197 protein-coding genes and 5 pseudogenes (1 of these 202 running past the window's edge) are annotated in these 226,769 nt (G+C 66.6%); 95 read left to right on the top strand and 107 right to left on the bottom strand.

What is annotated here, in order from left to right:
• The 3 genes from ABIC51_RS01015 to ABIC51_RS01005 all read left to right on the top strand — a co-directional run.
• Positions 1-1,178 carry the 3' portion of a dicarboxylate/amino acid:cation symporter gene (locus ABIC51_RS01015; protein ID WP_027790070.1) on the top strand. Its footprint begins 127 nt before the window's first position, so the window shows 1,178 of its 1,305 coding nt (coding positions 128-1,305); the start codon falls outside the window, past its left edge; it ends in the stop codon at positions 1,176-1,178.
• Between the two features lie 540 nt (positions 1,179-1,718).
• Complete coding sequence (locus ABIC51_RS01010) at positions 1,719-3,653, top strand: SMP-30/gluconolactonase/LRE family protein (protein WP_175898577.1); 1,935 nt, start codon at positions 1,719-1,721, stop codon at positions 3,651-3,653.
• 341 nt (positions 3,654-3,994) lie between these two features.
• Positions 3,995-4,834 carry a peptidylprolyl isomerase gene (locus ABIC51_RS01005; protein WP_060057830.1) on the top strand — a complete coding sequence of 280 codons (840 nt, stop codon included), beginning with the start codon at positions 3,995-3,997 and terminating at the stop codon, positions 4,832-4,834.
• A gap of 25 nt (positions 4,835-4,859) precedes the next feature.
• On the opposite strand, the gene ABIC51_RS01000 is transcribed toward ABIC51_RS01005, so the two are convergent.
• Positions 4,860-5,297 carry a GNAT family N-acetyltransferase gene (locus tag ABIC51_RS01000; RefSeq protein ID WP_124533682.1) on the bottom strand — a complete coding sequence of 146 codons (438 nt, stop codon included), beginning with the start codon at positions 5,295-5,297 and terminating at the stop codon, positions 4,860-4,862.
• Positions 5,298-5,427: 130 nt separating this feature from the next.
• Positions 5,428-6,333 carry a LysR substrate-binding domain-containing protein gene (locus ABIC51_RS00995; protein WP_034195988.1) on the bottom strand — a complete coding sequence of 302 codons (906 nt, stop codon included), beginning with the start codon at positions 6,331-6,333 and terminating at the stop codon, positions 5,428-5,430.
• A gap of 162 nt (positions 6,334-6,495) precedes the next feature.
• Here ABIC51_RS00995 and ABIC51_RS00990 point away from each other — a divergent pair, with 162 nt between their 5' ends.
• The 3 genes from ABIC51_RS00990 (at position 6,496) to ABIC51_RS00980 (ending at position 9,413) form a co-directional block, all read left to right on the top strand.
• Positions 6,496-6,996 (top strand): lipocalin-like domain-containing protein, encoded by a 501-nt coding sequence (locus ABIC51_RS00990; protein WP_027790066.1) that lies wholly within the window; start codon positions 6,496-6,498, stop codon positions 6,994-6,996.
• Positions 6,997-7,291: 295 nt separating this feature from the next.
• On the top strand, positions 7,292-8,584 hold the full coding sequence (locus ABIC51_RS00985; protein WP_175898580.1) for an MASE1 domain-containing protein: 1,293 nt from the start codon (positions 7,292-7,294) through the stop codon (positions 8,582-8,584).
• Positions 8,585-8,597: 13 nt separating this feature from the next.
• Entirely contained in the window at positions 8,598-9,413 is an 816-nt protein-coding gene (locus tag ABIC51_RS00980) for an alpha/beta hydrolase (RefSeq protein ID WP_027790064.1), read from the top strand.
• 7 nt (positions 9,414-9,420) lie between these two features.
• Here the strand turns inward: ABIC51_RS00980 and ABIC51_RS00975 are convergent, their stop codons facing one another.
• Positions 9,421-10,443 (bottom strand): MerR family transcriptional regulator, encoded by a 1,023-nt coding sequence (locus ABIC51_RS00975; protein WP_175898583.1) that lies wholly within the window; start codon positions 10,441-10,443, stop codon positions 9,421-9,423.
• Positions 10,444-10,653: 210 nt separating this feature from the next.
• Here ABIC51_RS00975 and ABIC51_RS00970 point away from each other — a divergent pair, with 210 nt between their 5' ends.
• Positions 10,654-11,346 (top strand): hypothetical protein, encoded by a 693-nt coding sequence (locus tag ABIC51_RS00970; protein WP_124673137.1) that lies wholly within the window; start codon positions 10,654-10,656, stop codon positions 11,344-11,346.
• A 34-nt stretch (positions 11,347-11,380) separates the two neighbouring features.
• Here the strand turns inward: ABIC51_RS00970 and ABIC51_RS00965 are convergent, their stop codons facing one another.
• From ABIC51_RS00965 to ABIC51_RS00955, 3 genes are all read right to left on the bottom strand, one after another.
• Entirely contained in the window at positions 11,381-12,466 is a 1,086-nt protein-coding gene (locus ABIC51_RS00965) for an ATP-binding protein (protein WP_027790061.1), read from the bottom strand.
• Positions 12,467-12,468: 2 nt separating this feature from the next.
• Positions 12,469-13,200, bottom strand: coding sequence for a response regulator (locus tag ABIC51_RS00960; protein WP_027790060.1), 732 nt, complete (start codon positions 13,198-13,200; stop codon positions 12,469-12,471).
• Positions 13,201-13,366: 166 nt separating this feature from the next.
• Entirely contained in the window at positions 13,367-13,522 is a 156-nt protein-coding gene (locus ABIC51_RS00955) for a DUF3309 family protein (RefSeq protein ID WP_021158044.1), read from the bottom strand.
• 200 nt (positions 13,523-13,722) lie between these two features.
• On the opposite strand from ABIC51_RS00955, the gene ABIC51_RS00950 reads away from it, so the two are divergent.
• The 6 genes from ABIC51_RS00950 to ABIC51_RS00925 all read left to right on the top strand — a co-directional run bounded on the left by ABIC51_RS00950 (position 13,723) and on the right by ABIC51_RS00925 (position 19,282).
• Positions 13,723-14,397, top strand: coding sequence for a histidine phosphatase family protein (locus tag ABIC51_RS00950; RefSeq protein ID WP_146254215.1), 675 nt, complete (start codon positions 13,723-13,725; stop codon positions 14,395-14,397).
• Between the two features lie 19 nt (positions 14,398-14,416).
• A complete protein-coding gene (locus ABIC51_RS00945) occupies positions 14,417-15,448 on the top strand; it encodes a phosphotransferase (protein WP_027790058.1) in 1,032 nt (343 codons plus the stop codon).
• A 43-nt stretch (positions 15,449-15,491) separates the two neighbouring features.
• Positions 15,492-16,256 carry an SDR family oxidoreductase gene (locus ABIC51_RS00940; protein ID WP_175898585.1) on the top strand — a complete coding sequence of 255 codons (765 nt, stop codon included), beginning with the start codon at positions 15,492-15,494 and terminating at the stop codon, positions 16,254-16,256.
• A gap of 7 nt (positions 16,257-16,263) precedes the next feature.
• Positions 16,264-17,022 carry an SDR family NAD(P)-dependent oxidoreductase gene (locus tag ABIC51_RS00935; RefSeq protein ID WP_175898587.1) on the top strand — a complete coding sequence of 253 codons (759 nt, stop codon included), beginning with the start codon at positions 16,264-16,266 and terminating at the stop codon, positions 17,020-17,022.
• A 33-nt stretch (positions 17,023-17,055) separates the two neighbouring features.
• Positions 17,056-18,300, top strand: a complete 1,245-nt coding sequence (locus ABIC51_RS00930; RefSeq protein ID WP_059695132.1) for an acyl-CoA dehydrogenase family protein — start codon at positions 17,056-17,058, stop codon at positions 18,298-18,300.
• A gap of 76 nt (positions 18,301-18,376) precedes the next feature.
• Complete coding sequence (locus ABIC51_RS00925; RefSeq protein ID WP_027790054.1) at positions 18,377-19,282, top strand: LysR family transcriptional regulator; 906 nt, start codon at positions 18,377-18,379, stop codon at positions 19,280-19,282.
• Between the two features lie 17 nt (positions 19,283-19,299).
• Here the strand turns inward: ABIC51_RS00925 and ABIC51_RS00920 are convergent, their stop codons facing one another.
• The 4 genes from ABIC51_RS00920 to ABIC51_RS00905 form a co-directional block, all read right to left on the bottom strand.
• Positions 19,300-22,338 carry an FAD-binding and (Fe-S)-binding domain-containing protein gene (locus ABIC51_RS00920; protein ID WP_226128262.1) on the bottom strand — a complete coding sequence of 1,013 codons (3,039 nt, stop codon included), beginning with the start codon at positions 22,336-22,338 and terminating at the stop codon, positions 19,300-19,302.
• 51 nt (positions 22,339-22,389) lie between these two features.
• Positions 22,390-23,151 carry a 2-keto-4-pentenoate hydratase gene (locus tag ABIC51_RS00915; RefSeq protein WP_175898590.1) on the bottom strand — a complete coding sequence of 254 codons (762 nt, stop codon included), beginning with the start codon at positions 23,149-23,151 and terminating at the stop codon, positions 22,390-22,392.
• Between the two features lie 52 nt (positions 23,152-23,203).
• Positions 23,204-24,478 (bottom strand): MFS transporter, encoded by a 1,275-nt coding sequence (locus tag ABIC51_RS00910; protein ID WP_027790051.1) that lies wholly within the window; start codon positions 24,476-24,478, stop codon positions 23,204-23,206.
• A gap of 194 nt (positions 24,479-24,672) precedes the next feature.
• A complete protein-coding gene (locus tag ABIC51_RS00905) occupies positions 24,673-25,893 on the bottom strand; it encodes a pyridoxal-phosphate-dependent aminotransferase family protein (protein ID WP_060083029.1) in 1,221 nt (406 codons plus the stop codon).
• Between the two features lie 183 nt (positions 25,894-26,076).
• Between ABIC51_RS00905 and ABIC51_RS00900 the strand changes: the two genes are divergently transcribed.
• On the top strand, positions 26,077-26,781 hold the full coding sequence (locus ABIC51_RS00900; protein WP_091924806.1) for a GntR family transcriptional regulator: 705 nt from the start codon (positions 26,077-26,079) through the stop codon (positions 26,779-26,781).
• 50 nt (positions 26,782-26,831) lie between these two features.
• On the opposite strand, the gene ABIC51_RS00895 is transcribed toward ABIC51_RS00900, so the two are convergent.
• The 5 genes from ABIC51_RS00895 to ABIC51_RS00875 all read right to left on the bottom strand — a co-directional run bounded on the left by ABIC51_RS00895 (position 26,832) and on the right by ABIC51_RS00875 (position 33,174).
• Complete coding sequence (locus ABIC51_RS00895; protein ID WP_175898592.1) at positions 26,832-27,854, bottom strand: AraC family transcriptional regulator; 1,023 nt, start codon at positions 27,852-27,854, stop codon at positions 26,832-26,834.
• Between the two features lie 100 nt (positions 27,855-27,954).
• Positions 27,955-29,151, bottom strand: coding sequence for a porin (locus tag ABIC51_RS00890; protein ID WP_175898594.1), 1,197 nt, complete (start codon positions 29,149-29,151; stop codon positions 27,955-27,957).
• A 137-nt stretch (positions 29,152-29,288) separates the two neighbouring features.
• Positions 29,289-30,473 (bottom strand): MFS transporter, encoded by a 1,185-nt coding sequence (locus ABIC51_RS00885; protein ID WP_175898595.1) that lies wholly within the window; start codon positions 30,471-30,473, stop codon positions 29,289-29,291.
• Entirely contained in the window at positions 30,470-31,882 is a 1,413-nt protein-coding gene (locus ABIC51_RS00880; RefSeq protein WP_175898597.1) for a D-arabinono-1,4-lactone oxidase, read from the bottom strand. Before ABIC51_RS00880 ends, ABIC51_RS00885 begins: the two co-directional genes overlap by 4 nt.
• A 65-nt stretch (positions 31,883-31,947) precedes the next feature.
• On the bottom strand, positions 31,948-33,174 hold the full coding sequence (locus tag ABIC51_RS00875; RefSeq protein WP_354006309.1) for an amino acid deaminase/aldolase: 1,227 nt from the start codon (positions 33,172-33,174) through the stop codon (positions 31,948-31,950).
• Positions 33,175-33,604: 430 nt separating this feature from the next.
• Here ABIC51_RS00875 and plcR point away from each other — a divergent pair, with 430 nt between their 5' ends.
• Both plcR and ABIC51_RS00865 read left to right on the top strand, forming a co-directional pair.
• A complete protein-coding gene (gene plcR, locus ABIC51_RS00870; protein WP_175898602.1) occupies positions 33,605-34,324 on the top strand; it encodes a phospholipase C accessory protein PlcR in 720 nt (239 codons plus the stop codon).
• A 66-nt stretch (positions 34,325-34,390) separates the two neighbouring features.
• Complete coding sequence (locus ABIC51_RS00865; protein ID WP_354006308.1) at positions 34,391-35,767, top strand: pectin acetylesterase-family hydrolase; 1,377 nt, start codon at positions 34,391-34,393, stop codon at positions 35,765-35,767.
• Positions 35,768-35,830: 63 nt separating this feature from the next.
• Here the strand turns inward: ABIC51_RS00865 and ABIC51_RS00860 are convergent, their stop codons facing one another.
• The 4 genes from ABIC51_RS00860 to ABIC51_RS00845 all read right to left on the bottom strand — a co-directional run bounded on the left by ABIC51_RS00860 (position 35,831) and on the right by ABIC51_RS00845 (position 41,107).
• The gene (locus tag ABIC51_RS00860; RefSeq protein WP_226159856.1) at positions 35,831-36,958 is read right to left on the bottom strand and encodes a J domain-containing protein; all 1,128 of its coding nucleotides are present in this window, start codon (positions 36,956-36,958) and stop codon (positions 35,831-35,833) included.
• A 108-nt stretch (positions 36,959-37,066) separates the two neighbouring features.
• The gene (locus tag ABIC51_RS00855; RefSeq protein WP_354006307.1) at positions 37,067-37,390 is read right to left on the bottom strand and encodes a DUF4148 domain-containing protein; all 324 of its coding nucleotides are present in this window, start codon (positions 37,388-37,390) and stop codon (positions 37,067-37,069) included.
• 155 nt (positions 37,391-37,545) lie between these two features.
• A complete protein-coding gene (locus ABIC51_RS00850; protein WP_226159855.1) occupies positions 37,546-39,942 on the bottom strand; it encodes a DNA polymerase II in 2,397 nt (798 codons plus the stop codon).
• 184 nt (positions 39,943-40,126) lie between these two features.
• On the bottom strand, positions 40,127-41,107 hold the full coding sequence (locus tag ABIC51_RS00845; RefSeq protein WP_124546431.1) for a LysR family transcriptional regulator: 981 nt from the start codon (positions 41,105-41,107) through the stop codon (positions 40,127-40,129).
• Positions 41,108-41,210: 103 nt separating this feature from the next.
• On the opposite strand from ABIC51_RS00845, the gene ABIC51_RS00840 reads away from it, so the two are divergent.
• The 4 genes from ABIC51_RS00840 (at position 41,211) to ABIC51_RS00825 (ending at position 43,950) form a co-directional block, all read left to right on the top strand.
• Entirely contained in the window at positions 41,211-41,585 is a 375-nt protein-coding gene (locus tag ABIC51_RS00840) for a nuclear transport factor 2 family protein (RefSeq protein ID WP_027790038.1), read from the top strand.
• Positions 41,586-41,843: 258 nt separating this feature from the next.
• Positions 41,844-42,341 (top strand): hypothetical protein, encoded by a 498-nt coding sequence (locus ABIC51_RS00835; RefSeq protein ID WP_146254201.1) that lies wholly within the window; start codon positions 41,844-41,846, stop codon positions 42,339-42,341.
• Between the two features lie 317 nt (positions 42,342-42,658).
• The gene (locus ABIC51_RS00830; RefSeq protein ID WP_175852075.1) at positions 42,659-43,033 is read left to right on the top strand and encodes a hypothetical protein; all 375 of its coding nucleotides are present in this window, start codon (positions 42,659-42,661) and stop codon (positions 43,031-43,033) included.
• The gene (locus ABIC51_RS00825) at positions 43,030-43,950 is read left to right on the top strand and encodes a hypothetical protein (RefSeq protein WP_027790036.1); all 921 of its coding nucleotides are present in this window, start codon (positions 43,030-43,032) and stop codon (positions 43,948-43,950) included. The genes ABIC51_RS00830 and ABIC51_RS00825 overlap by 4 nt, the downstream gene beginning before the upstream one ends.
• A 91-nt stretch (positions 43,951-44,041) precedes the next feature.
• Here ABIC51_RS00825 and ABIC51_RS00820 read toward each other — a convergent pair whose 3' ends face one another.
• A complete protein-coding gene (locus tag ABIC51_RS00820) occupies positions 44,042-45,610 on the bottom strand; it encodes an EAL domain-containing protein (RefSeq protein WP_060349475.1) in 1,569 nt (522 codons plus the stop codon).
• Between ABIC51_RS00820 and ABIC51_RS00815 the strand changes: the two genes are divergently transcribed.
• Together ABIC51_RS00815 and ABIC51_RS00810 are read left to right on the top strand one after the other, a co-directional pair.
• Positions 45,513-45,788: a hypothetical protein gene (locus tag ABIC51_RS00815; protein WP_162269108.1), complete on the top strand. Its 276-nt coding sequence runs from the start codon at positions 45,513-45,515 to the stop codon at positions 45,786-45,788. The two genes, ABIC51_RS00820 and ABIC51_RS00815, sit on opposite strands and share 98 nt — an antisense overlap.
• Before the next feature lie 126 nt (positions 45,789-45,914).
• Positions 45,915-46,373: a hypothetical protein gene (locus ABIC51_RS00810; protein WP_226254199.1), complete on the top strand. Its 459-nt coding sequence runs from the start codon at positions 45,915-45,917 to the stop codon at positions 46,371-46,373.
• Positions 46,374-46,407: 34 nt separating this feature from the next.
• On the opposite strand, the gene ABIC51_RS00805 is transcribed toward ABIC51_RS00810, so the two are convergent.
• On the bottom strand, positions 46,408-46,713 hold the full coding sequence (locus ABIC51_RS00805; protein WP_146254199.1) for a hypothetical protein: 306 nt from the start codon (positions 46,711-46,713) through the stop codon (positions 46,408-46,410).
• Between the two features lie 74 nt (positions 46,714-46,787).
• Complete coding sequence (locus ABIC51_RS00800; RefSeq protein WP_354006306.1) at positions 46,788-47,834, bottom strand: AraC family transcriptional regulator; 1,047 nt, start codon at positions 47,832-47,834, stop codon at positions 46,788-46,790.
• Positions 47,835-47,928: 94 nt separating this feature from the next.
• Here ABIC51_RS00800 and ABIC51_RS00795 point away from each other — a divergent pair, with 94 nt between their 5' ends.
• The 3 genes from ABIC51_RS00795 to ABIC51_RS00785 all read left to right on the top strand — a co-directional run bounded on the left by ABIC51_RS00795 (position 47,929) and on the right by ABIC51_RS00785 (position 49,736).
• Entirely contained in the window at positions 47,929-48,867 is a 939-nt protein-coding gene (locus ABIC51_RS00795; RefSeq protein WP_354006305.1) for a sterol desaturase family protein, read from the top strand.
• A 250-nt stretch (positions 48,868-49,117) separates the two neighbouring features.
• On the top strand, positions 49,118-49,414 hold the full coding sequence (locus ABIC51_RS00790; RefSeq protein WP_226128255.1) for a transcriptional regulator: 297 nt from the start codon (positions 49,118-49,120) through the stop codon (positions 49,412-49,414).
• Positions 49,415-49,493: 79 nt separating this feature from the next.
• Positions 49,494-49,736 carry an energy transducer TonB family protein gene (locus tag ABIC51_RS00785; protein WP_059695169.1) on the top strand — a complete coding sequence of 81 codons (243 nt, stop codon included), beginning with the start codon at positions 49,494-49,496 and terminating at the stop codon, positions 49,734-49,736.
• A 17-nt stretch (positions 49,737-49,753) separates the two neighbouring features.
• On the opposite strand, the gene ABIC51_RS00780 is transcribed toward ABIC51_RS00785, so the two are convergent.
• From ABIC51_RS00780 to ABIC51_RS00770, 3 genes are all read right to left on the bottom strand, one after another.
• The gene (locus ABIC51_RS00780) at positions 49,754-51,373 is read right to left on the bottom strand and encodes a histidine-type phosphatase (RefSeq protein ID WP_354006304.1); all 1,620 of its coding nucleotides are present in this window, start codon (positions 51,371-51,373) and stop codon (positions 49,754-49,756) included.
• Positions 51,374-51,552: 179 nt separating this feature from the next.
• Complete coding sequence (locus ABIC51_RS00775) at positions 51,553-51,987, bottom strand: HAD family hydrolase (RefSeq protein WP_021158004.1); 435 nt, start codon at positions 51,985-51,987, stop codon at positions 51,553-51,555.
• Between the two features lie 325 nt (positions 51,988-52,312).
• The gene (locus ABIC51_RS00770) at positions 52,313-53,671 is read right to left on the bottom strand and encodes an NAD(P)/FAD-dependent oxidoreductase (protein WP_354006303.1); all 1,359 of its coding nucleotides are present in this window, start codon (positions 53,669-53,671) and stop codon (positions 52,313-52,315) included.
• 100 nt (positions 53,672-53,771) lie between these two features.
• On the opposite strand from ABIC51_RS00770, the gene ABIC51_RS00765 reads away from it, so the two are divergent.
• The gene (locus ABIC51_RS00765; RefSeq protein ID WP_021158002.1) at positions 53,772-54,725 is read left to right on the top strand and encodes a LysR family transcriptional regulator; all 954 of its coding nucleotides are present in this window, start codon (positions 53,772-53,774) and stop codon (positions 54,723-54,725) included.
• A gap of 26 nt (positions 54,726-54,751) precedes the next feature.
• Here ABIC51_RS00765 and ABIC51_RS00760 read toward each other — a convergent pair whose 3' ends face one another.
• Positions 54,752-54,952: a hypothetical protein gene (locus ABIC51_RS00760; RefSeq protein WP_226181484.1), complete on the bottom strand. Its 201-nt coding sequence runs from the start codon at positions 54,950-54,952 to the stop codon at positions 54,752-54,754.
• Positions 54,953-55,146: 194 nt separating this feature from the next.
• On the opposite strand from ABIC51_RS00760, the gene ABIC51_RS00755 reads away from it, so the two are divergent.
• On the top strand, positions 55,147-56,055 hold the full coding sequence (locus ABIC51_RS00755; protein ID WP_354006302.1) for an AraC family transcriptional regulator: 909 nt from the start codon (positions 55,147-55,149) through the stop codon (positions 56,053-56,055).
• Between the two features lie 202 nt (positions 56,056-56,257).
• On the opposite strand, the gene ABIC51_RS00750 is transcribed toward ABIC51_RS00755, so the two are convergent.
• The 3 genes from ABIC51_RS00750 to ABIC51_RS00740 form a co-directional block, all read right to left on the bottom strand.
• Positions 56,258-56,770 carry a hypothetical protein gene (locus ABIC51_RS00750; protein WP_138143405.1) on the bottom strand — a complete coding sequence of 171 codons (513 nt, stop codon included), beginning with the start codon at positions 56,768-56,770 and terminating at the stop codon, positions 56,258-56,260.
• Positions 56,771-56,880: 110 nt separating this feature from the next.
• The gene (locus ABIC51_RS00745) at positions 56,881-57,642 is read right to left on the bottom strand and encodes a hypothetical protein (protein ID WP_175852081.1); all 762 of its coding nucleotides are present in this window, start codon (positions 57,640-57,642) and stop codon (positions 56,881-56,883) included.
• Positions 57,643-57,657: 15 nt separating this feature from the next.
• A complete protein-coding gene (locus tag ABIC51_RS00740; RefSeq protein ID WP_226113274.1) occupies positions 57,658-58,116 on the bottom strand; it encodes a PAAR domain-containing protein in 459 nt (152 codons plus the stop codon).
• Between the two features lie 876 nt (positions 58,117-58,992).
• On the opposite strand from ABIC51_RS00740, the gene ABIC51_RS00735 reads away from it, so the two are divergent.
• Entirely contained in the window at positions 58,993-59,880 is an 888-nt protein-coding gene (locus ABIC51_RS00735) for an NmrA family NAD(P)-binding protein (RefSeq protein WP_175860571.1), read from the top strand.
• 34 nt (positions 59,881-59,914) lie between these two features.
• Here the strand turns inward: ABIC51_RS00735 and ABIC51_RS00730 are convergent, their stop codons facing one another.
• Both ABIC51_RS00730 and ABIC51_RS00725 read right to left on the bottom strand, forming a co-directional pair.
• Positions 59,915-61,117 (bottom strand): benzoate/H(+) symporter BenE family transporter, encoded by a 1,203-nt coding sequence (locus ABIC51_RS00730; protein WP_060083049.1) that lies wholly within the window; start codon positions 61,115-61,117, stop codon positions 59,915-59,917.
• A 239-nt stretch (positions 61,118-61,356) separates the two neighbouring features.
• Positions 61,357-62,382: a fatty acid desaturase gene (locus ABIC51_RS00725; protein ID WP_226228539.1), complete on the bottom strand. Its 1,026-nt coding sequence runs from the start codon at positions 62,380-62,382 to the stop codon at positions 61,357-61,359.
• 298 nt (positions 62,383-62,680) lie between these two features.
• On the opposite strand from ABIC51_RS00725, the gene ABIC51_RS00720 reads away from it, so the two are divergent.
• The gene (locus tag ABIC51_RS00720; protein ID WP_124546448.1) at positions 62,681-63,505 is read left to right on the top strand and encodes a phosphate/phosphite/phosphonate ABC transporter substrate-binding protein; all 825 of its coding nucleotides are present in this window, start codon (positions 62,681-62,683) and stop codon (positions 63,503-63,505) included.
• A 64-nt stretch (positions 63,506-63,569) separates the two neighbouring features.
• Here ABIC51_RS00720 and dbpA read toward each other — a convergent pair whose 3' ends face one another.
• The 5 genes from dbpA to ABIC51_RS00695 all read right to left on the bottom strand — a co-directional run bounded on the left by dbpA (position 63,570) and on the right by ABIC51_RS00695 (position 68,628).
• Positions 63,570-64,967, bottom strand: a complete 1,398-nt coding sequence (dbpA, locus tag ABIC51_RS00715; RefSeq protein WP_354006301.1) for an ATP-dependent RNA helicase DbpA — start codon at positions 64,965-64,967, stop codon at positions 63,570-63,572.
• On the bottom strand, positions 64,964-65,161 hold the full coding sequence (locus tag ABIC51_RS00710; protein WP_027790018.1) for a hypothetical protein: 198 nt from the start codon (positions 65,159-65,161) through the stop codon (positions 64,964-64,966). Before ABIC51_RS00710 ends, dbpA begins: the two co-directional genes overlap by 4 nt.
• Before the next feature lie 441 nt (positions 65,162-65,602).
• Positions 65,603-67,264: a malate dehydrogenase (quinone) gene (mqo, locus tag ABIC51_RS00705; RefSeq protein ID WP_172535130.1), complete on the bottom strand. Its 1,662-nt coding sequence runs from the start codon at positions 67,262-67,264 to the stop codon at positions 65,603-65,605.
• A 522-nt stretch (positions 67,265-67,786) separates the two neighbouring features.
• Positions 67,787-68,074: a hypothetical protein gene (locus tag ABIC51_RS00700; protein WP_027790013.1), complete on the bottom strand. Its 288-nt coding sequence runs from the start codon at positions 68,072-68,074 to the stop codon at positions 67,787-67,789.
• A 65-nt stretch (positions 68,075-68,139) separates the two neighbouring features.
• On the bottom strand, positions 68,140-68,628 hold the full coding sequence (locus ABIC51_RS00695; RefSeq protein WP_027790012.1) for an Lrp/AsnC family transcriptional regulator: 489 nt from the start codon (positions 68,626-68,628) through the stop codon (positions 68,140-68,142).
• A gap of 115 nt (positions 68,629-68,743) precedes the next feature.
• On the opposite strand from ABIC51_RS00695, the gene ABIC51_RS00690 reads away from it, so the two are divergent.
• Both ABIC51_RS00690 and ABIC51_RS00685 read left to right on the top strand, forming a co-directional pair.
• Positions 68,744-69,781 carry a histone deacetylase family protein gene (locus tag ABIC51_RS00690; RefSeq protein ID WP_059489445.1) on the top strand — a complete coding sequence of 346 codons (1,038 nt, stop codon included), beginning with the start codon at positions 68,744-68,746 and terminating at the stop codon, positions 69,779-69,781.
• A gap of 69 nt (positions 69,782-69,850) precedes the next feature.
• Positions 69,851-70,993: a branched-chain amino acid ABC transporter substrate-binding protein gene (locus ABIC51_RS00685; protein ID WP_060086045.1), complete on the top strand. Its 1,143-nt coding sequence runs from the start codon at positions 69,851-69,853 to the stop codon at positions 70,991-70,993.
• 80 nt (positions 70,994-71,073) lie between these two features.
• Here the strand turns inward: ABIC51_RS00685 and ABIC51_RS00680 are convergent, their stop codons facing one another.
• A complete protein-coding gene (locus ABIC51_RS00680; protein WP_146254647.1) occupies positions 71,074-71,943 on the bottom strand; it encodes a mechanosensitive ion channel family protein in 870 nt (289 codons plus the stop codon).
• A gap of 340 nt (positions 71,944-72,283) precedes the next feature.
• Here ABIC51_RS00680 and ABIC51_RS00675 point away from each other — a divergent pair, with 340 nt between their 5' ends.
• From ABIC51_RS00675 to ABIC51_RS00665, 3 genes are all read left to right on the top strand, one after another.
• A complete protein-coding gene (locus tag ABIC51_RS00675) occupies positions 72,284-73,648 on the top strand; it encodes a M23 family metallopeptidase (protein ID WP_175898610.1) in 1,365 nt (454 codons plus the stop codon).
• Between the two features lie 205 nt (positions 73,649-73,853).
• Complete coding sequence (locus tag ABIC51_RS00670; RefSeq protein WP_319000658.1) at positions 73,854-74,270, top strand: type II toxin-antitoxin system RelE/ParE family toxin; 417 nt, start codon at positions 73,854-73,856, stop codon at positions 74,268-74,270.
• Positions 74,263-74,595: a helix-turn-helix domain-containing protein gene (locus ABIC51_RS00665; RefSeq protein WP_027790006.1), complete on the top strand. Its 333-nt coding sequence runs from the start codon at positions 74,263-74,265 to the stop codon at positions 74,593-74,595. The genes ABIC51_RS00670 and ABIC51_RS00665 overlap by 8 nt, the downstream gene beginning before the upstream one ends.
• 186 nt (positions 74,596-74,781) lie before the next feature.
• On the opposite strand, the gene ABIC51_RS00660 is transcribed toward ABIC51_RS00665, so the two are convergent.
• The 3 genes from ABIC51_RS00660 to ABIC51_RS00650 form a co-directional block, all read right to left on the bottom strand.
• The gene (locus ABIC51_RS00660; protein WP_175898613.1) at positions 74,782-75,627 is read right to left on the bottom strand and encodes an AraC family transcriptional regulator; all 846 of its coding nucleotides are present in this window, start codon (positions 75,625-75,627) and stop codon (positions 74,782-74,784) included.
• Positions 75,628-75,780: 153 nt separating this feature from the next.
• Positions 75,781-76,602, bottom strand: coding sequence for a fucose-binding lectin II (locus ABIC51_RS00655; protein ID WP_124533756.1), 822 nt, complete (start codon positions 76,600-76,602; stop codon positions 75,781-75,783).
• Positions 76,603-76,726: 124 nt separating this feature from the next.
• On the bottom strand, positions 76,727-77,116 hold the full coding sequence (locus tag ABIC51_RS00650) for a fucose-binding lectin II (RefSeq protein ID WP_027790003.1): 390 nt from the start codon (positions 77,114-77,116) through the stop codon (positions 76,727-76,729).
• Positions 77,117-78,061: 945 nt separating this feature from the next.
• On the opposite strand from ABIC51_RS00650, the gene leuA reads away from it, so the two are divergent.
• The gene (gene leuA, locus ABIC51_RS00645; RefSeq protein ID WP_034196100.1) at positions 78,062-79,771 is read left to right on the top strand and encodes a 2-isopropylmalate synthase; all 1,710 of its coding nucleotides are present in this window, start codon (positions 78,062-78,064) and stop codon (positions 79,769-79,771) included.
• On the opposite strand, the gene ABIC51_RS00640 is transcribed toward leuA, so the two are convergent.
• Positions 79,689-80,756, bottom strand: coding sequence for a LysR family transcriptional regulator (locus tag ABIC51_RS00640; RefSeq protein ID WP_226128241.1), 1,068 nt, complete (start codon positions 80,754-80,756; stop codon positions 79,689-79,691). The genes leuA and ABIC51_RS00640 overlap by 83 nt on opposite strands.
• A 102-nt stretch (positions 80,757-80,858) precedes the next feature.
• The gene (locus ABIC51_RS00635; protein WP_060206101.1) at positions 80,859-81,632 is read right to left on the bottom strand and encodes an AraC family transcriptional regulator; all 774 of its coding nucleotides are present in this window, start codon (positions 81,630-81,632) and stop codon (positions 80,859-80,861) included.
• A 98-nt stretch (positions 81,633-81,730) separates the two neighbouring features.
• Between ABIC51_RS00635 and ABIC51_RS00630 the strand changes: the two genes are divergently transcribed.
• The 4 genes from ABIC51_RS00630 (at position 81,731) to ABIC51_RS00615 (ending at position 86,680) form a co-directional block, all read left to right on the top strand.
• Positions 81,731-83,251 (top strand): efflux transporter outer membrane subunit, encoded by a 1,521-nt coding sequence (locus tag ABIC51_RS00630; protein WP_354006300.1) that lies wholly within the window; start codon positions 81,731-81,733, stop codon positions 83,249-83,251.
• Positions 83,252-83,298: 47 nt separating this feature from the next.
• Positions 83,299-84,417 (top strand): HlyD family secretion protein, encoded by a 1,119-nt coding sequence (locus ABIC51_RS00625; RefSeq protein WP_175756675.1) that lies wholly within the window; start codon positions 83,299-83,301, stop codon positions 84,415-84,417.
• Complete coding sequence (locus tag ABIC51_RS00620) at positions 84,414-86,015, top strand: DHA2 family efflux MFS transporter permease subunit (RefSeq protein ID WP_175898616.1); 1,602 nt, start codon at positions 84,414-84,416, stop codon at positions 86,013-86,015. Before ABIC51_RS00625 ends, ABIC51_RS00620 begins: the two co-directional genes overlap by 4 nt.
• 260 nt (positions 86,016-86,275) lie before the next feature.
• Positions 86,276-86,680 (top strand): hypothetical protein, encoded by a 405-nt coding sequence (locus ABIC51_RS00615; RefSeq protein WP_021160608.1) that lies wholly within the window; start codon positions 86,276-86,278, stop codon positions 86,678-86,680.
• A gap of 80 nt (positions 86,681-86,760) precedes the next feature.
• Here the strand turns inward: ABIC51_RS00615 and ABIC51_RS00610 are convergent, their stop codons facing one another.
• The 5 genes from ABIC51_RS00610 to ABIC51_RS00590 all read right to left on the bottom strand — a co-directional run bounded on the left by ABIC51_RS00610 (position 86,761) and on the right by ABIC51_RS00590 (position 91,343).
• Positions 86,761-87,081, bottom strand: a complete 321-nt coding sequence (locus tag ABIC51_RS00610; protein WP_027789997.1) for a helix-turn-helix domain-containing protein — start codon at positions 87,079-87,081, stop codon at positions 86,761-86,763.
• Positions 87,078-87,359, bottom strand: coding sequence for a SymE family type I addiction module toxin (locus tag ABIC51_RS00605; protein ID WP_226128238.1), 282 nt, complete (start codon positions 87,357-87,359; stop codon positions 87,078-87,080). Before ABIC51_RS00605 ends, ABIC51_RS00610 begins: the two co-directional genes overlap by 4 nt.
• Positions 87,360-87,934: 575 nt before the next feature.
• Positions 87,935-88,744, bottom strand: coding sequence for a TlpA family protein disulfide reductase (locus ABIC51_RS00600; protein ID WP_124919113.1), 810 nt, complete (start codon positions 88,742-88,744; stop codon positions 87,935-87,937).
• Between the two features lie 745 nt (positions 88,745-89,489).
• Positions 89,490-90,077, bottom strand: a complete 588-nt coding sequence (locus ABIC51_RS00595) for a DUF4410 domain-containing protein (RefSeq protein ID WP_060358836.1) — start codon at positions 90,075-90,077, stop codon at positions 89,490-89,492.
• Between the two features lie 258 nt (positions 90,078-90,335).
• Positions 90,336-91,343, bottom strand: a complete 1,008-nt coding sequence (locus ABIC51_RS00590) for a hypothetical protein (RefSeq protein WP_175898619.1) — start codon at positions 91,341-91,343, stop codon at positions 90,336-90,338.
• Between the two features lie 193 nt (positions 91,344-91,536).
• On the opposite strand from ABIC51_RS00590, the gene ABIC51_RS00585 reads away from it, so the two are divergent.
• Entirely contained in the window at positions 91,537-92,262 is a 726-nt protein-coding gene (locus tag ABIC51_RS00585) for a class I SAM-dependent methyltransferase (protein ID WP_175860591.1), read from the top strand.
• A 42-nt stretch (positions 92,263-92,304) separates the two neighbouring features.
• Here the strand turns inward: ABIC51_RS00585 and ABIC51_RS00580 are convergent, their stop codons facing one another.
• The 5 genes from ABIC51_RS00580 to ABIC51_RS00560 all read right to left on the bottom strand — a co-directional run bounded on the left by ABIC51_RS00580 (position 92,305) and on the right by ABIC51_RS00560 (position 96,210).
• Positions 92,305-93,648 (bottom strand): type II toxin-antitoxin system HipA family toxin, encoded by a 1,344-nt coding sequence (locus tag ABIC51_RS00580; protein ID WP_124546306.1) that lies wholly within the window; start codon positions 93,646-93,648, stop codon positions 92,305-92,307.
• A 2-nt stretch (positions 93,649-93,650) separates the two neighbouring features.
• Positions 93,651-93,914, bottom strand: coding sequence for a helix-turn-helix domain-containing protein (locus tag ABIC51_RS00575; RefSeq protein ID WP_042975682.1), 264 nt, complete (start codon positions 93,912-93,914; stop codon positions 93,651-93,653).
• 305 nt (positions 93,915-94,219) lie between these two features.
• Positions 94,220-94,696 carry a GNAT family N-acetyltransferase gene (locus ABIC51_RS00570; protein ID WP_119336488.1) on the bottom strand — a complete coding sequence of 159 codons (477 nt, stop codon included), beginning with the start codon at positions 94,694-94,696 and terminating at the stop codon, positions 94,220-94,222.
• Between the two features lie 154 nt (positions 94,697-94,850).
• Positions 94,851-95,846 (bottom strand): zinc-dependent alcohol dehydrogenase family protein, encoded by a 996-nt coding sequence (locus ABIC51_RS00565; protein WP_060373311.1) that lies wholly within the window; start codon positions 95,844-95,846, stop codon positions 94,851-94,853.
• A gap of 61 nt (positions 95,847-95,907) precedes the next feature.
• Positions 95,908-96,210, bottom strand: a complete 303-nt coding sequence (locus ABIC51_RS00560) for an ArsR/SmtB family transcription factor (RefSeq protein ID WP_048021417.1) — start codon at positions 96,208-96,210, stop codon at positions 95,908-95,910.
• A gap of 60 nt (positions 96,211-96,270) precedes the next feature.
• On the opposite strand from ABIC51_RS00560, the gene ABIC51_RS00555 reads away from it, so the two are divergent.
• A complete protein-coding gene (locus ABIC51_RS00555; protein ID WP_226128236.1) occupies positions 96,271-98,073 on the top strand; it encodes an ABC transporter ATP-binding protein in 1,803 nt (600 codons plus the stop codon).
• 34 nt (positions 98,074-98,107) lie between these two features.
• Here ABIC51_RS00555 and ABIC51_RS00550 read toward each other — a convergent pair whose 3' ends face one another.
• The gene (locus ABIC51_RS00550; protein WP_146254635.1) at positions 98,108-99,145 is read right to left on the bottom strand and encodes an aldo/keto reductase; all 1,038 of its coding nucleotides are present in this window, start codon (positions 99,143-99,145) and stop codon (positions 98,108-98,110) included.
• A 132-nt stretch (positions 99,146-99,277) separates the two neighbouring features.
• Here ABIC51_RS00550 and ABIC51_RS00545 point away from each other — a divergent pair, with 132 nt between their 5' ends.
• The 8 genes and pseudogenes from ABIC51_RS00545 (at position 99,278) to ABIC51_RS00510 (ending at position 109,600) form a co-directional block, all read left to right on the top strand.
• Positions 99,278-100,165, top strand: a complete 888-nt coding sequence (locus tag ABIC51_RS00545; protein ID WP_027789986.1) for a LysR family transcriptional regulator — start codon at positions 99,278-99,280, stop codon at positions 100,163-100,165.
• A 174-nt stretch (positions 100,166-100,339) separates the two neighbouring features.
• Complete coding sequence (locus ABIC51_RS00540; protein ID WP_021160594.1) at positions 100,340-100,639, top strand: ArsR/SmtB family transcription factor; 300 nt, start codon at positions 100,340-100,342, stop codon at positions 100,637-100,639.
• Positions 100,640-100,664: 25 nt separating this feature from the next.
• Positions 100,665-102,017, top strand: coding sequence for a pyridoxal phosphate-dependent decarboxylase family protein (locus tag ABIC51_RS00535; RefSeq protein ID WP_027789985.1), 1,353 nt, complete (start codon positions 100,665-100,667; stop codon positions 102,015-102,017).
• Positions 102,018-102,257: 240 nt separating this feature from the next.
• A complete protein-coding gene (locus ABIC51_RS00530) occupies positions 102,258-102,725 on the top strand; it encodes a cupin domain-containing protein (protein WP_027789984.1) in 468 nt (155 codons plus the stop codon).
• Between the two features lie 328 nt (positions 102,726-103,053).
• A complete protein-coding gene (locus ABIC51_RS00525; RefSeq protein ID WP_226128234.1) occupies positions 103,054-105,522 on the top strand; it encodes a GH92 family glycosyl hydrolase in 2,469 nt (822 codons plus the stop codon).
• 67 nt (positions 105,523-105,589) lie between these two features.
• Positions 105,590-108,235, top strand: coding sequence for a GH92 family glycosyl hydrolase (locus tag ABIC51_RS00520; protein WP_175898623.1), 2,646 nt, complete (start codon positions 105,590-105,592; stop codon positions 108,233-108,235).
• 55 nt (positions 108,236-108,290) lie between these two features.
• Positions 108,291-108,764 (top strand): annotated as a pseudogene (locus ABIC51_RS00515) (MFS transporter); the annotation flags it as partial.
• Positions 108,765-108,778: 14 nt separating this feature from the next.
• Entirely contained in the window at positions 108,779-109,600 is an 822-nt protein-coding gene (locus tag ABIC51_RS00510) for an SDR family NAD(P)-dependent oxidoreductase (RefSeq protein WP_021160587.1), read from the top strand.
• A 144-nt stretch (positions 109,601-109,744) separates the two neighbouring features.
• Here the strand turns inward: ABIC51_RS00510 and surE are convergent, their stop codons facing one another.
• From surE to ABIC51_RS00495, 3 genes are all read right to left on the bottom strand, one after another.
• Entirely contained in the window at positions 109,745-110,524 is a 780-nt protein-coding gene (gene surE, locus ABIC51_RS00505) for a 5'/3'-nucleotidase SurE (RefSeq protein WP_146254631.1), read from the bottom strand.
• Positions 110,525-110,842: 318 nt separating this feature from the next.
• Positions 110,843-111,151, bottom strand: coding sequence for an AzlD family protein (locus ABIC51_RS00500; RefSeq protein ID WP_027789978.1), 309 nt, complete (start codon positions 111,149-111,151; stop codon positions 110,843-110,845).
• The gene (locus tag ABIC51_RS00495; protein ID WP_027789977.1) at positions 111,144-111,878 is read right to left on the bottom strand and encodes an AzlC family ABC transporter permease; all 735 of its coding nucleotides are present in this window, start codon (positions 111,876-111,878) and stop codon (positions 111,144-111,146) included. Before ABIC51_RS00495 ends, ABIC51_RS00500 begins: the two co-directional genes overlap by 8 nt.
• A gap of 126 nt (positions 111,879-112,004) precedes the next feature.
• On the opposite strand from ABIC51_RS00495, the gene ABIC51_RS00490 reads away from it, so the two are divergent.
• The 3 genes from ABIC51_RS00490 to ABIC51_RS00480 all read left to right on the top strand — a co-directional run bounded on the left by ABIC51_RS00490 (position 112,005) and on the right by ABIC51_RS00480 (position 114,122).
• On the top strand, positions 112,005-112,463 hold the full coding sequence (locus tag ABIC51_RS00490) for an Lrp/AsnC family transcriptional regulator (RefSeq protein WP_006749370.1): 459 nt from the start codon (positions 112,005-112,007) through the stop codon (positions 112,461-112,463).
• Between the two features lie 220 nt (positions 112,464-112,683).
• Positions 112,684-113,253, top strand: a complete 570-nt coding sequence (locus ABIC51_RS00485) for a hypothetical protein (RefSeq protein WP_027789976.1) — start codon at positions 112,684-112,686, stop codon at positions 113,251-113,253.
• Positions 113,254-113,432: 179 nt separating this feature from the next.
• On the top strand, positions 113,433-114,122 hold the full coding sequence (locus tag ABIC51_RS00480; protein ID WP_027789975.1) for a YebB family permuted papain-like enzyme: 690 nt from the start codon (positions 113,433-113,435) through the stop codon (positions 114,120-114,122).
• 79 nt (positions 114,123-114,201) lie between these two features.
• Here the strand turns inward: ABIC51_RS00480 and ABIC51_RS00475 are convergent, their stop codons facing one another.
• From ABIC51_RS00475 to ABIC51_RS00465, 3 genes are all read right to left on the bottom strand, one after another.
• Complete coding sequence (locus ABIC51_RS00475; protein WP_146254629.1) at positions 114,202-114,489, bottom strand: helix-turn-helix domain-containing protein; 288 nt, start codon at positions 114,487-114,489, stop codon at positions 114,202-114,204.
• Positions 114,476-114,817, bottom strand: coding sequence for a type II toxin-antitoxin system RelE/ParE family toxin (locus tag ABIC51_RS00470; protein WP_175898627.1), 342 nt, complete (start codon positions 114,815-114,817; stop codon positions 114,476-114,478). The genes ABIC51_RS00475 and ABIC51_RS00470 overlap by 14 nt, the downstream gene beginning before the upstream one ends.
• 215 nt (positions 114,818-115,032) lie before the next feature.
• A complete protein-coding gene (locus ABIC51_RS00465; protein ID WP_027789972.1) occupies positions 115,033-115,665 on the bottom strand; it encodes a LysE family translocator in 633 nt (210 codons plus the stop codon).
• A 294-nt stretch (positions 115,666-115,959) separates the two neighbouring features.
• On the opposite strand from ABIC51_RS00465, the gene ABIC51_RS00460 reads away from it, so the two are divergent.
• The 6 genes from ABIC51_RS00460 to ABIC51_RS00430 all read left to right on the top strand — a co-directional run bounded on the left by ABIC51_RS00460 (position 115,960) and on the right by ABIC51_RS00430 (position 132,797).
• Positions 115,960-117,732, top strand: coding sequence for a ShlB/FhaC/HecB family hemolysin secretion/activation protein (locus tag ABIC51_RS00460; RefSeq protein WP_226128232.1), 1,773 nt, complete (start codon positions 115,960-115,962; stop codon positions 117,730-117,732).
• Between the two features lie 63 nt (positions 117,733-117,795).
• Positions 117,796-120,879 (top strand): two-partner secretion domain-containing protein, encoded by a 3,084-nt coding sequence (locus tag ABIC51_RS00455; RefSeq protein WP_334070346.1) that lies wholly within the window; start codon positions 117,796-117,798, stop codon positions 120,877-120,879.
• Between the two features lie 236 nt (positions 120,880-121,115).
• Complete coding sequence (locus tag ABIC51_RS00450) at positions 121,116-124,523, top strand: two-partner secretion domain-containing protein (protein ID WP_146254627.1); 3,408 nt, start codon at positions 121,116-121,118, stop codon at positions 124,521-124,523.
• 593 nt (positions 124,524-125,116) lie between these two features.
• Positions 125,117-128,221, top strand: a complete 3,105-nt coding sequence (locus tag ABIC51_RS00445) for an ATP-binding protein (RefSeq protein WP_175898631.1) — start codon at positions 125,117-125,119, stop codon at positions 128,219-128,221.
• 616 nt (positions 128,222-128,837) lie between these two features.
• Positions 128,838-129,506, top strand: coding sequence for a response regulator (locus ABIC51_RS00435; RefSeq protein WP_146254624.1), 669 nt, complete (start codon positions 128,838-128,840; stop codon positions 129,504-129,506).
• A gap of 177 nt (positions 129,507-129,683) precedes the next feature.
• Positions 129,684-132,797 (top strand): ATP-binding protein, encoded by a 3,114-nt coding sequence (locus ABIC51_RS00430; RefSeq protein ID WP_146254623.1) that lies wholly within the window; start codon positions 129,684-129,686, stop codon positions 132,795-132,797.
• A 341-nt stretch (positions 132,798-133,138) separates the two neighbouring features.
• Here the strand turns inward: ABIC51_RS00430 and ABIC51_RS00425 are convergent, their stop codons facing one another.
• From ABIC51_RS00425 to ABIC51_RS00405, 5 genes are all read right to left on the bottom strand, one after another.
• Positions 133,139-133,681 (bottom strand): fimbrial protein, encoded by a 543-nt coding sequence (locus ABIC51_RS00425; protein WP_146254622.1) that lies wholly within the window; start codon positions 133,679-133,681, stop codon positions 133,139-133,141.
• 228 nt (positions 133,682-133,909) lie between these two features.
• Complete coding sequence (locus ABIC51_RS00420; protein ID WP_146254621.1) at positions 133,910-134,959, bottom strand: fimbrial protein; 1,050 nt, start codon at positions 134,957-134,959, stop codon at positions 133,910-133,912.
• A gap of 26 nt (positions 134,960-134,985) precedes the next feature.
• Positions 134,986-137,694, bottom strand: a complete 2,709-nt coding sequence (locus ABIC51_RS00415; RefSeq protein WP_146254620.1) for a fimbria/pilus outer membrane usher protein — start codon at positions 137,692-137,694, stop codon at positions 134,986-134,988.
• Between the two features lie 112 nt (positions 137,695-137,806).
• Entirely contained in the window at positions 137,807-138,571 is a 765-nt protein-coding gene (locus ABIC51_RS00410) for a fimbrial biogenesis chaperone (protein WP_146254619.1), read from the bottom strand.
• 103 nt (positions 138,572-138,674) lie between these two features.
• Positions 138,675-139,217, bottom strand: a complete 543-nt coding sequence (locus tag ABIC51_RS00405) for a fimbrial protein (protein ID WP_146254618.1) — start codon at positions 139,215-139,217, stop codon at positions 138,675-138,677.
• Between the two features lie 451 nt (positions 139,218-139,668).
• On the opposite strand from ABIC51_RS00405, the gene ABIC51_RS00400 reads away from it, so the two are divergent.
• Positions 139,669-139,791, top strand: a complete 123-nt coding sequence (locus ABIC51_RS00400) for a hypothetical protein (RefSeq protein ID WP_264165482.1) — start codon at positions 139,669-139,671, stop codon at positions 139,789-139,791.
• 164 nt (positions 139,792-139,955) lie between these two features.
• Here ABIC51_RS00400 and ABIC51_RS00395 read toward each other — a convergent pair whose 3' ends face one another.
• From ABIC51_RS00395 to ABIC51_RS00325, 15 genes and pseudogenes are all read right to left on the bottom strand, one after another.
• On the bottom strand, positions 139,956-141,077 hold the full coding sequence (locus ABIC51_RS00395; RefSeq protein WP_146254617.1) for a fimbrial protein: 1,122 nt from the start codon (positions 141,075-141,077) through the stop codon (positions 139,956-139,958).
• A gap of 95 nt (positions 141,078-141,172) precedes the next feature.
• Positions 141,173-143,818: a fimbria/pilus outer membrane usher protein gene (locus ABIC51_RS00390; protein WP_175898635.1), complete on the bottom strand. Its 2,646-nt coding sequence runs from the start codon at positions 143,816-143,818 to the stop codon at positions 141,173-141,175.
• A gap of 80 nt (positions 143,819-143,898) precedes the next feature.
• The gene (locus ABIC51_RS00385; RefSeq protein WP_146254615.1) at positions 143,899-144,639 is read right to left on the bottom strand and encodes a fimbrial biogenesis chaperone; all 741 of its coding nucleotides are present in this window, start codon (positions 144,637-144,639) and stop codon (positions 143,899-143,901) included.
• Between the two features lie 114 nt (positions 144,640-144,753).
• Complete coding sequence (locus tag ABIC51_RS00380; RefSeq protein WP_146254614.1) at positions 144,754-145,338, bottom strand: fimbrial protein; 585 nt, start codon at positions 145,336-145,338, stop codon at positions 144,754-144,756.
• 280 nt (positions 145,339-145,618) lie between these two features.
• Positions 145,619-145,850, bottom strand: a pseudogene (locus tag ABIC51_RS00375) (1-aminocyclopropane-1-carboxylate deaminase); the annotation flags it as partial.
• Between the two features lie 172 nt (positions 145,851-146,022).
• Complete coding sequence (locus ABIC51_RS00370) at positions 146,023-147,066, bottom strand: acyltransferase family protein (RefSeq protein WP_175898638.1); 1,044 nt, start codon at positions 147,064-147,066, stop codon at positions 146,023-146,025.
• Positions 147,063-148,205, bottom strand: a complete 1,143-nt coding sequence (locus ABIC51_RS00365; protein WP_146254612.1) for a hypothetical protein — start codon at positions 148,203-148,205, stop codon at positions 147,063-147,065. The genes ABIC51_RS00370 and ABIC51_RS00365 overlap by 4 nt, the downstream gene beginning before the upstream one ends.
• Positions 148,195-149,478, bottom strand: a complete 1,284-nt coding sequence (locus ABIC51_RS00360; protein ID WP_175898640.1) for a polysaccharide biosynthesis protein — start codon at positions 149,476-149,478, stop codon at positions 148,195-148,197. Before ABIC51_RS00360 ends, ABIC51_RS00365 begins: the two co-directional genes overlap by 11 nt.
• A 17-nt stretch (positions 149,479-149,495) precedes the next feature.
• The gene (locus ABIC51_RS00355; protein WP_175898642.1) at positions 149,496-150,650 is read right to left on the bottom strand and encodes a polysaccharide pyruvyl transferase family protein; all 1,155 of its coding nucleotides are present in this window, start codon (positions 150,648-150,650) and stop codon (positions 149,496-149,498) included.
• Positions 150,647-151,903, bottom strand: a complete 1,257-nt coding sequence (locus ABIC51_RS00350) for a glycosyltransferase family 4 protein (RefSeq protein ID WP_146254609.1) — start codon at positions 151,901-151,903, stop codon at positions 150,647-150,649. The genes ABIC51_RS00355 and ABIC51_RS00350 overlap by 4 nt, the downstream gene beginning before the upstream one ends.
• Positions 151,900-154,197 carry a polysaccharide biosynthesis tyrosine autokinase gene (locus ABIC51_RS00345; protein ID WP_175860634.1) on the bottom strand — a complete coding sequence of 766 codons (2,298 nt, stop codon included), beginning with the start codon at positions 154,195-154,197 and terminating at the stop codon, positions 151,900-151,902. The genes ABIC51_RS00350 and ABIC51_RS00345 overlap by 4 nt, the downstream gene beginning before the upstream one ends.
• 4 nt (positions 154,198-154,201) lie before the next feature.
• Entirely contained in the window at positions 154,202-154,732 is a 531-nt protein-coding gene (locus ABIC51_RS00340; protein ID WP_146254607.1) for a low molecular weight protein-tyrosine-phosphatase, read from the bottom strand.
• Positions 154,729-155,904 carry a polysaccharide biosynthesis/export family protein gene (locus tag ABIC51_RS00335; RefSeq protein WP_080982098.1) on the bottom strand — a complete coding sequence of 392 codons (1,176 nt, stop codon included), beginning with the start codon at positions 155,902-155,904 and terminating at the stop codon, positions 154,729-154,731. Before ABIC51_RS00335 ends, ABIC51_RS00340 begins: the two co-directional genes overlap by 4 nt.
• 46 nt (positions 155,905-155,950) lie before the next feature.
• Positions 155,951-157,366, bottom strand: coding sequence for an undecaprenyl-phosphate glucose phosphotransferase (locus ABIC51_RS00330; protein WP_175898652.1), 1,416 nt, complete (start codon positions 157,364-157,366; stop codon positions 155,951-155,953).
• A gap of 870 nt (positions 157,367-158,236) precedes the next feature.
• Positions 158,237-158,569 carry a DUF2322 family protein gene (locus ABIC51_RS00325; RefSeq protein WP_027789941.1) on the bottom strand — a complete coding sequence of 111 codons (333 nt, stop codon included), beginning with the start codon at positions 158,567-158,569 and terminating at the stop codon, positions 158,237-158,239.
• A 473-nt stretch (positions 158,570-159,042) separates the two neighbouring features.
• Between ABIC51_RS00325 and ABIC51_RS00320 the strand changes: the two genes are divergently transcribed.
• The gene (locus ABIC51_RS00320) at positions 159,043-159,615 is read left to right on the top strand and encodes a YbhB/YbcL family Raf kinase inhibitor-like protein (RefSeq protein WP_124608165.1); all 573 of its coding nucleotides are present in this window, start codon (positions 159,043-159,045) and stop codon (positions 159,613-159,615) included.
• A gap of 184 nt (positions 159,616-159,799) precedes the next feature.
• Here the strand turns inward: ABIC51_RS00320 and ABIC51_RS00315 are convergent, their stop codons facing one another.
• Both ABIC51_RS00315 and ABIC51_RS00310 read right to left on the bottom strand, forming a co-directional pair.
• Positions 159,800-160,696 carry an oxidoreductase gene (locus ABIC51_RS00315; protein WP_175898708.1) on the bottom strand — a complete coding sequence of 299 codons (897 nt, stop codon included), beginning with the start codon at positions 160,694-160,696 and terminating at the stop codon, positions 159,800-159,802.
• 14 nt (positions 160,697-160,710) lie between these two features.
• Entirely contained in the window at positions 160,711-161,913 is a 1,203-nt protein-coding gene (locus ABIC51_RS00310; RefSeq protein WP_060086118.1) for an MFS transporter, read from the bottom strand.
• A gap of 138 nt (positions 161,914-162,051) precedes the next feature.
• On the opposite strand from ABIC51_RS00310, the gene gcvA reads away from it, so the two are divergent.
• Positions 162,052-162,984: a transcriptional regulator GcvA gene (gcvA, locus tag ABIC51_RS00305; protein WP_111938536.1), complete on the top strand. Its 933-nt coding sequence runs from the start codon at positions 162,052-162,054 to the stop codon at positions 162,982-162,984.
• A gap of 145 nt (positions 162,985-163,129) precedes the next feature.
• On the opposite strand, the gene ABIC51_RS00300 is transcribed toward gcvA, so the two are convergent.
• Positions 163,130-163,831 (bottom strand): flavin reductase family protein, encoded by a 702-nt coding sequence (locus ABIC51_RS00300; RefSeq protein ID WP_146254606.1) that lies wholly within the window; start codon positions 163,829-163,831, stop codon positions 163,130-163,132.
• 227 nt (positions 163,832-164,058) lie between these two features.
• Between ABIC51_RS00300 and ABIC51_RS00295 the strand changes: the two genes are divergently transcribed.
• Both ABIC51_RS00295 and ABIC51_RS00290 read left to right on the top strand, forming a co-directional pair.
• The gene (locus ABIC51_RS00295; protein ID WP_006485487.1) at positions 164,059-164,385 is read left to right on the top strand and encodes a thioredoxin family protein; all 327 of its coding nucleotides are present in this window, start codon (positions 164,059-164,061) and stop codon (positions 164,383-164,385) included.
• A 10-nt stretch (positions 164,386-164,395) separates the two neighbouring features.
• Entirely contained in the window at positions 164,396-164,815 is a 420-nt protein-coding gene (locus ABIC51_RS00290) for a secondary thiamine-phosphate synthase enzyme YjbQ (protein ID WP_059696117.1), read from the top strand.
• A 65-nt stretch (positions 164,816-164,880) separates the two neighbouring features.
• Here the strand turns inward: ABIC51_RS00290 and atsR are convergent, their stop codons facing one another.
• The 3 genes from atsR to ABIC51_RS00275 are packed head-to-tail and all read right to left on the bottom strand — an operon-like array spanning position 164,881 to position 168,123.
• On the bottom strand, positions 164,881-166,701 hold the full coding sequence (gene atsR / locus ABIC51_RS00285; protein ID WP_175898654.1) for a hybrid sensor histidine kinase/response regulator AtsR: 1,821 nt from the start codon (positions 166,699-166,701) through the stop codon (positions 164,881-164,883).
• Entirely contained in the window at positions 166,698-167,201 is a 504-nt protein-coding gene (locus tag ABIC51_RS00280) for a putative pterin-binding protein (RefSeq protein WP_175898656.1), read from the bottom strand. The genes atsR and ABIC51_RS00280 overlap by 4 nt, the downstream gene beginning before the upstream one ends.
• A gap of 49 nt (positions 167,202-167,250) precedes the next feature.
• The gene (locus ABIC51_RS00275; protein ID WP_027789932.1) at positions 167,251-168,123 is read right to left on the bottom strand and encodes a response regulator; all 873 of its coding nucleotides are present in this window, start codon (positions 168,121-168,123) and stop codon (positions 167,251-167,253) included.
• Between the two features lie 358 nt (positions 168,124-168,481).
• Here ABIC51_RS00275 and ABIC51_RS00270 point away from each other — a divergent pair, with 358 nt between their 5' ends.
• The 7 genes and pseudogenes from ABIC51_RS00270 to ABIC51_RS00240 all read left to right on the top strand — a co-directional run bounded on the left by ABIC51_RS00270 (position 168,482) and on the right by ABIC51_RS00240 (position 179,008).
• Complete coding sequence (locus tag ABIC51_RS00270; RefSeq protein ID WP_027789931.1) at positions 168,482-169,069, top strand: tetratricopeptide repeat protein; 588 nt, start codon at positions 168,482-168,484, stop codon at positions 169,067-169,069.
• Between the two features lie 120 nt (positions 169,070-169,189).
• Positions 169,190-170,017, top strand: coding sequence for a hypothetical protein (locus ABIC51_RS00265; protein ID WP_027789930.1), 828 nt, complete (start codon positions 169,190-169,192; stop codon positions 170,015-170,017).
• A gap of 116 nt (positions 170,018-170,133) precedes the next feature.
• Positions 170,134-171,150, top strand: coding sequence for a hypothetical protein (locus tag ABIC51_RS00260; RefSeq protein WP_226128228.1), 1,017 nt, complete (start codon positions 170,134-170,136; stop codon positions 171,148-171,150).
• Between the two features lie 397 nt (positions 171,151-171,547).
• Positions 171,548-174,617 (top strand): annotated as a pseudogene (locus tag ABIC51_RS00255) (ATP-binding protein).
• Between the two features lie 119 nt (positions 174,618-174,736).
• The gene (locus ABIC51_RS00250; RefSeq protein WP_027789928.1) at positions 174,737-174,925 is read left to right on the top strand and encodes a hypothetical protein; all 189 of its coding nucleotides are present in this window, start codon (positions 174,737-174,739) and stop codon (positions 174,923-174,925) included.
• A 338-nt stretch (positions 174,926-175,263) separates the two neighbouring features.
• Positions 175,264-175,923: a response regulator gene (locus tag ABIC51_RS00245; RefSeq protein WP_027789927.1), complete on the top strand. Its 660-nt coding sequence runs from the start codon at positions 175,264-175,266 to the stop codon at positions 175,921-175,923.
• Between the two features lie 80 nt (positions 175,924-176,003).
• Positions 176,004-179,008 (top strand): annotated as a pseudogene (locus ABIC51_RS00240) (ATP-binding protein).
• 320 nt (positions 179,009-179,328) lie between these two features.
• Here the strand turns inward: ABIC51_RS00240 and ABIC51_RS00235 are convergent.
• Complete coding sequence (locus tag ABIC51_RS00235; RefSeq protein WP_175898660.1) at positions 179,329-180,345, bottom strand: 1-aminocyclopropane-1-carboxylate deaminase; 1,017 nt, start codon at positions 180,343-180,345, stop codon at positions 179,329-179,331.
• 191 nt (positions 180,346-180,536) lie between these two features.
• Here ABIC51_RS00235 and ABIC51_RS00230 point away from each other — a divergent pair, with 191 nt between their 5' ends.
• Both ABIC51_RS00230 and ABIC51_RS00225 read left to right on the top strand, forming a co-directional pair.
• Complete coding sequence (locus ABIC51_RS00230) at positions 180,537-181,037, top strand: Lrp/AsnC family transcriptional regulator (protein WP_027789925.1); 501 nt, start codon at positions 180,537-180,539, stop codon at positions 181,035-181,037.
• 126 nt (positions 181,038-181,163) lie between these two features.
• Positions 181,164-181,277, top strand: a pseudogene (locus ABIC51_RS00225) (RES family NAD+ phosphorylase); the annotation flags it as partial.
• A 59-nt stretch (positions 181,278-181,336) separates the two neighbouring features.
• On the opposite strand, the gene mdeB reads toward ABIC51_RS00225, so the two are convergent.
• The gene (gene mdeB / locus ABIC51_RS00220) at positions 181,337-184,063 is read right to left on the bottom strand and encodes an alpha-ketoglutarate dehydrogenase (protein WP_175898662.1); all 2,727 of its coding nucleotides are present in this window, start codon (positions 184,061-184,063) and stop codon (positions 181,337-181,339) included.
• Positions 184,064-184,226: 163 nt separating this feature from the next.
• On the opposite strand from mdeB, the gene ABIC51_RS00215 reads away from it, so the two are divergent.
• From ABIC51_RS00215 to ABIC51_RS00190, 6 genes are all read left to right on the top strand, one after another.
• Complete coding sequence (locus ABIC51_RS00215) at positions 184,227-184,754, top strand: Lrp/AsnC family transcriptional regulator (protein ID WP_027789923.1); 528 nt, start codon at positions 184,227-184,229, stop codon at positions 184,752-184,754.
• Between the two features lie 250 nt (positions 184,755-185,004).
• Positions 185,005-186,726, top strand: a complete 1,722-nt coding sequence (poxB, locus tag ABIC51_RS00210) for a ubiquinone-dependent pyruvate dehydrogenase (RefSeq protein ID WP_060373292.1) — start codon at positions 185,005-185,007, stop codon at positions 186,724-186,726.
• A 243-nt stretch (positions 186,727-186,969) separates the two neighbouring features.
• Positions 186,970-187,560 carry a class I SAM-dependent methyltransferase gene (locus ABIC51_RS00205; protein WP_059687240.1) on the top strand — a complete coding sequence of 197 codons (591 nt, stop codon included), beginning with the start codon at positions 186,970-186,972 and terminating at the stop codon, positions 187,558-187,560.
• Between the two features lie 154 nt (positions 187,561-187,714).
• On the top strand, positions 187,715-189,154 hold the full coding sequence (locus tag ABIC51_RS00200; protein WP_059498231.1) for an alkaline phosphatase: 1,440 nt from the start codon (positions 187,715-187,717) through the stop codon (positions 189,152-189,154).
• Positions 189,155-189,186: 32 nt separating this feature from the next.
• A complete protein-coding gene (locus ABIC51_RS00195; RefSeq protein ID WP_175898664.1) occupies positions 189,187-190,578 on the top strand; it encodes an alkaline phosphatase in 1,392 nt (463 codons plus the stop codon).
• A gap of 33 nt (positions 190,579-190,611) precedes the next feature.
• Positions 190,612-191,349: a hypothetical protein gene (locus ABIC51_RS00190; protein ID WP_175860657.1), complete on the top strand. Its 738-nt coding sequence runs from the start codon at positions 190,612-190,614 to the stop codon at positions 191,347-191,349.
• A 180-nt stretch (positions 191,350-191,529) separates the two neighbouring features.
• On the opposite strand, the gene ABIC51_RS00185 is transcribed toward ABIC51_RS00190, so the two are convergent.
• The 3 genes from ABIC51_RS00185 to ABIC51_RS00175 form a co-directional block, all read right to left on the bottom strand.
• The gene (locus ABIC51_RS00185; protein WP_060194295.1) at positions 191,530-192,669 is read right to left on the bottom strand and encodes an acyltransferase family protein; all 1,140 of its coding nucleotides are present in this window, start codon (positions 192,667-192,669) and stop codon (positions 191,530-191,532) included.
• Positions 192,666-193,475 (bottom strand): OXA-1043 family class D beta-lactamase, encoded by an 810-nt coding sequence (gene blaOXA / locus ABIC51_RS00180; protein ID WP_226128226.1) that lies wholly within the window; start codon positions 193,473-193,475, stop codon positions 192,666-192,668. The genes ABIC51_RS00185 and blaOXA overlap by 4 nt, the downstream gene beginning before the upstream one ends.
• Before the next feature lie 325 nt (positions 193,476-193,800).
• On the bottom strand, positions 193,801-194,952 hold the full coding sequence (locus ABIC51_RS00175) for a porin (RefSeq protein WP_060086093.1): 1,152 nt from the start codon (positions 194,950-194,952) through the stop codon (positions 193,801-193,803).
• Positions 194,953-195,527: 575 nt separating this feature from the next.
• Between ABIC51_RS00175 and ABIC51_RS00170 the strand changes: the two genes are divergently transcribed.
• From ABIC51_RS00170 to ABIC51_RS00160, 3 genes are all read left to right on the top strand, one after another.
• Positions 195,528-196,565 carry an ABC transporter substrate-binding protein gene (locus tag ABIC51_RS00170; protein ID WP_124673610.1) on the top strand — a complete coding sequence of 346 codons (1,038 nt, stop codon included), beginning with the start codon at positions 195,528-195,530 and terminating at the stop codon, positions 196,563-196,565.
• A gap of 70 nt (positions 196,566-196,635) precedes the next feature.
• Entirely contained in the window at positions 196,636-197,601 is a 966-nt protein-coding gene (locus ABIC51_RS00165) for an ABC transporter permease (protein ID WP_027789911.1), read from the top strand.
• A gap of 14 nt (positions 197,602-197,615) precedes the next feature.
• Positions 197,616-198,437, top strand: a complete 822-nt coding sequence (locus ABIC51_RS00160; protein WP_124533822.1) for a quaternary amine ABC transporter ATP-binding protein — start codon at positions 197,616-197,618, stop codon at positions 198,435-198,437.
• A 14-nt stretch (positions 198,438-198,451) separates the two neighbouring features.
• On the opposite strand, the gene ABIC51_RS00155 is transcribed toward ABIC51_RS00160, so the two are convergent.
• Positions 198,452-199,483: an NAD(P)H-quinone oxidoreductase gene (locus tag ABIC51_RS00155; RefSeq protein WP_081076067.1), complete on the bottom strand. Its 1,032-nt coding sequence runs from the start codon at positions 199,481-199,483 to the stop codon at positions 198,452-198,454.
• Positions 199,484-199,604: 121 nt separating this feature from the next.
• Between ABIC51_RS00155 and ABIC51_RS00150 the strand changes: the two genes are divergently transcribed.
• Positions 199,605-200,498 (top strand): LysR family transcriptional regulator, encoded by an 894-nt coding sequence (locus ABIC51_RS00150; RefSeq protein ID WP_134256616.1) that lies wholly within the window; start codon positions 199,605-199,607, stop codon positions 200,496-200,498.
• A 155-nt stretch (positions 200,499-200,653) separates the two neighbouring features.
• Positions 200,654-200,953: a barstar family protein gene (locus ABIC51_RS00145; protein WP_027789908.1), complete on the top strand. Its 300-nt coding sequence runs from the start codon at positions 200,654-200,656 to the stop codon at positions 200,951-200,953.
• An 86-nt stretch (positions 200,954-201,039) separates the two neighbouring features.
• On the opposite strand, the gene ABIC51_RS00140 is transcribed toward ABIC51_RS00145, so the two are convergent.
• From ABIC51_RS00140 to ABIC51_RS00120, 5 genes are all read right to left on the bottom strand, one after another.
• Positions 201,040-202,707, bottom strand: coding sequence for a GMC family oxidoreductase (locus tag ABIC51_RS00140; protein WP_146254597.1), 1,668 nt, complete (start codon positions 202,705-202,707; stop codon positions 201,040-201,042).
• Positions 202,708-202,722: 15 nt separating this feature from the next.
• Positions 202,723-203,940 (bottom strand): mandelate racemase/muconate lactonizing enzyme family protein, encoded by a 1,218-nt coding sequence (locus tag ABIC51_RS00135; protein WP_060174207.1) that lies wholly within the window; start codon positions 203,938-203,940, stop codon positions 202,723-202,725.
• Positions 203,937-205,283, bottom strand: a complete 1,347-nt coding sequence (locus ABIC51_RS00130) for an MFS transporter (protein ID WP_175898674.1) — start codon at positions 205,281-205,283, stop codon at positions 203,937-203,939. Before ABIC51_RS00130 ends, ABIC51_RS00135 begins: the two co-directional genes overlap by 4 nt.
• A 130-nt stretch (positions 205,284-205,413) precedes the next feature.
• Positions 205,414-206,838 (bottom strand): aldehyde dehydrogenase, encoded by a 1,425-nt coding sequence (aldA, locus tag ABIC51_RS00125; RefSeq protein WP_175898676.1) that lies wholly within the window; start codon positions 206,836-206,838, stop codon positions 205,414-205,416.
• Between the two features lie 330 nt (positions 206,839-207,168).
• On the bottom strand, positions 207,169-208,107 hold the full coding sequence (locus tag ABIC51_RS00120; RefSeq protein ID WP_011356424.1) for a LysR substrate-binding domain-containing protein: 939 nt from the start codon (positions 208,105-208,107) through the stop codon (positions 207,169-207,171).
• A gap of 239 nt (positions 208,108-208,346) precedes the next feature.
• Here ABIC51_RS00120 and ABIC51_RS00115 point away from each other — a divergent pair, with 239 nt between their 5' ends.
• Positions 208,347-209,222, top strand: coding sequence for a LysR substrate-binding domain-containing protein (locus ABIC51_RS00115; RefSeq protein WP_146254594.1), 876 nt, complete (start codon positions 208,347-208,349; stop codon positions 209,220-209,222).
• 166 nt (positions 209,223-209,388) lie between these two features.
• On the opposite strand, the gene ABIC51_RS00110 is transcribed toward ABIC51_RS00115, so the two are convergent.
• The 3 genes from ABIC51_RS00110 to ABIC51_RS00100 all read right to left on the bottom strand — a co-directional run bounded on the left by ABIC51_RS00110 (position 209,389) and on the right by ABIC51_RS00100 (position 211,305).
• Positions 209,389-209,742 carry a hypothetical protein gene (locus tag ABIC51_RS00110; protein ID WP_091925223.1) on the bottom strand — a complete coding sequence of 118 codons (354 nt, stop codon included), beginning with the start codon at positions 209,740-209,742 and terminating at the stop codon, positions 209,389-209,391.
• Complete coding sequence (locus ABIC51_RS00105) at positions 209,739-210,464, bottom strand: hypothetical protein (protein ID WP_060086102.1); 726 nt, start codon at positions 210,462-210,464, stop codon at positions 209,739-209,741. Before ABIC51_RS00105 ends, ABIC51_RS00110 begins: the two co-directional genes overlap by 4 nt.
• Positions 210,465-210,570: 106 nt before the next feature.
• The gene (locus ABIC51_RS00100) at positions 210,571-211,305 is read right to left on the bottom strand and encodes a hypothetical protein (protein WP_354006299.1); all 735 of its coding nucleotides are present in this window, start codon (positions 211,303-211,305) and stop codon (positions 210,571-210,573) included.
• 210 nt (positions 211,306-211,515) lie between these two features.
• Between ABIC51_RS00100 and ABIC51_RS00095 the strand changes: the two genes are divergently transcribed.
• Both ABIC51_RS00095 and ABIC51_RS00090 read left to right on the top strand, forming a co-directional pair.
• On the top strand, positions 211,516-211,773 hold the full coding sequence (locus ABIC51_RS00095) for a type II toxin-antitoxin system ParD family antitoxin (protein WP_048021519.1): 258 nt from the start codon (positions 211,516-211,518) through the stop codon (positions 211,771-211,773).
• Positions 211,770-212,069 (top strand): type II toxin-antitoxin system RelE/ParE family toxin, encoded by a 300-nt coding sequence (locus tag ABIC51_RS00090; RefSeq protein ID WP_175898710.1) that lies wholly within the window; start codon positions 211,770-211,772, stop codon positions 212,067-212,069. The genes ABIC51_RS00095 and ABIC51_RS00090 overlap by 4 nt, the downstream gene beginning before the upstream one ends.
• A 157-nt stretch (positions 212,070-212,226) precedes the next feature.
• On the opposite strand, the gene ABIC51_RS00085 is transcribed toward ABIC51_RS00090, so the two are convergent.
• The 4 genes from ABIC51_RS00085 to fae all read right to left on the bottom strand — a co-directional run bounded on the left by ABIC51_RS00085 (position 212,227) and on the right by fae (position 216,782).
• Positions 212,227-213,600, bottom strand: coding sequence for an MFS transporter (locus ABIC51_RS00085; protein ID WP_059696061.1), 1,374 nt, complete (start codon positions 213,598-213,600; stop codon positions 212,227-212,229).
• 119 nt (positions 213,601-213,719) lie between these two features.
• Positions 213,720-215,171 carry an NAD-dependent succinate-semialdehyde dehydrogenase gene (locus ABIC51_RS00080; protein WP_175898682.1) on the bottom strand — a complete coding sequence of 484 codons (1,452 nt, stop codon included), beginning with the start codon at positions 215,169-215,171 and terminating at the stop codon, positions 213,720-213,722.
• 22 nt (positions 215,172-215,193) lie between these two features.
• Entirely contained in the window at positions 215,194-216,216 is a 1,023-nt protein-coding gene (locus ABIC51_RS00075) for an aldo/keto reductase (protein WP_175898685.1), read from the bottom strand.
• 41 nt (positions 216,217-216,257) lie between these two features.
• Positions 216,258-216,782, bottom strand: a complete 525-nt coding sequence (gene fae, locus ABIC51_RS00070) for a formaldehyde-activating enzyme (RefSeq protein WP_146254590.1) — start codon at positions 216,780-216,782, stop codon at positions 216,258-216,260.
• Positions 216,783-217,108: 326 nt separating this feature from the next.
• On the opposite strand from fae, the gene ABIC51_RS00065 reads away from it, so the two are divergent.
• The 3 genes from ABIC51_RS00065 (at position 217,109) to ABIC51_RS00055 (ending at position 219,319) form a co-directional block, all read left to right on the top strand.
• A complete protein-coding gene (locus ABIC51_RS00065; RefSeq protein ID WP_027789893.1) occupies positions 217,109-218,026 on the top strand; it encodes a LysR family transcriptional regulator in 918 nt (305 codons plus the stop codon).
• Positions 218,027-218,252: 226 nt separating this feature from the next.
• Positions 218,253-218,603, top strand: a complete 351-nt coding sequence (locus ABIC51_RS00060; protein ID WP_060373271.1) for a hypothetical protein — start codon at positions 218,253-218,255, stop codon at positions 218,601-218,603.
• 155 nt (positions 218,604-218,758) lie between these two features.
• Positions 218,759-219,319 carry a hypothetical protein gene (locus ABIC51_RS00055; RefSeq protein ID WP_175898687.1) on the top strand — a complete coding sequence of 187 codons (561 nt, stop codon included), beginning with the start codon at positions 218,759-218,761 and terminating at the stop codon, positions 219,317-219,319.
• On the opposite strand, the gene ABIC51_RS00050 is transcribed toward ABIC51_RS00055, so the two are convergent.
• Positions 219,320-220,195, bottom strand: coding sequence for a LysR family transcriptional regulator (locus tag ABIC51_RS00050; protein ID WP_021160509.1), 876 nt, complete (start codon positions 220,193-220,195; stop codon positions 219,320-219,322).
• 161 nt (positions 220,196-220,356) lie between these two features.
• Here ABIC51_RS00050 and ABIC51_RS00045 point away from each other — a divergent pair, with 161 nt between their 5' ends.
• Entirely contained in the window at positions 220,357-221,688 is a 1,332-nt protein-coding gene (locus ABIC51_RS00045) for a DUF3422 family protein (RefSeq protein WP_027789890.1), read from the top strand.
• Positions 221,689-221,722: 34 nt separating this feature from the next.
• On the top strand, positions 221,723-221,926 hold the full coding sequence (locus ABIC51_RS00040; protein WP_027789889.1) for a hypothetical protein: 204 nt from the start codon (positions 221,723-221,725) through the stop codon (positions 221,924-221,926).
• A 39-nt stretch (positions 221,927-221,965) separates the two neighbouring features.
• On the opposite strand, the gene ABIC51_RS00035 is transcribed toward ABIC51_RS00040, so the two are convergent.
• Together ABIC51_RS00035 and cynR are read right to left on the bottom strand one after the other, a co-directional pair.
• Positions 221,966-222,421: a DUF3304 domain-containing protein gene (locus tag ABIC51_RS00035; protein ID WP_027789888.1), complete on the bottom strand. Its 456-nt coding sequence runs from the start codon at positions 222,419-222,421 to the stop codon at positions 221,966-221,968.
• A gap of 84 nt (positions 222,422-222,505) precedes the next feature.
• Positions 222,506-223,402: a transcriptional regulator CynR gene (cynR, locus tag ABIC51_RS00030; RefSeq protein WP_175898688.1), complete on the bottom strand. Its 897-nt coding sequence runs from the start codon at positions 223,400-223,402 to the stop codon at positions 222,506-222,508.
• 113 nt (positions 223,403-223,515) lie between these two features.
• Here cynR and ABIC51_RS00025 point away from each other — a divergent pair, with 113 nt between their 5' ends.
• The 3 genes from ABIC51_RS00025 (at position 223,516) to ABIC51_RS00015 (ending at position 225,251) form a co-directional block, all read left to right on the top strand.
• Positions 223,516-224,175, top strand: coding sequence for a carbonic anhydrase (locus tag ABIC51_RS00025; RefSeq protein ID WP_175898690.1), 660 nt, complete (start codon positions 223,516-223,518; stop codon positions 224,173-224,175).
• A gap of 30 nt (positions 224,176-224,205) precedes the next feature.
• Positions 224,206-224,676 carry a cyanase gene (cynS, locus tag ABIC51_RS00020; RefSeq protein WP_014900458.1) on the top strand — a complete coding sequence of 157 codons (471 nt, stop codon included), beginning with the start codon at positions 224,206-224,208 and terminating at the stop codon, positions 224,674-224,676.
• A 107-nt stretch (positions 224,677-224,783) separates the two neighbouring features.
• Positions 224,784-225,251: a nucleoside deaminase gene (locus ABIC51_RS00015; protein WP_124819131.1), complete on the top strand. Its 468-nt coding sequence runs from the start codon at positions 224,784-224,786 to the stop codon at positions 225,249-225,251.
• Between the two features lie 174 nt (positions 225,252-225,425).
• Here ABIC51_RS00015 and ABIC51_RS00010 read toward each other — a convergent pair whose 3' ends face one another.
• On the bottom strand, positions 225,426-225,791 hold the full coding sequence (locus tag ABIC51_RS00010) for a hypothetical protein (protein WP_162269115.1): 366 nt from the start codon (positions 225,789-225,791) through the stop codon (positions 225,426-225,428).
• Here ABIC51_RS00010 and ABIC51_RS00005 point away from each other — a divergent pair.
• Positions 225,763-226,769 (top strand): ABC transporter ATP-binding protein (locus ABIC51_RS00005; protein WP_244117135.1); only part of this gene is annotated, 1,007 nt, incomplete at its 3' end. The genes ABIC51_RS00010 and ABIC51_RS00005 overlap by 29 nt on opposite strands.

Below are 226,769 nucleotides of genomic sequence, written 5' to 3'. Positions count from 1 at the left end.
CGTTGCTGTCCGACGTGTTCCTGCGCCTGATCAAGATGATCATCGCGCCGCTGGTATTTGCGACGCTGACCGTCGGCATCGCGCAGATGGGCGACGGCAGCGCGGTAGGCCGCGTCGGCGTCAAGGCGTTCGGCTGGTTCTTCATCGCTTCGTTTACGTCGTTGCTGCTCGGCCTGCTGACCGCAACGATCCTGCAACCGGGCAGCCACCTGAGCCTGCCGCTGCCGGCATCCGATGCAGCCCTCAACCTGAAGACGGGCGCCTTCACGCTGAAGGATTTCGTGGTCCACCTGGTGCCGAAGTCGATCGCGGAAGCGATGGCGAACAACGAAATCCTGCAGATCGTCATCTTCTCGATCTTCTTCGGCACCGCGCTGTCGGCGCTCGGCGAATCGGGCAAGCGCCTGACCGGCGTGATCGACGATCTCGCGCAGGTGATGCTGAAGGTCACGGGCGCCGTGATGTGGTTCGCGCCGGTCGCGGTGTTCGCGGCGCTGGCGTCGACGATCACCACCCAGGGGCTCGGCATCCTGCTCACGTTCGCGAAGTTCATGGCGAGCTTCTACCTGGCACTGGCGCTGCTGTGGGGCGTGCTGACGCTCGCCGGCGTGACGTTCCTCGGCAAGCGCGCGTTCACGCTGATCCGGCTGATCCGCGAGCCGTTCCTGCTGTCGTTCGCGACGGCGAGTTCCGAGGCCGCCTATCCGAAGCTGCTGGATGCGCTCGACCGCTTCGGCGTGAACCGCAAGATCTCGAGCTTCGTGCTGCCGATCGGCTATTCGTTCAACCTCGACGGCTCGATGATGTACTGCACGTTCGCGGTGCTGTTCATCGCGCAGGTGTACGGCATCCATCTGCCGCTGGGCACGCAGATCACGATGCTGCTGATGCTGATGGTCACGTCGAAGGGGATGGCGGGCGTGCCGCGCGCGTCGCTGGTCGTGATCGCGGCGACGCTCAACCAGTTCAACATGCCCGAAGCCGGGTTGCTGCTGATCATGGGCGTCGACATGTTCCTCGACATGGGGCGCTCGGCCACCAACGCCGTCGGCAACTCGATCGCGGCTGCCGTGGTCGCGAAGTGGGAGGGGCAGCTCGACGCCCCGCGCGACGACAACGATCCGGACAACGGACGCGTCATGAAGGTGAAGGTGCCGGAGACTTCGGCATCGGCTTGATGCATGGCAGTGCGGCAGTGCAGCAGTGCGGCGTTAGTGGCGCGTTGCCTGCCCCGCGGTAACGGATGATCGCCGGCCTGGATTCGCAATGGATTCAGGCCGGCGATTTGTCGGGTGCAATGAATCCGCATTGAATGCCGTGGCTTTTCCCGATTCTCCGAAACAGGCACTCGCCGTTTCAATCGATCGTCGCTGAACCGGCGGCGATATTCCCTCAGGTACGAGCCTGAATTTCCCGATCCCCGATTCGATGCGCAAGTGACCATTCACTGTCGCGCAGTCACGCGTGCCGCCGGCGCGCAGGGGCGCCACGGGCGATGCCGTCGAAGCCGTTCCCGCGAAAAGCGCAATGACGCGCGCGATCCGCAATTTTTTTCGATTTATATAACGCTATTCTCGCGCTGCGCATGATCGAACGCATGCCGTACGTAATACCGACTGCGCCGGATGCTTCAGCGGAAGAATTGACGTATTGCGGCTTTCAAGCCATCCGGCCGGCCCTTCATATGAGTGTTCGCACCATTCAGGAGCGCATCCGTCATGGTCGCCAGACAACGGTTTCAGGCCGCGCTGCTCGCCGCGGCGATCGCCGCGATTACCCCGCCCGTTCACGCACGCAACACCACCGACTGGCTGGCGAACACGTACGGCACGCTTGCGGCCCACGTCGGCAACGTCGCGCGTGCGATGTGGGTCGCGCCTGAAGGCGTGATCTATACGGCGTCGATGTGGGACGAGGACGAAGGCGGTGTCGCGATTTACCAGAACGGCAAGAGCGTCGGCTCGATCGGCACGCACTCGGAGTTCCAGGGCAGCGCGATCACGGGCAACGCGACCTCGCTGTTCGTCGCGCTGCAGCCCGGCAAGACGTACGGCAGCGGCGCGGTGGGGCGCTACAACCGTTCGACGAAGTATCGCGACCGCGTGATCCAGGTTAGCGCGGCCACCAACCAGCCGCGCATCGACGTCGTCACCGGGCTCGCGACGGCCGGCTCGCTGCTTTATGCGAGCGACTTCTACGGCAATCGCGTGCGCGTGTTCACCACCGACGGCGTGTGGCAGCGGGATATCGGCGTATCGGAGCCGGGCGCGCTCGCGCTGGACGCAGCGGGCAACGTGTGGGTGGCGCAGAAGCGCGCAGGCTCGATCGTCGGCTTCAGCCCGGCCGGTGCGCTGCTGAACACGATCCGGATGCCGTCCGGGTCGCAGCCGTCGGCGCTGTATTTCGATGCGGCGGCCGGGCAGCTGCTGGTGGGCGACGAAGGCCCGGACCAGAACATCAAGCGCTATACGGTGTCGGGCCGGCCCACACTGGCCGGCACCTTCGGCGTGCGCGGCGGCTATCTCGACACGACGACGGGCATCAAGGGGCAGGTCGGTGCGCAGCGCTTCACGCGCATCGTCGGGATCGGCAAGGACACCGGCGGCAATCTCTACGTGCTCAACAATCCATGGGGCGGCAGCTGGGATCTCGGCCGCAACGGCGCGACCGACATTCATGCTTACAGCAGCACCGGCAGCCTGCGGTGGACGCTGCAGTCGCTGAACTTCGAAGGCATCGCCGCGCCGGACCCGGTCACGGACGGTGCGCTGTTCTACGGCGGCACGCACGTGTACGGCGGCAGCGCGGGCGGCAGGTTCATCGCGAACACGGTCGATCCGTTCACGTACCCGGCCGATCCGCGCATCGACATGAACGACACGCAGCGCGACGAGCATTTCGGTCTGCTCACGTCGGTGGGCGCGAACCGGATTCTCGTCGCGGCCGGCCAGAACCCGCCGGTCTTCTACTTCTTCCACTTCAACGCGGCGAACGGCTATGTCGCGATTCCGGACGGCTCGATCCCGGGCCCCGCATTCAACACGACGCGGCGCGTGACGGGCGGCTTCAGCGTCGACAGCAAGGGCGGCGTGTGGGCCGGTCTCGACAAGACCGGCGCGATTACCCACTACCCGCTGACCGGCTTCGACGCGAGCGGCAAGCCGTCGTGGGGGCCGGGTGTCGCGACCCGCGTGCCCGACAGCATCCAGCCGCTCACGCGCATCGTCTATCTCGCGGACAGCGACACGATGGTGCTCGCGCAAGGCGCGATCGGGACCAACGACTGGACGTCGATCGGCACGCGCATCGAGGTGTATCACGGCTGGAGCGCGGGCAATACGACGAAGCCGGACCCGGTGATCACGCTGCCGCACAGCGGCGCGAAATCGATCGACGCGGTGGGCAACCATCTGTTCGTCGGCTACTGGTTCAGCAGCAGCGGGCCGCTGTGGCCGAACGTCGACGCGTTCAACCTGACGACCGGCAATCTCGACACAACGCTGGTCAACGCGAGCCCCGCGACCGTGGATACCAGCAGCGCGATCGATGCGATGTACAGCATTCGCGCATACCGCCGCTCGAACGGCGAGTACGTGGTGATGAAGAACAACGTGAAAGGCAACAGCATCACCGTGTACCGGTGGACGCCTTGATGAACGCGCGGCCGCCTCGACCGGCGGCCGGGCTCGCGAACGCCTCATCGTATTCGTCGCGATTTCGCCGGATTTCCACCGCGTATCCACGCAATTTCCACATCACGCGTTCGTAATGAGCGGCGTGCGCAACGCGCGCCTCACCGCCCGCCGGGCGGCCGTTCCAAACCTCACGACGCGGAAAAGCGGTTCCGGGCACAATGACAGCGGCACCGGCAGGCACTGCGCGTGCCCACGACGATGAACCGGATCGACTGACGGGTTGCGCCGGCGCATTGCAGCGCCGGTGAACTCGCGCGGCATGCCCCATGCCGCGTTTTTTATGCCGAAGTGACGAAACAATGAAGATGAAAACGACACCGAACCGCCTGTTTCTGATCGCCGCACTGGCCGGCGCGATGAGCGGCCCAGTCCACGCAGAGACGCCGGCGGCCGCCGCGACCGTTGCGACGGTCAACGGTACGCCGATCACGCAGGCCGACGTCGACACGTTGCTGCGCGCGTCCGGGCAACCCGACTCGCCGCAGGTCCGCCAGGCGATCAAGAATCAGCTGATTACGCGCGTGCTGGTCCAGCAGGCCGCCGAGAAGGCGAACTACGCCGACAAGCCCGAGGTCAAGGCGGCGGTGCAGCAGGCGAAGGCGAATGCCGAAGTGCAGCTTTACCTGCGCGACAACGTGAAGCCCGAGCCGGTGACCGACGAGCAGGTCAAGGCGCGCTACGACGAGCTCGTGGCGTCGCTCGGCAAGAACGAGTACAAGCCGCGCCTGATCGTCGTCCAGGATCCGGTGACGGCCGCGACGGTGCTGAGCGAGCTGAAGGCGGGCAAGTCGTTCGACGGGCTGGCGCGCCAGTACAGCATCGCGCCGAGCCGCGACAGCGGCGGCGAGTTGCCGTGGGTGAGCTTCCACACGCCGGCGGCGGAAGGCAAGACGTCCGGCTTGCCGCTGCCGGTCGCGCAGGCGCTCGAGAAACTGACGGTCGGCGCCGCGACGAAGGATTCGATCCCGGTCGACGGCGTGCGGGCGATCGTGAAGCTGGATGCGAAGCGGCCGACGCAGGTGCCGGGTTTCGCGACCGCGAAGCCGGCGCTGCAGCAGCAACTGCAGGCGGCCGCCGTGGAGAAGGCGAGCGCGCAGATGATCGGCAACCTGCTGAAGGACGCGAAGATCACGCAGTAACGCGGCGACGTCGAAACGCCGGGCGTCACGCGCGCCAGATCATGCTCGCGCTCGTGTCGGTTTCCGACGCGACGCGAAAGCCGAGCCGTTCGTAGAGCCGCCGCGCCGGGTTGCCGTGCAGCACGCTGAGCGATACCGGCACGTGCGCGCGCGCCGCGTCGGCCAGCAATGCGTTCAGCACGGCTTCGCCGATGCCCCGGCCCTGGTGATCGGGGAGGATCTGGATCTGGTGAACGTGCCACTCGTCGGCGGCGCGTGTCACCTTCAGCAAGCCGATTGCGTCGTCGGCGTCGCAGACGATCATCGCATCGTCGAAGTTCGCGCGAATGCGCCGGTCGTGCGCTTCGTCGTCGGTTGGCGCGCCGACGCGCTGCAGGTGCACGGTCATCGTGAGCCGACGCAGGGTCAGCAGGAACGGCAGGTCGGCGGCGCATGCCGGGCGCAGGCGGATTGCGTGTGTCATCGTGCGGACTCGTACGTTCGTTCGGGACGGGAGCGCCGACGGAAAGGTCGAACCCCGCAGCGCATCATCCGCGATGGCGGGAAGCCGGTCAAAGGGCGCAACGCCGAGCCCGGCGCGCATGCGTGGCCGATCATCCTGCGCGCCGGCCCGAGTGCGGGTGCACATCGGCGAGATTGGCGATCAGCGTGTCGATCACGACGCGCTTCAGACTCACGAGCGCCGAAGGCGCATCGCCTCCGCCCGCATGAAGGCACACGTCGACGGACGGCAGCGGCGGCAGGCCGTCGCGCTCGCCGAGCTGCCGTAGCGCCGGCGGCACACCCGCCATCGTTCTCGATGTAATGCCCAGGCCGCCGGCGACGCCGGCCCACAGGCTTTGCAGGCTGCCGGTCGTGTAGGCGAGCCGCCACGGGATGCCGGCCTTGTCGAGGGCGTCGGTACCCGCCTTGCGGAACAGGCACGGCGGCTTGTACAGCGCAAGATCGAGCGGCGCGCCGGCACGCGGACGCACGTCGATGCCTTGCGGCCCGATCCACGCCATCGGCAGCGTGACCAGGTGTTCGGCGTCGGCGCGATGCCCGCGCCCCATCGCGAGCACGATGTCGAGTTCGCCGCCATCGAGCCGGTCGAGCAACGCGCCGTTGCCGTCGACGACGATGTCGACGCGCACGCCCGGATGCGTGCGCTTGAACCGGCCGAGCGCGACGGGCAGCCACGCTTCGGCGAAATCGCCGGGCAGCCCGAATCGCACGGCCCCGTCGATCGCCGCGCCGCGGATCGCGCCGACCGCCTCGTCGTTCAGTTCGAGGATGCGGCGCGCATAGGACAGCATCAGCTCGCCGGCTTCGGTCGGCACGAGGCCGCGCCCCTGGCGGCGAAACAGCGGCTGGCCGATCTGCGTTTCGAGCTTGCGCATCTGCTGGCTGACCGCCGACTGCGAGCGGCCGATCCGGTCGGCGGCGCGGTTGAGGCTGCCGAGCCGATCCGCGGCAATCAGCGTGCGCAGCGCATCCATGTCGAGATTCGGAAGCGTCATGATTCGGTTTTTCTTATAAGTCGATTTCGAATTATCGTATTTATTGCATATTCCCGTCGCTACCATCGAGTGAACCGGTCGTTTCGGTTCACGGGGATGCGCGCGATACGCGGCTGCGGATGTCCGTGAGGTTGCTTCCCTTCTTTCCGACAAGGACATTGAATGAAAATCGGCTCGATATTCCGCCAAGGCTTTCCCGGCATGCTGCTGGCCGCGTCGATGATTCCCGGTGACGCATCGGCCGCGCCGTCGCTCGCGGGGACGTGGACGCTGGTCGCGGCGGACGTACAACATCCGGACGGCACGATCGGCCGCGACTACGGTGCCGATCCGACGGGCCTGCTGCTGATCGACGCGCACGGGAACTACTCGCTGCAGATCTTCAAGTCGGAACGCCCGCGCTTCGCGTCGAACGACAAGGCGACCGGCACGCCGGAGGAATTCCGTGACGCCGTGCTCGGCTCGAGTACCCACTACGGCACGCTGAGCGTCGATCCCGCGAACCACACGCTGGCGTTTCACATCAGCAATGCGTCGTACCCGAACTGGGCCGGGCAAACGCAGACGCGAACCTATCAATTGAAGGACGGCGAGCTGAGCTACCGCGTTCCGCCGCGTGCCAACGGCGACATTCCGATCTCGGTGTGGCGGCGAAAGGATTGAACCGGGAGGCCGTTCGATCCGTGACGCATGCGGCCGTGAGGCCGTGATCGCGGCCGTTCCGTCACGCGCCGGTTAGCCGGCGCCACACGCCGTTTCCGTTGGCCCGCGCAAGCCGCAGCCACCGGCCCGGCGAGCCGGATCAGAGGCCGCGGCTTCCCGTGCCTCCCCCACCGGTATTCCTCCGTCAGCCCTGTCCGCATATCATGCGCACATCGCGCACCTGCCGGCCGCAGGCGCCGCCGCTTCCGACGCGGCGGTGCGTCTGCCTGCACGGCGCAGCACACAGGGATTCTCGATGGACACCAAACGATCGCGGCCGGGCCTCGTCGCCGCGCTGCTCTGGGCGGCGCTGTATCTCTCGACCGGCTATATCTCGCACGAGTTCAACGGCCCCGTCCGGTTGACGGGCTACATCTGGCTGCCGGCCGGCGTGACGGTCGGCGCGTTCATGCTGCGGCCGATGCGCGAATGGCTGACGCTGGCCGGCGCGTTCCTGGCCGGGCAGCTCGTGCTGACCGGCATCGAACACGGCATTCTGGTCAACGCGGTGCTGTTCACGGTCGACGAGGTCGGCGCCGCCGCGCTCGCGGTGTGGCTCGTCCAGCGCGTGCGGTTCTCGCTCGAAGGGCTGTATTTCCTGCGCTCGGTGATCCTCGCCGGCCTGATCGCGGGCGTGATCGGCGCGATCGGCGGCGCGGCGTGGTACACGGCGGTCAAGGGCGCGCCGTTCCTCGACGTGTGGTCGGTGTGGGCCGCGTCCGATTTCGTCGGCGTGCTGCTGGTCACGCCGGTGCTCGCGTCGTGGTCGCGCTTTCGCGCGCACCGCTCGGGCGACCACGAGCGCTTCGACCTGGTACTCGGCATCGTCGCGTTCGCGCTGCTCGTGATCGGCGCACTCGTGATCTTCGACGGCGACACGTCGAAGAAATTCGGCACGGGCGCCGGCTTTGCGCTGACGTATATCCCGCTGTTCCTGACCGTCGCCGTGACGCTGCTGCTCGGCGGCCGCGCGGGCTCGTCGTCGGTGCTGGTGCTCGCGCTGATCGTGATCGAGCAGACCGCGCAGGGCGACGGCCCGTTCGCGTCGTTCCATGAGCACTACGGCAGTTCGCTGCTCGAGGCGCAGCTTTACCTGGCGGTCGCGTCGCTGCTGGTGCTGACGGTGAGCACGCTGAAGACGACGCGCGAGCGCGTGCACGAGCATGCGGCGGTCCTGCAGAACAACATGGAGCTCGCGCTCGCGAGCGCCGGCCAGATCGCGTATGTGCTCGATCCGGAATCGGGGCGGATCGAGTGGAGCGGCGACGTCGAGCGCGTGTTCGGTGTCGGCGTCGACGCGGCGCAGATCGCGAGCGTGTCGCTCGTGCTCGAACGTGTGCAGCCGGGCGACCGCGATGCGTTGAGCGACTACTGGAACGCGGAGATCGCCGGCGAGGATCGTGCGTCGCTGTCGCTGCGTATCGTGCAGCGCGACGGCGGCACGCAGACGATCACCGATCACGGCGCACCGTTGCTCGACTCGAATGTCGACGTGACGGTGGTGGCCGGCGTCTGGCAGCTCGAGCGCGTGTGGCCGGCGGACGAATGAGCGGGGACGCGTCATGACGGGGCGCACGGGCGTCCTGCTGATCCACGGGCTCGGCGGCACGCAATACGATCTCGGTTCGCTGCACAAGGCGGTGCGGCGCGCGGGCGGCGATACGCACATGATCACGCTGCCGGGGCACGGCACGCGCCCCGAGGATCTGGTCGGCGTGCGCGCGGAGGCATGGCTCGACGCGGTGACCGAGCAGTATCGCGCGCTGGAGAACGAGTACGACACCGTGCATGTCGCGGGCATGTGCATGGGCGCGCTGGTCGCGCTGCTGCTGTGCCATCGCGTGCAGCATGCGCGCGGCCGGCTCGCGCTGCTGGCCACGCCGATGTTCATCGACGGCTGGTCGACGCCGTGGTACCGGGCGTTGCGGCATGTGCTGTATCGCGTGCCGGGTGTCGCGGAGCGGATGCGCGTCGAGGAAGGCGATCCGTTCGGCATCAAGAACGCGACGATCCGCGCGATCGTGAAGAAGAAGTTCGAGCGCGAGGACAGTTTCCACTATGCGTGGGTGCCGCTCGCGTGCGTGCGCCAGGTCGACCGGATGCGCGACTGGGCGCTCGAGGCGGCAGCCGGCACGCCGTGCGCGACGCTCGTGCTGCATGCGCGCGAGGACGAGCTGACGAGCCTGCGCTCGGCCGATTTCCTGCTCGCGAAAATGCCCGACGCGCGCGGGATCGTGCTGGAGAACAGCTACCACATGATCTGCGCGGACAACGATCGCGACGACGTCGCGCGCCACGTGCTCGAATTCTTCGGGTTCGATCCGGTGCATGCGGTCAGCCCGGCGATGGCGCGCAGGATGGGGCGGATGGCGCCGTGACGAACGCTTACGCCGCTTCCGGGGGATGCGCGATCCGCGCCCGGATCTCGGGCGACGCAAGACACGTGGCAACCGCTTCGTAGCCGGGTGAGCCCGGGTAAGGCGCCACACGCGAAGGCGGACTGTGATTGGCCGGGCACAGGATGATCGCTTCATGCGGGCCGACCGCCGACAGGTCGAGGATCGCCGACGAACGCGTCAGCAGGAACAGCGGCCGCATCCCGGCGGCGGCCTGTTCGCGCAGACGGGCAATCAGTGCCTGTTGCGTGGGGCGATCGAGATCCTGTTCGATCATGTCGACGACCCGTGTGCGCGGGCCTTCGGCTTCGAGGGCGACGAGCAGCGCGGTCAGCGCCGCCGACGGCGTCGCGCCTCGGGCGGCGAGCGCTGCCGATGCACGGTCGACGCGCGACTTCAATGCAGGATCGGTGCGCAGCATGTCGCGTGCCGCCGCACCGTCGTTCTCTAGCCGGTCGAGGCCGACGAACGCGGCGCCGGGCAGCGCGTCGGCGAGCCGGAGCGCCAGCCGCGTCTTGCCGCTGCCGAGCGGGCCGATGATGTAGTTCAGCGGCCGGATGTCGCGACACTCGAACCACTCGCCGCCCCACGGCCACGGCAGGCTGAATGCCACGCCGGCGCGGCTGTCGTCGACGAGCCGGGTCAGTTCGCCGTCGGCCGGCATCCGGCCGCGCGCGAGGCCGGCGCGGATTGCGTGTACCCGATCGACCTTGCGCACGAGATCCTGAATGCCGTGGTCCAGCGCCGCTTCGTGAGCGGCCAGTGCGTCGTCCAGGCTGCGCGCGTCGCCGTCGAGCACGCTCGCCACCTGCGCGAGACTGAGGCCGAGCGCGCGCAGCGCGGCGATGTCGGCCGCGCGGGCGAGATCGTCCGGGCCGTATGCACGGTACCCGGCCGGCGTGCGTTCCGGCGTGACGAGGCCGTGCCGCTCGTACAGCCGCAACGCCTTGATCGAGACGCCGAGCCGCGCGGCGGCGGCCGACGCGTTCAAACGGGGCGTGGACGTGCTCATCCGTCACCTCTCCTTGCTGTCGATTCGTTGCGCCCAGCATAAAGGCGATCCCAAGGGCCGGGTCAAGCGAGCGGGCATGTGCGATACACACAATGTGTCGGCGCGGCGGCGGCTCCTTTCTCGCCGCGCCGCGCATCTGGGAGAATGCGGCTGCGGCCGTGCCGATTCACGGCCGGCGCCGACACGGCGCAGGATCCGACAGGTGGGAAATTGACCGACAACGAAGAACTTTCGCTCCACCAGGAGCGCCGCTTCTGGCAGCTTGCGCCGGTGAAATGGTGGATTCGCGGGCATGGCCGCGACGGCTATTCGTTCCGGCTGCTGCTGTGGCCGCCGGTGATCGTGTTCGTGCTCGAATTCCTCTGCATGATCTTCGATGCGCTATACACCAGCATCGGCATCAGCGCGGTCGCGACGCTGTTCCTCGGCTTCGCCGGATACCATGGCGCGCAGCGCGAATGGCTGGTGCCGTCCGCGACCACACGCGCGCTCGTGAAGGCACGCATGAAGAAGGCGGCCGAGCGGTTCTCGTCGCTCGGCGTGGGCGCGACCGTGCTCGCGATCTTCGTCGCCGCGACGTCGCTGTCGCTCGTGATGTCGGGTCAGCCGGTGCTGGACAGCGTATCGAAGGACGCCGTGTCGATCTTCATCGCGCTGGTGTTCCTGCCGGTGTACGTGTCCGGCGCGGTGCGCAAGCTGGCGATCGCTCGGATCGAGGAACTGGAGGCGCTGCGCAACGCGACCGTCGGCACCCGCCTGAAATTCGACCGGGCCGGCGCGGTGCGCGCGGTCGTCGTGCAGGGCGCGGCCGGGAAAGGGACGGTGTCCGTGCTGGAGTACACGGTGCTCGGGTTCAACCCGCCGCTCGAACAGGTCGGGCGCGAACCGCACGTGGCGCGGTAAAGGCGGGCGCCAGGTCGGCCGTAAAGGCGATGCCTCAGGCCGGAAAGCGCTCGTGTTCCGGCGCCGGCGTGAGGTTGTCGGGCCACTGCACTTCGAACAGCGTGCCGCCCGTGCGGCTCGGCATGCAGACAGCTTCGCCATGATGCGCATGGGCGATCGCCGCGACGACGGCGAGCCCGAGGCCGCTGCCGCCCGGCTGCGTGTCGTCGGCGCGCCGGAAGGCCTTGAACACGTGCGGCGCGAAATCGGCCGGGATGCCGGGGCCGTCGTCCCCGACGCGCAACCGGCACATCCCTTGTTCGATGCGCGTCTGGATGCGGATCGCGCCGGGCACCGCATGGCGGCGCGCGTTTTCCAGCAGCGCCAGCAGCGCCTGGCGGATGCGCACCGGGTCGCAACGCATGCGCCGCGTGTCGAGATCGAGCACCGGATGCTGGCCGGCGGCCCGCAGCGCCGGCTCGAACATGTCGACCACCGCACGCGCATCCGCCGCGAGATCGGTGTCGCGGATCTCGATGCTCAGGTGGCCGCTGTCCGCGAGGCTGACCACGCGCAGATCCTCGATCAGCCGCGTCAGCCCTTCGACCTGCCCGAGCAGGCTGCGGAACTGCGCTTCGTCGGGGGTGAACACGCCTTCGGCGAGCCCCTGCAGGCGCCCGCGCAGCACCGTGACGGGCGTGCGCAGCTCGTGCGCGATCGCCGCGTTCCAGAGCGCCTGCTCGTTGGTCACGCGCTGCAGTTCGCTGGCGAGCGCGTTGAAGTTGTCGGCGAGCAGCGCGGCTTCGTGCAGCGAACGGTCGCCCGCGACGGCGCGTGCGTCGAGATCGCCGCGCGCGACGCGGCGAATGCTTTCGGTGACCGAATTGAGCGGCACGAGGATGCGTCGCGCGAGATTGACCGCGACCGCGACCGACAGCGCGAGGCCGACCGCCGTGGTCGCGATCAGCCAGGCCCATTCCGGCCCGGTCGGCAGCAGGTTCTTCGTGTTGAAATGCGCGGACCAGTAATTGAACGCGATGTAGTAGAAGACGGTGGCGGTGAGCACTATCAGCACGGTCACGCCGAACACCATGCCTGCCATGGTCAGCGCGATCTGCCGGCTCAGGCCGTCGAGCTTCATGCTCAGCTCCAGAGCTTGTAGCCGACGCCGCGCACGCTGACCGGCACGCCCTGCACGCCGAGGTCGTCCAGCTTCTTGCGCAGCTTGCTGACGTGGCTGTCCACCGTGCGTTCCAGCGCGTCGCCTTCCGGCAGGCAGGTGGCCATCAGCTCGGCGCGGCTGAACACGCGCCGCGGCGCGCGCGCGAGTTGCGCGAGCAGCTTGAATTCGGTGAGCGTCAGGACGAGCGTGTGCCGTTCGCTGCCCACTTCGAGCGTGGCTTCGTGGTGTTCGAGATCGATCTCGAACGGCGCGACCCGCAGCACGCGCTGTTCTTCCTGGCGCGCGCCGGCCATCGAGCGGCGCAGCACCGCCTGCGCGCGCGCCACGACTTCGGCGGGATTGAACGGCTTCACCACGTAGTCGTCGGCGCCGATGCGCAGGCCGGTGAGCTTGTCGATGTCCTGGTCGAGCGCGGTCAGCATGATGACGGGCGTGTCGCCGCGATGACGGATTTCGGCGAGCACCTTCCAGCCGTCGACGTGCGGCATCTGCACATCGAGCAGCACGAGGTCGGGCTTGAGCTGCAGGTGCAGTTCCAGTGCGCGGCGGCCGTCGGCGGCGTGCACGGTGCGCAGGCCGCCGCGCGCGAGATAGGCGGTCAGGATCTCGGCGATCTCGGGTTCGTCCTCGGCGATGAGGACGAGCGCCTGGGCGTTCTGGCCGGCGCCGGGCGATGAAGAAAATTCGGGCATGGCCACTCGTTCAGATCCATCAGGGGGTTCCGTCAGGTCGCCATACTACCGCACGGCCGGCGCAATCGAACGGAGGCGGGGGGACAGCGCGGCGCGACGCGATTCGCGCCTGGCCGACGGATGTCCCGCCCTTGCCTGCGTTTGTAAAGAAGCTACGGCGTCGGACTCAGATGTGACCCAGCAGCACGAGTATCACGACGATGACGACGATCAACCCGACCGAGCCCGACGGCCAGTAGCCCCAGCTTCGGCTGTGCGGCCACGCCGGAAATGCCCCGATGAGCAGCAGAATCAGAATGATGATGAGGATCGTACCGAGCATCGCACCCCTCCTGACGTCGTGAATGGACGGTGCCTCCCGCCGCAATTCGCGTGCCGCGGCGGGGGCGGGCGAAAGCCGGCGCAAGCGCACGGTTGGAATGCCTGAAATTCACCCGATGAATACCGGCCGATTCAGAAAATAAAGTTTGAAAATGCATCCCCGCCCCCTATGCTGAATCCTTCTGATCTGGCGGGCATGCGATGGCTGAACTTTTTCTGGTACGGCACGGGCAGGCTTCCTTCGGCACGGACGACTACGACCGGCTTTCCGCGGCGGGCGAGCAGCAGGGCGTCTGGCTCGGCGAATACTTTGCACAGCAAGGCCTGGCGTTCGACCGCGTGATCTGCGGCACGATGAACCGCCACGCGCAGACGGTCGACGCGATCCTGCGCGGGATGGGCCGCGAGGGCGCGGCGATCGACCGCCATCCCGGCCTGAACGAATACGACTTCCACGGTCTGTTCGCCGCCGCCGCGCACGACTACCCGGACATCGCCCGCCTCGCGGCCGGCTCGATGAAGGCGCATTTCCGCGCGCTGCGGCAGGTGCTGCAGCTCTGGTCGGAAGACAAGCTCGGAGATTCGGCCCCCGAGACCTGGGCGCACTTCCAGCAGCGCGTGGCCGATGCCCGCGCGGCCATCCGCCACGGCGGCGGCCAGCGCGTGCTGACGGTGAGCTCCGGCGGCCCGATCGCGGTCACCGTGCAGCAGGTGCTGGCCGCCCCGCCGTCGAGCGCGATCGCGCTGAACCTGCAGATCCGCAACAGCAGCCTTTCGCAGTTTTTCTTCAACGCCGATGCATTCCACCTCGCGTCGTTCAACGGCATCCCGCATCTGGAGGATCCCGAACGACACGCGCTGCGAACCTACGGCTGACCCACGAACGATCGCGACGATGACGAACCCTACCCAGCAACTCGACGTAGCCCGCCTCACGCGCTATCTGGAAGCGCACGTGCCGGGTTTCGAAGGCCCGGTCGACACGGAGAAGTTTGCCGGCGGCCAGTCGAATCCGACTTTCCTGCTGCATGCGAAGAGCGGCCGCTACGTGCTGCGCCGCCAGCCGCCGGGCGAACTGCTGAAATCCGCGCACGCGGTCGACCGCGAATTCCGCGTGCTGAGCGCGCTGTCGGGCACCGCGGTGCCGGTCGCGCATCCGTATCACCTCTGCGAAGACCGCGACGTGATCGGCAGCCTGTTCTACGTGATGAGCTTCGAGGACGGCCGGATCTTCTGGGATCCCGCACTGCCGGAGCTGCCGAAGGCCGATCGCGCGGTGTGCTACGACGCCTTGCTGCAGACGATGGCCGCGTTGCACGACGTCGATGTCGACGCGGTGGGCCTCGCCGACTACGGCCGCCCCGGCAACTACTTCGAGCGCCAGATCGGCGTCTGGACGAAGCAGTACCGCGCGGCGGAAACGGAGCGCCTCGACGCGATGGAGACGCTGATCGACTGGCTGCCGAAGGCGTGCCCGGCCGACACGGGCCGGCCGACGCTGGTGCATGGCGATTTCCGGATCGACAACCTGATGTTCGCACGCGACAGCTATCGCGTGCAGGCCGTGCTCGACTGGGAACTGTCGACGCTCGGCAACCCGCTCGCCGATCTCGCGTACTTCTGCATGTGCCTGCGACTGCCGTCGGGCGGGCAGGTGCGCGGGCTCGCGGGCCAGGATCGCGCGGAACTCGGCATTCCCGACGAAGCGGCGATCGTTGCGCGTTATTGCGAGCTGCGCGGCATCGAGCCGATCCGCGACTGGCATTTCTACCTCGCATTCAGTTTCTTCCGGCTCGCGGCGATCGCGCAGGGCGTGAAGGCGCGCGCGCTGCAGGGCAACGCATCGAGCGAGCAGGCGCTGCGCGTTGGCGCGATGGCCGGGCGTCTCGCCGAGATGGCCGTCGGCGTGATCGACGCGCATCGCTGACCGCGCCGGGCACGACACCACATCAATGGAGGAGCACAGCAACATGGCAACGAATCTGTTCGACCTGACGGGCAAGATCGCACTGGTGACGGGCGCGAGCCGCGGCATCGGCGAGGAAATCGCGAAACTGCTCGCGGAGCAGGGCGCGCACGTGATCGTGTCGAGCCGCAAGCTCGACGACTGCCAGGCCGTGGCCGACGCGATCATCGCGGCGGGCGGCCGCGCCGAGGCGCTGGCCTGCCACGTCGGGCGCCTGGAAGACATCGCCGCGACGTTCGAGCATATCCGCGGCAAGCACGGGCGGCTCGACATCCTCGTGAACAACGCGGCCGCGAACCCGTATTTCGGGCACATCCTCGATACCGATCTCGCCGCTTACGACAAGACGGTCGACGTGAACATCCGCGGCTACTTCTTCATGTCGGTCGAGGCCGGCAAGCTGATGAAGGAACACGGCGGCGGCGCGATCGTCAACACGGCGTCGGTGAATGCGCTGCAGCCGGGCGACCGGCAGGGCATCTACTCGATCACGAAGGCGGCCGTCGTCAACATGACGAAGGCGTTCGCGAAGGAATGCGGGCCGTTCGGCATCCGCGTGAACGCGCTGCTGCCGGGGCTCACGAAGACGAAGTTCGCGGGCGCGCTGTTCGCCGACAAGGACATCTACGAGACGTGGAAGGCAAAGATCCCGCTGCGCCGCCACGCGGAACCGCGCGAAATGGCCGGCACCGTGCTGTACCTCGTGTCGGACGCGGCGAGCTACACGAACGGCGAATGCATCGTCGTCGACGGCGGCCTGACGATCTGAGCGCGCGATGAAGATCGACAGCTACGCCGGCCAGGCCGTGATGATCACCGGCGCCGCGAGCGGCTTCGGCGCGTTGCTCACGAGCGAGCTCGCCGCGATGGGCGCGCGGCTGGCGCTCGGCGACCTGAACGGCGAGGCGCTCGAACGCGTGGCCGCGCCGCTGCGCGCGGCCGGCGCCGACGTGATCGCGCGGCGCTGCGACGTGCGTGCCGAAGCGGACGTCGCAGCGCTGGTGCATGCGGCGGCCGAGCGTTTCGGCCGGCTCGACGTGGGCATCAACAATGCGGGCATCGCACCGCCGATGAAGGCGCTGATCGACACCGACGAAGCCGATCTCGACCTGAGCTTCGCGGTGAACGCGAAGGGCGTGTTCTTCGGGATGAAGCACCAGATCCGCCAGATGCTCGCGCAGCGCGAAGGCGTGATCCTGAACGTCGCGTCGATGGCCGGGCTCGGCGGCGCGCCGAAGCTGGCCGCCTACGCGGCGTCGAAGCATGCGGTGGTCGGGCTCACGAAGACGGCGGCCATCGAATACGCGCGCCACGGCATTCGCGTGAATGCGGTGTGCCCGTTCTACAGCACGACGCCGATGGTCACCGACAGCGATATCGGCGACCGCCAGGATTTTCTCGCGCAGGGCTCGCCGATGAAGCGGCTCGGCCGGCCCGAGGAAATCGTCGCGACGATGCTGACGCTGTGCGCGAAGGAAAACACTTATCTGACCGGGCAGGCCGTCGCCGTCGACGGCGGTGTCTCGGCCTTCTGACGGAACCGAACGAACGGAATCGAGGAGTCGATCATGGACTTTGGCTACACCCCGAAAGTGGAAGAACTGCGCAGCCGCGTGCGCGCATTCATGGATGCACACATCGTGCCGCGCATCCGCCAGTGGAACGAGGAAGTGCACGCGGGCCAGTATCCCGTGTCGTTCATGGAGGAACTGAAGGAGCGCGCGAAGGCGGAAGGGCTGTGGAACCTGTTCCTGCCGCACCTGAAGGACGACGAGCCCGGCACGGGCCTGACGAACCTCGAATACGCACCGCTCGCCGAGATCATGGGGCGCGTGGGCTGGGCGTCGGAAGTGTTCAACTGCAACGCGCCGGACACCGGCAACATGGAGCTGCTGCACATGTTCGCGACGCCCGGGCAGCGCGAGCAGTGGCTGAAGCCGCTGCTGCGCGGCGAGATCCGTTCGGCGTTCGCGATGACGGAGCCCGATGTCGCATCGTCGGATGCGACGAACATCACGACGCGTATCGAGCGCGTGGGCGACGAGTACGTGATCAACGGCCGCAAGTGGTTCATCACCAACGCCGCGCATCCGAACTGCAAGATCTTCATCGTGATGGGCAAGACCGATCCCGAGGCCGAGTCGCACCGGCAGCAGAGCATGATTCTCGTGCCGCGCGACACGCCGGGCGTGACGGTCGTGCGCAACATCACGGTGGTCAATCACTACGCGCCGGAAGGGCACTGCGAGATCACGTTCGACAACGTGCGCGTGCCGGCGAGCAACCTGCTCGGCGAGGAAGGCAGCGGCTTCGCGCTCGCGCAGGCCCGCCTCGGGCCGGGCCGCATCCACCACTGCATGCGGTCGATCGGCGCGGCCGAGCTCGCGCTGGAGCTGATGGTCGACCGCGCGCAGTCGCGCGTCGCGTTCGGCAAGCCGCTGAACCGGCACGGCACGGTCGGCGAATGGATCGCGCGCTCGCGCATCGAGATCGAGCAGGCGCGCCTGCTCGTGCTGAAGGCCGCGTGGATGATCGACAAGGTCGGCGCGAAGGCCGCGCGCAAGGAAATCGCGATGATCAAGGCGCTGGTGCCGACCGTGTACGCGAACGTCTGCGACCGCGCGATGCAGGTGTTCGGCGCGGCGGGGTTGAGCCCCGATACGCCGCTCGCCGATCTCTGGACCTGGGGCCGCGCGCTGCGCTTCGCCGACGGCCCGGACGAGGTGCACCTGCAGGCGATCGCGCGGATGGAAATCAAGGACGGCGTGCCGGGTTCGACGGCGCCGTACCTGACGCCGCCGCTGCGCGCCTGAGCGTCGCGCCGGGATGCGCAGGGCCGTGGACGAGCGGGTGGCGCACGCCGTAAGATGCCGGCAAGGAGATCCGGCGATGCGCCTTTCGAAGATTGACCTGAACCTGTTCGTCGTATTCGACGCGATCTACACCAAGCGCAACCTGACGCGCGCGGCCGAGGTGCTGAATCTCACGCAGCCGGCCGTCAGCAACGCGCTGGCGCGGCTGCGCAAGACCCTGAACGATCCGCTGTTCGTCAGCACGCCGGCCGGGATGATGCCGACGCCGCTGGCCGAGAACATCGTCGGCCGTGTGCGCGAGGCGATGCAGCTGCTCGATTCGAGCGCGCACGAAGGCGACGTGTTCGATCCGGCGTCGTCGACGCGCGTGTTCCGGATGAGCATGAGCGACCTGACCGAAGCGCTGCTGCTGCCCGCGCTCGGCGAACTGCTGCAGAAGCATGCGCCCGGCATGCACGTGCGCAGCTACACGATGGATCGCCGCGAAGTCGCGACCGCGCTCGCGAACGGCTCCGTCGACATCGCGATCGACGCGCCGCTGATCGGCGATCCGCACCTTCATCAGGCGCTGCTCGTGCGCGACCGCTATGCGTGCATGATCCGCGACGATCACCCGTTCAAGGGCGACACGCTCACCATGGACGACTACCTGTCGATGGGGCACATCCACGTGTCGAGCCGCCGCAAGGGCAGCGGGCACGTCGACGCGGAGCTGACGCGCCTCGGGTTGCGCCGCACCATCCAGATGCGCGTGCAGCACTACATGGTCGCGCCGCTGATCGCGATGCGCGGCGACCTGGCGCTGACGGCGCCGCTGCGGCTGCTGCAGCGGTATCCGGCGCGGATTCTCGAACTGCCGTTCGAGATGCCGGCGCTCGAATACTTCTGCTACTGGCATCGCAGCGCGGATCAGGATCAGGGCAGCCGGTGGCTGCGCGAGCAACTGGTGACGCTGATGGGCGGGATCGGCGAGCCGCGGTGAGGCGCACGCGGCGGCGGTCAGCTTCGCAATGCCCGCGCCAGCACTTTCGCCACATGCATCGCCTGCGCTTGCGCGCCGTCCTGAATCTGATGCCGGCAACTCGTGCCGTCCGCGACGACGATCGCGCCTTCGGCCCGCGCACGCACGGCCGGCAGCAGCGACAGCTCGGCCATGGCCTGCGACGCGGCGTAATGCTCGGCTTCATAGCCGAAGCTGCCGGCCATCCCGCAGCACGACGATTCGACCGGCGTTACCTTGAGCCCCGGAATCCAGCGCAGCACCGTCTGCACCGGCGTGAACGCGCCGAACGCCTTCTGATGGCAGTGGCCGTGCACGAGCGCTTCGTTCGCATCGATCGCGTGCAGCGGCAGCGACAACCGGCCGGCCTCGTGTTCGCGGACGAGAAACTCTTCGAACAGGAACGCGTGGCTCGCGAGCCGTGTGGCTTCGTCGCCATAACCGTAGGCAAGAAACTCGTCGCGCATCGACAGCAGGCACGAAGGCTCCAGCCCGACGATCGCGACACCGCGTTCGAGGTACGGCCGCAGCGCATCGAGCGTGCGCCTGGCCTCGGATTTCGCTTCGTCGACGAGCCCGGCCGCGAGGAACGTGCGGCCGCAGCACAGTGGCCGCGCGCCTGCGCGCACGTTGAAATGCACGGTGTAGCCGGCCGCTTCGAGCACGGCCTGCGCGGCGCGCGCGTTGTCCGGTTCCTGGTAGTTGCTGAACGTATCGACGAACAGCAGCACTTCGCGGGTGGCCGAGCCGGTTTGCGAGGGCGTTGATGTCCCCGTATCCGCACCCACATCCGCCAGAAACGGCCGCGCGAACCCGGGCAGCGCACGCTGCGGCGCGAGGCCGATCCATCGCTTGATCGACGACGCGACGACCGGCACGCCATTGACGAACGCGATCGCGCCGCGCATGCGCGCGGCCCACGGCGCATAACGCGGCAGATATGCGACGAGCCGTTCACGCAGCGTCGTGCCGTGCTTGCGGTTCCACGCGTGCCGCGCCTCGATCTTGAAGCGCGCCATGTCGACGCCCGTCGGACAGTCGCGTTTGCAGCCCTTGCACGACACGCACAGGTCGAGCGCGGCCTTCACGTCGTCGCCGGCGAGGCCGTCGGCGCCGAGCTGGCCCGTCACCGCGAGCCGCAGCGTGTTCGCACGGCCGCGCGTCACGTGCTGTTCGTCGCGCGTCACGCGGTAGCTCGGGCACATCGTGCCCGCGTCGAACTTGCGGCAGTGGCCGTTGTTGTTGCACATCTCGACGGCCGCCGCGAGCCCGTGCGTGATGTCGGTGCCCGAGCCGGGGGCGGTTTCTTCGCCGGTCAGCGGATTGCGCGTGACGTTCCATGCCGACCAGTCGAGCGCGGGCCGCAGCGGCAGCGCCGCATAGCCGGGCGCGAAACGGAAATGCTCGCGCGCATCCATCTTCGGCGGATTGACGATCTTGTCCGGGTTGAAACGGTTGTCGGGATCGAACAGCGTCTTGATCTCCGCGAACGCCGCATTCAGGCGCGGGCCGTACTGCCACGCGACCCATTCGCCGCGGCACAGCCCGTCGCCGTGTTCGCCCGAATACGCGCCCTTGTACTCGCGCACGAGTGCCGCCGCTTCTTCGGCGATCTCGCGCATGCGCGTCGCGCCGTCGCGCCGCATGTCGAGGATCGGCCGCACGTGCAGCGTGCCGACGCTCGCGTGCGCGTACCACGTGCCTTCGGTCTCGTGCCTGTGGAACACGTCGGTCAGGCGGCGCGTGTATTCGGCGAGGTGTTCGAGCGGCACCGCGCAATCCTCGATGAACGACACCGGCTTGCCGTCGCCCTTCATGCTCATCATGATGTTCAGCCCCGCCTTGCGCACCTCCCACAGCGCCTTCTGCGCGCCGGCATCGGTCATCTTCACGACGCTGCCGGGCAGGCCGAGATCGGCCATCAGTTCGGCGAGCCGGTCGAGCTGCGCGTGTTGCGCGTCGCGCGATTCGCCGGCGAACTCGACGAGCAGGATCGCCTGCGGCCGGCCGACCAGCGCCCGTTCGATCACGGGCCGGAACGCCGGGTTCTCCATCGACAGGTCGATCATCGTGCGATCGACCAGCTCGACGGCCACCGGCTTCAGCTTCACGATGTGCTGCGCGGTGTCCATCGCCTGGTAGAAGGTCGGGAAGTTCACAACACCGAGCGTCTTGTGCGCGGGCAGCGGCGCGAGCTTCAGCGTGATCTGCCGGCTGTAGGCGAGCGTGCCTTCCGAGCCGACGAGCAGGTGCGCGAGATTCGCGTGGCCGTCGTCTGTGTAAGCGCGCGGGTTCTGGCAGTCGAACAGGTCGAGGTTGTAGCCGGCCACGCGGCGCAGCACCTTCGGCACGCGCTCGACGATCTCGTCGCGCTCGCGCTTCGCGATGCGTTCGACGCCGTGCAGCAGCTCGAGCGTGCGGCGATCGGTGACGGGCTGCGCGAGCGAACCGAACCGGCATTCGCTGCCGTCGGCGAGGATCGCGTCGATCGCGAGCACGTTGTGCACCATGTTTCCGTACTCGATCGAGCGCGACCCGCACGAGTTGTTGCCGGCCATCCCGCCGATCGTGCATTGCGCGGCCGTCGACACGTCGACCGGAAACCACAGCCCGTGCGGTTTCAGCCACGCGTTCAGGTGGTCGAGCACGATGCCGGGCTCGACGGTGACGGTGCGTGCCTGCGCATCGAATGCGACGATCCGGTTCAGCCATTTGCTGTTGTCGACGACGAGCGCCTCGCCGACCGTCTGCCCGCACTGGCTGGTGCCGGCGCCGCGCGCGAGCACGGGAATCTTGCGGTCGCGTGCGATGTCGAGCGCGATCCGCAGGTCGTCCTGGTCGCGCGGCACGACCACGCCGAGCGGCATGATCTGGTAGATCGACGCGTCGGTCGCATAACGACCGCGGCTCGCGCGATCGGCGTGGACGTCGCCGCGCATTTCGCGCCGCAGCCGCTCGAACAGCGGCGACAGCGCGGCGCCTTGCGACGGCACGAGATGGACGGGGCGAACCAGCGAAGGCGAGACGGCGGATGTCATGGCGGCGGTCGGTATCGGGTGGGAACGGATCGGGCGAGGATCGGGTGAGGCTCAGGCGAGCGTGACGCTGACGGGCGGCAGCCCCGCGATGCGGCCGACGGCCGTGCCCGCGGCCCGCGGAAAATGCATGCCCGTGTACGAGCCGGTCGTGACGACGGTGCCGGCCGGCAGCGCGATGCCGCGCCGTGACGCGTGATTCACGAGCCACGGCAGCAGGCGGCGCGGGTCGCCGGCCGGGTTGGTGCCAGGTGCGGTGCCGGCGATGTCGTGCCCGTCGAACGTGAACGCCGGGGCCGGCGCGGCGAACGGGAAATCGGCGCGATAGCCGGTCATCTCGCCCAGCACGAGCGCACCGTGGTTCTGCAGGTCGGCGAGCTGGGCGGCAGGCGTGACGTCCGGCCATTCGCGGAAGCGGCTCGCGACGATCTCGATCGCAGCGCCCATCTGCGCGATACCGTCGAACACTTCATCGTCGGCATAGGCGGGCGCATGCGGCGCGAAGTCGCGGCCGAAGCGGAACGCGATCTCCAGTTCGAGGCCGAGCGGCCGGAACGCGCCGCGCGGCAGCGTGACGCCGCTCGCATGGCGGCAGTCGTCCGGCAGCGGCGCGCCCTGGATCGGCCCGTCGGGCTGTTTCGCGCCGACCTTCCACGCGCCGATCGCGGCACGGCGCTCGGCGAGCAGTTGCGCCTGCACCGCATAGGCGGCGTCGGCATCGGCGGGGACGAGGGCCGAAGGCAGCGCGGCGAACGCGATGCCGTGTTGCCAGCCGGCGGCGAGCCGGACGGCGAGGTCGTGGGTAGCCTGGGTCATCGTTGCAGTCGGGGAAAAGGCGGGTGCCGCGGGCGGCAGCGCCCCGTTGGCATCAGGCCGGCGAGCGATTGGCGGCCGGTTGTTCGGCGGGTGCGTCGGCGAAGCGGCTTTCCGGCTGCATGCGGAACGCGAGCAGCACGCCCACGCCCATCAGCACCATGCTGCCGATGAACGGCAGCTCCCAGCTGCCGAAGCGGTCGATCACGAAGCCGGAGATCACGGGCGACAGGATCGCCGCGAGCGCGGAGCCGGAATTCATCATCCCGCTCGCGGTGCCCGAGTATTCCGGCGCGATGTCCATCGGCACGGCCCACATCGGGCCGATCGTCATTTCGGCGAAGAAGAAGCCGGCCGCGAGGCACGCCATCGACACGTACAGGTGATGCGTGAACAGCAGCGGCAACAGCGACAGCAGCGTGAGCAGCATGCAGATCGACACCATCCAGCTGCGTGCGCGCTTGAGGCTGCCGGTACGCGCGAGGATGCGGTCGGTGACGATCCCGCCGAGCGTGTCGCCGATCACGCCCGCGAAGAACACCGCCGACGCGAACACCGCCGATTTCTTCAGGTCGAGGTCGTAGCTGTGCAGGAAATACTGCGGAATCCAGCTCAGGAACAGCCACAGCGTCCAGCCGTAGCAGAAGTACACGATCGTGACGGGCATCATCCGGCGGAACAACGGGCCCCAGGGCACGGCGGCGGGTTTCGGCTTCGGTTGCGGCAGCGCGTCGAGCTCGGCCTGCGTGATGCGCGGGTGGTCCTTCGGGTGTTCGGTATAGACGAGCGCCCACACCGCGACCCACACGATGCTGATCACGCCGCAGATGTAGAACGATTCGCGCCACCCGTACACGGCCATCACCGCGACGACGGCGGCCGGCGCGACCGCGTTGCCGACGCGCGAGAACGCATGCGTGATGCCCTGCGCGAAGCCGCGTTTCTCGCGCGGCACCCAGCGCGACATCGCCGACGTGGCCGCCGGGAACGTCGCGCCTTCGCCGAGCCCGAGCAGCAGGCGCGCGGCGAGCAGCGACGCGAGGCCGCCGGCCATCCCGGTGAGCAGCGTCGCGACGGCCCACAGCAGCCCGCAGGCGAGCAGCGTGCGGCGCGCGCCGAAGCGGTCGCTGACCCAGCCGCCGATGATCTGGAATACGAGATACGGATACGCGAACGCGGAGAACACGAGGCCGATCTCCGTCCTGTTCAGCCCGAATTCCTTGCCGAACCCGGCAGCGGCCGTGCTCACGTTCACGCGATCGAGGTACGTGATGAAGTACATCACGCACAGCATCACCAGCACGATGCCGGTCGCTCGGAACAGCTTCATGTTTCGTCTCCTGGATGTTGTCTGGCTTGCTGCCCGTGCCGGCGTCGAGGCCGGCATCGAGATGGGTCGTGCCGATGAAGCGGGGCGGGCGCCGGCAGCGGCCGTTGCGTGTCGCGACGACCGCGCGGCCGCCCGTGAAGCGGAAAGGGCGCGTCAGGCGGCGTGCGGGAAACGTGCGCGCCGCCCGCCGGCGCTCAGGCCGCCGCGCGCAGCGCGGGGGCGTGCGTGTTCGATGCGAGGGTGTCCATCGCCGCGACGACGCCGCTCGCGGCAACCGGCACGCCGGCGAGCTTCAGCCCCATCTCGCAGCCGGCGAGCGTGGCCATCAGCGTGAGGTCGTTGCAGTCGCCGAGATGGCCGATGCGGAACATCTTGCCGCGCATCTTGCCGAGCGCCTGCCCGAGCGACATGTCGAAGCGTTCGTAGATCAGCTTGCGCACGGCGTCCGCGTCGACGCCGTCGGGCATCATCACGCCGGTCAGCACGGGGCTGTAGACGGCCGGGTCCGCGCACTGGATCTCGAGGCCCCACGCGCGCACCGCGCGGCGCGTGGCTTCCGCGAGCCGCTGGTGGCGCGCGAACACGGCGTCGAGCCCTTCGCCGAGGATCATGTCGAGCGCTTCGGCGAGCCCGTACAGCAGGTTGGTGTTCGGCGTGTACGGCCAGTAGCCGTTCCTGTTCGCCTCGATGATCTCGTGCCAGCCCCAGAACGCGCGCGGCAGCGTCGCGTGCCCGCTCGCCGCGAGCGCCTTCGGCGACACCGCGTTGAAGCTGATGCCGGGCGGCAGCATCAGCCCTTTCTGCGAACCCGACACCGTCACGTCGACGCCCCATTCGTCATGGCGGTAGTCGGCGGACGCGAGCCCCGAGATCGTGTCGACCATCAGCAGCGCCGGGTGGCCGGCCGCGTCGATCGCGCGGCGCACGGCCGCGATGTCGGAGGTGACGCCGGTGGAGGTTTCGTTGTGCACCACGCACACCGCCTTGATGGCGTGCGTGGTATCGGCGCGCAGGCGCGCCTCGATCATGTCGGGCTGCACGCCGCGGCGCCAGCCTTCGATGCCCGGCAGCCCGAGGAATTCGGGCTTCAGGCCGAGCGCGTCGGCCATCTTCTTCCACAGCGTCGCGAAGTGGCCGGTCTCGTACATCAGCACGGTGTCGCCGGCGCTCAGCGTGTTGGTCAGCGCGGCTTCCCATGCGCCGGTACCCGACGCCGGATAGATGATCACCGGCTGCGTGGTCTTGAAGATCTTCCTGATGCCGGCGAGCACCTTGAGGCCGAGCGCGCCGAATTCGGGGCCACGGTGGTCGATGGTCGGATAGCTCATCGCCCGCAGGATGCGGTCGGGCACCGGGCTCGGCCCCGGAATCTGCAGGAAATGGCGGCCGGACGGATGAAAGTCGAGTTGCAGCATGGTTGTTCTGTCTCCTTGGTTGCATTTTGAATTTTGCATGCAAAATACTTTAGCAGAGCGACCACGGCAAACCCAAGGACTGATTTCGCCGAAAATGCCGGTGTTTACCCGGCGTTGGCGGGGAGATATTCGGGTCGGGCGAGTTGAAGTAGAATCGCGTGAAGCAAGAAGGAAGGATTTTGCATGCAAGATTTGAATGATCTTGAGCAGGCCGGCGGTGCGCCGGCACTGCCGAAACTGGAGCGGCAGCGGCTGCACGACACGGTCGTCGAGCACCTGCGCAAATTCATCGTCGAAGGCGTGCTCGCGCCGGGCATGCGGCTGAACGAGCGCGAGCTGTGCGAGACGCTCGGCATCTCGCGCACGCCGCTGCGCGAGGCGTTCAAGGTGCTGGCGGCCGAGGGGCTGCTGGTGCTGTCGCCGAATCGCGGCGCGAGCGTGTACCGGATGAGCGAATCGGAGATCCGCGAGACGTTCGAGCTGATGTCGGGGCTGGAGGCGTTTTCAGGCGAGCTGGCCTGCGAGCGCATCACGCAAGCGGAGCTCGCGGAGATCAAGGCGCTGCATTACTCGATGCTCGCGTGCCGGCTGCAGAACGACCTGCCCGGCTACTACAGCCGCAACCAGGAAATCCACGACCGCATCAACGAGGCCGCGCGCAACTCGGCGCTGCGCGCCACGTACCAGTCGATCAATCGCCGGATCATGTCGATGCGGTTCCGCTCGAACCAGCACGTCGAGAAATGGGATCGCGCGGTGCACGATCACGAGGAGATGATCAAGGCGCTGGAGGCGCGCGACGGCAAGGCGCTGGCGGTGATCCTGCGGCGGCATCTGCTGGAGAAGCGCGACGCGGTGTTGTTGCAGCAGGGGGCTGTGGACGCGTAGTCGTACGTCGCACGCGAACGGTCATCGCGTCGTGCGGGCAGGCCGCGCCGCTACATCGCCGCCCGCTGCCCCTCTCTCGGCCCGTGCCCCGTCCACCGCTTGAACGCGCGCCGGAAGTTGTGCGCGTCGCTGAACCCGACTTCGTGTGCAACATCCTCGATCGACAGCCGCGGATTGCTCAGCAGCGTGAACGCGCGTTTGCGGCGGATCGTGTCGATCACCGTCTGGTACGACACGCCCTGGTCGGCGAGCCGCCGTCGCAGCGTGCGCTCGCTCATGCACAGCTGCGCGGCGATCTCGGCGAGCGACGGCGCATGCCGCAGGTCGCGCCGCATGATCCGTTCGATCGATTCGAGAAATTCGGTGCCTTCGGGTTCGGGCGGCAGCGCGTCCTGCAGGAATTCGAGCACCTGGCGATGCGCGAGCGGATCGTGGGTCGCGATCGGGCGGTTGCCGAGCGCGGCGTCGCACGAAAACAGGTTCTGCTCCTGTTCGAACCGCACCGGGCACGGGAACACGCGGGCGTATTGCTCCGCATAGGCCGGCGGCGGGTAGCTGAGATCGACGACCTTCGGCTGGAACGCGGGGCCGACGAGCGAGCGCCCGATCTTCACGAAGCTGCCGAACGCCTCCTCGACGAGGAACGCCTCGATGTCGGGCTCGAGGAAGACGTTGGTCGCGCGGACCGACAGCGTGCGCGCATCCGACATCACGTCGAAGCGCATCAGCGGCCCCGTGTGGCGCTGCAGCCCGATACCGGTCACGATCGCGTCCTTCAGCGTCGGGCTCGTCAGCATCGCATAGCCGACCAGCCCGATCGACGCGATCGTCTCGCTCGTGCCGAGTTCGAGGCCGAGCGCCCGCCCCGGCGCCATCTCGAGCGCGCGGCGGATCATCGTGCTCGCCTGGCGCAATGAAATCCGGCACGACGGATTCGACAGGTCGGCGACGTCGAAGCCGAGCCCGAGGCACAGCCGCGTGGGGTCGATGCCCAGTTCCTTGCTTGTCTCCGCGAGGCACCGCAACAGATGGACCGGCAGATTCGCCGTCGTATAACGGTCGGTATCGTCCATGGATGCTCCGTATTTTTTTCCATGGATTGTACTCGTCCCGCCCGGCCGGAGACCCGGTGCCGCCCCGGCCGCGATCGCCCACATCCCGCGCGGCCCCGCTTCAGAAGTAGTGACGCAGGCCGACCGTCGCGCCGAGCTGCGTGGTGCTGGTGCTCGGCGCCTGTCCGTTCACGCCGACCAGCTGCGCGCCGACCAGCCCGCCGCGGTAGATCGCGTAGTCGACTTCCGCATAGAGCATGCTGCGCTTCGACAGGCTGTAGCCGGCGATCACCTGGAACTGGCGCGCACGGCCGTCGAAATCCGCCGTATAACCGGACTGCTGCGTCCACCACGCGTTGACGGCCGCCGTGAACGCCGACGTGAAGCGGTAGGTCAGCCCCGCGAGCGCCATCTTGCGGCGGCGGAACCCGCCGGGCACGGTCGGGTCGACGACCTGCGCGGGCGAGATGATCCCGAGCCCCGCCAGATCGGTCGGGCTGAACGGGCCGTTCTCGAACGACGTGAAGTCGTTGTCGCGTGCGTTCTCGATGTAGCCGGCGTTGACGGTCGCGTTGCCGATCGTCACCGAGCCGCCGCCCGTGTAGATGTCGAATTTCCCGTGCGTGACGTCGTCCCAGCTGCGCATGAACGATGCGCCGACCGTGAACGGCCCCTTGTCCGGCGCATACGCGGCGGCCGCGCCGAGCTGGCCGCCGCGCACGCCGCCGCCCGCGTGGCCGCCCGGCGCGTATTGCGCGAGCAGGTAGAAGCTGCCGAGCTGCGCGCCGTACTGGATCATGTTGCTGGTGCGCGCGCCCGCGAGCATCGTCTGCTCCGGCTTGAACAGGTTGAAGTACGGGTCCTGCGGGCCGGCCCACAGGTTCGAGCCGAAGGTCAGCGACGCCATCTCGAACGGCACGTTGTACTGGCGCCCGAGCGAGAGCTGGCCAAGCGTAGTGGACGTCAGCCCCACGTACGCGACCTGGAAGAAATTCGGCGAGCCGGCCGGCACGATGGCGCCGCTGTTGGGGCCGAAGTGGCTTTCGACGTTGAACTGCGCGGACAACCCGCCGCCCAGATCCTCGTTGCCCTTGAGCCCCCAGTAGCTTTCCGTCAGGCCGCCCCCGTCGGCCATCGAGATCTTGCGGGCCGTCGACACCGGCGTGCCGTCGGCGCCGTACGACACGCCGTGCGTTTCGTAGCGGATGCCCGCATCGATCACGCCGTACAGCGTCACGTTGCCTTGCGCGTGCGCACCGGTACCGGCCAGGACCATCATCGCGCAGCACGCGGCGCGAACGCTATCGTGACGATTCATTCTTCTGGACTCCGCATCGAACTGGGGACGGACGGCTCGTGCCGTCGGGAACGACTGTAGAAAGCCAAATTTGCGCGGGCCAAGGCCGCGGCGGCCATTCTCGTGGTGCGTCGCGGCCACGGCATGGCGCACTGCGGTCAGGGCGCCGCGCCGGCCACGGCAGCGGGTGCCGCGCGCCGCAGCGCCAGCCGCACGAACGGGGCGGCGGCCAGCACGGCCACGCACAGCACGTGGGCGACGCGCGTGCCGCCGAAGCGGCCGAGCAGCGCGCCCGACAGCGCGGTGCCGATGCCGGCCGCGAAGAACGTGATGACGAGCGTGCGCGCGACCAGCGAGCCGTCCGGGTCGACGTCGGACAGCATGCCGGTGAGGAACGGCACGATCACGAAGAACGCACTGTTCAGCACGAACTGGCTCAGGAAGTACGCGCTGCCGCCGCGCGCGCCGAAGAACCATTCGATCGACGCGATCATCGCGAGCTGCGCGGCCCAGATCAGCGCGAGGCGGTGCCGGTGGCTGGCCGGATGCGACGGAATCGACGCGCCGACGAAGCCGAGCAGGGACGACACCGACAGCAGCACGCCGATCGTCGTGGGCGACAGCCCGGCACGCTCGCCGACGAAACCGGCGATCGCCCATTGCGACGCCTGCACGCCATAGACGAGCGCCGTCACGACCCAGATCGCGATCACCGGCCGCCACGGCAGCGTGCCGGCGCGCAAGCGGGCCTGCGCGGGCGCGCTCGCGAACGCGTCGATGCCGCGGATCGCGGGCGCCAGCACGGCGACGACGGCGGCCAGCAGCGCGAACACCCAGCGTCCGAGCCACGCGGCCGGCAGCGCGGAGATCAGCACGAGGATGCCGCCGTTGACGACGCCCGCGAGCAGGTTGATTTGCCCCCACAGGCGGTCGGTCGATGCGCGCTGCGACACGCCGGACGCGACGACGACGAACAGCATCCCCTCGAACAGCCCCGTCATCCCGCGTGCGAGCGCCGCCGACACGATGCCGGGCGCGACCGCGCCGAGGGCCTGGCCGGCGATCGCGCCGATCAGGCCGGCCAGCGTGAACGGCCGAGCGGCGCGCGCGATCCGGTGCGACAGCAGCGCGCAACTGATCGCGATGCCGAGGATCTCGGCGCTGACGAGCGCGGTCGCGGTGCCCTCGTCGAGCCGGAAGCGCGTCATCACCGCCGCGACGAGGAACGGCGACAGGATCAGGCCGTTGGTGGCGGCCGCGAACGCGAGCGCAAGGCGGACGACGGCGCCGGTCGACGGATCGGGACGCGACGGCGCGGCCGCGTGCAGCGTGGCTGTGCTCATGAGGCCTCCTGGCTGGATCGCGGCCGGTCTTGCGCGGCGCCGGCCGTTTCGTGCATCGGGTGTGCCCCCCGGCGGGCCGGCGTGGCGCGAGCGGTGGCGCTTGCGTTTGCGCCTGCGCTTTGCGGCAGGCCGAACAGCGTGCGCAGGTACGGCGTCAGGAAGCGGCCGTGCGGGTCCATCCGCTCGCGCAGCGCGAGGAAATCGTCCCAGTGCGGGTAGCACGCCGCCAGCTCGGCGGCCTTCATCGTGTGCACCTTGCCCCAGTGCGGCCGCCCGCCGTGATTGCGGCAGATGGCCTGCACGCCCGAGAAATACGCGTCGAACGGCATCCCGCGATACTGGTGCGCCGAGATGCGTACGCTGTCGCGCCCGTAGTCGGGGCTCAGCCAGATGTCGTCGCCGCGCACCCAGCGGTATTCGAGCGGGAACATCAACGGAAAGCTGCGGCGCGCGATGAATGCGCGGATTTCGCGCAGCGCGTCGGCGCCGCGGTCGGCCGGCACCGACCACTCCATTTCGTTGAAGCGCACGCGGCGCACCGTCGACAGCATCGCGTAGCTCGCATCCACGTGCCGGCCGGCCGACACGGTCGATGCGCACAGCCGGCTCAGCGCCGGGCACAGCGCCGGCACGCGCCGGCCGAGCCCGCACAGCGCGCCGAACACCGTGTTCTCGAGGAACGACTCGGACGCGCGGCTCGCCCAGTGCACTGCGTCGGCCGGCTCGTCGGTCATGTCCCACGCCTTGGTCAGCACGGTGTCGGTGTGCGGGAACCAGTAGAACTCGAACGAGCGATGCCTGGCGATCAGCGCGTCCGCCTGAGCGAGGCAATCGTCGAGCCGCATGCCGCCGCGCTCGAGGCGCAGCTTGAACGCGGGCACGAGGCGCAGGCCGATCTCGGTCAGCACGCCGAGCGCGCCGAGCCCGATTCGGCCGCCGGCGAACAGCTCGGGATGCGTGTCGGCGCTCGCGCGAATCTCGCTGCCGTCCGCGCACATGATGGTCAGGCTGTCGATCTGCGTCGCCAGGTTGCCGAGCGTGATGCCGGTGCCGTGCGTGCCGGTGCTGGTCGCGCCGGCGATCGACTGCACGTTGATGTCGCCGAGGTTCTCCATCGCGAGGCCGTGCGCGGCGAGCGCCGGGCCCAGCGCCCACAGCCGCGTGCCGGCATGCACGCGCGCGACGCGCCGGTCGCGGTCGACGTCGATCACGCCCTGCATCGCGTCGAGCGACAGGATCACGTCGTCGGTCTGCACGAGCGGCGAGAACGAGTGCCCGGCGCCGGCCGCGCGCACGGTGGCGCCGGCTGCCGCCGCGTCGCGCAGCACCGCCGCGAGCGCGGCGTGCGACGCGGGCGTCGACACGGTTGCATCAGGACTGCAGACATATCCCGACCAGTTACGCCACATGGCATTGTCTCCGTGGTTGTCGATCGAATGAGGTGAACGGTTTGAACGACGGGCCGCGCGGCCCGCTAGAAAAAGCTCTTGCCTTCGCCGCGATAGGTGGGCGCCTCGCCGACCACGCGGCCGCCGCGGATCAGCAGCAGCGTGTTGAAGCGTTCGCACAGTTCGCCGGCCTTCGCGTGGCGGAACAGGATCGGGTCGCCGATCGCCGGTGCGACGCCGCGCGGCACGCGCACGGGCGTCTGCACCTCGCCCGCGCCTTCGTTGTCGATCAGCGTGCAGCCGGCCGGCAGCCACGGGCGGGGCAGCCGGCTCTTGCCGGCCGGGCCCGATGCGATATAGCCGCCGCCCGAGCAGGTCACGATGCCCGGCTGCGGAATCCGCACGACCGGCAGCGCGAAGCCGGCGGCGGGTTGCGCATGAAACGCCGCATAGTGATCGAACAGCGCCGGCGCGTAGAGACCGGAGCCGGCGGCGAGCTCGGTGACCGATGCGTCGCCCAGCGTGCTTTCGAAGCTGCCGGTGCCGCCGCCGTTCACGAAGCGCAACGTGTGGCCCGCCGCCGCGAGCGCCTGCACGGCCGCGTGGCGGCGCGCGTTGATCTCGCGCGCCGAGCGGCGCTTCAGGTGGCGCACCAGCGCGTTGCGCGCGCCGCTGCCCGGCTCCGTGTCGGCCACGCCGGCGATCTGCCCTTCGTAACCCATCAGCCCGTCGAGCCGCACGTGCTGCCGCTCGCCGATGCGGTTCGCGAGGGCGAGTGCGGCGGCCACGTCGCGCACCGGCGAGCGGTACATGCCGAAATACAGGCCCGGATACGCGGACGACATGTCGAGATCGATCGCGAGCGGGATCGTCACGCTTTCCGCGCGTGCGAGGCGGTCGATCGCGTCGACCTGGGCGGCATCGTCGACCATCAGCGTGATCGAGCGGCCCCGCCCGAGCTGCGCGGCCACCGCGCGAAGGTCGTCGGCTTCGACCGTCGGATAGGCGACGACGATGTCGTCGAACCCGCCGTCCGCAAGCCACGCGGCTTCCGCGGCCGAATAGCACAGCTGCCCCTGCATGAACGGGCCGGCGGCGAGCACCGCGCCGATCAGTTCGCGCGAGCGTACCGATTTCGTCGCGAGTCGGATCGGCAGGCCGCGCGCGCGGCGCTTCAGGTCGGCGAGGTTCGCGTCGAAGCAGTCGAGATCGACGAATGCGGCGGGAAGGCGGCGGCCCGCGAGCGCGTCGCGGTAGGTCGGATAGTCGTGGACGGCGGCGGGTGCGCGATGCGGAAGGTCTGCACGGCTCATGGAACGGGCTCGGCTGGGTGGGGTGTGTGCCGCGCCGACCGTTCGGCGCGTGTCGGAAACCAGCATAGGGCCGGCCAAAATGACGACCAAGCGCTCAGCGGGTCGTTCGACGGGTCTTATCCGGCCATCCGTATCGGCCACGCGCAAGCGTGAGCGTCGCGCCCCGTGAAGGTGGATCGTTGCTTGCTTGGTGTCGCGGCGCACATCGCGTGTGCCGGCGCGAACCACCGCCGGGCGGGCACGACGCTCGACATCACGCGCGTGCCGATGCGACAACGAAATGCGTTTCAAACGTCTTGCCGGCCATCGCCGCTGTGCGCGGGTTTAGTGCCCGCGTTCTAGTGCCGCTTTTGACTGCATGCCGGATTCGACCTAGAACCTACTCGCGGATGCACCGGCGAAGAACGGCATGACGTGACGAGGAGGCGACGTGAAGAAGAACAGGGCACTCTGGCGGCGCACGGGCGCGATCGCGGCGATCGGCGTGGCCGCCGTCGCGATCTGGCGATACGAAGCGGCGACACCGGCGCAAGCCGCGTCATCCGGCACGCCGGTCGCGACGGCGGGCACACGGTCCGGCGCGGCCGATACGTTCGGTACCGGCGTCGGCGCCGCGACACCGGGCCCCGAGGAGCGACGGCTCGACGTCGACGCGCTGCGCCGCAGCCTTGCCGGGCGCCCCGATGCGGACGCGGAAGTGAAGCGCGTCGTCGCATTCGCGCGCTTCCGCGACGAGGTCGCCGCTTACGGCGATCGCCGCAACAGCCTGCCGCCAACCGAGCGCGACGCGCTCGCGCGCCGGATTCTCGACGAACTTCCCGACCACGTCGCGCGCAACGAGATCGTGCCCGTGCAGGCCGAAGCGCTGAGCGCGGCGCTGCTGACCGACACCGAAGCCGACCCGGCGACGCGCGGCGCGGCGATCCGGTCGATGCGCGCGCAATGGGACACCTATGCGCAGCGGACGGTCGGCCCGTCGCCGGCGCAGGACCCACGCTATCTCTCGTACGAACAGCAGAGCCGCGACGTCGTCCGGCAGGTTCAGGCGAGCATTCCCGATCCCGACCAGCAGCAAGCCGTCATCGCGCAACGCCTGCAGGCGCTGCGCGTCCAGCTGTTCGACGGCGCTTCACCGTCCGGCGTGCACTGAGCGCCGAATCCGCGCGGCCGGGGCGGCGCCCGGCGGCCGCGTCATGTCCATCGACAAGGAGGGGAGATGTCCACAGCACGATGCCTGCTGCGCGCGGCCGTTGCCGCGCTGCTCGGTTGCGCGGCACTGAACGGTCACGCGGCCGATACGACGATGCCGGATCCGTCGGTTCCTTATTATTCGTGGTACGAAGTGACGTTGCCGGAGAGCACCGGTGCATCGTGCGGCAACGGCACGCCGATGCGTTTCTACATCAATCGAGCACAGTCGGACAACCTGCTGTACATGATGGAGCCGGGCGGCGCGTGCTGGGACTACGGCACCTGCACGCAGACGTCGACCGGTGCCGAGGCCGGCCTCGGCGGCTTCAACCCGGACGGCATCCCGCACAACTACATGAACGGCACCGCGAACGAGAGCCTGCTGTCGTCGTTCCTGTCGCCGCTGCTGACGCGCATGGATCTCGCGCACATTCTCGTCGGCGAGCCGAAGGTCGAAACGCAGCAATGGACACAGGTTTTCGTGCCCTATTGCACCGGAGATATCCACATGGGCAGCGCGGTGCGCAACTACACGTCGCCGTCCGGCGACTGGCGCCTGCAGCACTACAGCGGGCTGAAGAACATCCAGGCCGTCGCGCAGTGGCTGATGTCGCACGGCTTCGGCAAGCCGAACCGGCTGCTCGTGTACGGGATGAGCGCGGGCGGCTACGGCACGCTCGCGAACTACGCGACGCTGCGCAACACGCTGCAGCCGCAGGCGCACAGTTCGCTGCTCGACGACGCCGGCACGGTGTTCAACACGCCGTTCGATGCGGACGCGGCCACGCATCCGTCGGTCGGCCTGTACGACCGCGTGCGCACCGAGTGGGGGATGACGGGCCCCGACGGGATGATCACCGTGAACAGCCGCCTGACCAGCCGGTTCGACCCCGGCAACATGGGGAGCGCGTACGCGGCGCTGTCGGCGACCTTTCCGCATGATCGCTTCGGTTTTTCCAGCTACCAGCGCGACAAGATCATCGCCGCGTATCACTATCGCGCGTTCGTGCCGGCCGTGATCGCGGCGCCGGACGACGCGACGAAGGACGCGCTGTCGCTCGCGATGTTCGGGAAGGAGCTGGACGGGCTGAAGCAGACGCTGAACCCGCTGCCGAACTTCGGCTATTTCATGCCGTGGGCGCGCAACGACTTCATCGCCAACCATCAGGTGACGGCGGTCAGCTTCACCGGGTCGGGGATCCACGAGAACGGCACCGACGCGGATATCGGCACCTTCGTCGACAACCTGCTGAACCAGCAGGACCCGGCCGAGACGCCGGTGATGAAGGCGTTCCGCACGCAGCAGTGGTCGGATTTCACGTTCTCGACGTTTCTCGCGTGGATCGACAGCGTGTTCAACCTGACCGGCGAAGCGGGGCCGATCTCGGGGCACCGGGCGTGAACGGGTGACGGAGGCGCGGCGCGTTGTTCTGCGCCGCGCCGACGTTGCGCCGGGCGTGCGCGTTCAGTACGAATCGTCGTCGAAGCGGGACGATGCCGGCCGGCGCTTCATCTCCTTCAGCCATTCCCTGACGTTGTCCGGGTCGTCGAATTCGCGCACCACGATGGTCAGGTCCTGGTTGCTGCGCTGCATGCCGGCAATGTCGCGCGTCAGTATCCGCATGACCGTATCGGGCGCGATCTTGACGGACGATGCGATGCCGTAGGTTCGGCGGAAGTGGGTTTCGACGTGCCGGATCTCCTGGTCCAGCTCGCGCACCTGTTCCTCCAGGATGCCGTTGTAGCGCATCAGCCGGTCTTCGCCGAGGCCGTCGATCGCGCGCCGGTCGATCTGCTCGATCTCGAGCTGCAGTTCCAGCAGTTGCAGCAGGTTGCCTTTCGCATACGCGTGGTTGACCCGCTGCATCAGCACGGTCTTGCGTTCCTGTTCCTTCGGATCGGTTTCGCGATCGGGATGCAGCACGCTCGCGAGCTTGCGATAGACGTCGCGGATCGACTTGCTCGATTCGGCCTGCTCGGCTTCGCGTCTCGCTTGCGCCGCCGATTGCCGGGGCGCTTTCTTGCGTTTCGCGCGCTGCGCCTCGCGGGCCTCGTGCTCGGCCATGTCGCGCCTGAACTGTTCGTCCAGCTCGGCTTGCATGCGCTCGGCGAGTTCGTCGGGCGACAGCGTGTCGAGATCGTCTTCCTGCGTGGGGGCGGGCGCCGGTTCCGGTGCCTGCTTCGGCCGTGCGCGATCGGCTGCCGTGCGGTCGTCGTCGCCGGATGCGCGGTGCCGGTTGTAGATGATCTTCAACTGCGCGTCGTCGCTGACGTCGAGCAGGTCGCGCGCCATGTTCGCGATCACGTCGGACAGCGTGCGCTGCTCGGCCTTGCTCAAGCCCTTTTGCAGGAACGCGTCGTCGAGCCGGTTGAGCAGGCTGATCCGCAACGCCGTCGCCGCCTGCTCGAGCGGCAGCAGCCCGTCGACGAATTTCTTCTGGAAGGCCGGTGTCACGGCGTCCCATGCGCCGAGGCGTTCGCGCCGTGTCTCGATCTGCTGGACGAGCGTATTGAACGTCTTCTGGGCTTTCGACAGGCTGGCTGTCTCGTGGCCGGGCGCGATGACGACCGCGGCACCGCGTCGTGCGGTCATGATGAATGTCCTCCGGCCGCGGCAGGACGCGCAGCAGGCCGGTATTCTAGCCGGATGTGCGGCCGGCGGCGCGCAACGGCCTGCTTCGCCGGCGCTTCCGGCCGCGCGTTACGGCCGCGGCGCGGCGACCGCCGGTGCGCCCGCATCCGTGCCCGGCATGCCGCCCGGCCCATAGGCGGCAGCGGCGTTGTTGCGTGCCGCGAGACGCTTGGCGGTCAGGCGCTCCTGCGCGGCGACGATGTCGCCCGGATAGTTGTCCCCGTTGCTGGCGACCGGATCGTAGCCGACGGCTTCGAGGTCGAACAGTTCCTGGCGTACCTGCGCACGCGTGAGCGTCGGGTGCGACGACTGCGCGTACGACACGGCCGGCGCGGCGAGCAGGGCCGTCGCGGCAGCGGTGGCGACGACGACGGTGGCGATGATCGATTTCATGATTTCCTCAGACGGTTGCGTGGCGGTTCAGCGAACCGACGAAGCAAGTTTAGGAATCCATGCCGGCCGGATAAATGCCGATTCCGGGTGAACTGTGTTTCCGGAATGCGCCACAGTGGGCGACGGGCGTGCCATGCCGCCGTGCCGCCACGTCGTCAATCGCCGAACAACTGCCCCTGCCCGGAGATCACGCGTTCGAAATCGTCGCGCAGGAACGGCAGGATCGCGTCGGCGACGGGCTGCAACTGGCGGCTCAGGTAGAACGCGTAGTCGATCGGCGAGCGCATCGTCTCGAGCGGCTCGGGGCCGGCCGTCGTCATCACGTAGCTGATCCAGCCGCCGCGCTGATATTGCAACGGCCGGCCCTGCGCGTGGTTGAACTCGTCGGCGATCCGCGCCGCGCGCACGTGCGGCGGCACGTTGCGCTCGTATTCGCGCAGCGGCCGGCGCACGCGCTTGCGGTAGACGAGCTGGTCGTCGAATTCGCCGGCCAGCGTGCGCTGCACGTAGTCGCGAATGAAGTCCTGGTAGGGCTCGCGGCTGAACACGCGTCGATACAGCTCGCGCTGGAACTGCTGCGCGAGCGGCGTCCAGTCGGTGCGCACCGTTTCGAGCCCCTTGAACACGAGATCCTCGCCGCCGTCGGCCGCCGCGGCGAGGCCCGCGTAACGCTTCTTGCTGCCTTCTTCCGCACCGCGCACGGTCGGCATCAGGAAGCGGCGATAGTGCCGCTCGTACTGCAGCTCCAACGCGCTCTCGAGCCCGAAGTGGTCGCGCAGGTGCGCGTGCCACCAGCGGTTCACGTGTTCGACGAGCGCGCGGCCCTTGGCGCCGGCTTCGTCGTCGTCGTGCGCGCGGCCGAGCCACACGAACGTCGAATCGGTATCGCCATAGATCACTTCGTAGCCCTGCGCTTCGATCAGCTCGCGCGTGCGGTGCATGATCTCGTGCCCGCGCATCGTGATCGACGACGCGAGGCGCGGGTCGAAGAAGCGGCAGCCCGTCGAGCCGAGCACGCCGTAGAACGAATTCATGATGATCTTCAGCGCCTGCGACAGCGGCGCGTTGCGCTGCCGCTTCGCATCGTCGCGGCCTTCCCACACGCGGCGCACGATATCGGGCAGGCAGTGTGCGGTACGCGAGAAGCGCGCGCCGAGAAAGCCGGGCACCGATGCGTCGTCGCCGGGATTCGCGAGCCCTTCGATCAGCCCGACCGGATCGATCAGGAACGTGCGGATGATCGACGGATAGAGGCTCTTGTAGTCGAACACGAGCACCGAGTCGTACAGCCCGGGGCGCGAATCCATCACGAAGCCGCCGGGGCTGTTTTGCCCCGTCACGTCGCCGAGGTTCGGCGCGACGTAGCCGAGCCGGTGCATGCGGGGCAGGTACAGGTGCGTGAAGGCCGCGACCGACCCGCCGGTGCGATCGGCCGCGAGGCCCGTCACGCTTGCGCGCTCGAGCGCGAAGGACAGCAGGTCCGCCTTGTCGAAGATGCGCGTGACGAGTTCGCAGTCCTTCAGGTTGTAGCGCGCGAGCGCCGGCTTGTCGTGATCGAAGCGGCGCTGGATCTCGTCCATTCGCTGGTACGGATTGTCGATCGACTTGCCTTCGCCGAGCAGTGCCTGCGACACGTATTCGAGGCTGAACGACGGGAACGTCCACGTCGCGGATTTCAGCATGTCGATGCCGTCGAGGATCAGCCGGCCGGCCGCGCCCGCGAAGAAGTGGTCCGGCTGCTGGCCGTGCGCGCGCCAGTCGAGCACGCTGCCGCCGCGCCCGAGCTTCAGCGGGATGCCGTATTGCTCCGAATGCGCATGCAGGATGCGCAGGTCGAACTGCACGAGGTTCCAGCCGATCACGGCATCGGGATCGTGTGTTTCGAACCAGTCGTTGAGCCGCGTGAGTATCGCGGCGCGACTGTCGCAATAGTCGAGGTCGAAGTCCCGCGTGCCCGCGTCGCTGCCTGCTTCGCTGCTTGCATCGCCGTTCGGCGGGCCGAGCATGTAGACCTGCCGCTGCCCGCAGCCTTCGAGCGCGATCGAATACAGTTCGCCGTGGACGCTGGTTTCGATGTCGAGCGACACGCAGCGCAGGGCCGGGCGGTAGCCGGTCGCGGCTTTCAGCTCGGTGCCGGTCAGCGTGCCGTCGCGGCCGGGCCGGCCGCGAAACTGCACGCATGCCGTGATGAAGCGTTCCATCGCGTAGCGGTCGGGCGGTTGCACGTCGGCTTCGTAGACGTCGATGCCGGCTGCGGCGAGGCGTTTTTGCAGCCCGGACAGATGGCGATAGCGCTTGCAATAGAGGCCGACGACAGGGCGCTGCCGGAAATCGCGCAGCGCGAGCGGGCGCAACTCGGCGTCGTGCTCGCCCGCCAGCGCGCGTTCGGCGAGCGCCTGCTGTTCGGCGGGGATGAACGCGACGGCTTCCTGCGGGCGCAGGCGCACGCGGCGCGGACCGTGTTCGGTTGCCAGCCAGAACTCGATCTCGATGCCGGATGCGGTGTCCCGCCAGTGGCGGGTGAGGATGAAACCCTGCTCGAACGCCGTCAAAACGCTTGCTCGTCGTGAATGCCCAGGCGGCGGATTTTAGCGCTTGAATGGCGGCCGTGCCGACGGGGGCGCGCGTGGCAACAGGTGGCAGGAAGCCGGCGGGCGATGCGCGATCTTCCGCGTGCCGGCTGGCGTTCGGTTTTTCGAGGCGATTGGCGTCCGGCGCGCGACGGAAAGAAGGCGACTACTCGCGCCGCAGCGTTTCGAGCACGGCGGATGGCGGTCGCCGGCACGCGCCGTAGCCATTGGACTGCAGCCTGGGCATCATGCCGACGACGAAGTCGATGAACGTTCTCACCTTGGCCGGAACGTGGTTCCGGCTGGGGTAGTAGACATACAGCGGGAACGTCTCGTCGCACCAGTCGGTCAGCACCGGCTCCAGTGTGCCGGCACGCAGGTGCGTGTCGATTCCGAGGTCGATCACCTGGGCGATCCCGAAGCCTGCAACGCAGGCGCCGATCTTGGTGCCCGCATCCGTGACGGTCAGGCTGCCGGTTACGGCCACTTTCACTTTTTCGCCGTCACGCCAGAACTCCCAGTCGAAGGGGCGGCCGGTAGCCGGGTCGATGGCCAGGATGCATTCGTGGCCGTCGTCGACCAGATCCTGCGGCGACCTCGGCCGGCCGCGCCGCTCCAGGTAGGACGGCGCGGCCACCGTCAGCACCCGCGGGCTGTACAGCCTTCGACAGACCAAGGTGGAAACGGATGGGGGGCCGAAGCGGATGGCGAGATCGAAGCCGTCGCTGACGAGGTCCGAGAGGTCGTTCCGGGTCTCCAGCTTCAGGTGCAGAGCGGGGTGTTCCTTCATGAACCGGGCCAGCTCCGGCGCGAGCACAAGGCGGGCGAACGCGGCATCGCACGCCACACGGAGCGTGCCGCTGGCGACCGAGGCCTGGCCGGAAGTGCCGGCGGTCGCCTCCTCGATCCCCTGCAGTAATGGCAGCACCTTCGACAACAGTTCGTGGCCCGCGTCCGTCACTTCGACGTGCCGGCTGGTGCGATGCACGAGCTTCGCGCGCAGGCGATCCTCCAGCCGCTGGATCGCGCGACTGACCGCGGGCTGAGTCTTGCCGAGGCGGGAGGCCGCTCGACCGAAGCTCCCGGATTCGGCCAGGGCCGCAAGGACAAGCAAGCCGCTTACCAGTCCTCCGTCGAGGTCTTCCATGATCCATGTGTTCCTGTAATGGCAGCGATAACCGGGTCGCCGTAGCCGAGGGCGGGGGCGATCGCTCACTATACGAGCGGTTCACTATCGAGGAAAGCCAGCCATGACCCAGACCCAGGCCGTAGTCGCGTTGATCGACGACTACTTCAATTTGGCTTATGAGCCGAAGAGCCGCGACTTCGACAAGGTTTTTCACCCGAGCTGCATGATTCAGTGGCTCGACGAAGGCCGGTTTCGCACGCTGGCGTCGCACGAGTATGCGGCGCTCATCAACGGGAGGCCGAGTCCGCGATCGACCGGCGCGCCCAGGGACGAGGCGATCCTCTCGATGGCGCATGTGTCGGACGGCCTTTCAACGGCGACGGTGCGGGTGCGGATCGGCAACCGGTTGTTCAACGATCACTTCGTCATGCACAAGGTGGATGGCAGCTGGTTGATCGCAACCAAGGCGTCCGCCGTGGTGCGTACGTTCGACTGAAGCGCCGCGCGGCAGATGCGCGTCGGGTTCCCGGGGTTTTTTGCGCCGACGAAATGCGGTGTCGCGGGATCGACGGGGGGAATCCGTAATGGGAACCTGCTCGAACGCTGTCGAGACGCCCGCTCGTCGTGGATGCCCGGGCGGCCGATTTCAGCGCTTGGGCGGGGCTGTGCCGGGACGGGGTGCGCGATACCGTTCCGGCATCCGGGCCGATGATCGTAAGATTCGGGCTCGATTGAACCCGTCAAGGATCATTGAATGAAACTCGCGATTGATCGCGTCGCACGTGTTGCCGGCTGCGTCGTCGTTGCGGCCTGCCTGTGTGGAAGCGGGCGTGCGATAGGCGCTTCCCCGCAAGTGAAGGCATTGCCGGCGACCACGGAAGCCAACTGGATACAGGCGGTCAGGCAGCATCGGACAAAAGATGGCGCAACGGTTGCCGAAGTGCTGGCCTATGCGGAAAAAATGCGGCCGCGCATCTTCAAGGCCGGACGATTCGAAGTGGGTTACAACGGCGCGACCGGCGTTGCCAGCTCGGTTTCGATCGGCTACTGGATCGGAACGAAGCGCGCGCCGGACGATGCGTTCGTCGATCTCGGATATTCGATGTCGCCTGATGGCCGCGTGATGCCTGTCTCGCCGGACGCGCACACGGCCACGGCATTGGAGAACGGACGGAAGGCGTTTCTGCGCGCCGTCGACGACGCCTATCGGGACACATGCCTGTCCGATCCCGATCATCCGCCGGCATGCTGACGAATCCGGCCCGATTGACGTCACGGAATCATCATTCGTAGAATCGCCGGTCAAGAACAACATCATTCTGAGAGAGGCGCCATGAATGCGCACCGCATGATGGAAGCAATTGCGGAACGGCCGGCTCGGCAAGCATTGCTTGTCGCGTTCCATTCCCGGCTTGGCAATCGTGCTCCGATTCCCCACCGCAGGGCCGGGCAGCCCTGCATCGGTCGCGATGACGTGCCGACACATCGCGCAAGCTGCGTGGGAGCGCATGACGCATGCCGACCTGACTTCGCCTGCCTCGTTTCCAGTCGCCGCTGGTGAAAGCCTCCATGCCGCAGTCGACCGGCCTGTCGCTCGACCTGAGCGAAGGCAATCGACCGCAGAACCGCACGCATCCACTGATCCCGCTTGCATTCGACTCGCTGTCGCTCGTCCTCGGGCTGCCGGGGCGGGCCCTTCTGCGCGACACGCTCGAGGGTCTTGACCGGACAGCCGGTTCGGCGGAAACGGTCGCAACCGGTGTGTCGCCCCGATTGGTGCCGTGGGTCGTTGCCCGGAAGCACCGCACGAAACGCATACGCGCATTCTCCCGGCGGATGCCCGGCCGTCCTGTTGCTGCGGGGATGGCGCGGCTGTTCTGTTTGCCTGGAAGTGCGGCGCCGCACGCATTGCCGATGAACCCATTTACCCCGGACTCCCTATGAACGCCTCCTCCCGGCAAATTTCTTTACCCGGTATCGCCGCGCTCATCGCGGCGGTCATTACCACGGCGCAATTTCTGATCGGCCTCTACGTGTGGTCGACGAAGTCTTCGCCGTCCGTGAATATGCTGGCCGTGCAACTGTCCACTTTCATCGGGAGCCTGGTGTTTCGAAGCGGCCTGGTGTTCCTGATCGTCCGCTGGCACGGAGAGTATCGGGACCAGCTTGCATTCCGTCGCCCCGCGTTGCCGCTGACGGCCTTTGCGTTGTGCCTGCTGGTCTGGCAGGCCGCGCAGGTACTGGTATTCCAGGCGCTCGTGGGCATGTTGCGCGGCGGTTCCCTCAGCCTGACGCACATCGTGACGCTCATCGCGCCGGTGAACGCCGTCCTCTATGCGCTCGTCGCCTGGCTTGCGTGGTGGTTCGTCACCCACCTGTTTCGCAACGACGCGTTGCCCGGGGCGCCGCGCGGCAATGCGCGGCGGCGCATTGCGGGTCTCGCGGCCTGGTTGTTTGCCAGCGTATTGCTGCTCTTCATGACGCAGGCCGTGATGATCCTGCTCGACTATTTCGACGACGATCTCAAGCTAGTGATGCTGAACTACGTCGGGGGGATCGTCGTTCCCGCCGCGATCGTCTTCGCAGGCGCGATGCTCGGCCTGCCTCGCGATCTCGGTCGACTGCACGTCCGGCGTCTGCTGGGGGCGTCGCTTGCGTCGATGGCATCGGTCCTGCTGCTGGCTTATGCGGTGCTGCGCCTCGTGGGCGACGTGCTCGGAATAGCCAGCCTGATGTCCGGCATCATGCCGGTCGTCGTTCTCGCCGCAACCGGCGCGGCCTACTGGGTGTGGTTCCGCGTGTTCTATGCCGCTGCGCGTCGCGAGACCGCTGGACCGTCGCAAGGCATGCCGTCGGCGTGAAACCCGCAAGCGGATATGGCGTGATCCGCGTGCACGACGAGACGACCCGCGGCGATTCGGCAGCGTGCGCATCGGCGCACGCACCGGCGCCCTACACCCACGCGACATCCTGCTTCAAGTGCTCTGCCCGTTGCGGCCGCTGATACAGATACCCCTGCGCATACTGAATCCCGACCGTCTGCAGCGCGCGATGCTGCGCTTCCGTTTCCACGCCCTCCGCGATGATCTTCAGGTCGTAGTGATGCGCGACGGACGCGATTCCCTCGATCAATCCCGCGCTGCCGCCGTTCAGTTGCGAGACGAACTGGCGATCGATCTTCACGTAGTCGAACGGAAAACGCGACAGCATGTCGAGATTGCTGTGATGCGTGCCGAAATCGTCGATCGCGAATTTCGCGCCTTTCGCTCTCAGCGCATGGAAGATCGCGGTGGTCCGCGCGTTCTTCTCGAGCAGGATGCGCTCGGTGACTTCGAGCACCAGCGTAAAGCCGGGCGGCAGTGCGCGAATCGCATTCTCGACGATGGACACGAACCGCGTGCGCTCGAGATCCTTCGGCGCGATGTTGACGGCGATGCGCAGCGGCATTGACGGCGTCAGCGCGGAGAGTTCCGACACGGCGGTCCGCAGCACGAATTCGGTCACTTTCGGCAGCACCGCGCTCGATTCGACCTGCGGGATGAACACCGCCGGGCTGATGGCCCCCCACTTCGGATGCTGCCAGCGCAGCAGCGCCTCGACGCCGACGGTCCTGCGCGTCCCGACCTCGACGATCGGCTGGTACACGACATGGAGTTCGTCGCGCCTGAGCGCGTTGCGCACGGCCTTCAGCAGCAGCCGGCGCGGCGCCATCGCCAGCAGGTAGGCCGCCATCACGAGGCCATCCGCCAGCAGCACGATCGTGATGCCGATCAGCCGATAGTGGTGCCGAACCTGCGACGCGTAGTGAGGGGATGCCGCAACCGACACCGTGAACGGCCAGCGGGGCGACACGATCGTGCTGCCGCCTGCGGGTTCCGCGGCCGATTCCGGCGCAAACTTTCCGTGCTGATCGAGATGGCCCGAACCCGCGATCGACAGCGTCGCGGTTTCCGTCCCGTAGCGGGCACCGTGCGCGAGTGCGTCGGCCACGTAGTCGCCTTCGACCAGGTAGAGCACGCCCGCGCCGGGCGCGGTGGCGTAAAACACGGGCAGCACCGGGATGCCCTGCTGGAACGGCGTCTGGCGCAGCAGCGTGACGAGCGTCGAACCCGGTTCCGGCTCGTGCGTGTACGCGCCCAGCGGCAAGTCGATTGCTCCCAGCGCCGACGAGCACATGACACGGCCGTCGTACACCAGCGCGACGGCGCGCAGGTAGCGCAGGCGCGTGCCTATCTCGGCGAGCGTCCGGAATACCGTCGCGCATGGCCGCCCGACGAGTGCGGTGAGTTCATCCACATGCCGCAGGCGCGCGCCGTCCAGAATGCGGTCGACCGATGCCACGATGTCGTTCGCCACGACGCGTTCATGTTCGATGACGGTATCGCGCGCATAGCGGTCGGCAAGCGCGATCGCGAATGCCGGCATGAGTACGCAAACGATAACGGCGACGAACAAGACGACCCGCGGCCAGGCGCCGCTGCGCTGGAAAACTGGTTTCGAGCCTGGCGTGAACGCCGACATTCCCGCGGTCGCCTTTGGTGTTGTGTGTTGGGAGAGGCAAGTCGAACCGGTCGATACATCGACGGCACGCCTGCGTCATGCGCGCCGCCATCTCGATGCGATCGATTCTACGGTCGCGACGGACATCCGTGACAGCCTCGTCGCAATTGGCCGTTCATTCCGAGGCTTGCCTCCATGAACATGCGCATCCGGCGCATATGAATTGGTGGAACGCACCGAAAAAATCCCCGGCCGCATGGTCTTGCGGCCGGGACGAAAAAACACCGTCTCTTGGCACGAGGATGGTGCGCGGCAAGTATAAGATGTGACGAGAGATTACGAAATATTGTTATTCAACAATTGGTGTAATTTTGTCATTGTGTCTCGACAGGAAACATTCTTTCGGGATGCTGTCTTTGCCGACCTGCCCGCGGCCCCACGTTCGGTCGCCGCGCGATACGGTCGCACGTCTCGCCGGAGCTTCGGGATGGAAGAAAATACCGTGCCCACGGTCATCGTGATCGATGGTGCAGCCGCAGCCGACGGCGGTTCGCTGTGGATCCGGATCGACGTAAACGGGCAGGCCCGCAATTACGTGCTCGATCGCGCGCTCGCTTCGCGCGGCACGCCGCGCTACAACACCATCAGCGGCGCACAGGGTCCGCTTTCGAAAGGCGAACGAAAGGAAGCGCTTGCGCTGCTGCGCAGCATTGCCGACCCCGCGATGTGGGCCGGCATGGTCGGTACGTTCACGCAGGTGCTGCAGGCGTCCGAAGATGAGTGAACGATGCGGTGCCCGCGCGTCGCGCGGGCCGCGTTCAGAAATCGTCGCGCATCTTGCGTAGCAGGTCACCGCCCGACTGATGCGTGTCCACGGCGGTGAGGACGTCGGTCAGGAACCACGGCAGGTTCAGTTGCGTATTGGAATCGCCGACGCACACGCGGATCGGCGGCGCCTTCGACGGTGAGTGCGCGTCGGGCGTGGCGCTGCGGGACGGCACGCAGTTGTTCGCGTGCGCTTGAACGGGAACCGGGCCGGCGCTGCCGGATGTTGCACCGGCGGCTGCCGGCAAGCTGACGGCGGCAAGCAGGGTCAGGACAGCGACAGCGGCAACGCGTTTCATGGGATTCTCCGGCGATGCTCGTTCGACCGCGCGGGCGGACGCGAGTTCGTCGGCGGCACGGTTGCGCACCGCGCTCAGCCGCGCGCGACGCTCGCCGCCCGCGCAGGTTGCCGGCTGCGCCACTGCTGCGGCGATTCGCCGGTCCAGCGCCGAAAGGCGCGCGTAAATGCGCTGTGTTCCGAATACCCGAGCAGCCACGCGACTTCCGCGAGGGTCAGCCGTGGATCGTTCAGGTGGTCGATCGCGAGCCGCCGCCGCGTGTCCTCGCGCAGTGTCCGGAAGTTGAGCCCGAGTTCGGCAAGCCGCCGATGCAGCGTGCGCGACGACACATGCAGGTCCGACGCGATCTGTTCGATGCTCGCTTCGCCTTGCGTCAGCAGGCGCGCGACGGCTTCGCGCACCGACTGTTCGAGATCGTCCGTCTGTCGCAGCTCGGCCAGTAGCGCGCTTGCCTGGCGTTCCATCATCCGCAGCAGTGCGTCGTCCGGTTGGCGCAGCGGCTGTGTGAGCAGGTGCAGCGGGAACGCGAGGCGGTTCACCGGCTGGCCGAACCGCACCGGGCAGCCGAAATAATCGACGTAGGGCCGATCGTCGCCGGGCGACGGGTGCACGAAGCAGACTTCGTCGGGCCCGTCACGCGTGCCGGTGATGTTGCGTGCGAACTGGACGATGGCCGTGAGCGCGACTTCGTCGACGAGCGGGCCGAGCGGCTCGGGCGCATCGTGCCATTCGATCGCGACCGACGCCGCCTCGACGCGCACTTCCATGCGCGCGACGTTCGCGATCAGGTGCTCGTATTGCTGCCAGCGCGCGAGTGCGGCGCCGGCGTCGCGGCACGCATGCAGCGCGTAGCCGAGCGCGCCGAGATGGGCCGGCGTGATCCGCTGGCCGACGTGCAGGCCGAGCAGCGGATCGTCGAGCACGTGCACCGCGCATTCGAGCAGGCGCCGCCAGTGCGCGCTCGCGTACAGCGTGAGCCCGCGGTCGTCCTCGGGCGGCCGCACCTCGCCCAGCACGCGCGCGGCATCCTTGCCCTGCTCGGACAGATAGTCGAACAGCAGCCGCACGTAGGTGCTCGAGTAGTAGACGCGCTGCGTCGAAAGCGGGGAGGCGGCGGGCATGGCGGAAAGTGTCAAGTAATCGTCGGCAAGTGTCAACGCGCAGCGACCCGCGCGCGACCATACTGCCGGCCAGTTCCTGACCGAGGCTGCGAACATGCCGACCGAGTTGATGACGTGGCTCCATGCGTTCCTGGGTAACGACGTGGACTGGAAGCAGGTGTTGCTGATCGGCATGACGCCGGTCTTCCTGATCGCGTTCGCGATCGAATACGCGGTGATGACCGGGCGCGGGCGCCGTGAACCGTTTCGCTGGAAGGAGATCGTCGCGAACCTGTCGCTCGGCGCCGGCTATCAGGTGGCCGAGACCGTGATGGGGCTCCTGTTCACCGGTGCGATCTTCGCGTGGGTCTACCGGCACCGGCTGTTCGACGTGCCGGTGAACGTCCTCACGATCGTGCCGATCTTCGTCGTCGTGGAATGCTGCTACTACTGGTTTCATCGCACGTCGCACCGCGTGCGCTGGTTCTGGGCCGCGCATGTGCCGCATCACAGCGGTGAAGTGATGAACTTCACGACGGCGATGCGGCAGTCGTTGCTGAACGCGTTCGTCGGCGTGTTCCTGTTCTACCTGCCGCCAGTCTGGCTCGGCATCCCGCCCGCGGTCGTGCTGTTCCTGCTCGCGGTCGATCTCGTGTACCAGTACTTCGTGCATACCGAAGCGATCGGGCGGCTGCCGCGCTGGTTCGAGTACGTGTTCGACACGCCGTCGAACCATCGCGCGCATCACGGCCGCAATCCGCGCTTTATCGACAGGAACTACGGCGGCGTGCTGATCGTCTTCGATCGCCTGTTCGGCACCTATGTCGAGGAAACGGAGCCGGTCGACTACGGGATCACGCAGCAGATTCGTTCGTACAACTTCATGGTGCTGAACCTGCACGAATTCGTCGACATGTGGCGTGACGTATTCGCGCCGGGGCCGATCCTGCAGCGGCTGAAGCATCTGTGGATGCCGCCCGAATGGGAGCGGCCGGGGCATCGGCCGATCCATACGTGGAGCGTCGAGCGCAAGGGTGACGACGGACGGGAATGAGATTCGGGCTGGCGGGGCGATCCAAACGTTAAGAATAGTTTGGATCGCCGGTTGGATGCTTGCGATGTGCATGGCCCTCCTTTATTGTGCCGCCACGACGGCCCCGACACAGGGGCGTCGAGCCAGATCGCAAGGAGCATTCGTCATTACCGCATCGACTCGTCGCACACACGTGCGTGCATTTCTCGTGGCCTCGTTCGCCTATCTCAATCTTGCACATCCTGCGTCAGCGGTCTACACGGAGGCGTGGATGAGCGACGGCGACGTGAAGGAATACGCGCGGCAGGTCAAGCATCCGGCCGTGGCGGCGAGCAGTGCGACAGCCGCAAAGCCGGTTCGGCAGCCCGTTCGCTCGCGCGCGACCGGCCCGGTCGCCGCGCATGCCGACGCGAAGCCTGCCGCCAAGTCGCAGCCGGCTGCGGCCAAGGTGCGGAGGCCTCAGGAGGCGGGGCGTACCGACCCGAAACGGAAAACCGCCGCGAATCCGCAGCGCGTACGGGCGGTACGCACGGGTACGGTCGTGCGGCCTGAAGTGTCGAAGCATTGACGCTGCGCCGCGCGCCGCACTGCCGCGCGCTCGGTGATAATCGCAGCATTCGACGGTTACGGAGAACATCGTGTCGCTCATGGATCGCTTGTTGTCACGTGGCGTGCCGAACACCTCGTCGCGAAGGCAGGTGACCGTGCGCGTGTGGCTCGACGAACAGGGACGCGTGCGCGATCTGAAGGTCCGGCGCAGCTGCGGCGATTCCGCGCTCGACGAGAAAGCGCTCCACGCGATTGCCGTGATGCGCTTCCCCGCCGGTCACCTCGGCTCCGGCGGGAAATCCGCCAAGCGCTGGCACGATCTCAACTATCCGGTGGACTGACGGCGCGCCGCTGTCCGTCACGGATACCCGTAACACCGCTTCAACCCCGCGTAGTCATAGAAGTGACTGCCCGGCGCGAGCTTCGCGCCATCGCACGCAGCCTGGAAATCCGTTTCACGCTCGTTGTACAGCATCTTCACGATGAGCCGCGATCCGTTGCGATAGACATCCCACTGCATGTTCGCGGCCATCGGCGACACCTGATCGCCGCGCCACGGGTTGTTCGCGTACGTGTACGTCTGCGCTTGCGGCGTCGGCACGAATACGTTCTTCAGGTGCATGATCGACGCGAACGGAATCATGATCTCCGCATGCGTGAAGCGCAGCTTCGCGGCGCGGGTCAGGTCGCCGCGCGCGATCGCATCGACTTCATCGAAGAAATCGTCCTGCAGCACCTTCGCCATCCGGTACGTGACGGGGTTCGCTTCCTGGATGCCGGGCCCCTTCTGGTAGTAGTCCTCGGCATCCTGCAGATACGCGAGATACTGCGCCTGCTCCGCGCCGATGTACTTTTCCATCGTGACGCCGCCCGTTTCTGCCGCCATCGCGGGCGCGACCTGCAACAGGTTGTACAGCACGTTCACCGCATCGACAGCCGTCGCGATCTTCGTCTTGCCGTCGCCCTTCAGCGTGTTGGTGAACTTGCCGTCCGCCGACGTGAACGCATAGGTGCCCGTGTTCGCGAACGTGTAGCCGCTGGTGCCGAGCTTCGCGATGAATGCCTGCGACACGAGCGCGGACAGCACCGTTTGCGCGACCTCGGCCGCCTGCGGCGCGGCCTTGATCGCGTTGAGCTTCGCGGCCACCGTCGCATCGTTCGCATAAGCCTGGTAGGCCTGGCTCGCCTGGTAGGTCGCGTAGTACGGATTGCCCGTATCGGTCACGAGGTCGGTGGCCGGCTTCAGCGAGTGGAAGTACAGCAGGAAACGGTTGGTGCCGGCCGGCTGCACGACCGGCGCGCTCGCGGGATAACCGGACGGCGCGGCCGGCAGCGTGATCGCCGGGGCCAGTGCCGGTTGCGCGGCCACGAGCGACGAGGAGAAAAAGGTCGAACTGTCGACCGCGCGATCCTGGCCCGAGTTGACGACGACGATCTGCCGGTTCCCGGCCGCGAACAGCGTGGGCAGCCGCTGCGCGAGGCGCGCGGCGAGTTGCTGGTGTTCACGGATGCCGGTTTGCGTGAGGTTGCCGTACCCGGGCGTGGAGATGCCCGCCACGCCATAGCCGAGCAGCGCATTGGCTTTCATCATCGCGTACGTATCGGCCTTGAGCTGTGCGCCGAGCGCGGTCAGGGCGCCGTCGGCTTCGGCTTTGACCAGCATCGCGTAGATCGCGCCGTCGTACTTGAAACCCGACAGCCCGCGCGAGCCGTGGCGCGCGACGAGTTCAGTGTAGACGGGCGCGTAGCCGGCGGGCGGTGCTTCGTACGTCGCGGCGTCCTGCTGCGGACGGTATGGCGTCTTCGTCTGGTAATAGGTCGCGGGTGCCGGCGTGGGCTGGGGTTGCGGTTGCGGTGCGGGCGTCGAGCCGCTGTTGTCGGCCGAGGCCGCGGGCGGCGTCGAATCGTCCCCGCCGCAAGCGGCGAGCAGCAGGCAGGTAAGGGCGAGGGCGGCGGCGGTGCGGGTCGGGCGTGTCATCGTGGTGTGCAACGGGCGGGACGATGCGGTTTCGCGTCGTCCCGTTTCCGGGAGGGATGGGTCAAGCCCGGAAGTGTTGCAAGCGACTTTGACAGCAGAATGTCAGGATTCGGTCGGGCAATCGTCGGATGGCCGCCGAATCGAGGGTGGCCGGCCGTCGCCAGCCGGTGTGCGGGCGGTCAGTGCAGGCCGGCCGATGCGATCGAGCGTACGGTGTCGGTGATGTTCACGCAGCGCGACAGGCCGAAATGCTCGGCTTCCCGGCGCTCCGGTTCGCTGCTCGCGATCCCCACCGCGCGTTCGGGCGGTACGCCGAGTGCCTGCAGTGCGACGTCGAAAGGATGCTGGTTTGATCCGGAGTCCTGCTGATTGGCATCCGTGACGACGACCGAGAAGCGGTCGAGGTTCGCGCGGCCGAACTGGCCTTCGAACATGTCGCTGAGCCGTGCGGCCGGCAGCGTCGTGACGAGACCGAGTCGATATCCTTCTTCCGATGCCCGGTCGAGCCACTGGATGATCGCGTCGCGTTGATGGCGCGATTCATGCGAATCCGGTGTTGCTTCGATTTGCGCGAATGCAGCGTCGAGACGGGTGACGATGGCTTCGATAACCACGGTGATTCCTCTTCAGAAACGTGATGATCCGTTCGCCGACGGGAATGCCACACACCTTAGCGTCCATCCTGAAAACGCGACCAATTAATATTTTTATCCAACCTATACGATTCGACTAATGAATCGGGGTGTGAGCCAGAACCGGCGCGGGATGCGTGTCGCGCGACATTTTTCGAGCGACATGCCTCGCATCGACGGTTTTCGATGTGATGCACCAAAGTCGCGCACGTTGTGGATGCAACCGTTATATGCATATAGAAAAACGGCATATCGAGCGATGGCCGCCCGATATGCCGTTGTGCGATGCTCGCGTGCGAGTCGTCGATCAGTGCAGCTTGATCGACGGCTGGTTGCGGCTTTGCAGCCAGTGGCTCAGCGACTGGAACAGCGCACGCTTCACGCCGACCACGCTGAACAGGTGCTTGCGATACAGGAACTTGTACAGGCCGATCGCGGCGAGCCCGTCGACGATCAGCGAGCGCGAACGCACGCCGAGGTCGGCCTGGTACACGGCGCCCGCATGCCCGAGCGACACGACGGTGCCTGCATCACGGAACGTGAAGCCGGCCACCGGCTTGCCGGCGACGCGGCGCGCGAACGCGTTGACCAGATACACGGCCTGCTGGTACGCAACCTGCGCGCGCGGCGGCAGGAAGCCGCTCGCACCGGCCGTCGGGCACGCGGCGCAGTCGCCGAACGCATACACGTGCGGATCGTCGGGCGTCTGCAGCGTATCGGTCACGATCACCTGGTTCGCACGATTGAGCGCGATGTCGCCGATTTCGCGCAGCATCACGGGGCCCGCCACGCCGGCCGCCCAGATCGTGATGTCGCTCGCGAGCCGTTCGCCCGTCGCGGTCGTCACGGCATCCGCGCCGACTTCCGCCACGCGGGTATCGGTCAGCACGTCCACGTTCAGCGCGCGAAGCTGCGCATGCATCTTGCCGGACAGCCGCGCGTCGAGTGCCGGCAGGATGCGCGGGCCGCCTTCGATCAACCGGATGTGCACGTCGCGTGCGGATACCAGCGCCTTGAAGCGGTACGTCGTCAGCTGCTGGATCGCATGCCGCAATGCCGCGGCCAGCTCGACGCCCGTCGCACCCGCGCCGATCACGTTGATGCAGATCGGCGCCGCCCGCCGCGCGGGTTGCTGCTCGGCCAGGTGATTCGCCTTCGTGCAGGCCGCGAGGAACTTCCGGCGGAAATCCTCGGCCTGGTCGAGGTTTTCGAGCGGCAACGCATGGCGCGCGGCACCCGGCACGTTGAAGAAGTTCGTCACGCTGCCGACGGCGAGCACGAGGTCGTCATAGTCGAGCTCGCGCTGCGGCAGGATTTCCGTGCCGTCCGCGTCCTGTACGGCCGCGATCGTTGCGGTGCGTGCCGCGCGGTCGACCCGCTGCAGCGCGCCCTGCACGAAACGGAAACCGTGGCGCTTTGCTTGCGCCGCGTACTCGATCGTGTGCGATGCCGGGTCGCGATGGCCCGAAGCGGCTTCGTGCAGCAGCGGCTTCCAGAAGTGCGTCGGGTAGCGGTCGACGAGCACGACTTCGGCTTGGCCGCGGCGTCCGACCGTATCGCCGAGACGCGTGGCGAGGTGCAGGCCGCCGGCGCCGCCGCCGACGATCACGATGCGCGGCAGGCGCGGTGCGCGGTCCGTTGCAAGGTTGGGCGTGGTGTTGTCCATGTGGGGCTCCCGCTGAATGACGATTCGGATGACATTGCTCAAGAACCGACGATATAGTTTCGAACCCACTCGAACAATTTAATGTTTATAAGCGACTCATATGTATTCACTTATAGGAAAGACCGCGACGTTCCGGCAGCTGAAGGCGCTGGACATGATTGCGCGGCTCGGCAGCGTGTCGCGGGCGGCCGAGGAGCTGAACCTGACGCAGCCGGCCGTGTCGCTGCAGGTTCGCCTGCTCGAGGAGGCGGTGGGCGCCGCCTTGCTGCAGCGGGTGGGGCGCGGGGTACAGCTGACCGCGGCCGGCGAGATCGTGTCGCGCTATGCGCGCGAGATCCTGCATCTGTGGAGCGAGGCCGGCGACGAAGTGGCCGCGCTGACCGGCGATCTCGGCGGCACGCTGCGGATCGGTGCGATCACGACGGCCGAGTACCTGATTCCGCCGCTGCTCGTGAAATTCACCGCGACGCGTCCGCATGTGAAGACTTATTTCAAGGTTGGAAATCGCGACGACATCATCCGCATGCTCGCCACGCATGAAATCGATCTCGCGGTGATGGGCAGCGCGCCGAAGGAATTGCGTACGCATGCGGTGGAGTTCGCGAAGCATCCGATGGTGTTCGTCGCGGCGCCTGGCCATCCGCTGATGCAGCGCAAGCGCATCTCGCTGAAGGATCTCGAATCCGCGCACCTGCTCGTGCGCGAACGCGGCGCGGGCACGCGCTCGACCGTCGAGAACCTCTTCAAGACGGCCGGCCACCGCTTCCATGTGGGCTCCGAACTGTCGAGCAACGAGGCGATCAAGCAGATGGCCGAAGCCGGGCTCGGTGTCGCGTTCCTGTCGTTGCACGCGTGTGCACTCGAATTGCGCACCGGGCTGCTCGGGCAACTGCCGTTCCCTGGCAACCCGATCGAACGCGAATGGTATGTGGTCACGCTCGCCGACCGGCGCATTTCGCAGGTCACGGGGCTGTTCCGCGATTTCCTGATCAAGCAGGGCGCGCCGGTGATCGACGGCGCGACGGTGGCACCGCACGAGCGGCGGCGCAAGTAGGTGGACGATGCCGGCCGTGCGGCCGGTCAGACGAGCCCGAAGTCGTCGTTGCTGTCGGGGATCGACGCGAGCAGCCGTTCGAGCCGGTACCAGCCCACGATGCGCAGGCACCGGGCGGCTATCGTGGTGCGGTCGTTGCGGGAGCGGGAGCGGGGGCCGGACGAGGGACGGGTGGCGGCGGGCGACGGCGCGGTGAGCGCGGCGCGTTGCGCAAGGCAGTGAGGCATGACGGTCTCCGTAGGTGTCGGATGGGGCCATCGTAAGCGGCACGGCGGCCGCCGGCGCACACGCAAGGATGGCCACGAGCAGAAACGGATGATCTTTTTCTGCTCAGCCGGGGTGAGCCGCCGACAGGCCCGGCAGGCGGGCCGAAAACGCGTCACAATGCGCGTTCGACATCCCCATCAACCGGAGGAAGGCCATGAGCGATGCGATTCTCGCGGCGCCGACGGACAACGGCGTCCCGGTCAGCCTGCGCTCCAGCCGCGGGCTCGGCTGGCAGGGCTTTGGCGCGTCGCTGCTGGAAATCCGCGCGGGCACCTACCGGATTCCGGCGGCCGAGCATCACCGGATCGGCGTGCATATAGGCGGGCCCGTTCGCGCGGATTGCGTGTGCGACGGCGAACGCGTATCGCGCATTCAGGCGCATGGCGACGTCGACGTGATTCCGGCGGGCTTGCCCGGCCAGTGGACCGACAGCGCCGACTGCCGGATCCTGCACATCATGCTCAGCGACACGTTCGTGCGGCGCACCGTCGAGCAGCTCGAACTGAAGCCGTCGCAGGGGCAGATCCGCCGCCGGCTGCAGGTGCGCGACCCGCGCCTTCAGCACATCGCGTGGGCGATGGCGGCCGAACTCGAAGCGGAGGACGCGTCGGATCCGCTCTATGCGGAAAGCCTGTGCACGGCGCTCGTCGCGCGGCTGGTCGACGGCCAGCCGGCGCTTCGCGAGCGCCGCCGCACGCTCGCGCCGAAGGCGGCCGCGCGCGTGATCGACTATGTCGAAGCGAATCTCGAGCGGCGCATGACGCTTGCCGAACTCGCGGCGCTCGTGTCGATCAGCGTCCCGCATTTCAAGGTGCTGTTCCGCGAAACGCTCGGGATGCCCGTGCATCAGTACGTCGTGCGGCGCCGGGTCGAGCGGGCGAAGACGTTGCTGCTCGAAGGCCGGCTGAGTATCAGCCAGATCGCGCTCGAAGCCGGGTTTGCGCACCAGAGCCACATGGCGAACTGGATGAATCGCGTGGTGGGTGCGACGCCGACGGAGATTGCGCGATCGGGGGAGCGGGGTGGGTTGAGGCTGGCGTATGAGGGCGAGGGGAAGGGCTGACGCATAGCTACAAGTCCGGTGACTGTGTCGGTTTCGGTAGCTGTTTCGACACGACCACTGTGATTGCAGGCAATCGGTTGGGAATCCGGGCATGAATGTACACAGATGCGGCGGTGTGTCTGGGGCAGTAATGGGGTTGGTGAAAGGTAGCGCGAGTGGATGCCACCCCTAACCTAAACAGCGGTGATGGCGGTTTTATGGCCTAGTGATATAGAAACAAGAGTGGATTCCCAAGGCATGCTTTTACTTCATTGACTGGCACGCACTGTGGACCTACTCCTTCAGAATATTTACTTGTCAATCGTGCGAAGCAGGATGCGTTGGCGATGGCTTGCTTGTAGATTTTTGAGTTCTTGGTGGTCGATAAATTCAATTCCTCAGTCAGCCCAAATCCTCTTTGAAAATCGTAATTAATAGTTCTCTGTACATCGATGGCGAATAGATATTTATCCCAACATTTCTTGTATTCTGATGTTGCGTAAGGGGAGTCGCTGTGAAGTGATAATTTGTGGCGAAGATTGATATCTCCGACTATAAAAAAATACTCGGGCCTCGGGAGCCATGCTATTGCGTCACCGTAGCCGTGGAGGTAAGCCTTTTGAAGATCTCCATTTATGAATGCCTCTCGACCTCTCTCTTCGGCTTCCCTTGCATTTTTAATGCTCTCATTTTTGTTTATATTTTCTCGATATCCTTCGACTGTTCTTCTGAACATGGTCCACTCGGTTGCGGGGCTGCTGTTCAAATCAGGTGATGCGAATGACCAATCGGAGAACCCGATGATCGCAACGAGAAAGCAAGCGGTGTAAAGGGAGCAGCTACGCACTATCTTGTTCTCCGAGGTTGACCTTTGACAATGAGGGTGCCTACGCTGTTTCCGTCTGGACCGCGGTGGCGAACAAGCGTTTCGTGAATCTCGGACCACTTCTTCAGGTGCACAACGGTAACGCATCCTTCCGATACGTTTCCCACGTGAACATATCTGCTGTTGTTGCCATGGGCGATAGGAAACCAGACTTGATGATGGGATAGATTTGGATATTCGCGTTTATACTGCTCGGTATATTCTTTTTTGTGAGGGAAGTCGGGTAGCAAAATTGTATAGGTTCCGGGTGGGATAGGATGAAATTCGCCGCCCCAGCTTGTGTTCATTGTCGCTTCAAACCTGATTTCGCCGAGTGTCCCGCTGGCTAATTGCTGTGGCAACATTCTCTTTCGAGTGATTGATTCCCAACTCTCATCATAAGCGCCATAGGTCATGACGAGTTCGACAGATTTTTGTGTGGGCGCTGTCTTGCCAAGGTATTGGCTGGCGTTCGAATCTGACAGAAAGGCGATTGTTCCCCGAGATTCCCCTTCCATTACCTTGAAGTAAGTGCGGCCATTTTTGCTGCCAATAAGCGTGACTTTGCAATACTTGAAAAGTGATTTCCACTCTGAACGTGGAAGATCGTCTCTCCCGACAAGTAACCAGCCACTGTCGATGTCGACTTTATTGACGTAACGTATCACGTCAGTTTGAACTACTTGGAAGCTATGCGGTGTAGTATTGGTCGCGGCGTTGGCCGACCATGCGAGATTTGTCATCGATCAGTCCTGGATTTAACGTGTAAGCAGCCAATCCATATCTGGTTCGATGGTTAGGCTCTGTGTTTCTACGCAAATTACGCGCTCAGTACGTCCATGCATGTCGGTGGTTCCGCGATATACCGTGCCGTCTGCTGCCGTGATTTTGTAAGGCATCCCTGGAATCGAATGCCCGTCCAGATCACGCAAGATGAATTGCTCGTCGTAACCACAGCCGTTCGCGAATGCGGTGTGAGCGGAGACCATGTTCGCTGGGGCCGTCCGTGCTATAAGCACCGCTCCGCAGGTCGTTCTATGCCCTTCGACGGCCATGGGCCGATCGTCACTTATCGACGTTTCGAGGCCTTCTGCGATTTTGAAAATATGGGGCGGGCATTTTGGGCAGGTCACAAGATCGCCTTGGCGAGCAATTGGAATGTCGTTCCATGTGTGAAATTGATTTCCGGATATGACAACCCCTCCGTGAGAAGTCATATCCCCCACGACACACTGCGCTCGACCTATCAGACTGGCTCTCATTGACCGCTCCATATTATTGCGGATTTAAAATATTGATTCGATTGGGATGGCGTGCTTCATTGTTGAAAGCAAGTTAATTGGCTATATAGCCATCTTCTAACAAAAGGAGGTTTGGAATAAGAAGAAGTGAACCCGATGCGAGCAAGAAAGTACATGAGATGCATCCTTAAAAATATAGAGATGAATCTGATTTTTATTGAGATTGCTCGGAATCCCGTAATGGGAATCTGGTCTGTACGTCTCGTCCATGGGCGAGCAGGGCGATCAGTGGGGACTCCCCGCGCGGGGAGTGATCTGGCCTTGTTGAGCAACTGCGATTTGTGCGGTTGGTTGTTAGCCGCAGGTTAGAACGTGAGCAACTGTCAAATTTATTCGCGCTCAATAACTCGCAAAAGTTCGGTGCGTCGTTTCGACATGGTGCCCAACGCCTGAGTCGGAAGTGGTGTTTCGGCAGCGCCAACGAAATCGCGATCATCTGAGACTCAGTTCTTTAGACATGAGTCTCGGGTGATCAGCGTGGCACATTCTCGTCGTCGAGCTTATCCCACTCAGCATCAGCCGCTTCACCAAGGCGGCCAACTGTCAAGGCGATCAGACGCAAGTAAATACCGTCTCCGGGTGGCTCTTGTATTCCCGTTGCTTCGCTTCCGTCCCCTTGATTACAAAGACCGTGAGGTGTCGAACGCGTGCTACTGGGGTTTATCCGGTTCCGCGAAAAACCGTCAAACATTGAATCGTTCGTCCATTTCTGTCCGATTCATCCGTTTGTGTCCGACACCCTGGCTCTCCGACTCGACAATCACCCCACCTTCATCCCCCCAGGAGCGAACCGTGTTCGTGATCTTCGGAGCATCAGGCAACGTCGGCCAGTCGACCGTGACGACCTTGCGCAACGCCGGCCATCCCGTGCGCGCGGTGTTGCGCGACGTACGCCATCGTGAACGCTTCGCGCAGCTTGGCTGCGATGTCGTGATCGCCGAGCTGACGGACGTGAACGCGGTCGCATCCGCGATCGACGGCGCACAGGCCGTACAGATACTGTGCCCGGTACCCGTCGCCGACCCCGATCCGGCCGCGACGATGGCGCGGACGATCGACGTCGCCACCGCCGCACTCGCCGCAAACCCGCCGCCTGCGCTACTCGCCCTGTCGGATTACGGCGCGGAGCGCGAAGGCAACACGGGCATCACGCGTCTATTCCATTACCTCGAGGAGCGGCTGAGAACGATCCCGACGCAATTGACGCTGCTACGTTCGGCCGAGCATCTGCAGAACTGGGCGCGCGTGCTGCCGGTCGCGCTCGGCACCGGCGTGCTGCCGAGCTTCCACCATCCGGTCGGCAAGGTGTTCCCGACGGTCTGGGCGCCCGATGTGGGCGTCGTCGCGGCGCGGTTGCTGCTCGATGCGCCCGAGGGCGGCAACGGGCCGCGCATCGTCAGCGTCGAAGGGCCGCAGCGGGTGAGCGTGGCGGCGATCGCCGATACGCTCGGCGCGGCGGCGGGCCGGTCCATCGTCGCGCGTGAACTGCCGCGCGACACCTGGGCCGCGACGCTGCTGCGGGCGGGCCTCAGCGAACGCCATGCACAGTTGATCGTCGATCTCTACGACGTGCACAACGCCGGACAGATCGACGTCGAGGCGGGCGTGTCGGAGCGGCTTTACGGCACGACGGCGCCGGCCGATGCACTCGCGCAGCTGTTGCGCCAGCACGCGCGCTGATCGACGCGGCGGCGAGCGTTGCGCGTGTTGCGCATCACGCCTGTCGCCGCACCTTGTTCAGTACCGCATACGAAAGCGACCCGATCACGATCCCCCAGAACGCGGAACCGAGCCCGAGCCACGTCATGCCCGACGCGGTCGCGAGGAACGTGATCACCGACGCCTCGCGGTGATTCTCGTCCTCGAAGATCCCGTGCACGTTCGCGCCGATCGCGCCGATCAGCGCGAGCCCCGCGAGGATCGCGACGAACGCCTTCGGCAGCGCGAAGAACACCGTGACGATCGTGCCCGCGAAGAGCCCGCCGACCAGGTAGAACGCACCGTTCGCGAGCCCGGCGACGTAGCGCCGGCCCGCATCCTCGTGCGCGTCCTTGCCGGTGCAGAGCGCGGCCGTGATCGCCGCGACGACGATCGTGATCCCGCCGAAGCACGCGACCACGAGCGACATCACGCTGGTCGCCGTGATGATCGGGCGCGCGGGCGTGTGATAGCCGGACACGCGCAGGATCGTCATGCCCGGCAGGAACTGGCCGGTGAGGCTGACGACGACGAGCGGCAGCGCGAGGCTGAGCGTCGTGCCGAGCGTCCATTCGGGCGCGATGAAGATCGGGTGCGCGATGCTCGGCGACACGTTGCCGAGATGCGTCATCCCGAGCGCCGTCGCGAGCGCGGCGCCCGTCAGCAGCACGAGCACGATGCTGTAGCGCGGCAGCAGGCGCTTGAAGATCACGTAGGCCGCGATCATCCCGAACGCGAGCGCGGGCTGCTCCGATGCGGCGGCGAACGCGTGCGTGCCGAACGGCAGCAGGATGCCGGCCATCATCCCGCATGCGATGCCGCGCGGAATGTGACGCACGAGCCGGTCGAAATAGCCGGTCACGCCGATCAGCAGGATGATCAGCGCGGCCGTGATGTAGGCGCCGACGGCCTGGTTGAGCGTCAGTTGCGGAAACAGGCCGACGAGCAGCGCGGTGCCGGGTGCCGACCACGCGGTGACGACCGGCACCTTCAGCTTCCAGCTCGCGAACAGGCCCGAGATGCCCGCGCCGATCGAGATCGCCCAGACCCACGACGACACCATTTCATTGGACACGTGCGCGGCCTGCGACGCCTGGAAGAAGATCGCGAGCGGGCCCGCGTAGGAAATCAGGACCGCGAGAAAGCCCGCGGTGATCGCGGAAACGGACCAGTCGTTGCCGATCGCGCGGATTGCGCCGGGCGGGGTGTTCGATTGCATCGTCGTGGGGGCGTGCGGCGCGTGGCCGGGGGCAGAGCCGGGGCGAATGATTGTTGGAAGCCCCGGACGAGCCGCCATTCTGGACATTGGCGGCGCAATTGGCAATGCGCGGGCACGAGCGGTATCGTCGGCATTTCGTAAGAAAAATGCGGCGCGGCGGACGAATCGGCGGCCGTACGGCCTGACGCCCGCGTCGCTGAATCGGGCTGCTTCACGAAGAAGTGCGGCTCCGCCGCACGTCACGTACTGACCTGCAGCACCTTGTCGACCACCGCCACCTTTACCCCGCTCCCCGTCGACAGCGACGCCGTGCCTTGGTCGAACGGATGCACGGGCGTATCGGTCGGCGTCCACGCATGGCGCGCGAGCAACGCGCGATACCCGCCGCGGATCACGAAGCCGCCGCATTTCTTCGCATACGCGTCGCGCCGCATCCGGTACGCGCGCGGCAGGTCGTACCACGGCAGCTTCGGCAGGTCGTGATGAACGAGGTGGTAGTTGTTGTTCAGGTACAGCAGCCGCATCGCGAAGCCGGCCTCGTTGATCGTGATGCGCGCCTTCGGGTGCCGCGCGGCGCGGTGCTCGTACAGCGAGCGGATCATCGCGAGCGACAGCGCGGGCCACGTGACGGCCAGCAGGTAGTACCACCACGGCACGCCGATCTCGCGTTGCAGCCATGCGAGCAGCACGACCACGCAGGCTACGTGCATGATCCACATCGGCAGATGGCGGAAGTCGCCGCGCCGGAACCTGGAGACCGCATCGGCGACCGTCGCGGCGATGGCGAGCGGCGGCCCCACGACGATTCGTCCGATGAAAGTCTTGCGCGCGACCGTCAGCGCGCGACGCCAGCGCGGCAGCCGCGCCCAGCGTTCGCGCGTTACGTAGTTCGTTTCGGGATCGACGCCCGGCACGGTCAGGTCTTCGTCGCGGTGATGGTCGAGGTGCGTGTCGCGATACAGCGTGTACGGATACCAGACCGTCAGCGGCGGATAGCCGAGCAGCTTGTTCATGAACGCGGAACGTGTCGGATGGCCGTGCAGCAGTTCGTGCTGCAGCGACATGTGCCATGCGCCGAGCAGGATCAGCGGCGGCGTCGCGGCCGCGAGCGACAGGTGCCCGTCGCGCACGAGCAGCAGCACGGCCAGCCAGCCGCCGTAGATGACGGCGACCAGCAGCCAGGTCGGCCACTCGGTGCGGGCGGTGAAGCGGGCGCCGAGCGCGGCAATCGCGCGCGCGTGATCGACGTCGAAGTATTCGGCCATGGCGTTGAGGCGGATGGATCGGGCAGTGCGGGGAACGAGCGATGGAACCGGTGCGCTCGGCCCGGTGCGCAGGTGTCTCGCGGATCACGGTCGGCCTGTCCGGTATCGCGACGATGGCGATGCTCGGGCAGGCATCACGACGGTACCGGGATCGCCCGGCACGGCCAACCAATCGATTCGCATTTGCTTATCGCCGCGCGGCCGATAAGCTTCAGGCGCGCGGCATGACGGTCGTGCCCCCGTTCCGGCGTGATGAACCGGGTTTCGCTGTGCCGCCGTCGCTGCGTAGAATGCCCGCATGAGCCAATGGATCGCCGCCCTGCCGATGTACAACGTGACGCCGCGCCATGCCGTGCTGTGGCGCGCGCTGCTGCGCGACGCGCTCGCCGCGTTCGCGCGCGCGGGCGGGCCCGCCGATGTCGCGCTGCCCGACGAACCGTTCGGCGACCTGCACGCGCTGTGGCGGCGCGGTGATCTGCTGCTGTCGCAGACTTGCGGCTTTCCGTACCGGATGCTGGGCTTGCGCGACGACGTGCGATTGATCGCGACACCGCGTTTCGATGCGGACGGCTGCGACGGCGCGCGATACCGCAGCATGCTGGTCGTGTCGGCACGCGCCCATGCGGGCGGCGCGACGACGCTCGCCGCCTGCCGGGGACTGCGGGCCGCGTTCAACGGCGACGACTCTCACAGCGGGATGAACGCGCTCCGGCATGCGGTTGCGCCGCATGCGCTCGACGGACGCTTCTTCGGCTCGGTTACCGCGCTCGGCTCGCACCTGAACGTGCTGCGTGCGCTGGCTGCGGAAGAGGTAGATTGCGCGGCGATCGACTGCGTAACGTTCGCGTATGTGCGCGACGCGCTGCCCGGGTTGCTGAAGGACATCCGGGTCATCGGCATGAGCGCTGCCGCGCCGGGATTGCCGTTCATCGCATCGCGGGCGCTGGAAGATACGCGGGTCGCCGCATTGCAGGATGCGCTCGACGTCGCGGTCGCGGCCGATGCGGAACGCGCGCGCGTGCTGCGGCTGAAGGGATTCGAGCGGCTTTCGCCGGAAGACTACGACACGATTGCCGTGTTTGCTCGGGACGCCGCCGCGCACGGGTATCCGGAACTGGCATGATGCGCGGCGGTGCGGTGCACCGCAGGGCGGCGCGCAACGGCGGAACCGTCCGCGCCGCTTCCCGTCACTCCTCGTCCATCAACCGGACCTTGACCCGCTTGCCCTTGATCTTCCCCGCATTGAGCTTGCGGAGCGCGTCGCGCGCGACGCCGCGCTCGATTGCGACATAGGTCGAGAACTCGGTCACGTTGATCTTGCCGATCTGCTTGCCGTCGAACCCGGCGTCGCCGGTCAGCGCGCCGAGCACGTCGCCCGGGCGGATCTTGTCCTTGCGTCCGCCGAGGATCTGCAGCGTTTCCATCGGCGGCGTCAGCACGCCGTCGTCGGCCGGCTTCAGTTCCGCGAGCGGATGCCATTCGACGTCACGCTTCTGCGCCTGCTCGATCGCACCGACGCGGCCCATCTCGTCCATGCTCGCGAGGCTCAGCGCCCAACCGTCCTGATCCGCGCGGCCCGTCCGGCCGATACGGTGCACGTGCACTTCGGGATCGGGCGTCACGTCGACGTTGATCACGGCTTCGAGCTGCGCGATGTCGAGCCCGCGCGCCGCGACGTCGGTCGCCACCAGCACCGAGCAGCTGCGGTTCGCGAACTGGATCAGCACCTGGTCGCGCTCGCGCTGGTCGAGCTCGCCGTGCAGCGCGAGCGCGTGGAAGCCCTGCGCGTGCAGCACGTCGAGCAGGTCGCGGCACTGCTGCTTCGTGTTGCAGAACGCGATCGTGCTCACCGGCCGGTAATGGTTCAGCAACTGGCCGACCGCATGCAGACGCTCGTTCTCCGTCACTTCATAGAAACGCTGGCGGATCTTGCTGTTGTCGTGACGCTCCTCGAGCTTCACTTCCTTCGGATTGCGCAGGAACTGCTGGCTCAGCTTGACGATGCCGTCCGGATAGGTCGCGGAGAACAGCAGCGTCTGGCGCGTGGTCGGGCACATCCGCGCGACCTTCGCGATGTCGTCGAAGAAGCCCATGTCGAGCATCCGGTCGGCTTCGTCGAGCACCAGCGTGTTCAGCGCGTCGAGCTTCAGGTTGCCGCGATCGAGGTGATCCACGATGCGGCCCGGCGTGCCGACGACGATGTGCGCGCCGTGCTCGAGGCTCTGCGCCTGCGGGCGCATCGGCGTGCCGCCGCAGAGCGTCAGCACCTTCACGTTCTCCTCGGCGCGCGCGAGGCGGCGCACTTCCTGCGCGACCTGGTCGGCGAGTTCGCGCGTCGGGCACAGGATCATCGCCTGCACGTCGAAGCGGCGCGCGTCGAGGCGGGCCAGCAGCGCGAGCGAGAACGCGGCGGTCTTGCCGCTGCCCGTCTTCGCCTGCGCGATCAGGTCCTGGCCGGCCAGCGCGACCGGCAGGCTCGCGGCCTGGATCGGCGTCATGTCGACATAACCGAGCTGGGCGAGGTTGGCGAGCGTGGCCGGCGTCAGCGGCAGCGCGCTGAAGGGCGTGGCGGTCGGCTGGGTCATTGGAGGTCTCCGAGGTAAGGCTTGCCTTCCATCTGTTCGTAGACGACGTTGCCTTCATCGTCCTCGAAGCGCTCGAGGTAGTTGCGGGCGCCGCACAGCGGGCAGCGGAACAGCAGCCCCTGGCCTTCGTCCTTGATGACGACGTCGGACTGTTCCCACTGCGTGCCGCAGCTCTGGTTTCGGCAGGTAAACACGGATTTTTCTCCAGCTGAATTCGGTTGATGGCGCGCCCGGCGGGCGCGGCAACGAGGTGCGGCGCTCGCGCGGCTCGGGCGCGGGCCGCACCGGCGGTCGCGTGGACCGCGTCGATGCGGATGGTGGATCGGTGGCGACGGCGTCGCGCGTGCCCGCATTCTAGCGGATGCGGGCGGGCGGCTGGGGGCGGCCGCTCGCGCGTGGCCCGTAGCGGGCGAGCGGCCGGGGCGACCGGCTGCGGTTCGGCCGTTAGCGGGCGGCCGGCAGCGGACGGCCGGTGGCGGATGGCCGGCAGCGGACGATCGGCAGCGGCGCGGCGGGCGGCATGGCAGCCGGCGAAGCCTCCGCAGGACGAAGCACGCCACGGCATCCGCATCCGCCATGCAAAACGGCCACCCCGGAGGGTGGCCGTGCGGTGCGGCGAATCGGGGCCGGACGCGTTACAGCGCCATGTCGGCCGACGCCTTCGCGGGGCGTGCCGGGGCCGTGCCCGTCGCCTGCGACGGCGTCGCCATGTCGATCTTCGGCGGCGGCGCCAGTTGCAGCACGTCGCTCGTGTAGGTCCATTCCTCGACGACCTTCGCCGGGCTGTCGTTCAGCTTCGTGCCGTAGCTCGGCACGATCTGGCGGATCTTCTGCTGCCACTCGGGCGTCGCGACCTTGTCCTTGAACACCTTCTTCATCAGGTTCAGCATGATCGGCGCGGCCGTCGACGCGCCCGGCGACGCGCCGAGCAGGCCCGCGATGCTGCCGTCCTGCGAGCTGACGATCTCGGTGCCGAGCTTCAGCACGCCACCCTTCACCGGGTCGCGCTTGATGATCTGCACGCGCTGGCCGGCCTGCCACAGGCGCCAGTCTTCCTTCTTCGCGTTCGGGAAGTATTCCTTCAGCGCGTTGAAGCGGTCGTCGTCCGACAGCATCAGCTGGCCGGCGAGGTACTGGACCAGCGGGAATTCGTCGACGCCCACGCGCATCATCGGCGCGACGTTGTGCGTGTTGGTGCTCTTGAGCAGGTCGAAGTACGAACCGTTCTTCAGGAACTTGGTCGAGAACGTCGCGAACGGCCCGAACAGGATGATCTTCTTGCCGTCGATGATCCGCGTGTCGAGGTGCGGCACCGACATCGGCGGCGAGCCGACCGACGCCTTGCCGTACGCCTTCGCGAGATGCTGCTTCACGACCTCGGGGTTGTCGGTCACGAGGAACGAGCCGCCGACCGGGAACGCGCCGTAGTCCTTCGCCTCGGGGATGCCCGACGCCTGCAGCAGGTGCAGCGCACCGCCGCCCGCGCCGATGAACACGAACTTCGCGTCGACCGACTGCGCCGGTTCATCCGAGTGCAGCTTGACCCACGTCACGTGCCACGTGCCGTCGGCATTGCGCGTGATCTCGCGCACTTCGCTCGACAGCGACAGCGTGAAGTTCGGCTGCGTCTTCAGGTAGCCGACGAACTGGCGCGTGATCTCGCCGAAGTTCACGTCGGTGCCGATCGGCGTCCACGTCGCCGCGACCTTCTGGTTGCGGTCGCGGCCTTCCATCATCAGCGGCACCCACTGCTTGATCTGGTCGTAGTCCTCCGAATACTGCATGCCGCGGAACAGCGGGCTGGCCTGCAGCGCCTCGTAGCGCTTCTTCAGGAAGCGCACGTTGTCGTCGCCCCACACGAAGCTCATGTGCGGCGTCGAGTTGATGAACGAGTGCGGGTTCTTCAGCACGCCCTGCTTGACCTGCCACGCCCAGAACTGGCGCGAGATCTGGAACGACTCGTTGATCTCGATGGCCTTCGAGATGTCGACCTTGCCGTCCGCCTTCTCCGGCGTGTAGTTGAGTTCGGCGAGCGCCGAGTGGCCGGTGCCGGCGTTGTTCCAGCCGTTCGAGCTTTCCAGCGCAACGCCGTCGAGGCGCTCGACCATCGTCATCGACCAGTCAGGCTGGAGCTCGTGCAGCCAGACGCCGAGCGTCGAGCTCATGATGCCGCCGCCCACCAGCAGGACGTCGACCTTCTTCGTATCGGCGGCGTGCGCGGACGACGCGGCGACGCACAGCGCGAGCGCCGACAGTATTACCCGTAACGTTTTGATCACAGCAGATCCCTTTTTCAACTTGGATGCATCGGTTTGCCAAGCCGCCCGGCGCGCGTGTCGACCGCGGTGAAACGCGGATCCGGAGATCCGGATCGCGAATCCGGAATTCCGGATCGACGCCGCGCCGCGTTGCATTTGCGCACGCGAAACCGTCGGGAAGGACACCTTCGGATCGGCTTTTCGCGGGCAGGCAAGCGCCTGCGTCACAGTGGCGCACGACGCGCCCGGGCCCTTGCGGCAAGCCTTGGCGGAAGGCGCTTCAGGCTGCGTGGAAAGAGGCCGCGCGCGACGCGTTTTGCGGGGGGCGGGGTGGCAAGGGGCGCGTAATGTAACCGAACTCGTTTGCTGTGTCACAAACGAAAAATACCGTTGTTTTCGTGGGGTTTTTTGCGTGTCCGGGTTTCCGGAATGACGGTCGGCGGAACCGGGAAACGTGTGGATAACTGCGCGGGATCGCGAGGGGTTTTCGGGAGCGTCTTGCTCGTGTCTCGTCGTGTCGCGGCAGCGTGCCGCGACACGATCGCGCGACGTCACGTCACTTTACTTGGCGGCACCGTTCCGGCAGAACTGGTCGTACGCTTGCGCCGAATTCGCGAAGCCCTTCTGCTTCGCGAGTTCCCACGGGCGCTCGCATCGTTGGGTCGTTTCGCACCACGAATAACCGGCTGAACCGATGCAGCCATGCGCGTCGCGATCGCTGCCGACCATCGGCGGGGCGGGCGGCGCCGACGATTGGGCCGGCGTCGTGGATGGTGCGGCACAGGCGCTCAATGCGAACGCGCAGGCCAGCGTGGCGGCCAGCGACAGGGAAGGGACGAAACGCTTCATGGGTGGTGCTCCATGGGATGAGTATTCGGAGAATCGGCTGACGGCCCCTGCGTTCGCCGCGTCGTTCAGGCGCCCGGTACCGGCACGCGCGACGAGAACTTCACTTCGCGCAACGCGAGGCTCGACTGGATCGACGAGACCCCGGCCTGCTTGCGCAGCACGCGCTCGACGAATTCGGCGTACGCATCGAGATCGGCCGCGACGACCTGCAGGATGTAGTCGGCCGCGCCGGTGATCTTGTGGCACGACGTCACTTCGTCGTGCCGTCGCATCACCTCCTCGAAGTGATCGGAATCCTCGTCGGAATGCATGTTGAACGTCACCTGCACGAACGCGAACACGTTCATGCCGAGCGCGCGCCGGTCGAGATTCGCCTGGTAGCCGGTGATGACGCCTTCGTCCTCGAGCCGCTTGCGGCGGCGCCAGCAGGGCGTGACGCTCAGCGACAGCTTCTCGCCGAGCGTCGCGTTCGACAGCGCGCCGTCGTCCTGCAGCAGGCGCAGCATGGCGCGGTCCACGCCATCCAGTTCGACCGAAGCGCGAATTTTGCTCATTTTCGGGATTCCGTAGGCGGTTTTCGCAAAATTGTACGAAAGGCGCGCGTCGAAAGCAAAGTTATTGCCGCCTGCGGTCAATAAACTGTTGCCACCCTCACCGCAACAGTCAACCATGCTCACGGTCTACAGCAGCGATCACCAATTGCATCGCGGCGTCGAACTGAAGGACGGCGCGATCACCGATTCGTTCGAAAACCCCCTTCGCGCCGAGACGGTGCTCGCGCAGGTGCGTGCCGCAGGACTTGGCGACGTCATCGCGCCGAAACCGTTCGACCGCGCGCACTACGCGGCCGCGCACAGCGCGCGCTACGTCGATTTCCTCGCCGGCGCGTGGGACGAGTGGGCCGCGACGGGCCGCACCTGCCAGGCGCTGCCGCTCGTGTGGCCGGTGCGCGCGATGCCGGCCGCCGCGACGCCGCCCGCGTTCATCGACGGCAAGCTCGGCTTCTACGCGATGGACGCCGGCGCGCCGATCAACGCCGGCACGTGGGACGCCGTGAGCGCGAGCGCGAACTCGGCGCTCACCGGCGCCGACCTGCTGTCGAGCGGCGCGGCGCGCGCGGCGTTCGCGCTGTGCCGCCCGCCCGGCCATCACGCGGGCCGCGAGTACATGGGCGGCTATTGCTACCTGAACAACGCGGCGATCGCCGCGCAGCACTGCATCGCGCAGGGCGCCGCGCGCGTCGCGGTGCTCGACGTCGATTTCCACCACGGCAACGGCACGCAGGACATCTTCTACGACCGTGCGGACGTGCTGTTCGCATCGATCCACGGCGAGGCGCCGGTGTCGTACCCATACTTCTCCGGCTACGCGGAGGAGCGCGGCATCGGCGCGGGCGAAGGCTTCAACCTGAACCTGCCGCTGCCGAAGGGCACGCTGTGGGATACCTATTCGGCGGCGCTCGACCAGGCGGCAACCGCGATCGCCGCGCATGCGCCCGACGCGCTCGTCGTCTCGCTCGGCGTCGATACCTTCGAGCACGACCCGATCAGCCATTTCCGGCTGCGCTCGCCCGACTACCTGCGCATCGGCGCGGCGCTCGCGCGCCTGAACCTGCCGACGCTGTTCGTGATGGAAGGCGGCTACATGGTCGACGAGATCGGCATCAACGCGGTGAACGTACTGCTGGGATTCGAAGGGCGCGCGTGAGCGCATGCGCGGCCTTCGACGAACGACGAATCCGAACACGAACGAAGTGCGACAAAGGAGGAGACAGGCATGAACCGGCATCACAAGACGGCACTCGCCACCGCGGCCGCATTGACGTGCGCGCTGGCCGCATGGCCCGCGCACGCGGACGAGATCGTGCGCATCGGCCACGTCGCGCCGCTGACCGGCGCGATCGCGCATCTCGGCAAGGACAGCGAGAACGGCGCGCGCCTCGCGGTCGAGGAAATCAATGCGAAGGGGCTGACGATCGGCGGCAAGAAGGTCACGCTGCAGCTCGACGCGCAGGACGACGCGGGCGATCCGCGTACCGCGACGCAGGTCGCGCAGCGGCTCGTCGACGACAAGGTGATCGGGGTCGTCGGCCATCACAACTCGGGCACGTCGATTCCGGCGTCGCGCGTCTATCGCGACGGCGGCGTCGTGCAGATCTCGCAGGCCGCGACCAACCCGACCTACACGCAGCAGGGCTTCAAGACGACCTATCGCGTCGTCGCGACCGACGCGCAGCAGGGGCCCGCGCTCGCGATGTATGCGGCGAAGAACATGGGCATCAGGACGGTGGCCGTGGTCGACGATTCGACCGCGTACGGGCAGGGCCTCGCGACCGAGTTCGAGAAAGCCGCGAAGGCGGCCGGCATGAAGGTCGTGTCGCGCGACGCGACCAACGACAAGGCGATCGACTTCCGCGCGATCCTCACGAAGATCAAGGGCGCGAACCCGGACGCGATCATGTACGGCGGCATGGACGCGACGGGCGGCCCGCTCGCGAAGCAGGCGCGCCAGCTCGGCATGCGGGCGAAGATCCTCGCCGGCGACGGCGTGTGCTCGACCGACCTGCCGAAGCTCGCGGGCCCGGCCTCCGACAACGTCGTGTGCTCCGAAGCCGGCATCGCGCTCGAGAAGATGCCGGGCGGCGCGGCGTTCGCGAAGCGCTACGAAGCGCGTTACCACCAGCCGATGCAGGTGTATGCGCCGTTCTCGTACGACGCCGTCCACATCATCGTCGACGCGATGAAACGCGCGAACTCGACCGATCCGGCGAAGGTGCTGGCCGCGATGCCGGCCACCGACTATCGCGGCGTGATCGGCGAAACGAGCTTCACGCCGCAGGGCGACCTGAAGCACGGCGCGATCTCGGTGTTCACGTACAAGAGCGGCAAGAAGGCGCTGCTCGATATCGTGAAGATGTGACGCGGCGGTGATGTTGCGTTGGTGTTGCGTCTGATGTCGCGGGGGCCGCGAAGCGGGACAGGCTTCGCGGCCTTCGCCGTTTACAGCGCGCGCACTCGCGCGCTGTCGGCGCGGCGCTCCGCGTCGTGCACGATGTGCAGCTCGCGTGCGCGGATCGGCAGCACGCAATCCGCATCGGCAAGCGCCTTGCGCACCTGGCGCGCGAGGCGCCAGCGCATCGCCCAGAACTTGTCGGTGTGCGTCCACACGCGCATGTTCGCGACCGCCGTGCTGTCGTCGAAGCGCATCACCATCACGTCCGGTTCCGGCTCGCGGAGCACGTCGGGATCGGCGAGCGCCAGCTTGCGCAGCGCATCGAGCGCACGGTCGATGTCGTCGTGTACCGATACTTCCACTTCGAGATCGAGGCGGCGTGTCGGGTTGCGCGTGTAGTTGCGAATCGAGCTGCCCCACAGCGCGCTGTTCGGCACGTACTCGCAGATGCCGTCCGGTTTCGTCAGCCGCGTCATGAAGAGCCCGACCTCGTCGACGGTGCCCGCGACGCCCGTGCCGCCGTCGATATAGTCGCCGACCTTGAACGGCCGCAGCAGCAGAAGCATGATGCCGGCCGCGATGTTCTGCATCGTGCCTTGCAGCGCGAGCCCGATCGCGAGGCCTGCGGCGCCGAGCACCGCGACGATGCTCGCGGTTTCGATGCCGAGCTGCGACAGCGCGCCGACGATCGCGACGATGCGGATGCCCCACACGGCCACGTCGCAGAGGATCGGCCGCAGCGTGTCGTCGACGCGCTCCTTGTTCGAGAGCAGGCGGTTCAGCCAGTTGCCGATGCGTTTCGACAGCCACCAGCCGACGACGAGCAGCGCCAGGCCGGCACATAGCTTGATGGAGAGGGTGGACAGTGCGTTCCACAGGAACGTCCAGCGTTCCGGGTGTAGTTGGTCGAGAAACATGAAGGGATTCCGGGTTGAGGAAGCCGTGCGCGATGCGACGCGAATGTGCCGTGGTCGGGCACGCTCGCGCTCACGCGCCGGCAGCGTTCGACTGTACCTGCGGCACGATGGTTCGCTCGCATGGGTGGGGTCAAATGCCGCACAGCCGTGCCGCCGGTGCATGACATCGCGATTTCGATCTAGTACGAAGCGACTTTTCCAGTAACTGAGACTTGTCCTATTCAGATGCTTCGATCGCGCCGATACACTCGTCTTCACGTTGCCGGGTCGCGACGATCTTTCCTCCGCGATACCCGGTTCTTTCCCGATTTTTCATTGACAGACAGCGAGTGACGACGTCATGCGGTTAGACCTGCGTTTCCGTCTCGCACGCGAACAAGGTCTATCCGCGCTCCGCGGCGCTTGCGGTTTCCCGATGCGCCGCGCGCTGCTGCGCGGTGTCGTTGCGGCCGCCTGTGTGGCGGGTTCACCGGGTGCGTCGGCGCATGTGTCCCACGACACCGCGCCGTTTTCGCCCGTGACGGCCGACCTTGTCGACGTGCCTTTTTTCGATGCCGCGCGAACAACGTGGGGCGGCTTGCATGCATCGTCGGCAGCGCCGCTCGACGTTGCCTACGCGTTGCCTGCGTCGACCGTGCCGAGCGTGCATGAACGCGATGGCGCCGTTGCGCGCTTCGGTGCATGTGTGGCCTACCGCGTGCTGTGCGATGCGGCGCGCGGTGCGGTCGAACGCGCGTACGCGTCGAGGTTCGATTACGGTCTTGCATCGGCGTTGCCCGCGATGGGTGAACAGGCCGCGTATGAACGGCGTCCCGTCGATCTCGCCGCCGCTGAACCGTTCGTGCTCGAAGAGGCCGAGCGCGGCGCGCGTGGCGGCGCGATCGTCGGCAGCCTGCGGGCGTCGCTGGCGCGCGCCGATCTGCCGGCCGGCGTTGCCGAGCAGGTCATCCGCATGCTCGCCGGGCGCATCGACCTGAAACAGCACGGCGCACTCGGCGACACCTTCCGCGTCGCATACGAACCCGACGACAGCGCGATGCAGCCGGGCGGCACGCGCGTGACGGCGCTCGAGCTCCGCTTTCGCGGCCAGTACGTCGCGGGCGTGTGGTTTGCGCCCGCTGACGGCGCGTCGGGTGGCTATTACGACTTCGACGGCGTGCCGCTCGCCGGTTCGCGGTTTGCGATGCCGGTCAACGCAACGCGGATCAGCTCGCATTTCGGGGCGCGCGTGCATCCGGTGACCGGCGCGCGTCATGTGCATTCCGGCGTCGATCTCGCGGCACCGGCCGGGCGCGCGGTTCATGCGTCGGAACGTGGGGTCGTGACGTTCATCGGCACCGAGCCGAGCGGCTATGGCAAGTACGTGGTGATTCGCCATGAAGGCGGCTATGCGTCGTACTACGCGCACCTGTCGGCGTTCGAGCCGACGCTGCGAACCGGCATGCGGGTCGCGCGCGGCCAGCGTGTCGGCGCGGTCGGCAGCACGGGGACGGCCACGGGGCCGCATCTGCATTTCGAGGTGCGCAGGCATGACCGTCTCGTCGACCCGGTCGCGCTGGTACAGGCGGGCGACGCGGCGAAGCTGAAGGGCGAGCGGCGCGTGGCGTTCAACCAGGTGGCGCTCGATGCGCGCACGCAGCTCGCGTCTGCCGACTGGCTGCGGTCGGTCGCGATGTCGACGCTTTCCCCGTCGCACGATGGCTGACCCCGCGGACTTGCAATGTGGGAATTAGATCGTTTGGTTAACTGACGAATCGCAAAGACGTCGCCTTAGAGTCTGAAGGAAGCGTGTAGAAGACGAATTGACAAACGGAAGCCGGATACCCGGTTCACCTGGCCTGACGAGAGGTACCTGATCGGGGCGCGTGGCCGGCAGCGGGCATGTCGCTTTGTCGCAGGAGTCGCAATACATGCGGATGGTCACGTGCCCGGAGCGCGCCGACCGGAAGGACTCGACAGGTATGATGGGAGTTAGCATATTTGCTAATATCGCGATGAAGAAGTGGACGATCCTGTACTACGACGAACGGGTAAAGCGTGAGGTGTTCGCTTTGCCCAAGGGTATTCTGGCTGGCTACCTCCGACTGATCGAGGCGATGGAAGAACACGGTGCGGATCTGCGGATGCCGTATTCGCGCGCGATGGAGGAAGGATTGTTTGAATTGCGCCCGCGAGGCCGTGAAGGCATCGGGCGTGTGTTCTATTGCATCCGGGTGGGATATGAACTCGTCGTCCTGCATTCCTTCGTCAAGAAGACGCAGGAAACACCCAACGACGAGTTGCAAATCGCCCGCAGGCGAATGAAGGAGGTACGTAACAATGGCTAAGGCTCGCCCCGCACATACAAGCGAGGAGCGGTATGCACCGGTCCGACACACTGCCGAAGACACCGCACGTCTGCTCACCGATCCGGCCATCAAGGCGGAATACGATGCACTGGAAGAGGAGTTCACCGCGCTTCGTGCGTTGCTCGACGCGCGCAAGGATGCGGGCCTGACTCAGGCTCAGGTCGCCGAACGAATGGGCACCACGACGTCGGCCGTATCGAGGCTCGAAGCTTCGTTTTCGAGCGAGAAGCACTCGCCGTCGTTTGCGACGCTGCGCAAGTACGCCGCAGCGTGCGGCAAGAAGCTCGTCATTTCGTTCGCATGAACACGCTGGCGTCAGGCGCTGATTTCGCAAACGAACTTCGTCGGGAGACCGCATACGCGGCCACGATCCTGACTGTGAATCCCGCACCTCGAGAAACTGCAGCCCGTCTGGTTCATCGTGTGGGCACTTCGTAGTCGAACACATTGGCTGCAGAATCAGCGTGGTTCGATTGTTTGTCACGTTCGTTCACGTTAACGCCACAGGTTCGACCGGCAACCAGATTTCCAGCACGCCGGCGCCCGTCACCGGATCGTAGTCGCCGCTGTAGCGCTCGAACTCGGGTGCGTCCACCGCCTTGAATCCCGACGTCGGCAGCCAGCCGTTCCAGATGCTGTAGAAGGTCTGGTGCAACGTCGAGACATGCCCGGCGTGTTCGAACACCGCGTACCGCTGTGGCGCCAGTTCGACCCAGCGAAACGGCGCGGGCAGCCGGTCGCGGCTCGTGACTTCCACGCCCGCGATGTATTCGAAGCTGCCGTCCGCATCGGGGTTGCAGCACACGCCGTACGTCACGTCGCCGACCTGGCCGGGAAGGGTACCGATGTATGGGATGAACGCTTGCCAGAGCGCCGGAATCCCTTCGTTGGTGTCAAACGTATAGCGGTCGCTCATGCCCGCGATCACCCGCTTGCCGGCGGTTTCGAAGCGCGACGGCCTCACGTCGATGATCTTCAGTTCTTTCATGCGCAGCGGCTCCACAAGAGACAATCCGTCGAGGGTGCGCCGTGCCCGCACGTCCTCGGGCGTGACGCCGAAGAGATCGCGGAAGGCGCGCGTGAACGCCTCATGGGAGCCATAGCCGGCATCGAGCGCCACGTGCAGGATGTCCGGCGCGCCTTGCGCGAGTGCGCGTGCCGCGCGCGTGAGCCGCCGCGACCGCACGTAGCGCATCACCGGCCAGCCGGTGTTCATCGAGAACAGGCGCGAGAAGCCGAAGCGCGACATGTCGCAACTGGCGGAGATCCTGTCGAGCGTCAGTTCCGTGTCTAGCGTGGTTTCGATAAACCAGAGTGCTTGTCCTACCGGATTCATGGCGTGCCAATGAGTGTGTCGGGCGGACTATATGGTATCGGCGCCGGGGGCATTTGATCGTTCTTGCGGCGCGGGCAGGGCGTGCGCCGGCTGACGCACTGGAGCGGATCGCCACGCCGTGCGGCGTGGCGACGGCGGGCAGGGCGGTGCGACTCAGCCCAGCGGCCAGTTCAGGAACACGATGCCGTCGTTGTAGTCGTCGTCGGCGCCGTCTTCCGAGCCGACGATCCCGAAATACGACTTCTTGAAGATATCGACCTGCCGCGAGCCGAGCCGCGACGGCTTGCCGTTCGCCATCACGATTACGCGCACGCGTCCCTTGCCGGAATCGAGCACCTTGGTGCCGAGGTTCTGGTCCTGCGCGCCGGCACCCTTGAACGTGGCGGCCGGTTTCGGGTTGTCGTCGACGTAGATGTCGATCGTCTGGTCGTTCGCGGCGTTGGTGAGCGCGGTGACGCCGAACTTGATGTTCGGCGGCAGGTTGAACGTGCCGTCGCGCTCGCCGCCGCCGATGCCGCCGGCACCGCTGCCGCTGTCCGCACCGGTTTCGTTGCCGCCGCCGGCGGGCGACGACGATGACGCCGCCGTTTCCCCGATCGCGGACAGGCTCGCGTACGAGTCGATATGCATCGCGCTGCCGCGCACGCTTTTCCACTGGCCCTTCACGAACGTGACGCCGGTGCCGACGTCGATCGTCGCGACGAGCGTGAACGGCATGCGCCCGGTGCTTTCGGGCACCTTCGACGAATAGGTGAAGCAGCCGTCCGCGACGACGCCCTTGTCGGTCGCGATCGCGAAATAGATGCCGGGGAAGTTGTTGCCGGTCGCGTACGGCGTCGGCACGTTGAGGATGACCTGCAGTTTCCCGTTTCGAATCTCTGCCTTGGCGATGTCGATGTACAGGCCCGGGATGTCGACGTAGGTCTCCGAGGTCGCCACGGGTGCACTGATGATCGAAGCCGAAAGGAGGGGCATGGATGTCTCCGTTGGTAGGACGGGTTTCTGTGGAGTGCGGCGCGAGGCGCCGCTGAATGCGGTGCCCAACCGCCGGCCGGCCCGGAGGCGGCCGGCGGTGGTCGGTCGTCGGCCGTGCGTCAGGTCAGCCGATCGGCCACTGGAGCACGACGATGCCGTCGTTGTAGTCGCTGTCGTGGCCGTCTTCCGACACGACGATCCCGAAGTTGACCGTGTACGGCGAGCCGTCCGATTTCTTGCCGTTGATCGGCGCGAGGCGCGCGTCGGTGGCTGACGGCTTGCCGTTCACCGACACTTCGAAGCGGATCTTGCCGTTGCCGGAATTCAGCGTCGCTTCACGCGGGCCGTCGCGCGTCGTCAGCTTGTGATACGCGGCGGGTTCCTTGCTGTCGCCGATGAACAGCTTGATGTGCTGCTGCTCGGCGGCATTCGCGAAGAAAATCGCGCGGAAATCGGTATTCGGCGGAATCGAAAACTCGCCGGCGCGATTGGAAGACGTTTGAGAATCGGCCATGCTCTCCTCCTGAGGAATGATGGGTAAGGCTTGGAGCCGTGTCGCGCAAACGTTTGCCGTTTGAAATGCGACGCATCGAGCATGCCGAAAAATAAATCAGAAAATATTCGCCGGGGAATGGCTATTGTTCAGTAAATCGAAAACCGAGGTTAATCGATTTAATGAAACGTGTTTAATTGGTGCTATTTGTAAATATTCGGGAAACTATATCGGCGCCCATATCGCTTTTCTGAACGATGCGCGATAACGCCGGCGGGGAGGCAGGGGAGGCGACAGCAATCGGGCTTGGGCGCGGACGTTCGGCGTTCGCATATGGCAGCGTTCGTTTCAACATCAGCATCTCGGTCATGGCCGCGCCCACCGGCCACCACCGAACGCCCGCGCCGAAACCCGATCGCGATGGAAATGGGGTGCGGCAACCGGCGAAGTGGATTGACCCACTCACTCCGAACGTGAACAGGGCTCCACCGGCGCCGCACCCATGAAGCATATCGACGGGGCTGCGCGACGCCTATCGGACAGGACTGATTCTGAGCGATCAAATTCGGCGTCATTTGCGCCCGGCCCGTTGACAGCCCCCGTCACCCTGTGATTTGATTCCGGCCATGCAAGCCGCCCAGCCCCTCTTCTCGCTACGACTACTAGCCCGTTTCTCCGGGCTGGGTCTGCGGCTGCGCGCTTTCCATCTGCTTCTTTCCTGAAGCGCCAGATTTCCCCCGCATCACCGACCTGGCCCCGGTTGTCGACCGGCGCCTGAGTTCGTCTTTCTTCCGAATCGTTCCGCTCCGTCCCGGTCGCTCAACCGCCAAGGCTGTCGTTCGCCGTACCGCTTTGCCGTTGTGCCGCTTTCCACCGTTTTCACCGCTGTGCGCGCAGCCTGCCACCACGACTGATGGCCATCGCGCCGCGGTTTCCCGACCAACCGACCGAGGACCGAACATCATGATGCTGAAGAACCCCGCGACGAAGTACCGACCGTTCACGCCCGTCAACCTGCCGAACCGCATGTGGCCGACGCGCACGATCACGCAAGCGCCGATCTGGATGAGCACCGACCTGCGCGACGGCAACCAGTCGCTGTTCGAGCCGATGGACGCGGCGCGCAAGATGCGGATGTTCAAGATGCTGGTCGCGATCGGCTTCAAGGAGATCGAGGTCGCGTTTCCGTCGGCGTCGGAGACCGACTTCAACTTCGTGCGCGAACTGATCGAAGGCGGCCACATTCCCGACGACGTGACGATCGAGGTGCTCACGCAGGCCCGCGACGACCTGATCGAGCGTACCTTCGACTCGCTGCGCGGCGCGAAGCGCGCGATTGTTCACCTGTACAACGCGACCGCGCCGGAATTCCGCAAGATCGTGTTCGGCCTCGACCGCGACGGCGTGAAGGCACTCGCGGTGAACGCGGCGCGCACGATCAAGCGCTTCGCCGACGCCGCGACCGACACGCATTTCACGCTGCAATACAGCCCGGAAACCTTCACGGCGACCGAGCTGGATTTCGCGAAGGAAGTCTGCGACGCCGTGTTCGACGTCTGGCAGCCGACGCCGGAGCACAAGGCGATCGTGAACCTGCCCGCCACGGTCGAAGTCGGCACGCCGAACTTCTATGCGGACCAGATCGAATGGATGCACCGCAACCTCGCGCGCCGCGATGCGCTGATCGTGTCCGTGCATCCGCACAACGACCGCGGCACTGCGGTCGCGGCGGCCGAGCTCGCGGTGATGGCCGGCGCGGACCGGATCGAGGGCTGCCTGTTCGGCAACGGCGAGCGAACCGGTAACGTCGATCTCGTCACGCTCGCGCTGAACCTCTACTCGCAGGGCGTCGATCCGGGCCTCGATTTCTCGCAGATCAACGAAGTCGCACGCACGTCCGAGGAATGCACGCAGTTGCCGATCCATCCGCGCCATCCGTATGTCGGCGATCTCGTGTTCACCGCGTTCTCCGGCTCGCATCAGGACGCGATCAAGAAGGGCTTCGCGGTACAGAAACCCGACGCCGTATGGGAAATGCCGTACCTGCCGATCGATCCGAGCGATGTCGGCCGCACGTACGACTCGATCATTCGCGTGAACAGCCAGTCGGGCAAGGGCGGTATCGCGTACCTGCTCGAGCAGAGCTATGGCGTCGCGCTGCCGCGCCGCCTGCAGGTCGACTTCAGCGCGGCCGTGCAGCGCCTGACCGACGACAGCGGGCTCGAGGTGACGAGCGCGCAGATCTGGTCGCTGTTTCAGCAGGAATACGTGGAAGGCGATGCGCCGCTGCGTTATGTCGGCCATGAGCTGAGCGAACGCGACGGCCGCGAGACGATCGTGCTGACCGCCGACGTGCACGGCGAGCGCCGCGTGCTGCGCGGTGAAGGCAACGGCCCGCTCGACGCGCTGATGCATGCGCTGCGTACGCCGCTGCGCATCCAGCACTACGAGGAGCGCGCGCTGTCGCAAGGCGCCGATGCGAAGGCGATCGCGATCGCGGAGCTGGCCGGGTCGGGCGTGCGCGGCAGCGCGTTCGGCGTCGGCATCGACGCGAACCTGACGACCGCGTCGATCCGCGCGGTGATCAGCGGTGTCAACCGCGCGTATGCGCGTGCGGACGAAGCGGTGCAGGCGACGTTTTTTGGCGCGCATTCCGCGGTGAAGGCTGTCGCGTAAGCGGCGTCGTGGCGGCTGCGCCGGCGGTGTCCGGCGCGGTCGCGTCGCCGCCGCCTTGGTGGCCGTCCCGGTGGCCGCTGCGCGGCCCGGCAAGCGCATCGCGCAGTTCCACCTTCATGAAATCCACCCACGCGCGCGTCTTCGCGTCGATGTGCCGGCGTGACGGATACACCAGAAACACGCCCACGTCGTCCGCCCGGTAATCGGGCAGCACGCGCACCAGCGCGCCTGAACGCAGATCGTCCGCCGCGACGAATTCCGGCAGCAGGCCGATTCCCGCCCCTTCCCGCACCGCGATCGCGAGCGATGCCGCGACGTCGGCCGTCATCGCCGGCTCGAACGCGACCGTTTCCGCATCCGCACCGCGCGTCAGTGCCCATTCACCCGCCGGGTAGGCCGGTGCGACCAGCTGCAGGCAGCGATGCCGCACGAGCGCGCGCGGCGTATCCGGCATGCCGTGATGCGCGACATACGCGGGTGCCGCGCACAGCACGCTGCTGATTCGCCCGACATCGATCGCGACCTGATCGGAGTTCGGCAGGTTCGGCATTGCGATGATGGCGACGTCGTAGCTGCCGCGGATCAGGTCGGGCACGTGCGGTGCGAGCGTCAAATCGACGCTGACTTCCGGATAACGCGCCTGGAAGCGCGCGACCAGCGGAATCACGAAACGGTTCGCGATGCTGGCGCTGCAGTGCGCGCGCAGTCGTCCGTACGGATGCAGCCGCGCGCCGCGCGCTTCGCGTTCGCTCGCGTCCACTGCGAGCGTGATGTCGCGTGCGCGGGCCAGATAGCGTTCACCGGCTTCGGTCAGGCACATCGAGCGCGTCGTGCGGTTCAGCAGCCGGATGCCGAGATGCGTTTCGAGCGACGCGATCGCGCGGCTGACATACGCGGTCGTGAGGTTGAGCCGCTTGCCGGTTTCGGTGAAGGTTCCCGCGTCGGCGAGCGTGACGAAAACCTGCATGCGTTGAATCAGATCCATCGGCGGAGCGCGAGTGTCGTGCGATGCCGCCACTGTAGCGGGCCACACGTTGCGCCGCGCACGCGCGGCAGCGCTCGATCGTCGCGAAACGGACAGCGCCGCTTATCGCCGCCGGAAGTATTCGCTCGGCGGCACGCCGAGCGCCTTGCGGAACATTGCCGCGAACGCGCTCGGGCTGTCGTAGCCGTGCTCGAGCGCGAGTTCGAGGATCGGCGTGCCGGCCGCGAGGCGCGGCAGGCTCAGCAGCAATCGCGCGTGGCGGCACCATGCGCCGTGCGTCATGCCCGTCTCGCGCTTGAACGTGCGTGCGAGCGTGCGCTCGTTCATGTGGGCATCGCGCGCCCACGACTGCAGCGTGACGGCCGCCGACGGGTCGTTGATCAGCTGCGTGCACAGCGCGGCGAGTGCCGGATGGCGCGGCATCGGCACATGCAGCGACAGCAGCGGCGCGATTTCGATTTCGTCGAGGATCAGCGCGAGCACGCGTCCCGCGCGATGCGAAAGGTCGTAGTCGGCCGGCAGTTCGCACGCGGTCACGATCAGTTCGCGCAGCAACGTGCCGACCTCGATCACGCGGCACTCGCCCGGCAGGCTCGGCCGCACTTCGCGCGCGACGAACACCGAGCGCATCTGCACGTCGCCGGCCATCCGGATCTCGTGCTGCGTGCCGGCCGGCACCCACACCGCGCGCCCGGTCGGCACGACCCAGCTGCCGGCATCCGCATGCACGAGCATCACGCCGGAAATCGCGTGAATCAGCTGGCCGTGCCGGTGCGAATGCGGCGGATACAGGACGCCGGACGCCGCGTCGGACACGGCGACCGCGATCTGCTTGTGCTTGTCCTTGCGCTCGAGCGCGCTGAAAAATGGGTCCACTTGTCCTTTTCTCGACGACGAATGCGCTTTGCGCGCGAGATCGACTGAATGTGCCGAAATTACCATAGGCCCATCGTTTGTTCGACTGCTACCGCACGATGCGCGCCTCCTTCCTTGCTTCGCTTTCCTTCGATTTACCCGTTGCCGCCTCGTCTTGCGCGCCGCGCATCGCCGCCACGCTGCTGAGCGCGGCGATGCTGGGCGCATGCTCCGTCGGCGAGCCGTATCGCCCGCCGTCGATCGATGCGGCACATCGCGCGCCGTTCGATGCCGCGGCGGATGCGCCCGTCGCGCCGGGCGGCGCGTTGCCCGATCGCTGGTGGCAACTGTTCGACGATCCGGCGCTGGACGCACTCGTGCGCGAAGCGCTCGCGCAAAACCGCGATTTCGCGGTGGCCGCGGCGCGCGTCGAGCGGGCGCGCGCCGTGCTCGACGAAGCGGGCGCCGCGCGATTGCCCGATACGACGGCCGGCTTCGGCGTCGACTACGGCAAGCATGCGCCCGACCAGATCGTCGCGAGCGCGAAGGGCACCGATGCACGTACGCGCCGGGGATTCGCGCCGTCGTTCGCGTTGTCGTGGGAAGTCGATCTGTGGGGGCGTGTCGGCCATCTCGTCGATGCCGCGCGCGCCGATTCGGAGGCCGTGCAGGCGGCATCGGATGCGATGCGCGTCACGGTGGCCGCCGAGACGACAGCCGCCTACGCGCAGGCGTGCGCGTACGGCGAGCGGATCGACGTGGCCGAGCGTTCGGTCGCGATCGCCGACCGCCTCGCCGCGCTGACCGCACGGCAGCGCACGCACGGTCTCGTGTCCGATCTGGAAGTCGCGCGGTCGCGCGCGTTCGCCGACGATACGCGTGCCGAACTGCCGGCGCTGACTGGCGCGCGCCGCGCCGCGTTGTATGAGCTGGCGGTGCTGACCGGGCACGCGCCCGGCGCGATTCCCGATGCGGCCGCGCGCTGCCATGCGACGCCGGCACTGGCGCGGACGTTTCCGGTCGGCGATGGCGCCGCGCTGCTCCGGCGCCGGCCCGACCTGCGCGAAAGCGAGCGCCGGCTCGCCGCGTCGAACGCGCGGATCGGTGCCGCCACGGCCGAGCTGTATCCGTCGATCGTGCTCGGCGGGTCGGTGAACTGGCTGTCGACGACCGGCGATCCGTCGTCGCTCGGCGACAAGTACGCGATCGCGTGGGGCGTCGGGCCGCTGATTACCTGGCGCTTTCCGAATCTCGCGGCGAGCCGCGCGCAGCTCGCACAGGCACGCGCGGACGATGCCGCCGCTCGCGCGTCGTTCGACGCGCAGGTGCTGCGCGCGCTGAAGGAAACCGAACAGGCGCTCGCGCGATACGGTGCCGAGTGGCGCCACAAGGCCGCGCTCGAAACCGCGCGCGCCGAGCACGCGCGCGCTTTCCGGCTCGCGGAACTGAACTACGACGCGGGCGCGCTGGATTTTCTCGGCGTGCTCGACGCGCAGCGCAGCCTCGTCGCGGTCGATGCGGCGCTGGCCGCGTCGACGCAGCAGGTCGCGCTCGATCAGGTTGCCGTCTTCAAGGCACTGGGGGGCGGCTGGCAGCGTCAGGGCCAGCGCAAGCCCGTTATTGACGTGAACGGGCCCTGACAGGCCGTTCGTGAATCCGCACGCACTCGACCATTCCGATTCCGATCATGAGCACCACAGCCGTACCCGAGAAATCCGCCCGTTTCGCGCGGCGCCACTGGATCGCCGCCGGCGCCTTCATCACCGTCATCGTGCTGGCCGGGTTCGGCTGGCGCTGGTGGACGGTCGGCCGCTTCATCGAGCATACCGACGATGCCTACGTGCGCGCCGACATCGTGACCGTCAGCCCGCGGGTGGCCGGTTATGTCGCACGCGTGGCCGTCGACGACAACCAGCCCGTGAAGCGCGGCGACGTGCTCGTCACGCTCGACGATCGCGACTATCGCGCGAAGCTCGACGACGCGCAGGCGGCCGTTGCCGCCGCCGATGCGACGTTGCAGGCCGAGGAAGCCGCGGCCGCGACGCTCGACGCGCAGGTCGGCCAGCAGCGCAGCGTGATCGAGCAGGCGCAGGCCGACGCGGCCGCCGCGCGTGCCGAGGCGACCCGACGCGACGCGGATGCGGCGCGCTACAAGCAGTTGCTCGCCGAATCGGCCGCCAGCGGGCAGCGTTGGGAGCAGGCGCACGCCGATGCGCTGAAGGCGCGCGCGGAACTGGCGCGCGCCGGCGCGGCCGTGCGCGCGCAGGACGACCAGCAGACGGTGTTGCGCCGGCGCCGTGCGCAAAGCGCGGCCGCGATCGAGCAGGCGCGTGCGCGGCTCGCGGCGTCCCGCGCGAAGCTCGCGCTGGCGCAACTCGATCTCGAGCACACGGTGATCCGCGCGACCCGCGACGGCACGATCGGCCAGCGGGCGGTGCGCGCGGGTCAGTACGTCGAGGTCGGGATGCCGTTGCTCGCGGTCGTGCCGCTGCGCGACGTGTACGTCGTCGCGAACTTCAAGGAGACGCAGCTCGGCGCGATGCGCGACGGGCAGCCGGTCGAGATCGACGTCGATACCTACTCGGGCCGCACGCTGCACGGCCGCGTGCTCGGGCTCGCCCCGGGCTCGGGCGCCGAATTCGCGCTGCTGCCGCCCGACAATGCGACCGGCAACTTCACGAAGATCGTGCAGCGCGTACCCGTGAAGATCCGCCTCGATGCGCCGCCGCCGGGCCTCGTGCTGAGGCCTGGCATGTCGGTGATCGCGCGCGTCGATACGCGCGGCGCACCGGGAGCCGGATCGTGACGGCCGCGGCATCGCGGGCCGCGCAGGCCGCACAGGCCGCGCACGACGAAACCGTCTCGCTGCGCGCGTGGGTCGCGGTGCTCGGCGGCGTGTTCGGCTGCTTCATGGCGGGGATGAACGTGCACGTGACGAACGCGTCGCTGCCCGACATCCGCGGGTCGCTGGGCGCGAGCTTCGAGGAAGGCTCGTGGATCTCGACCGCGTACCTCGTTGCCGAGATCGTCGTGATTCCGCTCACCGGCTGGCTCGTGCAGGTGTTCTCCGCGCGCCGCGTGCTGCTCGTCGGCGCAACGGGGTTCCTCGCGTTCTCGATCGCGTGCTCGGTCGCGCCGACCATTTCGACGATGATCGTCGCGCGCGCGCTGCAGGGCGCGTTCGGCGGCGTGCTGATTCCGCTGTCGTTCCAGCTGATCGTCACCGAGCTGCCACCGTCGAAGCATCCGCTCGGGATGGCGCTGTTCGCGGTCGCGAACAATGTCGCGCAGGCGGCCGGGCCGTCGCTCGGCGGCTGGCTCACCGACATGTATTCGTGGCGCTGGATCTTCTATCTGCAGATTCCGCCCGCGATCGCGCTGATCGCGGCGATCGCGTGGGCGATCCGCCCGGTGCCCGTGCAGTTGTCGAAGCTGCGCCAGGCCGACTGGTTCGGGATCGCGACGATGGCGATCGGCTTGAGCGCGCTGCAGATCGTGCTGGAGGAGGGCGGGCGCAAGGACTGGTTCGCGTCCGACCTGATCGTCGAGCTGTCGATCGTCGCGGTGGCCGGGCTCGTCGCGTTCGTCGCGATCGAGCTGCGGCGCGAGGCGCCGTTCATCAACCTGCGGCTGCTCGGCCGCTACAACTTCGGGATCGCGAGCCTGATGCAGTTCCTGTTCGGCGCGGTGGTGTTCGGCGTCGTGTTCCTCGTGCCGAACTACTTCGCCGAGCTGCACGGCTACAGCGCGCGCGACATCGGCCTCGCGATGATCCCGTACGGGCTCGTGCAGTTCGTGATGTCGTTCCTGACGCCGCCGCTGATGCGCCGCACGAGCCCGCGCGCGACGATCGTGCTCGGCTTCGCGCTCGTCGCGGCCGGCTGCCTGATGAACATCCACCTGACCGCCGACGCCGCGTCGAACGTGATCGTGCCGTCGCTCGTCGTGCGCGGGATCGGGCAGTCGCTCGTCGTGATCGCGCTGTCGGTGATGGCCGTCGACGGGATCGAGAAGGCGCAGCTCGGTTCGGCGTCCGGCGTGTTCAACATGGTGCGCAATGTCGGCGGTGCGATCGGCATCGCGGTGGCGAGCCAGATCGTCGTCGAGCGGCAGAAGCTGCATGCGATGCGGATCGGCGAGGCCGTGACGCCGTTCTCGGAAGCGTTTCAGGAACGCATGGCGATGCTGGTGCGGCTGCTGTCGCGCGTGCATGTGCCGCGTGCCGATGCGTTGCCGGGTTCGGCGACCGGCGGCGTGCACGAGCTGGCGCTCGCGCTCGTGAACCAGCGCGTGATGCGTGAGGCGCTGTTGATGGCGTACAGCGATACGTTCCTGATCGCGGGTGTTGCGATGGCGGGATGTACGGCGGCGGCGTTCCTGTTGAAGGGGAAAAGGACAGCGTGATGGGGACGGACGCCCGATATCGAAGCCTGACATACCTGACAGGCGAAGAATTCCTGCAATGGGCGTATCGTTCACCCGGCGCAGGCGGGACGACCGGCCTGCGGCCGATATCGTGAGCCAGGCCGGCGCATGTCGCCGGCCTGTCGTTCGTGGTGGCCACGGACGCCAGGGTCGCGCAGATCCGCGCTTCAGGCCCCTCCTCTCCGTGGTCCTTGTCCATTCAACCGGCCCTTTGTCGGGCCCATCGCGAGGAAAGCGTCATGACGAAACCCGATTCCCTGAAAGGCGACATCAAGGAGCAAGCCCAGGAAGCCGATCGCCACAACCTGGCGCGCCCCGCCGTGAACGGCGCATTGTGGGCGCGCGGACTGACGACGCAGCGGGTGGCCGACCTGTTCAGGACGCAGCGGGGCCTGCCGGGGCACTGGATGCAGGTTCAGAACGAGGTCAACGCCGGGAACCGCTATTTCTATGGTGTCCAGAACGGCCACCAGACGACCGACGAAGGCAAGGAACTGATCCGCTGGATCGCCGATGCGGTGATCAGCGCCGCGCAGCGCGCGGAGTTCGATTTTCCGCTGCAGCAGCTTCAATTTACGGCCGACACGGGCTGGCTGAAGCTGCAGCGCGTGTCGGGTCGTGTGATGGTGTTGTCGCGCCCCTGACCGTCAGGTCCGGCGCATCGTCGGAACGCGTAGCGGCCGGGGCGCGGCCGCTACGCCCCCTTCGTTCCTTTTGCCGACTGTCAGACTGAAACCGTGATGCCTGCCGAATGCGGTGGGCCCGCAGGCCGCACCACGATTTCCACCTGCTGGCCCAGCGACGCCAGCGTCTGCATCAGCAGTTCCAGCGAGACGTTCCGGAGTCTTTCGCGTTGCTCGGGCGTGACGACCGGCCGGGCCATCTCCGCGAGCGCCGCAGCCTCGTCTTCGCTCAGGCCGCGCGAGACGGTCAGTGCGTTGATCTTCAGGACGAGCGCGGATTTGGCCGACAGTGCGCCCGCGTCATCGAGGCCGAAGTCGGCCGGCAAGGTGCCGGCACGTTGTCGCGAGTCGTTGCGATTCATTGCGCGCCTCCCGTGATCACCGAGAACGTCGGCCGCGGCTGGCCTGTCGAGCGATCGGCATCCTGGCCGATATCGTCGCCGGGCGCTTCTTCGATCGGCGTGACCACCAGCCGCTTGTGCATCACCTCGATCCGCAGGCGCTGCCCGGGTTCGAAACCCGCTGCGTCGATCCAGCGGCCGGACAGCTTCATCCACAGATGGAGGGCCGGCGGTGCCGTGTCGGCGAGCCTCAGATGTGGAACGATGCGGCGAGTCTGAAAAGACGTGCGAGCGGACATGGAACAATCGTGAAAGCGAACCGGTGCGTTATGATTCCCGTCAGCCATGACTGACTCCTGTACTGAGTGGGTTGTGGTCAGCGGCCCGCGCGTGGTAGTGCACGCGCGGGCCGCGCTCGTTTACGCAGTGGATTTCGATCGGCATCCCGTCACATGGTTGGCATGGCGAAATGAAATGGCATTCCAGGCGGAAACGTGCAATCACTCTAGCCGAGATCGGCCGGCATCAGGTGTCGGTCCGGAGCGTCTTCGTCTGCACTGACGGACGCCCCGATGTCTTGCAGGCTTGCTGCGAAACGATTCCCCGGCGATTGCGCCGGCGGGCCGCGTCGTCACTTTATTGACGATATGTCAGAAAGCGTGTCGGTCGAATGCTCCGATTCGCCGCCACACGTCGCACGAGGATGTCATGGGCGTCGTGCAGGGCCGCCCGAACTTGCGCGGGAACGCCGCCGTGCTTTCCGCAACGGCGGCCGCGCATCATGCGTGCAGCGCGTCCATCTGCCGGCGCGCGCTCGCCGCGGTCGGGGCGCGGATGTGACGCAGCGATGCCGCGGCCTTTCGGCCGACGCGCGTTACTGGCCGAAGCGGTCCGCCACGGCGTCCTTCAGCCGCGCGGCGGTGATCTCGCCCATGTGCGATTCGACGAGATTGCCTTTCGCATCGAAGAAGAGCGTCGTCGGCAGCCCGCGCGAACCGTAGGCCTGCATCGCGTGCAGAGTGCGATCGAGCAGCACGTGATCGAACCGCAGCCCTTTCTGTTCGAGGAACGCGCGCACCGCTTGCGCATCTTCGCCCTGGTTGACCATCAGCACCGTCATCCCCGGATGATCCTGCTGCGCTTGCGCGAGGATCGGCATTTCGCGCTGGCACGGCGGGCACCACGTGGCCCACAGGTTCACGACGACCGGCTTGCCCGCGAAGCGTTGCGCAGGCACCGGCGTGGCGTCGAGCGCTTCGAGCCGCAACGCGGCAAGCGGCGGCGCGCCGTGCTGCAACGTTGCGAGCGTGCCCTGCGCGATGCCCCACGCGGCGAGGCCCGCGAGCATGCCGGCCATCACCGGGCGACGCAGCGCGGGCAGGCGGCGCAGGCGCCAGCCCGCGAACACGATTCCGGCCGCGAGGCCGATGCGCCAGTCGAAGCCGCCGTCGCCGAGCGCGACGATCGAGCGCGGCGCGGCGGCGTACTCGTGCCACCACTGCGCGACGTAGCCGATGCGCGCGGCGATCAGCCCGAGCAGCAAGGTATCGAGGATCAGGCTCGATGCGGTCTTGTGCTGGCCGTCCGGCGGGCGGCGCTGGATGAAACGGGCGACGAGCCACGCGAGCAGCGCGGCGACGGCCACCGCGACGACGCGGATCGAGAAGGGACCGATGCTTAACATGAGCAGGAAAGGGGCGACTTGATCGAGCGGGGGCAGGAGGACGATGATCGGCCGATGAAGGCGATGCGGTCAACGGTCGTGATGCGATTCGACATGGCCCGATGCGTGCGGGTTCCCGGCGTGGCGTGCGCATATTCGGGATGCCGTCATTGTTCGGTCGGTGCGCGGTCGTTCAGGCTGGTCTGATGATCGGTTGCGAATCGCTCGTCGACAATGCGGTCGCCGGTCCGGCGTGGTGTCCGTCGGTGTCTCGAAAGGGATCTCTGCTTGACGGTCGGTTCCCCCGAGCGGCTGCATTCCCGTCGTTTCACATGCAATCGTGAATGCGTTGTGGCGGTGGATGGGCTCGGCCGCGATCCGATTCATGCCGGCCGATTCGATGGAACGGGATCGTCGCCGGATACGGGCACCGGGCAGTCACTCGCGCGCGGCGTGGCGCCAGGTTGGTGGCAGGCACAGGGTTCCGATGAAGCAACACATATGAACCGTCGTTGCTGATCGGCCGACTGATGGCTGAGCATTTGTGCAAGCGAGGCTTGCGACCGAATTTAGGAATTCGGCGATGCTGTCATGCCGCGCGCGGGCGCGCGGTGAGCGGCGGGGTATGCCCGGTGACTGGCGAGCAGGCTGCAAGGCCCCGGTCGGCGACGATCGTTGCGTGCGACATCCGCATCGTCGCCGGCGGATGAGCGCGACCGCTGCCGCCCGGCCGGCCGCGTATTCGCGGCCGGCCGGGCGTCGGGCATTACTGCGTCTTCGTCTGCGTGGCGTTCGCCTGTTGCGCGCCGGCCGCCGGTTCGAGCGTCGTCAGCGTCTGCTCGGTGAACTTCTCGTACAACCAGTTCATGCGCGTATCGTCCATGCCGCCGGCGATGCCGCCGAGCGCGTACGAAGCCGATACCTTGAAGCGGTCGATCTGATGATTGTCGGCGTCGAGCAGCGTCACGGTGCCGTCGACGTGATCGTTGCCCGCCATGAAGCCGAACATGACGGCCGAGAAGCTCGAGCGCACGCGAATGCCGTTGACTTCGACGTTCAGGTGCATTGCATCGGTCGAATCCGCTTTTGCCAGCAGCTTGCGTGCGTCCAGTGCGCTTTCGATTTTTTCCTGCAGCTTCTTCGCGTCGAACTTCAGGTTGTCTTTCAACGCTTCCTGCGCGGTATTGTCGAGCGTGACCTTCACGACCACGGGTTTTGTGCCGAATTTCATCGTCGATGCGGTCACGGCGGCCCCCGCCGGATCGCTGGCGTCGCGTGTCACGCTGCTGGCGCAGCCCGACAGGAAGCCGATCGTCACCAATGCCAGAGCGGCATGACGGAATACAGATTTCATGATTTGGTCTTTTTAGTTCGGGTTATTTGAGATGGCTCTATGGCCGGGCGGGAATCTAGCACAGGGCGATCCGGTTCAAATGGTCGAATAGATCGAACAATCCATTTGATCCGGATTCGTCGCGGCCTTCGGCGCCGATGCAGACTTGCGCCGCTCACGTGACGGCCGATGACGGCGCGCGGCTCGCCGGAGCGACCGGTTCCACGCGCAAGCGGGAGGCTGGCTTCCGCCGTGGCAGCACCGGCTATGTGCCTGTCGTCACGGGTTGTTACCCGGCGCCGCCCCGCCGAGCCGATATGCCGTGAAGAACTCGTACCACGGCGACCCTTCCGCGACCGGCACGTCGAGCGCCGCGGTCCGCCGCTTCAACGCGCCGAACACGTCGTTGATACGCGCGGCCTGCCCTGCATCGTTGAACGGATGGGGCCGTGCCCGGCCGGCCGCGAACGCGCCATATGCAATCGCGAGCAGGCGTGCGCTGTCGTCGGTCGACGCGATCGATCCGTTGATCGCTTCGGCGAGGCGCGGCCGGTCTTCGGCGCGTGATCCGGACAGGCACAGGAACACGATCGCCGACAGTTCGTGCAGATCCTTCACACGCAGCAGCGCCGGCAGCCGCGCGACGATGCGCTCGACCGGTTCGTCGCGCAGTGCGTCGCCGAAGTCGAGCACGGCGGTCATCGGGTTCGTGTCCGCTGTCAGGCGATCGAGCGCCGACGGTGCGGCCGACGTGCTGGCGCCGTCCGGCATCGCTGCCGGCGCAGACCGCAACGCATCGGCCACCTGCTGCGTCCATTCCGGAAAGATCATCCGCACGTTGCCGAACTGCTCGCCGCCTTCCGCCGCCGGATTCCATCGATACACGATCGTGCCGCCGCGAATGAACGGCGAATACAGGTGTTCGGGCGTTTGCGGCAGCGGCCACCGGTTGATCGGCAGCCAGGCGAGCGTCAGCCAGTCGTAGCGGCCGGTGGCGGGCACGGCAGGGCTCGAGCTCGCGACGACCTGCCACGTGCCGCGATTCGCGTATCGACGCCGCGCGTCGGGCACCGGGACGGTCCTGCCTTTCGCGGTGTCGAAGTACGTCGTGCCGGTCACGTTCGATCCGCTGTCCGCGGCCGGCGTGATGGTGGAGATGACCCACGACATGCCGTCCGCCGAACGGTAGTCGGACGGCTTCAGCGTCGCGACGTCGTGCACCATGCGCGTTTCTGCCGCGACGGGGCTCGGGGGGAGATTGGCGGGCGCGGCCAGGATGCTCGGCATGGGATGTCCTCGGAATCGGGTGCGTATCGCCGGGCGGGGGCGACGCGCGGCGGCGCGGATTGTTTTATGTCACTGTAGAACGTCGCCGCCGGAAACGGAAACCGGCCGCGCGGCACAGCCTGGTCGCGCGTTCCGCCGCATCGGCTTACCATGCGCATCCTGAGCCAACGACGCACACCGGGCGGGAGCGCGCATGACCGACACGAAAGCCATCACCGAACACTGGACACAGGTCGCCGACCAATGGATCGGCTGGGCCGGCAAGCCCGGGCACGATGCGTTCTGGAAATACCGCGCGGGGCTCGCGTCCTATATCGGCCGCGACACCGGCCGCGCACTGGAGATCGGCTGCGGCGAAGGCCGCGTGAGCCGCGAACTGAAGGCGCTCGGCTACGACGTGACCGCGACCGACGTGGTGCCCGCGATGCTCGACGCCGCCCGTCATGCGGATTCCGCGCATCGCTACGAGCTGGCCGACGCGGCGTCGCTGCCGTTCGACGCGGCCAGCTTTGATCTCGTGATGGCGTACAACGTGCTGATGGATCTCGACGACATGCAGCGCGCGCTGAACGAGGCGCGCCGCGTGCTGAAGCCGGGCGGGCTGCTGTTCATCTCGCTCGTGCATCCGTTCCGCGATCGCGGCGGCTTCGCGGGGCCGCAACCCGATGCGCCGTTCGTGCTGAAGGGCAGCTATTTCGGGCGCGAGCACTTCGACGGCGTGGAAACGCGCGACGGGCTGTCGATGCATTTCGCGGGCTGGTCGCTGCCGCTGCAGGCGTATATGGACGCACTGGAAGCGGCCGGGTTCGCGATCGTGTCGCTGCGCGAGCCGCCGCCCGACCACGCCGATACGGATCAACTGAAGCAGTGGGCGCGCGTGCCGCTGTTTCTGTGGATCAAGGCGCGGCCGGTGGGGTGAGCGCGACCCGGACGTGTGTCGGTGGACTGAACTGGGCGGGTGTCAGTTGTCCCTGCCGTGATTGGCCAGCAATTCCGAGCGACCAATGACCTCTCTCGTGTTGTCGGCCTTGTCGGCATCCGAGAAACCGGCGGCCTCGATGATTGGCGTGAGCGCTTTGAGTGCGACCTGCGGTTTGGTGCTGCGAAGCGATCCCATCCCTTCGTTCCATGCATGCAGCATCTGTTTGGCGATCCACCGCCACCGCGTCTCGTTTTTTGCTGCTTCGACGATATCTTTCCCTGTCGATACGGCGGAGTCGCACAGCGCTTCGACCATTTCGCGGTATTGCCTTGGCGGGATGCCGAGGCGCGTGTTGAAAAAGCGCTCCAGCGTTTTCCCCGGAGCCCACGTTTTTCGACCTTCGATGCTCAGCCCTGGCGGGTTGTTTGCAAAGCGCGGATAAGCCTCCGTGGTGACGATGTCATAGGCGGGTGTGTAGATGACGTCGTCGATGTTCGAGTAGATGAGTGCGATGTTCTTCGCGTGACAGTCCGCGTTGCGCACGACGTAGTTGGTGATGAGTTGCCAGCCGAGTTGCTCGGCCTCTCGTCGCCAATTGGCGGGGCCGATGTAGGGCTTCGTTGCGTTGAGGACCTGTTCGGTCGACGGGCGGTACTTCTCATGCGGAGGCAGGCCAAGCAGGCTGCAAGCGTCTTCGAGGCCAAGGGCTGGTTTGCCTTGTTCGTCGATGTCGAACCGGTCGACGACGAGCACACGGCCGTCGTCCGACATCGTGGTCTTCGCTACTCGTGCGACCCCGAGTCTTGCCAGCACCTGCATCGAGTAATGCTCGTTGAAACCGAGATAGGGCGTTTGCTCGTCGGATCCCTTGACGATGTGCCGGCTCGTGCGTAGCGTTTGCTTGCCTACGGGTGCCTGGCCTGACCGGAGTTCAGGCGCAAGGAATTTGGGTACGGCGCCTGAAATGGCGGCGCGAGCGTAATACCGCACGAGTTCCGCAAAGCGGGCGGTCGTGATGTCTTCGTGCAGCAGGCTCTTCAGGTCGAGCGGGTCGAGCTCGCCGCCAGGGGTGCCGCCTTCGGGTGTGACTGTTACCCGGCCGATACCGGAGCCGCCGATGATGGCCAGGAGCGAGAGGTCGGTTCCGTCGAGATAAGGGCCGAACTCTTCGCGAATCACTTGAAAGAGAAACCCTTCGGGCAGGTTCTGCCGGAAGAAGGGATGCAGATCGCGAGGCCAGACCCAGGCATCTTCGCGAACGGGCATGGTCAGGCTGGCAAAGTCGGCGTCGAGGGCGTCTGCGGTGTAGCGCAACGCATAGTCGTCCGCTTGGCGGTAGAGGTGAGCAACGAGTTTGCCTTTGACATACACGTGGAGGCGCATGGTCACGTATCTCCCATCGTGCGCTGTTCGGCCAGCACGTCATCGAGCGTGCGCCCGTGTCCGCGCTTCACGACGCGCAGGTCGTAGCCGGCGGCCTCAAGGAGGCGGACGAGCGCAGATACGCTCATGTCGCCTCGTGCAAGTGTCTCCATGCGTGCGAGCGTCGTGCGTGCGACACCGGCGTGCTCAGCCAGCTCACTCTGAGAAAGTCCCGCCGCGTGGCGGGCATCCCTCAGCATTTCTCCCACATCGGCCAATGTTGTCATTTGTAGCCCCAAGGCATCAGAAAGCGCCAAACCGGCTTTAATTGTAGCCCTCCTGCTACAAAATGGCATACAAGGATTGTAGCCTCAGGGATACAAAAATGGATGTAACCGGAGATTTTGTGTCTCGAGGGCTACCAAGCTGCCGAGGTAACCGCGACTGTGATCGATCGTGGCATTCAATCGGGCGGGCTTATCCAGGGGCTGACGCTGGTTGGTGTTCCTGCATTCAGCGCGTTGAAGAAAGGGGCGCACATGCCGTCGTCTTCGCGGGGCAAGGTGGCAGATGAGCGCCCGGCCGCGCGTACTCAGCGCAACAACTCCTTCCGGTAGAGCACGGCTCCCGGCTTTTCCGCGACGGTGTCGTAGAGCCGCATCGCCGTGTGGTTCGATTCGTGTGTTTGCCAGGACACGCGTTCGGCGCGATGCGCACGCGCGGTGTCGTACACGGCTTCGATGAGCGCGCGGCCGACGCCCTTGCCGCGCTCGCTGTCGAGCGTGAACAGATCCTGCAGGTAGCAGACCGGCCCGGCGTGCGTCGTGCTGCGGTGATACAGGAAATGCACGAGCCCGACGAGCTTGCCGTCGCGCTCCGCGACGAAAGCATGGACGGGCTCGTAGCCGTCGAAGAAGCGCGACCACGTGAGCTGCGTGATGCGCATCGGCAGGGCCGTATCGTCGAAGCGGCCGTAGAAGCGGTTATAGCCGTCCCATAGCGGCAGCCACTGGTCGTAGTCGTTTTCAGCGACCGCGCGTACGGTCAGTCCTGTTTCGTTGGCGTTCATGTTGGCGGACCTTTCGATGAGAAGGGCGCGCGCGTCCGATCCGGCCGGCGCGTCGCAGGTCTCTACGATAGGACGTTCGCGGCACCATCGGTAGGCCCATGACGACTACATTTCATGGTGCCACGGCCAACGGTCGAGCATCCACGCAACAGGCTCATGAAGACGAAGAAACACGGTCGAGATGAGTCGACGGCTCGACCGCGATCGCGATCTTTCCTCGAACACCGTGGCGGGGACTTTCCAGCCGGGCATGGGCGAGCGGAATATCGGCAAGGGAATAGACGGCGCCGACGTGTGGCCGCAACTGTCCGCGCGCAACCAACGCGCTCAACTCATCCAGCTTGCCGCGGTTTTGCCTCGTGAAAACGAAGTGATAGCTCGCGTTCTTGCCCCAGGCCTGAATGACGTTTTGCGGCTGTGCGATGTCCACGATCGTGACGACGCGGCCAAGCTGTGCGAGCGCGTCGGGGCTGCGCGACAAGGTGTTGCCGCCGATGGTGTCGAACACGACGTCGACTCCGCGGCCGCCCGTGGTCCGCATGACGGCGTCGACGTAATCGTCCTTTTCGTAGTCGATGACCTCATCGGCCCCCAGACTTCGGGCGAATTCGACGTTGGCTGCGCGCACGGTCGTGAACACCCTCGCGCCGATGGCTTTGGCGAGCTGGATCGCCACATGGCCGACGCCTCCCGCGCCACCGTGTACCAGAATGCTTTCCCCCACGCGCAGCGCCGCACGCACGACCAGTGCTTCCCATGCCGTCCCGCCGACCAGGGTCAGGCTTGCCGCTTCGAGATGGCTCAGTGACGGCGGCTTCTTCCCGACGATGTTTTCCGCGGCAACGTGGTACTCGGCATAACTGCCCGGCCCGTCGAAGATTTGCGGGGTGTACCAGACTTCGTCTCCCGGAGAGAAGGCCGTCACACCCGGCCCGACTGCTTCGACCACGCCGGAGACGTCATGCCCGGTAATGGCCGGCAGCGGCACCAGGTCGGGATAGTCGCCACGCCGGACCTGATAGTCCAGCGGGTTGATGGACGTCGCATGGACGCGGACCAGAACTTGTCCCGCGTGCGGCACGGGCTTGGGTACGTCACGCAGTTCGAACGATTCCGGGCCGCCAAATGATTTGAGCATGAGCGCTTTCATTGGAACTCCTTGTTTCGATAAAAAGGGATATCGGGAATTATCGATATGATGCGGCAAAAAATTACAGCTCTTTGCCAATGGCCTTGGCAAGCGCACTGATGGCTGCTTCGTTGCGCTTGTAGTAGGTCCACTGGCCGATGCGCCTGACCTCGACCAGGCCGGCGCGTTGCAGCGTGGCAAGATAATCGGACACCGTCGACTGCGACAGCCCGACACCCTCCTGAATGCTGCTGACGCAAACGCCCACCGTGAGCACGTCCCCTTCGTCCTGCGGAGGGAAGTTTTTCACGGGATCCTTCAAGCCTTGCAGGATCTCGAGACGAGTCCGGTTCGAGAGGGCCTTGAAAATGTCGAGCAATTCCATGGCGCGGAGTATATCGAGATTTACCGATATGTCAATGTGAGGGGCATCCGCCGTTTGGTAGTGTCCAGGGCTAACCGGTCTTCGAAGGCCCCGCGTTGCTGCCGTCGTGCCGCCCGAACGCCGCCGTGTCTTTGCTTTCGGTCTGTTAGACTTTTCGGCCGTCTGTCGCCATCCGGGTCGCCCCCGGTTTTTCGCGTCATGAACGAACACCACGCGCCGAATCCGATTGTCGAGGTGCTGCGAGCCTACTGGAAGGCCGATCGCTGGATGCTGCTGACGGTCGCGGCGGTCGTCGTGCTGTCGAGTGCGAGCGCCGTCGCCGCGCCCTATCTGTTCTCGCGCCTGATCGACGCGCTGTCGCATCGCGGCGTGCTCCATGCGCTGATCCCGGGCTTTGTGCTCTATGCGGTGTTGCTGGGCCTGTCCAGCGCGCTGCAACGCGTGGTGCAGTACCTGTCCTTCACGAGTTCCAAGAATCTCGGATTCATCACCGGCACGCGCTTCTTCGAACGCATCCTGAAGAAGACCACGGCCTTCTTCGTCGAACACAATCCGGCCGAAATCCAGAGTGCGAACGAACGCGGCAGCCGCGCACTGTCGGTGCTCGTGCAACTCGCGCTGATGGATCTGATCCCCGGCACGCTTCAGATCGTGCTGACGCTCGCCACGCTCGGCGCGCTGATCAATTTCGAGGTCGTGGCCATCACGGCCGCCTACGGCGCGGTCGCAGTGACGATCGCGATCGTTGCCGCGCGGCGCTCGCGCGCGTTTCTCGACCGCGCCATCGAGGCCGGGCAGGAGAATGCGCGTTTCGTCGGCGGCGCGATCAATGCGATGGAGACGCTTCGGCATTTCGGCAGCCATCGGTGGATGAGCGAACGTTTCTCCGAGAAAGCGCGCGTCGAGCGCGACAGCTGGCGCGCATACGTGCTGCAGCACGTCGGCTATCTCGCGCTGCTGGGTCTCTGCCTCGCGGTCCAGTTCTCGGTGACGTTCTGGTTGCTGCTGCCGCGCCATGAAGCCGGTGCGCTGTCGATCGGCGACATCGTGCTGTTCAACACGTTGCTGTTGCAACTGAACCTGCCGTTCGAAATGCTCGCGCGCTCGATCGACGAGAGTGCGCGCTCCCGCGCGGCCCTCGTGCCGTTCGCGGAGCTCTGGACGGCACCCGAGGAGCGGCAGGTGTCGCACGCATCGGCGTTCGTGCCGCGCGAAGGGCGCGTGGTGTTCGATCATGTCGGCTACGCGTACGGCAATGGGCGCGGCGTGACCGATGTCGATTTCGTCGCCGAGCGCGGGGCCGTCACGTTCATCGTCGGCGAAACGGGGGCGGGGAAATCGACGATCTTCAAGCTGGCGCTGAAGTCGATCGAACCGACCGGCGGGCGCATTCTCGTCGACGGCGTCGATCTCGCGGACATCGACCGCGCCGACTGGTACGGTGCGGTCGCCGTCGTGCCGCAGGACGTAGTGCTGCTGAACGAAAGCCTGGAGGACAACATTCTGCTCGGCCGGCCGCACGATGCTCGGCGTTTGCGGGAAGCCGCTGCGAGGGCCGCGATCCTGACGTTCATCGACGGCCTGTCGGACGGCTTCCGCACGACGGTGGGCGAGCGCGGGCTGAAGCTGTCCGGCGGCGAGCGCCAGCGCATCGCGATCGCCCGGGCGCTGTACGGCAACCCGACCGTACTGTTTCTCGACGAGGCGAGTTCCGCGCTGGATGAAGCGACGGAGCGCGACATCATGGAACACGTACGACTGCTCGCGCGCGATGTCACGGTGATCGCGATCACCCACCGGCGCTCGGTCATCGGCGCGGCCGACAAGGTCGTGCGGCTCGGCCGGGCAGGCGTGCCGGCCTGACACAGGCACGCAACCGCGTCGCCGCTACCGTCCCTTACCCGCGCATCGGCGGGTTCAACCGCGCGAACGCCGCCTGCCGGCGATACGGGAAGTACGGATAAGGCGCTTCGACGGCACTCGCCGCATCGAGCTTCGCGACCTGCGCATCGGTCAGCGCCCAGCCTGCCGCGCCGAGGTTCTGGCGCAACTGTTCCTCGTTGCGCGCGCCGATGATCACCGACGACACGGTCGGCCGTTGCAGCAGCCAGTTCAGCGCGATCTGCGGCACCGTCTTGCCGGTTTCCTCCGCGATCGCGTCGAGCACATCGACCACGTCGTACAGTCGCGCTTCGTCGACCGGCGGCCCGTAGCTCGCCGTTTCATGCAGGCGGCTGCCTTCGGGCAGCGGCGCGTTGCGCTGGATCTTGCCGGTGAGCCGGCCCCAGCCGAGCGGGCTCCACACGAGTGCGCCGAGGCCCTGGTCGGCGCCGAGCGGCATCAGGTCCCACTCGTAGTCGCGGCCGACGAGCGAGTAGTAGACCTGGTTCGCGACGTAACGCGACCAGCCGTGCCGATCCGCCACCGCCAGCGACTTCATGATCTGCCACCCCGCGAAGTTCGACACGCCGATGTAGCGCAGCTTGCCCGCGCGCACGAGATCGTCGAGCGTCGACATCACTTCCTCGACCGGCGTGCCCGCGTCGAACGCATGAAGTTGCAGCAGGTCGATGTAGTCGGTGTCGAGGCGGCGCAGCGCGTGGTCGACCGCACGGACCAGTCGCGCGCGCGACGTGCCCGCGTCGTTCGGGCCGTCGCCGGTCGGCAGGCCCGTCTTCGTCGAGATCAGCACGCGGTCGCGACGCCCCTTGATCGCGGCGCCGAGCACGCGCTCGGATTCACCGTCCGAATACACGTCGGCCGTGTCGAACAGGTTCACCCCGGCTTCGAGGCAGATGTCGATCAGGCGGCGCGCTTCGTCGACGCCCGTGTTGCCCCATGCGCTGAACAGCGGGCCGGTGCCGCCGAATGTGCCGGCGCCGAAGCTCAGGACGGGAACCTTGAGGCCGGAGCGGCCGAGGGTGCGGTATTCCATGGCGGGTTTCCTGTGGATGATCGAAGCGCTGGGGCGGACGGCGGTGACATCGAGCGTTGCCGCACTGTATCGCTTGCGGACATTTCGGATAATCGGGCAGGCTTCGAAAATATCCTTCGGAAGGAGCGAACAATGCTGCTCGACAATCTCGCGCTGTTCCTGCGCATCGTGGAGAAGGGCGGGCTGGCTGCGGCGGGCCGCGAGGTCGGGCTGTCGCCGGCCACGGTGTCCGAGCGACTGACGGCGCTCGAGCGTCACTACGGCGCGGCGCTGCTCACGCGCACGACGCGCGCGATCAGCCTGACCGACGAGGGCCGCACGCTCGTCGACGGCGCGCGGCGCCTGCTGGCCGAAGCCGACGAACTCGAAAGCCGCGTGCGGCTGGGCGTGCAGACGCTGTCGGGGCCCGTGCGGCTGAGCGCACCGGCCGATCTCGGGCGCGAGCGTGTGGTGCCCGTTGTCGATGCGTTCCTGGCCGAGCATCCAGGTGTGACGGTCGACCTGCATCTCGGCGACGGTTACGTCGATCTCGTCGGGCAGGGGCTCGATTTCGCGATTCGCCGCGGCACGCTCGCGGACAGTTCGCTGCGCAGCCGCTCGCTCGGCCGCGCGCGGCGCGTGGTCTGTGCGTCGCCTGCGTATCTCGCCGCGCACGGCACGCCAACGCATCCGGACGATCTCGTTTCTCACGACTGCCTCGTGATGCGTTTCGGGCCGGACTTGTATGCCGAATGGCCGTTCAGCATCGACGGCGAACCGAAGCGCGTGATGGTACGCGGCCGGCGTGTGGCCAACGACGGCGCGCTCGTGCGGGCGTGGTGCATCGCGGGGCATGGCGTCGCGCTGAAGTCGCTGGTCGACGTCGAGCAGGATCTGGCGTCCGGCGCGCTCGTCGAGATCCTGCGCGACTTCTCGCCGGGCGACGTCGACTTGCAGATCGTGTATCCGGGCCGTGCCGCGCAGCCGACGCGCGTGCGTGCGCTGATCGACCGGCTGGCGCAGGCACTGACGGCGGCGTGACGCAGATTACACGGGCTGTCGCGAAACGTTGAGGCAGCGATCCCGCTGCTTTTGCGTCGCGTGTCGATGCAACGCCCGTGCACACCACATCGCCAGCAGCAATCGTCCTTCAAACCAATTGCCCACATTTTGTCATTTAGCTAATATTCGAAACGTCAAACGAAACCGCATCCCATGGACGACGTTACCCGCATCAGCGCCCTGGCCAACGAAAGCCGTCTGGCCGTGATGCGCTGGCTCAAGCAGCCGCGCAAGCATTTCCCGCCGCAGCCGCACGGCGACTTCGACGAGCTCGGCGTGTGCTGCACGTACATCACCGAGAAGCTCGGCATCGCGCCGGCCACGACCACGCGCCACATGCGCATCCTCGCGGATGCCGGGCTCGTGCGGGCGACCCGCGTCGGCAAGTTCACGTACTACAAGCGGATCGACGGCGCGCTGCAGCAGCTCGGCCAAGATCTTTCGCAACTCTGATTCCATTTCCCCCGAGGCAACCGACATGGACGAACTTGCACTGCTGGCCGACGCCGACCGGCGCGCGCACGCGTATCTGGCCGCAACCGGCGAGCGACGCGCGTTTCCCGACGCGGCCGCGCTGGCCGGCCTCGCCGCCTTCGACGAGCCGCTGCCCGACGCGGGCCGCCCGGCCGACGACGTGCTGCGCCTGCTCGACGAGCACGGCACCCCCGCGACGGTCGCGTCGAACGGCCCGAACTACTTCGGCTTCGTGATCGGCGCGGCGCTTCCAGCTGCTGCCGCGGCAGAGCGACTGATGCTCGCGTGGGACCAGTGCGCGTCGTCGTACGCGAATTCGCCGGTCGCGGCGACGATCGAACGCCAGGCCGCGCGCTGGGTCGTCGATGCGCTCGCGTTGCCCGAAGGCAGCGCGGTCGGGTTCGGTACGAGCGCGACAGCCTGCACGCTCGTCGCGCTGGTGGCCGCGCGGCGCGCGCTGCTCGCGCGCAAGGGCTGGGATATCGACGAGGACGGGCTGATCGGCGCGCCCGAAGTGAAGGTCGTGATTTCCGCGCTCGCGCACATCACGGTGAAGAAGGCGCTGCGCGTGCTCGGCTTCGGGATGAAGCGCATCGTCGTCGCGCCGGTCGATGCGCACGGCCGCATCGACCCCGCCCAGTTGCCGCCGCTCGACGACATGACGATCCTCTGCGTGCAGGCCGGCGAAGTGAACACCGGCGAATTCGATCCGTTCGCGGCGCTGATTCCGCCCGCGAAGGCGGCCGGCGCATGGGTGCACGTGGACGGCGCGTTCGGCCTGTGGGCACGCGCATCGTCGAAGCGCGCGCTGACGGACGGCATCGACGGCGCGGACAGCTGGACGACCGACGGCCACAAGTGGCTCAACACGCCGTACGACGGCGCGATGGTGATCTGCCGCGACGCGGCGGCGCTCGCCACCGCGATGAACAGCGATGCCGTCTACCTGAGCGGCGCGCAGGATGCGCAGAAGAACCTGAACCTCGAATTCTCGCGGCGCGCGCGCGGCATTCCCGTGTGGGCTGCGTTGCGTGCGCTCGGCCGCGCCGGCGTGGCGACGATGGTCGAGCGGCATTGCGCGCAGGCGGCGCGGGTTGCGGACGGCCTGCGTGCGGCCGGCTACGAGGTGCTGAACCGCGTCGTGCTGAACCAGGTGCTCGTGCGCGCCGGCACCGATGACGAAACCGCGGCGATCCTCGAAGCCGCACAGGCATCGGGCGACGTGTGGTTCGGCGCGACCGTGTGGCAGGGGCGGCCGGCGTTCCGGATCAGCGTGTCGTCGTGGCGCACGGAAGATGCGCACATCGATCGGCTCGTCGCGTTGCTGACGGCGTTGCGCGGCGTGCACGTGCGCTGAGCGTCGCGCGGCGTCCGCGCCCGTCACGTCGGCGGGCGCAAGCTTCGTGCATTCGATGACGTGCAGCGCGGCACGCACCATTCGCATCGACGCGCTCGCGCGACGAACGGGGGCGTGTGAGCCGCGTGCGACGGCGGTGCGGATGCCACGGCTGCCAGCGTGAAAATGTCGGACAATAGCCGCTGCGCGCGCCGCGCCGGCGCAGCGTTCAACCGATGCATTCACGCTTGCGAGATCCCCATGTCGACTCCCTTTCCCCGGGAACTGCTGAAGGCCGCCGATATCGCGAAGATGGAACCGACGCGCGCGGTGCACTCGCTGAATCCCAATGCCGTCCGGCTCAAACGACAACTCAGCGACCTGACCGGCCTGACGCAATTCGGTATCCACCTGCTCACGCTGATGCCCGGTCACGAATCGGCCGAGTATCACCGTCACCTGTACGAAGAAGAATTCGTCTACGTGCTGTCCGGCACGGGCTCGGTCACGATCGGCGAACGCGTCAGTGAAATCGGGCCCGGTGATTTCATCGGCTTTCCGCGCGGCGGTGAAGCGCATACGGTGCAGAACACCGGCGATGCACCGCTGGAGCTGCTCGTCGGCGGGCAGCGGCTCGAACACGATGTCTGCGAATACCCGCGTATCGGCAAGCGGCTTTATATCGCCGGCGAGCTTGAAGACTACGTCGAGCTGCCGAAACAGCCCTGATTGCCGATCGCATTCGCAATGTCGAATTCCGTATAAAAAACCGAATTAATTACCTCTTGTTTAGATAAACAAAATAAAAATTCGTAAAAATACGGGGTAGAGAAACCACGTTTATTTGGGCACGCTTGTGCGCATTGTCCATTCCCGGGTGCCGGCATTTCGACCTGCCGGCGTGTCTTTTTCGGGCATCCGGGTACGGAAATAAATACACGCGTCCGGCAGTTTCGACCGATTGACCGCGTACGCGACAAGTCACGAAAAGATTCCTGATTTAAAGCTCAGTAGTTCGAATCAGCGGCTTGATTCAAGAACGAAACGGAGACAGGCGATGTCGAGGAACTGGGGGTTGAGAGCGGCGCTGCTGGCGCTCTGTGTTGGCTTGGCTTCGTGCGGGGGCGATGGCGATTCGCCGTCGGCAGCCGCTTCGAATCTGTCGGCCGCGGCACAGTCGCAAGGCAACGAAGACGGCAACGGCGGCAACAGCGGCAACGGCAATGGAAACGACAACGACAACGCAGCATCGAAGAAGAACGCCGACATTCGCGTCGTTCAGTACGTCAATCCGCTGATCGGCACCGACTACGCGACCGACCAGCCGGCCGACCCGGTCGGCTCGGGTCTGGGCGGCGGCACGTTCCCGGGGCCGACGGTCCCGTTCGGGATGATGCAGTGGAGCCCGATGACGCCCACCGCCCAGTACGACAGCCGCAAAGGCGACGGCTCCGGCTTCTCCGGCGGCTACTGGTACGGCGACACGTCGATCAACGCATTCAGCATCCTGCACCTGAGCGGCACCGGCTGCTGGGCGAACGGCGGCTACTTGAACGTGATGCCGCAGCTCGCGCCCGGCGACGCCGGCACCCCCGCCAGCTTCAGCCACGCGAACGAGACCGCGCAGGCCGGCTATTACGGCGTCACGCTCGGCAACGGCATCAAGGCGGAACTGACGACGACGCTGCGCACCGGCTTCGCGCGCTTCACGTATCCGGCACTCGCGCAGGGCCAGCAGGCGACGATCGCGATCGATCCGACCGTGCTGAACAACCGCGCGCAAGGCTCGACGGGCGACACGATCAGCCAGGCCGGCGACCGCGCGTTGTCGGGCACGATCGCGGGCGGCGGATTCTGCTGGGCCGGGCATGCGGTACCCGTCTACTACTACGCGGAATTCAGCCAGCCGTTCGCGGTGAAGCCGGCGCTGTCGAACGACAGCCCCGTGGCGTTGACGTTCAATGTCGACCGCAAGCACCCGGACGTGATGATGAAGCTCGGCATTTCGTTCGTCAGCGAAGCGAATGCGAAGGCGAACCTGCTCGCCGAGAATCCGGGCACCGATGCGCAGGGCAACCGGAACTGGCGTTTCGACAAGGTACGCCGCGCGGCGAGCGCCGCGTGGAACGCGCGCCTGAACGCGATTCAGGTCACGGGCGGCAGCGACGCGGACAAGACGAAGTTCTACACCGCGCTGTATCACGCGTCGCTGCACCCGAACGTGTTCAACGACGTGAACGGCCAGTATCCGGACTTCTACGCGTCGAACGGCGTATCGGCCGCGCCGACGCGTCAGGTCGAGAAAGGCCGCACGATGTACGCGAACTTCTCCGGCTGGGACATCGACCGCTCGTTCATGCAGCTTCAGGCATTGCTCGATCCGGTGCGGACCAGCGACATCGTGCAGTCGCTCGTGCTCGATGCAAAAGCGTGCGGCGCGTTCCCGCGCTGGGCGTACTTCAATACCGAGACGGCCGTGATGCCCGGCGATGCGGGCTCGATCATCGTCGCGAACGCGCATGCGTTCGGCGCGACGAACTTCGACACGCAGGCCGCGCTGTCGATCATGAAGCGCAGCACGACGCCGGGCGCCGCATGCGCCGGCACGCCGGTGATGGGCAGCCGCGCGGATTACGACCGGCTCGGCTACGTGCCGTCGTCGGGCCCGGGCGACAACCAGACGGCGTCGAACACGCTCGAATATGCGGTGCGCGACTTCGCGGTGTCGCGCTTCGCGACGGCGCTCGGCGATACGGCGACGGCCGGCACGCTGCTGAAGTCGAGCGGCAACTGGCAGAACCTGTTCGACAGGAACGCGATCCAGCCGAAGACGTCGGCGGGCGCCTGGGTCACCGACGGCACCGGCTTCATGGAAGGCAACTCGGAGCAGTACACGTGGTACGTGCCGCACGATCTCGGCGGCGTGGTCGCGCAGGCCGGCGGCGCCGCACCGGTCGTCAAGCGGCTCGACACGTTCTTCTCGCACCTGAACATCGGCACCGTGCAGCCGTACTTCTACGTCGGCAACGAAGTGACGATGGCCGTGCCGTGGGTCTATGCATGGGCGGGCGCGCCGTCGCATACGCAGCGCGTGCTGCACGCGTCGCTCGCGAACGCGTTCGGCACCGGTGCGGCCGGGCTGCCCGGCAACGACGATCTCGGCGCGATCTCGGGCTGGTACGTGTGGGCCGCGCTCGGTCTCTACCCGGTCGTGCCGGGCGTGAGCGGCGTCGCGCTGGCGAGCCCGCAGTTCGAGAAGATCGTCGTGCGCGTCGGGCAGCAGGACGGCAGCTACCGCCTGCTGCACATCGTCGCGCCGGGCGCGGGTTCGGGCGATGCCGCGTCGTTCTACGTGAAGTCGCTGAAGCTGAACGGCGCACCTTACCCGACCGCGTGGCTGCCGTTCGAGCACATCGCGAAGGGCGGAAAGCTGTCGTATTCGATGACGGCCGACGCGAGCGCGGCGACGTGGGGCACCGACGCATCCGCGATGCCGTCGTTCCCGCAGGCGGCCGGCGCGCCGTAACGGTCGAGAAGATCAACGAGCGGTTCTTGCCGACAGGATCGACGCAGAGAGAGGGAGGGACGAACGGATGAAGCTACGTCATGTGGTGGGTATCGGGTGCCTTGCCGTGTTGTCGGGGTGCGGGGGCGATCAGACTTCGACGGATGCGAGCGTGCTCGCGCAGATGTCGAACGCGCAGGGCAACCGGAACGACCAGGGCGATCAGAACGACCAGGGCGAGAACGGCGGCGCGGGCAAGCGATCGCTGCTGCGCAGCGTCGATCCGATGATCGGCACCGCGAACCTCGACATCAACGCGGACTGGAGCAGCGGCGTGCGCGGCCACGGCCACGTGTACCCGGGCGCGACCGTGCCGTTCGGCATGGTGCAGCTCGGGCCGGACACGACCGGCGGCGCGCACACGCTGCCGTGGAACTGGGATCGCACGTCCGGCTATCAGTACGACGATCCGCTCATCACCGGCTTCACGCACACGCACCTGTCGGGCACCGGCATCGGTTCGGGTGGCGAAGTGCGGTTCCTGCCGACGCTGGCGCCGGTCGACACCGCGACGCTGGCCAAGGTGGCCGCCGATGCGTCGATCACCTACAACGCGTCGTTCAGCCACGACGACGAAACCGCGAGCCCCGGCTACTACCGCGTGAAGATGGCGCCGGTCGGCAGCGGCAGCACGCCGTGGAACGTGAAGGGCGCGAAGATTCTCGCGGAGATGACGGCCACCGCGCACGCGGGCGTGCATCGCTACACGTATTTCCCGAGCGCGGCTGCGCAGAAGCGCAGCATGATCGTCAGCATCGACAACCCGATCGGCGGCTCGACCGCGAGCGGCAAGATCCGGGTCGTCGATGCGCAGACGATCGCCGGCTGGGAGATCACGAACAACTGGGCGAACAACAAGCCGACGTATTTCGTCGCGCGTTTCTCGAAGCCGTTCGATACGAAACACGTCGCGTTCAGCGCCGACGGCTTCAAGGCCTACCTGTCGTTCGCCGACGGTAACGACAGCGGCGCGGTTACGGTGAAGGTCGGCATCTCGCCGTCGAGCATCGCGGATGCACAGGCCAATCTCGCCGCGGAAGTCGGCGCGAAGTCGTTCGACCAGGTGCGCGGCGCGGCCGAACGCGTGTGGGCCGACGCACTCGGACGGATCAGGATCAAGGGCGGCAGCGCCGACCAGCGGACGATGTTCTATACGTCGCTGTATCGCACGATGCTCGCGCCGACCGTCTACAACAACGCGGACGGCAGCTACGTCGGCACCGATTCGACCAACGACGGCACGACGTCGCCGCCGACGACGAGCAAGCACGCGAATCCGGGCTTCGACTATTCGTCGACGTTCTCGCTGTGGGACACCTTCCGTGCCGAGTCGCCGTTGATGACGCTGGTGCAGCCCGAGCGCGTCGACGGCTGGGTCAAGTCGCTGCTCACGCAGTTCAGGCAGAACGGCAAGGGCGAGCTGCCGGTGTGGCCGCTCGCGCAAACGGAAACCTTCACGATGGCCGGCCACCCGTCGATCCCGCTGATCGCCGACGCGTACCTGAAGCACCTGACGAGCGCGGGCATCGACGACATCTGGACCGCGTTGACCACCACGCAGGGCGCGAGCGCGCACGGCTTCGACCAGTACCGCCAGCGCGGCTACGTGGTCGCGGGCGACAACGCATCGGTGTCGACGACGCAGGACTATGCGTTCGACGACTGGGCGACGGCCGCGGTCGGCAAGGCGGCGGGCAAGAGCACGGCCGACTACCGGCCCTACCTGCAGCGCAGCCGGAATTACCGGAACGTGTTCAACCCGACGCTGAACAACGGCTGGAAGTTCTCGCAGCCGAAGGATGCGCAGGGCAACTGGGTGGCGGGCTTCGACCCGACGGCGGCGGAGAAGACGGACTTCTCCGAATCGAATGCGTGGATCGATACGTGGAACATCTTCCACGACTTCCCGGGGCTCGTTGCGTTGCTCGGCGGGAAAAGCCAGTTCATCGCGCAGCTCGATCGCACGTTCGATCCGGCGAACCCGCTGACCTTCCTCGGCAACCAGGGCTTTCCGGACCTGACCGGCCGCAGCGGCCAGTTCTTCGCCGGGAACGAGCCGGCGAACCATCTGCCGTACCTGTACGACGTCGCGGGCATGCCGTCGAAGACACAGGACCGCGTGCGCACGGTGATGGACGACATGTATTCGCTGACGTTGACGGCCGGCGATCGCGCGCTGCTGAGCGGCGACAGCCTGAAGGCCGCGCTGGCCGACCCGCGCCGCGTGCGCGATTCGGCCATTCCCGGCAACGACGACTGCGGGCAGCTGTCCGCGTGGTACGTGCTGTCCGCGCTCGGCACCTATTCGCTGAATCCGGTGGGCGGCGTGTTCTACCTTGGCACGCCGCTGTTCGCGGAAGCGACGCTCGACATCCCGGTTGCATCGGGCGGCGGAGACGGCGGTGCGCTGAAGTTCGGCAAGTCGCGGCGCTTCACCGTGACGGCGCACACGGCCGGCGGCGGCGCGCCGTCGTCGGTCAATCGCTATGTGCAGTCGGTGAGCCTGAACGGCGTGCCGCTGCATCGGCCGTACATCACGTACGACGAGATGAAGGCCGGCGGCACGCTCGATTTCGTGATGGGGGCGACGCCGAACGATGGTTGGGTCAGCCAGTGGAACGGTCAGGATCCGAACAGCGCGCTCGCACCTTCGCTGACGTTGGCAGGGAAGTAGCGGCAGGCAACAGCAAGCGGCCCGCATCGACGCGGGCCGATTGGCTTCATCCGGCGGCGCCGGTTTCGAGCGGATCGGCATCCTTGCGGCCGTCTTATCCGGCCGTGTGGGGCAGTTGCCGGATCGTCACCGGGCCGCTGAGCGACTGCTGGGGCAGCAAGGGGCTGATCGTCGCCGGGATGCGGGTGCGGGCGGCAAGGCGTGCGCCGGCCGCGCTGACGGGGCGGTTGCGCTGGCGGCTCGTGGCGAGCGTGTTGCCCGGTCTCGGCACGGCGATGGTCTGTCCGGGCCTGATTGCCGCCGTGTCCGATGCGGCCGATGCGTCCGATGCGTCCAGTCCCGGCTGGCGGGCGCGCTCGCTCGCCGAGCGTGTATCGGTTCTGATGCGATCTCGGCTGTGCGATCCGCGCGTTGCCGGCCGGCTGGATGGCCGGCCGATTCGGCTTCGCCGGAGCGACCCTCGTGGTGGCCGCGGTGACTTTCGCGTCTGGGAGACGTCGTCGCGCTTATGATGCGGGAACGCCACTGACAGGGTTCCCCGACATGGACGCGCCGCTTCCGCCGATTTCTGCCCCGATTCCCGAAACGGAACCTGAAACCGAAACCGTCGCCGAGCCGCGCGCGTCGCGGTTGCATCGGCCGGTCGCGCTCGTCACCGGATCGACGTCGGGAATCGGCGCGGCGATCGCGCGCCGCCTGGCGGCGGACGGTTATGCGGTGATCCTGCATTCGCGCAGTTCGGCGGACGTGGGGCGCGCAATGGCGCGCGAACTCGGCGCGGCCTACGTGCAGGCCGATCTCGCCGACGATGCCGAACGCGTGCGGCTGATTCGCGACGCACTGGCCGTGCACGGGCGGCTCGACGTCCTCGTCAACAATGCGGGCGTCAGCCGCGTGATTCCGCATGACGACCTTGCCGCGGCGACGCCCGACGTGTGGCGCGAGATGCACGAGATCAACGTGATCGCGCCATTCCGGCTCGTCGCCGAAGCGGAGGCCGCGCTGCGTGAGGCGGCGTCGCACGGGCGGGCCGGGTGCGTCGTGAACGTCAGTTCGCATGCGGGCGTGCGGCCGAAGGGCGCGTCGATTCCCTACGCGGCCGCGAAGGCCGCGCTCAATCACACGACGCGGCTGCTCGCGCGCACGCTCGCGCCGGCGATTCGCGTCAACGCGGTCGCGCCGGGGCTCGTCGATACGCCGCTCACGGCCGACTGGACGGACGCGCAGCAGCTCTGGCGCGAGCGCGCGCCGATGCGGCGGGCGGCGGCGCCGGATGACATCGCGCAGACGGTCGCGATGCTCGTCGCGTCCGATTACGTGACGGGCGAGATCGTGATGCTCGACGGGGGGATGAACCTGACGTGATGCGGTGATGCGGCGATGCGGCGATGCGGTGATGCGGTGATGCGGTGATGCGGTGATGTCGTGATGCAATGTCGCGGCCGGACAGCCGCGCGCAAGAATCATGCACGCGATTGCCGCGACCGCTTTCCTGCCCGCGTACGCGGATCAGCCGAGGCGCGACCGCAGTTGCGTGAGCGCCTGGTCGTGCGTGCGCTCGAACTTCAGCGGCGTGACGGCGACATACCCTTCGCCGAGTGCGACCGTTTCCGAATCCGGGTCGTCCTCGCGCGGCGCGCGGGCCAGCTTCAGCCAGTGATAGTCGATCTCGCGCGGATCGCGGCCCGACACGATCTCGACGCCCTGCAGCGTACCGGCCCCCTGGTTCGTCACCTTCAGGCCGCGCACGTCGTCGGCCGGCCGTGCCGGGAAATTCACGTTGAGGCACGCGTCGCTGTCCCAGCCGGCGGCGACGAGCCGGCGAATGACGTCCGGCGCATGCGCGAGCGCGGTGTTCCATGGCACCGCGTTGCGATCGGTGAAGGCCTGGCTCAGCGCGATGGCCGGTACGCCGACCAGCATGCTCGTCATCGCGGCACCGACCGTGCCGGAAAACACCGTTTCGGTGCCGAGATTCGCACCGCGGTTCACGCCGGACAGCACGACGTCGGGCCGCGCGTCCTTCATCAGGTGGCTGACCGCGATCGCGACGCAATCGCCGGGCGTGCCGCGCACCGCGAAGCGGCGTTCGCCCTTGCGATGCACGCGCAGCGGTTCGTGCAGGCTCAGCGAATGCGACGTGCCGCTCTGGTCCTCCGCCGGCGCGACGATCCACACTTCGCGCGCCAGTTGCATGGCGACCTGTTCGAGTACTTCAAGGCCGGGGGCGTCGAATCCGTCGTCGTTGGTCAGCAGGACACGGTCGAAAAGCGGGCGGGTTTCTTGCATCGGGACGATCCTCACGGAGATGGGCGATGAGAGGGAAGGGCGGCGTGGCGCAAGCCACAAGGCTAGCATCCCGGCGCGAGAATCGTCGTGTTGCGTCGTCGGCGCGGACATGAAAACGGGCGCATTGTGCGCCCGTTCGTCGGTTGAGATGCCACGTAAGCGGCGATCGGCCCTTCCGGCGGCTAGCCCCGCGAATGATTATTTCCAAAACAGGAGAATGTGCGTTGCCGGCCGGAGCGCGAGATCGGTCGTCGCTCGTCCCCTTGGGGGACGGCTGGCAACGCACGTTCACAAGCCCGCTATCAGCGGGAACAGGCCCTATCCGATCAGATGCCGCAGCAGCCCCGCCGACGCGACGCCGACGATGACGGTCGGCAGGATCGACAGGCGCGTCGCCGCGAGCAGCGTGATCGCGAGCGCGAGCAGGTCGGCCGGCCGCGTCGACACGAAGGCTGGCGCGATCACCGAGATCAGCACGCAGCCGGGCACGTTCTCCATCACCGATGCCATCCGCGGGCTGAGCGTGCGGTTGCGCAGCAGCACGTAGCCGAGGATGCGCGACAGGTAGGTCGTCGACGCCATCAGCACGATCGTCGCGACGGTGCTGAAATCCGGAAGCTCAGGCATCGCGCGGCTCCCACAGCAACGCGGCGACGAGCCCCGCGCATGCGCCGGCCGCGACGTACCATGCGCCGGGCACAGCCAGGTGCGTGGCCGCCGCGACGACGAGGCTCACGAACCACGGACGGCTCGCGCGCATTCCCTTCCACATCCCGCGCAGCAGCACCAGGAATACGGCCGTGAACGCCATGTCGAAGCCGTACTGCTCGACGTTGCCGATCGTCGGGCCGACCGCCGCGCCGAGCGTGGTCATCGAGATCCACGTCAGGTAGAGCCCGATACAGATGCCCGCGTAATAGGGCACGCTGATGTGCGTGGCCGAGCGCGAGCGCGCGTCGGCGAGCGACATCGCCCAGCTCTCGTCGCACATGAAGAACAGCGCGACGAACGCGCGGCGGCGCGGCAGGCGCCGGATGTACGGCTCAAACGCCGCGCCCATCAGGATGTGGCGCGAATTCACGAGGAACGACATCGCGACGATCAGCGCGATATGCGGCGGCGAGGTCCACAGATGGATCGCCGCGAATTCGGAACCGCCGCCGAAATTCAGGCCCGTCATCATCGGCACCTCGAACAGGCTGAGCCCTTTCTGCGCGGCCTGCGCGCCGAGGACCAGCGCGAACGGCACGAAACCCAGCATGACGGGCAGCGCCGCGCGCAAACCGCGGCCCATCTCGGCGACATAGGCGGGCTTGTCGCGAAGCCCGGACGACGTTGAAACGCTACTGCTCATTACTCCTCCTTCGGGGGGAGGGATTGTCTGCTTTTTTGACTCGAATCGGGTTGCGTTGTGGCCATAACTTTCAGAGAATTTGGCATTGAACGCGTGATTTGCGAATTTTTTGGAATCGGATGCCAAATGAAACTGGATGCCATCGACCGGCGGATCCTGAGCGCGCTGCAGCGCGACGGCCGCATGCAGAACGTGGAGCTCGCGCACGAGGTCGGGCTGTCGCCGTCGCCGTGCCTGCGGCGCGTGCGGCTTCTCGAGGAAGCGGGCGTGATCGAGAAATACGTGGCCGTGCTGAATCCCGCGAAGGTCGGCAAGGGGCTGACGATCTTCACGCGCGTGTGGCTGAAGGGGCAGGACGCGGAATCCGTGAACCGTTTCGCCGATGCCGTCCAGCAGATGCCGGAAGTCGTCGAATGCCACCTGATGGCGGGCGACTGCGATTTCCTGCTGCGCGTCGTCGCGGCCGACATCGACGACTATCGGCGCTTCCAGATGGAAACCCTCACGCGCATTCCCGGCGTGCTGAGCGTGAAGACCGACATTCCGATGCAGAAGGTCAAGCTGACGTCGGCGCTGCCGACCTAGCGCCGAACGGGTGCGAGGCGATGACTCGACGAACGGTCAGGTCTCGGTGACAATCGCCGGGTAATCTGGCGAGTCACGCCGCTTCGAACGTATCGCACGCACCGCCGTGCGATGTTCGATGCGCAAGCAACTAACGGTCAATGTCGATGCGATCGGGCAGGCGGTGCTGCGCGCCGGGTCATGCGCCGGCGCGGATGCGTTTCTTCTTGTCGGGCCATTCATGCAGCCATTCAACAATCCGTGGAATTCGCTGGAAATCGTCAAGCTCGTGCTCGGCGTGCTGACGCCGTTGTCGGTGGCCTGCCTCGGCTGGCTCGTCGCGCGTCGGCTGAAGCGGCTCGAACTCGTACAGTGGACCAACCAGCGGCTGATCGAGAAGCGCCTCGCGCTGTACGACGCGGTCGCGCCACAGCTCAATGCGCTGCTGTGCTTCTATACGTGGATCGGCTACTGGAAGGACATCTCGCCGGACGACGTGATCCGCGCGAAGCGCGAGCTCGACCGCACGTTTCATATCTACCGCTACCTGTTCGACGAGGATGTGTACGACGCGTATCACACGTATATCCACGCGCTGTTCGACATGCACACGGGCCCGGGCCGCGACGCGCGAATCCGCTCGCTGATCCAGTCGCCGGACGGCGACCGGAGCGTACACGGGGCGTATGAATGGAAGCCGGCGTGGTCCGAGCGTTTCGCGACCGCGAATGTCGTGCCGAAGGACGACGTGCTGCGGCATTACACGCAGTTGATGGAACGGCTGCGCGTGGCACTGGGCGCGACGCGCTGACGGCTCGGCCTCGCACCTCACGCTTCGCGCCTTACGCTTCGCGCCTTACGCCGCGCACCTCACGCCGGTATCGAAATCCGCCACCCGGCGGCACGGATTCACGCCCTCGCACAAGAAGCGGATGCGGAGCGCGGTAGCTGCTGACATCCTCGCGCCATGTTCACTCTCGCGAGGTCCATATGATTGTCGACACCGGCTGCCAGCCGCTCATGATCCGCTCGCCCGGTGCGGGCCGGCGGCGTCTTTTCTCCACCGGTTCTCCCGAACCTCATGACATGCCGTTGCCGGTCGAGCCGGAGATCGGCGACATCGTGTTCATCCGCGTGACGGTGCGGCCGTTTCTCGAGGTCGCTAGCGCGACACGGTCGTGGACGAATCACGTCGGGATCGTCGTCGGCCGGCGCGGTGGCGAGCCGCTCGTCGCCGAGAGCACGTTTCCGCTGTCGCGCGTCACGACGATGTCGCGGTTTCTTGCGCGTTCCCATCGCGGCGCATGCGTGATCGCGCGGCTGAAGCAGCCGTTCGATGCCGCGCAGCGGCGCCGGCTCGTCGACGCGGCGATGCGCCGGGTCGGCGTGGTCTACGACACGGGTTTCAATCTCGCGTCGCGCCGGCAGTTCTGTTCGCGTTTTGTTCGGGAGGTTGTGCGTGACGCGACGCGGATCACGCTCGGCGATGTCGAAACCTTCGACACGCTGCTGCGCCGGAATCCCGATCATCCGCTCGGTTTCTGGAAGGTCTGGTACTTCGGGCGGATTCCGTGGCAGCGCCGCACGGTGACGCCGGCGAGCTTGATGGACAGCCGGGAACTGCGCGTGGTAGTGGATACGCGCGATCGTACCGACGATGCTTGCGCGGGCGGGGATTAGGCGGGATGCAAGGCACTTGGGCGATCAGTCGCGCGAGGAACCGACGGCCGATTCATGCACGTCCGTGCGTTGGTGCGACTCAGGCGAAAGAGATCACGAGTTTCTTGCCGCATGCGGCCGCATACTTGCGCAGCGTATCAATCGACGGCGAGTGCTGGCCTGTCGCGAGTGCACGTTCGAGCCGCGTGACGGCAGGCGCCTTCGTGCCCATGCGCTCTGCCACATCGGCTTGCGAAAGACCGGCGGCTCGCCGGGCGGCCAGCATTGCGTCGAGCAGCGCGAATTCCTCGCGGTTCAGCCGGTCGTACTCGGCGCGTACCGTCGGATCGGCCAACGCGCGCTCGCGCAGTGCCTTATAGGTTGCCATCTCGAATCTCCTTCAATCGGCGGCGCGCGGTCTCCAGGTCCTTCTGCGGCGTTTTCTGCGTCTTCTTCACGTAGCAGTGAAGCATGACGATCCGCCGGTTGACGACCGCGCAGTAAAACACACGTGCGATACCTTCCAGGCCCTTCAACCGCATTTCGTACAACCCGTCGCCCATCGGCCTGGTGTGAGGTTCGCCCAGATTCGGGCCGTACTGCTCCATGCGGTCAGCGAGTGCGAAGAATCTGGCGATCAGCGTTTTCGGCAACGCAAATACGCCAGCCTCGACTTGCTCGCTGAAGAAATGGATTTCATCCGCGACGGTTCGCATGGTAACAAATTTGTTATTTCCTTGCAGGAAGGAGCGCCGTCGTGTCTGTCATGAGGGCGGCTCGTCGAATGCACGGAAGCACCGGAGAAACGTCTGGACGTTTCTCCGGTGCTTCGTTGCTGATGTGCGAGCCAGATTGTTTGCCGGTGGCCTGATTTCGACTAGTTATCCGAATGGATATCAGGCCTGCCCGTGCGCTTCTGCAGGAAGCGAGATCAGTTCCGCCCCGCCACCGCGAGCCTTGCCGCGAGCCCCACGAACACCGTACCGAGCAGGTATTGCGGCAGCTTCGACGCGCGGCGGCGCGCGCCGATCCGCCGGCTCAGCCGGCTCGCGGAGAGAATCACCGCGCCGTTCACGACGAGCCCGATCAGGTTGAGCACCGTCGCGAGCACGAGAATCTGCACGGCGATCGAGCCATGCTCGGGCCGCACGAACTGCGGGAACAGCGCGAGCACGAACAGCGCCATCTTCGGATTCAGCAGGTTCGTCGTCAGGCCCTGACGGAAGATCGTAGTGGTCGAGTGGCGACGCTGCGACGCGACAGGCGACAGCGAGGTTGCGTCGGAACGGAACGTCTTCCACGCGAGATAGAGCAGATACGCGGCGCCGGCGAAACGCACGATGTCGTACGCGATCGGCACCGCGAGAAAGAGCTGCGACAGCCCGAGCGCGGCGGCGAGTGCATGACAGTAAGTGCCGGCCTGAATGCCGGCGAGCGTCGCAAAGCCAGCACGCCGGCCCTGGCTCACGCTGCGGGACGCGATCAGCAGCATGTCGGGCCCCGGCGTGGCGGTCAGCGCGAGACACGCGCCGGAGAACAGCGCGAGCGTGGAGAGGTCGATCATGGGAATCCCTTTTGCGTGAGCGGCGTAAAAAGGAATGCCAGTTTAGGAGTGCCGCTGCAGGCGGTCAACCGTGCTCGCGCCATGATTTGGCCGACGGCCGACAGGCTTCCATCCTTTCGATAAAACGGAAGCCGTCTTGACCATTCGCTCGCTTCGTGCGACTGCATCAGCAATTAACAATTTAGTCACGAATTTTCGTACGTGATCTAAATACATGCGAAATGTCTGTCTGTAGCATTCGGCCCTTGAGTCAGTGCTGGCAAGTGCCTTGCCGGCAAGGTCCGAACCTGTTCCATGTGGGTAGATCATATGCAAGTCGTCGACCACCGTCGGGTCGATATCGGTAACGTCGAAGCGACACGATCGCTCGATGGCGGTTCGTATGCGGTGCCGCGCGACGCAAGCGTGACGCGGCGGGCCCGCCACGCATTGTGCGCGGCGCTGATCTGCGGCGGTGCCGCGGGCCTGTTCGAACCGGCGCTTGCGCAAGTGCCGGACGCGGGGCGAGCGATGCGCGACATCGAGACGCCGCGTCCGGATCTGCCGCCGGAATCCGCGCCAGAGCTTACGGTTCCGCCGTCGGAAGAGGCCGCCGAGAGCGCGCCGGAGTCGGGGCCGCTCGTGTTCGTTCGCGCATTCGCGCTCGACGGCAATACCGTGTTCGGCAGCGACAAACTGCTGCCGCTCGTCGCCGATCTGGCCGGCGGCACGTTGAGTTTCGCCGACCTGCAACGCGCCGCCGGGCGTATCACAGCCTTCTATCGCCGCCATGGCTACGTGCTTGCACGCGCCTACCTGCCTCGCCAGGACATCGATGACGGCGTCGTGCGTATCGAAATCACCGAAGGGCGCTACGGCGCCATCACGATCCAGAACCATTCGCGCGTGCTCGGTGCCGCGCTGCGTCAGCCGCTCTCCGCGCTGCATCCGGGCGACGTCGTACGCGGGCCCGATCTCGAGCGCAGCCTGTTGCTGCTCGACGACCTGGCCGGCGTCGGTGCGCGCGGCACGTTGCGTCCGGGCGAAATGCCGGGCACCACCGATCTCGTCGTCGACGCCGACAAAGGGCCGCTCGCGTCCGGATCGCTCGAATTCGACAACTTCGGCGACGTGGCGCTCGGGCGCTACCGTCTCGGCGGCAGTATCGACGTCAATTCACCGCTGCGGCTCGGCGATCGCCTGAGCCTGCGCGGGCTCGTCAGCAACGAACTGCAGCGCTACTACCGTGCCGCCTACCAGGTACCGGTCGGGCCCGCGTCGACGCGGGTCGGCGTCGCGTATTCGTCGCTGCGCTACCGGCTCGGCGGCGCGTTTTCCGATCTCGATTCCCAGGGCCGTGCGAGCGTGCAAACCGCGTACGTCACGCAGCCGCTCGTGCGCGCGCGCACCCTGAGCGTCACCGCGCAGATCCAGTACGAAAACAAGAACCTGCGCGACGACTACGGCATCTTCGACATCCGGCGCGACAAGAACGTCGGCCTGTGGACCTTCGGCGTCAGCGGCAACAGTCAGGACGGCTGGCTGGGTGGCGGCCGAAACGGGTTCTCGGTGATGTTCGGCATCGGACGGTTGCGCAGCAACGATCCGTTCGAGGCGGATGCGCTGAAGAAGTCGATCGGCAGCTTTGCGAAGCTGAATGTGAGCGCGCTGCGCGTGCAGGCGCTGGGGCGTCGGTTCGAGTTGTACACGCAATTCAGCGCGCAGCTCGCGTCGCGCAATCTCGACGAATCGGAGAAATTCAGTCTCGGCGGCCCGTATGGCGTGCGCGCGTATGCGCTCGGCGCTGGCAGTGGCGACCAGGGCTGGCAGGCCAGCGCCGAGTTGCGTTATCTCGTCGCGCCCGGATGGCAGGTCAGCACGTTCGTCGACGCCGGGCGCGTGCAGGCCGACAAGCACCCATGGACACGAGAGCGAAACATGCAGCACATGCAGGCCGGCGGTGTCGGCGCGAGCTGGTACGGCGCGAAGCGCCAGGTGATGTTGACGGCCGCGTGGCCGCTCGGTGCGGCGTTCGGTTCGCCGACCCGCGCGCCGAGCGTATGGGTTCAGGCCGCTCAGTATTTCTGAGCACGCGTGATCGGTCCGTCTGGCAAGGCGGGTTTCCAATTATAAATTGAAGAGGATACCAAAATGAACAAGGCCTATTCATTGGTATGGAACGAAGCGCAGGGCAGCTGGTGCGCGGTCGGGGAAACGGCGCGCCGTCGCGGCAAGTCGGGCGGCGGCAAGCGCCTGCTCGCGGCGGGCGTGTCGCTGCTGGGGCTGGCGGCGGCGTCGGGCGCATACGCGCTGCCGACGGGCGGCGTGATTGCGGAGGGCCAAGCGGACATCGCGACGTCGGCGGACAACAAGACGATGTCGATCCACCAACACACGGACAAACTGATCACGAACTGGCAGGACTTCAGCGTGGGCGGCGGCGAGCGGGTGTCGTTCAAGCAGCCGACGAACCAGTCGATCGCGCTGAACCGCGTGATCGGTGCAAACGGCAGCCAGATTCACGGTCAGCTGGACGCGAACGGGCGCGTGTTCCTGGTGAACCCGAACGGAGTGATGTTCGGCGCGGGTGCGCAGGTGAACGTGGGTGGCCTGGTGGCGTCGACACAGAACCTGACGGATGCGGATTTCATGGCGGGCCGCTACCGGTTCGCGGGCACGTCGGGCCAGTCGGTGGAGAACGCGGGGACGATCGCGGCGACGGAAGGCGGCAGCGTGGCGTTGCTGGGTGCACGCGTATCGAACACGGGCGTGATCCGTGCACAGATGGGTCGCGTGGCGCTGGGCGCGGGCAATGCGTTCAACGTGAACTTCGACGGCAACGGGCTGCTGAACCTGCAGGTCGAAGGCGGAGCGGTGGACGCGCAGGCGAACAACGGCGGGCTGCTGAAGGCGGACGGCGGGGAAGTGCTGATGACGGCGCGCGCGGCCGGCGACCTGCTGGGTTCGGTGGTGAAGAACACCGGCACGATCGAGGCGAAGGGGCTGAGCAGCCGCGGCGGGAAGATCACGCTGGACGGTGGCCAGGTGCATGTCGCGGGCAAGCTGGACGCGAGCGCGCAGGACGCATCGACGACGGGCGGCACGGTGACGACGCGCGGCGAGCGGGTGGTGGTGTCGCGCGACGTGCAGGTGGATACGCGTGCGGCGTCAGGCAAGGCGGGCCTGTGGACGATCGAGGCGGCTAACGCTGGGGTCGGCGCCGACGCGATCGACGGTCAAACGCTGTCGCGCAATCTGGGCACGACGAACGTGGCGCTGACCAACACGTCGGTCGACCTGACGGTGGGCGACGCGGTGAGCTGGACGAGCGACAACGCGCTGGCGCTGACGTCGAAAAAGGGCAACGTCGAGCTGAAGCAGGCGTTGACGGCGAGCGGCGCGAACGCGGGCGTGACGGTGAACGCGGCAAAACAAATCCGGCTCGGCAACAAGCTGACGCTGACAGGCGAAAACGCGAGCCTGGCGCTGAACTCGGGCAGCGGGCATACGCTGACGAACGACGATGCGGTGGTCACGCTGTCGGGTCGCAATGCGTCGTTCTCGGCGAACGGCGAAGCGTATCGGGTGATCCACGATCTCGCGGGGCTGCGCGGTGTCGACGGCAACATGAACGGTCGTTACGTGCTGGGCAATGCGATCGACGGCAACGGCGCGCAATTCCGCAGCCTCGGCGGTGACGGCGCATTCGGCGGCGTGTTCGACGGGTTGGGCAACACAATTTCCCGCTTGACGATCAATGGCAACGGTCAGTATGTCGGCCTGTTCGGGGTGAATCGCGGCCGTATCGCGAATCTCGCGCTCGACTCGTTCGCCGTCAACGAAGCCGCGACTGGAACGCCCGCGTCGGTCGGTGCGCTCGCCGGAGCCAATCACGGCGGGACGATCTCGAACGTTCGCGTGACGAAGACGACGGTTTCGTCGAACGGGAAGATCAGCAGCCTCGTCGGCGGCCTCGTCGGCGACAACATCGCCGGTGTCATCGACGGCGCTCGATTCCAGGGCCGCATCACAGCCAACGACGTGGCTGATTCAATCGGCGGCATTGCCGGCAGGCATGCATTCGGGGCGCGGATCACGAATAGCCAGGCCGATGCCGAGATCACGAGCATGCGGTCGTCGAACTACATGCGTGCCGTCGGCGGTCTCGTCGGCAGGAGTATTCAAGCGACGGTGTCGAATTCGAAGAGTACCGGCAGGATCTCGGTGGGTGACCGCGTGTACGCGGGCGGCCTCGTCGGTCAGTCGGTGGACAGCATGATCGACAACGCAACCACGACGGTCGACGTGTCGGCCGGGAAGTCGAGCTTCGTCGGCGGCGCGGTCGGCCGCAGCGATGGCAGCACGATTCGTGGTTCGTCGGCGCACGGCATCGTCAGCGCGATGGACGGCAGCACGGTCGGCGGATTCATCGGCCTCAACAAAGGCGGCCAGATCCAGGACTCGAAAGCGTTCGGCGCGGTGTACGCGAAAGGCGCCGCGGCCGTAGGCGGCTTCGCGGGGGAGAACGTCGACGGCGGCGTGTTCGACAACGTGGAGGCGAACGGAAACGTGACCGACATTGCGAGCGGCGTCGTGGGAGGTCTGGTCGGCAGGAACGCGGGCGTCATCCGGCGAGGCACGGCGGCAGGCGATGTCGGCGCGGGGCAGGGAGGCAGCGTGGGCGGACTCGTCGCCGTGAACGACGGGGCCATCGAGCAGTCCGCGGCGAGCGGAGCCGTGCGTGCGGGCTCGGCGAGCCGGGTCGGTGGGCTCGTCGGCCTGAACCGCGGAACGGTTTCGGGGTCGAGTGCGACCGGATCGGTCACGGCGGCCCGCGACAGCTACGCCGGAGGTCTGGTCGGCGAAAACATCGGCCAACAAGCCAGCATCCGGGCCTCGAAGGCATCGGGCAACGTGACGGCCGTCGGCGGCCTGTTCGTCGGCGGGTTCGCTGGGGCGAACGGTAATGGCGCGCTGATTGCCGATTCGGAATCGTCGGGGATGGTCGCTGGCGCGGGTTCGTTCGCCGGTGGGTTCGTGGGCACGAATTATGGCGCGATCCGTTCGTCGCATACGAGTTCGAAGTTTGATGACTCGGAGGTGGGCATGCCCTTGGTGAGAGGCGGATTCGTTGCATTCAACACGGGGCGCATCGAATCGAGCAATACGAGCGGCGCGGCCGCACGTGAACCGTTCGCCAGCGTCAACGTGGGCTGGATCGACGACAAGCGGTAATTCATCTCGGTGAAGAGCAGGGCGCGAATGCCCCGGGGTGGCAACCAGGATCGGACGGTTGTCGCCCCGAACACGGCATGCCGGTTCCGCGGCAGGTTAGAGCCGGCGAGCATGGTGCCGATGGTGCCGTAATCCGCGAAACGAGCAACGAACATATTCGTTCCACGCTCGATAAGCGGTTTGTATAGGTATACGAAATGATTCGCGTATGCCAGTCAATCATGAGGAAATGAAAAATGAACAAGGCCTATTCATTGGTATGGAATGAGGTGCAGGGCGGTTGGTGCGCGGTCGGGGAAACCGCACGCCGTCGCGGCAAGTCGGGCGGCGGCAAGCGCCTGCTGGCGGCGGGCGTGTCGCTGCTGGGGTTGGTGGCGTCGGGCGCATACGCGCTGCCGACGGGTGGCGATATCAAGTCGGGTAGCGCGAACATCGATACATCGGCGGACGGCAAGACGATGTCGATCCACCAGCACACGGACAAGCTGATCACGAACTGGCAGGACTTCAGCGTGGGCGGCGGCGAGCGGGTGTCGTTCAAGCAGCCGACGAACCAGTCGATCGCGCTGAACCGGGTGATCGGTGCGAACGGCAGCCAGATTCACGGCCAGCTGGACGCGAACGGGCGCGTGTTCCTGGTGAACCCGAACGGGGTGATGTTCGGCGCGGGCGCGCAGGTGAACGTTGGCGGTCTGGTGGCGTCGACGCAGAACCTGTCGGACGCGGATTTCCTGGCGGGTCGCTACCGGTTCGCGGGGACGTCGGGCCAGTCGGTGGAGAACGCCGGGACGATCGCGGCGTCGGACGGCGGCAGCGTGGCGCTGCTGGGCGCACGCGTATCGAACACGGGCGTGATTCGCGCGCAGATGGGCCGCGTGGCGCTGGGCGCGGGCAATGCGTTCAACGTGAACTTCGACGGCAACGGCCTGCTGAACCTGCAGGTTGAAAGCGGGGCGGTGGACGCTCAGGCGAACAACGGCGGGCTGCTGAAGGCGGACGGCGGGGAAGTGCTGATGACGGCGCGCGCGGCAGGCGATCTGCTGGGCTCGGTGGTGAAGAACAGCGGCACGATCGAGGCGAAGGGGCTGAGCAGCCGCGCCGGGAAGATCACGCTCGACGGCGGTCAGGTTTACGTCGGCGGGAAACTGGACGCGAGCGCGCAGGATGCGTCGACGGCAGGCGGCACGGTGACGACGCGCGGCGAGCGGGTGGTGGTGTCGCGCGACGTGCAGGTGGATACGCGTGCGGCGTCGGGCAAGGCGGGCCTGTGGACGATCGAGGCGGCTAACGCTGGGGTCGGCGCCGACGCGATCGACGGTCAGACGCTGTCGCGCAACCTGGGCACGACGAACGTGGCGCTGACCAACACGTCGGGCGACCTGACGGTGGGCGACGCGGTGAGCTGGACGAGCGACAACGCGCTGGCGCTGACGTCGAAAAAGGGCAACGTCGAGCTGAAGCAGGCGTTGACGGCGAGCGGCGCGAACGCGGGCGTGACGGTAAACGCGGCAAAACAAATCCGGCTCGGCAACAAGCTGACGCTGACGGGCGAAAACGCGAGCCTGGCGCTGAACTCGGGCAGCGGCCACACGCTGACGAACGACGATGCGGTGGTCACGCTGTCGGGCCGCAATGCATCGTTCTCGGCGAACGGCGAAGCGTATCGGGTGATTCACGATCTGGCGGGGCTGCGCGACGTCGAAGGCAACATGAACGGCCGCTACGTGCTGGGCAATGCGGTCGACGGCAAGGGCGCGCAATTCCGCAGCCTCGGCGGCAGCAGCGCGAGCTTCGGCGGCGTGTTCGACGGTCTGGGCAATACCGTGCGCAACCTGTCGGTTACGAATCCCGGCGTGGCGGCCGTCGGGTTGTTCGCGGCCAATACCGGCCGTATCGCCAACCTCACGCTTGAGAAAATCACGGCGCGGGCATTTGGTTCGGCCGACAGCGCGCCCGTCAGTGTTGGCGTATTGGCCGGCTACAACATGGGCGAGATCTCGAACGTGAAGGCGAAGGACATCCTGGTCAGCGGCAGAGGCCGTACGATCGTCGGTGGTCTGGTCGGCAGCAACTGGAGCGGGCAGATCGATCGCGCATCCGTTTCCGGCCGTGTCGAAGGCGACAAGGATGCGATGTCCGTCGGCGGTCTGGTCGGAGAAAACCTCACTGTCCTGTGGCCGAATCGCGGCGACGCGATCATCAGCAACAGCCGCGCCGACGTACAGGTCAGCAGCCAGTCGGCCGGCAACACGGGCGGTCTGGTCGGTCTCAACCGCGGCGTCATCACGGCGTCGACGGCAGCAGGCAGCGTTACCGCCATGGCCCGCGGCGCGCGTGTCGGCGGTCTCGTCGGTTTCCACGAACGCGGGAGCATCGAGGCATCTTTGTCGTCCGCGAGCGTGCTGGCCGGCCATGACGCGACGGCGGGCGGCCTCGTCGGCTACAACACCGCATCGATCGACGCCTCCGACGCGACGGGCAGCGTGACCGTGGGCGACAACGCCAAGGCGGGCGGCCTCGTCGGGGAAAATCTCGGCAAGATCGCCGCGTCGACGGCGAGCGGCAACGTCGTTGCCGGCAAGTCGGCCATCGTCGGCGGGCTCGTCGGCGTCAACCGTGCGACGATCCTGGCGTCGATGGCGAACGGCAGCGTTCAGGCCGGCAACGCCGCGGTAGCGGGCGGGCTCGTGGGATATAACGCGGGCACCGTCAGCGCATCCACCGCGAACGGCGACGTGTCGACGGGTGCCGACAGCGAACTGGGTGGCCTCGTTGGCCGCAACGGGTTCCTCGGCAAGGTGCTCGCATCGAATGCGTATGGCAACGTGGACGGGCACGACAACGTGAAGGCCGGCGGGCTCGTCGGCTTGAACGACGGCGAGATTGAAGGTTCGTCGGCCGATGGGACGGTCAAGGTCGGTGCGCGGAGCGTGGCGGGTGGCCTGGTCGGCATCAACACTGAAAGTGTGAAGTCGTCCGATTCACGCGGGTCGGTTGTCGCCGGCGCATCGAGCACCGTGGGCGGCCTCGTGGGCGAAAACCGCGGCACCGTGATCGCTTCCTCGGCGGCCGGCAGCGTATCGGCCGGCGCGAACGGAAACGCAGGCGGGCTCGTCGGTACGAACGCGGGCAAGGTGGCAGGTTCCAGCGCGAGCGGGGCCGTCAACATTGCCGGTACGGGTAGTGCCGGCGGTCTGGTCGGGCGCAACGAAGGCAGCGTGTCGTCGTCAAGCGCGTCGGGCGACGTTGTCGCGGGAGACGATAGTTACGTCGGCGGGCTGGTCGGGCAGAACGTCATGAGCGCATCGATCGATGCATCCGACGCGTTCGGTTCGGCGAAGGGTGGCGATGGCAGCAAGGTCGGCGGTCTCGTCGGCGAAAACGACGGCAGGATCGCGTCGTCGTCGTCGTCGGGTGCGGTGTCCGGCGGGCACAACGCATGGCTGGGCGGCGTGGCAGGTGCAAACTTCGGCACCGTCGAGCGTTCGAGCTCGAGCAGTCGTGTTGCCTACACGGCCGGCTACGACCAGCTCTACGGCGGGCTGGTCGGCCTCAACTTCGGCTGGATGCGCGGCAATGGCGTGAGCGGAAGCGCGGCGGCGGTGCCGCTCGCGGGGCTCAATTTCGGCGAAATCGGGAACTGATCGGTCCCGTTCCGGGAGGCGGCGTTCGTTGCCGTGACGCTCGCCTCCCGGGCACATCGCGCTGTCGCGGCTTCGATCCGACGTCCGTTCGGCGCAGGTGCCGGGCGGGTTGGCCGGTCGGCGATGGTGGTATGCATGCCATAGCCGACCGGTCGTCGTCGAAACGATGCCTTTCAAAGGTTCTTCACGTCGCTTCGTGAAGAACCTTTTCTTTTTGGCGGCGAGCCTGGCACGCCCGCAGAATCGTCGGAACAGTCGGTATTCGCGTCGGCAGTACGCGTCATGGCGGCAGCGCGATCGGAGTTATCTCTAAAAAACTTCGACACATTGCGTTGCCCGAGAGGTTGATCCGCCGAACACGCATTCAACGCAATGCGGAACAAGCGACTCATATTTGCGGCATCAAGTTTCGGTCAAGTCCGAAATTATTTCGACATTCTGTGTGACGTGTACGAAATGGTTCATTCGATGAGGACGCCCGCGCGGGCCTTTGGCATGATCGGAAATCCCTCTTTTTTCAGGTGTATTCCGAGACGATCACGGGTGCCGGAACGATGTCGTTCCGGTTGCGTTCGCGATCGTCGCCGCGCGCCATGTCGCAGAGCCCGCTTCAATCCCTTCGTCGCTACCAGAGCATTTCGGTGTTCGGCGGCGGAATCGTCGTCACCGTCCTTGTCCTGATCGCTTGCGGTCTCGGGATGGCGTCGATCGTCTCGGGTTACGTCGAGGGGGCGCGGCGCAACTACCTGAACGGCCTGGAGCAGACGCTCAACGAAATCCACGTGAGCGAAACCTCGTTCCGCAACGGCGTCGCGAACGCGCAACTGATCTGGCAGGAGGCCAGCGACGCGCCGGCGGCCGTCGTCGACGAATTCTTCGCCAACGACCAACGCATCGCGACCCGGCCGTATCCGTCGCTCATCGTCGGTGTGCCGGCGCAAACCGGCAACCGGGCCGAAGTCGCGCGCTATCTGTCGCTGTCGGTGCTGCTGTCGCGCATCTGCGCGGCCAGTTCGATCAATCGCGGGCGTACGCTGGAGGGCTACCACTACAGCACGCGTACGGGATTGCTCGCGCTGATTCCCCATCGGGACCGCGACGATCCGGCACTGGTTTCACTGGAAAGCCGTACGCGCGTGCTGGACGCGTTGCGCGTCGATTTCGAGCGCCCGTATCCTGGCATCGCCGATACGCGTCCGCATGTGCGCTGGCTGGCGCCGTTCATCGATCACGTGTCGGGGCAGTCGCGTATCCGGATTGCGGCCGAGGCGCGCGACAACGGTAAACCGTTTGCGGTGCTCGTCACCGAATATCCACCCGATTACCTGCTGTCCTGGCTTGCCGACTATCGCCCGGAAGGCGCGTTCTACATCACGACGGCCGATGGCCGGCTCGTCACGATGGATCCGTCGGCGCACGATGCCGATCGCGTGGAAAGCCTGCTGAAGCTGAACCCGTGGCGGGACGGTGCGTCGTCGTCGGGCGCACCCGTGTTTCGCGACGGCTTCCTGTTGTTTCACGGCAAGCTCGAATCGACGGGCTGGACGCTTGCGTATGCGCTGTCGTGGACCGACATCGCGGCCGGCGTCGCGCATTCTGCCGGTATGCTCGGTGCCGCGACATTGCTCGCGCTCATGGTCATGTGGGGGCTGCTGCTGCGCTTTCATCGGCGAGAGTTCGTGCCGCTTTACACGCGTTCGCAGCGCGTGTTCGACAGCGAAGCGCTGTGCCGCAGCGTGATCGAGATGGCGCCGATCGGGCTCGGGCTGATCGCGCGCGACGACGGGCGTTTCATGCTCGCGAGCCCTGCGCTCACGGACATGGTCGGGAGGATCGGCGGCGACTATCACGCGCTGTCGAGCCAGGTGGCCGACGCATGGCAGGCGCGCGGCGACGCAGGCGGCGTGCTGCACGACGACCTCCTGGTGGGGGGCGTGGAAGCCGCGCATCTGCACCTCGAATTCATTGCGTGCGGCGCACGCTATCAGGGAACGGACGTGCTGATCGCCGCGGTCGCCGACATGACCGCCAAGCGGCAGCTTGTGCAGCAACTGGAAGAGGCCGTGCGCGCGGCCGATTCGGCCAACGCCGCGAAATCGTCGTTCCTCGCGGCGATGAGCCACGAGATCCGTACGCCGCTGAACGTGATTCTCGGCAACCTTGAACTGCTCGAGCGCTCGGCGCTCGACGCGACCCAGCATGATCGCGTGCACACGTTGCGCACGTCGGCGACGAGCCTGCTCGCGCTTGTCAGCGACATTCTCGATTTCTCGAAGATCGAGGCCGGTGCGATGTCGGTGGAATCGATCGAGTTCGACGTGATCGCGACGATCGAGCGCGAGTTGAACGCGTTCGCGACGATCGCGAAGGCGAAGGGGGTGCAGCTATTCTGCGAGATCCATGCGAGCAGTACGCAACAGATGCGCGGCGATCCGACCCGGTTCGCGCAAGTGCTCCGCAACCTGCTGAGCAACGCGCTCAAGTTTACCGATGTCGGCCGCGTGACCGTGCGCGTCGCGGTCGTTGCAGAAAGGCACGACAGGCCGGAACTGTCGGTCGAGGTCGAGGACACCGGCATTGGCATCGCCGCTGAACATCGACGCAAGCTGTTCAACGCATTTTCGCAGGTCGATACGTCGATCACGCGGCGTTACGGGGGCACGGGGCTCGGGCTTGTGCTGTGCGACCGGCTCGTCGCGGCGATGGGCGGCCGCATCGAAGTGGCGAGCCAACCGGGCGTCGGCAGCCGTTTCACGGTGCTTCTGCCGCTCGGCCTGGACGTCGTCGCACTCGACCGGCCGCGCACGGCTCACGCACACGGGCTGACGCTGATCGCCGCACATCTCGGGTGGCGCGATTTTGCGTTGCCGCATCTGCGCGCATGGGGATTCGACGTCAGTGTGTACGACAGCCCGTCGAGTCTGCCGGCCGGCATTGCACGACGGGGCACGGTCGTGCTGTTCGGCGATTCCGACACGTGGTCGCACGCAGATCTGGCCAGCCTGAGCGATTGCGCATCGCTGATACTCGCGATACCCGACGGCCCGCTCGAACCGTATCGCGCGGGCGACACGGTACGCGTATCGAGTTATTCGCTCGGTGGCTTGCGCGCTGCGCTGGCGCTCGGCGGCCCGATGCGAGACGAAAGCGGGATTGATGCCGTATCGGGCGATGCCCCGCGGCGTGACGATTCGCATGCTCGCGATTCGGCGATGGCCGAATCGTCGCGCGACGTGGTCGCGTCAGGCAGTCGCGCATTGCGCGTGCTTGTCGCGGACGACGAAACCATCAACGGCTCGATTTTCAGCGAGCAACTGTACGCGCTCGGCTGCACGCCAGCCGAGGTCGGATCGGGGCGTGCGGCGCTCGAATCGCTGGCCGGCGGCGAATGGGACGTGCTGTTGATCGGCGACGATCTGCCCGACATGCGCGCGCACCAACTGGCGGAAGCGGCGCGCGGCGTCGATCCCGCGTGCGACGTACTGGTCGTGACGTCGCATTTGACGCCCGAAGGCATGCACCGATGCGCGGCAGCCGGTGTGCGGCGCGTATTGACAAAACCCGTGACGCTCGGTCACCTGCGCGGCGCGCTTGCGCATGCGGGGCAGCGGCGTGCCGCGACTTCGGCGAAGGAACCGTGCGTGGCCGCTTGCTCATTGGGCTCAACCAATCATGAAACAGCTTTGTATGACAAGTAACCAACAGCAGCGTACGCGTCAACGCATATCCAAAATAACAAGGGCAGGGTGCCGGCGCACGTTCATGTCGCGCGGCAGATTTCAAATCAATACTGGAGGGGAACGTCGTGCGTCACATAGGGAAGGTATTCGCACTGTTGCTCGATTTTGCCGCGCTCTCTGAGAAGTCCCGTCGGGAATTCCTGACGATGATGAACGAGTTTCTGCTCATGTCACCGGTTCAGCGGCGCCGTACGCTGAACGAGTGGAAAAATCGGGTGGACGGCAACTCGCGTGACCTGCCCGGCGATTCGAGCCACCGATAGCGCCGCGTCGCGGCCCGCCCGTGCTGCGTGAGAGCGTAGCCGGCATCCCGTAACGGCGCCGAGCCGTCTTGAGCTTCGGCAATCTGCGCGGCGCGTCCGTGCGGACAGGTCGTGCGTATCACGAGCGCCGGCACCTGTCGTCCGCCGCGTGGCCCACGCAAATTGCAGGGCGAAGCGGGATTTATCCTAAAATTGAGTCACTATTTGTCCGGTGCGCCTAATATGGCCAGCCATCGACACGATGGCGCGAGCATGCTCCCCGTCGCGGCGGGGACCGGAAGCGTGACTGAAAGCCTCGGGGAAACAGGAACATGGACGAATTCTTTGTGCGCGTGATGGTGGCCGACGATCATCCGGCATCCGCACTCGGCATGTCGCAGTCGCTGCAAGGCAACAGCACGATCAAGCTCGTGGGCACCGTTTCGAACTCGACGGACCTGGTCGCAGCGCTCGACGCGCAGCAAAGCGATGTGCTCGTGCTCGACTATGTGATGCCGGGCGGCAAGTACGGCGACGGGCTCGTGCTGCTGTCGTTCCTGCAGCGCCGCTATCCGGCGCTCCATATCGTGACGATCACGATGATCGACAATCCGAGCGTGCTGCGCGCGATCCACAAGCAGGGCGTGAGTTGCATCCTCAGCAAGTCGGACGCGATTTCGCACCTGATCGGCGCCGTGCATGCCGCGTACGTCGGTGCGAACTACATGTCGCCGTACATCAAGCAGCTCTTGCAGGACATCGAATCCGAGCCCGTCGCCCGCGCACTGACGACACGCGAGATCGAGGTTGTCCGATTGTTCGGCGCGGGCTACACGGTGGGCGAGATCGCCGCGCAGCTCCATCGCAGCAAGCAAACCATCAGTTCGCAGAAATCGAGCGCGATGAAGAAACTCGGGATCGTTCGCGACGCGGATCTGATCCGTTACAACGATGAGCAAAAGCTCGCCGGCGCGTCCGACGACGATACCGCGTCGACATGACGCGCGAGGGCCGGCTGCCGCTCCGGCCGGCTTCGGGGCAGACGCCGCCGAGTGACGCATTGCGTGCGGGCGGAGGCACGCCACGCGACCCGACTACCCTGTTTTCCAGGGAGCCGATGCGCCCGCATCGGCGAATGATGCGGTACGCCCGACCACGAGCAACGAGATCGACACGACATGCCCGCAAAGCTGAAAAGACTTTTCTCGCACGGCGCGGTGGCTGTTCGCAAGCCATTCGAGCCGGGGCGCGTCCGGCGGCAGCAGCAGTTTCTGCTGTACGGCAGCGGCGCGGCGATCTCGGCGTTCATTCTGGTGTGCGCGACGCTCGTTTTGCTGCTCGACGTGCAGGAGTCGCTCGAGCGTTTCCGCGTCGAGTTCACGGGGCGCAGGGCCGAACTCGTTGCCGAGGTGGAGATCATGCGTGCGCTGCGGAATCGCTATGTCGAGGACATGGAGCTGCAGTGGGCCGGCGTCGCTGAAAATTCGCCGGGCCTGCCCGGGTTGCTCGCCGGCAAGCACGGCAAGCAGACGTTCGTCGGGCGCAAAGGGCGAATTGCGATCGCCGCATTCGCCGACATCCCGCCGGCCGCATCGGCGAACAGTCAATTGCCTTACCTCGCCCGCTATCTCGAGGGGGTAGAGGTGACGGGCGTCCTGCCCCCGCCGCAACCGGCCGATCCGGGCGGTTCCGCTTATCTGATCGATCCGAACGGAGATTTCATCGTGGCGGCAGGGCATCCGCTCGTGAAGCGGGCGCTTGCACTGCCAGCCGGTTTCGATGTGAGGGCACTGGCCGAGCAACTGCTGCCGACGACAAACGATACGGCCGCATCGACAGCGGATGCGGCCGTATCGACCGCGCCCGCCGTTCGTCGAAACGCGATTGCGCTGGACCGGCGATTCGATCCGGTGCTCGGACGCTCCGTGCTGCGGATGGTGCAATGGGTGCGCGGCGCGAACGGCAAGCCGGTCGTCTGGTTCGTCATCAACAGCCTGCCGCTGATAGAGGGGATACTGCGCTCACCGGGCGCCGGCAGGGAATACGCGCTCATCGATTCCAGCGGAAATCTCCTGCTCGGCGGGCAACCCGACGGTGCGATGGTGGCCACTGCGCTCGAGCATGCGCGCCACGAGGCCGGCGAGCGAGCGGCCGCACATCGCGTCGGCATGAACTTCGTCGTCAGCGACCGGGTACCGAGATCGGACGAGGTGGTGATGGCGACCATCTCATGGCGTGCGGTTCTGAGCGACATAGCCTTGCGCGCGAGCTTGACGGTTGCGCCCGCGCTTTTCGCGATCGCGCTGCTGTGGATCGCAATCGTGATGTTCGACAGGCGCGCGCTGCGTCCTGCGAATCGGCGGGCGATTCGCCTGATCGAAAGCGAGGCGCTCAACCGGACGCTGATCCGCACGGCGCCGGCCGGGCTCGTGCTGCTGTCGTTCGTCGACGGCGAAGCGATCGTGCGCAACGACGCGCTGATCGCGTACGAGCGGGACGTGTCGGGCGAGCCGCTCGGCAAGCGGCTGTGGCGCGCGTACCGGGACGGCGCGCCCGCCGGCAACACGCGTGCGCGTGTGACGCGGGAGCTGGCCGTCGAGCGCGCGGGACACGGCACCGTCTATCTCGACGCGCACATCGTGCGCACCAAGTACCGCGGCATCGACGTGCTGCTGTGCACGCTGCTCGACATCACCGCCCGCAAGCAGGCGGAGGAGAAGCTGCACGAGGCGCGCGAAGCCGCCGAGTTCGCGAACAAGGCGAAATCGACGTTCCTCGCGACGATGAGCCACGAGATCCGCACGCCGCTGAACGCGATCATCGGTAACCTGGAGCTGATGGAGCGCGCCCAGATGGCGGCGCCGCTGCGGCGCCGGCTGGGGACGATCATGTCGTCGTCCGATACGCTGCTGCGCGTGATCAACGACGTGCTCGATCTGTCGAAGGCCGAGTCAAACCAGATGGTGCTCGAAAGCATTCCGTTCGACCTGCGCCGCGTTGTGAACGATGTGGCCGCGATCTTCCGTCCGCTCGCGGATGCGAAAAACCTTGCGCTGACGTGCCGTATTGCCCCGGATCTCGCCGATGGTTACGTGGGAGATTCGACACGACTGCGGCAACTGGTCTCGAACCTCGTCAGCAATGCGATCAAGTTTACTAAGCGCGGCGGTGTGACGATCGACGTGCGGCTTGCAGCGGTGGGCCCGACCGGCCGTGGCGTCGAAATCGCGGTCAGCGATACGGGCATCGGCATTCCCGAAGACAGCCTGCCGACCCTGTTCGACGTCTATATCCAGGCCGACGCGTCGATCTACCGGCGTTTCGGCGGCACGGGGCTCGGGCTGCCCCTGTGCCGACGCATCGCGGCGCTGATGCACGGCGGGTTGAGTGTCGACAGCAGTCTTGGCGAAGGCACGACGTTCGTGGCCGAGTTGCCGCTGCCCGAAGCGCCGTCCGGCTGGCGAGACGATGCGCCGGAATCCGGGACGTTTGCGGAAACTGCGCGCGGGTACGAAGCGGAGGCGGAATCCGAAGCGGGAGAAGAGACCGACGCGCGCGCGGAGGCCGACGGTAACGAACCGCTGCAAGTGCTCGTCGCCGAGGATCATCCGGCAAGCCGGGCGTTGCTGCGCGACCAGCTCGACGCGTTGGGCTACGACGCGACGATCGTTTCCAACGGCATCGAGGCGATGCGCGCCTTCTTCGAGCGTCCGTACGACGTCGTGCTGACCGATCTCGGCATGCCGGAACTCGACGGCTTCGCGCTCGCGAACTTCCTGCGCGAGCAGGGCGCGCGCGTGCCCGTGATCGCGATGACGGCACACGCGACCGACGAGGATCGCCGGCGCTGCGCGCAGGCCGGCGCGGTGGAGGTCGTGCTCAAGCCGCTGTCGATCGAGACGCTCGACGCGGCGTTGCGGCAGCATGCGGGACGCAACGCCGCGTCGCCCGCACCGACGTCCGGGCGACCGCCTGTCGCGCCCGCGATGACCGACGAGGTGCGGCGCACGCTGCGCGATGCGACGCTGCATTCGCTCGCGGCGATCGACGACGCACTTGTGACCGGCGACGCCGATACGCTTCGCATCGAACTGCATTCGATGCGCGGTGGTTTCGCGCTGGCGGGCGACATCGATGCGCGCGATGCATGCGCGCGCGCCGAACACGCGATGCGGGATGGCGGACCGGCAGCATTGAAACGCGTGTGGGATTCGACCGAGGAGGCTGTCCGGTTGGCACTCGGGCGGCTGTGGGCGAAGGACGAGCCTGGCTCGCGCGTAGCGGGAAAATAGGCCGAAGTATTGATCGCCGGTTCTGGACTGACGGCCGTCGTGCTGCGCATCGCAAAATGAACATCCCGATACCCACCGTGCCGACGCAGATGCGTTTCTGCCTGTTCAAGCACGGCCCAATCCTCACGATAGCCGCGCGGAATGAATGCGTGGCAGTGGTCGGCGTGAAAGCTTGTCGTCCTGATCGATCATTGGGACATAGTGGAAACACACATCATTTCGCCCTGATAGAAAGGGCAATCGCACGCATTGTTCCGGCGTGGTCGACTTCGAGCGCGCGGGCTACGACGAGCCCGCGCGTCGGCGATACCCGGCGCGCGGGCGCGCGCCGGGAACATCGATTACTGATACATGATCGAGTACATCACCGACGTGTTCACCGTACCCTGACCTGCGGGACCACCCGTCGCGACGTACTGCGCGTAGTACGGAAGATCCGCGGCACCGTTCGTCAGTGCGACGATCTTCGAGTTTTCGTCGGCCTTGCCGACCCCGATGTTGGTCGTGTCGCCGTTGAGCAGACCGATTTCGACGTTCTTTGCCGTCCCCGCTGCGTTGATCAGTTGACCGGTCGTCGAGTTGACCGTGGTACCCGGCTCGAAGTGCGTGTAAACATTACCCGTCGCCGGCGAGCAGTTCTTCAGGCCGATCTTGAACGGCGTGCGGCCGGCCGTCATCCCGCCCGATACGAGCGCCGACGTCGACACCTTCGGCAGCGCGACGGTGAAGTCCTTGTTGCCGGTGCCGTTGCCGTCGATCGTGCAGGTCTGCGAGCCGATCTTGCCGTTGATGGTGATCGTGCCGTCCGCGGCGTGCGACACGGCCGGCAGTGCTGCCGCGGCAGCGATGGTGAGAGCGGCGATGCTGGAGAATGCGAGTTTCATGTCAATTCCTCTAGTACTAGGAGATGTAAAAACGGACTCCGCCGTCGAGCCGTCCGCATGCCGTGACCGGCCGTACGGGCGACACCCGACTTCGTCCGTCAATGATCTTCCGATGCAATCCTGCAGGACTGCGAAGCAGAAGTCTGTTCCGGCCATCGTTCGAGCGATGACCGCCGTTGCACACCGGTCGTTCGCGATTGCCTTGCGACCGGTGCGCTACCGAATCATTTACTGATAGCTCATCGTGAACGTCGCGACACCCTTGACCGTTCCGCCGGACACCTGGCCGGTCGCGATGTATTGCGCGGACAGCGGAATGCTGGTCGTTGTCGCGGACGGCCCGACAAGCCATTGGTTGGTATTGCCAATGGCGATGGAATCCGGACCGTAACTGACGGGCTGCCCGTTTCTCAGGATGCGAAGCTTCACGCCTTTCGCCGACGAATCGGGCGTGAGGGTCAACTGATTGCCGGTATTGCTCTGATCGGTCAAATCGGTCAGTGTCACGTAAACATTCGACCCGGATTTACAGTTCAAACCGATATTGAATTCCTTATCCCCCGCTGTCACGCCAACGGCATTGAGTTTGCTTGCCGCGACGGGCTGCAATGGCACATTGATCGACGGCGTGGTGACCGTGCAGGTGTTCGGCATGATGATCAGTTTTCCGTTGTTGTTGATCCAGTAAAACTGATATTGGGCTTTGGATTGTGGATTTCCCCGGCTTACTATGCCTACGGTCCACCAGCCGGCGGTATAAACCGGGAGCTGTGTTTTATATATATCGTCATTGAGCTTGATTAATTCGACTTTAACGCGAAATCGTCCGTCAATCGGTTTGGTAGCCGGATTCGCGGGGGCCCAGTCCTGAGTGGCGCCGCCGTACACCATCATGACCTCTCCAGTATCGAGGTTGGTAAAGCGCAATCCTAGCGAGTGCGTAGTGGAGGAGTACTTGGTGTAAACCACGCCAGGGATATTGGATTGGTACCCGCCACTACTGAAATAGGTTTGATAGCCTCCGGGCGGAGTTGTGTTGGCTCCGCAGACGTAATCCATTACCGGTTCCACTGTCGTGGTCGCCAGAACGGCACCGTTCGGTGTGTCATGGGAGACAAGCACATTGCCGAAGCTGAAAGTTCGCTGGTAATCGTTCCAGTTTCCGTTGCCGTAACGGCAAAGATTGGTTTGCGCCAGGCTGGGATTCGAATGAATCCAGCTTGCAAAGAAAATCATGGAAATAAAAAGATATTTGAATCTCATGTTTTCATGTTCCATTTATCGTGATTTCGATTGAATTCGACTCAGTGAGAAGCGGCACTCAGGTGCGAGTCATCGCTCGAGCGGACCGTCGCGGCGCCGGTTTGATCTGAATCGGTGAAATGCTCGCGCGCCTCCGTTGCGACGGCGTCTTGCGGGCGCGTATTCCCCGGCACGGTGCGCGCGCATATCGCGTCGACACGCGCGTACACTTCGGCCTTGTCGTGTTTGGTCGGCAAGCGGTAGCTGAGCGAGCAGACTTCGGTTGCTCGATTGCCCCATTTCGCCGTCAGCACGCCGGTTTCGCCGAGGCCGCGGGCGAACAACATGCCGCCTTGTCCGGACAATCCGACGGTCTTGCCCTCAGCATCGACCACCGTGCTCCCGAACGGCACCGGTGCGCCGTCCGGCTGGCGCATCGTCAGCAGCACGGGGCGACCGGTAACTGTCTCGAACTTGAGCTTGACCACCGAATTCGCCCGCGGTGCGATCTGCTGACTGGTCGACAGCATTTCGACATCGGTCGGAATACCCTTCGGGTCGAGCTCGACGGTGTTCATCTTGTACGGTGTCAGGTACGGGAGCACCGCATAGCCACGCCCGTCGATCCGGACATCTGTGCCGTTCGTGATGCGCGCGCCGATGGCATCCTTCGCCTCGATGATCGCGGCCGTTTCGCCAAGGTCGTTGGCGAGCGTGATGCCGCCCGCATGGCCGACGACCGCACCCGACACGCCGACGGACACGCTCGAATAGCCGCTGCCGCCGCTCGCGCTGCCGGAGAGCGTCGCGAACGGGCTGCGATACTGCGCGTTGCCGCCGCCGGACGTCGCGCCTTTGCCGGCGTTGACGTTCATGCCATACGAGAACGCGTTGGATTTCCCGACGGTGCCGGTCAGCGACATCTGCCCGGTTGCGCCTCCGCGGCTGTCGTGCGCGACGCTCGTGGTCAGCGTCGGCGCGTACGATCGCCGGCCGAGCGGAACCGTCACGTTGGCGTACACCTGGTTGTTCAGGCGGCCCGAGTAGCCGTCGCGCTGTCGCGAAACGGACAGGTTGTAGCTCAGGTTGACGCCGCCGATCCGCAAGCTGTTGTTGTAGCCGAGCTGGAACTGCGTCGTCGTGCCCTGGCGGTTCCAGTAGCTGGACGTCGAGCCCACCGCGAACAGGCTGCCGCGTCCTTCGCCGAGTGTCTGGTTCAGCGTCAACTGAATCTGGTTGCGCTGCCGGTATGCGTTGTTCGGATCTGCTCCGGCCGCGGCCTGCTCACGGGCGTACATCGCGTCGCGCAGCTCCCAGTAGCCGCGAGAAGAATAGCGATAGGCGGCGACCGCGATGTTCGTGCCGGTTGCCTCGACGGATTTGCTGTAGCTCACGCGCACACTCTGGCCGTTCGTCGCCGACACGCCCGGGATGCGTGCACTGGCGTGCGTGACGTCGACGGCGAGCGCGCCGACCGGCGTGTTGAAGGCCGCGCCGACCAGTCCGGCCAGATAGTTTTCCGCGACGATCGCGCCGACGTAACCCGTCAGCAGGTTGCTGATGCCGCGCTGATACGTGCCCTGCGCGAAATTCGGATGACGATCGAGTTGCGGCTCGCGCAACTGGCCGAGCGCGACGCCGAAACGCGAGACGCCGGGGCGCAGCGATTGCACGACCGCCGAATACGGCACCGTGAAGCTGCGCTTTTTGCCGTCGGCCTCGGTGACGGTGACGAGCAGGTTGCCGCCGTAGCCCGTGGCGTACAGATCGTTGATTTCGAACGGCCCCGGCGCGACGTTCGTTTCGTACAGCACGGCGCCGTTCTGCGTCACCGAGACGTGTGCGTTGCTCGTTGCGACGCCGCGAATCACGGGCGCATAGCCGCGCATCGAGTCAGGCAGCATCCGGTCGTCGGTCTCGAGCGCAACGCCGCGCATGCCCACGCTGTTGAACAGCGTGCCGTCGGTGTACGTCTCGCCGATCTTCAGTTGGCTGCGCCAGGCCGGCAGGTCGCGCTGCACATAGGTATTGAGGCTTTGATAGCGGCTGTCGCCCTGCGATTGCGCGGTATAGGTTCCGTTGTGCCGGAAATGCCAGTTCCCGATGTTGACGCCCGCATTCAGCCCCGCGTAGGCCTGCGTGCTTGAGTAACCCGACGACGCGTTGCGGTACGCGTTCGCGTTGTACTTGAGCGTCGCGCTCGGTACACCGTCGTCCCACAGTTCCGGACTGACGTAGCCGCGCGGATTGCGCAGCAGCGCCGCTTGCGGAAGGCTCACGTTGAGGCGCAGTTCCGACATGTCGAATTCATACGCCGCGTCGGCGACCAGCTTGCCGACGTCGGTGCACTCGCCCGCTTGCACGCGTGCCAACTCTGCGCGCCCGGTGTCGGTCAGTGCCTGGTCGTCGAGGCCGAGCCGCGCCACGAGCGTGCGATCGAAGCACGGCTTCGCGTCGGGTGCTCCCGCTTCCGTGCTGAAGCGTACCGTCGAGCGGCCGCTCCATGTGCCGTTGACGTAGAGATCGACCAGATAGTCGCCCGCCGGGACCGGGTTGCCTTTCGCGAAACGGTCGAGATCGAGCCGCTGCCCGCGCGGCTTCATCATCAGCGTGTCGTTGAACTGAACCTGCGCGACATCGAAACGGTCTGCCGGTGCGGCCATCGCGTCGACAGTCCAGCTGCCGAGCGTCGCCATGACGAGCAGATAGCCCGGCTTGAGCGCGAAACGCGCCGGCGCCTCCAGTGTTCGATTGTGATGATCTGTTCGCATGAATTCGATGTATTAATGCCGCATCTGCATGATGCGAACGACGGATTGCCTGCGCCGATGCGATTGCCGCATCGGTCAGTTACTGGGTTGATTCAGGGACGGCCGGGAGACGTCAGTGCGTCTTCTTCGGCGCGTACTTGCCTTCGATGCCCGCGCCGTAGTCGTTGAGGAACGTGTAGTCGACCTCGATTGGCCCCGCAGGTAGCGACGGCACGTTGCCGACGTCGAATTGCTCGGTAGCACCGGGCTCGACCATGCCGCCCTTGTCGTTGGTCCACGTTGCGCCGCCGGACTTGACGGTCAGCTTGGTGAACGTCACGTGGTAGGGCGTCGGATTCTTCGCTTGCAGCGCGTAGCGACCGTCGGCTTTCGGCGCGAAGTTCCAGGTCACCTTCTCCGCGGACTCGTCGGCCACGCCTTGCAGTGCGGCGGGACGGAAGAACAGCTTGATGCGCGAACGGAATGCGAGCTGCAGCAAATTGGGGGCGTCGGGATCGTCGGTCGCCTGCGGCGGGACGTCGAGCACGTTGAGCCAGTACAGCGTTTCCTTGTCCTGCGCGAGCGGCGCCTTCATGTAGATCAGCCGCAGGCTCTGGCCTTTCTTCGGATCGAGGCGGAACAACGGTGGCGTCAGCGTGAACGGCACCTTCGAATCGTCGGGCAGCGCGTTCGCGTTGCCGTCATCCACCCAGGCCTGCACGAGTGACGGCCTGTCGCCGTCGTTGGTCAGCTTGACCGTGACTTCGCGCTCCTTTTCCGGATAGACCACGCGTGTTCCGCCGATTACCACGCTCGCGTCCGCCGCGCCGATACCGGACAGCGACGCGACCAGCGCCGCGGCGCCCACGCTCGAGCGCCAGTTCATTGGCATTCCCATCGCCGATTTCTCCTTTTAGATAAACAGATCAGATACCGTTGGTCGGACGCGGCCCGCGCACCGCGCTGCTTCGCGAGCCCGGGCCGCCAGTCGCGAGACCGGATTACTGATACGAGACCGAGTACATGACCGACGTGCCGACCGTGCCGGCCGTGGAGGCGCCACCGGTTGCGACGTATTGCGCGTAGTAGTCGAGCGTTGCCGCGCCACCCGCGATATCCACGGTCTGCGAGTTCTGCTGCGCCTGGGCCGCCCCGAGCTTGATGTTCGAACCGTCCTTGTTCAGCAGGCCGACCTCGACGTTCTTCGCGTCACCCGTGGCATTGAACAGCTGGCCCGTCTGTGCGTTGACCGTCGTGCCCGGTTCGAAGTACACGGAAGCCCTGCCGGAGTTCGGCGAGCAGTTGGACAGCGCGATGCGGAACGGCTTGCGACCGGCCGTCGAGCCCGGCGTGGACAGCGACGACGTCGACACGTTGGGCAGCGTGACGGTGAAATCCTTGCCGCCGCCGTCGCCCGAGATGTTGCAAGTCTGGGCGGTGATTTCGCCGGTGATCGTGATCGTGCCGTCCGCCGCGTGGGCCGACGACGCAACGGCGATGAGACCCGCTGTCGCCATCAGGATGGAAAGTGCTTTTTTGGACATGTGATTACCTGTGATTAATGGTCTTGCGTCGAGAGACGACGCACCGACGTTTCCGTTGCACTGCTGTCGTCGTTGCCGTTGCTGACGCACGTCGATAGCAGCGGCAGGAAACAGGTGACATTGTTTCCGAGTAAGGCGCTCGAAAGAATTGGATAAGTCCTAATGACGGTCGAAAAAATGTCGTTCACGTACGAAATTTTCGTTAAACAACGTCAGCGAAAAATTGATTCATGAGGTTCGGTGGGTATCGATGACGTAGCCGGGGCGGTCGTAGAAGGAAGTTCATCGGGCGGCCCGCCACTCATGAGTCGGAAAATCGGGAGTGCAGAGTAGTTTGGTAGTTCGTCAGACCAAGGATCGAGGATGCGCTGTCCCCGGGGGACTTCCTGCGTGCGGGGGGGGGGGGGGCGACGGCATGGCGATGTGTGCGTTCGCTAGCGCCGAGCACGAGATGCAGGACGGCGGTCAGGAAGCATTGAAACGCGTGTGGGATTCGACCGAGGATACCGTCCGGCTGGCGCTTGAACGGCTGTCGATGGATGACAGGCAGGGTTCGGACGAGCCGGGAAAATAGTCTGGGGTATTTGCCGTTGGCTGGTGACCGACGGTAATCGTGCCGAGCATGGCTGCTTCGACATTCCTGCGGCCACCGCGCAAACAGAGCGGCGGCTGCCCGATCGTGATCGGTTCATGCGCCGCCGCTTCGCGGTCGGTGCGTGCTGCGCCGTCCGCTCATCGCTACTGATACGAAAACGTAATCGTGCTGAGTGCACTCACGGAGCCTGGCTTGATCGTTTCCGCGACCTTGACGTATCTGGCCTCGAACGGCACCGAAATTTTAGTGTTGGCCGCAGACGACTTGCCGACCATCCATTGATTCGTATTTCCCTTGCCGGACGAATCCGGTCCGAAGCTCAACGGGGTGCTTTCACCCTTTTTGAGTATTTGAATCCCTACGCCCGCTGCCGTCGAATTGCGATCGAGGCTCAGGGCGCTGCCTGTATTCGCGGGATTCGTCGCATCGGTCAATGTCGCGTGAACACTGACGTTCGCGTCGCAGTTCAGGCCGACCGAGAACGGCGCCGATCGGGCAGATGCCACGTCACCCGTCGCCTTGAGGCTTGCCGCAACCAGGGTTGGCAACGTGACCGAATTGGTTGCGCCGGATATGACCTTGCATGCCCTTGCCGTCACCTGCGTGCTCGTCGGGTACAACGGTGCCGATCGGCCACTTCCCGGAAGAAACGCTCCTCGATACTTCAGCCTGTAGTTGAAAAGCGTTACCGACTTGGATGTGTAGGTTCCCGTCGCGAGCGGACCGGCCGAGACGAGTGTCACCTGTGCTGTAATCGAGCCTTTTTCCTTTGCAGAACTGAGTGGTATGGAGAGTTCACCATCTACAAGTGGTGCCATGGGGGGGGCGCCGGCGGAGTAATCCTGTACTTCAACTACAAAGCCGATCCCGGGTATGCCGGTTTCGAAAACGGTAGCGACCTTTCCATTGCTCGTTTTGTACGTCACATTCGGAATAGCCTTTGCGACCGGCGTAATGACATATTCGTCATATTGACAATTCCACGTGTTACCGGCGACAGATGCAACCCAGTCGCCCGCGCTGGTCGAATTCGGAAATTGGCGACCCAAAGGAATTTCGTCCTGGGTCACACTGACAGTCGCGGGGAGCCTGGCGCCAAGCCCCAAGCCATAGCTATTCAATTCACATGCAGAAAACGCGAATTCAGAAAATGCGATCGTGCACAGCGCCAGGCATTGGATCGTTCTTCGTATCGCGGAACGATTCGACGCGCGCAGCGTGCCCCCACGCAGGTTCGCATTTCTCGCCGTATTCATCCATTTCATAAATCTGTCCCGTTAAATCGCAAACGATCCAGAAACTTTCGCAGGCTTTGCCGCCGGCGACGTTCGACCGTTTTCGTAGTGAATATTGCGTAACGTCACCGACGCGCCGACACAACACGATTCGACACGGCCGGCGCGTAGTTGGTGACCTCGCTCGCCACGCACGGCAGTTCAAGACTCTGAAGCGACTGGTAGGTCGCGGCGCGCTTGCGCACCGGCAGCGAGTACGACAGCGCGCACACCGACTTGCCGCGATCCGCTTCCCACTGCACCTTCAGTTCACCTTGATCCACGAGCCCGCGCGCGAGCAGCTTGCCGCCCTGGCCGACCGTGCCGACGTCCTTGCCGTCCGCATCGGTCACGGTCGCGCCGAACGGTACCGGCGAACCGTCGGCCTGCCGCGCGCGGATGACCGCGGAGCGTCCGTATGCCGTCTTGAACGTCAGCATCGGCACCGCACCCGCCAGCGGCGCGATGCGCTGGCTCGTTTCCTTCAGTTCGACATCGGTCGACAGCCCCTTCGGATCGATACCGATGTCGTTCATCGCAAACGGCGTCAGGTATGGCACGACCGCATAGCCGCGCCGGTCGATTCGCACGCCCGACGTGTTGGTCACGCGTGCACCCTCGGCATTCGGCGCCTCGATGATCGCGAAGGTTTCCGATAGCGGCTGCGACAGCGTGACGCCGCCGCGATGAGCGACGATCGCGCCGCGCGCGCCGGCGGAGAACTGCTGATAGTCGGCGCCTGCGCTGACGCTGCCGCTCAATTCGGCGATCGGGCCGCGGTACTGGATGCTCGCGCCGCCGTTGGTCTGCGACGTGCCCGACGAATTGCCGTGGTTCACGTTCAGGCCGTACGACACGTTGTTGTCGACGCCGAGCGCGCCCGACAGACTCGTTTGCGCCTGCGTCGAGCCGCGCGTGTCGCGGCTGAGGCTGGTCGCGAGCGTCATCGGCCGCGTCTTGCCGAGCGGAATCGACAGGTTGGCGTAGTACATCGTGCTCGACTTGCCCCATGCGTCGCGCTGGCGTGTTGCCGACACGCTGTACGCGACGTCGCGGAACGTGTTGCTGTAGCCGACCGTGAAGTTGACGTCCGACCCGCTGCGGTTCCAGTAGGTCGACGCCGATGCGGTGGCGTTCAGGCTGCCGCCGCGGGCGCCGAGCGACTGGCTCACCGTCAGCGACGCGCGGTTGCGCTGCCGCGACACGCTCGCCGCCCCGGCGCCGAGCTGCGCCTGGTCGCGCGCCTGCATCGCGTCGTTCAATGCGAAGAAGCCGTTCGTCGAATAGCGATACGCGGCGATCGCGACGTTCGTGCCGGTCGCGGCGACGGCCTTTGCGTAGCTGATCCGGAAGCTTTGCCCCGAATAGCGGCGCTCCCCCGGAATCGACGTCGTCGCATGCGTGACGTCCACGCCGACCGCGCCCAACGACGTGTTCAGCACCGCGCCGGCCATCGCGGACAGGTAGCCTTGCGCGAACGTCACGCCGCCGTAGCCCGTCAGCAGGTTCGTGACGCCGCGCTGCCAGGTCGCCTGCGCGAAGTACGGCGTGGTGTTCGGCAGGTTGCGCACGACGCCCGTCGTGAAGCTGTAGCGATTCTGGCCCGGGCGCAGCGACAGCGGCACCGCCGCGTACGGCACGGTAAACGAATGCACGGAGCCGTCGGCTTCCGTCACGTTGACCTTCAGGTCGCCGCCGTACCCCGTCGGATACAGGTCGTCGATCACGAACGCACCCGGCGCGACGGTCGTCTCGTACAGCGTCGCGCCGTTCTGCGTGACCGTGACCTTCGCGTGGGTGTTTGCGACGCCGCGCACGACCGGCGCATAGCCGCGCTGCGACTCAGGCAGCATGCGGTCGTCGGTATACAGGCGCACGCCGCGGAACGACGTCGAGTCGAACAGATCGCCGGACGTGTACGCGTCGCCGACGATCAGCTGCGACGACCACGCGGTCAGGTCACGCTGCAGGTAAGTCGCGACGTTCTCGTACTTCCTGCGGCCGCGATCGTCCCAGTTGAACGAGCCGTTATGACGGAAGTGCCAGCGTCCAACGTTGACGCCGCCGTTGACGCCGACGTAGCCCTGCGTGCTTTCTCCCTGGCCGTCGGTACGCGCGTGATATACGCTCGCGTTGTAGTCGAGCATGCCGACCGGGATACCCTCACTCCACTGGTCGGGGCTCACGTAGCCGCGTGCCTGCCGACGCATCGAGATCTGCGGGATGCTCAGATCGAGCCGCTGCTCGTTGAAGTCGTAGCTGACCGACGCTTCCTGAATGGCCTGACCGATACGCAGGCATGCGCCGTCCTCGTCGAGCGTCGCGCGCACGTCCTGCGGCAGCTTCGAAAAATCGACGCCGATCAGTTCGAGCTGCGCCTTGTCGAAGCATGGCTGCGCATCGACCGTGTTCGGCGCGCTCTTGAATTGCAATTCGATGCGGCCGATCCAGTCGCCGTCGACATAGACGTCGGGTTTGTACATGCCGGCCCGCACGACGTTGCGGCGCTCGTAGCGCGACACGTCGATCGCGCCGCTGCCGTTGTTCAGGAAACCACCCTCGAACTCGACCTGCGCGAACTCCGTCCGTGCGATCTGCAACTCCCCGGAATCGGTTTGCGCCGCGTATGCGTGCGTCTGCCAACCCGCGATGATCGTGAGAAGCAGCGCGCAGACCGGCTTAAGCTTCGGTTCTGTCTCCGCCTGCATGCGTGGTTGCCGCTTCTCTATCATTTAATCCTTCCCGTCAGTGTTTATTCGAGTGCTCGCCTCGGATCGAGTGGTGTGGCTGAATCGGCGGCGCGCGCGTTACCTCATCGGGACACAGCGGCCTCGTTGGATCGGTTGCCGCCCCAGTCGTCGAAGCTGCTGTACACGACCGTGCCGCCGGTTGCGTCCGCGTTCGTCGAACCCTTGACCGGGAACGAAGCGGTTTCGCCCGGACGCACGTAGCCCACGCCGGCGTCCAGCGTCTTGCCGTTCGTATGCAGTGCGATGCCGCCAAGGTTGACGACGTATGGCGTCGGATTGGTTGCCTTCAGAACCAACCGGTTACCGGGATCGGCCGCGATCTTCCATGTGAGCTGACGTGGTGCGTCGGCCGCATTTCCCGGCAACCCGTCCGGCCGGTACATCAGCTTCACGCGTGTGCGAAACGCGATCATCAGGCGATTTCTGTCGTCGTCGGCCGACGCTTTCGGCGGCACGTCGAGCACGTTCAACCAGAACAGAGACTCCTTGTTGGCCGGCAGCGCTTCGCCCGAGTGAATGATCCGGATGGTTTGACCTTTGCCGGCCTCGAGCCGGAAGATCGTCGGCGTCATCACGAACGGCACGTCGATCTTGTCCGGTGCGGCACGCTCGTCACCCGTGTCGATCCACGCCTGAACGAGGGCCGGCGCCTTGCCGTCATTGGAGAGCTGAACCGTGACTTCCTTGTCGGCACCCGGAAACACGACACGTGTGCCGGAAAGCGTCACGCTTGCCTGCGCGCTCATGCATGACAGGGCGGCCATCAGTAGGGCCAGCATGCGATAGGGGGCCGCAAGTTTCATCGTCTTCCTCCTTATATTATGTAGTCCGAATAAATGCCGGAGGAAATCGGGGGATTTGCTCCGACGAGCCAGCCTCATCTGGAGGCCGGCTCTTTCACTCAATCAACCGAGCGCTCAGGGGTAGATCAGCGAGTAGGTGACGAACGAATTAGCCGAACCGCCCGTTGCTTCGCCGGTTGCGACGTATTGAGCCGAATACTGCAGCGTCGCGGTGCCGGCCGTCGTGTCGATATCGACGATCTGCGAGTTCTGCGCCGAGCTTTCGGCACCGACCTTGATCGGCTGATACTTGTCGTTCAGGATGCCGATTTCGACGTTTTTCGCCGCATCCGCGCCAGTCAGCGTCAGACGACCGGTCGCGAGGTTCACGTTCGGGCCAGGTTCGAACGCCACCGACACCTTGTTCACCGGCGCCGGAATCGTCGTACCGCCTTCTTCCTTGTCCGTCGTGCAACCGGTCAGCGTGAGCTTGAACGGTGTACGGCCCGCGGTCGCGCCTTCGGCTGCGAGCTGGTTGGTCGATGCCTTCGGCAGCGTGACCGACAGATCGTTGACACCTTCGTTGATCTTGCAGGTCGACGCGACCACGGAGCCCGTGAAGTTGATCGTGCCGTCCGATGCATGAGCTGCCGAAGCTGCGGCCAGACCGGCCACGGCAACGAACAGGGAAAGCGCGGTGGTGCTTTTCGCAATTTTCATTGATTGAGTTCCAAACGGTGGATTAAGAAAGTGATGAAAACGCACATGAGATCCGTCTGGGAGGAGGGGCATGACGTGAATCCCAACGTGTGCATTTCGATACGTATTTTCCTTATGTACGGAATAGTGAGAAATGGGACGATAACTAAAATAGCTGCCCATTTTGCTAGTACAAGTACTAAAAAAAGAAAGTTGGGTGAGGATTGTTAGGTAACCTTCACGAATGGTTAAATTTCGCGGGTGTGCCGGGTCGGAGGCGCGGAGGATGTGACGAGGACGGGTTTTGGCGAATGCCGATCCAGAAGGCGTCCGGCGCGAGTCGCACGTCGGCGCCCATCATCTGTGAGATCTGGATGTTGCCGACGCGGTCGTACACGGCGTCGCAGTAGCCCACCCGGTTTTTCCCGCGCGAGTACGCGCTTCGTCCCCAGATGCGCGATGATCGCCGCGACCTGCTGCGTCTGGTTCGACCGACTGTCGCCGGTCGACACGAGCGCATCCGTGCGCTGCGAATCGCGCTGATGCGTCGAACATCGACGGGCTCAACGTGTATCCGGGTGTGCCGCGCACGCGGGCCGATACGCCGGGGCGAATATCGATCGATAGTTCGAGTCTCGGCTCGATCCGTCGCCGCGGTAGCGGGCGTGGCCGGCCGGCCACGGCCTTATCGAATCCTGCCGGCGATCACGTCGCCGATTCGGTCGGGCCGCGTGCGCGCGGGAATCTCCGGTTCAGCGCCTTCAACGTCGGTCGTTCGATCCATACGTGGCACACGTAACCGCAGATGCAGGCTACACCGAGGATCGTGCAAGCGGCGCCAAGGCCCGCTGCCGTGCGCGGATCGGCGCGCAGTCCGGCAAGCTTGACGGCCATGCCGATCACGTAGGGATGGATCAGATAGATCGAATAGCTGGCGGCGCCGAGCGCGGCCATGATTCGGTTCCGGTTGGACCAACCCCGCCTGTCCAGCGCGACCAGCGTGACGATCAGCACGAACGCGGGGCCGCCCCACAGCACGACCCGCGCAAACCCTTCCGGTGTACCGTAGCGCATCTGCAGCACCGGGATCGCCGCGATGGCGGCAACGGCGACGGCAGCCCATACGGGCGCGGCGATGCGCTTCACGATGCCGGTTTGCAGCACGCCGTGCGCCACGACACCAAGACCGAATTCCAGCACGAACGGCTGACCGAGATGGCCGACGACGGTCGCGCCGCGTGGGTCGAAAACGGCCACGCATGCGCACAGCAACGCGAGCGTCAGCGCGGCAAATGCGGTCGCATGACGCGCGCGCACGCAGCCGAGCGCGGCCGCGACAACGAGATAGAACAGCATCTCGTACTCGAGCGTCCAGCCGTTGAGATTCAGCGGCCCCCAATGACCGTTTTCCTTTATGTACGGGATGAACAACAGCGACTTGACGAGATAGTCGGGCGCCGCCGTCGTCGTGTTCAGCCAGTGAGGACGCAGCAGTGCGATCGCATGGATGCCGAGCGTCGTCACCCAGTAGAGCGGCACGATCCGGATCAGGCGCTTGACGAGGAAATCGCGTCCCTCGTACGGTGCGACGCACGACATGATGAATCCGCTGATCACGAAGAAGACGTCGACACCGGCTTGCCCGGACGGCAGCACGTTCAAGTGATAGGCGACCACCGCGAGCGCGGCGAGCGCCCGCGCGGACTGGATGTTCAGGTAGATGGGCTGGCGCTGTGAGTTCGCGCTCACATGTACCCCCGGATTGCGTGCCGCGAAGGCGAGATTGCGGACGGAGGCGCGTGCGCTTCGACACCGCTTGCGGCGCCGGTATCGGCGCTCGGCATGGACGCCGATCGACCCGGCCTGCGTACCTTGCGCGCGAAACCGGCGAACTGCATCGCACACAGCAGCGACACGCTCGACAAATGGCGTGTGTAACTGCCGAGATCGGGCTCGAACAGCATCGACACGGCGACATGGCCGACGACGAGCGACGCGAGCACGTCGCGGGCTAGCTGGCCGTCGCCGGGCGTGCGCCGCCACACGGCGGCCAGCGCGATCCAGACAAACCCCTGCATGGCGATTTCCTTCGGCCCGGGTGAGAACAGCACCGGCAGATTCAGCCGCAGCGTCGCATACAGGTAATCGACGCAGAACGCGAAAAACGAAGTCGGGGCGACCGGGTTGTGGAAGCTGGTGCGCGCGCCATACGGCGAACCGTATGCGAGGTAGTCCGCGGCCATGTCGCGCGGATGCAGCAGCAGGAAATACGCATCGTTCGGCAGCAGCACGAGCACGAGCGGCGCGGCGAGCATCAGCAGCGTCCTGCGGCGCCATGAGCCTCGCCGGAACAGCAGCACGGCGAATGCGGCCCCGAGGATCAGCACGAAATAGCTGCGCACGATTGCCGCGTAGGCGCTGTACAGCACGACGGCCGCCGCGATCGCGGCGAGCGCCGGGCGGCGTTGCGCGACCCTGGCCAGCACGATCGCGATCAGCACGACGAGCGTGTCCTTGCTCGCGACGAACAGGTTGAAGAACACGCAGGGCACGAGCAGCACGAGGCTCGTCGCGAGCGAACCGACGCGGCGCCCCTGCGCGATCATCAGGCAGATGAACAGCGCGCCGACCGTGGCGGTGAACGCGTGGGTGCCGCCGACGCCCAGCATCGCGTAGAACTTCGCGACGGCATCGAATGAGGTCCCGTCGTAGTTGCCCGATCCGCCGATCTGGCTCTGGATCTTCTCCGCGTCGCGGAACACGTATTCAGGGAGGAACGTGCCGGCCTTCGCATAGACGATCCAGTAAAGCAACACGGCCAGCGCCGCGATCGCGCGGGTCAATCCGCGACTGAGGGTTGGCCCTGCGCCAATCAGCTTATGCAGCATCGGATACGCTCCTCCGGATCGCGCCGGCCGCGTGGATTCGCACGCTGCGCAGGACGATCGGCGCCAGCGCGGCGACGATCGCGATGCTGGCCGTCAGATGCGCGAGCGCCGCACCGGTCGTGCCGAAACGCGCGATCAGGTACCACGCGGCCGGCACGCAAACCAGCGCGATGCCTGCCATCGACAGCGTGACGGCGACGCCGGTCCGCAACGCGATCGCGGCCGCCCACAGCACGTCGGCAGCCGCGCGCAGCACGAACGACGCGAGCAGTACCGCCAGCAACACGACCTCGTGCGCACCGACCCGTTCGTTCGCGAGCCGGAACAGGTCGTCGTGCACGGCAAGGATCGCGACGGAAAGCAATGTCGCCAGCCCCGCGCTGGCCGCCACCGCACGGCGCAGCCGACGACGGAAGTCGGCGGGGTCGTCCGTGAGCACACGCACGAAATCTGGCGCGGCCGTGGCGACGACCGTCGCCAAGGCAATCGCCTGCACGGCGTTGGCGACCGACCACGCGAAAACATAGCGGCCGAGCGCATCGGCACTTGCGTGGCCATTGGCGATGAAGCGCTCGACGTACTGCAGGATCGACAGCAGCCCGCCTGCCGCGTAGAACGGCAGGCCGCGCAGCCAGACCTCGATCATGTCGCGGGCCGCGGGCATGCGTGCGATTCGCCCCGCGTGGCCGGCCCGGCGCGCAAGCACGCCGATGCGATGCCACGATACGGCCACGACGCACGCATTGCACGCGAACCACAGCGCGAATACGGCTTCGATCGAGCGTATCGCACCGACGAGCAGGCCGGCGCACGCGATGGCGGCCCATCCGCCGGTGCGGACGAACTGCAGCAACGAGCCCGCGCGCGGGCGGTGCAGTGAAAACATCCATGTATTCGTTTCGAATGCCGCGTGCTCGGCGAGCGCAACGAGCAGGACGCCCCCCAGCACGCGCGTCGACACGCCGAATTCGCCGGCTGAAAAACCGGCGAGCGATGCGATCGCGAGCGACGTGCAGATCAGCAGATACAGCCCGGCGAACGCGGTGCCCAGTCTGCGTGCCTCGCCGATCGCGGGCAGCGGGTCGCTCGCGCTCAGCCGGCGGTTGAGTTCCGTGCTGAAGCCGAGCCCGAGCAGTTTCGACGCGACGACGGATGCGGCGACCGCGAGCCCGTAGACGGCGAACGCATCGAAGCCGAGCGCGCGCGCGATGATGATCGTCAGGCCGAACTTGAGGCCGAGTGCGGCGAATCTGAGGGTGAGTCGAATGAGCATTGGCAGCCTTCAGGTCGTCACGCGTATCGAGCCGCGCGCAACGCGTCGACCACGTGTTCGCGCGCTGTGCGAATCCGGTCGAGCCCTGTGCGGGCCGAATGCCAGAACGCGGTTGCCGAGCCGGTGGCGAGAATCTTGTCGGCGACGGCGTCCGGGTCGAACGCCGCGCCGTTGACGACCCAGTCGTCGAGATGCAGATCCGCATACGCGCCGAAGCCCTTGCGCTCGTAGCTGACGTGGAACGCCGGCACGCCTTGCAGCACGGATTCCAGCGCGCCGTGCAGGCGCACCGAGACGACCCAGTCGGGCGCATCGTGCGCGAGCAGCGCTTTGAGCGGCACGAGCGCGTCCTGGATGCCCATGTCGCGGTAGTACGCGGCGTCGTCGTTGCCGCGGCAGGCGCTCTGCACCGCGAACGAGATGCGGCAGTGCGGGCGGACACGCTCGATCAGCCGTGCAATCGACGTGGCGTAACGCGCGCACTGCGAGCGGCTCCATGCCGGCGGGCGCCGCAACACGAATGCGACGTGACGCACGCCGTCGCCGGAGCGGGCGGCCCGCTGCAGGATCGTGTCGCTGCGGCGCTCGAAATCCAGCACGGCGAGATCGGGCGCGTGGCGCGTGTTCGCATTGGCGGCAAGGAACGCGGACGAGCGGTCGTCCCGCACGAATACCGTGTCGAACGATGCGAGCAGGCGGCGCAGGTGCGTGCCCACGGGCCACGTCGGCCGCACGGGGCCGATGCTTTGCGGCAGGTACACGACCGGTTTGCCCGAGGCCTTCGCCGCGCGCATCTGCAGCAGATGGCCAGCTTCCAGCTTCAGTGCCTCGAGGCAATTGAGCGCGCGCAGATAGCCGCCGCCGACGCCGACGATCAAATCGACGCGATCGAGCAGGCCTTGCAAGTCGTGCAGCCTCCTGTTCGCGTGGACCGGCAGCACGAAGCGGGCCGCGCCCGTCACCCGCCTCGTGCCGTGGTCGGCAAGCACGGGTGCCGCGGCGACGTCGTCGTAGGCGGGAAACGAAGCCGGATCGGCCGCGACGATCGAGATCCGGATTGCATCCCCGAATGCCTCGCGCAGCAACCCGACGGACAGATCGACCAGCAGGCCGTCCCCGGAATTACGCGCGCTGTACGCATGCAACAGTGCTATGTGGGTGGTCGGGGTCATTTCGGTTCCTGGTGAGCGACGTTGCGGTAGAGCGCGAGCGTGCGCTGGACCATCGCGGCGGCGGAATAGTGTTCGAGTGCGTGCGCGCAATTCGCGCGCATGCCGCGCCGCAACGCCGTGTCGTCAGCGAGCGTGACGACGGCGTGCATGAAGTCGGTCGTGTCGTCGTCGTTCGGTACCACGAGGCCGATGTCGTGCGAGCGGATCAGTTCGGCGGCACCGGCCACGTTCGATGCGACGGTCGGCACGCGCGCGGCCAGTGCCTCGAGGCAGACGTACGGAAAGCCTTCGTAGCGGCTCGGCAGCGCAAAGAGGTCGAACGCGGAGAAGTAGCGATTCGCGCCTTCCACCGCGCCGACGACGCGCAGGTTCGGCGGCACGTCGTCGGCATCGGGGCCGGCTGCCGCATCGAAATCGCCGGGGCCGATCACGACGAACTGCACCGCGTTGCCGCACCGTCGATGGACGCCGCGCGCGATGCGCACGAGCCGGTCGACGCCCTTCTGGTGCTCGAGGCGGCCGACGAAACCGACCACCACTGCATCGTTCGGCAGGCCGAGCGCGCGCCTCGCGTCGTCGCGCGGCATCAGCCGCGGCGGCGTCACGCCGTTGACGATCGTGTCGATGCGGTGGTCCGGAATACCGAGCGTGTCGTGCAGATGCGCCGCCTCGTCGCGCGAGACCGCGACGATCCGGCTCGAGCGCAGGCAGCCGAGCACGCGCTCGATCGTGCCGTAGAAGCGGCGGCGCCAGCCGCGCAGCGACGGGTTCAGCGTATACACCGCGTGCGGCGTATATACCTGCCGCCAGGGGCCGATGCACAGGCGCGCGATCGCGCCGGCCTTCGAACTGTGGCTGTGCACGATGTCGGGGCCGATGCGCAGCAGATGCCGGTAGAGTCGGGCGACGGCGATCGCGTCGCGCCAGCCGACCGCGCGCCGCATCGGCACCGCGTGAACGGATCGGCAATGTGCGAGTACGCTCGCGTCGAGAATCGATGCGTCGAAACGCGGGCCTTGCGGAATGATCAGATGCAGTTCGATGCCGTCGTGCGCGCTCAGGCCGCGGATCAGGTCGGCGAGATGAACGGCGACGCCGCCGCCCGCTGCTTCGACGACCAGCGCGATGCGAAGGCGCGGATGCGGGCCGTGGGCCGTGCGCGCGGCGGGGCCGGGCGGCATGGTGAGAGCGGGCGCTCGGGATGCGTCCGTGGCGGGGCGCGCGTTGCGCCCGAGATCGATCGTGTCGCTCATCGCGAGCCTCCTTGGCGAAGCCGTGCCGCCAGCGTGCGCAGTGCGCGGCGTGCCGGCGATGCATGGGTGTCGCGACGCGGCGCGTCGCCGTATCGCGTATAGCGGTAGGCGCCGTAGCGGCCGCCGTAACGGCCTGCGCGCGGGATAACGCCGTTGAGCAGCACGCCGGCTGTTGCGATGCCGTTGTGCGCGAGCTGTCGCGCGGCTTCGCCCAGTTCGGCGAGACGCGTTGCGCCGGCGCGGGCGACCAGCAGCACGGCGCCGGCATGCCGGCCGAGCACGACTGCATCCGCGACCGCGAGAATCGGTGCGGAATCGATGACCACCGCGTCGTAGCGCGCCGACCAATCGCCGAGCAGCGCGGCGATCCGCTCGTCGGCGAGCAACGCATCGGGGTTCGGCTGCAATGCGCCGGTCGCGACGAAATCGAGGTTCGGCACCACGTTCGCGTGAATCGCGTCGTGCGGCGCGAGGTCGCCCGACACGATCTCGGCGAAGCCGCGCTCGCGCGCGACGCCGAAATAGTCGTGCAGATACCCCTTGCGCAGATCGCCGTCGACGAGCAGTACGCGTGCCCCGTTCGCGGCGAGCAGGGCCGCGAAATTCGCGGACACGAACGACTTGCCCGCGCCCGGTGCCGGGCCGCTCAGCAGCAGCACGTTGTTGCGTGCGCCCTGCATCGCGTAGCGCAGCGCGGTGCGCAGGCTGCGCAGGCTTTCGATCGCCGCGTCGTGCGGATCGCGCACGCTCAGCAGATGCGGGCCCGGCGCGTGGGCGGCCATCCGGCGTGCGACATGCCGCTGCTCCGTCGAATCGGGAATCGTCGCGTAGACGTTGATGCCGAGGTGGCGCTCGATTTCATCGGCGCTGTCGACGCCGCCGAACAGGAAATCGCGCGCGAATGCGAGCCCGACGCCCAGCACGAGACCGAACAGCGCGGCCGCGCCGATCACGATGGTCCGCTTCGGGCGGACGGGCTCGTCGGGCACGGTCGGCGCGTCGACGAGCCGCACGCTGCCGGTCCGGCCCGCTTTCACCAGTTCGAGCTGCTGAGCGTTGCCGAGCAGCGCGGTATACAGATCCGTGTCGACCTTGACGTCGAGCATCAGTCGCAACGCGTTCTGCTGGAGATCGGGCAGGCGCTTCACGTGCTGCTCGACGTCCTGCTGCTGGCGTCGCAGCGTGCCGATCTGCGCGTCGATCGCGATCATGTCGGGATGCCCGGGGGCGAAACGCGTGGCCATCTCGTCGCGCTTCTGCTGCAGTTCCAGCAGGCGCGTTTTTGCATCGGCAGTCTGCTGCAGCACCAGCTTCGCTTCCTCGGTCAGGTCGACTGCGCCGTGCGCGTTGCGCATGTCCGTATAGCGCTGCTCGGCTTGCTGAAGCTGCTTCTTGAGGATCGGCAGTTGAGTGTTGAGGAACGCCAGCGACTGCGCGGCATCGGCGGACCGGCGCTCGATGTGTTGTCGGACGTAGTGGCTCGCGATGGCCTGCAGCGTGGCCTGAACGCGCTGCGGATCGGGGCCGCGCAGCGTCGCGACGATCACGCCCGACTGCTTGACCTTCTCCTGAACGTCGAGCGTGCGGCGCAGCGTGTCGATGGTCTCCGCGCGCGACTGGCGCACGACCGTGAAACGCGTGCCGGGTTGCGCGTCGACGCGCGCGAGCTCGACGACGAGCGGGCCGTTTGCCGTCCGGAACGTTTCCGTCCGGCCGTGCTGCCCGACGACCGGCGCGGACAGGCCGGGCCCCGAGAGCCGGTAGCGTCCGCCGTCGAGCACCGTCAGTTCGAAACGGTCGCCTTCGAGCGGTTTCGGCACGTCGAAGCGGGGGAGATCGGCGTGCTCATTGCCCCACGCATAACCGCCGATGCCCAGCACGCCGGGGCGCGCGACGTCCGGGTTGAAACGCGAGATGAAATCGCCGACGACCGGAAAGCGCTTCGGCCGCACGTCGATATAGCTGCGCAGATCGTCGACGGCGCGCGTGACGACGAGCCGCGACGCGAGGATCTGCGCTTCGGCCGCGGCCGTCGACTTGACGTCGAACAGCGACGACACGTCGCCGAGCAGGCTCTTCGCGGCGGATGCGTCGCCGCTGTCCTCGATCTGCAGCAGGATGTCGGCCTGGTATTGCGGATGAGTGAGGAATGCATACAGCGTGCCGGCGCCGACGCATGCAGCGGTGACGCACGCGATCAGCCAGCGATGGGAGACGAACGTGTCGATCACGCCGGCCAGCGTGATCTCGTCGGCATGCTCGGGCATGCGCGGAGGGGGAGAGGTTGGCATCATCGGTTCAGTCCGGAAATCGGGAGGAAGCGGCAGGCGGCGGGGAGGCGGCGTCCGCCGAGGCGATGGGCTGCGTGGCCGACGCGAGGCGCGCGCACCAGTCGTCGACGCCGTGCTCGATGAGCTGAAGGCTCTGCTCGAACAACGGGCGCGTGCCGCAATACGGGTCGGGCACGTCGAAGCCCGGACGTGCGTGGCCCGGTGCCGGGCAGAATTCGCCGAGCGTGAACACGCGGCCCAGCAGCGACGGATGGCGGCGCTCGAGCGCGCGCTTCTGGTCGCGCTCCATCGTCACGATCAGGTCGGCTTGCGCGCAGAGCGGCGGCGTGAGCAGGCGCGCGCGATGTGCGGCGATGTCGAGGCCGCGTTCGCGCATCAGCGCAACGGCGAAAGGCTCGGCCGGATGCCCGACGAGCGCGCCGAGGCCGGCCGACTGCACGTCGACACCCGGCAGGCGCGCGCGGAACAGCGCCTGCGCCATCGGGCTGCGGCAGATGTTGCCGACGCACACGACGAGCAAGGTGGCGAGCGCGCTCATTTGATGGCGAGCGCCGCGGCCATGGCGCTGGAGTTGACACCGGGCAGCAGCAGGCTCAGCACGCGGCTGAAGCGCACGAGGCTGTTGCCGTCGACATAGACGATGTCTTTCGGCTGCAGCTCGAACTCGTTCGCGAGGACCATCGACACCGGCGAGCGCGCGTCGAGGTGGAACACCTGCGGGCTGTCGGTCTGCGAGCCGCGGATCACGAACAGTTGCGCGGCGTCGGCCGTGTTCGGATTCACGCTGCCGGCCTGCGACAGCGCGTCGGACAACGTGAGCCCGCCGTCGCGCAGCGGTAGCGCGAGCGACGGTTTGTTGACCTCGCCCATTACGTAGACGCCGTAGTCGCTGCGGCTCGGCACATGCAGCAGATCGCCGGCGGCGAGCACGATGTCGGCCGGATTGCGGCCCTGGCGCAGCAACTGCGTCAGGTCGAGCGGATGCGACACGCCATCGCGCACGAGTGTCATCCGGCTCTGGTCGGCGGCCGGATTCAGGCCGCCTGCGCGACCGAGCGCTTCGTAGAGTGTCATCGGCACGTCGTTGACGGGCTGGTTGCCCGGCGCGCGCACTTCGCCGTCGATGTAGACCTGCTTCGAACGGAACGACGCGACGCGCAGCGTGACTTGCGGATTGCGGTAGGCGCGCGTGAGCGCATCGGTGACACGCGTTCGCGCGGCGTCGGCGGTGAGGCCCGCGACGCGAACCCGGCCGGCGAACGGGAACGTCAGGTCGCCGTTCTGATCGACGACGAAGCCGGTGACGGGATCGGCGGCGTGCGGCGCGTTCGGCGTCGCCGCGCCTTGCGCGGCCGCCAGCTCGGGGTGATCCCATACGGTGATCTGCAGCACGTCGCCCGGGCCGATCCGGTACGCGCCTGGCGATGTCGTCAGCAGGTCGACTTGCGCGGCCAGTTGCTGCGCCGCCTGCGCCTTCAGTTGGCGAATCAGGTCGGGGCCGATTTTCCGGATCTCGTAATGCGGCGCTTCACCGCCGGGCCGGGCATCCGTCGCGGATGGCGGGAGCGGCTCGACCATCCGCATGCCGGGGGCGAGCGCGCAGGCGGACAGCGCGACGCTGAGCGTCGCGATCGACAGTATCGGCAACAGGCGGGCGCCGCGCGGGCGCGCGGCTCCGGTCCGCGCGCGTGCGGCGGATTCCATAGGCATGGCTTTCTCCAGGAATGGGCGCCGCGCGGCGGCACCCTATGCGTGATCAGTACGCGTTGTGATGTGTCCAGCCGCACGCGATCGTCGCGACGACAATCCGCATATCGAGTGCGAACGACCAGTTGCGCAGGTAATGAAGATCGGCTTCGACGCGGCGCTGCATCTTCTCGACGCGATCCGTTTCGCCGCGCAGGCCGTTGATCTGCGCCCAGCCGGTAATGCCGGGCTTGACGCGGTAGCGATGGATGTAGCCGTCGACGATCGTCTGGTACAGGTCGTCGTGTTCGAGCGCATGCGGACGCGGGCCGACGACGGACATCTCGCCGCGCAGCACGTTGATGAACTGCGGCATCTCGTCGAGGCTCGTGCGGCGCAGGAATGCACCGATGCGGGTCACGCGCGGATCGTTGGGCGTCGCTTGCCGCACGCCGCCGTCCGCGTCTGCATGAATCCGCATCGTGCGGAACTTGTAGATCGAGAACGCCTTGCCGTCCGCGCCCTTGCGTTGCTGACGGAACAGCACGGGGCCAGGCGAAGACAACCGGACGGCTGCCGCGATCGCGAGCAGCAGCGGTGCCGTACCGACCAGCACTGCCGCCGCGAACAGCCGATCGAAGATCGCTTTCTGAACCAGCGCGCGAGGCGACAGCGGAGACGCGACGAGGTTGATCGCCGGCGCGCCGACCAGGTCGACCATTTCGCCGTCGAACATCGCAAGCTGGCTGACGTCGGGCACGAGGCGGACGTTCACGAGGTCGTGCCGGAATGCATCGAGCACGCGAACGACGGCACCGGTTTCGGTGATCGGCAGTGCGATCCAGACTTCCGGGATCGCCTGCGCCCGCACGTGCGCGGCGAATGCATCCAGCGTCTGAAAAACATCGATGCCGATTGCGCTGCCTTGCGCCGAACAATCCGGATCGAGCACGGCTGCCGGGCGATAGCTCGCCGACGGCGATTGCGCGATCCGTTCGAGCACTGCGGCGCAATGCGCGCCGCCGCCGACGATCGCGACTTGCCTGACGCGTTCGCCCTGGTGGACGATCCGTTCGAGCGTCGCGCATGCGATGAGCCGAAACGCGACGAGTGCGATGCCGCTTACCGCCGCCCAGAACAGGAACCCGTTCAGCGGCACGGGCAACGCGCCGTGCATCGCGAACATGACGATCGCCGACCCCGCGAGTGCGATTAGCCATGCCGTAAAGGTCAGGATGGCGACGCGATATTTCGCGCGACAGTGCGGTGTGCGCGCCATGCCGAACGCCGGGAACAAGACCGTCGCGAACGCCGCAGTGCTGGCGACGATCGCCACGCAGTTGGACGGATCGACATCGTCGCCGGGGAAAAAACGGGCCGCCGCAGCAGCACCGACCGCAATCAGCGTGACGTCGACGATGCGTGCGAGCAGCCCATCGACTGCCTGCGGCGCTGCGGGGCGCCGCTCTTCGAGTGCCGTATGCATATATCCTTCACTACCGTATTTGTCTGATGGAGCGTGCGTCACCCTTCGCACGACACAATGCGTCGCGGCAGGGGAGTGCCGAGCGGTGTCAGTGCTTCCGTTTCACGGGAAGGGGAGATGCGGGGAGGGAGCGCCGCCTGCCTTATCGGGTGGTCGCGTGCAGCGCATTGAGGCATTCGTGAACGAGGCCTGATCAATGCGACGCGTCTGAATCAACTCGACCGGAATCAATTTTCGTCAACCGGGGAAGGGATTTAAATGGGACGCGTATTAAATGACCTTGTACGCAACTGGTACACGTACGAATTCGATGAGACCGGGTTTTTGAGATGCGTGTGCCGCGAACGAACAGGCCTCGGTTGATCCAGTCGTCGGAGCAGGGCGCGGAGAAGCGCGCCGGCATGGGCAAGGGGCGGGACGGTAGCCGGCGATGCCGGGGCGGCATGCGGTTTCGGGTAGGGCGATTTGCGATGCGTCGCAAAAATTCGGCGCCGGCGCTTAATGGACGAAGGGATTCGCTGGCGACGGCGTGGGCGACCGGTGCGAGGTCGTATTGAAATCAGGACAACGAAGCGAAAAAATGATGACTTGCGTGCGACGCCGTCATTGATCGCATGAATGCGGTTGCTTGCGTGACGGCATGGGCAGGGGCATGCGCTTCATCAGGTCGGGCCGGCACGAAGGCTGGCGACCGCGCGTGCTCGACGAAAGCGATGCGTCTTGGCTGACGCTTTCCTGCGCTCGATCAGGCATGACCGGGTTGTTGCGGTCTTGCGGGCGGGACGATGATGCGCCATGCATTGGCGCCCATCGAAGAGAAGCATGAGCGTGCCATGCACTCATGGTCGGCATCGTTGTCCCGCCTGTCGTTTAACCCTTCGCGGCGACGTCGATGCGCAGCGCTTCGCCGCCGGCGACGATCGCGAGCAGGCGATCGACGTTCGGGTGCGCGCCGGGGCGGTTGCGTGCGTCGGCGGTGTGTTCCGCGAACACCGCGAGGCCGTGCTCGGCTGCGTTTGCGTCGAGCACACCGAAGGCCTGCTTCAGGTAGTTGTACACCGCGAGCGAACCTTGCTTGCCGGGCTGATTCTCGATGCTGGCGACCACGTCGCCGTTCGCGCCGGCGAGATCGATGCGCGCGATACCGTCGATGGCCGGCAGTTGCGCGAGGTTGTCCTTGAATACAGGGGTCGGTTGAATCACTGAAAACGCTCCGTCGGTTTGATCGTGGAAAGGTGGCGGCCCGTATGTTATCTGATTCGCCGGGATGCATTCTTCGACGCAACCGGGCGATTCGCACGGAGTCGGATCATCCGGCCGTAGACGCGCACGGCGGCCGATTGCGGGCACGCACGAATGCTCCGCGAGACGCAGTCGGCCGGTTTGCGATGCCTGCTTCTCGTGCCGCCGCCACTTCAGCGTGACGGTCGCGATCGCAATCTCAAGACATGCCCGTCGTCAATTGTTGCTATCAAGACAACATGGTGAACGCGTGGGCGACGCTACCGACGTTGGGAATCCAAATCTACAATTTGCGTCAACGCCGGTTGTACAACGCTTGTTTCTTGTTTCAACCCGGCGTATCTGCCGCAAGGAAGCCGGCAACCCGCGCGCTTCGTTCGGCTGGATCGTTTTTGCCTGCCGCGGAAACGCCCTCCTTTTCAACGGAGCACGCCATGACATTCAATTTCCTTTCGCGATCGACCCTCTGCTCCGCGATGCTCTTGTCGATCGTGCCGACAATCGCCGTCGCGGGAACGTTCTCCGTCAAAGTCGATGACCTGAACCATGGCCGGTTCGGGAACGAACAGGTCTACGGCGGATTTGGCTGCCATGGCGAAAACGTCTCGCCGCGCATTTCGTGGTCGTATCTTCCTCGCGGAACGAAGAGCATCGTCGTGACCATTCATGACCCCGACGCCCCGACGGGCGGGCTGGGCTGGACGCATTGGGGCGTCGTCAATATTCCGGCGTCGGAAGCGTCGATCGAAAAGGGCGCGTCCGGCAATCCGAAGCGGATGCCTGCAGGCGCCATCGAAACGCTGACCGATTTCGGGACGGCGAAATACGGCGGGCCCTGCCCGCCTCAGGGAGAGTCGCACCGATACGTCGTCACGGCGTCGGCGCTCTCGGTTCCAGGTATCGACGTGAACGCCACGTCGAGCCCGGCCCTCGTTGCATATCAGATGCACGGAAAAGTGATTGCACGGGCTCGCTACGTTGCGATGTATCACCGAGCGGCGGAGTGAGCGTCGTGGCGGGAGGTCATCGCAGCGCATCCCGCCGTCGGCATTTCGGTTCGTGCCGTTGACGAAGCGCCCTTCGCTGCTGACGAGAAACAGTGCGGCGCGAGCCAGTGACCTGCGGCCGAATGTCATGGCCGGTCAGGTGGGGAGTCTCGCGTCGATCGGATGCGCTTGGGTTTCCTTGCGACTAGCCTGGACCATCGCTGGCGGCAGCGAGAAGCGGCACGACCAGATCGCTGATCGGCGTCGGAATGCCGTGCGCTCGTCCGTATCGCTGCACGACGCCGTTCCGGCAGTCCCATTCGAGCGGATGGTTGCCCTGCCGGTCGGCCAGGATGGACGTACCCAAGTCGGGCGGATAGCCATGCAGTCCATCGACGATTTCCTGCGGCACTTCATCGCCCAGCTTCGCGCCCTCCGCCCGCGCGACCTCGAGACATTCCCGCAGGTAGGCGAGCGACAGTTCGGTGATGTCGCTTCGCGCGTACATGCCGGCGCGGCGACCGGTCAGCACCATGAGTCCCGCCACTGCGTTCTGCAAGAGCTTGCGCCAGGCGAGCGAGATGAAATCCTCCGCCACCTCCGGCGCGCAGCGCGTGCCGTGCAACGCGGCGACCACCACGTTGCTCGCCGGCGTATCGGGCAGGGTGAGCCGAGGCTTGCCCCGCAGCCACACCGATGCGCCCGACTCGCGCTGCGCCGGAAACCAGACGACCGACGGCACGACCGTGGCGCCGGCCGCATACGGTGCGAATGCGGCTTTTTGCTCGACGCCGTTTTGCAGCACGCAGACGACGGTATTCGCATCGCATAGCGCGGAGACCCAGGGTGCCGCACTCGCTATCTGCGTCGACTTGACCGCAACGAACACGAGATCGAACTTTTCCTCGACCGCGTGCGGATCGGTCAGTACGGGCCCGGGCACGACGATCTCGCCGCCGTCGAAGCGCAGCTTCAACTGTTCGTGCGCCGAGCGGCCGCAGATCACCGGCGTGCGGCCGGCTTCATGAAGGGCCGCGGCGACGGTCGTTCCGATTGCGCCCGGACCGACGAGGGCGACGGTCGGGTAGTCAGCGTTCGTCATGGTGTTCATCCTGTTCAGTCATCCGCCAGATGCGGGCGCAGTGCGAGGGCGAGCGGAAAAATCGCGAGGGCGGTCAGCGCGGTCGCATACGTGGCGCCATGCACACCGATCCTGTCGCCCAGGAAACCGTAGAGAACAGGCGATATCGCGCCGGATGCGATCGTCCCTGTGTAGAAAATCGCGAATGCGCGCTCGGTGCGCTCGGGTGCGGACATCTCCGGAACGGTTCCGTACAGCACCGACGAAGTGCCGTTGAGCATCATACCCAGAATCGGCAGCAGCACCATGGCAAGTGCCAAAGGGAGATACATCACCGCGACGATGCACACGGCTGTACCACCCTCCGTGAGCAGCACCGTCCTGACCATACCCAGACGCGCGCCCAGCCAGCCACACATGAATTTGCCGGCCGCACCGCCTGTGAAAACGAGTGCAAGCGCCGTTCCCAGCAGTTGCGGCGAGACACCTTTTGCCTTGAGCAGGAAAGGCAGAAATGTCAGCAGTCCCATGCGTACCGCCGTATCGAGCACGCCGATGGAAAACAGCGTGGGGAATCCGCTTCCCCCGGTGCCGCTGCGTTGAGCGGACGCTTGTTCTTTGACCGCCGTCTTGCCGGCGCCACGCGGCACGGCGGGAAACCAGAGCGCGATGACGGCGGCCACGACGCAGCCCAATCCGGCGACGATCCATAGCGCGTGACGCCACGGCATCATGGTCACGAGCAGCGAAATGGCGGCCGGCAGTGCGGATTTCCCCAGATCGCCGGCAAAGTTGTAGATGCTCAGCGGGCCTCTCGCGTCGCGTCCATAGAGGCGGGAGACGGCGCCCGATGCGATCGGATGCTGCGTGCTGGATCCGCCGCCCGAAATCGCCAGCGCCACGCCCAGACCGAGCAGGCCACCCGACAGGCCCGCGAGCGCATAACCGAGCGCGGCGAGCAGTGTGCCGAATGCGAGGGTCGTGCCGCTGCCCAGGTGTTGCGCGAGGCGCCCCGCGGACAACTGCAGCGTCGCCATCGTGCCGGCATAGATGCCGCGCAGGATGGCCAGGGCCGCAAAGTCGAGCCCGAATTCCGACTGCCACACGGGTAGCAGCGCGTAGATCATGTCCGTATAGCCATCGTGCATTGCGTGCGCAATGCAGGACAGCCACAGCACGCGCCGTCGGGGTGGCGCAGTCTCCCGCGTCGCGGGAGGGGAAAAAACCGGCAGGCGCATCGTCATTTGCTCCGTGCGAGCGGTCGGTGGAAGCCGCTCGTGGCATCGTTTTCACGCTCGATGTGTCAATTTTATGGGTGACGCAGCGGCCATTTCAATTGAACTAAAATCGCGTCAACGGAGAGAAAAAGTCACGTCATGAACGACAACCAGGACACGGCGAAGCATCGGGGCGAGTTGCCTCCGCTCAATGCGCTGCGCGCTTTCGATGCGGTCGCGCGGCACGGCAGCTTCGCGGGGGCGGCGGTGGAACTGCATGTCACCCACTGGGCCGTAGGCAAGCAGATCCGGCTGCTGGAGGACTGGTTCGGCCTGCCGTTGTTCGACCGTCGTCCGCGCGGTGTCGTGCTGACCGACGAAGGGGCCGCGTTGCTGAACGACGTCAGTCACGTGTTCGAGCGCCTCGGTACCGCGGTGGGGCGGCTGCGCCACGACACGTTCAAGCACCGGATATCGGGCGTCGTGCGCGTGAATGTGCCGATGAGCTTTGCGCTGTGCTGGCTGCTGCCGCGGCTCGCCGATTTCCATTCGCGCTACCCCGACATCGACGTGAGGGTGTCGACGACATCGCGCAAGTTGCGCTATGTCGCCGACGCTTTCGATATCGGTGTTCGTTCCGGTCCCGAGCAGGGCGCGGGCGTCGTATCGCGCCCGTTGATGCCCGACCTGCGCGTGCCGGCCTGCAATCCCGCATTGCTGCGCCGGCATCCGATACAGGGCGTGGCCGACCTGCGCCATCACACCCTGCTGCATTCGGCCACGACGCGCTCCGCCTGGTCGCACTGGTTACAGGAAGCGGGGGCTTCCGATCTGCGCGCCGCGCGTCATGTCGAATTCGATCATGTGAATCTTCAGCTCGGCGCGGCCATCGAGGGGCTCGGCGTGGCCCTGGCATCGCTGCCGCTGATCGGCCGCGATCTCGCCGAGGGGCGCCTCGTGTGTCCGATCGCGTCGCCCGTATGGCGTGCTGACGACTACATGCTGGTGACGAACGCCGATCGTGCCGACGATGCCGCGGTGTCCGCGTTCGAGCAATGGATGGAACGCATGGCGGGCCGCGAGGCGGGATAGGCTCGCGGTGTCGATCCGCGCGATCGGCACGGCGATGCACAGGGCCGGCAGTACGAGGCGGTGCGGGGTCGGCGCAGCCGCCTCGATACCGCTGGTGGAGGCATGACGAAGCGCCGGGTTCACTGCCATTGCGCCGGGCGCTTCGTTACCGTCCGGCGCCGGTCAACATGCCGGCTTCACGCGAACGGTCGATGTCGGGGCTGCGATACGCGCGCTCCGGAATCTCCGCGAGCCGCGACGCATGCACCTGCCGCGGCGCCAGCCCGTAGAACTTCTGGAAGCTCATGATCAGCGGCGACCATTTGTCCGGATCGATGCGGTCCGCGTGGCCTTCCATCAGCAGGTCGGGATGCACGTGCACGCGCTGGATGCGCAACTCGAACACGCGGATGTGGCCGCGCAGGTCCGGCGCCTCGTCGCCGATCCCGTGCGCGGCCGCGACGACCGCTTCCATGTGCACCGGGCATTCGAGCGCGCGCGGCGGCGCGACGGTTTGCGACGCGGTTGCGGTGAGCCCGGCCGTGCCGAACTTGTCGGGCTCGAATACGTAACCTCTTGCCCGCTTCCCGTCGGGCACCGGATGCGTGCCCGTCGTGCGCGCGATCCGGTCGACCGCGTCCGCCTGCGCCGACGACGGCAGGTTCAGCACGCATTCGCCGGTGCGCAGCAGGTTGCGGGTGGTCTGCGAGCTGGCGGCGATGCCGATCACGCCGCGCCAGCCGAGCCAGAACGCGGACGAGATCGGCGCGAGATTGGGCGTGCCGTTTTCGTTCAGCGTGCTGACCAGCACGACGGGCGTGCCGAAATAGAGGATGTTCGGTTCGGTGACGCAATGCGGCGCATTCATGGCGGGTGCCCTCGGTGACGGATCAGTCCGCATGCTGATCCTGTCGCGGCGGCGCGGCGCTCCGAATCTTGTCGTGTCATTCCGGAGGGGGCGCAGGCGGCGTGGGCGCCGCAACGGGCCGGCCGGCATCACGCGCGCTTTTCCGCTAGAGTAGGAAATCGCAGGCCGCGACCGCCGCACCACGCACGCGGGCGCGGCCACGTTCCGCCAACGCACACGAGGGCCTGATGGATACCGAGCAACGCTACACCGCCAATGCACCGACGCGCGCGGAAGTCGACGCACTGGGCGGCGCAACCGTCATCGAATTCGGCGCGAACTGGTGCGGGATCTGCGCAGGCGCGCAGCCCGCGATCACTGCGTCGTTCTCCGCGCATCCTGCGGTGCGGCACCTGAAGATCGAGGATGGCCCGGGCCGCCCGCTCGGCCGCTCGTTCGGCGTGAAGCTGTGGCCGACGCTGGTGTTCCTGCGCGACGGTGTCGAGGTCGCGCGCGTCGTGCGCCCGGCCGACGCGAAGCAGATCGAAGCCGACGGCTTCGCCGCGCTCGCCTGAGGTCGCCGAGATGCAACAGGCCATCACGCACATCGGCGTCGACACGCGCGGCAGCGGCCTCGTCGAATTCACGCCGCAGGTGCGCGCATTCGTCGACCAGCAGGCGATCCGCACCGGCCTGCTCACGGTGTTCTGCCGCCATACGTCGGCGTCGCTGCTGATCCAGGAGAATGCGGATCCATCGGTGCAGCGCGATCTCGAACGCTATTTCGCGACGCTCGCACCGGAGGACGCCACGCGCTACGAGCACGACACCGAAGGGCCCGACGACATGCCCGCGCATCTGCGCACGGCGCTCACGCAGGTACAGCTGTCGATCCCGGTCGAGCACGGGCGCATGGTGCTCGGCACGTGGCAGGGCATCTACCTGTTCGAGCATCGCCGCGCCGCGCACCGGCGCGACATCGTGCTGCATCTGATCGGCGAATGAGTCTCGACGGGTGACGTCGCGCGCGGCTCGCAATGCGGTGCCTGTGCGCACACGGCATCGCGGGCTTACGCGAGCAGTTTGTCGACGAGCGCGCCGAGTTCGCGCAGGTGGACGGGCTTCGGCAGGAATGCGTCGAATACCCGCTTGTTTTCGCCCAGCGCAGCCGATTCATACGCGCTGACGCCGAGGATCGCCGGATGTCGGCCGTCGTCGTCGGGTTGCGCCACCGCGCGAATGCGCCGTGCGACGTCGAAACCGCTCAGGTCCGGAAGCTCGAGATCGAGCACGACGATGTCGTAGCGGCTCGCACCGAAGCGCGCGACGCCTTCCTGCCCGGTGCTGCACAGATCGACGTCGATGCCGAGCGCCGACAGCATCGCGCCGAGCGTTTCGCGTGCGTTGTCGTCGTCGTCGACCACCAGCGCGCGCCGGTCGCGGTACGCGGCCGCGTGCGGCAGCGCGGGCGCGTCGCCGGCCGCATTGCCGGCGGTGTCGATGCCGGGCACTTCGGCCGGCAGCGTCACGACGAACTCGCTGCCTTCGCCCACCGTGCTGCGCACGTCCACATGCCCGCGCAGCGTCGTCACGATTTCGCGCACGACGGCGAGCCCCATGCCGATTCCGTCCACATGCAGCCCGACCGCGTCGTTCGCGCGATAGAACGGCTCGAAGATCTTCGACAGGTGCTGTTTCGCGATGCCGGCGCCCGTGTCGCGCACGGCGATCTTCAATTGCTGGCCGGCCGGCGCGTCGGCGAGCGTGATCGACACGTCGATCGATCCGCCGAGCGTGTACTTGACCGAGTTCTCGATCAGGTTCGACAGCACCTGGCGCAGCAGCTTGCGATCGGAACGGATCGCAAGCTCGTGCGGCTCGACTCGCTGCGCGACCGCGATCCGCCTGGCCGCGATCTTCTCGCGCAGCGGGTCGAGCACCTCGGCGAGCAGCGACGCGATGCCGACGGTTTCCCGCTCGGCGAGGCGCTTCGTCGAGCGCAGCTTGATGTAGTCGGTCAGGTCCTTGACGAGCGCCTCGAGGGACAGCGCGGAATTCTGCAGCCGCCGGATCGTCTTCAGGTTCGCGTCCGACTGCGGGCGCGCGAGGAGGATCTCGACCGATCCGCAGATCGCCTGCAGCGGCGTGCGCAACTCGTGGCTGACCATCCCGAGGAAGGCGTTCTTCGCCTCGATCATTTCGAAGGCGCGATCGGACGCCTTGCGTTCCGCGTCGAGCGCTGCGTCCTGCCGTTCGAGCAGGTCGTCACGCGTGCGCATCGTATAGAACAGCAGCAGGAACAGCGCGCAGAGGATGACGCCGAGCACGATGCCGAGGATCAGGATCGCGCGCTGCTTTTCCTTCAGTTGATGGAACGTGAAGTCGCGCTGCGCCATCTCGATCGCGCGGAAATAGTTCGCGAGGCCGTTGACCTTCGGCCAGTACGCATTCACGTCGTCGATCACCTGCCGTGCGCGCTTCGGCGAGTCGCGCAACGGCGGTATGTCGCGCTTCAGGCGCGTCATGAATTCGCCGAGCGCGTCGATCTCGTTGCGCGCGCGCGGGATGCGCAGCCAGTATTGGGACACTTCCGACGGCCGCTGCAGAAAGCCGAACGACACCGACAGGCTGTCGAGCTGCATCTGGACGTGATTGAAGTCGTCGTCCTCGTGCGTCGCGTAGAGGATCAGTTGCCGGTCGAACCGCGTATAGACGTTCCGGTATTGCGCGGCGGTCCAGAACACGCCTTCGCGGGGCCCTTCGAGTACGCCCTCGTTGACCGAGGTGGCGAGGAGGTCCCACAGCAGGAACGCCCACGCGGCGAACCCCATGATCCACAGCGAGCCGAGGACCAGGATGATTTTTCTATTTTTCCATCGCCCGCGTTTCATTTCACCGTCAGGCCGATGATCTGCCACGCGAACTTGGCTTCGCCGAGCGGCGTCTTCAGTTCGTCGGGATACTGGTCGCGCGGGTACATGATCCACAGCGGGCCATAGTTGTCGTTGTCGAGCACCCTGCCGTTCATCGTCCGCGCGAGGATCACGCCGTAGCGGTCGGCGTCGGACACGGGAATCGTGAACGTGTACTCGTCGATGCAGCGGAACTCGATCTGCGTGCCGTGTGCGCCGACGGTCTTCAGGATGTCGGACAGGCGCGGGCCGGTGAAGGTCGCCTTCGGCGTCCAGCTCGTCGACGTGACGATCGTGTGCTGGGGCAGCGCCATCAGCGCCTGCTCGGAGAAGACGTAGGCCGTCTTGCCCGGCTGGTTGTGCTTGTCGATCTTGCCGTCGACGGTGAACGTGAACGACGAGGCGGCCCACGCCGCGGCGGCCATGCCGAGCAGGCAGGCCGTCAGCAGGCTCTTGGTCCAGATGGTCGGAATTCGCATGTCATTCCCTCGGTCTTGTCGCGTGGTGTGGCGGCTTGTGTTTCCGGTCTCAGTTCGCGGCGGCCGCGGCCGGCAGCGTGATCTTCAGTTCGCGCGCCACTTCGGCGAACAGGATCGGCAGGCGCACCGGCTTTTCCTCGCAGCGCGCGTTGTAGTGCGACACGATGTGCGCGATTTCGTCTTCGCTGGCTTCACCGGTCGAGATCTTGCCGGTCAGCAGGAAGATCGGCGCGCCGCTGTTCTCGCTCGAGCGGATGCCGCGCACGAGCTCGGCGGCGGTCTGGTCGCCGAGCATCCAGTCGAGGATGTAACCGTCGAAATCCTCTACCTCGAGTGCCTTGCGGAACGATGCGCCGTCGAAGTACGGAATCGCGTTCACGCCTTTTTCGATGAAATATTCACATACGGTTTCGGCGACGTCCTGCGAATCGTCGACCACGGCGATCCGCGCCGCATACACGTTCGGCTGGGACGAGCGCAGCTCGATCACGTCGACCGGATACGTGCGGCCCTCGCGCGCGTGCTGACGCTCGGTGATGAGCCACTCGCCCTGCCATTGCAGCGCGACGAAGTCCGTCTCGATCTGGCTGCTGGCCTTGGTCGAGATCGCGGCGCGGCAGCGAAAGCGCCGTGACTCGATCACGAGCGTCGCGTCGATCATCTCGGCGGCGGCCGGCTGCGTGCCCTTGTCGTCGAGCAGGATCGCGGGCGGCACGCCGAAATGCGTCGCGATGTCCTGCAACTGCGACAGGTTCCACGGGATCAGGCCCTTCATCTTGCGGGTGACGACAGAGAAGCTGAGGCCGAGCACGTTCGCGATCGTCGTGTTGTGACTTCGCGGCGGAATGCCGTTCCGGTTCAGTAGGTCGCGCACCTTGTTGGCGGTGATCAGATCGACGTTGGCCTGCTCGCTGTTGGACATCTCGATGGGGTCTCCAGGGGTTTTGGCGAGGGAGAGCATATCAAAACTGACGTGACACGCAAACTTTGAAAAAGCGAATCACCTTGACATGCTGTTTTTCTCCATTATTATTGCTCACCACGTCACCTTTGTTTGTCGCGTCATGTTTGGAGATCGCAGCCGGCGGGAGCCGGTACAACGAAAAGCGACGACGATGAAGCGGTGACTGAACGATTCGAAGAGAGAACCTGAGAGAGCCTTGGGGTGCGTGTCGGCGTCGACGGATTGTATCCGTTGCGCCGCGCGCCGCCGGGTGCGAGCTCACGGGGGTGAAAGGCTCGAAGAATTGCGGCGCCAATAAAACTTGAGGAAAGTACCAATGTTCCGCCGTCTACTCGCACCGGGGCTGCTGTTGCTGTTGGCCGCGTGCGCGCAGGATCCGTCCGTCACCGGCAACACGGTGCGGATCTGCGACGACACGGGTTGTTCTTACCGCCCGAAAGATCAGGTCTCCTATCAGAAAAAGGACGATTCGGAAGACCGGGAAGATCCGCGCATCGCCGCGCTGAAGCAAACCGCGAAGACCCAGCCGAAGGCCGCGTACGACCTCGGCCTGCGCTACTTCCGCGGCGACGGCGTGCGCCAGGACAGCTACCAGGCCCTCAAGTGGATGCGCGAGGCCGCCGAGCGCGGTGACCTGCAGGCGCAGAAGGCGCTCGGCAGTTTCTACCTGTTCGGCCTCGAGGAAATGGGCTCCGACGCGCGCGAAGCGGAGAAGTGGCTGTCGATCGCGGCCGGCCGCGGCGACAAGGAGTCGAAGAAGCTGCTCGACCTTGCACGCAAGGCCAAGAAGGAAGACGAAGAAGACTGGAAATGGCGCACGCAGTGGCGTGACGTCTATTACGGCTACTGGTACTCGGGCTATCCGTACTACGGCGTCTGGCAGCAGACGTACTGGTACTACTGACCGGGCCTGAAGCAACGGGGGCAGCAGCGGGGAGACCACCATCGCGCGCCAGCCGGGGGGCTTATCGAAGTTCGCACGAACACATAAGCCGAACAACGACTCTAATCGATCGACAACGACATGAAGACCAACCTTTCCCAACGTCTCACTCAAGGTGCGCTGGTCGCAGCGCTTTGCGCGTCCGTGGCGGGCTGCGGCGGCATGGTGACGCCCGGCGGTCAGAACGCGGGCGTGACCGGTGCCGCCGCGGGCGGCACGAGCGCCGGCGCCGATACGGGGCTGCAGCGCTGCGCGTCGCCGCTCGGCACGATCGCGGTCGACGACGGCCGCAATGCCGACTGGTGGGGCCCGTTCGGCAGCGCGACCAAGATGACGACGATCGACCCGCTGCTGCGCCTGGCCGTCCAGCAGTCGAACTGCTTCGTGATCACGTCGATCGGCAACCAGAAGAGCGACGCGCGCCTGTCGCGCATCACGCAGCTGCAGCGCAACTCGGGCGAATACCGCGCGGGCTCGAAGCAGCAGAAGGGCCAGCGTGTCGCGGCCGACTACTACATGGAACCGCAGATCGTCATCAACGATTCGCCGATCGGCGGCATCGGCAGCATGATCGGCGGGCTGATCGGCAACAGCGCGGTGGCGGCTGTGGCCGGCCACCTGCAGACGAAGGCATCGGTCGTCACGCTGACGCTGTTCGACGTGCGCTCGGCCGTGCAGATCGCGGCATCGGAAGGCAGCTCGACGGCGACCAACTACGGCGCTGCGCTGGGCGGCTTCGGCGGCGGCGTGGGCGGTGCGCTCGCGGGCTTCTCGTCGACGCCGGAAGGCAAGGCGACGGTCGTCGCGTTCATCGACGCGTACAACAAGATGGTCGTCGCACTGCGCAGCTACAAGGCGCAGGACGTCAAGGGCGGCCTCGGCCGCGGCGGCCAGCTGCAGGTCAACTGACGTTGACCGGCCCGCGGCGCGCCGCGGGCCGATTTCCGATTCGAGACTGTCCGTACGCGTGGTGTGATTCCGCGCGTACCGGCTTCGCTCATCTTTTTTGCTTCGAGGTGACCCCGATGAAAGCCGCTGCATTGATCGCATTGACCTGTCTGGCGCTGACCGCTTGCGGCGGCGACGACAATTCCTCGCCCGCCGCGTCCGGCGGATCGGGGACGAGCAACAACGGCGGCACCGGCGGCACTGGTGGCACAGGCGGTAGTGGAAGCGGCGGCAGCGGCGGCAGCGGTGGCTCGGGCGGCGGCACGATGACGTGGCGCTACGACGCGCAGCCGACCGCGGCGGATCAGGCGAGTTTCCTGACGCTCCTCAACAGTGAAGGCGCAAAGGGCTACCGCTATCTGGGCGACTATTACTACAACGCATCCAGCGGCGGTTCGCGCTCGATCTTCGTGAACGACGGCACCGCGCAGACCTACACGTACCAGTTGCAATCCACGCCGGGCGACTGGACGACGTTCCTCAACCAGGCCAACACGCAGGGCACGAACGGCTATCGCTACGAAGGGCCGCTCACGTACGGCTACCTGTATCGCAAGGATGGCGGTTCGTCGGCCACCTACACGTACACGACGACCGGCCTGCCTGCCGACCCGAACGCGTTCCTCACGCAGGCGAACGGCCAGGGCCAGTCGGGCTACTGGTTCCTGGGCCCGATGGTGATCGGCTCGGTACAGGCGAACGTGTACATGAAGAACAATGCGTCGGGCGCGACCTACACGTACGACGCCCTCACGCCGACGACGAACGTCAGCGACTTCATCGCGCAGGCCAACAGCGAAGGCGCGAAGGGTTATCGCGCGAAGGGCGGGATGCTGTTCGGCAGCACGATCTCGTGGGTCTACGTGAAGGACCAGACGCAATCGCCGACCTTCACCTACCAGTCGGCCGCGATCCAGTCGACCGGCGCGAGCTTCGTGCAGCAGGCGAACGGTTTCGGTGCGCAAGGCTCCGCTTACCTGAGCGATATCGCGCTCGGCACCACGCCGCCGATCGTGACGGCATCGTTCTATTTCAAGCCGACGAACTGCACGGGCTTCCTGTGCACGACGCTCAATCCGCTCACGCAGAACTGAGCGGGCGCTGCCGGCACAACGGCGGTGCGCGGGCGATCCTGCCGGGTCGTTCCGCGCGGGTCGAATCGGGTGCCTCGGTGCGTCGCGAGATTCGTTGACGCATCTTTTGCCGCCGGCTTGCCGGCGGTATTTCATTTCGGGCGTGCCTGCGGCGATTCGATGAAGCAACCTATCCGGACGGACAGGTGCGCGACACGCGATTCCGCCGTCGAGTTTCGTTCAAGTTCAAAACAATCATTCAAAAAATAGGACGTTTACTAAAAGGATAATGCACGCCTGATTTTCGCAGTGTCGTTTGGCATGATCGGGACATCGCTATCCCGATTGTTTCCATCGTGACGTCCATCCGCAGGGGATCTGCCACAGGTCCGCGCTCAGGGCTCCGTCACGCCGAGTCATGCCATACAGCACGCTTCAGTCCATTCGCCGCTACCAGAGCATTTCGATGTTCGGGGGCGGCATCGTCGTCACGATCCTGATCCTGATCGCCTGCGGGCTCGGGATCACGTCGATCGTCTACGGCTATCTGGACGGCGAGCGGCGCAATTTCCTGAACGGTGTCGAGGAAGCCTCGGACGAGATACAGGTGGCCGAGACGTCGTTCCGCAACGGCGTCACGAATACGCAACTCATCTGGCGAGAGATCGGCGCGGCGCCGGCCGACGTCGTGCACACGTTCTTCGCCGACGGCCAGCAGCTCGCGATCAAGCCGTATCCGTCGCTCGTGGTCGGCGTGCCGGGGCAAACGGCGCAGCGCGACGAGGTCGCGCGCTATCTCGCGTTGTCGTTCCTGCTGTCGCGCATCTGCGCGGCGAGTTCGCTCAATCGCGGGCGCACGCTCGAGGGTTACCACTACAGCACGCGCACGGGCGTCTTCGGCCTCGTGCCGCACCTGACGCGCGACAATCCCGCGCTGGCGTCGGCCGGCGCACGTGCTCGATGCGTTGCGCGTCGATTTCGACGGCTCGCCGCCGGCCCCGAACGACGGTCGGCCGAATGTCCGCTGGCTGCCGCCCTACGTCAACCCCGTCACCGGGCAGGTGCGCATCCGCGTTGCCGCCGAGGCGCGCGCCGCCGGCCAGCCGTTCGCGGTGCTGGTCACCGAATACGCACCCGAATACCTGCTGTCATGGCTGCCCGGGCGGGCCCTGGCCGGCACGTTCTTCGTCACGTCGGCGGACAACCGGCTGATCGCGATCGATCCCGACGTCGAACGCACGAACGCACTCACCGAGCGCTTGTTGAACCTCGATGTCGCGCATCGTGGCGCCGTGTCCGCCGAGCCGCTCTTTCGCGACGGCGCGATCGTGTTCAGCAGCAAGCTCGCGGCAACCGGCTGGACGATCGCCTATGCGCTGTCGTGGGGCGACGTGGTGGCAGGCATCGGCGTGCAGGCCGGCGCGCTCGCGGCGTCGACCCTCGTTGCGATCGTCGTGATGTGGTTGCTGCTCGTGCGCTTTCACCGGCGCGTGCTTGTGCCTGTGTATGCACGTTCGGCCCGCGTGTTCGACAGCGAGGCGCTGTGCCGCAGCGTGATCGCGATGGCGCCGGTCGGCATCGGCCTCGTGTCGCTGTCCGACCGGCGCGTGATGCTCGCGAGCGACGCGCTCACGCAGATGCTGCTGCCGCATGAAGGCGATCACCATGCGCTGTCCGCGCAGGTACTCGAGAAGTACGACGCGTTCGTCGCGAACGGCGGGGCAGGCCGGACGATGACGACCGAACTCATGCTCGATGCACGCGGCGATGCGCCGCTGCACCTGGAGGTCATCGCGCACAGCGCACGTTATCAGGGCGAGGACGTGCTGATTGCGACGTTCGCCGACACGAGCGCGCAGCGCCGCCTCGTTCGCCAGCTCGAGGAAGCCGTGCGCGCGGCCGATTCGGCGAATGCGGCCAAGTCGTCGTTTCTCGCCGCGACGAGCCATGAGATCCGCACGCCGCTCAACGTGATCCTCGGCAACCTCGAGCTGCTCGAGCGCACGGCGCTCGACGCATCGCAGCAGAGCCGCGTGCGGACGTTGCGCGCGTCGGCCGAAGGGCTGCTCGCGATCGTCAGCGACGTGCTCGATTTCTCGAAGATCGAAGCTGGCGCGATGTCGGTCGAGTCGATCGAGTTCGACGTGATCGCGGTGATCGAACGCGAGCTCGCGGCCTTCGCACCGGTCGCAAAGGCAAAAGGGTTGCCGCTGTTCGCCGATATCGATGCGAGCGGCGCGCAGCGGATGCGTGGTGATCCGACGCGGCTCGCACAGGTGGTCGGCAACCTGTTGAGCAACGCGATCAAGTTCACGAGCGACGGGCGTATCGTCGCGCGTGTGGCGGTCGGGCGGAGTGCGCGTGGTGCGCCCGAGATCGCGATCGGCATCGAGGATACCGGCATCGGGATCGACTTCGCGCAGCAGAACAGGCTGTTCAAGCCGTTCTCGCAGGTCGACGCATCGATCACGCGGCGCTACGGCGGCACGGGGCTCGGGCTCGCGCTGTGCGATCGGCTGGTCGCAGCGATGGGCGGCACGATTTCGGTCGACAGCGCGCCGGGCGTCGGCAGCCTGTTCACCGTGCGCTTGCCGCTGCACACGGGCATTGCGCCGAAATCCCCGGCCGGCGCGGGTGCCGGCCGGACGCTGATCGTCGTGTCGCCGGAGGACGCGTGGCGTGCTTTTGCATTTCCCCATCTGCGGGCATGGGGTTTCGACGTCGCGATGCATCCGAGTCCGATCGGGATTGCCGCCGGGTGCCTCGCGCGTGCACACGCGATCGTGCTCTTCGGCGACTCCGACCAATGGCGACGCGAAGAGCTCGACAGTCTTGGCGGGGAGACGCCGGTCGTGCTGGCTACGCCGGACGGCCCGCTGCAGCCGGATGTCGCGGGCCGGACGATCCGCGTGTCGAGTTATTCGCTGAACGGGCTGTGCATGGCGATCGCGCAGGCGCGAGTCGCTACCGCCGAGTCGCCGCGCGGGCCGGGGCGCGCGACCGATTTCTGGCAGCCGTTGTTGCCGGCCTCCAGTGCGCGTGTGCCGCGTGTGCTGGTGGCCGACGATGCGGCGGTCAACGGGTCGATTTTCCGCGAGCAGCTGGATGTGCTCGGTTGCACGGTCCGGTGCGTGTCGTCCGGCGGCGCGGCGCTCGACACGCTCGCGAACGGCACGTGGGACGTGCTGCTGCTCGGTGCCGACCTGCCCGACATGTCGGCCCGGGAACTGGCGGAAGCCGTTCATGCGCGCGCCTTGCCGTGCGACATGATCGTCGTGGCATCGCATCTGGTGCCCGACGATGCCCGGCGCTACGCGGCATCGAACGTCGCGTGCGTGTTGACCAAGCCGGTAACGCTGGCCGACCTGCGCCGCGGCCTCGTACGCATCGCGCGGCGGCGCGGGATCGTGTTGCCCGCGGGCGCGGCGGACGGGCGGCTTGCTTCGGGCGTAATGGCCGCTGCGGCGGCACACTGGCCGGGACGCTAGAAATGGCGGCGCATCGGCGACGTAGATCGCCTGCGTCAGAACAGGGAAGGCAGATACGCCGCATTGCTTCGATGCCGCGTGAATTCGACTGAAGAAGGAAGGGTAAGGCAGTGCGCTATATGGGAAAGGTGTTCGGGCTGCTGCTTGGATTCGCGACGTTGCCGGAGAAATCCCGACGGGATTTCCTGACGAAGCTGAACGAATTCATGATGATGTCGCCGTCGCAGAAGCGGCGGGCCATCACCGAGTGGCAGCACGTCGCGGATGACAGGTCTGGTGAGCAGGACAAAACCGCGGTCAAGCATTAGGGCGCGGCTTCGGCCGCCTTGCGGGACGGGATGGATCGACGGCGTGGGGGCGCCGCCGATCGGACGTGCATGGGCGGCGGACTCTCGACGGTTCGGCCCGTAACGTCACGCCGGGCGCGTCTGCGTGCGTGATGGCATGTGCGTCGGATCGTGGCGGGTACAGGCCGCCACGCCGGAGCGCAGAGCCGCCGCGGAACCCGTCTATTATCTTAAAATTTCGCTGCACACCGCCGGGTTCGCCGAACGCCGTGACGCGACCGTGTTGCGGGATCGATTCAAGTCCCGGCGCGTCGCACAACATGGCACGTCAGGCCGCGTGTATCGGGAGACGAAGATAAATGGATGAATTTTTTGTGCGAGTGATGGTGGCGGACGATCATCCTTCGTCCGCACTCGGAATGTCGCAGGCGCTCGCGGGCAGCAGCACGATCAAGCTGCTCGGCACTGTCTCGAATTCGACCGATCTCGTGGCGATGCTCGACGAGCAGCAAAGCGACGTGCTCGTCGTCGACTACGTCATGCCCGGCGGCAAGTATGGCGACGGTCTTTCACTGCTGTCCTTCCTCCAGCGTCGCTACCCGGCACTTCGCCTCGTGACGATCACGATGATCGACAACCCGAGCGTGCTGCTCGCGATCCAGAAGCAGGGTGTCGGGTGCATCCTGAGCAAGTCCGATGCGATTTCGCATCTGGTCGGCGCGGTGCATGCGGCTTTCGTCGGTGCCAATTATCTGTCTCCGTTCGTCAAGAAGCTGCTGGAGGATTGCCAGCCGTCGGCGGGTGTCCGCACGCTGACCGCCCGCGAGATCGAAGTCGTGCGGCTTTACGGGGCCGGCCTGACGGTCGGCGAGATCGCCGTCCAGCTTCATCGCAGCAAGCAGACGATCAGTTCGCGGAAATCGAGCGCGATGAAGAAGCTCGGTATCGTTCGCGATGCCGATCTGATTCGCTATGCGAGCGAGGGCCATCTGCCCGACTTGCCCGAGGCCGGTGCATGAACGGCGCCCGGCGGACAGTACCGAGTGACCCGGACAACGCATGACGCGGTGCCGGTGCCGAGACGACTTCGACGACACCTATGCCCACCAAACTGAAAACGCTGATCGCGCATGCCGCGGCCGCGGGCCGCAAGCCGTTCGAACCGGGGCGCGTGCGACGCCAGCAGCAATGGTTGCTGTACGGAAGCGGTGTGGCGATCACGGTGTTCGTGCTGGTCTGCGCGGCACTGGTCGCGCAGCTCGACCTGCAGGAGTCGGTTGCGCGTGACCGTTCCGAGTTCCTGCTACGCAAGGCCGACCTGCTCGCGGAGATGGAGGTGGTCAGGGCGCTCCAGAATCGCTATGTCGAAAACCTCGAGTTGATGGCCCGGCACTTGCCGACCGCGCCGTCCGATGCACTCAAGCGGTTTGCCGACGATCGCGGCAGGCTGGCCGTTCTCGGACACACGGGACGCGTGGCGGTGGCCGCGTTCGCGGCCGATCCGTCGCCCCGGCCAGGGGGGCCTACGCGCCGTTTCTTGCGGCGTTTCTCGAGCCGGTCGAGAAGACGGGTGTCATGCCGCCGAGGCAGCCCGGCGACCCGGGCATGGGCGGATATCTGATCGATCCGGACGGCGACTTCGTCATCGTGGCCGGGTATCCGCTGGTGAAGGCGACGCTCGCGCTGCCGGCCGGTTTCGACGTGAAGGCGTTGATCCGGCAGTTGCAGCCGCCGGCCGAGTATGTATCGGCGGCTGCCGCGCCCGGCAATCGGCAGATTTTTCTGGACCGGCGGCAGGATCCGCTGCTCGGGCGGTCCGTGCTGCGGTTCGCGCAGGCGGTGCGGGACAGCCAGGGCAAGCCGGTCGCATGGTTTGTCGTCGTCGCGCGGCCGGAGATCGACGACATCCTGCGCGCCTCGTCCTCCGGCCATGACTATGCACTGGTCGATTCGAACACGAATGTCCTGACCGGCCGGCAGGCTGCCCCCGCGCTGACCGCCCGCGCGCTCGATTATGCGCGCGCGGCCGGTGGCGAGCGGGCCGCCGCACACCGTGTCGGCACGAGTATCGTCATCGGCGACCGCATGCCGGGGTTCCGCGAGGTGCTGACCGCGACGTATTCGTGGCGCGGCCTGTTCGACGACGTGGCCGTCCGCCTGGGTATCGCAACCGGTCTCGCGTTGCTCGCGATCGGGACGGTGTGGTTCGCGATCGTCATGTTCGACCGGCGCGCGCTGCGCCCTGCCAACCGCCGCGCGATCCGGCTGATCGAAAGCGAGGCGCTGAACCGCACGCTGATTCGCACGGCGCCGGCCGGCATCATGCTGCTGGCGCTGGCCAACGGCGACACGATGGCGCGCAACGAGGCCGCACAGGCTTATGGCGGCGCCGGCATGGCGCCGTCGCTCGGCAAGCGCATCTGGCAGGCATACCGCGACAGTATCGCGGGCGGTCGGAAGCCGCGCGTCGTCACGCACGAGTTGTCGGTCGACCGCGCCGATGGCGGGGCGGCCTACCTTGCGGCGCACATCGTCCGTACCCGCTATCGCGGCGTCGATGTACTGCTCTGTACGCTGACCGACATCACCGCGCGCAAGCAGGCCGAGGACAAGCTGCGCGAGGCACGCGAAGCCGCGGACGACGCGAACAAGGCGAAGTCGACCTTCCTGGCGACGATGAGCCACGAGATTCGCACGCCGCTGAACGCGATCGTCGGCAATCTCGAATTGATGGCGCGTGCGGCATTGCCATCGACCGAACAGCGTCGGCTGCAGACGGTCATGTCGTCGTCCGACGCACTGCTGCGCGTGATCAACGACGTGCTCGACCTGTCGAAGGCCGAATCCAACCAGATGGTGCTGGAAGCCGTGCCGTTCGACCTTCGAGCCGTGCTGCTCGACGTCGCGGCGATCTTTCGTCCGCTCGCCGAAGCGAAACGGCTCGTACTCGAATGCCGTGTCGCGCCGGGGCTGGCCGACGGTTACGTCGGCGATCCGACCCGCCTGCGCCAGATCGTGTCGAACCTTGTCAGTAATGCGATCAAGTTCACCGAGCATGGCAGCGTGACGATCGACGCGCTGCCGGCCGTCGCTTCCGGCCGGCAGCACGGCGTCGAAATCTCGGTGCGCGACACGGGCATCGGCATTCCTGCGGAAGCGCTACCGGCGCTGTTCGATGTGTACGTGCAGACCGATCCGTCGATTTACCGGCGCTTCGGCGGCACGGGGCTGGGGCTGCCGCTTTGCGGACGTCTCGCGCGCCTGATGAGCGGTGCGCTGACGGTCGACAGCCAACCGGGTGCGGGGACGACCTTCACCGCATCGCTGCCGTTGGCGAGGGCGCCGTCCGGATGGCGCGTTGCGTTCGACGACGAACCCGCCACGACGCCAGCGTGGCCGACGCGCCCGGACGGCGGCGTGCCGCTGCGCGTGCTCGTCGCGGAAGATCACCCGGCGAGCCGCGTGTTGTTGCGGGATCAGCTCGATGCGCTGAGCTACGATGCGACGATCGTCACGAACGGCGTCGAGGCGATGCGTGCGTACTTTTCGCAGTCGTTCGATGTCGTGCTGACCGATCTAGGCATGCCCGAACTCGACGGCTTCGCGCTGGCGAACTTCCTGCGCGAGCAGGGGGCGACGGTACCCGTGATCGCGATGACCGCGCACGCGACCGAAGAGGACCGTCGGCGGTGCGCACAGGTTGGCGTCGCGGAGGTCGTGCTCAAGCCGCTGTCGATCGATGCGCTCGATGCGGTGTTGCGGCGCCACGGGGGGCGCGGCGCGACGGCGTTGCACGCGGTCGATCGCGACGACCGGCAGGTGTCGTTGATGACGGAAGAGATGCGCGAACAATTGCGTGCCGCGACGCTGCGCTCGCTGGCGACGATCGACGCCGCATTGCTGCGCGGCGACGACGATTGCCTCAAGGGCGAGCTGCATTCGATGCGAGGCGGCTTCGCGCTGGCCGGCGACGCAGACGCGAGCGATGCGTGCGCGAGAGGCGAGCGTGCGCTGGCCGCGGGCGGTGTCGATGCGCTCAAGCCGGAATGGCCGGCGATGCGCGTGGAGGTGGAGGCTGCGCTGTCGAGATTGCCCGGCGACTGAACGGAACGACGCCGTGCTTGCCGGCGCGACGGCGGGAGAGGCTTGCGACGTGGACGGCCGACGACCGCGGACGCTGCGCAGTCGTGCGCACTGGATCGTCGAGAGGTACGCGCTCGCCGGTCGATCGTATTCATGGACTGACGCGCGAACGCCATGATGGGCGCGGCGATGGTCCGACAGGCCGACAGGCCGCCGCGCAGAACGGCACGGCGCTCGACAACCGGTTATCCGGCATGACTGCGCCGCCGGCGGATGCCGGAGGCGGCTGCATCATTGCGTGGAATTGGCCCATCGCGCGCCGGATCGACTTCGGATACCCATCAGCCGTTGCGGAAGATCTCCGCGTAAGCACTCAACGCCGGCACCCCGCCAAGGTGCGCATACAGCACCTTCGACCCCGGCTCGAATTCCCCGCGCCGCACCTTGTCGATCATCCCGTGCATCGATTTCCCTTCATAGACGGGATCGGTCAGCATGCCTTCCAGCCGCGCGCACAGACGAATCGCCTCCAGCGTGCCATCGTTCGGGAGTCCGTATTCCGGCCCGGCATAGCGCGTGTCGAGCACCACGTCCTTCGTTTCGATATCGCGCCCCAGCCCGACCAGCTCGGCCGTGTTCCGTGCGATCCGGGTGATCTGCTCGTGCGTGCGCTCGGGCGTCGCCGACGCGTCGATGCCGATCACGCGATCCGCGCGTCCGTCGGCCGCGAAGCCGACGACCATCCCCGCCTGCGTGCTGCCCGTGACCGAGCAGACCACGATGTAATCGAACTTGAAGCCGAGCTGCGCTTCCTGTTCCCGCACTTCTTCCGCGAAGCCCACGAACCCGAGCCCGCCGAGCGGATGCTCGGAACACCCGGCCGGTATCGGATACGGCTTGCCGCCCGACTGCCGGACGCTCTCCATCGCTTCTTCCCAACTGCGGCGAATGCCGATGTCGAAACCGTCGGCGACGAGCCGCACGTCGGCACCCATCATCCGCGACAGCTGGATGTTGCCGACGCGGTCGTACACAGGGTCTTCATAGTTGACCCAGTGCTCTTGCACGAGCACGCACTTCATCCCGAGATGCGCGGCGACGGCCGCGACCTGGCGCGTCTGGTTCGACTGCACGCCGCCGATCGACACGAGCGTGTCGGCACCTTGCGCGAGCGCGTCGGGCACGAGGTATTCGAGCTTGCGCGTCTTGTTGCCGCCGAATGCGAGGCCGCTGTTGCAGTCCTCGCGCTTCGCATACAGCTCGACCTTGCCGCCGAGATGCGCGCTCAGGCGCTTGAGCGGCTGGATCGGGGTCGGGCCGAACGTGAGCGGATAACGGGGGAAACGTTGCAGGTTCATCGACAAGCTCCGAGGGAAGGTGGGCAGGAAACCGGATCGGTCGGGTGCTGCTCGCACGTCGTGTCCCGATGGAAAAATGATAGGCAGGACGGTGCGAAATGAGCTTGCGAAATAAATGGCGACGACCTACGTTATCGATGAGATATGGATAGTCGAGATAATTTTGATTCGTGAAACGGATGGGAGACGCAATGAAATTAGATCGCGGCAGCACATCCCCGGCCGACGCCGCGCCGGCGCTCGATCGCATCGACCGGGCGATCCTGCGGCAGTTGCAGCAGGATGCGTCGATTTCGAACGTGAGCCTCGCCGCGAAGGTGAAGCTGAGCGCGCCGGCGTGTCTGCGGCGCGTCGAGCGGTTGAAGGAGATGGGATTGATTCGCGGCATCGTCGCGTTGCTCGACCCGAAGCCGCTGGGTGCCGGGATGCTGGTCGTGATCGGCTTCGTGCTGGATCGCTCGACGCCGGAGGCGTTCGCCGAATTCGAGAAGGCCGCACAGAAAGTGTCGGGGTGTGTCGAGTGCCACGTCGTGACGGGCGAATTCGACTACTTCATGCTGGTCCGCACGCGCGACAACGAGAGCTTCAACCGGTTGCATGCCGAACAGTTGCTGTACCTGCCCGGCGTGCGGCAGGTGCGCTCGTTCATGGTGCTCAAGGAGATTCTGTCGACGCACGCGTTGCCGGTGTAGCGCGGAGCGCCGTCGATTCCCGTTGGTGACGGATATGCCGTTTGGTCGATTGAAAACTCCCGATTGGGAGTATCAAATGGGAATTTGAATCAACCCATTTGGGAGTCGCCATGGCAGCAACCACACGTTTGCCCGACCGATTTCAACTTGCTGCTGAACCCGCTGCATGCGGATTTTGCTTCAAGTGTGAAAGTGATCGGCAAAGAAGCGTTCGTGCCGGATCCCCGCCTGTTTGGTTGATCAAAGAATTGCTTTGGTCGACGAATCGTCGTCGGCTGCAGCCCGGTCGCGTCACTCGGTCAGCGCTGCCACGGCGCGACGCCTGGAGGCGAGGTCTTGCCGAGACGCTCGCGTGCGTCTCGCACGATAGCCGCATCGAGTTCCCCGTCATCGGCCAGCGCTTTCAGCGCGGCGAGCACGATGCTCGCGCGATCGACCTCGAAGAACGCGCGCAGCGCATCGCGCGTGTCGCTGCGCCCGAACCCGTCGGTGCCGAGCGTCACGTAGCGGCGCGGCACGTAGGCGCGGATCAACTCGGGCACCGAGCGCACGTAGTCGGTCGCGGCGACCACCGGGCCGTGCGTGCCTTCGAGCATCCGCGTGACATACGACGATGCCGGGCCGTCGCCGAGCCGTGACAGCCGTTCGGCTTCCATCCCGTCGCGCTGCAATTCGCTGAAGCTCGTGACGCTCCAGACAGCCGCATCGATCCCCCAGTCGTCCTTCAGCATCCGCTGCGCGGCGAGCACTTCGCCGAGAATCGCACCCGCGCCGAGCAACTGCACGCGCGCGGTCGCGTTCGACTCGGCCGGCAGCCGGTGCATGCCCTTCAGGATGCCTTCGCGACGCGCGGCCGGATCGTCGCCGGGCATCGACGGCTGCGCGTAGTTCTCGTTCATGACGGTCACGTAATAGAACACGTCGCGCTGCTGCTCGACCATCTCGCGCATGCCGGCATCGACGATCGTCGCGACTTCGTACGCGAACGCCGGGTCGTACGCGCGGCAGTTCGGAATCGTCGACGCCGCGAGATGGCTGCTGCCGTCCTGGTGCTGCAGGCCCTCGCCGCCGAGCGTCGTGCGGCCCGACGTCGCGCCGACGAGGAAGCCGCGCGAGCGCTGGTCGGCAGCCGCCCAGATCAGGTCGCCGATGCGCTGGAAACCGAACATCGAGTAGTAGATGTAGAACGGCAGCATCGGCAGGTCGTGCACGCTGTACGACGTCGCCGCGGCGATCCACGACGACACCGCGCCGGCTTCCGAAATCCCTTCCTCGAGAATCTGCCCGCGCGTGTCCTCGCGGTAGTAGAGCATCGAGCCGAGATCCTCGGGTTCGTAGCGCTGGCCGAGCGGCGAGTAGATGCCGACCTGCCGGAACAGGCTCGCCATGCCGAACGTGCGTGCTTCGTCGGCCACTATCGGCACGATGCGCGGGCCGAGCTCGCGATCCTTGATCAACGCGGCAAGCATGCGCACGAGTGCCATCGTCGTCGACATCTCGCGGCCGGCCGCATCCAGCGCGAACGCACCCCAGGCCGGCATCGAAGGGGCGGTCAGCCCCTTCGATGCCGCCATCCGCCTTCTGGGCAGATAGCCTCCCAGGGCAGCCCGGCGGGCATGCAGGTAACGCATTTCCGGGCTGTCTTCCGCTGGCTTGTAAAACTTCAGCTGCTCGACGTCGCCGTCCGACAGCGGCAACCGGAAGCGGTCGCGGAACGCCTTCAGGTCGTCGACGTCGAGTTTCTTCTGCTGGTGGGTCGTCATCCGGCCCTGGCCGGCCGAACCCATCCCGTAACCCTTCATCGTCTTCGCGAGGATCACGGTCGGCTGGCCGCGATGGGCGAGTGCGCGCGCATATGCGGCGTGCAGCTTGCGTGCGTCGTGGCCGCCGCGGCGCAGGCGGTCGATTTCGGCGTCGGTGAGCTGCGCGGCAAGCGCCTCGAGCGCCGGGTCGCGGCTGAAGAAGCGCGCACGGTTATACGCGCCGTCGTTCGCGGAGAAGGTCTGGAACTGGCCGTCGACGGTATCGGCGAACGCGCGCGCGAGTGCGCCCGCGTGATCGCGTGCGAACAGCGGATCCCAGTCGGAACCCCACAGCACCTTGATCGTGTTCCAGCCGGCGCCGGCGAACAGCGCCTCGAGTTCGTCGATCACGCGGCCGTTGCCGCGCACCGGGCCGTCGAGCCGCTGCAGGTTGCAGTTGATCACGAACACGAGGTTGTCGAGCCCCTCGCGGGCGGCGAGCGACAGCGCGCCGAGCGATTCGGGCTCGTCCATCTCGCCGTCGCCGAAGAAGCCCCACACGGTGCGGCCGGCGGTGTTCGCGAGCCCGCGATGCTGCAGGTAGCGCATGAAGCGCGCCTGGTAGATCGCGTTGATCGGGCCGATGCCCATCGAGCCGGTCGGGAACTGCCAGAAGTCGGGCATCAGCCACGGGTGCGGATACGAACACAGCCCGGGCCCGGCGATTTCACGGCGATAGTGCGTGAGATGGTCTTCGCCGAGAAAGCCTTCGAGATACGCACGTGCGTAGACGCCCGGCGACGAATGCGGCTGGAAGTACACGAGATCGCCGCCGGGGCCGCTTTCATGGCCCGCGCCGGCCGGTGCCGCGCGGAAGAAGTGGTTGAAGCCGACTTCGAACAGGTCGGATGCCGACGCGTAGCTCGCGATGTGGCCGCCGAGCTCGCCGTACGCCCGGTTCGCGCGCACGACCATCGCGAGCGCGTTCCAGCGCAGTGCCGCGGACAGCCGTTCCTCGAGATCGGCGTCGCCCGGATAGGGCGGCTGCTCGTGCGCGGCGATCGTGTTCACGTACGGCGTGACCGGGCCGCGCGGCGCCGCGAGCCCGCGGGTGTGCGCATGCGCGGCGAGCCGGCCGAGCAGGTATTGGGCGCGCTCCTTGCCGACGTGCGCGACGACGGCGTCGAGCGCCTCCAGCCATTCGGCGGTTTCTTCAGGGTCGGCGTCGGCGTGAGCGGCGCCCGCGCGCCGCGTGGCATCGATACCGTTCGACAGGTCCGTCATCGCAGGTCTCCCGCGCGCCGGTTCGAAGCGGCGCGCATCAGTGGCAATCGGTCGGATCATGCTACCCGCCGATCTGCAAAATATGCGTCTGATTTCATTGGGATTTCGCTCGCCGATAGTGTAAATATTCCGGTTGTGGCCACTCTTCCGGAATATTTCGACCATGAGTTCAAACCCGCGGCGGCTCGACCGCATCGACATCGGCATCCTGAACCAGCTGCAGCAGAACGCGCGGATCACGAACGCGGAACTCGCGCGTGCGGTGAACCTGTCGGCCACGCCGTGCTTCAACCGCGTGCGCGCGCTGGAGAAGCTCGGGCTGTTCCGGCAGCAGGTCACGCTGCTCGACCCCGAGCCGCTCGGGCTGCGGATCAACGTGTTCATCCAGGTCAGCCTCGAAAAGCAGGTCGAGGACGCGCTGCAGCGCTTCGAGGAAGCGATCTCGCAGCGGCCCGAGGTGATGGAGTGCTACCTGATGTCGGGCGACGCCGACTACCTGCTGCGCGTCGTGATGCCCGACATGCGCACGCTCGAGCGTTTCATCATCGAGCGCCTGACGACGATCCCCGGCGTATCGAACATCCGGTCGAGCTTCGCGCTGAAGCAGGTGCGCTACAAGACCGCGCTGCCGTTGCCGGCGTCCGGACTGACGCTCGTCGATCCGGACGAGGCGGCATCCGACTGGAGCTGAGCGGGGAGCCGCAGGCGCCCCTGCGCGGTTTCCGACTGCAATCGGAACCATGACAAAGCGCCGACGATTGCCCGACACCGTCGAAAGGCGCCGCGTGCGGCGCGACGGATCGCTGCCGCAGCGGCGTGCAGGGCGCTTGCATCGTCACGACGCCGCGCGGCACGATCGCGTATGCTCGTCCCGTCAGCGGCAACGGCGGCTGCCGTTGTCGGATCAATCGTGTGACGACCGATCAACGAGCGAGGGCATGATGGCTAGACAGACGATGGCGGAATACCTGGCGAAGACGCTGGCGGCAGCGGGCGTCGAGCGTATCTGGGGCGTGACGGGCGACAGCCTGAACGGCCTGTCGTTCAGCTTGAGCCAGATCGGCTCGATCCGCTGGATGCATACGCGGCACGAGGAAAGCGCCGCGTTCGCGGCCGGCGCGGATGCCGCGTCGACCGGGCGGCTCGCGGTGTGCGCGGGCAGTTGCGGCCCCGGCAACCTGCACCTGATCAACGGCCTCTACGACTGCCACCGCAATCATCAGCCGGTGCTCGCGATTGCCGCGCACATCCCGTCGACCGAGATCGGCCTCGGCTACTTCCAGGAAACGCATCCGCAGGAGCTGTTCCGCGAGTGCAGCCACTTCGCGGAACTCGTGACGAACGCATCGCAGTTCCCGCGCGTGCTCGCGCGCGCGATGCGCACCGCGATCGACGAGCGCGGCGTCGCGGTGATCGTGCTGCCGGGCGACATCGCGCTGGGCGACGGCCCGGACGAAGCGCCGGCCTGGAGCGAATCGGCGCCGCCGTCGATCCTGCCGGCCGACGCCGATCTCGATCGGCTCGCGGCGCTGCTCAACGCGTCCGACGCGGTCACGCTGCTGTGCGGCAGCGGCACGCAGGGCGCGCACGACGAGGTGGTCGCGCTGGCCGACACGCTCGGCGCGCCGGTCGTGCATGCGCTGCGCGGCAAGCAGTTCGTCGAATGGGACAACCCGTTCGACGTCGGGATGACGGGGCTGATCGGCTTCAGCTCGGGCTATCACGCGATGGAGTCGTGCGACACGCTGCTGATGCTCGGCACGGATTTCCCGTACCGGCCGTTCTATCCGTCGAACGCGAAGGTCGTGCAGATCGACTGGAAAGGCTCGCAGCTCGGCCATCGTGCACCGCTCGCGCTGGGTCTCGTCGGCACCGTGAAGGAAACGATCGCGGCGCTGCTGCCGCGCCTGACGCGCAAGACGCAGCGGCGTTTCCTCGAGAATGCGCTGAAGCACTACGCGGCCGCGCGCAAGGGGCTCGACGATCTCGCGGTGGCCGAGCCGCCGGGCCGCGCGATTCATCCGCAATACCTGACGAAGATCGTCGACGAAGTCGCGGCGGAGGACGCGATCTTCACGGCCGACGTCGGCACGCCGACGCTGTGGGCCGCGCGCTACCTGACGATGAACGGCAAGCGGCAGCTGCACGGTTCGTTCAATCACGGCTCGATGGCGAATGCGATGCCGCAGGCGCTCGGTGCGCAGGGCGCGCATCCGGGGCGGCAGGTGGTGTCGCTGTCCGGCGACGGCGGCCTGTCGATGCTGCTCGGCGACCTGCTCACCGCACGCCAGCTCAAGCTGCCGGTCAAGATCGTCGTGTACAACAACAGCCTGCTCGGCTTCGTGTCGATGGAGCTGAAGGCGGCCGGCTATCTGGATACGAACGTCGACCTGAGCCCGACCGATTTCGCGGCGATCGCGAAGGGTGCGGGCATCTTCAGCGTGCGGGTCGAGCACTCGGAGAACGTCGAGGAAGCGCTGCGCACGGCGTTCGCGCATGACGGGCCGGCCGTCGTCGACGTCGTCACGTCGAAGTACGAGCTCGCGATGCCGCCGAAGATCGAACTCGCGCATGCGAAGGGCTTCAGCCTGTTCATGCTGCGCGCGATCCTCAGCGGGCGCGGCGACGAGATCGTCGAGCTGGCGAGAACCAACCTGCGGTGAGACGCGCCGCGCACGGGGCGGGCGTCGGCCGTTGATCCGGTACGAATTGATCAGGGGAATCAGGGTCAATCTTCACGTCGCCTTAAGTTTGCGTTTCCTAGAATCGATTTGATCGTCGCGCTTCCCGCGACGGACCGATTCGTCCAGGAGGATGCGCATGCCGAAGCCCCGTGTCGCCGTAGCCCTGTTCCATGAAGTCTTCGGCGCGTCGTTGCCGACGGCGCAATCGCTCAAGGGCTGCCGATGATCTGGCCGAACGCGTGGCGTGTCTCGGCACTGTTCGTGCGCGAGTGGGTCGGCCGTCCGGCCGCAGTGGGCGCGTTGTGCCCGAGTTCGCGGCAGCTGGCGCGCGAGATGGCCGACGCGGTGCCGGACGGCGACGGGCTGGTCGTCGAGCTCGGCGGCGGCACCGGCGCGATCACCGCGGCCTTGCTCGAACGCGGCGTCGCGCCGCGGCGGCTCGTCGTGGTCGAGCGTTCGCCGGCGTTCGTCCAGCATCTGCGGCGACGTTTTCCGGGCATCTCGATCGTGTCGGGCGACGCGCGGCAGCTCGAACGCCTGCTGCCGCCCGACGCGCGCGTCGACGCGATCGTGTCGTGCCTGCCGCTGCGCACGCTGCCGCGCCAGGACGTGACGGCGATCGTCGGCCAGTGCCATCGCGTGCTGTCGGCCGACGGCGTGATGATCCAGTTCACGTACGACCTGCGGCCGCCCGGGCGGCATCCGCTGGGCGATCCGGCATTTGTCGCCTGCGGCAGCCGGATCGTCTGGGCGAACATTCCGCCTGCGCGCATCGTGACCGTGCGCAACATTGCCGCCGAACACGCGGAATGACGCCGCAGCACGCGCGGCGCCCGGCGGTGGCGCCTCGCTGCTTCCTTTCATCATTCATTCGCTACCTTCCAGTTTCCATTCACATTGACGTCACATCCGGTTCCTACCATCGCCTTTCATTTCGAAAGCATCAACGGCGGGGAGAACCGGCACCATGAATCGAATCAAAACGGCGGCGCTGCTGTGCGCGGGCGCCTTTGCGCTCGCCGGATGCGGCAGCGACGACGGCCCGACCAGCACGTCGCCCACCCAGCCGCCCGTTCAGACGGCCGCGCGCAACGTGATCTTCTTCCTCGGCGACGGCATGGGGATGACGACGCTGACGGCCGCACGCATCTACGGCGTCGGTGAAGATGGCGCGCTCACGATCGATACGCTGCCGGAAACCGCGTTCGTGAAGACCTATTCGAACGATGCGCAGGTGACGGACAGCGCGCCGTCGATGTCGGCGTACATGACCGGCGTGAAGACCAACAACGAAGTGATCTCGATGTCGCCCGACACGAAGGCGATCGAACCGAGCGCGAGCCTGACCGGCAATTGCGGCGCGAACAACGGCAAATCGGCGACGACGCTGCTGGAGATCGCGAAGGCGAAGGGCATGGCCACCGGTGTCGTGACGACCACGCGCGTCACGCACGCGACACCCGCCGCGACCTACGCGCACGTGTGCCATCGCGACGCCGAGAACGACATCGCGGCGCAGCTCGTGCCGGGCGGCGCGGGCTACAACGGCGCGCTGGGCGACGGCGTCGACGTCGTGCTCGGCGGCGGCACGCAATTCTTCGTGCCGAAGGACGGCGGCGGCAAGCGCACCGACGGCCGCAACCTCGTCAACGAGCTGAAGGCGAAGGGTTATGCGTTCGCGCAGAACCGCGACGACCTGCTGGCCGCCGATGCGACGAAGAGCGGCAAGCTGGTCGGCCTGTTCTCGTCGAGCCACATGAGCTACGACCTCGATCGCGGCGCGACGAAGGAGCCGAGCCTCACCGACATGGCGACGCGCGCGCTCGACGTGCTGCAGAAGAATCCGAACGGTTATTTCCTGATGGTCGAAGGCGGCCGGATCGACCACGCGCTGCACGACACCAATGCGAAGCGCGCGCTGCAGGACACGGTCGCGTTCGACAACGCGATCAAGGCCACGCTCGACAAGGTGCGCAAGACCGATCCCGACCTGAAGAACACGCTGATCGTCGTCACGGCCGACCACGACCACACGCTGGTGCTGAACGGTTATGCGGCGCGCACCGGCAAGACCGAGGCGGGCAAGGCCGGCGTGCTGGGCGTGCTGCGCAACTACCAGACGGGCGCGGTCGCGAAGGACGCGGACGGCGCGCCGTACACGATCATCGGCTTCGGCAACGGCGAGAACCGCGTGCAGGGCAGCCGCGCGGGCACCGCGCTCACCGACGCGGTGACGGGCGCCGACGACTATCGCCAGGAGGCGGTCGTGCGAATGGACAAGGGCAACGAGACGCACGGCGGCACCGATGTGTTCCTCGGTGCGATCGGCCGCGGCGCGGATGCGTTCCACGGCGTGATCGAGAACAACAAGGTTTTCGAGCTGGTGCGCAACGCGGTGCAGCTGTGAGCGCCGACCATACGGGTACAGGGGAATACAGGATGTCGACCATCAAGTGCATCGCGGCGGCGCTGGCCGTCGCGGGTTTCGCATGCGGCGCGGCGCAGGCCGCCGGCCAGGCGAAGAACGTGATTTTCTTTCTCGGCGACGGCATGGGGCCGACGACCGTGACGGCGAGCCGGATCTACAAGGTCGGTGAGTCGGGACAACTGACGATGGAGAAGCTGGCGCGCACCGCGCGCGTCAAGACCTTCTCGAACGACGCGCAGACGACCGACAGCGCGCCGTCGATGGCCGCTTACATGACCGGCGTGAAGATGAACAACGAAGTGCTGTCGATGTCGTCCGACACGCGCGCGGTTGCACCGGGCAACGACGCGAACGGCAACAAGACGGTCAACAACTGCGCGCCGGGCAACGGCCAGCCGGTCGCGACGCTGCTGGAGCTGGCGAAGGCGCGCGGCAAGGCGGTCGGCGCGATCACGACGACCGAGCTCACGCACGCGACGCCTGCCGCGACCTATTCGCACATCTGCCATCGCGACGCGCAATACGATATCGCCGCGCAGGCGGCGCCGGGCGGCGCGGGCTACAACGCGGCGCTCGGTGACGGCGTCGACGTGCTGATGGGCGGCGGCCGCAACCACTGGACGCCGTTCGATCCGGTGGCCAACAGGCGCGGCCGCGCGGACGGGCGCAACTTGCTCAACGAGATGAAGGCGAAGGGCTACACGGTCGTCGCGACGAAGGATCAGCTCGCGCAGGCCGGCAACGGCAAGCTGGTCGGCTTGTTCAGTTCGACGAGCCATCTCGAGTACGAACTGGACCGCGTCGCGGGCAAGGGCGAAGGGCCGTCGCAGCCGAGCCTTGCCGAGATGACGTCGAAGGCGATCGACGTGCTGTCGAAGCATTCGAACGGCTATTTCCTGATGGTCGAAGGCGGCCGGATCGATCACGCGCTGCACGGCACCAACGCAAAGCGCGCGCTCGAGGACACGGCGGCATTCGACGAAGCGATCCGCGTCGCGCTGTCGAAGGTCGACCTGTCGAACACGCTGATCGTCGTGACGGCCGACCACGACCACACGATGACGATCAACGGCTATTCGAAGCGCGGCAACCCGATTCTCGACATCAGCCGCAACTATCGCGACGGCCAGCCGAGCAAGGACGCCGACGGCAATACCTACACGACGCTGGTGTTCGGCAACGGCGCGAACCGGCCGAACGTGCGCGCGTCGGTCGATTCGGCCACCGCGACGAACGATGCGTATCTGCAGGAAGTCGGCGTGCGGATGGGCAGCGCGGGTTCGGAAACGCACGGCGGCGGCGACGTGATGCTGTTCGCCGACGGCGCCGATGCGAAGGCGTTCAAGGGCACGATCGACAACACGAAGGTGTTCGGTCTCGTGCGCTCGGCGTTCGGTTTCTGAGGCGGGAGATGGCACGATGAACAGGAGCGTGCGATGAAACGCGAGATCCTCTGTGCGCTCGCCTGCGGGATGGTTGCACTGCCGGCTTGTGCAGCGGCCGATCTCGACGCCGTGCTGCTGCACGAGAGCCGCACGGTGACGGCCGACGGCGTGACGCGCACGACGCTGTATCGCGAACGGATGGTGCGGCGCGACGGGCACGTGTGGGTCGAACGCGTGCTGCCCGCCGCGGCGGCCGGCGGCGGTCAGGGCGACGATCATGACCACGATGCAGGCCCGGGCCGCCGCGCCGGCGTGCAGCCGGCGGCCGCCCACGCGGGCCACAGGCATTTCAACTTCCAGGCGGCTGCACGGCATGTGACTTACGACGGCAAGACGGCCCGCATCGAGTACGTCGATGCGGCGAACCGGACGGTCGTCAGCGTGCCGCCGGCCGAGTACGAAACCACGGGCTTCGACGGCTCATGGGACAACGCGTACTACGTCACGCCGCCGTCGCAGCTGAAGTGGCTCGCGGTCGCGAAGCGCGGCGACGCGCCCGGCACCCTCTGGTACGAGCAGGCGGTCGATACGCCCGGCGCGCGCGGCGTGAACCGGATCCTGTGGAGCGAGACGCTGCAGGCGCCGCTGTCGGTCGAATACCGGAGTGCCGACGGCCGCGTCGTGCGCAAGCTGACGTTGACACCGGCGCCGGCCGCGCGGCGCGAGCCGCCGCCGTGGACGACGCTCGCCCGCTACGCGCGCAAGGAATACGCCGACTATCTGGATTGACCGGCGGGCGGCCACACGCTACCGATTATCCGACGGCTTCTGTCGCCCGGTCGATCGTACGATGCGTACGCTGGGCTTGCGGTCAGGCCGGCCGGTATCGCCATCGCGATACGGCCGGGCGCTGGCCGCTTTCTTCTCTTTCCGAAGTCGTGTCGCCCGGCAGGGGCGGCCGACGATCCGCTAGAACCGCGCGCCGTCCGGCACGCGCGTTGACGGCCGCGACGCGACCCGCTTGATGAAGCGGTCGAGCGGTGTCGCATAGCCGCGCGCGATCGCCGCGCTCAGCACCGCCGACAACGCCAGATACGCGATCAGCAACAGCAGCCGGGTGTCGCCGTGCGTGGCCGACGGCGGCCAGAACGTGCGCAGCCCGCCGAGCACGATCAGGTGAAACAGGTACAGCTCGTAGCTCAGCGTGCCGGCCCGGCGCAACGGCGCGAGCAGGCGGCCCTGCGCGCGCGTGCCGTTGACGTGCGCGCCGATCAGCAGCACGGCCGTGCCGAGCGCCATCGCGGTGACGCCGGCGACGTGGCTTTCCGCGATCGGCCAGGCCAGATACAGCGCGGCCATCGCCGCTGCGACGAGCCCCTGCACGAGCGGCGCGGCGAGCCGCTGCCAGCTTTTGCGCTCGGCCAGCAACGCGGTGCAGCAGCCGATCGCGATTCCGTCGAACGACGCGAAGTACGCATAGAGGAACCCGCCTTCGTCGCCGGCGTGCGTGAAGCGGTACACGGGCCCGATCGCGGCGACGGCCACCCAGAACGCGACCAGCCGCGCATCGCGGCGCAGTGCGATGCACAGCAGCGGAAACGACAGGTAGAAAACCTCTTCGACCGACAGCGACCACAGCACGCCGAGCGCGTAGTTGACCCACCCGTATGCGCCGATCAGCACGTTCATCCAGAACGTCAGCGACGCGAGATTCACGAGCCAGAACGACACGGCGACGCCCTCCGGCGCGTGGTTCCGGAAGATCGGCACGCCGGCCGCCGCGAGGCCGTTGACGAGCGCGAGCAGCAGGAGCAGGCACGGGACGATGCGCGCGACGCGCGACACGTAGAACGCGCGCACGTCGACCGCGCCGAGGTTGCCCCAGCGGTGCCGCGCATTCGACGTGATCAGGTAGCCCGAGATCGCGAAGAACATCGTCACGCCGTAGTTGCCGTTGCGCACCACCGCATGCACCGTTTCCCAGCCGAATACGCGCGCGAGCGACGTCTCACGCAGCGAGTAGGGGATGTTGAAGTGATGCAGCAGGACGAGCACGATCGACACGCCGCGCAGCAGGTCGATCCGCGCGTTGCGCGGGCCGGCGCTCATTGCGGCCTGCCCGGTTCGGCGAGGGCGGGCAGCGTCGCCAGGAACGTGTCGCGTGCGCGCAGGCCGGCGTTCGGCGTCTGCCGCTCGTCGTCCTGTATCAGGTACGCGAACGCGAGCGTGCGCGGCCCTTTGGCCGCCCAGCCGACGAACCAGCCGTACGCATGCGACGCGTCGTACTTGCGCCCCGGCGACCCGGTGCCCGTCTTGCCGTGCACGATCCAGCCGCCGGGCTGCGTGTCGATCAGCGTGATGCGCTCGGTCATGTCGTACGCGTGCGCGCTGACGGGCAGCGTCCGGTTCGCGATCTTGCGCATGAAGCCGACCTGTTCGAGCGGCGAGATGCGCAGCGACGCGTTGACCCATGCGCCCATCACGCCGTTCAGTTCACCCACCTGACTGGTGGCGTCCGCGTTGCCGTAGCCGAACGCGGTCGTGTACTGCTGGAAGCGCGCCTGCCCGAGCGCCTGGGTGACCTGCTGCGAGTACCAGAACACCGACAGCTTCATCCAGCGCGCCGGATCGGTCGGCTCGCGCCACGGCGCGCCGCCCCAGTCGGGATAGCCGGTGTGGAAATCGAGCGTCGGTGTGTGCGCGTCCTTCAGGACGCCCGCATCGAAGCCCATCAGGCTGATGGCGATCTTGAACGTCGACGCGGGCGTGACGCGGGTCGTGCAGTCGCCTTGCTGCACGAGCACCTGGCCGGTGGCGGCGTCGGCGACGACGGTGCAGACCGGGCGGGCATCGGAAGTCGCGCTGGCCAGAAGGCCGGCGGCGAGGGTGAACAGCGCGCGGCGACAGTGCTTCAAGTGACACTCCTTGGGGGGCGGCAGGCGCACGGCGCGGGCGAAAGGCGGCGGGCCGTGCGTAATGAAGGCGACGGCCGGCATCGAGGAAAGCGGGGATGGCGGCCGTTGCGCAGGCCCATAGTGTATCGACGGATCGTCGTCCGTTGACCTGTCACGGTTGACGGGACGATTGCGCGCCCGTTGCCCGTTCCGGCGTCATCGGTCGGTCACGCGCGTTGCAGCGCGCATGAAAAAACCCGCCGGCAGGCTGGCGCGTGCGGGCGGGTGAAGACACCTCGGGCCGACCGGCGCGGGTGTCGCGTGAAGAACGGAGAACCGGGTTGCGTCAGAACTTGTGGCGCAGCGCGAGACGCACGGCCACCTGGTTCGACGTCGACGACGGCGCGTCGGTGCCGGGGATGAACGCGTTGTCGAGGATCGAGTTCGTCTTGTCGCCGGCGATGTGTTGGTACGCGGCCTGCACGTACACGTCGGTGCGCTTCGACAGGTTGTAGTCGGCCATCAGCCCGACCGAGTGGATCTTCGGTTTCGCGTCGCCGGTCGACGCGTCGTACTTCTCGAGCGACAGCACGTACTGCGCGCCGACCATGAACGCCGGCGTGATCTGGTACGAACCGTTGACCTCGAAGTTCTGGTACTTGATCGCGCTGACCGTCGCGCCCGGTGCGATGATCGCGCCCGGCGTGCCGAGGTAGCCGTTGCCGGTCGGGTTCTTGTAGTTCGAGTTCGTGTACGCGAAGCCGAGCGTCGCGGGCCCGAACGTGTAGTTGATGCCCGCGCCGAACACGCGCATGCGCTCCGCGATGTAGCTCGCGTCGTTCGCGGTGATCGCGCCGGCCGAGCCGTTGCCCGGGCGGTTCGCCTGCAGGTACGCGGCGCCGATCAGCAGGCCGTTGTTCTGGTATTGCGCGCCGAAGCTGTACGCGCGGTTGTCCGAGAAGTTCGTGCTGTTGCTGAAGCTGTATGCGCCGCCGAACTGGAAGCCGCCGAAGTTCGGGCTCGCGTACTTCACCGTGTTGTCGAGGCGGAACGAGTTGTCGGTGTTGTCGTTGTCGAACGGGTGCGCGAGCAGGTAGCCGCCCCAGTTGCCGTTGGCCGTGGTCGGCGCGAGATAGTCGACGACGGAGTCGTACTGGCGGCCGAACGTCAGCGTGCCGTACTGCGTCTGGCTCAGGCCGACGTACGCCTGGCGGCCGAACATGCGGCCGCCCTGGTTGAGCCGGCCGGAGTTCACGTCGAAGCCGTTTTCGAGCTGGAAGATCGCCTTCATGCCGCCGCCCAGATCCTCGCTGCCCTTCAGGCCCCAGCGGCTGCCCTGCGCGTAGCCGCTTGCCATCTCGTAGACGTGGCCGGTGCCGACGTTGTTCGTGTAGTTCAGGCCTTCGTCGATCACGCCGTACAGCGTGACGCTGCTTTGCGCGAACACGGGGGCAGCGAAGGTTGCCGTTACGGCGAGCGCCGTCAGGGTCTTTTTCATTGAGAGATCTCCGGGATATCCAGCTTCTTGTATCGGTTGTCGTGGGCGCGACCGGTGAGGCGCGCCCCGTCATCCGGGGCGTTTCCGGCGCAGCGCGCGCGGCGCCGGAAACGCGCGATGCGCGGCGGCGCGGCGACCGGCTGTGCCGGGTCGTGTCTCCTCCGATGACACCGCGCATTCTTCCCAAGCCGAAGAGGAACCGGAAGCGAGTAATTTCGATGGATGGGATCGGGTTCGCCGATGGGGTCGCGACCGGCCGTTTCGACAGTCGAAACCGTGTGCGCGGCGCCGCGCGCCAACGCCGGTCGCGCCCTCGCCGGACGGGGCGCGACGCAGCCTGGCCGGGGCCGTGCGCAGGTGCGGGAGATCGGCCGGGAGGCCCGCCGGGCGGGCCTGGCGGGGCGCCAAAAGATCGATTGGCGCTGCCGATAGCGATGATCGGAATTACTCGTTTCCCTAAACATATTGGCGGCTGAAACATGCAGGCTGACCGGACGTGGCCGGATGCACGATTCGCCGGTCGCCGCGCATGCCGCGACGCACAAACAACAGATTCGATTTGGAGACGACCCACCATGCAGATTCGACGACTGAAAACGGTCCTTCTCGCCGCCGCGGCGATCCTGTCCGCGCCCGCGGCCCACGCGGCGGGCGGCGCGTGCGCCGACGGCAAGACGGTCCATTTCGCGGGCATCACGTGGGAGAGCGGGTCGTTCGCGACCGAAGTGCTGCGGCAGATCATGGAGAAGGGCTACGGCTGCAAGACGGACGTCGTGCCGGGCAGCACGGCCGCCACCGAAACGGCGCTCGCGCGCAACGACCTGCAGATCTGGGCCGAGCAGTGGACGGGCCGCAGCGAGATCACCGCGAAGGCTGTCTCGTCGGGCGCCGTGAAGCTGATCGGCGACACGCTGCCGGGCGGCACGACCGAAGGCTGGTTCGTGCCCGACTACGTGGTGAAGGGCGATCCGGCGCGCAACATCAAGCCGGTCGCGCCCGGGCTCGTGTCGGTCGACGATCTGCCGAAGTTCAGGCAGGTGTTCGCCGACGAGGAGGAGCCGGACAAGGGCCGCTTCCTGAACTGCCCGACGGGCTGGGACTGCGAGCGTGTGAACACGCGTCTGCTGAAGGTGCTGAAGCTCGACCAGTCGTACACGAACTTCCATCCGGGCACCGGCGCGGCGCTCGACGCGGCGATCGCGTCCGCGTACCAGCGCGGCGCGCCGATCGTGTTCTATTACTGGGGCCCGGCCGCGCTGATGGCGAAGTACAGATTCACCGCGCTGAAGATGCCGGCCTATAACGACGCATGCTGGAAGACGCTGCGCGACGAGAGCAGCACGCACCAGTGCGCGTCGTCGTACATGGTGTCGCGGCTGACGGTCGGCGTGTCGAAGCCGTTCGCCGACGCGAATCCCGATCTCGTCGGCGTATTCGGCAAGGTGCGTTTCCCGATGGACTTCCTGAACCAGACGATCCTCGAGATGACCACGAAGAAGATCGACGGCGCGGCGATGGCCACGCAGTTCCTGAAGACCCGCCAGGACATGTGGAAGCAGTGGGTGCCGGCCGACGTCGCGCAGAAGATCGCCGGCAGCCTGAAGGGCGCGTAACCTGCGCGCGGCGGCGGGCCCGCGCCCGCCGCCGCCGTCACGCGCCTTCGCGGCGCGACGGAGAATCAACATGAACGGCTTCTTTCTGCACCTGTCGATCGCCGACTGGGTGAACGGCGCGCTCGAGACTTTCGTCGCGCAATACGGCGACAGCTTCCATCACTTCAGCGTGCTCGTGCTGCGCTACCTGCTCGTGCCGCTCGAAGGCGCGCTGCGCGTGGCGCCGCCGTGGCTCGTGCTGCTGGTCGTCGGCGCGATCGCGTGGAATGCGACGCGCCGCATCGGCCTCGGCGCGCTCTTCATGCTGCTGCTCTACGCGATCGGCTGCTTCGGCCTGTGGGACAAGCTGATGCAGACGCTCGCGCTGATGCTCGTCGCGACGGTGCTGTCGGTCGCGATCGGCGTGCCGGCCGGCATCCTCGCATCGCGCAGCGCGTGGCTGCGGCGGATGCTGCTGCCCGTGCTCGACGTGATGCAGACGCTGCCGAGCTTCGTGTACCTGATCCCGGTGCTGATGTTGTTCGGGCTCGGCAAGGTGCCCGCGATTCTCGCGACGATCATCTATGCGCTGCCGCCGCTGATCCGCCTGACCGATCTCGGCATCCGCCAGGTCGATCCGGACGTGACGGAGGCCGCGCGTGCGTTCGGCACGACGCGCTGGCAGCTGCTCGTCAACGTGCAGTTGCCGCTCGCGCGGCCGAGCATCATGGCCGGCATCAACCAGACGACGATGATGGCGCTGTCGATGGTCGTGATCGCGTCGATGATCGGCTCGCGCGGGCTCGGCGAGGACGTGCTCGCGGGCATCCAGACGCTCGACGTCGGCAAGGGCACGCAGGCCGGCCTCGCGATCGTGATCCTCGCGATCGTGATCGACCGGATCAGCCAGGGCTTCGGCCAGGAGCGGCGCGCGCGCCGCCGGCTCGCGCAGCAGCGCCGGCAGAAGGGCGCGTCGCGCGTGCCGTACCGGCTGCCGCGCAAGGCGCAGCCGGCGGGCGTCGATTCGAATCAGGCGACGCAATCGTCGCGCGCATAGGAACGGAGGCAGACATGGCGACCATCGACGTCAAACACGTGTACAAGCTGTTCGGGCCGCAGGCCGCGCATGCGCGCGTGCTCGACCTGCTGCGTTCGGGCAGGCGCAAGGCCGACGTGCTGGCCGAAACGGGCTGCAACGTCGGGCTCAACGACGTGAGCCTCGGCATCGAGTCGGGCGAGATCTTCGTGATCATGGGGCTGTCGGGCTCCGGGAAATCGACGCTCGTGCGGCACTTCAACCGGCTGATCGAGCCGACGGCCGGCGAGATCGTGATCGACGGCAGCGACGTGATCAAGCTCGACGCGCACGGGCTGCGCGAGCTGCGCCGCTACAAGGTCAGCATGGTGTTCCAGAACTTCGGGCTACTGCCGCACCAGACCGTGCTCGACAACGCCGCGTATGCGCTGCGCACGCGCGGCGAGAAGCGGCACGACGCGGCTGATGCCGCGCGCAACTGGCTGACGAAGGTCGGGCTCGACGGTTACGGCGATCATTACCCGGACGAGCTGTCGGGCGGGATGCGACAGCGTGTCGGGCTGGCGCGCGCGCTGGCGGCCGATACCGACGTGCTGCTGATGGACGAGGCGTTCTCCGCGCTCGATCCGCTGATCCGCACCGAGATGCAGGATCAGCTGCTCGAACTGCAGGCGACGCTTGCGAAGACGATCGTGTTCATCACGCACGATCTCGACGAGGCGCTGCGCATCGGCGACCGGATCGCGATCCTGCGTGACGGCACGCTCGTGCAGGTCGGCACGCCGGACGACATCCTGTCGCGTCCGGCGGACGATTACGTGAAGCGGTTCGTCGAGAAGCGCACGAGCGTGAACTGACGCGTCGTGCCCGGTCAGGCCGCGCGGTGCGCGGCCGTCGTCAGCACGATCTTGCCGACGTGCTCGCCCGAGTCGATCAGCACGTGCGCGCCGCGCGCGTCGTCGAGCGCGAAGGTGCGGAACACCTGCGGCTTGACCGTGCCCGCCGCGACGTGCGGCCACAGTTGCCGTTCGAGTTCGGCGATGAGTGCGCCTTTCTCCTCCGGTGTGCGCGAGCGCAGCGTCGAGCCGATGTGCGTGAGGCGCTTGGTCATCATCGGCCACACGTCGAGTTCCTTCGCCGGCCCGGCGAGCGCGCTGACCTGCAGGATCCGCCCGTTCATCGCCGCGGCCCGGTAATTGCGCGCGACGTAGTCGCCCGCGATGATGTCGAGGATCACGTCCACGCCCTTGCCGGCGGTGATCCTGTCGACTTCGGCCACGAAATCTTCTTCCTGGTAATGCACCGCATGATCCGCGCCGAGGCGCAGGCTCGCGGCGCGATGCGCTTCCGAGCCGACCGTCGTGATGACGGTCGACGCGCCCATCGCCTTCGCGATCATCGTCGCGGTGGTGCCGATGCCCGACGCGCCGCCGTGGATCAGCACCGATTCGCCCGCCTGCAGCCGCCCGCGCTGGACCAGGTTCAGCCAGACCGTCAGGAACGTTTCCGGCATCGCCGCGGCTTCGATCATGTCGAGGCCGGGCGGCAGCTTCATCGTCGTGAGGTGATGGGCGACCGCGTATTCCGCATAACCGCCGCCCGTCACCAGCGCGCTGACCCGGTCGCCCGGCGCGAAGTCGCGCACGGCTTCGCCGGTCGCGACGACTTCGCCCGCGATTTCCAGGCCCGGGATGTCGGATGCGCCGGGCGGCGGGTTGTAGAGCCCCTTGCGTTGCAGCACGTCCGGGCCATTCACGCCGGCGGCGTGAACCCGGATCAGCACTTCGTCGGCTTTCGGCCGCGGCACGGGGCGACGTGCGGTCGCGAGGACTTCAGGGCCGCCGGGGCGGGTGATTTCGACTGCCGCCATGTCGGCGGGAACGGGGGAGAGCGTATCGGACATGTTTGCCTCGGAAAGACAGGTGAGTGATCGGTGAAAAAAGTATAGGCTTGGGCCTTGATGAATTCGCGCAGCGATTTTCACGACCATAGATGCAAATTTGCATCACACCGGGAGAAGGCGCTTGAACTGGGACGACGCACGGATTTTTCTCGCGATCCACCGCGAACGCAGCCTGCGCGGCGCCGCGCGGGCGGTCGGGCTCGACCAGGCGACGGTCGGCAGGCGGCTCGCGGCGCTCGAGCGCGCGCTCGGGGCGACGCTGTTCCTGCGCACGTCGGCCGGGTACGTGCCGACCGCGGTGGGCGAGGTGGCGCTGCGCAACGTGGAGAAGATGGAACAGTCGGCGATCGATCTGGTGCGGCAGACCCAGGGCGTCGACCGGCGCCTCGCGGGTGACGTGCGCGTGACGACGACCGATACGATCGGGCTCGAATTCGTGATGCGCGCGATGCGCAACCTGCACGACGAGCATCCGGACGTGCGCGTGCTGCTCAACACGTCGACGCAGGTGGAGAACCTGGCCAAGCGCGAGGCGGACATCGCGATCCGCACGATCAAGCCCGACAATCCCGATCTGCTCATGCGCCGGCTCGCGGCATGGCCGACGGCGTTGTACGCGTCAGAGGACTATCTCGCGCGGCATGGCGAGCCGGCGCCCGGCACCGGCTTCGAAGGGCACGACCTTGTGTGCTTCCTGCCGCATCTGAATGCGCGCAGCCCGCTGACGGTGGTCGGTGAGCCGGTGCGCGCGGGGCGGATCGTGTCGGGGCTGAATTCGAATCTCATGCTGCGCGCGGCCGCGCGCGCCGGGCTCGGGCTCGCCGAACTCCCGGTGCCGATCGCGGAGCGCGACGGGCTGGTGCGCGTGTGGCCGGCGCGCACGTCGGCGCGGCCCTATGAAGTCTGGATGGTCACGCACAAGGATCTGCGGCATACCGCGCGGATGAGCGCGATGATCGATCACATCGTGCGGGTGTTCGACGAGGTGGCGATGTCGGGCGATGCGGGGGATTGAATGTGAATCGAAGGACGGGATGCGGCACGCTGCGATGTGTCGGCGATCTGCGGGATCGGCCCGGGCGGGTGTGACCTGTTCGATGCTGGCGAGCCGGCCTTGGGGGCGTGAATAACGAACGGCGGCAGTGGTTTTACGGTGAACGAGAGGACTCGATGAATCGATTCAGTGTGGACGGAAAAGCGCTTGGCGATTGGGCGAAGTTTCACGACTACTTCGCGAGCGAATTCGGATTTCCGGGTTACTACGGCCGGAACATGAATGCATGGAATGATTGCATGAGCGACTATTGCTACGAGCACGGCATCGTGTCGCTGCGGATCGACGATGCGGGAGCGTTGAAGGAGCGCAATCCGGAGATTTTCGCCGCACTCGTCGAGTGCAGCGCGTTCATCAATTGGCGAGCAACGAAGGAAGGGGGGGATCCGTTGATCGTGTTGTCCTATTGCGCATAGTCGCGGCGTTGACGTTGCATCGCGTTGCATCGCGTTGCGTCGTGAAGCCGATTGCCTGGACGGCAATCGGCGAAAACGCAGCCGCCTCAATACGTGACCGTTTCCCGTTCGCTTGCGCTCACGGCAGACGCTTCGCCGTGCCCCGCATCCGCCAGGATCAGATCCGCGCCCTTTTCCGCGACCATCATCGTCGGCGCGTTGATGTTGCCCGACGTGATGTTCGGGAACACCGATGCATCGACGATCCGCAGCGCCTGCAGCCCGTGCACGCGCAGCGACGCATCGACCACCGACGTCGCCGCGTCCGGCCCCATCGCGCACGAGCCGCACAGGTGGTAGATCGAACCCGACTGCTCGCGGAAATACCGCAGCATCGCTTCGTCGGAATCGACCTGCGGCCCCGGCGAGATTTCCTCGACGGTCATCGACTTCAGCGCCGGCGCGCGCATCAGCGCACGGATCACCTTGCTGCCCTGCACGGCTTCGTCGAGATCCTTGCGCGTGGTGAGCGCGTTGACGTGGATCTTCGCGGCATCTTCCGCGCGGTTCGACGCGATCTCGATCGTGCCGCGGCTCGTCGGCCGGCACGGGTTGAACGCGATCAGGAAGCCCGAGTAAGGCTCGGGCTTGATGCTCGCGCGGTCGCTCTTCGGAATCCGGTACGACAGCGGGTTGAAGTAGAGCTGGAGGTTCGGTTCCTGCACGTCATCGGTGCCGCGGAAGAAGCCGCCGGCCTGGTTCACGCTCATCGCGAGCGGCCCGCGCTTCGTCAGCAGGTAGCGCAGCCCGATCTTCATCTTGCCGAGCAGCGTGCCCATCTCGTCGTTCAGCGTCGGCCGGTTCGCCTTGAAGTAGAAGCTCACGCACAGGTGGTCCTGCAGGTTGCGGCCGACGGCCGGCAGCGCATGCACGAGCGGCACGCGCCGGCGCGCGAGCAGCGCGGGATCGCCGACGCCCGACAGCTGCAGCAGCTTCGGCGTATCGACCGCGCCGGCCGCGAGGATCACCTCGCGCGCGGCGACGAGCGTTTCGTCGCCGTGCGCGCCTGAGACGACCACACCGGTGGCGCGCGTGCCGTCGAAGGTCACGCGCCGCACGAGCACGCCAGCGCGCAGCGTGAGGTTCGCGCGGCCCAGCGCCGGACGCAGGTACGCGAAGCTGCTGGAGCAGCGTTCGCCGTTCTTCGTGTTCAGGTCGTAGATGCCCGCGCCTTCGAACTGCGCGCCGTTGAAGTCGTCGGTGCGCGGCAGGTTCAGTTCGCCGCAGCCCTTCAGGAATTCGTGGACGATCGGATGCACGTCGGCCTTCATCGACGTGATGTGAATCGGCCCCGTCGCGCCGTGATGCTGCGGATCGGTCGTGCCGGCCGCGTGGGTTTCGAGCTTGCGGAAGTACGGCAGCACGTCGTCGTACGCCCAGCCCGGATTGCCGGCGGCCGCCCAGTCGTCGTAGTCGCTGCGCTGGCCGCGCACGTAGACCATCGCGTTGATCGAGCCCGACCCGCCGACCACCTTGCCGCGCGGGCAGTACAGCTTGCGATCGGCGAGTTGCGCCTCGGGCTCGCTGTAGTACATCCAGTTGTAGCGGCGGTTGTAGTAGGTCTTCGTGAAGCCGACCGGCACCTTGAACCAGAACGACGCGTCGCGTTCGCCCGCCTCGAGCAGCAGCACCGAGTGCCGGCCCGATTCGCTCAGGCGGTTCGCGAGGATGCAGCCGGCCGAGCCCGCGCCGACGATGATGTAGTCGTAGCTCATGTCTGTCCTTTGCGCTTAGCCCTTCGCGGGGGCGAGATCCTTCACGTCGACGGGGTGTTCGCCCATCTGCAGGTGCAGCCGTTCGCCCGTGTAGGGCGTGTGGCGCCGCACGACGTCCATGTCGAGCTCGATGCCGAGGCCCGGCTCGTTGGACGGGATGATGTAGCCGTCCTCCCAGCGGATCGGCGTCTTCACGACTTCGGCATGGAAACCGCCCCACGTCATGATGCTTTCCTGGATCAGGAAGTTCGGCGTGCAGGTCGCGAGCTGGATGCTCGCGGCGGCGCCCACCGGCCCGTTGTACAGGTGCGGTGCGATCTGCGCGTAGTGCACTTCGGCGAGCGTCGCGATCTTCTTCGCTTCGAGCAGGCCGCCCACGCGCGCGACGTTCAGCTGCAGGATCGACGCGCCGCCCGCCTGCAGCAGCTTGTGGAACTCGTACTTGGTGGTCAGGCGCTCGCCGGTCGCGATCGGGATCGACGTGTGCTTCGCGACCTGCGCGATCGCTTCTTCCTGGCCGGGGGGAACCGGCTCCTCGAACCACAGCGGGTCGTACTTCTCGAGCCGCTTCGCGAGCCGGATCGCCGACGACGGCACCATCTGCCCGTGCGTGCCGAACAGCAGGTCGGCCTTGCTGCCGACGGCTTCGCGCACCTTGCGGCAGAACGTCTCGCAGCGGTCGAGCACGTCCAGCGACAGCTGGTGGCCCGAGTAGGCCGTGTACGGGCCGGCCGGGTCGAACTTCACGGCGGTGAAGCCGAGCTTCACGTTCTCGGCCGCGCATTCGGCCGCGAGATCGGGATCGTCGTAGTCGTATTCGCCCTTCGCGTTCTTCGGGTACAGGTACGTGTACGAGCGCAGCCGCTCGTGGATCTGCCCGCCGAGCAGTTCGTACACGGGCTTGCCGGCGGCCTTGCCGACGATGTCCCAGCACGCCATTTCGAGGCCGCTGACGACGCCCATCATCGTGAGGTCCGGTCGCTGCGTGAAGCCGCTCGAATAGGCCTGGCGGAACAGCCGTTCGACGTGATGCGGATCGCGGTTCAGCAGGTGGCGTTCGAACACGTCGTCGATGATCGGGGCCATTGCCTTCGGGCCGAACGTCGCCGAATAGATCTCGCCGACGCCTTCGATGCCGTCGTCGGTCTTCAGCTTCACGAAGATCCAGTACATCCCGCCGACATGCGGCGGCGGCACGGCGACGATATGGGTTTCGAGCGAAACGATCTTCATGCGGACTCCTGGATTCGGTGAGTGCGGGTGAGACGGTATTTGAGGAAGGCGGCCGCGCCCGCGCCGCAGAGCGCGATGGCCGCGATATAGCCGAAATAGAGCTGGTAGCCGTGCGCGCCCGGGAAGGTCTGCGTCACGTAGCCGTTGATCAGCGGCACGAACACGTCGGGCGAATAGCCGAGCACCGAGATCAGGCCGATCGCGAGGCCGGCGCAATGCGTCGGCACCTTGCAGTCGTCGAGCAGCGACCAGTACAGGGCGCGGATCGCGTAGGTGAGGATGCCGATGAACAGCACGAGCACGACGAGCATCGCCTGCGGGCTGTGCGCGGGCGCGGCGATCAGGCCGACGAGCGACAGCGCGGCGAGCACCAGCGCCCAGAACAGCACCGACACCTTCGATACGCGGTCGCCGAGGAAGCCGCCGCCGATGCCGCCGATCGGGCGCATCCACAGCTTGAGCGTCGTGATGAAGCCGGCCGCCGTCGCGCTGAGCCCGAAATTGCCTTCGTGCAGATAGGCCGAGAAGCTGTAGGTCGCCCAGAACACCTGGTAGCCGCAGAACACGATCGCGGCGACGAGCCACAGCTCGGGGATCGCCGCGAGCGTCTTCAGGTCGGTCAGCACGTTGCCCCGGCGGTCGCTGCCGGTGCGGCGCTGCGCGGCGGCCGCACGGTCGCTCGCGCCCGCCGGATCCTTCACCAGCGCGAGCAGCACGCCGAGCGCGATGCAGAAGAACGCGTACAGGTGCACGACGAGCCTGAAGCCGGCCGCGTCGGTGCCGCCGTGCGCCTGCGTCACGTAGGCGAACAGCGTGATCGCGATCGTCGCGAGCAGCGCCTCGACGAGCCCGCGGCCGCCGTCGAGCAGCCCGAAGAAACGGCCCTGTTCGTCGGGGCCCGCGATCATGTTCACGCGCTTGATCACGGCGGCCCAGAACGTGAGGCCGGTGGTCAGCCCCCAGCCGCCGAAGATCAGCACGAGCGTGTCGAACGACGGCCCGGTCGCGTAGACGAGCCCGAGCGCGCCCGTCGCGAGCAGCGAGAAGCAGATCAGCCAGCGCGGCGACAGGCGGTCGGCGAGCCAGCCGCTCGGCAGGTAGCTGACGAGGAAGATCGTGCCGAGCGACGAATACAGGTAGCCGAGCTGCACGTCGTCGATATGGAAGAACTGCAGCATCGTCGGCTGGTACACCTGCCGCAGATACAGCATCGGATAGATCGCGCCCGCGGCAATCACGAGCAGCAGCAGTTGCAGGTAGCGTTGCGCGCGGGAATGCTGCGACGCATGAGCGTCGTCGTGCAACGCGAGCGACGCGGCGGGCGTCGACGGTTGGGTCGGCATGATGTCTTCCTCCATCAGGCGTCCTCGAGGCGGACGCCTGCAGTTTTTTTATGGTCTGGTCGGGTCAGGGCCGGCGCGCGGCGTCGTGTCCTGGTATGCGCGCCGGAAACGGTGCGTGGGTATCGCGGTGTCAGTACTTCATGACGACGAGGCGCGTCTGCGTGAATTCGAGCATCCCGTGCTTGCCGTCGTCGCCGCCGAGGCCCGAACGTTTCCAGCCGGCATGGAAGCCCTGGTACGGATCGGCCGGCGTGCGGTTCACGTACAGCTCGCCGGCTTCGATCGCGTTCGCGACGGTCATCGCGGTGCGGTAGCGCTCGGTGTAGAGCACCGACGACAGGCCGAACTGGTGGTCGTTCGCCTGCGCGATCGCTTCGTCGATCGTCGCGTAGCGCAGCACCGGCATGATCGGGCCGAAGGTCTCCTCCCGCACGATCTCCATGTCCTGCCGCACGCCGGTGAGCAGCGTGGCCGGGTAGAAGAAGCCGGGGCCGTCGGGGATCGCGCCGCCGGTTTCGAGCGTCGCGCCTGCCGCGATCGCGCGTTCGACCATCCCGTGGATGTGCGCGCGTGCCGATGCGCTGACGAGCGGGCCCATCCGCGTGGCATCTTCCGCCCGGTCGCCGATGCGCACGGCCGCCATCTTCTCCTTCAGCAGTGCGACGAAACGGTCGTGCACGCAGTCGTGCACGTACACGCGCTCGATCGCCGTGCAGAGCTGGCCGCAATGGGTCGTCTTCGACGCGACGAGCGCGGCGGCCGCGCGTTCGAGATCGGCGTCGGGCTCGATGATCGCGGGGGTCTTGCCGCCGAGTTCGAGCGACGGCTTCGCGATGTTCGCCTTGCAGTAATCGAGCACCTTGCGGCCCGCGTTCACGCTGCCGGTCAGCGTGATCATCCCGACTGCCGGGTGCGTGCACAGCGCTTCGGCCGTCGCGTGATCCATCGTCAGAATGTTGACGACGCCCGGCGGGAAGCCCGCATCGTCGGCCGCCTTCGCGATCTCGAACGCGGATACCGGCGTGTGGTTGCTCGGCCGCACGACCACGGTGTTGCCGGCGATCAGCGCGGGCGCGACCTTGCGCAGCAGCGTGTAGACGGGATAGTTGAACGGGATCAGGCACGCGACGACGCCGATCGGCTCGCGCTGCAGGAACAGGTTCTCGTCGGGCGTGTCGCTCGGGATGAGCTCGCCCTCGATCCGGCGTGCCCACTCGGCGTGATAGCGCGTGATCTGGCCCGCGTAGACGGCTTCGTTCGACGCGTCCTCGACGCTCTTGCCGGATTCCTGCGCGAGCGCCGCGCCGATCTCGGGCGCACGCGCGGTCAGCGCGTCGGCGAAGCGGTGCAGGTACGCGGCGCGCTCTGCGCTCGGCAGCTTGCGCCACGCCTTCTGCGCGGCGGCCGCGGCGTCGACGGCGGCGAGTGCGTCGGCCGGCGTCGCGGCCGGCACGCGCGCGAACGGCGCTTCGGTGGCGGGATTGTGGACGACGATGAACGCGTCGCTTTCCGGGGCGACGAAACGGCCGTTCACGTAATTGCGTTCGGTGCGCATGAAGTGACTCCTCCGATGAATGCAGGCGGATCGCTTCGGGTGGCGACACGCGCGGCACGGGACAGAGGCCATTCTCTTCATGCGTTTAGCGCACGACAAACGACTTATTTTCGCGCCGGGCATGAGAAAAACGCACGTTACTCGGACTGTCGGCCGGAATCGCCCGTCCGGCAAGGCTGCCGTGGCGCGAGCCGGGGGGCAGACGCGGGGCGGGCGGTGGCCGGGCCGCATTTTCAGACGGGGCCGAATGCGGACGGGCGTGGAAACCGGTAAGGTGTCGCCCGCGCGTGCCGGTCGACGGCGCTCGCGGTCGGTCGGGGCGGGGGGCTGCTAGGCCAGCGGCACTTGCGGAAGCGGCGACGACGGTTCGAGGTGGCGCTTCGCGAGCCACACTTCCTGCTGCAGCCAGTCGCGGAACTGGACGATGTGCGGCAGGTTCGTCTGTTCGGGCCGCGTGACGAACCAGTACGACTGATGGCCGTCGACGTGCACGTTGAGCACCTGCATCAGTTGCCCGGTCGCCAGCTCGCGCGCGACCATGTGGCGATCGGCGATCGTGATTCCGAGGCCGTCGATCGCCGCGCGGATCGCGTGGTCGAGCAGGTCGAATTCGTAGCCGCCGCGCGTGTCGACGTCGGCGATGCCGGCGGCCTTCAGCCAGTGCTGCCAGGTCAGGTAGCGCTGGTCGTCGGTGGCGAGCACGTGCAGCAGCGTGAAGCGGTTCAGGTCGATCGGCGCGCCGTCCTGTCGCAGCCGCGCATACAGCGCCGGTGCGCAGACGGCGATATGCTGCTCCTGCATCAGCAGTGCGTTGTCGAAGCCGTCCCATTCGCCGTCGCCGAACCGGATCGCGCAGTCGAGCACGCGCGATTCGCCGAGACTGTCGTGAATGCGGGTCGTGAGGCTCAGCTCGAATTCGGGATGCGCGTCGCGCAGCCGGCCGAGCCGCGGCATCAGCCAGCGCGCGGCGAAGGTGGGCGGCACGTTCGCGCGCAGGCGGTTCAGGTGGGTTTTTTCCTGCAGGCTGCGCACGGTCAGCTCGATCTTGTCGAACGATTGCTGCAGCGCGCGCAGCAGCACGCGGCCGGCCGCCGTCAGTTCGAGCTGGTGATGGCGCCGCTCGAGCAGGGTTTCGCCGAGCTGGCCTTCGAGCTGGCGAACCTGGCGGCTCACCGCGCTCTGCGTTACGTTGAGCAGTTCGGCCGCGCGCGTGAAGCTGCCGGTGCGGCCGGCCATCTCGAAGGCTTTCAGCGCGTTCAGCGCCGGCATCTTGCGTCTCACGGGGCGGTGTCGTGTTTGGTGCGGGATGCTTATTGTAGGCGGGCGGCGCGGGCGCGGGGACGATGAATGGAGGCGAAGGAGAGTGCGGGTCCTCGGGGTTTTTACGGCGCGGCGGCTGGCGCGCAGGGTTGCGATCAGGCGGCCCGCAGGATGGACGGCGGTGACGGCCGGCAACAGCACGAACGACGTGAACGATACGAACGATACGAACGAAAGGGACACACATCATGCGACGCCTGCCATCGTTGATCGCGCTGCGATTTTTCGAGGAGACCGCGCGTCACCTGAGCTTCAACCGTGCGGCGGTTTCGCTGTGCGTGACCCAGGGGGCGGTGAGCCGGCAGATCCGGCTGCTCGAGGAAGCGCTCGGCGCGCGGCTGTTCGAGCGCGATCACAAGGGCGTGCGCCTGACCGAGGCCGGCGAGCGCTTGCTGCCGTTCATCGGGCAGGCGTTCGACACGATCGAGCGCGGCGTCGACGAAGTCGTCGCCACGCGGCCGGGTGCGAAGCGGCGCCTGACGGTGTCGCTGCCGCCGACGTTCGCGACGCAGTGGTTTTCGCCGCGGCTCGGCACGCTCGCGGAGACGCTGCCCGACGTCGAGCTGTCGATCCGCACCGAGCCGGCCGACGATTGCCATTGCCACATCCGCTTCGGGCGCGCGGCGCGCACGGGGATGCAGTCGGAGCTGCTGATGATGGAGCGGCATGCGCTCGTCGGTGCGCCGCGTTATCGCGGCGATGCGCTCGACGTGCTGCTCGGCCGGTTGCCGTCGCTGCATGTGCTGCACGAAGGCAAGCGCCTGACGCTGTGGGCCGACTGGTGCGAGCAGGCGGGCGTGCCGGTGGCGCGGATCGGCGACGGCATCGAGTTTTCCACGCTCGAACAGGCGATCCGCGCAGCGCGCAAGGGGGCGGGGCTCGCGGTGGTCGACCTGAACATGATCGAGGAGGAGATCGCTGAAGGCAGCCTCGTGCGGCTGTCGCCGGTGCAGCCGATCGGGCCGTTCGGCTATTGGCTCGATGTCGAGCCGGAGAGTGTCGCGGTCGAGCACGTGCTTGCGTTTGCCGCGTGGTTGCGGGAGCAGGTGGGGCGGAAGGGATAGGGGGCGACTGTGGGACGCGGCTGATCGGAATGTGGGAAAAATCGGATCGGTCCGCGCCGGTCGCACACCGCTTCCAACTTTGGTGTCCGTTAAAGATCGTTACCAACGGGAGACCTGTACGCTCGATGTCGAGCCGAGCCAGACGGCTTCTTCCCGTCGTTGCCGGCTACGCGTCGGGGTCGTGTCCGAAGTGCATGAGTGTCTCCCGGCGGCCGCTGGCTTCGATTTCGGCGATCGATTCGACTGGCAACTGGCACTTGGAGAGATCGATACGCCCGACGTTGAAGACGGCGCGTCGAGGCGGGGATGCCGGCATGTCGGCCGGTCGTATGTCATGCCCGATGACGGACTGGCGCATGACGCGCGCCAGGCTTCGATGGAGTTCGTTTGCGACGAGCGTATCGAGGAGTTGCCTGGCTTCGGAGACGAGAGCAAGGCGATGCCGGTTCGCCGGCCGGCCCCGCTTTGCCATGGCGCGCGCGATCCGGAATCCGGCAATGGGCGTATGCTTTGCGTTCATTCGTAAATCCCCTTTTCGATCAGGTATCTTTGCAGCGCCTGCGCCGATGTGCCGTGCGGTGCGACGTCGAATGACATCCAGCGATGTGATCCCGCCACACGCCAGAAATCTCGCCCGAATCGTGTGGCATAGAGCGCACGCAGCGACCGGAGCGATCCGTCGGCAAGACCGGCCGGGCGCCCCTGGAAATACTGGAACAACGCTGCTTCATCGCTGCACTTGTCGGGAATGGGCGCGTCGAAACCGAACCGTGGCCATGCGTAGTATCCGAGTAGCCGGCGCCCGCCCGGTTTGGGCGCGGCCTTCCGGCCCCCCGCTGCGAATGCAATGATTCGGCTGATGCCCAACGTATCAGATGCCCTGACGATGCGCCACAGCATCGCCGCGCCGAGTCCCGCGATTGCGTTGTCGACGAGATCGATCGTCTTGAGTTCAAGTAGGGATGTGTCCGATTCTCGACGCACCGATACGCGGTTTTCGGATCGGATCCAGGTGGTGTTCGTGACCGAGAGCGTCAACCAGCCTCTGCTGTCGAGATAGGCTTGAATCTCCGATCCGGTGGGCGCGCCGCACAACGAAACCAGCAACGCGTCGGGAACGTGACCGTCCACACCCAGCAACGCGGAAATATCGAGGCCGTTTCGTTCGACCGCGAGCCGGTCGTCGAAGTACGTCGTCTCGTACGGCAGGACATGACTGAGGTCGACAAGGCGGGCGGGCATGGTTGCGGTCGAAAATCGGAAACCCCCAGCCTATCGCCGCGAATCCGCCGCGCCGAGTCCGCCGAACGGCCAACCACGAGGCGGAACGCCCGCCGTCCCGCCCGCCTTACGACCAGTCGAACGTCAGCAGCGCCACGCGGCCGACCGGTTCGTAAAACAGGAGAATCCAGTCGGCGCCCGCCGCGCGATATTCCCATCCGGTCACGCCGGCAACGAAGCGAAACCGCGCCCCGTCGGGGCCGATCGGCCGGATGTCGTCCGGATCGCTGTCGTCGACCGGGAAATCCGACGTGCCCGACCAGTTGCCCCAGCCGACCGATCCGCCAAGCTGGTCGACGAGATTGCACGGCTTTTCCTGGCTGAAATCGCGCTCGTCCGGCGCGTACTGGTTGGACGAGTAGAGCACGCCGTATTCGGCGAACCGCTTGCGCGCGGCTTCGATGCTGGCCTGTTGCTCGGCGTAATGCGCCTCCAGTTCCTTGCGATAGCCTGCGTCCCGCGGGTCGGGCGGGTTTTCCAGATAGAAGTAGCGCCGGTCGCCGAGCAGCGTGTAGCGGTTGTTGTCGTCGAGCCGGAACCCGATCCAGTTCGCGCGAAGATAGTCGTTGTGGTACGCGGCCGTGTCCTGCCCGACGAGCCCGTCATAAGGTTCGACCGGGTTGAGCAGGTGGACCCAGCCCTGCCACGACGGATCGACCGTCGCCAGGTCGATCGACACGAGCGGATGCAGATGGCGCGCGAGTGCGGCATCGGCCTCGGCAAAGACGTCGGTGTCCGACGGGTAGACCTTCAGGCCGGGTTGTGGCGTGACGATGTCTTCAATCATGATCGGTGTTCGCATGGTGGGCGTTCGGCAAGGCTACACGAGTGAAGGCGAAACCCGGATGAATGCCGGCACCGCAGCAGCAGCCTGCCTGAATCCCGTTCCGTCCATTCACCCGATCGGCCGTGAAAGTGTTCGCGCCGTTCCGTCCGGAGCGTGTCTTCTTGATAATAGTTGATAACCAAGGTACGCTCGTCGGATCGAATTCAATCCGGTCGGGAGGTCGACATGATCAGTGCGGAACTGGGCCAGCAACTGGAGGCTTACGTCGCGAAGCTGGTCGAATCGGGGCGCTACGGATCCAAGAGCGAAGTGCTGCGCGAAGGCGTGCGCCTGATCCAGGATCGCGAGGCGCAACTGAATGCGCTGGACGCGGTGATCGCGCGCAGCCTGGCCGATGCGGAAGCAGGACGCGGCGCCGAGGCGGCGGAAGTCTTCGATCGTCTCGAGGCGAAGTATCGGGCGCAGGCGGATCGGCAGGCCTGATCGTGCGCCTGTCCGGTTTTGCGATTGACGAACTCGAAGCGGTCGCCGATTACATCGCACGCGACAACCCGCAACGCGCCGTGACGTTCGTGCAGGAGATTCGCGACAAGTGCATGAGTCTGGCCGCGATGCCGCTGGCGTTTCCGCTGGTGCCGCGCTTCGAGCGTCACGGCGTGCGGCACCGCGTGTACGGCAACTACCAGATCTTCTATCGGGTCGTCGGTGATCCGCCGGCGCGGATCGACATTCTTCACATCCTGCACGGCGCGCGGGACTACGCGTCGATTCTGTTCTGAACGAACGCGCGCACTGCATCGCGGCCGGAATGCGCGAACCCGGCCGCGGCCGGGTTCGTTCGAATCGCGATCGGCACCGCCGGTACGCATCGGCGGCGAGTCGAAGCGAAGGCACCGAGCGTGACGAAGCAGGCGGGCACGCCACCGGCCTCCGTCGTCAATGCCCCGACGCCTCCTCCAGCGTCAGATGCTTCGTCTCCGGCGCCCACGCGATCGACACAATCATCCCCACCAGCAGCACGCCCGCGAGCGCGAACATCGTCGCGTGAAAGCCGAGCGTCGCGATGCCGGCCGGCAGCAGGAACGTGCCGATCGCCGAACCGAGCCGGCTGCACGCGATCGCGAGGCCCACGCCGCTCGCGCGGACTTCGGTCGGGAAGCACTCGGGCGGGAACACGCCGACGAGGTTGCTGAACGCCGACATCGTCAGCGTGAAGATCGCGAACGCGACGATCATCGCGACGGCCGCCGCCGACGGCAGCACCGCGAGCGCGACGAGCGACGCGCACGTCACCGCGAACGAGCCGATCAGGAAACCGCGTCGCGACAGCCGGATCGTCAGCCCTATGCCGATCAGCGCGCCCAGCACGAGGAACGCGTTCAGCAGCAGGTCCGCACCGAAGCCTTCGGCGAGGCCGATCGTCTTCAGGATCGTCGGCAGGAACGTGTAGATCGCGAAATACGGAATCACGAGGCACACGAAGAACGCACAGTTGAAAATCGTGCGGCGGATCAGGTCACGCTGGAACAGCCGCGCGAAGCCGGCATTCGCATGCGGTTCGGCCGAACCGTCGAGCATCACGTGCGGCCCGAAATGTTTCGCGACGATCGCGCGTGCTTCCTGCACGCGGCCCTTGCCGAGCAGCCAGCGCGGCGATTCGGGTGTGCCGATCCGCAGGACCAGCACGATCAGCGCCGGCAAAGCAGCCGATGCGAGCAGCCAGCGCCATGCATCGGGCGTGGCGTCGCCGTATGCGAGGCCGAGCACGTTCGCGGCGACATAGCCGATCGTCCAGATCACGCTGAACGAGCCGAGCAGCGTGCCGCGATGCTTGCGCGGCGAGAATTCGGCGAGGATCGCGTGGCCGACGGTGAAATCGCCGCCCATCCCGAAGCCGATCAGCACGCGCAGTACGCACAGTTCGAGCGGCGACGTGACGAAGAACTGCGCGAACGCGGCCGCCGTGATGATCACGAAGCTCGTCAGGAAGATCTTCTGGCGGCCCATCCGGTCGGACAGCCAGCCGAACACGAGGCTGCCGAGGAAGATGCCGATCAGCGCCGAGCTGCCGATCATCCCCATCCAGAACGCGTCGATCGGCATCTGCCTGCCGAGCGCGGCGAGCGCGTAGCCGATCGTGCCGAGCGTGTAGCCTTCGGTGAAATGCGCGCCGAACGTCAGGCCGGCGATCTTCACGTGGAAACGGTTGAGCGGCACGTCGTCGAGCGCGACGGGGCGGTGCGGCGCATCGGCGCCGCGCGACAGCGGCAACGCGCGCGCGGTGCCGGATTGAACGTCGGCTTGGGTCAAGCTGCCTCCTGGATTGTTATCTGGCGCGGCGGCGCGCGCAGGCGGCGCTGCGCCGCGAGCGCCGTGCAAGGCGCCGCGCGGCCGGGCGGCGCGCGGCGCGGGTCGACCGCGGGGAGCGGTCAGCGGCCGAGGCCGGCCATCAGCGTGTACTTGAGTTCCACGTATTCGTCGAGGCCGTATTTCGAGCCCTCGCGGCCGAGCCCCGATTGCTTGACGCCGCCGAACGGCGCGACTTCGGTCGAGATGATCCCGTCGTTGACGCCGACCATTCCGCTTTCCAGCGCACCCGACACGCGCCACGCGCGGCCGAGATCGCGCGTATAGAAGTACGCGGACAGCCCGAACGGCGTATCGTTGGCCGCGGCGACGGCCTCTTCCTCGGTCGTGAAGCGGAAGCAGCCGGCGACGGGGCCGAAGGTTTCCTCTTCGGCGATCAGCATGTCGGCTGTCATGCCGGTCAGCACGGTCGGCTCGTAGAACGTGCCGCCGAGCCCATGACGCTTGCCGCCGGTGAGCGTGTGCGCGCCCTTCGCGACCGCATCGGCCACGTGCCGCTCGACCTTGCCGAGCGCCGCCTCGTTGATCAGCGGCCCCTGGTCGACCTCACCCGCGAGCGCGTTGCCGACGCGCAGCGTGCGCACGGCGTCCGCGAGCTTGCGCGTGAATGCGTCGTACACGCCGTCCTGTACGAGAAAGCGGTTCACGCACACGCAGGTCTGGCCCGTGTTGCGGAACTTCGACGCGATCGCGCCCGCGACCGCCGCATCGAGATCGGCATCGTCGAACACGATGAACGGCGCGTTGCCGCCGAGTTCGAGCGACAGCTTCTTCAGCGTGTCGGCCGACTGCTTCGCGAGCAGCTTGCCGACCCGCGTCGAGCCCGTGAACGACAGCTTGCGCACGACGGGCGAACTCGTCAGCGTTTCGCCGATCGCGACCGCGTCGCCCGACACGACGTTGAACACGCCGGCCGGCACGCCCGCGCGCTCGGCGAGCACCGCGAGCGCGAACGCCGACAGCGGCGTTTCCTCCGACGGCTTCAGCACCATCGTGCAGCCGGCCGCGAGCGCGGGGCCGGCCTTGCGCGTGATCATCGCGAGCGGGAAATTCCACGGCGTGATCGCCGCGACGACGCCGACCGGCTCGCGCGTGACGACGATCTGCGCATCCGGCTTCGGGCTCGGGATCACGTCGCCGTACATGCGCTTCGCTTCTTCCGCGAACCATTCGAGAAAGCTCGCCGCGTAAGCGACTTCGCCGCGCGCTTCCGCGAGCGGCTTGCCTTGCTCGCGCGTCAGCAGCCCGGCGAGCGCGTCGCGATGTTCGAGCATCAGCTCGCTCCAGCGCTTCACGCGTGCGCCGCGCTCCTTCGCGGTCAGTGCGCGCCACGCGGGGAACGCGTGCGCGGCCGCGTCGATGGCGCGTTGCGTGTCGTCGGCGCCGCCTTTCGCGACTTTCGCGATCGTTTCGCCGGTCGCGGGGTTCAGCACCGGATAGGTCGCATCGCTCGCGCCATGCGGTTCGTGCCATTCACCGCCGATGTAATGGCCGGTCCTCAGAAATTCGTTCATCGTGTGTCGTTCCTTCAGTGCCTCAGTCCGTCGCGAAACTGCCCTGCGCCGGACGCGACGCGCGCGCGATGCGCTTGCCGGCCGTGTAGTCGTTGATCAGGTCGCACGGCGTGTAGTTGCGCTCCAGTTCGTGCAATTCCTCTTCGGTGAGCTGTGTCTCGAGCGCGCCGAGCGCGCTGTCGAACTGCGCGACGGAATCCGCGCCGACCAGCATGCTCGCGACGCCGGGGCGGCTCAGCACCCACGCCTGCGCAATCTGCGCGGGCGGCACGCCGCGTCGCTTCGCGACCTTCGCGACCGATTCCGCGATCGCGAGCGATGCGGCATCGCCGTACATCTGCGCGGTGAAGAAGTCGGTCTGGTTGCGCGTCGATTGCGGCTCGCAGGTCAGCAGGCCGCGCGCGAGCGGGCTGAACACCGACACGCCGACGCCCTGGTCGATGCAGTACGGCACCATCTCGCGCTCCTCCTCGCGATACGCGAGGTTCAGCTGCAGCTGCATGTTGATCGGCTTGTCCCAGCCGTTTCGTTCGCAGGCCTGCATGATTTTCGCGAACTGCCACGTGTACATCGTCGATACGCCGATATAACGCGCCTTGCCCGCGCGCACGATGTCGTGCAGCGCGCTCATCGTTTCCTCGACGGGCGTGTTCACGTCGAAGAAGTGCAGCATGAAGATGTCGACGTAATCCATCCCGAGCCGCTTCAGCGAAGCGTCGATGCCGTCGAGCACGTGCTTGCGCGAATGGCCGCCCGCGTTCGGGTAGCTGCCCATGTCGTAGCCGACCTTGGTCGTCACGACGAGCTCCTCGCGGCGCGCGTTGCGCTTCAGGATGCGGCCGACCACTTCCTCGCCGACGCCCGTCGAATAGAAATCGGCGAGATCGATGAAGTTCACGCCGGTGTCGAGCGCGCGGCGCACGATCGGCTCGCTCTGCGCTTCGTCGAAGATCCAGGGTTTCCAGTCGGGGGTGCCCATGTTCATCGTGCCGAGACACAGGCGGGACACCTTCAGGCCGGACTGGCCGAGGCGGACGTATTCCATGCTTCCTCCAGGTGCGGCCTTGTGTCGGCCGCTTGTCGTCTTCAGTTTTTCTTCGGGGTGTAGAACGGGTTCGACACGTCGCGCGCGGCGGCGAATACCGCGTCGCGATGCGGCAGCCCTTCCATCGCGGCGACGATCGCGGTGCGGCACGCGCGATAGTTGTTCTCGAACACGGCATCGAGATCGTCGGTCTGCGGGTTCACCCAGTTCGCCGACACGACGACCCAGTCGTTCTCCGCTTCGGGCGGCAGCGTGCCGTTCTCGAGCGCTTCGGCGACGGCCTTCGCGATGCCGGCCTGCGACGCGCCCCACGTGGCGTTGCCGTGGAAATCGCCGGCGATCTGCGCCTTGTTGACGTACAGCGTGATCGGCTTGGTCGGCACGCCCGGCTGCGCGATCACGACGAACGGCGCATGGCCGGCCGACGGCGTCGCGAGGGCCGTGGCGAACGCCTGGCCCGCGGGGCCGTTGCGCGGGCCGACCAGCACGTTGATGTGCGCGAGGTTGACGCCGGGGCCTTCGAAGCCTTCGCCGATGTAAAGCTGCCTGGGTTGGGATGCGGTCATTGCGATGTCTCGTCGATGAGGTTGGGTGTGAGGCGATTGTGGTGGGCCGCGGCGCGGCCGGTGAATCGATGTTTTCTGATCGGGCTATGAGTTTTCGTCGTCTCCGGGAAAGCCCTTGGCCCGTCACGCGGACGCCCGCCGGGCGGGCCTCGGCCGGTGTCGTGACGGCGGGCGGGGCGGAACTGGCGGGTGCTCGTTCGTGAACCGGCTCCGGGTTTGTCATACCCGGGCAGGGGTTGGAGGGCCGGGCGCATCCGGACAACAATCGGCGTACTCCGAGCCCTATCTTTCGTCTTCCCTTCTTTTTTCGAAAGCGAGTAATTCCGATGGCTGCCATTCAAAGGCCCGATTGGTCGAAGCTCAGTTCGCTCGATCCGGAACTGATCCGGGCATTCGTCGCCGTGGTCGAGAGCGGCGGCTTCACCGCGGCGGCCCGGCAACTGCATCGCACGCAGTCGACGATCAGCCTGCGCATCCGCACGCTCGAGGAGCGGCTCGACACGCACCTGTTCATGCGCAACAGCCGACGGCTCGAACTGTCACGCGACGGCGAGAATTTCCTGATCCATGCGCGCCGCATCATCCAGGTGCAGAACGACGCGATCCTCGCGCTGAAGCAGGCGAGCAGCGATCGCGGCGTCGTGCGCTTCGGGCTGCCGGAGGACTACGCGGAGCTGTGGCTGCCCGACCTGCTGAAGTCGTTCTATGCGATGCGGCCGGGCGCGCGTTTTCACGTGCATTGCCGCACGTCGCTCGAACTGCTCGAACGGCTGCAGGCCGGCGAGCTCGACGTCGCGCTCGTCGTGCGGCACGGGCCGAACGCGGGCGGGCGGCTGCTCGGCCGGCACGATGTCGTGTGGGCCGCGCACCGCGATTTCGTGCTCGGCCCGCAGGCGTCGGTGCCGCTCGCGCTGTTTCCGGAGACGTGCTGCTACCGGCAGCGCGGGCTGCAGGCGCTCGCGACGGCCGGGCGGCCGTATCACGTCGTCTATACGAGCCAGAGCCCGACCGGCATCAAGATCGCGGTGAACCACGGCGCGGCCGTGACGATGATCGACCGCTGCACGCTGCCCGAGAACTGGCGCGTGCTCGACGAGACGGACGGGCTGCCGCTGCTGCCGGCGGCCGATCTCGAACTGCATCGCTCGCCGGGCATCTGCGATCCGCTGACCGACGATCTGGTGTCGCTGATCGAATCGATGGTCGACGAGCGGCGGCGCGCGTCGCTCGAAGCGTTCGCGTAGCGCGGCGGCCGGCGCACGGTTTGATTGGTGCGAACCGTGGCGGGTGGCGGGCGGTCGCGGCGCGCGCATCGCGACCGCACGGCCGGCCGCCATGCCGCTGGCCGTTGACGTGTTGTGTCCCCGGTGCCGTTTTTTGCACGGGCGGCCCGTTTTTTTGCACGACGTTTATGCGGTCTCTTCTAAGCTGGGGACGTGTCGAACAGCCGAGACGGCTTCCGTCCGCTCCATGACCTTCATTCATCCCGTTCCCGCCTTCGATGTCGCTGGCCGCCAGTTGCGCGCCGGCGTACGCAACAACGTCATTCCGTTCCCGCCGCCGCGCCCGCGCCTGCAGTTGCCCGTCACGCTGACGGCCGACTCCGGAGAACACGCGCATGCGCGGCTCGCGGCGCTGCTGCATTCCCCGCTCGGCGTGTACGTCGTCAGCGCGCGCGCCGTGCGCGACGTGGTGCACGTGCGCTTCGACATCGCGCCGGAAGACCTGGATTTCACGCTGCACATGCTGATCGCGCAGCAGGCCGATGCGGTGATCGGGCCGGTCGCGCGCCGGTTGCGGGTCGGGCCGAAGGCACGGTGAAGTTGGGAACGGCTGTTGCTCGTGGGTTGTGGTTCGTTCCTTGATGGCTTGTCCGATCCGCCGCCCGGTCGCCGGTCGCCGTGCTGTCCGCCCTCAGGCGGCGGACAGGCGCGCGATGCTGCGTGCGCGGCGCCGATCATGCATGCGGAGGAGTCATGGATCTATTGGAAGCAGTACCTGTCGCGCGGCCGGCAAACGGCCGGGTACGGACGGCGTCGCTGCCGTCGGGCCAGCAACTCGCGCGTCAGCTCGTGACGACGGTGCGCGTGGCCGAAATGTTGTTGCATCAGGCGATCGTCGTGCCCGACCGGCATCAGTGGTCGGTGGACACCGAGCGGGTCGACGCGGCCGGCGGGCCGCTCGCGGCGTGGGAGCGCGACGTGACCTGGCGGATCGGCAAGGTGTTCGCCGCGACGGTCAGCCCGGCCGCGCGCGTCAACGATCGCGACCAGGTCGCGGTCGAGATCCGGCTCTGTCTGCCCGAACAGGACTACATGGCCGGGCGGCGCGTGAGCACCTTCGGCCGCCGCCACGGCAACCGCTTCGGCGCGACGCTGTCGGTCGCGTCGGGCGCGCAGTGGGGCTGGCAACGCGCGGAGCATGTCGCACCGGAACACACGCAGGTATGCGGCGATACGCTGGAAGCGCTCGTCGATCAGGTGGCCGCGAACGTCAACGCGGCGCTGGGCGCGGCCGGGTTCGGCGCGATGCGCTGATCACGCGTCGCCGGTCTGCCCGGTCTGACGCTGCAGGTCTTCCATCAACTGTTCCGCGAGAAAGTCGCACGGCGGCCGCTTCGATTTCGTGCTGCGCGCGAGAATCAGTTCGAGCGGCGGCAGGTCGGGCAGCCCGTGCGCGCGGCCGAGCATCGACAGTTGCGCGGGAATCGCGCAGCGCGCGAGCGGCGCGACCGCGAGGCCGGCCTCGACCATGCTGAGCAGCCCGAGCAGGCTCGGGCTTTCATACGAGGTGCGGTACGGCACCTTCGCGCGTTCGAGGCTGCGGATCGCGTTCTCGCGCGCGACGCTGCCCGGCATGAACACCGCGATCGGCAGCGGCCGCTCTTCCCATACGCGCGGCCCGTTCGTCATCGCGGCCCACGCCATCGGCTCGTGGCGGATGAAGTCGCCGGACAGCCCCTTGATGCGCGTGCCGCAGACGAGATCGACGGTGCCTTCCTTGATCAGCGGCGCGAGCGCGCTGCTCGGCAGCCCCATCACCTGGATCTCGACCTTCGGGTAGGTCGCCGAGAACTTCTTCAGCACCGACGGCAGCAGCGACGACGCATAGTCGTCCGGCACGCCGATCACGACCTTGCCGGTCACTTCCGGCCGCACCACGGCCGCCCAGGCCTCGTCGCGCAGCGCCAGCATTCGTCTGGCGAATCCCAGCAGCACCTCGCCTTCGCGCGTCAGCACGATGCTGCGCGGCTTGCGCACGAACAGCGGCCGCCCGATCGCGTCTTCCAGGCTCTTGATCTGCATGCTCACGGCCGACTGCGAACGGTTCACGGCCTCGGCCGCGCGGGTCATGTTGCCGGTCTCCGCGACGGCGACGACGGTGGCCAGCACGTCGTGATCGAGCATCTTCATGGGTATCAGGAAAACTGAACGTAACGATCAGCATTATGCGTTTTTATTGTTGCTGTGTGTCTGCCATAGTGCGATCACGCTGACGTTTCGCCCGGGGGCGGCGCGGCGTTCGGGCCGGACGATCCGGTGTGCGGGACTGAACAGGGAAGCGTGGTGTATCGATGATGGACCATCCGTTGCGCGCGGCGCTGGCCGCGGAATTGCATGCCCGGCCGTTCCTGCGGCTCGCCGAAGCCGTGTCGCTCACGCATTACGCGATCTACGCGGACGGCCAGCCCGACATCCACGAAACGCTGCTGCACGCGCTGTGCCGCGATACCGGCATCGCCGCGCCGCACGAAGGCGCGACGCACTACGCGGTGCAGTCGCCGAGCGGCTGGCACCTGAAGTGGGAGCGCCACACCGAATTCTCGACCTTCACGTTCGTCGCGCCGCGCCGCGACACCGGTTATTTCGACGATCTCGCGATCGAGGGCATTCCGGCCGCGTGGTTCGCGCGGCTTGCCGGCATCCGCTTCGTCGCGGTGCGCATGGAGCTGCTCACGGGCGACGCCGCGCGGCTCGTCTGCGGCGACCTGCGCCGCTGGATCGACGGGCCCGCGCTCGTCGGCAGTAACGTGCTCGGCGGCGGCAAGGTGTTCTGCGACTGGCATGTGCGCGACGACGGTTTCATGCGCTTTCTCGTCGTCGACGAGGATTTCCGCGAGGAGCAGGGCGGCCGCCTGCTGCAGCGCCTGCATGAAATCGAGACGTACCGGATGATGGCCCTGCTGGCGCTGCCCGTCGCGCGCCGGATGAGCCGCGAGCTCGACGAGATCCACGCGGCGCTCCATGCACTGATGCAGCGGATGGACGCGAGCGGCGCCGACGGCGACGATACCGCGCTGCTCGTCAAGCTCACGCATCTGGCGGTACGGGTCGAGTCGCTGTCGGGATCGGGCGCGCGCTTCAGCGCGTCGCGGGCGTACGAGAAGCTCGTGCTGGCGCGCATCCACGAGCTGCGCGAGGAACGAATCGAAGGGATGCCGACGATCGCCGAATTCATGGAGCGGCGTTTCGCGCCGGCGATGGAAACCTGTCGCAGCGTATGGGCGCGCCACGAGCAGATCGCCGCGCGGATCGCGCGAGCGGTCGACCTGCTGCGCACGCGCGTGAACCTCGCGCAGGAAAAGGACGTGACGCGCCTGCTGGCGGGCATGGAGCGCACCGCGCGCAACCAGCTGCATCTGCAGCACGCGGTCGAGGGGCTGTCGGTGGCCGCCATTTCGTACTACGTGCTGTCGCTCGCGACGGCGGCGTTCAAGGCGCTGCACGTGATGAACCTGCCGGTCGATCCCGAACTGGCGGAAGGCCTGCTGATCGCGCCGGTCGTGTTCGCGGTGATTCACATCACGCGGCGCACGCGCGCGCAGCTGGCGCGATCGGAGGCGGCGCATGACAGTGCGCATGACGGCGCGGCGGGGCATGCGGCGGCGTTGAAGCAGGTCGGCTAGAACATCGAAAACTTGATCAGGTAAAGGAGTGGAGATGACTTTTTCGCAGAAGCAACCGGGGTTTTACAGCGGCTTCGATGCCGCGTTCGACGAACCGGCACCGGATGACGCGGGCGTGCCGGAGGCCGCGCGCGTGACGTCGTATCAGGCCGTGCTGCAGGAGCCGATGACGTCGCTCGTCGGGAATACGATCGATCGGCCGGACGTCGCGGCGGTGGCGATTCTCGGTTACAACTGACGCAGCGCCGGGCGGGTGGGCTGCGCAGTCCCTTCCCGATCACCCGGCGGCGCGCATGCGCGGCATCGTCGGGTACGCCACCCATCGGGCGTCGATCTTGCGGCCGGGTAGAAAATGAAACTCGATATAACCGTCGCGCCGGTTCGGCAAAGCCGGCACGGCGACGTCGGTTTCGACGATGTCGGGCGCCTGGTTCCGGGCGTCTTCTTCAGGCGTCAGATCGTACGTGATCCTGACGTGCCAGGTCTTCTTGCCGCGCGGCACGCTCATGCAGCACATCGTGCCGCCCCCGCCGCCGAACTGGCGCGCGTGCACGCTGCCCGCGCCGAAGCCATCCACCACGAAACTGTAGACACCACGATCGGTGTAGTTGAACCCCACGACGCGATACGGGCCGTCGGCGCGCGTCTGTGCGTGGATCCACCAGGCCGCGCCCGCCAGCAATGCCGCGATGGCGACCGGGTTGAGTGTCAGGCGGCGTAGCAGGTTCGGCATGCCGGTGTTCCTGTGAGTCGGTTCGGCGGCACGATCGGTTGCCGATAGCGCCAGGGCGCGTGCCGTGCACCCCGGCGGCCGAGGTCATCGCGCGCGCCCGACAGGCCCCGCCCCATGCGCCAGCGCCAGTTCGACGAACGCGCGCGCGGCCGCGCTCCGGTACGCCGCCTTGCGTTGCAGCAGCACGGCCGTACGCCGCAGGACGGCCGGTTCGAGCGCGACGGCGGCGAGATCGTCGTGGCCGCTCGCGATCGTCGCGGGCAGCAGCGTCGCGAGGTTCGTGCGGCGCACGATCTCGATCACGGCCCCCAGCGAATTCGCTTCCATCGACACGCGCGGCCGCACATCGTGCTCGCGGAAATAGCGGTCGATCTGCACGCGTGTCGCGAATTCGGCCGTGAGCAGCACGAGCGACGCGTCGTGCAGCGCGCGCAGGCCGGCCTTGCGTTTTCCGGCGAGCGCATGCCGGCGGCTCACGACGAGCGCGAGCGTTTCGACCAGCAGAGGTTGCGCTTCGAGATCCGCCGTCTGCACCTCGTCGAACGCGATGCCGACATCGAGCTCGTCGTCGACGAGCAGCGCCTCGATGCGTTCCTGCGACATCTCGCGCACCGACAGCGACACATCCGGATAGCGGCCGTGAAACGCCTCGACCAGCGGCCCGACGAGATAGCTCGTGAAGGTCGGCGTGACCGCGATCCGCAGTGAGCCGCGGCTGAGATCCTGCACGTCGTGAATGGCGCGCCGGCCTTCCGCGAGATCGTGCAGCGCCTGCCGCGCATAGCGGAAATACACGTCGCCGGCGTCGGTCAGCCGGGTCACGCGCCCGGTGCGGTCGAACAGCTGCGCGCCGAGCGTCTCCTCGAGCTGGCGGATCTGCTGGGACAGCGCGGGCTGCGACACATGCAGCGCGGCGGCCGCGCGCGTGAAGCTGCGATGCTCGGCGACGGCCAGGAAGTAGTGGATATGGCGCAGCAGCATGACGGTTCCTATAAGTCCTGCTTATCCGGTGGATCATAAATCAGTCTTTTACCTTATTGGAAGCCCGGCGTAACCTGCTCTTCGTCGATTCCACCCGCACCGGAGAACACGCGATGAAGGACATCATCGAAGGCTTCCTGAAGTTCCAGCGCGACGCGTATCCGGCACGCGCCACGCTGTTCCGCGATCTCGCGCGCAGCCAGCATCCGCGCGCGCTGTTCATCTCGTGCTCGGACAGCCGGCTCGTGCCCGAACTCGTCACGCAGCGCGAACCGGGCGACCTGTTCGTGATCCGCAATGCCGGGAACATCGTGCCGTCGTACGGCCCCGAGCCGGGCGGCGTGTCGGCGTCCGTCGAATACGCGGTGGCCGCGCTGCGCGTGACCGACGTCGTGATCTGCGGCCATTCCGATTGCGGCGCGATGACCGCGATTGCCACCTGCCAGTGCATGGACCACATGCCGGCAGTCGGCCATTGGCTGCGTTATGCCGATTCGGCGCGTGTCGTGAACGAGGCGCGCACGCATTGCAGCGAACGCGAGCGGATCGACTCGATGGTGCGCGAGAACGTCGTCGCGCAACTGGCGAACCTGAAGACGCACCCCGCCGTGCGGCTCGCGCTCGAAGAAGGGCGGCTCGCGCTGCACGGCTGGGTCTACGACATCGAATCGGGCTGCATCGACGCCCATGACGGCGCGACCGGCCGGTTCGTCTCCCTGGCGGACCATCCCGAGGTCCGCGCCACACCCGCGACGCTTCCCGTCGCGGCCTGACTCGCTCCAACCTACCCACGAGGAATTGCCATGATCCAGTCCCAGCACAGCCAGACCGCCCGCCACGCGCTCGCGGAGACCGTCGTTCTCGCGAAGGCGCGCAAGAACCTGTCGTTCGCGCAGCTCACCGAAGGCACGGGCCTGAGCGAAGCGTTCGTGACGGCCGCGCTGCTCGGCCAGCATGCGCTGCCGGCCGATGCGGCGCGCAGTGTCGCGGACAAGCTCGGCCTCGACGACGATGCGGTGCTGCTGCTGCAGACGATCCCGCTGCGCGGCAGCATCGACGATCGCGTGCCGACCGACCCGACGATTTACCGCTTCTACGAAATGCTGCAGGTGTACGGCACGACGCTGAAGGCACTCGTACACGAGAAGTTCGGCGACGGCATCATCAGCGCGATCAATTTCCGGCTCGACGTGAAGAAGGTCGACGATCCCGAGGGCGGTTCGCGTGCGGTGATCACGCTCGACGGCAAGTACCTGCCGACCAAGCCGTTCTGACGCCGGCGCGGCGCCGCGGCAGCGGTGCCGTGCAGGCTCTCGCCCGACGTGCATCGGCCACCGGCCGGCGCACGTTCCCGCCATGCCGTTTCAACCAGGACGCAGCCATGGATTTTGTGAAGCGCACGATCGATCTTGCGATGAAGAACGTGGAAGAGGGCGGCCGTCCGTTCGCGACGGTGATCGTCCGCGACGGCGAGATCGTCGCGGAGAGCCCGAACCTCGTCGCGCAGACCAGCGACCCGACCGCGCACGCCGAGATCCTCGCGGTGCGCGACGCTTGCCGCAAGCTCGGCACCGAGCACCTGACCGACTGCGAGATCTACATTCTCGCGAGCCCGTGCCCGATGTGTCTCGGCGCGCTGTACTACTGCAGCCCGAAACGCGTGGTCTACATCACGACGCGCGAGGACTACGCGCCGTTCTACCGAGACGACCGCAAGTATTTCGAGCTCGATACGTTCTATGCCGAATATGCGAAGCCGATCGAGGCGCGCCGGCTGCCGATGGTGCAGCAGAAGCACGGCGGCGCGATCGACGTGTACCGGCGCTGGAAGGAACTGAACGCGAAGTGACGTGACCCGCGCGGCGCCCAGGCCGCGCGTTGCAGCCGCCCGGCTGCTCGTTTTCCCCACCCTCCGTTTCGTCTTCCGTGTCATCCGGCGGCGCCCGTGCCGCCGGGGCGCCCGCGCTGCCGCGCGAGGCGGGTCGTGCCTCCGTTTTCCCACCTTCCCAAACATCGATCCCGTTCAATGTCCGGAACGGAAATCCGCGATCCAAAAGGTTTTTGACGGGTTTAAAAATTCGCACTGGAGACGACGGAAACGTGCGGAAAGCCCGATGAAAACCGATGAAATCTTCATGACAGCCAGCGCGGTGGCCGCGGTCGTTCGCGACTGATCGCCATCGATCGCCGTGCGTTTTCCCTGCCTGTTTCGTTGCGCCATTCGTTCCGGACGAGGAATCGCTCGATCTCTCTCCGCCAGCACAGCCCGACTGCCGCCGGTCGCGCGTGACGCCTGAGATTCGCTTACCTGCTTGAAACGGACCATCATGAAACGGGATTCATTCAGTACACCTGATGCGATGCATCGACCGACGACGAACATGCTCAAGCCGAACGACACGTTCGTCCGCATCGAAAACGTCGTGAAGAAATTCGGCGACAGCACGGCCGTCGACAACGTGAACCTGACGATCGCGAAGAACGAGCTGTTCGCGTTGCTCGGCAGCTCGGGCTGCGGCAAGTCGACGCTGCTGCGCATGCTCGCCGGGCTCGAGACGGCCACCTCCGGCAAGATCTTCGTCGACGGCGAGGACCTCGCGTCGCTGCCGCCGTATCGCCGCCCGGTCAACATGATGTTCCAGTCGTACGCGCTGTTCCCGCACATGACGGTCGAATCGAACGTCGCGTTCGGCCTGAAGCAGGAAGGCACGCCGAAGAACGAGATCCGGGAACGCGTGGCCGAAGCACTCGCGCTCGTGCAGATGAGCAAGTACGCGAAGCGCAAGCCGCATCAGCTCTCCGGCGGCCAGCAGCAGCGCGTCGCGCTCGCCCGCTCGCTGGTCAAGCGCCCGAAGCTGCTGCTGCTCGACGAGCCGATGTCCGCGCTCGACAAGAAGATCCGTCAGAAGACCCAGCTCGAACTGGTGAACATCATCGAGAAAGTCGACGTGACCTGCGTGATGGTCACGCACGACCAGGAAGAAGCGATGACGATGGCGAGCCGCCTCGCGGTGATGAGCGAAGGCAAGATCGTGCAGATCGGCTCGCCCGGCGAAGTCTACGAATACCCGAACAGCCGTTTCTCGGCCGAATTCATCGGCTCGACCAACCTCTTCGAAGGACGCGTGGTCGAGGACGAGCCCGACCACATCTTCGTCGAAAGCGACGACCTCGAAGCGCGCATGTACGTGAGCCACGGCGTGACCGGCCCGCTCGGCATGCCGGTCGGCATCTCGGTGCGCCCGGAGCGCGTGCACGTGTCGCGCGAGAAACCGGGCTCGAAACACAACTGGGCGCGCGGCGTCGTGACCGACATCGCGTACATGGGCAGCTACTCGCTGTACCACGTGCGCCTGCCGAGCGGCAA

This window comes from Burkholderia sp. 572 (assembly GCF_040545135.1).
In the GTDB taxonomy this organism is placed as follows: Bacteria; Pseudomonadota; Gammaproteobacteria; order Burkholderiales; family Burkholderiaceae; genus Burkholderia; species Burkholderia cepacia.
This window is presented reverse-complemented; position numbering and strand designations above follow the sequence as displayed.

What these genes read in the sequence shown, in the direction of transcription:
- ABIC51_RS01010 (WP_175898577.1), top strand. Translation starts at nt 1,719, where the DNA reads ATGGTCGCCAGACAACGGTTTCAGGCCGCGCTGCTCGCCGCGGCGATC.
- ABIC51_RS01005 (WP_060057830.1), top strand. Translation starts at nt 3,995, where the DNA reads ATGAAGATGAAAACGACACCGAACCGCCTGTTTCTGATCGCCGCACTG.
- ABIC51_RS01000 (WP_124533682.1), bottom strand. Translation starts at nt 5,297, where the DNA reads ATGACACACGCAATCCGCCTGCGCCCGGCATGCGCCGCCGACCTGCCG.
- ABIC51_RS00995 (WP_034195988.1), bottom strand. Translation starts at nt 6,333, where the DNA reads ATGACGCTTCCGAATCTCGACATGGATGCGCTGCGCACGCTGATTGCC.
- ABIC51_RS00990 (WP_027790066.1), top strand. Translation starts at nt 6,496, where the DNA reads ATGAAAATCGGCTCGATATTCCGCCAAGGCTTTCCCGGCATGCTGCTG.
- ABIC51_RS00985 (WP_175898580.1), top strand. Translation starts at nt 7,292, where the DNA reads ATGGACACCAAACGATCGCGGCCGGGCCTCGTCGCCGCGCTGCTCTGG.
- ABIC51_RS00980 (WP_027790064.1), top strand. Translation starts at nt 8,598, where the DNA reads ATGACGGGGCGCACGGGCGTCCTGCTGATCCACGGGCTCGGCGGCACG.
- ABIC51_RS00975 (WP_175898583.1), bottom strand. Translation starts at nt 10,443, where the DNA reads ATGAGCACGTCCACGCCCCGTTTGAACGCGTCGGCCGCCGCCGCGCGG.
- ABIC51_RS00965 (WP_027790061.1), bottom strand. Translation starts at nt 12,466, where the DNA reads ATGAAGCTCGACGGCCTGAGCCGGCAGATCGCGCTGACCATGGCAGGC.
- ABIC51_RS00960 (WP_027790060.1), bottom strand. Translation starts at nt 13,200, where the DNA reads ATGCCCGAATTTTCTTCATCGCCCGGCGCCGGCCAGAACGCCCAGGCG.
- ABIC51_RS00955 (WP_021158044.1), bottom strand. Translation starts at nt 13,522, where the DNA reads ATGCTCGGTACGATCCTCATCATCATTCTGATTCTGCTGCTCATCGGG.
- ABIC51_RS00950 (WP_146254215.1), top strand. Translation starts at nt 13,723, where the DNA reads ATGGCTGAACTTTTTCTGGTACGGCACGGGCAGGCTTCCTTCGGCACG.
- ABIC51_RS00945 (WP_027790058.1), top strand. Translation starts at nt 14,417, where the DNA reads ATGACGAACCCTACCCAGCAACTCGACGTAGCCCGCCTCACGCGCTAT.
- ABIC51_RS00940 (WP_175898585.1), top strand. Translation starts at nt 15,492, where the DNA reads ATGGCAACGAATCTGTTCGACCTGACGGGCAAGATCGCACTGGTGACG.
- ABIC51_RS00935 (WP_175898587.1), top strand. Translation starts at nt 16,264, where the DNA reads ATGAAGATCGACAGCTACGCCGGCCAGGCCGTGATGATCACCGGCGCC.
- ABIC51_RS00930 (WP_059695132.1), top strand. Translation starts at nt 17,056, where the DNA reads ATGGACTTTGGCTACACCCCGAAAGTGGAAGAACTGCGCAGCCGCGTG.
- ABIC51_RS00925 (WP_027790054.1), top strand. Translation starts at nt 18,377, where the DNA reads ATGCGCCTTTCGAAGATTGACCTGAACCTGTTCGTCGTATTCGACGCG.
- ABIC51_RS00920 (WP_226128262.1), bottom strand. Translation starts at nt 22,338, where the DNA reads ATGACATCCGCCGTCTCGCCTTCGCTGGTTCGCCCCGTCCATCTCGTG.
- ABIC51_RS00915 (WP_175898590.1), bottom strand. Translation starts at nt 23,151, where the DNA reads ATGACCCAGGCTACCCACGACCTCGCCGTCCGGCTCGCCGCCGGCTGG.
- ABIC51_RS00910 (WP_027790051.1), bottom strand. Translation starts at nt 24,478, where the DNA reads ATGAAGCTGTTCCGAGCGACCGGCATCGTGCTGGTGATGCTGTGCGTG.
- ABIC51_RS00905 (WP_060083029.1), bottom strand. Translation starts at nt 25,893, where the DNA reads ATGCTGCAACTCGACTTTCATCCGTCCGGCCGCCATTTCCTGCAGATT.
- ABIC51_RS00900 (WP_091924806.1), top strand. Translation starts at nt 26,077, where the DNA reads ATGCAAGATTTGAATGATCTTGAGCAGGCCGGCGGTGCGCCGGCACTG.
- ABIC51_RS00895 (WP_175898592.1), bottom strand. Translation starts at nt 27,854, where the DNA reads ATGGACGATACCGACCGTTATACGACGGCGAATCTGCCGGTCCATCTG.
- ABIC51_RS00890 (WP_175898594.1), bottom strand. Translation starts at nt 29,151, where the DNA reads ATGAATCGTCACGATAGCGTTCGCGCCGCGTGCTGCGCGATGATGGTC.
- ABIC51_RS00885 (WP_175898595.1), bottom strand. Translation starts at nt 30,473, where the DNA reads ATGAGCACAGCCACGCTGCACGCGGCCGCGCCGTCGCGTCCCGATCCG.
- ABIC51_RS00880 (WP_175898597.1), bottom strand. Translation starts at nt 31,882, where the DNA reads ATGTGGCGTAACTGGTCGGGATATGTCTGCAGTCCTGATGCAACCGTG.
- ABIC51_RS00875 (WP_354006309.1), bottom strand. Translation starts at nt 33,174, where the DNA reads ATGAGCCGTGCAGACCTTCCGCATCGCGCACCCGCCGCCGTCCACGAC.
- ABIC51_RS00865 (WP_354006308.1), top strand. Translation starts at nt 34,391, where the DNA reads ATGTCCACAGCACGATGCCTGCTGCGCGCGGCCGTTGCCGCGCTGCTC.
- ABIC51_RS00860 (WP_226159856.1), bottom strand. Translation starts at nt 36,958, where the DNA reads ATGACCGCACGACGCGGTGCCGCGGTCGTCATCGCGCCCGGCCACGAG.
- ABIC51_RS00855 (WP_354006307.1), bottom strand. Translation starts at nt 37,390, where the DNA reads ATGAAATCGATCATCGCCACCGTCGTCGTCGCCACCGCTGCCGCGACG.
- ABIC51_RS00845 (WP_124546431.1), bottom strand. Translation starts at nt 41,107, where the DNA reads ATGGAAGACCTCGACGGAGGACTGGTAAGCGGCTTGCTTGTCCTTGCG.
- ABIC51_RS00840 (WP_027790038.1), top strand. Translation starts at nt 41,211, where the DNA reads ATGACCCAGACCCAGGCCGTAGTCGCGTTGATCGACGACTACTTCAAT.
- ABIC51_RS00835 (WP_146254201.1), top strand. Translation starts at nt 41,844, where the DNA reads ATGAAACTCGCGATTGATCGCGTCGCACGTGTTGCCGGCTGCGTCGTC.
- ABIC51_RS00830 (WP_175852075.1), top strand. Translation starts at nt 42,659, where the DNA reads ATGCCGCAGTCGACCGGCCTGTCGCTCGACCTGAGCGAAGGCAATCGA.
- ABIC51_RS00825 (WP_027790036.1), top strand. Translation starts at nt 43,030, where the DNA reads ATGAACGCCTCCTCCCGGCAAATTTCTTTACCCGGTATCGCCGCGCTC.
- ABIC51_RS00815 (WP_162269108.1), top strand. Translation starts at nt 45,513, where the DNA reads ATGAGTACGCAAACGATAACGGCGACGAACAAGACGACCCGCGGCCAG.
- ABIC51_RS00820 (WP_060349475.1), bottom strand. Translation starts at nt 45,610, where the DNA reads ATGTCGGCGTTCACGCCAGGCTCGAAACCAGTTTTCCAGCGCAGCGGC.
- ABIC51_RS00805 (WP_146254199.1), bottom strand. Translation starts at nt 46,713, where the DNA reads ATGAAACGCGTTGCCGCTGTCGCTGTCCTGACCCTGCTTGCCGCCGTC.
- ABIC51_RS00800 (WP_354006306.1), bottom strand. Translation starts at nt 47,834, where the DNA reads ATGCCCGCCGCCTCCCCGCTTTCGACGCAGCGCGTCTACTACTCGAGC.
- ABIC51_RS00795 (WP_354006305.1), top strand. Translation starts at nt 47,929, where the DNA reads ATGCCGACCGAGTTGATGACGTGGCTCCATGCGTTCCTGGGTAACGAC.
- ABIC51_RS00790 (WP_226128255.1), top strand. Translation starts at nt 49,118, where the DNA reads ATGAGCGACGGCGACGTGAAGGAATACGCGCGGCAGGTCAAGCATCCG.
- ABIC51_RS00785 (WP_059695169.1), top strand. Translation starts at nt 49,494, where the DNA reads ATGGATCGCTTGTTGTCACGTGGCGTGCCGAACACCTCGTCGCGAAGG.
- ABIC51_RS00780 (WP_354006304.1), bottom strand. Translation starts at nt 51,373, where the DNA reads ATGACACGCCCGACCCGCACCGCCGCCGCCCTCGCCCTTACCTGCCTG.
- ABIC51_RS00770 (WP_354006303.1), bottom strand. Translation starts at nt 53,671, where the DNA reads ATGGACAACACCACGCCCAACCTTGCAACGGACCGCGCACCGCGCCTG.
- ABIC51_RS00765 (WP_021158002.1), top strand. Translation starts at nt 53,772, where the DNA reads ATGTATTCACTTATAGGAAAGACCGCGACGTTCCGGCAGCTGAAGGCG.
- ABIC51_RS00760 (WP_226181484.1), bottom strand. Translation starts at nt 54,952, where the DNA reads ATGCCTCACTGCCTTGCGCAACGCGCCGCGCTCACCGCGCCGTCGCCC.
- ABIC51_RS00755 (WP_354006302.1), top strand. Translation starts at nt 55,147, where the DNA reads ATGAGCGATGCGATTCTCGCGGCGCCGACGGACAACGGCGTCCCGGTC.
- ABIC51_RS00750 (WP_138143405.1), bottom strand. Translation starts at nt 56,770, where the DNA reads ATGTTCAGAAGAACAGTCGAAGGATATCGAGAAAATATAAACAAAAAT.
- ABIC51_RS00745 (WP_175852081.1), bottom strand. Translation starts at nt 57,642, where the DNA reads ATGACAAATCTCGCATGGTCGGCCAACGCCGCGACCAATACTACACCG.
- ABIC51_RS00740 (WP_226113274.1), bottom strand. Translation starts at nt 58,116, where the DNA reads ATGACTTCTCACGGAGGGGTTGTCATATCCGGAAATCAATTTCACACA.
- ABIC51_RS00730 (WP_060083049.1), bottom strand. Translation starts at nt 61,117, where the DNA reads ATGCAATCGAACACCCCGCCCGGCGCAATCCGCGCGATCGGCAACGAC.
- ABIC51_RS00725 (WP_226228539.1), bottom strand. Translation starts at nt 62,382, where the DNA reads ATGGCCGAATACTTCGACGTCGATCACGCGCGCGCGATTGCCGCGCTC.
- ABIC51_RS00720 (WP_124546448.1), top strand. Translation starts at nt 62,681, where the DNA reads ATGAGCCAATGGATCGCCGCCCTGCCGATGTACAACGTGACGCCGCGC.
- dbpA (WP_354006301.1), bottom strand. Translation starts at nt 64,967, where the DNA reads ATGACCCAGCCGACCGCCACGCCCTTCAGCGCGCTGCCGCTGACGCCG.
- ABIC51_RS00700 (WP_027790013.1), bottom strand. Translation starts at nt 68,074, where the DNA reads ATGAAGCGTTTCGTCCCTTCCCTGTCGCTGGCCGCCACGCTGGCCTGC.
- ABIC51_RS00695 (WP_027790012.1), bottom strand. Translation starts at nt 68,628, where the DNA reads ATGAGCAAAATTCGCGCTTCGGTCGAACTGGATGGCGTGGACCGCGCC.
- ABIC51_RS00690 (WP_059489445.1), top strand. Translation starts at nt 68,744, where the DNA reads ATGCTCACGGTCTACAGCAGCGATCACCAATTGCATCGCGGCGTCGAA.
- ABIC51_RS00685 (WP_060086045.1), top strand. Translation starts at nt 69,851, where the DNA reads ATGAACCGGCATCACAAGACGGCACTCGCCACCGCGGCCGCATTGACG.
- ABIC51_RS00680 (WP_146254647.1), bottom strand. Translation starts at nt 71,943, where the DNA reads ATGTTTCTCGACCAACTACACCCGGAACGCTGGACGTTCCTGTGGAAC.
- ABIC51_RS00675 (WP_175898610.1), top strand. Translation starts at nt 72,284, where the DNA reads ATGCGGTTAGACCTGCGTTTCCGTCTCGCACGCGAACAAGGTCTATCC.
- ABIC51_RS00670 (WP_319000658.1), top strand. Translation starts at nt 73,854, where the DNA reads ATGCGGATGGTCACGTGCCCGGAGCGCGCCGACCGGAAGGACTCGACA.
- ABIC51_RS00665 (WP_027790006.1), top strand. Translation starts at nt 74,263, where the DNA reads ATGGCTAAGGCTCGCCCCGCACATACAAGCGAGGAGCGGTATGCACCG.
- ABIC51_RS00660 (WP_175898613.1), bottom strand. Translation starts at nt 75,627, where the DNA reads ATGAATCCGGTAGGACAAGCACTCTGGTTTATCGAAACCACGCTAGAC.
- ABIC51_RS00655 (WP_124533756.1), bottom strand. Translation starts at nt 76,602, where the DNA reads ATGCCCCTCCTTTCGGCTTCGATCATCAGTGCACCCGTGGCGACCTCG.
- ABIC51_RS00650 (WP_027790003.1), bottom strand. Translation starts at nt 77,116, where the DNA reads ATGGCCGATTCTCAAACGTCTTCCAATCGCGCCGGCGAGTTTTCGATT.
- leuA (WP_034196100.1), top strand. Translation starts at nt 78,062, where the DNA reads ATGCTGAAGAACCCCGCGACGAAGTACCGACCGTTCACGCCCGTCAAC.
- ABIC51_RS00640 (WP_226128241.1), bottom strand. Translation starts at nt 80,756, where the DNA reads ATGGATCTGATTCAACGCATGCAGGTTTTCGTCACGCTCGCCGACGCG.
- ABIC51_RS00630 (WP_354006300.1), top strand. Translation starts at nt 81,731, where the DNA reads ATGCGCGCCTCCTTCCTTGCTTCGCTTTCCTTCGATTTACCCGTTGCC.
- ABIC51_RS00625 (WP_175756675.1), top strand. Translation starts at nt 83,299, where the DNA reads ATGAGCACCACAGCCGTACCCGAGAAATCCGCCCGTTTCGCGCGGCGC.
- ABIC51_RS00615 (WP_021160608.1), top strand. Translation starts at nt 86,276, where the DNA reads ATGACGAAACCCGATTCCCTGAAAGGCGACATCAAGGAGCAAGCCCAG.
- ABIC51_RS00610 (WP_027789997.1), bottom strand. Translation starts at nt 87,081, where the DNA reads ATGAATCGCAACGACTCGCGACAACGTGCCGGCACCTTGCCGGCCGAC.
- ABIC51_RS00605 (WP_226128238.1), bottom strand. Translation starts at nt 87,359, where the DNA reads ATGTCCGCTCGCACGTCTTTTCAGACTCGCCGCATCGTTCCACATCTG.
- ABIC51_RS00600 (WP_124919113.1), bottom strand. Translation starts at nt 88,744, where the DNA reads ATGTTAAGCATCGGTCCCTTCTCGATCCGCGTCGTCGCGGTGGCCGTC.
- ABIC51_RS00595 (WP_060358836.1), bottom strand. Translation starts at nt 90,077, where the DNA reads ATGAAATCTGTATTCCGTCATGCCGCTCTGGCATTGGTGACGATCGGC.
- ABIC51_RS00590 (WP_175898619.1), bottom strand. Translation starts at nt 91,343, where the DNA reads ATGCCGAGCATCCTGGCCGCGCCCGCCAATCTCCCCCCGAGCCCCGTC.
- ABIC51_RS00585 (WP_175860591.1), top strand. Translation starts at nt 91,537, where the DNA reads ATGACCGACACGAAAGCCATCACCGAACACTGGACACAGGTCGCCGAC.
- ABIC51_RS00580 (WP_124546306.1), bottom strand. Translation starts at nt 93,648, where the DNA reads ATGCGCCTCCACGTGTATGTCAAAGGCAAACTCGTTGCTCACCTCTAC.
- ABIC51_RS00575 (WP_042975682.1), bottom strand. Translation starts at nt 93,914, where the DNA reads ATGACAACATTGGCCGATGTGGGAGAAATGCTGAGGGATGCCCGCCAC.
- ABIC51_RS00570 (WP_119336488.1), bottom strand. Translation starts at nt 94,696, where the DNA reads ATGAACGCCAACGAAACAGGACTGACCGTACGCGCGGTCGCTGAAAAC.
- ABIC51_RS00565 (WP_060373311.1), bottom strand. Translation starts at nt 95,846, where the DNA reads ATGAAAGCGCTCATGCTCAAATCATTTGGCGGCCCGGAATCGTTCGAA.
- ABIC51_RS00560 (WP_048021417.1), bottom strand. Translation starts at nt 96,210, where the DNA reads ATGGAATTGCTCGACATTTTCAAGGCCCTCTCGAACCGGACTCGTCTC.
- ABIC51_RS00550 (WP_146254635.1), bottom strand. Translation starts at nt 99,145, where the DNA reads ATGGAATACCGCACCCTCGGCCGCTCCGGCCTCAAGGTTCCCGTCCTG.
- ABIC51_RS00545 (WP_027789986.1), top strand. Translation starts at nt 99,278, where the DNA reads ATGCTGCTCGACAATCTCGCGCTGTTCCTGCGCATCGTGGAGAAGGGC.
- ABIC51_RS00540 (WP_021160594.1), top strand. Translation starts at nt 100,340, where the DNA reads ATGGACGACGTTACCCGCATCAGCGCCCTGGCCAACGAAAGCCGTCTG.
- ABIC51_RS00535 (WP_027789985.1), top strand. Translation starts at nt 100,665, where the DNA reads ATGGACGAACTTGCACTGCTGGCCGACGCCGACCGGCGCGCGCACGCG.
- ABIC51_RS00530 (WP_027789984.1), top strand. Translation starts at nt 102,258, where the DNA reads ATGTCGACTCCCTTTCCCCGGGAACTGCTGAAGGCCGCCGATATCGCG.
- ABIC51_RS00525 (WP_226128234.1), top strand. Translation starts at nt 103,054, where the DNA reads ATGTCGAGGAACTGGGGGTTGAGAGCGGCGCTGCTGGCGCTCTGTGTT.
- ABIC51_RS00520 (WP_175898623.1), top strand. Translation starts at nt 105,590, where the DNA reads ATGAAGCTACGTCATGTGGTGGGTATCGGGTGCCTTGCCGTGTTGTCG.
- ABIC51_RS00510 (WP_021160587.1), top strand. Translation starts at nt 108,779, where the DNA reads ATGGACGCGCCGCTTCCGCCGATTTCTGCCCCGATTCCCGAAACGGAA.
- surE (WP_146254631.1), bottom strand. Translation starts at nt 110,524, where the DNA reads ATGCAAGAAACCCGCCCGCTTTTCGACCGTGTCCTGCTGACCAACGAC.
- ABIC51_RS00500 (WP_027789978.1), bottom strand. Translation starts at nt 111,151, where the DNA reads ATGCCTGAGCTTCCGGATTTCAGCACCGTCGCGACGATCGTGCTGATG.
- ABIC51_RS00495 (WP_027789977.1), bottom strand. Translation starts at nt 111,878, where the DNA reads ATGAGCAGTAGCGTTTCAACGTCGTCCGGGCTTCGCGACAAGCCCGCC.
- ABIC51_RS00490 (WP_006749370.1), top strand. Translation starts at nt 112,005, where the DNA reads ATGAAACTGGATGCCATCGACCGGCGGATCCTGAGCGCGCTGCAGCGC.
- ABIC51_RS00485 (WP_027789976.1), top strand. Translation starts at nt 112,684, where the DNA reads ATGCAGCCATTCAACAATCCGTGGAATTCGCTGGAAATCGTCAAGCTC.
- ABIC51_RS00480 (WP_027789975.1), top strand. Translation starts at nt 113,433, where the DNA reads ATGATTGTCGACACCGGCTGCCAGCCGCTCATGATCCGCTCGCCCGGT.
- ABIC51_RS00475 (WP_146254629.1), bottom strand. Translation starts at nt 114,489, where the DNA reads ATGGCAACCTATAAGGCACTGCGCGAGCGCGCGTTGGCCGATCCGACG.
- ABIC51_RS00470 (WP_175898627.1), bottom strand. Translation starts at nt 114,817, where the DNA reads ATGCGAACCGTCGCGGATGAAATCCATTTCTTCAGCGAGCAAGTCGAG.
- ABIC51_RS00465 (WP_027789972.1), bottom strand. Translation starts at nt 115,665, where the DNA reads ATGATCGACCTCTCCACGCTCGCGCTGTTCTCCGGCGCGTGTCTCGCG.
- ABIC51_RS00460 (WP_226128232.1), top strand. Translation starts at nt 115,960, where the DNA reads ATGTGGGTAGATCATATGCAAGTCGTCGACCACCGTCGGGTCGATATC.
- ABIC51_RS00455 (WP_334070346.1), top strand. Translation starts at nt 117,796, where the DNA reads ATGAACAAGGCCTATTCATTGGTATGGAACGAAGCGCAGGGCAGCTGG.
- ABIC51_RS00450 (WP_146254627.1), top strand. Translation starts at nt 121,116, where the DNA reads ATGAACAAGGCCTATTCATTGGTATGGAATGAGGTGCAGGGCGGTTGG.
- ABIC51_RS00445 (WP_175898631.1), top strand. Translation starts at nt 125,117, where the DNA reads ATGTCGCAGAGCCCGCTTCAATCCCTTCGTCGCTACCAGAGCATTTCG.
- ABIC51_RS00435 (WP_146254624.1), top strand. Translation starts at nt 128,838, where the DNA reads ATGGACGAATTCTTTGTGCGCGTGATGGTGGCCGACGATCATCCGGCA.
- ABIC51_RS00430 (WP_146254623.1), top strand. Translation starts at nt 129,684, where the DNA reads ATGCCCGCAAAGCTGAAAAGACTTTTCTCGCACGGCGCGGTGGCTGTT.
- ABIC51_RS00425 (WP_146254622.1), bottom strand. Translation starts at nt 133,681, where the DNA reads ATGAAACTCGCATTCTCCAGCATCGCCGCTCTCACCATCGCTGCCGCG.
- ABIC51_RS00420 (WP_146254621.1), bottom strand. Translation starts at nt 134,959, where the DNA reads ATGGAACATGAAAACATGAGATTCAAATATCTTTTTATTTCCATGATT.
- ABIC51_RS00415 (WP_146254620.1), bottom strand. Translation starts at nt 137,694, where the DNA reads ATGCGAACAGATCATCACAATCGAACACTGGAGGCGCCGGCGCGTTTC.
- ABIC51_RS00410 (WP_146254619.1), bottom strand. Translation starts at nt 138,571, where the DNA reads ATGGGAATGCCAATGAACTGGCGCTCGAGCGTGGGCGCCGCGGCGCTG.
- ABIC51_RS00405 (WP_146254618.1), bottom strand. Translation starts at nt 139,217, where the DNA reads ATGTCCAAAAAAGCACTTTCCATCCTGATGGCGACAGCGGGTCTCATC.
- ABIC51_RS00400 (WP_264165482.1), top strand. Translation starts at nt 139,669, where the DNA reads ATGCAGGACGGCGGTCAGGAAGCATTGAAACGCGTGTGGGATTCGACC.
- ABIC51_RS00395 (WP_146254617.1), bottom strand. Translation starts at nt 141,077, where the DNA reads ATGAAATGGATGAATACGGCGAGAAATGCGAACCTGCGTGGGGGCACG.
- ABIC51_RS00390 (WP_175898635.1), bottom strand. Translation starts at nt 143,818, where the DNA reads ATGATAGAGAAGCGGCAACCACGCATGCAGGCGGAGACAGAACCGAAG.
- ABIC51_RS00385 (WP_146254615.1), bottom strand. Translation starts at nt 144,639, where the DNA reads ATGAAACTTGCGGCCCCCTATCGCATGCTGGCCCTACTGATGGCCGCC.
- ABIC51_RS00380 (WP_146254614.1), bottom strand. Translation starts at nt 145,338, where the DNA reads ATGAAAATTGCGAAAAGCACCACCGCGCTTTCCCTGTTCGTTGCCGTG.
- ABIC51_RS00365 (WP_146254612.1), bottom strand. Translation starts at nt 148,205, where the DNA reads ATGCTGCATAAGCTGATTGGCGCAGGGCCAACCCTCAGTCGCGGATTG.
- ABIC51_RS00360 (WP_175898640.1), bottom strand. Translation starts at nt 149,478, where the DNA reads ATGCTCATTCGACTCACCCTCAGATTCGCCGCACTCGGCCTCAAGTTC.
- ABIC51_RS00355 (WP_175898642.1), bottom strand. Translation starts at nt 150,650, where the DNA reads ATGACCCCGACCACCCACATAGCACTGTTGCATGCGTACAGCGCGCGT.
- ABIC51_RS00350 (WP_146254609.1), bottom strand. Translation starts at nt 151,903, where the DNA reads ATGAGCGACACGATCGATCTCGGGCGCAACGCGCGCCCCGCCACGGAC.
- ABIC51_RS00345 (WP_175860634.1), bottom strand. Translation starts at nt 154,197, where the DNA reads ATGATGCCAACCTCTCCCCCTCCGCGCATGCCCGAGCATGCCGACGAG.
- ABIC51_RS00340 (WP_146254607.1), bottom strand. Translation starts at nt 154,732, where the DNA reads ATGAGCGCGCTCGCCACCTTGCTCGTCGTGTGCGTCGGCAACATCTGC.
- ABIC51_RS00335 (WP_080982098.1), bottom strand. Translation starts at nt 155,904, where the DNA reads ATGCCTATGGAATCCGCCGCACGCGCGCGGACCGGAGCCGCGCGCCCG.
- ABIC51_RS00330 (WP_175898652.1), bottom strand. Translation starts at nt 157,366, where the DNA reads ATGCATACGGCACTCGAAGAGCGGCGCCCCGCAGCGCCGCAGGCAGTC.
- ABIC51_RS00320 (WP_124608165.1), top strand. Translation starts at nt 159,043, where the DNA reads ATGACATTCAATTTCCTTTCGCGATCGACCCTCTGCTCCGCGATGCTC.
- ABIC51_RS00315 (WP_175898708.1), bottom strand. Translation starts at nt 160,696, where the DNA reads ATGACGAACGCTGACTACCCGACCGTCGCCCTCGTCGGTCCGGGCGCA.
- ABIC51_RS00310 (WP_060086118.1), bottom strand. Translation starts at nt 161,913, where the DNA reads ATGCGCCTGCCGGTTTTTTCCCCTCCCGCGACGCGGGAGACTGCGCCA.
- gcvA (WP_111938536.1), top strand. Translation starts at nt 162,052, where the DNA reads ATGAACGACAACCAGGACACGGCGAAGCATCGGGGCGAGTTGCCTCCG.
- ABIC51_RS00300 (WP_146254606.1), bottom strand. Translation starts at nt 163,831, where the DNA reads ATGAATGCGCCGCATTGCGTCACCGAACCGAACATCCTCTATTTCGGC.
- ABIC51_RS00295 (WP_006485487.1), top strand. Translation starts at nt 164,059, where the DNA reads ATGGATACCGAGCAACGCTACACCGCCAATGCACCGACGCGCGCGGAA.
- ABIC51_RS00290 (WP_059696117.1), top strand. Translation starts at nt 164,396, where the DNA reads ATGCAACAGGCCATCACGCACATCGGCGTCGACACGCGCGGCAGCGGC.
- atsR (WP_175898654.1), bottom strand. Translation starts at nt 166,701, where the DNA reads ATGAAACGCGGGCGATGGAAAAATAGAAAAATCATCCTGGTCCTCGGC.
- ABIC51_RS00280 (WP_175898656.1), bottom strand. Translation starts at nt 167,201, where the DNA reads ATGCGAATTCCGACCATCTGGACCAAGAGCCTGCTGACGGCCTGCCTG.
- ABIC51_RS00275 (WP_027789932.1), bottom strand. Translation starts at nt 168,123, where the DNA reads ATGTCCAACAGCGAGCAGGCCAACGTCGATCTGATCACCGCCAACAAG.
- ABIC51_RS00270 (WP_027789931.1), top strand. Translation starts at nt 168,482, where the DNA reads ATGTTCCGCCGTCTACTCGCACCGGGGCTGCTGTTGCTGTTGGCCGCG.
- ABIC51_RS00265 (WP_027789930.1), top strand. Translation starts at nt 169,190, where the DNA reads ATGAAGACCAACCTTTCCCAACGTCTCACTCAAGGTGCGCTGGTCGCA.
- ABIC51_RS00260 (WP_226128228.1), top strand. Translation starts at nt 170,134, where the DNA reads ATGAAAGCCGCTGCATTGATCGCATTGACCTGTCTGGCGCTGACCGCT.
- ABIC51_RS00250 (WP_027789928.1), top strand. Translation starts at nt 174,737, where the DNA reads ATGGGAAAGGTGTTCGGGCTGCTGCTTGGATTCGCGACGTTGCCGGAG.
- ABIC51_RS00245 (WP_027789927.1), top strand. Translation starts at nt 175,264, where the DNA reads ATGGATGAATTTTTTGTGCGAGTGATGGTGGCGGACGATCATCCTTCG.
- ABIC51_RS00235 (WP_175898660.1), bottom strand. Translation starts at nt 180,345, where the DNA reads ATGAACCTGCAACGTTTCCCCCGTTATCCGCTCACGTTCGGCCCGACC.
- ABIC51_RS00230 (WP_027789925.1), top strand. Translation starts at nt 180,537, where the DNA reads ATGAAATTAGATCGCGGCAGCACATCCCCGGCCGACGCCGCGCCGGCG.
- mdeB (WP_175898662.1), bottom strand. Translation starts at nt 184,063, where the DNA reads ATGACGGACCTGTCGAACGGTATCGATGCCACGCGGCGCGCGGGCGCC.
- ABIC51_RS00215 (WP_027789923.1), top strand. Translation starts at nt 184,227, where the DNA reads ATGAGTTCAAACCCGCGGCGGCTCGACCGCATCGACATCGGCATCCTG.
- poxB (WP_060373292.1), top strand. Translation starts at nt 185,005, where the DNA reads ATGGCTAGACAGACGATGGCGGAATACCTGGCGAAGACGCTGGCGGCA.
- ABIC51_RS00205 (WP_059687240.1), top strand. Translation starts at nt 186,970, where the DNA reads ATGATCTGGCCGAACGCGTGGCGTGTCTCGGCACTGTTCGTGCGCGAG.
- ABIC51_RS00200 (WP_059498231.1), top strand. Translation starts at nt 187,715, where the DNA reads ATGAATCGAATCAAAACGGCGGCGCTGCTGTGCGCGGGCGCCTTTGCG.
- ABIC51_RS00195 (WP_175898664.1), top strand. Translation starts at nt 189,187, where the DNA reads ATGTCGACCATCAAGTGCATCGCGGCGGCGCTGGCCGTCGCGGGTTTC.
- ABIC51_RS00190 (WP_175860657.1), top strand. Translation starts at nt 190,612, where the DNA reads ATGAAACGCGAGATCCTCTGTGCGCTCGCCTGCGGGATGGTTGCACTG.
- ABIC51_RS00185 (WP_060194295.1), bottom strand. Translation starts at nt 192,669, where the DNA reads ATGAGCGCCGGCCCGCGCAACGCGCGGATCGACCTGCTGCGCGGCGTG.
- ABIC51_RS00175 (WP_060086093.1), bottom strand. Translation starts at nt 194,952, where the DNA reads ATGAAAAAGACCCTGACGGCGCTCGCCGTAACGGCAACCTTCGCTGCC.
- ABIC51_RS00170 (WP_124673610.1), top strand. Translation starts at nt 195,528, where the DNA reads ATGCAGATTCGACGACTGAAAACGGTCCTTCTCGCCGCCGCGGCGATC.
- ABIC51_RS00165 (WP_027789911.1), top strand. Translation starts at nt 196,636, where the DNA reads ATGAACGGCTTCTTTCTGCACCTGTCGATCGCCGACTGGGTGAACGGC.
- ABIC51_RS00160 (WP_124533822.1), top strand. Translation starts at nt 197,616, where the DNA reads ATGGCGACCATCGACGTCAAACACGTGTACAAGCTGTTCGGGCCGCAG.
- ABIC51_RS00155 (WP_081076067.1), bottom strand. Translation starts at nt 199,483, where the DNA reads ATGTCCGATACGCTCTCCCCCGTTCCCGCCGACATGGCGGCAGTCGAA.
- ABIC51_RS00145 (WP_027789908.1), top strand. Translation starts at nt 200,654, where the DNA reads ATGAATCGATTCAGTGTGGACGGAAAAGCGCTTGGCGATTGGGCGAAG.
- ABIC51_RS00140 (WP_146254597.1), bottom strand. Translation starts at nt 202,707, where the DNA reads ATGAGCTACGACTACATCATCGTCGGCGCGGGCTCGGCCGGCTGCATC.
- ABIC51_RS00135 (WP_060174207.1), bottom strand. Translation starts at nt 203,940, where the DNA reads ATGAAGATCGTTTCGCTCGAAACCCATATCGTCGCCGTGCCGCCGCCG.
- ABIC51_RS00130 (WP_175898674.1), bottom strand. Translation starts at nt 205,283, where the DNA reads ATGCCGACCCAACCGTCGACGCCCGCCGCGTCGCTCGCGTTGCACGAC.
- aldA (WP_175898676.1), bottom strand. Translation starts at nt 206,838, where the DNA reads ATGCGCACCGAACGCAATTACGTGAACGGCCGTTTCGTCGCCCCGGAA.
- ABIC51_RS00120 (WP_011356424.1), bottom strand. Translation starts at nt 208,107, where the DNA reads ATGCCGGCGCTGAACGCGCTGAAAGCCTTCGAGATGGCCGGCCGCACC.
- ABIC51_RS00115 (WP_146254594.1), top strand. Translation starts at nt 208,347, where the DNA reads ATGCGACGCCTGCCATCGTTGATCGCGCTGCGATTTTTCGAGGAGACC.
- ABIC51_RS00110 (WP_091925223.1), bottom strand. Translation starts at nt 209,742, where the DNA reads ATGAACGCAAAGCATACGCCCATTGCCGGATTCCGGATCGCGCGCGCC.
- ABIC51_RS00105 (WP_060086102.1), bottom strand. Translation starts at nt 210,464, where the DNA reads ATGCCCGCCCGCCTTGTCGACCTCAGTCATGTCCTGCCGTACGAGACG.
- ABIC51_RS00100 (WP_354006299.1), bottom strand. Translation starts at nt 211,305, where the DNA reads ATGCGAACACCGATCATGATTGAAGACATCGTCACGCCACAACCCGGC.
- ABIC51_RS00095 (WP_048021519.1), top strand. Translation starts at nt 211,516, where the DNA reads ATGATCAGTGCGGAACTGGGCCAGCAACTGGAGGCTTACGTCGCGAAG.
- ABIC51_RS00080 (WP_175898682.1), bottom strand. Translation starts at nt 215,171, where the DNA reads ATGAACGAATTTCTGAGGACCGGCCATTACATCGGCGGTGAATGGCAC.
- ABIC51_RS00075 (WP_175898685.1), bottom strand. Translation starts at nt 216,216, where the DNA reads ATGGAATACGTCCGCCTCGGCCAGTCCGGCCTGAAGGTGTCCCGCCTG.
- fae (WP_146254590.1), bottom strand. Translation starts at nt 216,782, where the DNA reads ATGACCGCATCCCAACCCAGGCAGCTTTACATCGGCGAAGGCTTCGAA.
- ABIC51_RS00065 (WP_027789893.1), top strand. Translation starts at nt 217,109, where the DNA reads ATGGCTGCCATTCAAAGGCCCGATTGGTCGAAGCTCAGTTCGCTCGAT.
- ABIC51_RS00060 (WP_060373271.1), top strand. Translation starts at nt 218,253, where the DNA reads ATGACCTTCATTCATCCCGTTCCCGCCTTCGATGTCGCTGGCCGCCAG.
- ABIC51_RS00055 (WP_175898687.1), top strand. Translation starts at nt 218,759, where the DNA reads ATGGATCTATTGGAAGCAGTACCTGTCGCGCGGCCGGCAAACGGCCGG.
- ABIC51_RS00050 (WP_021160509.1), bottom strand. Translation starts at nt 220,195, where the DNA reads ATGAAGATGCTCGATCACGACGTGCTGGCCACCGTCGTCGCCGTCGCG.
- ABIC51_RS00045 (WP_027789890.1), top strand. Translation starts at nt 220,357, where the DNA reads ATGATGGACCATCCGTTGCGCGCGGCGCTGGCCGCGGAATTGCATGCC.
- ABIC51_RS00040 (WP_027789889.1), top strand. Translation starts at nt 221,723, where the DNA reads ATGACTTTTTCGCAGAAGCAACCGGGGTTTTACAGCGGCTTCGATGCC.
- ABIC51_RS00035 (WP_027789888.1), bottom strand. Translation starts at nt 222,421, where the DNA reads ATGCCGAACCTGCTACGCCGCCTGACACTCAACCCGGTCGCCATCGCG.
- cynR (WP_175898688.1), bottom strand. Translation starts at nt 223,402, where the DNA reads ATGCTGCTGCGCCATATCCACTACTTCCTGGCCGTCGCCGAGCATCGC.
- ABIC51_RS00025 (WP_175898690.1), top strand. Translation starts at nt 223,516, where the DNA reads ATGAAGGACATCATCGAAGGCTTCCTGAAGTTCCAGCGCGACGCGTAT.
- cynS (WP_014900458.1), top strand. Translation starts at nt 224,206, where the DNA reads ATGATCCAGTCCCAGCACAGCCAGACCGCCCGCCACGCGCTCGCGGAG.
- ABIC51_RS00015 (WP_124819131.1), top strand. Translation starts at nt 224,784, where the DNA reads ATGGATTTTGTGAAGCGCACGATCGATCTTGCGATGAAGAACGTGGAA.